The sequence below is a fragment of the Sphingomonas sanguinis genome, from assembly GCF_019297835.1.
GTDB lineage: Bacteria > Pseudomonadota > Alphaproteobacteria > Sphingomonadales > Sphingomonadaceae > Sphingomonas > Sphingomonas sanguinis_D.
The window spans coordinates 3,630,758-3,861,443 of record NZ_CP079203.1 but is presented as its reverse complement, the minus strand read 5'-3'; the positions used below and the strand labels follow the sequence as shown (position 1 = coordinate 3,861,443).

Below are 230,686 nucleotides of genomic sequence, written 5' to 3'. Positions count from 1 at the left end.
ACGTCATTCTGCTCGGCATCCGACCGCGCCTTGGCGACGGCGGTGTCGCGGAAGACGACCACGGCGCGCGACATGCTGCCCAGTTCGTCGCGCCGGTCGGCATCGGGGACGACGATGTCGTTTCGACCGTGCGACAGTGCGTCCATGACCCCCGTCAGCCGGACGATCGGCCGTCCCAACGCGCGCGACAGCAGCACCGCCATCGCGATGGCGGTTCCGACCATGATCAGGCCGCCGACGATCAGGCTCCATTGCGCCGTCTGCAGCACCATCCTGCGGTCGGCCCGCACCGTCGCCATCCTGTCGAGCCTCCGCGCCCGCAGATCGCGCAGCGGCTGCAGGATCGTCGTGACCCGCACACGCCCGCTATTGGCGCGAAGCCAGGCCTGTGCGCCCTCGCGATCGGTACGGCTGCGCGCGATCAGCGGATCACCGATGTCGCGGCGCCATTCGTCCATCCTGGCATGCGATGCAGCCACCTCAGCGCGCGCCTTGGGATCGTCCACCAATTCCTTGTCGAGCAGGGCCGCCGCCTCGGTCTCGGCGGTACGCGCGGTAAAATATTGTTTTAGATAGGCTTCGTCCCCAGTGATGAGGAAGCCGCGCATCTGGCTGTTCTCGCGCTGGACGCCGCCCTCCATCTCCAGCGTGTTGGTATAGACCTCCTGCGCCAGGACGCTCCGCTTCGTCATCCCCTCGATCTTGGCCAGGGACCACCACAGAACCCCCATCATCACCAGCACGGAAAGAACGACGACTGTGAACGAAAGACCGATCTTTTTCGGTATGGGCAAGGATGAAAACATGACGGTCCCCGGCAGATCGCAAGCTCCTATGCCTGCGACTTTGCCCGATGTGTAACCGCCAACTGCAAACGGTTGGTTAAGCGCTTACATTCCAACCTATTGCAATGTGGCCTTTGCTTGGTCGAGCAAGGCCGGACGATAGGGCGTGGGCGCACCCGCCTGAATGGCCGCGATCTCGGCCGCGACCGCATCGGCCCGCGCGGAGGAGGACGGATGCGTGCGGCTGCGGAAGATGCCGCCATCGACCTCGCCGCCATGTTCCCGCCAGAACCGCACCGCGTCCTGCGGATCATAACCCGCATTGCGCATCAGGATGACGCCCAGCAGGTCTGCCTCGGTCTCCGTCTGACGGAACAGTCGCCCGTTGCGCCCGAACTCCGACAGGATGCCGCGCTTCACGCCCGCCGCGTCCAGCCGGTCGCGGTGATGCAGGATATTGTGCGAAAACTCGTGCGCCACGACGACCGCGATCATCCGGTCGTCGAACCGCTCGAAGAAGCGCGAGCCGATCTGGACGATATCGCCGTCCGCCGACGCCGTCAGCCCCGGCCCCATCAGCATCTCGAAGCGCGAGCGGCAACCGGGCTGGGCCGCGACCGTCACCTCGCGCCGCTGGCCATGGCGGAGCAGGGTCAGGCGCAGCGGCCGGTCGGCAGGCTCGGCGGCGATCTGGCGCTGTGCGGCGTCACGGGTCGCGGTGTTCGCCTGCGACGCGCCCGCCGGATTGACGACGAAGGGCTTGCCGTCGACCGCCTCGATCGTGTCGTTCGGCTGCACTCCGGCCTTCGCCGCCGCGCTGCCCGGCACGACCGCCTCGACCGCGACCGGCCCCTCGAAGCCGAAGATCAGGGGCAGGTCCTTGCGCACGCCTGGGTCATACTGGTCGATCGCATGAACCACGATGCCCGGAGTAGGTGCGCGGTCGGGGCAGATCGCGGCGTTGGCCGTCGCCAATTTCCATGCGATCGTCGCCAGCCGCAGATCGGCGTCGCGCATGGCCCCGAACAGCGCTGTGTTGTCGGTCTTCTCGACCGCGACGAGGGGCGCGGCGGGCGCCCGGTCGGGCACCGACAGCAGGAAGGCGGACAGGGCGACGACCGCCGACGACAGGATGGAGGCACGCGACATCGCGCTCCTGCTACCGCCTCTCTGCACAATCCGCAAAGCCGGTCGCCGCAATCCGCCACCGCTCGGCGCAAACTGGTATCGGACGCAACAAAAGACGCGACTTGGGGGCCTCAAACGCCAACTTCATTGCGTATGGCCGCAATTGGGCGCATGGGCGATCGTTCACAGCAAAGAAGACGAAAGAGCAGGACGATCATGGCCGCGAACTGGGCCCCCGAAAGCTGGACGAATGCCGAAGCGCGCCAGCTTCCCCGCTATCCCGACCAGAATGCGCTGGACGCCGCGACCAAGACGCTGGCGACCTATCCGCCGCTGGTCTTTGCGGGCGAGGCGCGCAGCCTGACCGCCGAGCTGGCCGAAGTGGCGGCGGGCCGGGGTTTCCTGCTTCAGGGCGGCGACTGTGCCGAGAGCTTTGCCGAGCATAGCGCGAACAACATTCGCGACACCTTCCGGGTCATCCTGCAGATGGCGGTCGTCCTGACCTTCGCCTCGAAGCTGCCGGTGGTGAAGCTGGGTCGCATGGCGGGCCAGTTCGCCAAGCCGCGCTCGGCCGATACCGAGGTCGTGGGTGGCGTCGAGCTGCCCAGCTATCGCGGCGACAATGTCAACGACATCGCCTTCACCCCCGAGGCGCGCGTGCCCGATCCCCAGCGGATGCTGCGTTCCTATGCGCAGTCGGCGGCGACGCTGAACCTGCTGCGTGCGTTTGCACAAGGGGGGTACGCCAACCTGCACCAGGTCCATCGCTGGACCCATGACTTCATGGGCCGCAGCCCCTGGGCGCAGAAGTATAGCGAGATGGCCGACCGGATCGGCGAGGCGCTGGACTTCATGGCGGCGTGCGGCATCGACCCGGCCTCGGTGCCCCAACTGGCGCAGACCAGCTTCTATACAAGCCACGAAGCGCTGCTGCTCCCCTATGAGCAGGCGCTGACCCGGCAGGATTCGCTGACCGGCGACTGGTACGACACATCAGCCCACTTCCTGTGGATCGGCGACCGCACCCGTTTCGAGGGTTCGTCGCATGTCGAGTTCCTGCGCGGCATCGGCAACCCGATCGGCGTGAAGTGCGGCCCCAGCCTGGAGCCCGAGGCGCTGCTGCGGATGCTCGACACGCTGAACCCCGGCCGCGTGCCCGGCCGCATGACACTCATCACCCGCTATGGCCATGACAAGATCGAGGCGCATCTGCCGAAGCTCGTCCGCGCCGTCACGCGCGAGGGCCATCCGGTGGTCTGGTCCTGCGACCCGATGCACGGCAACACGATCAAGGCGGCGACCGGTTACAAGACGCGCCCCTTCGACCGCATCCTGGCCGAAGTGCGCGGCTTCTTCGCCGTCCACCGTGCAGAGGGCACCCATGCGGGCGGCATCCATGCCGAGATGACCGGCCAGAACGTGACCGAGTGCACCGGCGGTGCGATCGACGTGACCGAACAGTCGCTGGCCGACCGCTATCACACGCATTGCGACCCGCGCCTCAATGCGGGGCAGAGCCTGGAGCTGGCCTTCCTGCTTGCCGAAATGCTGAACGAGGAAATGGCCGAACGCCGCAAGGACGCGGCATAACCGGCACGACAAAGGGCGGGACGACACCATGTCGCCCCGCCCTTTCACTTTTTATCAAGAGTTGGGCAGGGAAGCGCTTGACGCCCCATCCCACCCCCGCTAATAGCGCCCCCTCCACTGCACGGCCCCTTCGTCTAGCGGTTAGGACGTCGCCCTCTCACGGCGAAAACACGAGTTCGATTCTCGTAGGGGTCACCATGCGATTACAAACACTTAGACGCTTGGTCGTTTGGGTATATCGGTTTTTTTGGTGATCGGTCGGTACTATACCTCCTGATACAGCCAGAACCGATCAGGTACAGAGTAATCAACTATCGATTCTCTGGATTATCCTCATTGAGAATCACAACGCGGAATGGCCGTCGCCAGCATTCGAAGCGCCACGACGCCATTGCCGCCAACTGAGTAGCCCCTAGATTTCTGGCCGCCCTGGATCCTAAATTTGAGGACAGGAGGCGTTGATGGGGAAGCCCGATTTCAACGACGAGTTCAAACGCGATGCGGTGGCCCCGATCACTGAACGCGCGTATCCGGTATCGGAGGTTTCGCAACCGCTTGGGTCAGCCCGCCTTTGCTGTATGCGTGGAAGCGGCAACTGGTGAAGGTCGTATCCGGTGATGCCAGCAAGGATGCCGAGATCCGCCAACCGAAGCGCGAGTTGGCTTGGGTGACCGAGGAGCGCGACATCCTAAAAAAAGCCACCGCATATCTCGCTCGAGATGCAAAGTGAGATACGCGTTCATTGCCGAGCATCGCGATCGCTTTGGCATGAGGGCAATGTGCCGCTGCCTCGCTGTGCAGCCCAGCGGTTTCTATGCGTGGCAGAAGAACCCGCCGAGCTAGCGGGCTCGGGAAGATGCTCGGCAAACGGAGCCGCTACGGCGGGCCTGGAACGACAGTGGTAAGGTCTATGGCTAACGCAAGCCGCACGACGACCTGCTGGATCACGGCGAGACGTGCTGCCCCAACCGCATTGCGCGGTCGACAACACGCTGGATCGCCGGTTCGACGCGGCTGCGCCAGACCGAGCCTGGGTGGCAAACATTATCTACATCCGCACCTTGGAAAGCTTTGCCTATCTGGCGGTTGTGATCGATCTCGACTCGCGCCGCATGGTGGGCTGGTCGATGCAGAGCCGACAGACCACCAATGTGGTGCTGCAGACGCTGCACATGGCGGTATGGCGGCGCAAATCGAAGCAACGGGTGCTAATCCACGCAGACCAGGGCTCGCAGTTCACCAGCATGGACTGGGCTGTCTTTGTCCGGGTCAACAACCTTGAGCACTCGATGAGCCGACGCGGCAACTGCCATGACAATGCCGTCGCCGAGGGCTTCTTCTCATCGCTCAAGCGTGAGCGCACCCGGCGGCGCACCTACAAAACTCGCGAGGCGGCCCGGCAGGACGGGTTCGATTAGATCGAGATGTTCTACAACTCGGTACGCAAGCACGTCAGGAACGGTATGCCGTCACCCGTCGAGTTCGAACGGCAGCAGATTTTCAAAGCGAAAGGCGTCTAGAAAACTAGGGGCTACTCAGACTGCACACCGGGACCGGATATTCAGGCATCTACACTGAGGTCGCGATCCGGTCGTGAGCAGCAGGCAAGGATATACCCCTCGTCGATCTCGTCATCGAGGATACCACCGTTGTGCTCCATGCGGACATTGCCGGAATGTTTCATGACCTTGCAGGTGCCGCACAGACCGGACTCGCAGGCGGCCGGGATACGGACGCCGGCCTGGCGCGCGGCTTCGAGTACGGTCTGGCCGGAGTCGCAGGTCGCGGTGACACCCGAAGCGGCGAAGGTGATCGTCACGGCCGCAACCGACACGGGTTCAGCCGGGGGCACCTGCTCGCTCGGCGCGTTCGCGGGGGCATCGCCGAAGCTCTCCTGATGATAGCGGGCCATGTCCAGCCCGGCGTCGCGGACGATGCCGCCGATCAGCGCCATGAAGGCTTCCGGGCCGCAACAGAATATCTCGCGCGTCGTCAGGTCGGGCACGAGCATCGCCAGTCGCGCCGCGTCGAGGCGACCGCGATGTCCGCTCCAGGTCTCGCCGGGCGGATTGTCGCGGACGATCATGGCGAGCGACAGGTTCGGCATCTGTCGGTCGAGCAGTTCCAGTTCGCGGCGGAAGATGATGTCCTGCGGCCGCCGCGCGACCGTGACGAAGGCGACGTCGCTGTCGGGCGCGCAATCGGCCATCCAGCGCAGCATCGACATCATCGGCGTGACGCCCGACCCGGCCGACACGAACAGATAGCGCGGGGCCGAATGCGCGACATGGGTGAACTGCCCGGTCGGGCCATAGGCACGGATGCGCGCGCCGGGGCGGAGATGCTCGAACATCCACCGCGTGCCGATGCTATCGACCTGCGCCTTCACCGTCACCGCGATCGAGAAGGGGCGGGAGGGCGAGGACGACAGCGTGTAGGTCCGCAGCAATGGCCCACCCTCCGCCGGCAATTCCAGCGTCACGAACTGTCCCGGACGATAGCGGAACCAGCGATCGCGTTCGGAACGGAAGGTGAAGGTCTTCACCCCCGGCGCTTCGTCGACGATGCCGATCACTTCCAGATGATGCAGCCGGTCGCTCCACGGCGACATTTCGTCGAGATGGAGATAGCGGCCCGTCATCGCCCCCTCCGCGCGCAAAGGATCACGCGACCCGCCGAATGCGGTCGAGGCCCGCGCCGTCCAGCCGGGATTCGATCGCGCGCGCATACCAGTCGACGAACTGGATCACCCCGCCCTCGTGAAGCTGCGAATAGGGCCCGGGTTCATAGGCGGGGGAGCGGATGCCGAGTGCATTTTCCTCGACGATGCGGCGATCCTGGTCGTTGGTCTGGGTCCAGACATGCGTCAGCGTGTCGAGATCATAGTCGACCCCCTCGACCGCATCCTTGTGGACCAGCCACTTCGTCGTCACCGCCGTTTCGTTCGGGCCGATCGGCATTACGCGGAACGTCACTGCGTGATCGATCAGGACATGGTTCCAGGTCGTCGGATAGTTGAACAGCATCAATGCGCCGATCCGCTCGGCCGTCACCCCGTCCGAAAGGCCACGCGCGACGGCGCGCTTGCCGTTCATCGTATAGCTTTCCGCCTCGCGCAGCAGCGGCGCGCGGATCGCGCGGAACTGGCCGCTGTCGTGGATGCGGAACTGCGCCGGCAGCCCGGCCGCCTCGCACCGCGCCCAATGCGCCGCCATTTCCGGATCTTCCTCGCCCCCGGCGACGCCGGTGACGTTGGGCGACTCGTCATAGGTCTTGCACAATTCGGGATGGCTACCAGCGCAATGATAGCATTCGCGATTATTCTCCCAGACGAGCTTCCAATTGCCCTTCTCGACGATCGTCGACTGAAAGGCGATCTTCGCATCGGACAGGTTATGCGGCGCGAAATAGGGGCGCATCAGGTCGCTGAACGGTGCGAAGGCAGGCGGCTCGTCGGCGAGGCAGACGAAGATATAGCCCGCGACGCTCTCGCACGCGACCGGCTTCAACGAATGCTGGCTGGGATCGAACCCCTCCCCCATCTGCCGTGCGAAGGCGAGCGAACCGTCGAGATTATAGGTCCATTGATGATAGGGGCAGACGAGCTTGGCGGTGACGCCGCGTTCGGCGTTGCACACCCGGCTGCCGCGATGACGGCAACTATTGTGGAAGGCACGGATCGCGCCGTCGCGGTCGCGCAGCACGACGATCGGATATGCGCCGACCTGCAGCGTGAAATAGCTGCCCGGCTTGAGCAGTTCGCAATCATGCCCCGCGAACAGCCAGTCGCGATACCAGATCAGCTCCATGTCGATATCGAAGAAGGACTGATCGACGTAGAAGGGTTGCGGCAGCGAATAGCCGTCCTTGCGGTGGCGGATCAGGTTCAGCATCTCGCTACGGACGTTCATTTCCCTTCCCTTCCCCATGTCAACGCGCCCTTGCCGCGCACCCGCGCGGCGGATTGCATGTCTACTCCCCTGACGCCGCCATTCTGCGTGCATCCACCTTTGCCGATAACGGTGGAAGCTATTCAGAGCAGGTCCCGCGTCAATAGGACGATTGCGTCATCTGCGGTCGTGGATTGCGACACGCCGACCTCTGCCGTCCGGACGCCATCCGCTGGCGGCCACACGATTTCGACCTCGACATGGTCGAGGATGCCGTTGATCGGAACGCTCGGCTTGCGCAGCGTGATGCGGGCGCGCGAGACGGCCGCGAACCGCTCGCACAGCCCCCGCGCGATCTCCAGCGCGAGCGTTTCGATCAGCAGGCGCCGCCGCCCGCGAACCAGTCGCTCCACCTCGCCGAATATCTCGCCGTAATCGACGGTGCCGGTGATCGCGCGACCGTCCCGCCCGACATCGGCATCGACCAGCACCTCCGCATCGATATGGAAGCGCTGGCCGAGCGTCCCCTCCTCATCGAAAACGCCGTGATGCGCGAAGAACGAGCAGTTCTTCAGACGGATGATGTAGCGCACCGCGCGACCGGACCGTCGATCAGCTCTTGGGCTTGCGATTTTCGGGGTCGTACAGCGGACGGTAGCCGACCGATGCGACCTCAACAGGATAACGCTCGCCGAAATACTCGACCTCCAGCTTCCGCCCCTCCTGGCACAAGGCCCAGGGAAGATAGGCCAGCGCGATGTTGCGGCCGATCGAGGGGCCATAGGCGATTGATGTCGTGTAGGATCGCCGCCCGAGTTCATCGACCGGAACCTCCCCGGTTTCGGGGTCGATGACCGGCAGGATGCCGACGGGATAGCGCTTCACGCCCTTGGCATCGACATTGTCGGTCATGACCAGCGTACACAGCTTGGCGGGCTGATGCTCGCGCGCGCGATGCTCCAGATGCTTCGCCTTGCCGCGAAAGTCCGCCGCCTTGGCCTTGGGCCGCGCCAGATCGGCCTCCAGCAGGTTGTAATGGGTCAGCAAGTCGGCGTTCTGGAGGCGCAGGCTCTTCTCCATGCGTCGCGAATTGGCATAGGTCTCGATGCCGACCGCGATCACGCCGGTGGCGCGTAGCGCGTCCCACACCGCCAGCCCGTCCGCATAGGCCATGTGCAGTTCCCAGCCCTGTTCGCCGACATAGGAAATGCGGAACGCCATGACGTCCTTGCCCGCGATACGAACCATGCGGATCGCGGCGAAGGGGAAATTCTCGAGCGACAGCGCCTCGGGGTCCTCGACCACCTTTTGCAGATTGACGCGGGCGTTCGGACCCCAGATGCCGATAGTGACATATTTCTCGGTTACGTCGGTGACGGTCACGTCCAGCCCGCGATCCTGCGCCACCCGCCGCATGTACTGCACGTCGCGCGGGCCCGCATCGGCGCCGTTCACCAGCCGACAGCGATCGGCGAGACGGAAGACGGTGAAGTCGGCGCGGACATTGCCTTCGTCATCGAGGAAATGGGTATAGATGCCCTTGCCGATGCTCTCGTCGCCGCCGACTTTGGCCGCGCACAGCCACTCCATCAGCGCGACATGGTCCGGCCCCTCGATATCGGTGATGTGGAAGTGCGACAGGTTGATGAGACCGCAATCGGCGCTGAGTTCGAGCTGCTCGGCGTTCGACACGCGCCAGAAATGGCGGTTATCCCATTCATTCTCGCGCACCGGCACCTGGTCGGCATATTTTTCCAGCAGATGCTCGTTGGCGGCATAGCCGTGCGCGCGTTCCCACCCGCCGAGTTCCATGAAATAGCCGCCCAGCTCCTTCTCGCGCTCCCAGAAGGGCGAGCGGCGGATGCCGCGCCCGCCCGCAAACGGCTCGCGCGGGTGGACCGGCGGATTGTAGATCTTGGCGGCGGTTTCGAGGCAGCGTTCCTCGATGAATGTCGCTTCCAGCTGGAACGGGTTGAACCGCGCATAGTCGATGCTGGCATGGTCGATCGCGGTGCGCCCGTCGGTCATCCAATCGGCGACCAGCTTGCCCATGCCCGGCCCGTCCTTCACCCAGATGCCAACCGCATACCACAGGCCGCGCACCTTCTGGCTCTCCCCGATCGACGGACCGCCATCGGTGGTCGTCTGAAGCAGGCCGTTGAACGAATGCCCCTCATTATAGCCCAGCTCGCCGAGGATCGGCGTCAGTTCGATCGCACGCTCCAGCGGTTCGAGCACCTGCTCCATCTCCAGGTCGCGCTGCGACGGCGATAGGCGCGCCTGATCCTTTTCCAGCAGCTCGCGCGGATGGACGAGACGCGGCGCATGCTCCTCGTAATAGCCCCATTCGATCTGGCCGCCCTCGGTCGTCTTCGGGTCGCCGGTGTCGCGCATATAGGCCGAATTGCCCTGATCGCGGAGCAGCGGATAGCCGATGTCCTTCCCCGTCCCCTCGAACTCTGTGTACGGACCGAAGAAGGTCAGCGGGTGGTCGACCGGAAACACCGGCAGATCCTCGCCCGCCATCTCGGCGATCAACCGCCCCCACAGGCCCGTACAGACGACGACATAGTCGGCCAAGATGGTGCCGCGCGTCGTGACGACACCTTTGATCCGGCCATCCTCGATGACGAGCGATTCCGCCTGGTTGTTGGCGAAGACGGTCAGCTTGCCCGCGTCGACCGCCTGGTCGATCAGCTTGCCCGCCACTGTCTGCGACCGCGGCACGACCAGACCTGCGTCCGGGTCCCACAGGCCGCCCTGCACCAGGCTTTCCTCGATCAGCGGGAACTTCGCCTTGATCCCAGCGGGGTCGATCAGCTCCGCACGGGTGCCGAATGCCTTGCCCGAGGCAACCTTGCGGCGGATCTCGTCCATCCGCTGATCGTCGCCGACGCGCGCGACCTCCAGCCCGCCGATCCGCGAATAATGACCCATCTTCTCGAAGAAATCCATCGAGTAGAGCGTCGTCCACGTCGTCAGATAATCATGGCTGGTCGCATAGCAGAAGTCGGAGGCGTGCGCGGTCGAGCCGATGTCGGTCGGCACGCCCGACTTGTCGATCCCGACGATATCGGTCCAGCCGCGCTCGACCAGATGATGGACCACCGAGGCGCCGACGATGCCGCCGACGCCGACGATCACGACACGGGCCTTTTCGGGAAGCGCAGCCATCTTCAATCCTTTGCGTCAGAGATAGGGGCCAGGAGCAGCGCGGCGGCGCGCGCGATCACGGGGCGAACACCACGGTGCGGTGGCGGTTGAGCATCACCCGACCTTCGAGATGATATTTGACCGCGCGCGCCAGGACCCGCGATTCGATGTCGCGGCCGGCCGCGACGAAATCCTCGCTGGTCAGGCTGTGGCTGACCCGCTCGGTTTCCTGCTCGATGATCGGCCCCTCGTCGAGGTCGGGCGTGACATAATGGGCGGTCGCCCCGATCAGCTTCACGCCGCGCTCATGCGCCTGGTGATAGGGCTTGGCCCCCTTGAAGCTCGGCAGGAACGAGTGGTGGATGTTGATGACGCGGCCGTACAGCCGCTCGGACAGGTCGTTGGACAGGACTTGCATGTATCGCGCGAGCACCACCAGTTCGGCGCCGGTCGCCTCGACCAGATCGAGCAGCTTGGCCTCCTGCTCCGCCTTGTTCTCCTTCGTCACCGGCCAGTGGTGGAAGGGGATGCCGTCGATCTCGGCAGCGGCGCGCGCCACGTCGTGGTTGGACACGATCGCGACGACATCGGCGTTCAGCCAGCGCACCTTGATCTGATAGAGCAGGTGATGCATCGCATGGTCGAATTTCGACACCATCACGATGATCTTCGGCCGCTGCGCCATGTCGGTGACGGACAGGTCGAGGCCGAATTGCGCCTCGGCGGGCTGGAGCGCGTGTTCGATCGCCTCGCGCGTGATGTCGGGCGCGACCGTCACCGCGATCCGCAGGAAGAAATGATCGGCCTGTCGATCCCAGAACTGGTTGGATTCGAGGATATTAGCCCCCAGCCCCGCCAAGGCGGTGGTGACGGCGGCGACGATGCCGGGCTGGTCCGGGCAGCCGAGCCGGATGACGTAGGACTTCTCGCTCATGGACGGGCCTCGTTCGGGAATGGCGTTCGATCGGCTCAGAGCTGGCGCTCGAGTTCGGGGACGAGGTCGAACAGGTCGCCGACCAGGCCGTAATCGGCGACCTGGAAGATCGGCGCATCCTCGTCCTTGTTGATCGCGACGATGACCTTGGCGTCCTTCATCCCGGCCAGATGCTGGATCGCGCCGGAAATGCCGCAGGCGACATACAGGTCGGGCGCCACGACCTTGCCGGTCTGCCCCACCTGCCAGTCGTTCGGCGCATAGCCCGCATCGACCGCCGCACGCGATGCGCCGACCGCCGCGCCCAGCCGGTCGGCGAGCGGCAGGATCGTCTCGCGGAATTTCTCCGCCGAACCCAGCGCTCGTCCGCCGGACACGACGATGCGTGCGCCGTCCAGGTCCGGCCGGTCCGTGGCGGCGAACTGATTCTCGACGAAGCGCGACAGGCCGGGATCGCCGGGGTCGCCGGCCGCGACGATCTCCGCCGCCGCGTCGCCGGACGCCGTCGGCGCGAAGGACGCGGTGCGGACGGTCACGACCTTCACGGCATCGCCCGAACGCACCGTCTGCACCGCGTTACCGGCATAGATCGGACGCTTGAACGTGTCGGGCGCGATCACCTCGACGACCTCCGACACCTGCATCACGTCGAGCAGGGCGGCGACGCGCGGCAGGACGTTCTTGCCGGTGCTGGTCGCCGGTGCGACGATGGCGCCATAGTTCGCCGCCAGCGCGACGAGCAGCGCGGCGGTCGGTTCGGCCAGCCGCTGTTCCAGCGCCGCCGCTTCCGCCAGCAATACCCGGCGCACGCCGGTAAGCCGCGCCGCGGCCTGGGCGACGTCCGCCGCGCCCTGCCCGGCCACCAGGATGTCGACCGCATCGCCCATCTGCGATGCCGCGGTCAGCGTCCGCGCGGTCGATTCGGAAAGGTTTTCATTGTCGTGCTCGGCGAGCAACAGGATCGTCATGTCTGGTCTCCCGATCGCGATTACAGGACGCAGGCCTCGGCCTTGAGCTTGTGGGCGAGTTCCGCGACGGAGGCGACGCGGACCCCCGGCCCGCGCAGCTTCGGCTCCTCGGTCGCAAGGACGGTCAGGCGCGGGCCGACATCAACCCCGAAATCCTCGACGCTCGCCTCGTCCAGCGGCTTCTTCTTGGCCTTCATGATATTGGGCAGCGTCGCATAGCGCGGCTCGTTGAGCCGCAGATCGACCGACACGACCGCGGGCAGCGCCACGTCGATCACCTGCAACCCGCCATCAACTTCACGCGTCACCGTCGCGCGAGCGCCGTCAATCGCGATCCGCGAGGCGAAGGTCGCCTGCGACCACCCCAGCAACGCCGACAGCATCTGCCCGGTCTGGTTGGCATCGTCGTCGATCGCCTGCTTGCCCAGCAGGACGAGGCCGGGCTGCTCCTTGGCCACCACCGCCGCCAACAATTTTGCGACGGCCAGCGGTTCCGGCATCACCTCCGCGCGGATCAGGATCGCCCGGTCCGCACCGACCGCCAGCGCGGTGCGCAGCACGTCCTGCGCCTGGGCCGGACCGATCGAGACGACGACGATCTCGGTCGCGACGCCAGCCTCTTTCAACCGGACCGCCTCTTCGACCGCGATCTCGTCGAACGGGTTGATCGACATCTTCACATTGGCCAGGTCGACGCCCGACCCGTCGCCCTTGACGCGAATCTTGACGTTATGATCGACCACCCGCTTGATCGGCACCAGAATTTTCATGCTGCTGCTCCCCTTGGCCGCGTGCGATGCCGCGGCCATGCGATTTCCCCTTGAACATCAGTAGGTTTGCGACAGGCCCTGTCGGTGACGAAAGGATAATTGCGTCAGAACACCACAAACTCTACGACATGTGACAGAAATTGGTCGGAATGTGGGAGGCGCGATTGAAAACGTCCGCATTGGCACTCGAAGCATCGCAGCGCCGCCGCGCCGCCGGACTTCGCCTATCGGTCGGTTTCATTCTCGCGCGCCGGTTCACTCTGTGCGCCTTCGCCAATTTCGTCGACGTGCTCCGCCTCGCGGCCGATGAGGGCGACCGCAGCCGGCACATCGCCTGCGACTGGAAGATCATCTCCGACAGTTCCGCCCGCATCCCTTCCAGTTCCGGGATCAGCATCCAGCCCGACGAACAGCTCGGCGACCCCAGCCGGTTCGACTATATCGTCGTGGTCGGCGGACTCATCGACGAGATCGAGGGATTTGGCAGCGAGTATAGCGCCTATCTTCACAAGGCCGCCGGTCTCGGCATTCCGCTGGTCGGCGTCTGCACCGGTGCTTTCCTGCTCCACCGGGCGGGATTGCTCGACGGCTACAAATGCTGCGTCAGCTGGTTTCATCACCGCGACTTTCTCGAGCAATTCGACGGCCTCGATCCCGTTTCCGACCGCATTTTCATCGTCGACCGCGATCGGCTGACCTGTTCGGGCGGGGCCAGTTCGGCGCATCTCGCCGCCTATCTGGTCGATCGGCATGTCGGCCGCGCGCAGGCGAGCAAGAGCCTGCATATCATGATCATCGACGAGGCACTGGGCGGCGAGAAGGCGCAGCCGGGCACGATGCTCAACTACCGCACCGACGACCCGATCGTGCTGCGCGCGCTGATGATCACGCAGCAGAATATCGACATGCCGCTATCGGTCGCCGACATCGCCGAGCGCATGGGGAAGAGCAAACGGCAGCTCGAACGCCGGTTCAAGACGGCGCTGGGCGTCTCCCCACAGGTCGCGTTCATGGAGGTGCGCCTGTCGCTGGCGCATCACATGCTGCAGACCACCGACAAGTCGATCACCACCATCGCCGTCGAATGCGGCTTCTGCGACTCTTCACACATGAGCCGCATGTTCCGCCGCCGCTTCGGCCAATCGCCGCTGGAAGCACGTTCATCGCTAACGGGCGCTTGCCGTCCGACACCGAACGATTCGATAACCGACGCTCAACTCGACGCGGCCTGATCGGCGGCGAGCTCCTCGCGCGTCGGCATTCCCAGCGCCCGTTTCAACGGGTCGAGCCACGGCTCGAACGGCCGCCACTGCGCCATGCCCGTGCGATAGATGGGCTGGCGGACCTGTTCCGAACTCGCGGTGCGAACCGATCGCCGGGTCTTGTGAAAGTCCAGGCATGACGGCTCGAACGCCAGCCCGCAATGGTCGAGGATACGGCGGACCTGCCCCTCCAGATCGTCGATCATATCCTCATATTGAACGCGCAGCACCTTGCCCGGCAGGACCGCGTCCCAATGCGCCATCAACCGCTCATAGCCACGATAATAGCGCCCGACCTCTTCGAGACCGTAGGTGAATTCCTGCCCTTCGGCGAACAACTGCTTGAAGCCCGAGAAACAGCAATCCATCGGATCGCGCCGCGCGTCGATGATCCGCGCGTTGGGCAGGATCAGGTGGATCAGACCGATATGCCGGAAATTGTTCGGCATCTTGTCGGTAAAATGCGGTCGCCCGGTGCGATGGATCTGCGTCTCTTCCAGAAATTCCCGCCCGAAGCGCGCCAGGTCGTCGCGCGGCAATTCGGCCAGGCAAGCGGGGTAGATTTCCCGCTCGTCGGCACGGCGGCGACCGCTGAGCCGGTGCGCCAGCCCCATGATGTTGGGCAGCTCCAGCGTTCCTTCCACCCGGCTGTGTGAGGCGAGGATCTGTTCGACCAGCGTCGATCCCGCGCGCGGCAGGCCGACGATGAAGATCGGCGAGTCGCTGGGGTCGCCCGTTCCCGCCAGCCGCGCGATCAGATCGGGCGTGAAGAAGCGGATCTGCGCCGCCATTTCGCGCTCCATCGCATCGGCATCGTAACGCGACTGTTCGCGGCGCAGTCGGTTGCCCGCATCATAATGGCTGAAGGCGGCGGCATGGTCGCCCCGATCCTCATGCGCCTTGCCCAATGCGAAATGGAGGTGCGCACGATCATCGGTCGCGGTGCCGGGTGCCTCGACCTCGGCGGCCATCGCCCGCATCTCCTCCTCAGTGAAGCGATAGGTCTTGAGATTGGCGAGGCTCCAATAGGCATCGCCGAAATCGGGCTGCGCGGCATAGGCGGCACGATAGGCGGCGACGGCCTCTTCCTGCCGCCCGATCGTCTTCAGCGCATGACCGCGCGCCAGATGCGTCCCCGCCGCCGCCGCACCCGATGCGATCAGCGTGTCGTAGATCGCCAGCGCCTCGTCATAGCGCCCGATCGCCGCGCTCTCATTCGCCAAGGCGTTCTGGAACAGCGGGTTGCCGGGATCTAGCGCGTGGAGCCGCTCGGCCTGGGCATGGGCGGCGGCGAACTTCTGCCGCTTGTGCAGCACGCCGACATAATCGAGCCGGGCCAGCGCGTAATCCGGCTCGAACTCCAGCGCACTTTCGAGCAGGAACTCCGCGTCGTCATAGACATGGAGCCGGGTGCCGATATCGGCGAGCAGCCGCATCGCCTCGACATCGGTCGGATGCGCGCGCAGGTAGCGGCGGCACAATTCCTCGGCCGGTTGCAGTCGGCCTTCGTAGATCATGCTGGCCACCGCCAGCAGCTCTTTCGGCAGGGCGCCCAGATAGGCGACCTCTTCGCACGCGCGCTCGGCTTCGCGGGGATTATTGGCATTCAACGCAACCAGCGCGCGCCAGCTGGCGAGCAGCGTCGGATTGCGCGCGACCGCACGGTCATAGGCGTCGCGCGCCTCGTCCGGGCGACCAGACGCGACGAACAAATGCCCCCGTTCCTGTTCCGCCCGCCCATAATCGGGATGCGCGGACGTCAGCCGGTCCAGCGTCGCCGACGCGACGTCCAGCTTGCCGAGATAGCGCTGGGCAACCGCCATGACATATAACAGGTCGCGATCGTCGGGCGCCACGGCTAGGCCGTTCCGGGCCAGTGTCTCCGCCTCGCCCAGCCGCCCCGCCTGCAGCGCGTCCTTCGCCTGATCCGCCGTCATCGCGTCCGTTCGATCTCCGTGGGGAAAGGGTCGGTCCCCGGCATCATCGCCAATGCCGGGGACCAGTGCCAGCTACATATCGACCGTCACCTTCAACCCGATGGTTCGCGGCCGGTTGGTCGTGATCCGTGGGATCTGGTCCTGGTTGTTGTAGAAGAGCTGCGCCCGCGTATCGGTCAGGTTCTCGCCATAGATTTCGAAGCGATATTTGCCGACGATGAAACCGCCGCTCGCATCGAAGGTGCTGTAGCCGTCCTGCCGCACCCGCAACGCCGAGGCGAGCGAGCTGTAGCTGTGCGCGGCAAGCTGCGAGCCGACCTGCGCGAACCAGCTTCGATCGTTGTCCAATATGCCGTCGTAACGCAGACGCACATTGCCCTGTATCTTGGGCGTCAGCGGCAACTGGCTGCCGACCGGGGCCAGTTCGATCACGGTCGACTGCGTGCCGGTCAGCTTCGCGTCATTGTACGAGACCGCGCTGAACAGCGTCAGCGGCGGTGCGAGCTTGATCGTCAGGTCGCCTTCAAAGCCGTTGATGCGCGCATTCGCGGCATTGTCGATGAAGGTCAGGTTGGACACGTTGACGGTATCCAGGCGCGACACCTGGATATTGCTCCAGTCGACCCGATAAAAGCTGCCGTTGAAGCGGACCTCGCGATCGAACAGATCGGTCTTGAACCCGACTTCATAGTTCTTGACCGTGTCCGAGACATAGTTGACCGGCACGGTCGGATAGGCCGGGTTGAACGATGGCGCCCCGCCGCCGCGGTTGAAGCCGCCCGGGCGGAACCCTTCGGAATAGGTGGCATAGAACAGCAACTGCCCGTTCGGCTTGAAGGTCAGCGTCGCCTTGGGAACAAAGCCCTTCTCCCGCAGCTTGGGGCGGTTGTAGATGCGGCCGCCGGCGCCGGGAACCGTGGAGTCGGTGCCGAGATTGGCGAAGTTCGACGAACCGTAGAACTCCGTCGTCTGCCAGTAATAGCGGCCGCCCCCGCTCAGGATGAGCTTTTTGGGGACGATATCGAAGGCCGCCTCGCCATAGATCGCCTTCTGTTCGCCGATCCGGGTAATGTCGTTGAAGAAGGCGACACCGGCAGGGCGCGTACTGGGGTCGATATTCCGTGCGGCCGTAATCGGCGCATTGCGCGCGAAGCCGAGTTGCGGGGTCGCCTCATAGACATAATTGTCCAGCGCCTCGAGCTTCGTCCGGTCGTAGAACACGCCTGCCGTCAATCGGACCCGCAGGTCCTGCGGCGTGGACAGCCGCGCTTCCTGCGTAAAGCGCCTGATGCGCTGGTTGCCGTTATAGCCCTTCACTGGATTGAGGCAGCGGCGCGGCGTCGTGTAGGTGCAGGTGTAATAGGCCGCGAACGCGCCGGTGTTGGTGTATCCGGTATAGTCGACCGCCTGCGCGATCTTCCGGTCCAGATACGCGCCCGTATAGACCAGATCGAGCCCCTTCAGCCGCCCGTTGACCGTCCAGGCGGTCTGGCTGAACTTGTCGCGCAGAAAATCGGGGAAGAAGCGCGTCACCTTCAGGTCGCCGACCTTGGGATCATAGTCGAACACGCCGTCCGTATCCAGATTCTGCCGCGCATGGGTTACGAGGATATCGAGGTCGGGCGATACCTTATAGGCCGCGCTCAAACGGAAGCCGCGATAGCTGGCGTCGTTGAAGTTCTTTTCGACCAGGTCGCTGTTGTTGGCGGTTTCGTAGGTCGTGCCGGGCGCCGAAGGCAGTGCTCGGTTCACGGTCGGGCTGGGCGTGTAGGTGCCGGGAACATTGTCGATATAGCCGCCGCGCTGGGCGGAATAGAATACGCCGCGCACCGCCAGATTGTCGGCGAGCGGCACGTTGACGAACCCTTCGACCGCATTGCTCATGTCGCCGCTCTTGGTGAACTCGGCCGTGCCCGTCACGCTGGCGCTGAACCCGGTCATGTCGGGCTTGTTCGTGATCAGCCGCACCGTACCCGCCATCGAACTGGCGCCGAACAGCGAACCTTGCGGTCCCGGCAGCACCTCGATCCGCGCCATGTCGGTTACATAGACGTCGAGGTTGCGACCGGGCGATGTCACGGGTTGCTCGTCAAGATACATGGCGACGTTCGGTTCGGACCCCTGGGCGCCCGACAGCAGCACCGTGACCGCGTCGGTGGCCTGGCCGCGGATATATACGTCGTTCTGACCGGGCCCACGGCCGCCCGAGCGGACGCTGGGCAGATACTTCACATAATCGTCGAAGCTGGTGATGTTCAGGTTGTTCAGCGCCTTTGTATCCAGGGCCTGAACCGACACCGGCACGCGCTGGATGCTTTCATTGCGCTTCGTCGCAGTCACGACAATGTCACCGAGCCCCCCCTGCGAAGCGGGTGTCGTGGCCGCGCCCTTCGCGCCGTCCTGGTCCCCCGTGGACGCGGCAGGCGGCGCAACGGCGCTTTCCGCGACGGCCTGTGCCCAGGCGGGCTGCCCCCCCAGAGCAAACACCGTCAGTGCCGATGTCGCATAAAGGCTACGCATACACGATAGTTTACGATCCCTTTTCATTCCCGCCTCCCTCAATGAGTTACGACGGCCAAGTATTAATCGGCCATCTCACCTTTCCTCCGGCGTGACTGTCTTTTTGTTTTTATTTTTCTTTGGCACGAGTATGTCTCGTGTCGTTGCTTTCGCCAGCCAAACGAGCTGGGGAACTCAGAATTCTATTTGCGACGCCGCGATGGCCATTCATTGCGGCCCGGCGTCAGAGGATGTCGGCGCATGGTCCGGTGCACGCGACACCAGCAGCGCTTCCGGGGATTGCGACAGCGCGAGATAACGCTCGAACTGTGCGAGCACATCGGCGATGACCTGCTCCTGGCAAAGCCCGAGAATGTCATATCCCCGGCCGCCGCACGCGAAGAACGTCCGCGCCTCGAACCGGTCCTCCACCGCCATCACGTCCGCCGCCGACAGCGTCGCGCGCGGGCGGGCGGTGATCCGCACCCCATAGAGGAAGCATCGCTGGCCCGCGGTCGTCGACTCCAGCCACACGCCGTCATCGTCCCGCCGAACGCTGGTCGGCCGGCCACGGTCGCTCAGTTCGTCCGCCACCGCCTGCAACGCGGGCGCGGCGGTCGCCGCGAGGAAGGTGCGCACCTCCTCGGCCGTCGGCGTGTGCAGCGCGAAGCCCAGCCGCGCCTGCCAGGACAGGCCCGATGCGGGACGGCCATAATCGGCGACGGCCCGTCCACCCAGCGCATATTGCGCCATGTCGGCGCGCATCCCGCGGAACAGGCCATAGACCAAGGCCATCATCACGATCGCGAAGGGCAGCGCCGCGATGATCGTCGCAGCCTTCAGCGCGGCCAGCCCCCCGGCGATCAGCAGGATGATCGTGACCAGCGCCTCCAGCACGCACCAGAACAGCCGCTGCGCCGAGGTCGTCACCGTCTTGCCGCCCGATGCGATGATGTCCATCACCAGCGAGCCGGAGCTTTGCGACGAGATGAAGAAGATGCCGATCATGAAGACGGCAAGCGCGGTGGTGGCGCTGGCAAAGGGCAGATAATCGAAGAACTTGAACAGCGCGATCGAGACATTGTCCTGCACCGCCGCCGACAATGCGCCCCCCGCGACGCCGTGATCGAGAAACAGCGCGGTATTGCCGAACACCGTCATCCAGATGAAGGTGAAGATCGTCGGCAGCAGCAGCACGGCCAGGATGAACTCGCGTACCGTCCGCCCGCGCGAGATGCGCGCGATGAACATGCCGACGAACGGCGCCCAGGACATCCACCACGCCCAGTAGAACAGCGTCCAGGCATTGATCCATTCGTTGGGCGCATAGGCATAGACGTTGAAGGTGCGCGGCACGAACGTCGACACATAGAGCCCGATATTCTGGACCAGATCGCGCATCAGCACGATGGTCGGCCCAGCCAGCAGCACGAACAGCATCAGTCCGATCGCCAGCAGGATGTTGAGCTCGCTGAGCCGCTTGATCCCCTTGCCCAGGCCCGACAGCACCGACAGCGTCGCGACGGCGGAGATGACGACGATCAGCAGCACCTGCACGCCGACGTTCATCGGCACGCCCAGCAGATAGTTCAGGCCGCCATTCACCTGCTGCACGCCAAGGCCAAGCGAGGTCGCGAGACCGAAGACGGTGCAGCAGATCGCGAAGATATCGACCGCATCGCCGATCCGGCCGTGGATGCGTTCCTTCAGGATCGGATACAGGCCCGACCGGATCGTCAGCGGCAGATTGTAGCGATAGCCGAAATAGCCGAGCGACAGGCCCACCACCGAATAGATCGACCAGGCATGGATGCCCCAGTGGAAGAAGGTGATGCTCATCGCATCCTGTTGCGCCGCGACCGATCGCGCGGCGGCGTCGGGCGGCAGCACGTCGTGCATGATCGGCTCGGCCACACCATAATACATCAGGCCGATGCCCTTGCCCGCAGCGAAGAGCATCGCGACCCAGGAGGTGAAGCGGAAATCGGGAACGCAATCGTCGGGCCCGAGCTTCAGGTCGCCGAACCGACCGAAGGCGAGGATCGTGACCGAGAGCAGGAAGATGCCGACCGCGAGCAGATAGAACCAGCCGATTTCGGCCAGGATATTCTTCTCCACCGCCGACAGGATCGCCTCGGCCTGATCCGGCAGGAACGCGCCGACCCCCAGCAGGATCGCGATGACGCCAACCGAACCGTAGAATACCGGCGGATTGATGACGAACCTGCTCACCCCGATTGATCCCCCTTGTCGTCGATCGCGCCCGCCGTCGGTGCCGTTCACGGCCCCGCCTGCTACGCCTGTTTCCCCCACTGATGATCTGGTCGCCAGGTTCTCGGCGCGCATCGGCGGCCCGGCCTGGATTGAAGAAGAGCATGGTGCCCGCCAGCCGGGCCATCAGGACTGCGACATAAGGCCGTCACGAATGCGTCACCGTCCACTATATTCCGGCCTCGCAACGATCGGCGTGATCCGATTGTCATATTCGTGCCGGATGGTGTTCGAATCATTCGCCTGCCTGCACCCCGGCGTGACGGCTCAGGGTAGCGCGATCACCCTCACCGCATGGCCGCGAGCCTCCAGCCACGGCACCAGCGCGGCGAAGGGCAGCGCCACCGTCGCGGTATTGCGCAGCGGATGCACCGCGATCCGCTCCGCTTGCTCGAACGCGGCATCGAACACCAGTGACACCGCGCCGGGCGCAGCGTTGACGATGGCCAGCGGCGTCACCGCGCCGGGCGAGACGCCCAGCACCTGCTCCATCTCCTCCGCCTTGCCGAACGAGAATTTTCCCGCCCCCAGCAGTTCCGCATAGGCCTTGAGATCGGCACGCCGATCACTCGGCAGGACGACCAGCCACAGATTTTTGTGCTTGTCCTTCAGGAACAGGTTCTTGGTGTGCGCGGCCGGCAGCGCGGCGTGGATGGCGGCGCTTTCGTCGACGGTGAAGACGGGCGGATGTTCCAGTTTCTCCACCGCGATCCCGGCACGGTCGAGTTCGGCATAGAGTTCGTCTTCGGTCATGATCAGCCCTTCAACATTCGGGGAAGCTCACCGCCAGGCCGCCCTGCGAGGTTTCCTTGTACTTGGCGTGCATGTCGGTGCCGGTGCGCATCATCGTCTCGATCACCTGGTCGAGCGAGACGACATGCGTGCCGTCACCGCGCAGCGACAGCGAGGCGGCGTTGACCGCCTTGATCGCGCCGAACGCGTTGCGCTCGATGCACGGCACCTGCACCAGCCCGGCGATCGGGTCGCAGGTCATGCCCAGATGATGCTCCATCGCGATCTCGGCGGCATTCTCGATCTGCCGCTCGTTGGCGCCCATCGCCGCCGCCAGTCCCGCCGCCGCCATCGCGCTGGCGGTGCCGACCTCGCCCTGGCACCCGACCTCCGCGCCCGAGATCGAGGCGTTCAGCTTCGTCAGCACCCCGATCGCACTGGCGGTCAGCAGGAAGTCATGCATCCCGGCGCGGTCCGCGCCCGGCCAGAAGTCGCGATAATAGCGCAGTACCGCCGGCACCACGCCCGCCGCGCCGTTCGTCGGCGCAGTGACGACGCGGCATCCGGCGGCATTCTCCTCGTTCACCGCGATCGCGAACAGGCTGATATGGTCCATGATGCTGTGCGGCGCCTGGCGGTTACGGAAACGATCGCCGTCCAGCTTCTGCCGCAACGCCCGCGCCCGGCGCGGCACCTTGAGCCGCCCGGGCAGGATGCCGTCGGCCTGCATCCCACGGTCGATGCAGGTCATCATCACCTCGATCACGCGGTCGAGATACGCCTCCAGCTCCGCCGTCGACGTCAGCGCCAGTTCGTTGGCGCGCATCACCTCGGCGATGGAAAGCCCGTGCGCGCGGCAGATGGCGAGCAGATCGGTGCCGGTGCGGAACGGAAACGGCGGGGTCGCCTCCTCCTCCCCGGACAGCGATATGCCGACCATGTCCTCCGGCACGATGAACCCGCCGCCGATCGAGCACCAGCGTTGCGTCTCGATCGTCGCGCCATCCGCGTCATAGGCGACGAACTGCAAGGTATTGGGATGGACTGGCGTCGCGCTGTCGCGATCGAAAACGATATCGGCGTCGGGATCGAAGGTGATGACCCGGCCGCCGACCACCAGTTCGCGCTCCTTACGCGCCTGTTCGACGATCATGTCGATCTGCTCGGGCGCGATCGCGTCGGGCAGGAACCCGGCCAGCCCCAGCACCACCGCCTTGTCGGTCGCATGTCCGGCCCCGGTCCATGCCAGCGACCCCATCAGGTCGCAGCGCACCCGCGCCACGCCGCGCCCGGCCAGCGTCGCCGCAAAGCTGTGCGCCGCCTTCATCGGCCCGACGGTATGCGACGACGACGGCCCGATACCGACGCGAAACAGGTCGCGGACGCCCAGCATCGTGTTTACGCCTCGCTCTCCGCGACGCGCAGCAGCCCCTCGACATAGCGCGCGAACGACCGCCACACCTCGACATGGAAGCGATCCGGCGCGCGCCGCCATAGGACGATCTCGGCCTTGTCGTACATCGTCCGGGTGCACATGCCGACCGGGAACGCCGCGAGCGACAGGTCGAGCGCACAACCGCTCGCCAGCAACGTATCGGCGCTGGCTCGGTCATCGACGATCTCCAACGCTATCTGTCGGTGGCTGACATCGACCAGCGAGCACAAGGCGTCGGCCAGCCGCGCCTGCAGCGTGGCCACCCAGTCGTCCGGCGCATCGGCCGCCAGCAGCAGCCATTCGTCCGGCCCCAGCCACAGCGCCGCCAGCGTCTCGTCACAGGCAGAGCGGCATGCCGCGACCGGCAGCACGATCCCCAACCGCGTACCGACGGTGGCGATCATCGCCGCCGGACAGCGCAGCACGGCGCGACCGAAATGCCCCAGCGGGCGGATCGCGGCGCTGCCGGGGCCGAAGGGCGACGCGGGGGACAGGTCAGACATCGATGCGGCTCCCTTCCGGATCGTAGAAGATGGGCGACACGACCTCGACCGCGATCGGCCCGGCGGGCATCGGGATATGCAGCGTCTCGCCGAGCCGCTCACGGCCGCCGCGCACCAGCGCCAGCGCGATCGGCGCGTCGGCGGCGGGACTGTAATAGGCGGACGTGACATGACCGATCGGCGTCGTCGCGGCAGACAGAAGCACGATCTGCGCCCCTTCCTCCAGCACCGTTCGGCCGTCGGCGCTTTTCAGGCCGACGAGCTGCTTGCGGCCCGGCGCGGACAGCGCCGGGCGTGCCAGCGAGCGCTTCCCGACGAAATCGGGCTTGGCCTTGCCGATCGCCCATGACAGGCCGACATCGTCGGGCGTGACCGTGCCGTCGGTTTCCTGCCCGACGATGATATAACCCTTCTCCGCGCGCAGGACGTGCATGGTTTCGGTGCCATAAGGCACCATGCCGAACGTCTTCCCGCGTTCCCAGATCGCTTCCCAGACCTGCCGGCCATAGCCGCTCGGCACGTTCACCTCAAAGCCCAGCTCGCCGGTGAAGCTGACGCGCATCAACCGCATCGGCACGCCGCAGATGCGTGCGTCGGCAATGCTCATATGCGGGAAGGCCGCCGCCGACACGTCGAGCCCCTCGATCAGCGGCGCCAGGACGTCGCGCGCGCGCGGCCCCTGCACCGCGATGACGGACCATTGTTCGGTCGTCGAGGTCAGCCAGACGTTCAGGTCCGGCCATTCGGTCTGGAGATAGTCCTCCATCATGTTGAGGACCCGCGCCGCGCCGCCGGTGGTGGTGGTGACGTGGAAGCGATCCGCCGCCAGTCGCCCGACCACGCCGTCGTCGAGGACGAAGCCGTCCTCGCGCAGCAGCACACCGTAGCGACACTTGCCGACGCCCAGCTTGGTCCAGGCGTTGACGAAGAAGCGGTTCATGAACTCGGCCGCATCCGGCCCCACCACCTCGATCTTGCCGAGCGTCGAGGCGTCGAAGATACCGACGCCGCGGCGCACGGCGGCGCACTCGCGCGCGACCGCCGCATGCATGTCCTCGCCGGCAAGCGGGAAGTAATGCGCCCGCCGCCAGTTGCCGACATCCTCGAACGCCGCGCCCTGTTCCTTTGCCCAGTCGTTGATGGCGGTGATCCGCGCCGGATCGAACAGGTCGCCGCGCGCATGGCCGGCCAGCGTGCCAAACGTCACCGGCGTATAGGGTGAGCGGAAGGTCGTGAGGCCGATCTCGGGGATGGAGCGCCCCGTCGCTTCCGACACGATGCCCAGCGCATTGATGTTGGACAGCTTGCCCTGATCGGTCGCCATCCCCGTCGTCGTGTAGCGCTTGACGTGCTCGATCGACAGAAAGCCCTCGCGCGTGGCGAGCAGGATGTCCTTGGCGGTCACGTCGTTCTGCCAGTCGACGAACGCCTTGGCCTTGGTCAGGTCGCCCGACGTCGGGGCGGCGCCCATATAGCCTCCGACGCCTTGGGCATGGCGCAGCTCGACCGCCGGGACCTTCGCGGCAGACGACGGCGCGAAGCCGGCCGCCACCGCGGCCTCGCGGCCGCTGTCGATGCCGTCCGCCAACGCCTCGGCCAGCGCGAAGCGGCCGCGACACGCGCCCGCCGATCGCTCCGCCTCGGCGGAGACGTCCGGCAGATAGGCCTGCAGCGTCTCGTCCCAGGCAAGCTTGCCGCGCGATTGCGAAAACAGGTGGACGCTGGGCGTGAAGCCGCCCGCCATCAGCACCGCGTCACAGGCGTGACGGCGCGTCGTGCCCTCGGCGGTGATGGTGATCGACGTGACGCGCAGGCCACCGGTCGTCCCGTCGATCTTCGCATCGGTCACCACCGGCAGGCCCGCCTGCACTGCCACGTCCGACGCCGCCGAACGCGGACGGATGTCCGCGATCGCTGCGACCGTCACGCCCGCCGCCGCCATCTCGTGCGCGACGCGATAGGCATTGTCGTGCGCGCCGACGATGACGATCGTCCGCCCCACCGCGACGCCATATTGCTGGAGATAGGTCCGCGCGGCATCCGCCAGCATGATCCCGGGCCGGTCATTGTCGGGGAAGACCAGCGGGCGCTCGATCGCGCCGGTCGCCAGCACCACCTGCTTCGCGCGAACCTGCCACAGCCGCTCGCGCGGGGCGCCCTTGGCCGGCGATGCCAGATGATCGGTCAGCTTCTCGGTCAGCCCGATCCAGTTGTGCGGATAATAGCCGAACGCGATCGTGCGGGGCAGCAGCGTGACGTTGGGCAGCGCGGCGAGCGCCGCCAGTTCCCCGTGCAACCAGTCCGCCGCCGCCCGACCGTCGATCACGGTGTCGACCGCGGCCAGCAGCGACCCGCCGAAGCGCGCGCGATCGTCGCACAGGATGACCCGCGCGCCCGCCTCCGCCGCCTGCCGGGCCGCCGCGATCCCCGCCGGGCCGCCACCGATCACCAGCACGTCGCAATGCGCATAGCGCTGGGTATAATGGTCGGGATCGGGCACGCTCGGGGCGACGCCCAGCCCGGCGGCCTCGCGGATGCGTGGCTCGTACAACCGGTCCCACGCCTTTTTCGGCCACATGAACGTCTTGTAGTAGAAGCCCGCCGGAATGAAGCGGCTCAACAGCTTGTCGTTGACCGCCATGCGGTCGTTCTCGAGGCTGGGATGCCGGTTCTGGCTGACCGCATCCAGCCCGTCATACAGCTCGACCTGCGTCGCAAGAAGATTGGGGGTATAGCGCGCCGCATCGCGACGGATCCCGACCAGCGCATTGGGTTCGTCCGCACCGGCGCCCAGGATGCCGCGCGGCCGGTGATATTTGAACGACCGCCCGACCAGGTGCACGCCATTGGCCAGCAGCGCGGAGGCGAGCGTGTCGCCCTCCTGCCCCGCATAGCGCTTGCCATCGAAGGTGAAGTGGACCGTCGCGTCGCGGATCATGCTGCCGCGGGCGATACGGTGATGCGGGGGCTTCATGCGCGCTCCACCTCCGGGGGTTGTTCGCCAACCTTGTACGTCGCGAGGAACGTGTCGCTGCGCGTGTCGCGAAGGGCGTTGAAGAAACGGGCGCAGCCGTGCAGGTGCCGCCACCGCTCGGCATGGACGCCCTTCGGGTTGGACCGCGTGTAGAGATACGCCGTCCAGTCCTCGTCGCTCAGCTCGGCCGGGCGGACCGGGCGCGCGATATGCGCTTCGCCGCCATAGCTGAACTCCAGCTCGGGCCGCTCGCCGCAATAGGGACAGGTGATAAGCAGCATCGCTATGCCTCTCAGTGCGCGACGGCGGCGGCCGCCGCCTCGTCGATCATGAACCCGTCGCGGAAGCGCTCGATCGTATAGGGCGCGTTGATCGGGTGCGGCTCGTCCTTCGCCATCGTATGCGCCAGCAGATGCGCGGCACCCGGCGTCGCCTTGAACCCGCCCGTCCCCCAGCCGCAATTGACGTACAGACCCTTGACCGGCGTCTTGGCGATGATCGGAGAGCGATCCGGCGTCACGTCGACGATGCCGCCCCAGCTTCGCAGCATCCGCATCCGGCGAAACTGCGGGAAGAGTTCGCAGATCGCCTCCAGCGTATGGGTCGCGATGTGCAGACCGCCACGCTGGGTATAGCTGGTATAGGCATCGGTCCCGGCGCCGATCACCAGTTCGCCCTTGTCCGACTGGCTCATATAGGCATGGATCGTGTTCGACATCACCACGCACGGGAAGATCGGCTTGACCGGCTCCGACACCAAGGCCTGCAACGGATAGCTTTCCAGCGGCAGGCGAACCCCGGCCATGCCGAGCACCATGCTGGTATGCCCTGCCGCCGACACGCCGATCCGGCGCGATCCGATGAAGCCGCGGCTCGTCTCCACCCCCGACACCGCGCCCGATGCGTCGCGACGGATGCCGGTGACCTCGCAATTCTCGATGATGTCGACGCCGAGCGCATCGGCGGCACGCGCATAGCCCCAGGCGACGGCATCGTGCCGTGCGGTGCCGCCGCGCCGCTGCAACGCTGCGCCCAGCACCGGATAGCGCATGTTCGGCTCGATATTGAGCGGCGGGCAGAATTCCTTGGCCTGCTCCGGCGTCAGCCATTCATTGTCGACGCCATTGATCCGGTTGGCATGGACGTGGCGCTTGAAGACCTGCACGTCGTGGATGTTGTGCGCCAGCATCAGCACGCCGCGCTGCGAGAACATGACGTTGTAGTTCAGCTCCTGGCTCAGCCCCTCCCACATCTTCAGCGCATGGTCGTACAGCGCGGCACTTTCGTCGAAGAGATAGTTGGAGCGGATGATCGTCGTGTTGCGACCAGTGTTGCCGCCGCCGATCCATCCCTTTTCGACGACCGCGACGTTGCGGATACCGAACTGGCTGGCGAGATAATAGGCCGCGCCCAGGCCATGCCCGCCACCACCGACGACGATCGCGTCGTACGACGGCTTGGGCGTGGCGCGGCGCCATTGCGGCTGCCAGCCCTTGTGCCCGTTCAAACCCTGCCGGAACAGCGAGAATGCCGAAAAGCGCTGCATCACCATGTCCTTCCGCGCGTCATCAACCCCGCGCCGTGTCGTAGATCGGATAGCGACCGCACAGGGCGACCACGTCGGCGCGCACCTCGTCGATCAGCGCCTCCGGCACCTCGCCCTCCGACGCCGCGTCGAGGATGCGATTGATCAGGCGTCCCACCTCCTGAAAGGCGTGAACATCGAAACCGCGGCTCGTCAGGGCGCCGCTCCCCAGGCGAATGCCAGACGTCACGAAGGGTTTCTCCGGATCGAACGGGATGCCGTTCTTGTTGCAGGTGATGCCAGCCTCATCGAGCACCTGCTCGGCGCGCTTGCCGGTCAGCTTCTTGGGGCGCAGGTCGACGAGCACGACATGCGTGTCCGTGCCGCCGGATACGATCGTGTAGCCGTTCGCCGCCAGCACCGCCGCCAGCGCCTGCGCATTCTCCACGACGCGGCGGGCATAGTCCCGGAATTCGGGGCGCAGCGCCTCGCCGAAGGCGACCGCCTTGGCGGCGATCACATGCTCCAGCGGGCCGCCCTGGATGCCGGGGAAGATCGCGGAATTGAACTTCTTGGCCAGCGCCTCGTCATTGGTCAGGATCATGCCGCCACGCGGGCCGCGCAACGTTTTGTGCGTGGTCGTCGTCACCACATGCGCATGGTCGAGCGGATTGGGATGCGCCCCGCCCGCCACCAGCCCCGCGAAATGCGCCATATCGACCATCAGGAGCGCATCGACAGAGTCGGCAATCTCGCGGAACCGCGCGAAGTCGATCTGGCGCGGATAGGCCGATCCGCCGGCGATGATCAGCTTAGGGTGATATTCCTGTGCCAGCTCCGCGACCACGTCATAATCGATCCGCTGGTCGTCCTCACGCACGCCGTAAGGAATCGCATTCAGCCACTTGCCCGAGAAGGTCGGCGCGGCGCCATGGGTCAGGTGGCCGCCATGCGCGAGGCTCATTCCCATCAGCGTCTCGCCCGGCTTCATCAGCGCGAACTGCACCGCCATGTTCGCCTGCGCGCCCGAGTGCGGCTGGACGTTGGCGAACCTCGCACCGAACAGGCGGCATGCGCGGTCGATCGCCAGTTGTTCGGTGACGTCGACATGCTCGCACCCGCCATAATAGCGGCGACCGGGATAACCCTCGGCATATTTGTTCGTGAGGACAGAGCCTTGTGCCTGCAACACCGCGGTCGAGACGATGTTCTCCGATGCAATGAGTTCAAGCTTGTCGCGCTGTCGCCCCAGCTCGGCATTGATCGCGGCGTCGACCTCGGGATCGGTAAGGGCCAGCGGCCCGCCGAAGAACGCCTGGCCGGCGTCGCCGCCGCGATTGCTCGTATCCGCCATGAATGTCCCCCTTGTCTCTGCCGGGCAGGATGCGGACTCACTCGACTGACCGCTGGGACAAGCGCGCCGCCAATCGTGAAGATTTGCGACAACCTGCCAAAGGGAGGGACATGAGATTTTTGACGTCAATCCCGCCAGCGTGGGAATGCCTTGCTACCGGAATCACGGGGCGATCCCGCACATCATGGAGGCAGTTAGTCCACTGGGGCGCTATGCGATCGTCGAGCGCGATATAAGTGACGGTCCCCCGGGTTCTCATCCGGACATGATGCGAGTTTCCGGCCTGCATCCGCCGGGGTTAGCCAGCCGAAAGCCGTGTGAGGGCGGCTCTCGTTATAGTCGCGCCGCCAGGCCTCGATCTTGGCCCGAGCGTCCGCCAGCGACAGGAACCAATGACTGTTCGGACACTCGTCGCGAAGCCGGCGTTGAAGCTCTCGACGAAGGCGTTGTTGGTCGGTTTGCCCGGCCGCGAGAAATCGAGCGTGACGCCGTTCTCATACGCTCACCGGTCGAGCGCCTTCGAGATGAACTCCGGACCGTTGTCGACCCGAATGCTGTTCGGCGCACCACGTACTGACACGATGCGCGTTGCCTTCAGCGTCGTAACGTCTCTGATCGGTGCCTTGTCTCTGGCACTGAAGAGATACTGATCATCGATCGAGCCGGTTGAGAGCGCTTCATGCTCCGTTCGCAGGCGACGAAGAAGGGCTACCGCCGGTTCAGACAGCGCCACAAGATGCGGTAGCTTCATCTTCATGCGTTGCGCCGGGATCGACCACGCCGCTCCATCGAGATAAAATTCACGCCATGTCGCGCGCCGCGCCTCGTTCGAGCGAAGTGCAGCGAGGATCGTGAGCTTCAGCTCGTCCCGGCCACGCTGTTCGCTTCCGCCACCAACTGCGACCAGAAGGCGGGGACTTCTGCGTAGGCCATCGCTGCTCGGTGGGTGAACTGCTGCCGTTGCTTCGGCAAGCCTCGTGTCACCGACCGCAGCGCCACTTCGGCCGGGATGCACCCCTTGATGTGTGCGAAATCGAGAATGGCCCCGATCCGCTGCAGGATGCGACGGGCTGTGTCTGGGATCGTCAGCCAGATCGGCTCGAGCACCAGCAACACTTCCTTGGTGCCGATCTCAGGAAGCACATGGTTCTCAAGGCTGGATAGCCAGGAGACATGCCGCCGATTCTTCCAGCTGCCGCTCAAAGCTTCATAGCAGCGTTCGCAATTCTGGAGATAGCAGTGGGAAATCTATAAACAATCACAACACAGCACCAATTTAAATCTCAATATTTTTACAACAAACGACACGCTCCGCTAAATCTGTTCTCTATCCGTAGGGGGCACCAGCGACTGCCGGGATGGCAGGTTACGCGGTCTTCGTAGATTTCATCTACGCTTTATTCGCTCCGGCACGCTGCCCCCATGGGTCGGCCGAATTCGTTGAGAAGCTGACGCTCCTCTTCGTCTAGTGGATCTTCCAATCGACGATCGCACGCAGGCCCAGCACCACCACGCCCGGTGCGTCGCGCAGGCCGGCGGGGCGATGCACATATTGCACATCGGGCTGGAGCGTCAGGAAGCGTGCGACCCGGTCGCTATAGGTCAGCTCGAACGTGCTTTCCGATCGGGTCAACGGGGCCTCCTCGGGGGGATTGGCCCGGCGATAGGCACGGCTGAGCCCGGCCGTGGCGAAACCGATCGAGACCAGCGAGTCGGGGCGCGACGGCAGGACCCCGTAACCGGTTACGCCGACCTGCATCCCGTCGCCGAACGGCGTGGTCAGCCCGTCGGACAGCCCCGCGCGCAGGAAGGCGGTCCAATGCCCGGCCTTGCCCGCCTCACCGACCAGATCCTGCTCGACCAAGGCATAGAGGCCATGCGAGACGGCGGTATCGGGGCCGAGCGTGATGCCCGGCGGGACGATGCGTTGCTGGCGGTCGGTATAGGTCCAGCCGCCGACCGTGATCGCCGTCCGTCCCCTGATCCCCGCCTCAGCGATCATCAGCGCCGATCGGGGGCCGCCTTCATCCGCCACCCCGCGCGGGGCGCGTATCACCGCCGCCTGCACATAATGACGCTTGCCCTCCATCCGCACGCGGATCGCCAGATCGGTCTGGGGGAAGATGGACGGTCCGTTGGGTCCCGTCGCCGCCAGCTCCGACCCGATGCCGAAGGCGGGCGCGATCAGGGCGGCAGCGGCCGGATTGGCGTAGAATTCGCTGTTCAGGTCATATTTGCCGACCAGCACCGACCCGCGATTCCCGGCGAAGCGCTGTTGCACCCAGGCCTGATAGAGCAGCAGATCGGGGCTGCCGACCTCGATATTGTTGACCCCCTGCAAGGTGCCCGCAATGTCGTTGGGCCGCGCCCCCGCATTGCTCAGGACACCGACATAGGCGCTGGCGCCATGCCAGCCCGCCGCGCGGTCCAGATCGATCGACGCCATCACGTCGACATTGTCGAGGAAGCGCGCACCCCGCGCTCCACCGCCCGCCGCGACACCGACCAGGTCGGCCTTGTAGAGCAGGTCCAGGCTGAAGGCGTCGGTCTTCTCGTCCTCGCCCTCGTCACTGGTTTCGGTGCGCGGCTCCTCCTCCTGCGCCAGGACGGGCGACGGCAATATGGCCAGCATCGGCGCGGCCAGCAGCATGATCGATTGACGAAGCGTCATCGTCATATTCCTCTTTGCGACTGACGGGCGGGAACGACGGCCCCGCCCCCTCCTTCACGCGGCGACCGCCTCACAGGCGTAGCGGGCATCGTCGGCGAGCGCCGCGATCGCCTCCATGTCGAGCAGCCCGACAAACTGCTCGTCCCGACGAAGCACGCCCGCCAGACGCCAGGGTCCGCGCTGCGGCACGATGGCGGGCACGTCCTGCCTGTCCGCAGGGGCATGACACGCCACGTCGACGACCTGATCGACCAGCAGACCCAGACAGGGACCATTCTGTCCGGTCTCGACGATCAGGATACGCGGGTCGTCCCCGGCCGCCGCCATGCGGGTGGCGGCAAAGGCACGCAGGTCGATCACCGGCACCGATTGTCCCCGCAGGTCGATCAGCCCCACCAGCCAGTCCGGTGCGGAAGGCACGCGAAAGGTCGGACGGCGATCCAGTATCTCGCGCACCACGGTCACGGGCAAAGCGAACAGCGCGCCGTCGATCGCGAAGACGACCGTTTCGGTCTGCCCGTTCATGCCGCGCGTCCGAAGGCGCGGTCATCCTCGTCGGCACCACCCGGCGTCAGGTCGAGCGCGAAACCGCGCGACGACGGCAATGGCCTGGCCGAACCCGAGCCGGAAGCCTGGGGCCTGGACGCCTTGCGGGCGGCCGGGCGACGGGCGGTCTGGCTCCGGCCCGCCTCTTCGATACGGAAATAGGAGATGCTGGACTGCAACTGGCCAGCCCTTTCCGCCAGCTGCTCGGAGGTTGTCGACATCTCTTCGGACGCGCTGGCATTTTGCTGCGTGACCTGATCGAGCTGCTGGATCGCCTGATTGATCTGCACCGCGCCGATATCCTGTTCACGGCACGCGGCGCTGATCTCGGCGACCAGTTCGGCGGTGCGGCGGATGTCGGGGACCAGCTTGGTCAGCATCTCACCCGCCTGGGTGGCAGCGCCAACGGTGTCGGAGGACATGCCGCTGATTTCGGCCGCCGCCGTCTGGCTGCGTTCCGCGAGCTTGCGGACTTCGGCCGCCACGACCGCGAAGCCGCGACCATGTTCGCCCGCACGGGCCGCCTCGACGGCAGCATTGAGGGCGAGCAGATCGGTCTGGCGGGCGATCTCCTGCACGATGCCGATCTTCTCCGCGATGGTGCGCATGGCGACGACCGCCTTCTGCACCGCCTGGCCGCTCTGTTCCGCGTCCAGCGACGACTGGCGTGCGATCTTCTCGGTCTGGGTGGCGTTGTCGGCATTCTGTTTGATGTTGGCGGCCATCTGCTCCATCGACGACGAAGCCTCTTCCGCCGCAGCCGCCTGCTCGGTCGCGCCCTGGCTCACCTGCTCCGAGGAGGACGACAGCTGCTGGCTGCCCGCCGCGACGCTGGAGGCCGCTTCGGTCGCCTCGCCGACAACGATGCGCAGACGCTCGACCATCGCGACCAGCGCATGGCCCAGCTTGTCCTTGCCCGACAGCGGCTGATGCTCGACGGTCAGGTCGCCCTGCGCGATGTGATCCGCCAGCGTCGCCGTCGTCCGCAGATTGTCGGTCATGTGATTGACGACATCGACCAGATCGCGAATTTCATCGTTGCTCGACACCTCGACCTTCTGGTCCAGGTCGCCCATCGCCACCGCGCCCAGGGCGGTGGAAACGCGGCCCAGACCATGGGATACGATCCGGCTGATCCACAAGGCGCCCGCCATGGCGATCAGGAAGGCCGCCGCCGCCACGACCAGCAGCATCACACGCGACTCGGCGTAAAGCTCATCGCCTTCGCGGTCGGCGGTCTGCAATTCGGTACGCTGACGCTCTACGATCTTGTCGACGATATCGCCGATGCGCACCGACGCCTTGTTGGCGACGCCCAGCGAAATCACCGATGCCTCCGCATTACGATTGGCCAAAGCGAGCTGAACCGCCTTGTCCGCGATGGACTTATATTCGGTCCATCCCCGTTGCGCCTCCGCATACATCTCGCGATCGGCGGGGTCCTGGGTCTGCAGCGCCTCGCCGATCAACCGATCCCCGCGATCACGCTGCTTTCGGAGCTTCGCATATTGATCGGCCATGAAGTCGGGATTGTCGCTCAATGCCAGATTCTTCTGGGCCACGATTGAGGACGTCATCGCATCGTTGAACTGCTGAATACGGTCTAGCGATGCAACCGGATCATCCACCATGTTGCTTTGGGCGGTGTTGAGGGTCGAAAGGCGATTGACGCTGAACCCCACGATAATCGCCAGCATCACTAACACGACGGCAAATGTCGTTACCAGCTTCATCTTGATCGTGGCCCGCATGTTTCAGTCCCCTGTTCACATCACCGCGCCAAAGTGCAAAGAACTATGCGCAACCACTATAGTTACGGAATTGAGCAACATTGGCGTCTTACGAATTTTGCAGGGCTATCCCGACCCTGCGGGAGCTGATATATTACGGGAATTTAATATAAGGTTGTCCGTTTATACCGTGTTTTATTAACCACATACTTTCCAGAACATGGTCGCCCCGCCTATCGTCACGATTAAGACAATGACTTTCCAGAAGAAATAGGCATATTCCCACCGCTCTGGAATTTGCTTTGGGGTCATAACAAGGTAGAATATTGATCGAGAGACGGGGATGGGGGCATTACCGTCATCGTCAGAACGGGATCCATTGCCCATCAGAGCAGCGCGTGATTCGTCCGAGCGCCCCTTGAAGCTAGGAAACCAGCGCCTCGCCAATGCAGGCGCCAGAGGAGGCCATCAATAGCCAGCCCAAGCCCTTTGTCGGACGTGGTGAAGCGGTAGCGGGGTCTTTACGGGTGCAGCTTATCCATCGTCAGGCCGACAAGAGGACGGACCGCCACGACCGGCCTGCGTCGTGAGCGCCCGTCCATTTGGCCGCGATCGCCCGCCTGATCCTTAGCTGGAGGAAATGCGCCAGCGATCGATCGTGACCTTTGCCTGGCCGCGCACCGGCTCGACGCCGATGGCCATGCCGTTGAACCACTCGTCGCCTGTGATCACCTTCTTCTCTATCAGGAATTGGAGCAGGCTTTTGATATCCAGCGTGCCGGATACGACATCGGCACCGCCATCGGCGATCACCATGATGAACTTTCCGACCTTATAGACACGCCAGCGGCGGCCCGCCGGGTCCACATGGTCGCCGATGACCTGACCGGTCTTGGCGAAGACGATGGAGGTGGCGGACGGGTGCAGGAAATAGCCGATCTCGACGATCTTGCTGTCGCTGTCCCCCGCCGCCGAGGTGAGATAGAATTCGTTCAGGACATTGTATTCGCCGGTCGAGCTGCCCTGGGTCATGGCGAAATCGACCAGCAGCGACCGAAGCGCGGACACCCTGGCGGGCGGCACCGCGACCTTCGGCACACCGCTGTCATAATTGCCGTAAGCGATATGGACATAGCCATAGACGCCGCAGCCATAGCTGTTGGGATTGTCCATCGGCGCCTTGGTCGAGATCACCGTGTCGTCGGGGAAGGTCGAAGGCAGCAGGCTGATGCTGTTGACCAGATCGACGCCCACCACCAGCTTGCTGGTGTAGAGCGTGCACCAGGGGCTGGCATAGCCGATGAAGCTGCCGCGCGAGTAGAACATCCGGTCGCCGAGCAGAACGCGGTTGGGGTCGCTATCCTTGCTCGAACCCTGGGGCGTCGTGCTCGCATCGGGGGTCGGCGTGGGCGTCGGAGTCGGGGTGGGAGTCGGCGTCGGCGTCGGGCTGGGCACTGGCGATACTGAGCCGCCCGCGACCACGGCGATGGCCTGCCCGGCGGTGCTCGGCGCGCCCGAATCCCCGCCTCCCCCGCAAGATGTCAGGAGCGATGCCAGAAGGGCCATGGAATAACCGCGGCGATATGACGTCATCATGCTTGTCCTTGGGCGCACCTGCGGGAAGGCGCTTCGGAATGAGCCTTAGTTCGACAAGATTACCAAGCGGTTAGCTTCGTTCGCAGTTGCGGCGAATGAAGGGCGCAGGCCCGACCCGGTTCGGGACGATTGGGGGCCGGGTCGGTAAGGTTAACGATTGACGCGACTGGCGCCGTTGCCCACACCCAAGCCATGCAAAGTTCGTCTCCACTGGCGCTTGGCCTTGCCATAGCATGGCTGTTGCTATGCCTCGGCGTGGCTGTCTTCCTGCTGGTCAGACGCTGGCTGCGCAGCCGTCGGCGTCGCCGCATGTGGGACAATTATTTCCGCGAGTGACCGGATGGCCGCGCGGATGTCAGCCCCAGATCAGGCTGGCGACGACCGCCACTCCCACGCCCAGCGCGATCGGACCCGCGAGACGGGAGAGAAGCTGAACCGCGCGTTCGTCGAAGGGCACCGGCGGCTCGGGCTGGTCGACGACCAGGCGCACATCGGCACCCGCCTCGATCGCGTCGAGCGCGGCATCGCGAACGTCCGTCGAGGGTGCGACCTCGGACATCATCTTGTGAGCAGTCACGGCAGCCTCCTGCCATCCGCAGTGCCAGCGAAAGGTTAAGAATCGGTACACGGGAGGTCGGGACTGCTCAATAGCAGTCTCATGACCAGTCCTTCATCGACTCCGTTTCCGGATATCCCGCTCAATACGCCTTGTCATGCACGACGACGGTCAGCGTCCGAAACAGGATGAAGATGTCGCGGAAGATCGACCAGTCCGACACATATTCCAGATCGCTGAGCAGCCGGTTGGTCAGGTCGTCGCGATGATCGGTCGCGCCGCGATAGCCGCGCACCTGCGCCAGGCCGGTGATGCCGGGCTTGATCGAGTGACGCAGCCAGTAACGCTGGTCGACATGCCAGAACAGGTCGGGCCCCGCCTTGGACCCCAGCGCGTGCGGGCGCGGGCCGACCAGCGACATGTCGCCTTCCAGCACGTTGAACAGCTGCGGCAGCTCGTCGACGCTGGTCGCGCGGATGATCCGGCCCACCCGCGTGATGCGCGAGTCGTCGCGCGAGGCCGAGCGGTTGCCCGTCCCGTCCGCGCTCTCGTGGCGCATGCTGCGGAACTTGTAGACGTTGAACAGGCGGTTGGAGCGGCCCATACGCTGCTGGCGGAACAGGAGCGGGCCGGGACTGTCCAGCTTCACCGCGATCGCGATGACCAGCAGCAGCGGACACAGCGCGATGATCGCGGGCACGGTGATCGCCAGGTCCAGCATACGCTTCAGGATACGATCGGGCAGGTCGAGCGGCCCCTGCGAGACGGGCACGGTCGGCAGATGCGTCCGCTCGTGATCGCGCACGGCGGCGATGCCCTGCAATTCGGGCATGAGCAGATGGCCCATGCACCCGACCGACTGGAGATACAGCGCCCAGTCGCCGCGCCGCTCCGCCGGGCAGGACACCACGACCATGTCATAGCCCGCGACCAGCCAGGAGAAATTGCTGAGGCCGATGGGATCATGAATATCGGGCTTCAGCGCCGTGTCGCGCGTGCTGATCCGCTCGAAGGACGAGGGCAGATGCTCGATCGGCAAGGGCGGATCGTCCTCGATCAGCAGATTGTTGTCGAACCGCTGCTCCAGCTTGTCGCGCACGATCCGCACGACCACCGCGCGCGTGACGAGCAGCAGGATCGTGGTCAGGATCGCCGTGGTGATGAAGATTCCGCGCGAGAAAATGCCGCCCGTCTTGCCGAAGAAGATCAGCGTCACCGCGATCGCCAGCGTGATGAACCAGGCGTGCAGCGAGCGGATCGCGCCGACATGGTAGGACTTCATCGCCGGTGCAGTGTAAACCCGCACATAGAAGTTCGCGATCATGAAGATCGGGATCGTGGCGAGGATCAGCAGGACGTCGTCATGGTACAGGCGGTTGGCCTTGAAATCGAGCAGATCCCCGACCAGCGAGGCCCCGCCCAGCGCCAACGGAATGGAAATGATGTCGAGGAGCAGTTGGACCAGATAGACCGACATGCGGACCAGCCTGGAACCATAGCGCCGATGGATGCCCGGCAGGGCTGCCACGCGTTCCTGTTCTTCGGCCTTGTGCAGCCTCATTACCCGTCACGCCCCCTTATGTCACAGCCAACACATCTGGCTGCGCCGTCATTTCCGAAATTCCGCAACGAGCCTGTCGGCCCGTCCCATCACTGCCGATGCACCGCCATCCGCGAACCGTTTCGTCTCCCGCCATCGACGCCCGCTCCGGCGACAGTCCGGGCGCCTAATTTACCTGTGCAAAGCGCATCTAAATCGGTCCCACGACGTTTCCCATATGAGAGACTAGCCATGTTTTGATTTTGTCCTATAACGGCACAGAGCAGAACACTGCGATAGCGTAACGATCAAAGGGCGCGGAATGATGGGGGAGTATGCTTCGGTGGCTGACGTGGGACGCCTTGCGACCGAAACGAAACTGGTTCGGCAGTTTCGGCTGGACGATATCGAACGACGCGCCTCGGCGGCTCTCGGATATGCACTGCTCGCCGCTACCGCGATGACGATTGCCTGGACAATCAGCACCTTGGTTTGATCTTCCTGCGCCAGCACGACGCCCCCTCCCCCCGATAATGGAGGGAGGATGCTCCGTCACGCCCCGATGAAACCGCGCAGCCGCTCGACCAGCTGCACGCGCGCTGGCCCCTGGGTCAGTTGTGCGGCCTCGAGCGTGCCGGTCGTCATATATTGCTCCAGCGCCTCGTCCGAATCGGCGACATAGATGCCGCTGCGGTCGCGCAGGACCTGCACGGTTGCGAGTTGGTGATCGTTGCGATGCTCGCCGAGCGCCGCGCGGCGCGGGAACAGGACGACCGGCTTCTGTACCTTCAGCGCGCTCAGCACCGTACCGATCCCGGCATGGCCGACGATCAGGTCGCAACGCTTGATCGCCTCGTCGAAGACGGTCGGCGCCATCTGCGCATGGGTCTTGAGATACGGATAGTCCACCCCCGGCTCGCAGGTCTGGGCGACGATCTCGATGCCATGGCGCGCGGCGATATCGTCGAGCAGCGTCAGGAAGCGCGGAAACGGAAGCTGGGTTCCGACGGTGGCGAAAATCACAGCACGGACCCCGCATATTCAGCGCCGAATTCGCGCGCGACATCGGGCCATTGCGATAGCCAGAGATCGGCATAACGCTTGGCCTTCAGCCCCGCCATCGACATGGTTTCGGCATTGGCGATGCTGTCGACCCAGATGGTCCGCGCGCCCAGCCGTCGGCCCAGTGCCAGCGCGATCACGCCCGGCAAGGCCCCCGTCGAGATGACCACCGCCGGGCGCACCCGGACCAACAGACGCAGGATCGCGAACAGGCTGGCGACCGCGCGCACGGGCTCGTTGCGATTGCAGTCGGGCACGATCGTCACCCGCGTCAGACCCGCCCGCTCGCCCAGACCGGCCAGCGTCGTCGCGAAATGCACGTCATGCCCGTCGAACGCACCGCGTAGCAGCTGCAACTGCTCCCAATGCCCCCCGCCCGAGGCGATCGCCAGCACGCGCTTGCCCGACGTGGCGCCCCCCCGGACGCTCATCGACCGCTCGCCCCGATGACGCCGCCGCCGATCGGCAGCCTAGTCAACGAAATGAAGTATGTCACGATGTAGGTCTCCACGAGTTCCCCTGCTCCCGATCCATATGCAGTCCGCCCCCGTTCCACCAGCCGCCATATCATGCGGTGCACAACGCGATTGTCCCCTCACCGGACATCAGGCAGGCATCATGTCCAATTTCACGAGGCCGGTTCCTGGCGCATCGCGGCGCGAATGGCGGGCATCATGGCGGCGACGGCCTCGACCGAGCCTTCGCGGGTCAGATGCACATTGTCGAACTGCATCGGAACGCCCTGGCGGGTGACGACCCGGCATCGTCTGTCGGGGCACAGCAGGCGGAGCGGCGAGATATAGGTGCCCCCACCATCCTGCACCGCCGCCCCCATCGCATCGTCGAGCGACCACAATCCCTCCTCCAGACTGGCCCGCGCCCGGTCGCCGGAGGGGTCGAAGAACAACAGTCGCGGCAGCGCGCTGGTGTAGCGCGGCATCGGTCCGATCACGATCACTCGCTGCCCGCGCGCCCGTTCGGCCACCATCGTGCGCCGGATCATGGCGACATCCTTGTCGTGCCAATTGCCCGCGAGCATCACCGCCGCCGGGTGGTGGGCCGGTGCCCAGCGTGTCAGCAAGTCGCCGAAGAAGCGGCTGCACAACAACCATGGCATGTCGGGGAAAAGCTTGGGCGTGCAGCCGATCATCGTGGCCTGCCGGATATCGAATCCCCCGGCGTCAGCCGCGAAACCCGGCCATAGATGCGCAGCGACACTGTCGCCGACCAGCAGAATGGTCGGCCCCGGCGCCCGACGGGCCAGGCACGTCCGGTCGTCGAAGCGACCGCCATCCAGGACGAAGCAGCTGCCCCGCCGATAGGCCGCCTCTTCGTCCCGATCGAGCACTTGGCCCAGTGCCGCACGACGGGGTTCGAAACGGTCCGGAAAGCCCCTTCCCGCAATCAGCACACCGGCGAAGGTCAGCCCGATCGCCATCACTATCCCCGCCCCCATCAGGACGCGCCGCGTGGACAACCCCTCCAGGGGGCGCCGCAACCGCACCTCGAACAGGTGATAGGACAGCACGGCCAGCACCAGCGACACGCCGATCTGACCCGTCTTCGTCACTGCCGTCTGCGGCAGGAAGAGCCAAAGCTTGGCGAAGACGATGACCGGCCAGTGCCACAGGTACAGCGAATAGGAGATCAACCCGATCCAACGCACCGGACGCAGCGCCAGGAGGCGACCGACCAGCGTATCCGGCCCCGTCGCGATGATGGCCACCGTGCCCAACACCGCAGGCAGGGCATTCAGTCCCGGAAAGTCCAGCGGCTCCTTGAAGAAGCGGATGCACCACAGGATCGCGATCAGTCCCGCCAGGCCCAAGGCCTCGCGCCCGATCCGCGCCGCGCGCGGCGGTATCGAGCGCAGGGCCGCAGGCGTCGTGCCGACCGCCAACAGCCCCCCCGCCGCCAATTCCCAGAAACGGAAGGGGATCAGATAGAAGGCGGCGGGCATGTCGGTTGCCACCATCCAGACCGACGCGGCGAAGGACAGCAGGATCAGCGCCGCGATTACCGGGACGAGCCCGGCACGACGTCGCATCAGCCAGGCGATCAGCAGCGGCCAGACGAGGTAGAATTGCTCCTCGACCGCCAGCGACCAGGTATGGAGCAACGGCCGCGAACCGGCGACCGCCGTGAAATAGCCGGTGTCGCCGTAGAACTGGATATTCGACGCGAACAGGATCGTCGCGGCCAGCGACTGCCCATAGGCGGCCAGCTCGGTCGGGGTCAGCGCGATGAACGACAGGACGGATACCACGACCAGCAGCGCGAACAGGGCTGGAAAGATACGCAGAACGCGCCGCCGGTAAAAACCGGCGATACTGTAGCGTCCGGCCGCCATGTCGCGGACGAGAATTCCCGTAATCAGATAGCCGGAGATAACGAAGAAAATGTCGACCCCGATGAACCCGCCCAGGAAACCATGAACCCGAACATGGTTGAACAGGATCGGCACGACCGCCAGCGCGCGCAGCCCCTCGATATCGGCACGAAAGCCACGGGCATGCCGAACCGCAGCCCCATGATCGCCATGGCTCGCCGCCGCCAAAGTCGCTCCGCTGCCCCATTTTCTCAACGACATGCCAGGGCTATAGGCCTACCCGCGCGTCCATCTCAATCGCGCGGATAGGCCCCTCCATCCCAAAACGAACCCGAAAGACGCTACGGCGCCTCTTGCCCGAGAGTCAGGGGCGATCGACATTCAGCCATAGCTATCCTTCCCTCGCCCCTCATAGAGGGGAGAGGGTTGCGCAGGCTTGGTCTTTGCGTGAGCAAAGACTTAGTCGGAGCTGGGTGAGGGGTGATTGCTCGCAAAGCGAGCGCGAGCCTCCGGCTTGCTCAACCCCTCACCCAAGCTGCGCTAGCCAGCAGGCTGGCAAGCTCCGCTAACCTTCTCCCCTGTCCATGGGAGAGGGAGGAAAGGGCCATTATGAATGTCGATCCGGCCTAGTTCCTCATACGGCTCAACGCAGGACCGACAGCGCCGCCTGCACCACGGGCTTGACCGCGATCAGCCCGGCCGTGCTGGGGTGGGTGCCGTCGCCGCCCGCCATGAAGCGGGGATTCCACACGCCGCCGTCGAGCACCGGGCCATGTTCGAACGCGGTCGAGGTTTCCAGATGCCCCGCAATGTCGATCACCCCCGCCGATCCCGGCATCGGCCCGCTACGCAGCGCGGTGTTGAACGCGGTCCGCTGGGTCGAGGACGGCGCAACCGTCTGGTTCGCGGCCGTCCGCCAGGAATCCGAGCTGGAGGTGGTCGGCGGCAGCGTGGTGTCATAGACCGACACACCCGACAGCGCGCTCCGGATCGTGGCGCGATCCGCCGCCAGCTGCGTGGCGGTGCGCCCGGAGGTGATGTCGTTGATCCCCAGTTGCAGCACCGCCGCCGTCGCGCCGCCCAGTGCCAGCATCTGCCGACGCCGGGTCGAGCCCACCGCATACCAGGTTGCCCGATCACCGGGCACGCCGTAATTCAGGTGCGGCCCCCATTCCGCGAGCGCCCGGCCGACCAGCCCGCGCCCGCCGCTGGGGTCGAACAGCGTATCGCCCACCCCCGCCGTGATGCTGTCGCCGACCACGCCCCAGACCGGCCGATCCGAGCGGCCACGCACCAGCACCGGGAACACCGCATTGGCCGGGCCGCTGCCCAGCACGGTGGCGTTCATGGTGAAGTCGTCCGTCGTCCCGACTTGATATTCGTCGCCCATCCCACGGTCGCACACATTGGACCAGCCGCAGGACGGCACCGTTCCACCCGACAGATAGCGATAATCGCCCGCGATCCGGAACCGTGCATAGGGCGGGATCGCGACCGGCAGCGGCACGAGATCGGTCAGTCCCACCGCATTGTCGGCGACCATGCCCATCGCCGCGCCGTTCCAGGTCAGCCGGGTGAAGGTGCCGAGCGGATATTCCACCGACAGCGCGACGGTCAACGGGCCGCCGCAGCCCGTCTCCACCCCGCTCAGCGCCGAGTTGATAAGGCCGTTCCAGATGCCGACCTGAATCGCGGTAAGCGGCACGTAAGACATCTGCCAGCATCGCCAGCCGCTGCGCGTCTGGGCACCCGATTTCTGGTTGGCGAGCGCCACGCGGTTACCGACATGCCGGAGCGCGGCCGGATAGAGCGTCCGGCGCGGGTCGCTGCGCGCGAGCGTCGAGGCGGAAAGGCCACCGCCATTGCCGGAGGTCCGGGGCATCAGGCTTCCCCCACCAGATCGGTGGCGGTGGTGCCGGTCGCGCGGACATATTGCGCGCGGACCGCAATATAGCTGCCATCCGAAAGGTTGCGATAGGTCACGTCGGCCGTGGCCCCCAAACCGCGCAACGTCACGTCGCCGCCGGTCCCGACATAGATGCCCTTGGGGATCACGGCGACCTCGTTGCTGTCATGCGGCACAAGGGCATAGGGCGCGAGCGAAGGCGACAAGGCACTGTCGCCCATCATGGCAAAGGGATCAGGCATGAAGGCTTCTCCTGCCGCCCGCCCGACCATCGGACGAATCGGCGGAGTTCCCTATATGTTCACATTCGACCTGTAGGACAGCTCGGATAATTCAGAGCCGCAAGGGCCACACCCGCCCATTTCCCTCATGCAGGGGAAACGGGCGGGCCTTGTGGTCAGCGACCGACCTTAGCGCTGCGAGAAGGTGCCCGACAGGCGACTGGTCAGCGGGCCGAGCAGGAAGCCCAGCGCGCTGCGTGGCTTGGTCGCGACCACCACCTCGACCGGCGTACCGGCGCGCACGCCGCCTTCCACCTCACCCATCCGGGCGACGCGGTTCAGCTCGGCGGCCGACAGGCGGACGGTCGCGGTATAATAGGGCTGGCCGGTCTTCTCATCTTCCTGGCTGTCGGCCGAGACGCGCGACACGACGCCCTTGACCGGCGGCAGCAGCCGTCCGTGCAGGACCGACAGCTTGACCTCGGCGGCCTGCCCCGGCCGCAGATCATTGGCATCGGCGACCGAGACGCGGGTCTCGACGCTCAGCGCGCCCCGCTCCGGCACGATTTCCAGCAGCGGTGCGCCCGCCTGGAGCACGGCGCCCGGCACCCGCGTCCGCAACGCGGTCACGACGCCGTCGCTCGGTGCGCGGACCACGGTGCGGCGAAGCTGCTCGGCCGTCGCCTGCCATTGCGGCAGCGCGGTGGCGAATTCGGTCTGCGCGGCGCGGAGCCGTTCGGCCGACTGGCGCGACCGTTCGCTCCGGGCCTGCACCAGCTGGAGCCGGGCTTCCCCGGCGGCGCTGTGCAGCCGGGCAATCTCGGTGACGGCCGCCCCCGTATCGCCGTCGATCGCCGCGACCGAGCGTTCCAGCGCCAGCAGGCGCGGCTTGGTCGCCAGTCCCTTCTGGTACAGGGTGCGATAGCTGGCGAGTTCCTCGTTGCTGAGTTCGCTCTGGCGGCGGCTGGACAACAGGCGCTGGCGATAGCCGTCGATCTGGTGGCCGATCTGTGCGCCACGATCCGCCAGCACGCCGCGCTCGGACGCTTCCAGCGCGCGGCCCGCCTCGAACTGGGCCTGCGCCATGCGCATCGCATCGTCGGCGATCCGCCGGTCGTCGCCGGTCAGCGTGGCGAAGCGCGCCGGAGCCGTGATGGTCGGGCGATTGGCAAGCTCCGCCTCCAGCCGGGCGATCTCCGCCTCCAGCCCCAGCGTCCGCGCCGCCATGGCCCGCTCCTGCGCGACCGCATCGACATCGGCAAAGGCAACGAGCATGTCGCCGCGCCGCACATGGTCGCCATTATGGACCGGCACGGTGGAGACCACCCCCGACTGCGGCGCCTGAATGACCTGACGCGCCTCGTCGATACGGACGACGCCCTGCCCGATCACCGCCGCATCGAGCCGCGTCGTCACGGCCCAGCCGCCGAAACCGAGCACCAGCGCCCCGGCAAGCGCGGCCCCGATCATCAGCTCCTTGCGCGGATCATCGTTCGGCAGACGGTCCGGGGCGCTCCACGGGCCGACCGGATTGTGCGTGATGGCGCTCATTGAAAGGCAACCCTTGTCTTGAAGGAAGCGGGCGTGACGGGCGCCTCGGATTCGGCGGGACGAAGTTCGGCCCTGGGGGCGAGGCGCTGAACGCGCCCGGCCGCCATCACCAGCAGCTTGTCCGCCGCCGCCAGCATATCCATGCTGTGGCTGGCGAACAGGATCGTGACGCCGCGCTGGCGCAGATCGCCGAGCAGGCTGGCAAAGCATTGCTGCGCCTCCGCGTCGAGATTGGCGGTCGGCTCGTCGAGCAGCAGGATGGCGGGATTGCCATAGAGCGCACGGGCCAGCGCGATGCGCTGTGCCTGACCGGCGGACAGGCCGACGCCCCCGGCGCCACCGATCTGCGTGTCATAGCCCATGGGCAGCCGCCCGATCATCTCATGCGCGCCGACCGCCTGCGCCGCCGCCAGCACGTCGCGGTCGATCGCCGCCGGATCGCCGCCCAGCACCCCTGCGAAGCGCGAGATATTCTCCTTCACCGAACCGGCGAACAGCACATAATCCTGCGGCATGAAGCCGATATGCGCGGCCAGCGCCTCGCCGTCCCAGTCAGCGCGCGACACGCCGTCGAAGCGGACATGCCCGCGCGCGGCCTCGCACCCGCCCGCCATGGCGCGGATCAGCGTCGACTTGCCCGACCCGCTGGGCCCGATGATGCCGATCACTTCGCCCGGCGTGACCGAGAAGCTGGCATCGGCCAGCGCGACGCGCTCGGTGCCGCTGGCCAGCACGGTCAGGTTCTCGACCTGGATGGTGCCGGTCGGGGCGGGAAGCTGGGTCGGCACATGGGTCACCCGCACGCCGAACGCCGCGTCGAGGCGAGTGAAGGCGATGCGCGACTGGAGGATGGTCTTCCACGCGCCTACGACCTGCTCGATCGGGGCCAGCGCGCGCGCCATCAGCAGCGAGGCGGCGATCATCGAGCCTGCCGAAATGTCATTGGCGATGACCAGCACCGCGCCCAGCCCCAGCACCGCCGATTGCAGCGCCAGGCGCACGAACTTGATCCAGCCGCCATAGGTGTTTGCGGCGAAGCTGGCGCGCATCTGCAGCGTGTTGGCGGTCGAACGCTCGATCATCTGGAGCGAGACCAGCGCCCGCGCCATGCCCAGCGCCCGCACTTCGGAGGCATGGGCGGTGGCATGGGCCTGTCGCTGATGCGCGATGCTGGCCGCATCGCCCGCCAGCTTCATCGGACGGCTGGTCGCGCGCTCATTCGCCAGCGCCAGCACCAGCAGCAGCCCCGCCGCGCCGATCGTCATGACGCCCAGCGACCAGTGGAGCATGAAGGCGACGATGATGTAGATCGGCGTCCAGGGCAGGTCGAGCAGAGCGACGATCGCCGGGCTGGCGATCCCCTGGCGCAGCGTGTCGACGTCGCGGACGACCTCGGCGCGCTGCAGGCGGCTCAGCCCCGAATGGCGCAGCGCCAGATCGAGCGCGGGACCGGTCAGCTGCGCCTCCAGCCGCAGGCTCGCGCGCGCCAGCACCCGCGACCGCAGCCATTCGAAGGTTGCCATCGCGGCGAGCGCGGCCAGCGTCAGAAGCCCGATGGCCACCAGCGTCGCGATGCCGCCGGTCGGCACGACCCGGTCATAGACCTGGAGCATGAACAGCGACGGCGACAGGTACAGCAGATTGCCGATGGCGCTGAACCCGGCCGCCACCATCAGGTGAGGCCGACACGTGGCGATGGCGGCCCGAATCCAGGGCCTCTCGCTGACGGCGTCTTGCATGGTGAAAACCCTTTGACCTCACGGAATTGCGTAGTCGGCATTTGCAACCGCAGCGGTTAAAATCCCGTCAAGCGAGGCGGATTTTCGGGTCTTTCCAGAAACTAGGGTCGATCGACGCTCATGAGCGCATTCCACTCCCTCGCCCCTCGGAGAGGGGAGAGGGTTGCGCAGACTTGGTCTTTGCGTGAGCAAAGGCTTAGTCGGAGCTGGGTGAGGGGTGGGCGCGCAAAGCGCGCGCGAGCCAAAGGCTCGCTCAACCCCTCACCCAAGCTGCGCTAGCCAGCACGCTGGCAAGCTCCGCTAACCCTCTCCCCTATCCAGGGGAGAGGGAGATACGAAGGGAATGTCGATCCATTCTCGAACCCCAAACGGAAACGGGGCGGCATCGCTGCCGCCCCGCCCCGTCGTCATGGGTTCCCGTCCCGATCACGAGATCAGGAAGTTGCTCGCCTTCAGCACCGCATCGGCACCGATATGGGCCAGCAGGATCGGCGCATGGGCGCCGTTGCCGTCATCGTCATAGTAGAGATCGCCCTTGGCCTGATCGTAGACCAGCCGTGTCGAGGCGCTGGTCGCCTTGGTGCCGACCTCGAACGCCGTCACCGAAAGCGCGCCGACCGCGCCCAACTTGTCGAAGGCCGTGTGGTCGAGCACCAGCTTGTCGCTGCCGGTCTGGAAGCCGCGGATCGTGACCACATCGCCTTGCGCAGGCACCGCGTCGAGGTGGAAATAGTCCGCCCCGCTGCCGCCGACCAGCGTGTCGCCGCCCAGTCCGCCATGGAAATGGGTGGTGCCGCTCGACCCGGTCAGCGTCTCCGCCCGGTCCGTACCGCTGAGGTTCGTCGCGGTCAGCTTGCCCGCCGCGTCATAGCTCAGCGTCTTGGTCACGCCGTCCGAGCCCAGCGTGGCGACGTCGCTGCCCAGCAGCTTCCATGCGCCGCTGTAATGCCAGGTCGTGGTGGTCAGCCCGGCCTGCTTGACGACGTCCACCGCCGTCAGCTTGAACGAGGCGTCATAGTGCTGGACCTGCACCGTGCCGTCGGGATTGGTCACCGCCTTGTCCGTGCCGATCAGCTTCCACGCGCTGTCGTAATGCTCGGTGGTGACGCTGCCCGCTGCCGTCGTGACCTTCTCGACACCGGTCAGCTTGAACTTGGCGTCATAGCTTTCGGTCGTGACGCTGCCGTTGCTGGCAGTCGTCGCCTTTTCCGAACCCAGGAACGCGAACTTCGCGTCGTAAAATTCGGTGACGACCACGTTGCCGGTCTTCGTCACCTTCTCTGACCCGCGGAACACCGAGCCAGCGTCATAATGCTCGGTCGTGACGGTGCCGTCGGCGGCATAATTGGCCTTGTCGATGCCCAGCAGGACATTCGCGCCCGAATAGTGGCGCGTGGTCTGCACCGAACCCGAGTTGGTGATGAGATCGAAGCCTAGCGACTTGCCCGCCAGATCGACCTTGGTGACCGTCGCGGTCCCGGCGGCGTCGACGGTCGTCGTGCGCGTGCCCACGGCAAGGCCGCTATCGTCGAGGATCTTCGCGACCGAAGGCTTGATCGTCGGTGCGGGCGGCGCCACCGGAACCGGCGCGGCGACGGACTCCGCCTTGGCTCCGCTGCCGACCCCGGCGCTGGCGGTGGGGACGACGCTGCTGCCCGCACCGGTGACGAGCGTCGTCTTGATCGACCCGTCCGCCGCCTTGCTGGCGACCGTCAGGTCGAGATCGTTGACCGTCAGCCAGCCGGAGCCGGACACGACTTCGGCCCCCAGTTCGACCGAGCGCAGATATTCGGTGCCCGAGGTGATGCCCATCTGGGTCAACTTGGCGAACACCGCCTGAAGGTCGAGCGTGCCCGCCGGAATATCCTTGTCCGCGACCAGCGCGGTATAGGTGCCGGTGCGGAAGATCTGGAAGGTCGTGCCGTTCAGCGTGAAGCTGCCCGCCGGATCGCCATGTGCCCCGAAATCGCCCTTGTGCACCCAGATCATGATCTCGTTGGACACCGCCTCGACGCCCGTGGCGGTCGGCGACTTGCTCAGCCAGATATCATAGGCGACGTTGAAGCCGCTGACCGTACCACCGAAGCTGACGTCGTACTTCGCCGACAGGCCCGACAGGTCGGCCAGCTTGACCGGGAACACCGCGTTCTTCGTTTCCGTCGGGTTGGTGTTCATCGGGCTGTTGCCGAAGATGACTTCCGGGAAGGCCACGATCTTGGGCGCCAGGTTGGATACCACCGGATAGGACCAGTTGAAGGTCAGGCCCGCCGTCACGTCCTTGGCGTTGAACGAGTTGGTGATCGTGTAATCCTTGCCCGCCGTCAGGCCGTTCGATCCCCAGTTGTTGTTGTAGATATACCAGCCGTTGACGTTCCACGCCTGGCCGGTGGTCGCGACCATCTTGTCGGCGACGCCGGTCAGCATCGCCGACGTCTTGGCCGTCAGCGGCAGGTTGAAGTCCGACGCGCCGAGCGACGACAGCTGGATACCCCGCAGGGTCAGCGTCTCGCTCGCCGACAGCTTGATGCTGACGTCGTTGCCCACCTGGGTCGACGCGGCCTTGAGCTGGCTGAAGCTGGAAAAGCCATAGCCGCTCAGCTTGACCACGTCCCAGCCCGGCTGGAACTTCTCGATCGTGTCGGAGCCGTTGCCCGCCTTGATGACGAAGATGTCCGCCCCTGCGCCGCCGACCAGCACGTCGTCGCCCGCACCGCCGTCGAGCGTGGCGCCGACCGAGCCTGCGACGATCAGGTTGTTCAGCGCGTTACCGGTCGCCCAGTTGGCGCCCTTCGACATCAGGAAGACGTTCTCGACATTGTCGGGCAGGACGATGCCGCCCCAATAATAGACGTTGATGGTGTCGATGCCCTCACCGGCCTTCTCCACCACCTTCGCACTGGCGTCGTAGAGCGAGTAGGTATCGTCCCCCCCGCCGCCATACAGCGTTTCGCCGGCGACACCGAAGAACACGTCGTTCTTGGCCGTGCCGAAGCGGCTACCGCCGGCCACGCCCGTGATGGTCCAGTTATTAACAGCGGACGAGAGTTTGAGCTCCGTCCCGGTAGCGTTGATGTACATGCGCGGTCCCCAATTGACGGATAGGGGATACCGCTTGGGAAACTTCGCGAAGTTCACCAATTCCGGTTAAATTTCAGCTTACTATTTTATTCAAAGGCACGCCCGCGCGCCTTTGAACCAGCTCGTATCGGCCCCGAAATGATGATCCGGCGGCCCTTTCGCATCCGCTGGAGGACGCATTTCCGGGCCTACCAAAGGTTAACGCAGCAGCCACCATCCGGCCGCGGCGGCGATAATCGCCAGGGTGGCCTGAACCGCGATCGGCAATCCGGTTCGTAAAGGTTCGGGGGGCCGGGTAAGCGTTACCGGCACCGGCTGTCCCGGTCGCAGCGCGAGCGGCTCCAGCGGCTCGGCGGACAGCGCGGTCATCAGCTCGGATTCGCTCAGCTGTTCCTCGAACTTGCAGCCATAGCGCCCGCTCGCGTCGCGAACGGCGGTCGCGGACCGGATGCCGAGTCCCGGAAAGCCGATGCTGAACCGCGTGCCCGGCTCGATGGTGGACACGCTGGGGATGCAGAAGCCGCTGGCGGACAGATCCTCGATCACGATGTCCACCGCCTCGCGGTCCGGACCGCGCAGGGTCGCGTCGATCTCCACCGCATGACGCTGCGCGCCTCGCGTCTGTCCGTACAAACGTGCGATCATGTTCCGTCCCGATGATGTGCCAACACAGCTTGACGATTTATGGTTACCGCCGGGTAAAGACGGACGCCGCGACTAACCCTGGCCGCCCGGCGATCCCGCGCAACGGAAACGCGTGACGGAGACGCCGGGGAACGCCTCCTGCGCCACCGTCCGCAGGGTCGCCCGCATATTGCGGCGGAGCAGGCCCGTCGGGTCCGTCTCCCATGACCGATACTCGATCAGGGCCACGTCGCAGCGGCGCTCGGGCGGGATCTCGGTGAAATTCTCCCACACGCGCTCGGCCGACAGTCGCGGGGTCCGGTAATCGACCTGGATGTCGTCGCCCGGCAGGCGGCCATGGTAATAGCGCAGCACCTTCACGACCCGGTTGTTGTCGCTCACGATCACCGTGTCGGCGGGCAGGCGCCTCAGCGCTTGGGCAAGCGAGCGCCCATCCTCCTTGGCATAATGGGGATTGGCGTAAAGCTGTCCGTCGGATGCGATGAGGCAGACGGTCAGGACCAGTCCGGCCGCTGCGACCACGATCGCGCCGATCCTCCGCCGACGATCGCTCGGCGCACTCGCCAACGCGCCCAGCGCCTGCCGGATGCCGACGGCGAACAGCAGCATCAGCGCCGGATAGCAGACGATCACGTAACGCACATTATAGCGGATATTGGTGACGCGCGTCGCGATGACCGCCAGCAGGATCGGCGCGATCAGCCAGGTCAGCAGCCACAGCCCGACCGCCCGGCGCTCGGGGTGGCGCCACAGATGCCGCACGCCCGCCAGGCCCAGCACCGCGCAGCTCACCCCCAGCGCGGCGATGGCGGGCGCATGGGACAGCACGACCCGCCCTGCTCCGCGCCCCGCTTCCTGAATGTCACGCGTCGACGGACCGAAACTGAACCCGGCGATATAGGTGAAGAAAGTATAGGGGATCCAAAGGGCAAAGGCGGGCTTCTCGGTCCCGGCGACATTGCCCAGCCGGTCGCGGGTCAGATAGAGCCATCCCGCGAACAGTAGGAACGCGATCACCTGCGTCGCCAGCCACGCCCAGGCGCGCGGCTTCAGGGCCTGGCCGCGCAGGAGCAGGAACAGCCCGAACGCCCCGCACATCAGGATCATGTAATGATGCATCCCGAAACCGATTGCGGTCACGAAGGTAATCGCCGCCAGCTCCCATTTGCGCAGCGGCCGCTCGGTCACGGGCCATGCCAGATAGGCGGCCAGCGCGGTGCACAGCAGGAGCAGCGCGTACATACGTGCCTCCTGCGAATACCAGATGGCATAGGGCGAGATGGCGACCAGCAAGGCGGCGATCGCGCCGGTCCAGCGTGACTGGAGCAACCGGCATCCCAGGAGATACATGACCGGGATCAGCACCACGCCCGCGATGACCGAGGGCATCCGCAGTGCGACCTCCGTATCGCCCGAGATGACGGTCGACAGCCAGAGAGTGATCGAATGGAGCGGCGCGACCTGATCGGCCCGTGCCAGCGCGTCCAGACCGCCCTGCCCGAACGCGCGGGCGTTGCGGAGCGAGGACACCTCGTCCATCCACAGCGACTGGCTGCCCAGCCGGAACAGTCGCAGCACCGCGCCCAGGATCGTCGCGACGATGACCGTCACCCGTGCCCAGCCCGCACCGCTCATGGACCCGTCGGACGTGCGCCACGGCGTGCTGGACATGCGGTTCACCTGTTCTCCCCGGACTTCGCCTGATCCGGCGTCGCATCGATGCCGGACATGATAGCGGCTCTATTCGCTTGGAGATTCCCGCGCAACGCGTGCGACGCCCGCACTGTCCCGGAGCGGAGCGACCGGCCACGCATCGTTATCGCCGGACGCCCGTCCCGTTCACCCGCTCCGATCAGGGCGATGACGATCATCGCGAAGATGTTGAGCAGCGTATCGCGATCGAACAGGGTCGATTCAGTCACATTGTCGCCCAGGATGAAGAGCATCAACGCGCACAGCAGCGCCCGACGCGACGGCGCCAGCGTCCGGCTTTTGAACATCCGCAAGAACGGCACGACGAAGACCGCCAGCAACACCAGCAGCAGGCCAGGGAGACCGACCTGGCTCCAGACATCCAGATAGCCGTTATGCCCGACGAACAGCGCCTGGACCCAGGTGAGATCGGTGTAAATGAAGACCGGGCTGCGCGGACCGATGCCCCAGAAAGAGCCGTATCCCGCCCCCAGCAGCCAGTGGTCGCGGATATAGCCGACCAGCGTCTTCCAGATCATTCCACGACCCGTAAAGGCCTCTGGATCGTAGAGCGCCCGCTCGAACGGAAGCAGCAACCGGTTCCAGGCGAGGAAGACGAAGATCGCCCCACAAACTGCGACCGGGACCAGCAACAGGCGGAAGGCGGGATTGTAGCGCAGGACCAGAAAGCCGATCGGCATGATCGCGACTAGGATTCCCATCGCGGTCTTGGACCGGGTCTCGATCAGAAACACGATTGCGGCGAGAAACGCGCCCCAGCGCAGCAGCGGCTTCAGCTTGCCTGCATCGAACAGGAACAGCAGCGCCATCGCCGCGCAAAAGGCGCCGCAACTGTTCTTGTCGACCATGATGCCACGCCAGCCGCCAACCTCGTCGAAGGTGCCCAGCCGTGACTGGATACCCATTGTCGGCCAGAGCAGGACCAGCAGATAGCTCAAGACCAGCGCCACCAGCATCTGCTGGCGCAGGATCGCAACCGCGCGTTCATAGCCGATCTGTGGCACCACGGCGAAAGCGGTAACGATCACGCAGGAGGTAAGCATAAGCTTGCGAACCGCCGTGTCCGCGTCGATCGCCCAGGACACGCTCACCCAGCACCACAGCAAGGCGATAATGATCGTGACCGGCGGCAACGGTGCGGGGGACAGGCGCCCGGCGGTCGCCACGCCATAAAGCGCCAGCGCCAGCGCGACCACATAGCCCCCCTGATGCCCCACCGCGCCGAGGCCGGGCATGAACATGCCCGCAAGATTGGAGAAGAGGAGAACCCAGTTCAGCCCCATGAACACCAAGATGTGCATGGCCCAATCGCCGAGTCCCAGGCCGCCAAGCCCCAGGCCGCCAAGCCCAGGCGACGGCGCGGCCTCACCCGAGCGGTTGGTCGGCGAGCCGGTCACATCCGTCCCGCTCGACCCCGATATGCCGAAAGACCGCATGGGTTCAGGATCCGGTCGCGCTATCGCCGATATGGCCGTCCATGGGCAGCGACGCGGGTACGATCGTCATCCGGCTCAAGTCGCAGGGGCGCCGAGCGCCGGATAGACCCGCCATTTGTCGACGCGCAGCGATCCGCGCCCGCCAACCGGCTCGACCCCGATGGCCAGGCCGTTGAACCATTCCTGTCCGGTCAAACGCCCCTGATCGATCAGCCATTGAATGACCGCCCCGAAGTACAGCGTCCCTTGCGTGAAGGTCGGACCATCCGGAATCAGCATGCAATATTTGCCGCGAATCGCGACCTTCCACGTCCGACCGCCGGGATCACGCCATTCGCCGAGCTGTTCGCCACCCGCGAAGAAGGAGCGCCCATCGGCGGATACGTTGGGCAGGAAACCGATCTCCAGCCCGCGCGTCGCAAACTGCGCCGGCTTGGCGGTCAGGAAGGTCTCCGACAGCAGGTTGTAGCGCGTCGGATCGCCGTCGATCGTCACCGCGAAGTCGGTCTTGACGTCCGGCATGTTCGCGATCTGGACGGGCGGAACAGGCTGGACCGGCGCACCACCCGCATAATTGCCATAGGCGATGTGGAGATAGCCATAGACGCCCGACGGCGGCTTGCCGCCCGGCCACTGCCACCGCATCGTCGTTCCGGCGGGGAAGGTACGCGGGTTGATGATCATGTTGTCGGCATAGTCGACGCCGCGACGCAGCTTCAACTTGCCCGTCGTCACCGACCAGTCGGCGGCAAAGGCCACATAGGGGCCCTGCTTGTAATTTTCCGAATCCTGCTTGAGCACCCAGCCCCTGGGGGCCGTCACCTTCTGAAGCGGTTCGGACGGCGCGATCGCCTGAAGCACATCGGTACGGTTGGTCACGGCCAACAGCATGACCGCACCGACCAATGACGTGGCAGCCCATTTATACGCGCTGTTCATGCGACCTCCGCAAGATGCGCCGGGACGACGCCCGCTCCCCATAGAAGCTTCTCCTGCGCGCGCCAACGTCAAAGCCGGTCAATGACGACCAGCATGGGACAGTCGGTTAAAAAGTCATGAAAAGGGAAAAATGATTCAGAAAGTGTTCCAATTGCTGTCACTTGCCTCGCGTCGAAGCTTGATATTTACCACTGTGCATCTAGCAATGAGGAACATGGCGTCCTCGATCGGCTCGCCGCAACCAGGCTGATCCGCTCGCAATGATCCACATGACCGCCTGTTTCCTCTCGCCAAACCGCTCGGCACCGGATCGTACCGATCGCCCGGCGCAGGGTTATGGCCACTTTTCCCATATTTTCGACGCCCGGCAGCCATGCTGATGGAGGCCACCTCCACCCTTCCCACGCTGCGCGTCGGCGGGATCATGACGGCCAGCGTCACGCGCCAGCAACTGGCCGAATGCATGGTGCGTGATGTCGCGCGCGCGCGCGCGGGCGTGCAGACGCAACCCAAGGTCGTCGTCGCCAGCAACGGGCTGGTGATCGCGCTCTATCATCGCCATCCCGAATTTCGGGCGCTGATCGACCAGGCGGATATCGTCGACGCGGACGGAATGCCGCTGATCTTCGCCAGCCGGTTGAAGCATCGCGCGCCGCTGCCCGAACGGGTCGCGACCACCGACTTCCTCTGGGATGCGGCCGAACACGCGGCGCGCCATGGCATCCGCTTCTATCTGCTGGGGGCGATGCCTGGTGTCGCGGCGCGCACCGCCGAACTGCTGCTGGAGCGGTTTCCCGACTTGCAGATCGCCGGGATCCGCCACGGCTATTTCGACGCCGCCGAAACGCCGCGCATCTGCGAGGAGATCAAGGCGGCGGGCACCGACATATTGTGGGTCGGGCGCGGCAGTCCGATGCAGGAACGCTTCGCGATCGAACAGCGCGAAAATCTGGAGGGACTGGCCTGGATTCGCACCTGCGGCGGCTTGTTCGACCATGTCGGCGGCGGGATGCGGCGCGCCCCGGCCTATATGCAGAAGGCGGGCCTCGAATGGTTGCATCGCGCGATACTGGAGCCGCGGCGGCTCGGCATGCGCTATCTGCTGACCAATCCCGTGGCGGTCTTCCACCTGCTGACCAAGACCAGCTGACCCGATGATCCTATCGCGAGTCCGGATGGCCGGGGATGTTCGCCCACGTTCGTCATCGGGTTTCCGCCCGCTGTCGCACGGTGCCGTCTGGCCGCTGATGCTTGCACTGCTGCCCTCGGCGGGGATTTTCTGGGGCGGCCTCGATTCCTTTGCGGGGCAGGATGTCGTCGGCCTGGCTTATGGCCTGATGCTGGCGCTCGCGCTCTATGCGCTGGCTCCCTCGCCGCGTTTCTGGCGGGCGACAGGGCCGGTCCTGGCGCTGATGGTCGCCGCGTTGGTCTGGCTCATGGCGGTCAGCCTGGGCTGGCTCGGCAACCGTCCGATCGCGTCCGACATTGCCCCGCCGGGACTGGTCGGTCTTGGCGGGTTGATCGCCGCGCTGCTGTGCGGCGCGCTGCTCGGTTATCGCCGGGTCGATCTGGCGCGCATCGCCGACGGCATGCTGGTTCTGGGCAGCCTGTCGGTGCTTTGGGCGCTGAGCATCGGCGGCGACATCGCCTCCCCCGCAGGGATGGAGATGGGCGAGGGACGCTTTCTGGGCACCCTGGCCAATGCCAATGCATCGGCGACGGTCTTTGTCGGTCTGGCGGGGCTGGCGCTGGCCCGCGCCTTGCGGAGCGGTGCCTCCTCCCGGACGCGCACCTCGGCATGGGAGCAATTGCGCACCGTCGCCTATGGGATCGTAGTGCTGCTGATGCTGGGCGCGACGCTGTTGACTGGATCGCGCAATGGGTCGGTGATCGGCGCGCTGGTCGTCGGGCTCATGGTCTGGCGAGGGCTGGGAGGACGCGCGTCGCTTCGGGTGGTGGGGCCGATGCTGGCGGTCATCCTCCTGCTCGTCATACTGCTGTTTTCCGGCGTGGTGTTCGAGCGTTTTCAGCAGCTTCCCGCTGAGGCGTCGGTTCGCCTGACGATCTGGCGGCATAGCGCCGCGATCGTCGCGAACAGCCCGCTGACGGGCTATGGTATCGGGTCGTTCAGCTTGGCCAGCGCCCACGCCCTCGACGATGTGCGGCAGGCGCAGACCCTGTGGATGGTCAACTCGCCGCACAATATCGTGCTTCGCCTGCTGATCGATGGCGGCTGGCCCTATCTGCTGCTCGTCACCGCCGCGCTGCTCGGGATTGCGGCAACGGTGGTTCGACACGCCCGGCGGTATGGGCTCGACATCGTGGAATGGGGATTTGTCGGGGCTGTCAGCGCCGCCATCGCCTCGTCGCAGGTCGATCTGGCGCTGGAGTTTCCTGCCATCGCCGCCGGGACGATGACATGGATCGGCCTGCTATGGGGCCGTGCGATCGGCGCGCGCACCGCGTAGGTCGGCGTCACCCTGCCGCAGTTCCAACCAGCGTTGCGCAAAGGCGGGATAGGCGGGCGATCCCCGGACCATATCGAAGACGTCCGCACGTAGAGGATCGTTGAGCCGGGCCAGCCACACGCCTTCGTCGACCAGCCGCGACTGGCTCCACGCCGGGAGCTGCGACCAGGAGGACAGTCCCTCACGCACCCGCCACAGGCCCGAATCGCGCAGGAAGGGCGCGGCGCGATAGCTGTCCGTCAGTTGCCGCGCGGCCAGCCGCTTTGCAGCTTCACCGGCAAGAAGCGAGGACACGAAGCTAGCCGAAACCTGCCCCTCCGCCCAATCGGGCCGCCGGGCATTGGCGCTGGCGAGCAGCCGTCCTGCATCTCCAAGCTGCGTCTGCCGTTCCGTTTCGTTCGTCGCAACGGTCGCGGCGCGGGCGAGGATGAGGGCGCCCGCGACCTGTGCGCGGGGATCTTGCAGGGACGGAAGGGCCCGTGCGACCGCGCGCACCTCGGCCTTGTTGCCACGCGCCAGCGCGGTCGCCTGATCGGCGGCAGCCTCGACCATCTGGTCGACCTGTACCTGCCGAAAAGTATCGATTGTCGCCGCGAGGGCCAATGCGATGGCCGCCCCGCCGATGACCATCGAAGGCAGGCGCGCCAGCGGATCAGCCACGCCGGCGCGCCTGTTCAAGGTCAGGCCGCCGGGGTGTAATAGGCCGCATATTTGCCCGAATAGAACATGCCGCCGATCGCGTCGGAGCGCGGGTCGACCATGGTGAAGATCGCGCCGCCCAACTGGGTGCCATCGGCCTGCAACGCGGTGACCGCCTGCTCGGCCGCGCGCTCGGGCGTGGCGCCCCAGCGAACCGCGAGAACCACCATGTCCGCCTGCGCCGCAACGGTCCGCGCATCGGCCAGACCCAGTACCGGCGGAAGGTCGAGCACGATCAGGCCATAGCGGTCGCGCAGCCCCGCAAGCATCCGGGTCAGACGGCCGTCACCGAACAGGTCCTCGGCGCTGAAGAACGGCTCGGCCACCGGCAGCAGGTCGAGGCCCGCCACTTCGTCGGCGACGATCGCCGATGCCGGCGCCAGCTGGCCGCGCATGACCTCGACCATGCCCTGCTGGACATTCAAGCCGACCATGCGGCGCAACTGGGCGCGGCGCACGTCGCACTCGACCAGCAGGGTCGGGGTACCGGCCAGCGCCGAGACGCGCGCCAGCGACAGGGCCGCGGTGCTCTTCCCCTCATCGGGCAGCGCCGAGGTAATGGCGACGACGCGCGGGGCGGGTCGCGACTTCACACCCAGGATCGAGGCGCGGGCGTTGCGGAACGCCTCGGCATACATCGAGGTCGGGTTGGTGATGAGCATGCCCGCCGGGGTCGTGCCACGACGACCGCCGACGCGGGGCAGCGTCGCCAGCATCGGCAGGCCGAGGCGATCCTCGATATCCGCGACGCTGCGCAGGCCGCTGCTCAGCATTTCCTGAACGATCGCGGCGGCAAGACCCAGCGCGAACGCGACGATCAGTGCCATCGCCGCCAGAACCGACTTGCTCGGCGGGGCGGGCGCGGTCGGGGTCTGCGCGCGGTCAACGATCTCGGCCTGCGCGATCGAGTTGCGCTGCGACTGGCTGGCCTCGTCCGCCGCCTGGGCGAGACGGTCATAGGCGGCCTTCTTGCTCAGCACGTCCTGGTCGTAGCTGGCGATCGTCGCCGAGGCGCGCGTATCGCTGGCCTGCTGCGACTTCAGCACGCGCAGGCTGGAGCGCAGGCTGGCGACCTGGGCGTTGGCGGCGTCGGCTTCCGCCTGGAGCGAGGCGACGGCGCGCGAGGCTTCGGCGCGGATCTGCTGGTTGAGCGCGGCGATCTGGTCGCGAACCTTGATCGTCTCGGGATGCTTGGGACCATAGCGGGTTTCGATCTCACCCCGGCTGCGCTCCACTTCGGCGAGCTGGCGGCGCAAGTCCGCGATCACCGGCGAGTTGCGCACCGCCGACACTGAGTCGATGCCGCCGCCCGCGACCTGACGGCGCGCGGCGTTCAGGTTGGAACGCGCTTCGGCCGCATTTGCCTCGGCCGTGGCGAGCTGGGTCGACAGCGGCGCGATCTGCTGGTCGTTGATGGTGCCGCCGACATTGTTCTCGACGATGCCGGTCGAAGCGCGATACTGGGCCACCCGCTCCTGCGCGGCCTGCAGCGCCCTGCCCGCCTCGGCGAGCTGCTGGCGATAGAAGTCCGCCTGCTGGGTCGCTGTGCCGATGCGGCCGTTCACCCGCGTCGCGATATAGGTTTCGGCAAAGGCATTGGCGATGTCCGCCGACTTGGCCGCGTCGCGCGACTTGAAGCTGATGTCGATGACATAGGTCAGCTTGTCGCGGCCGACCTTCAGCCCACGCATCACCTTATCGGTGACGCGGCTCAGCCGCATCTCCGCCGTCTGCGCGACCTTTTCGTTGGAATCCAGGCCCTTGGCGAATTCAGGATCAGCCTGGAGGTTCAGGCGCTTGACCACCTCACGCGCCAGGTCGGGCGAATTCAGGACCGACACTTCGGTCTCGATCGCTTCGGAGCCCAGCGACGCCTGATTATCGGCGGCCTTGCCGACGGGGCTGCGGCTCGGGTCGATGCGAATGCTGGCCGTCGCCTGATATTTCGGGGGCATCAGCATGATCGCCGTGATCGCCAGCCCGGCGACGATTGCCGTCACCAGCGCCAGGGTCAGCCAGCGCCGCCGCAGCATCGCCATCAGCGAATGGACCAGTTCGGAAAGTCGCGCTTCCCGGTCGGTTGTCGTGGTGGCCATGTTCAATTTCCCCGAAATATGTCGTGCGACCGCAGACCGCTCATACTCAGCGCTGCAGGATCAGCGAGACGATGCCCGCCGTTTCGTTAATGGTGAAGCCGTTGGGCACGCCGGACCGGCGGCGGTTGCCGTGGCTGAGTTCGCCCTGCAGGCTAACCAGCCGCGACGCGAGATAGCGGGCGCCGACACGAGCACGCCAGATATCGTCGATCGTCGAGGTGCCGATATAGTCCTGCTTGGCATATTCCCCGCCCGCCGAGACGATCAGATTGCGCCGCAATTCGTGATCGACCTTCAACGACGCCCGGTTGTCGAAATAGGCGCTGAGGATGCCGATGTTCGAATCCTCGATGGTGCGGCGCAGGTTCAGCGTGAAGGTCGTGAAGTCGCTGGGGAAATATTCCGCCTGCGCCTCGGCCGAAAGCCCGCCGACATCCTTGTAGAGCGGCGATATGAAATCGCGCCGCGTATAGCCGATGCCGATGATGCCGCGATAAAAGCCCGACACGTCCAGGCTGAACCCGGCGATGGCGCGATAGCCGTCGGAATCGCGGTTGGGCACGCCCGGCGAAATCTGCGTCGAATAATCGGTGCGAAGGTAGCTGACCTGGGTATAGGCGGCCAGGCTGGGCGAGAAGGCATATTCGAACTGGCCCGCCACTCGGCTGAGGCTTCGGTCGCGATTGGCCTGGCTGAACGTGGTGCCGTTGCCGAGGTTGATCGGCGCGAAATTGAAATCCTGATAGTCGTAGGACAGCACCGTGCGGACATGGCCGTGGCGATATTCGCCGCGCAGGCCCGCCAGATTGCGGCGATAGCGCGACAGCGCAGCGACATTGGCGTCGGTGGCGCCGTTGAACGGGTCCTCCTGCGTCCGCGCGGCCTGTCCCTCCGCCGTCAGCGAAAAGTCGGTACCCAGGTCGAGGCGCCCCAGCCCGCCCACATTCCACTCGTCGACATTGCGCAGGCCATTGTCGAAATAGCGGCGGAAACGCCCGCCCGCCGACAGGCGCACCTCATGGCGGCTCCAATCGGTTTCGGCGCGGACCGACGGCGCGAACGATACGAAGCCGTCGCCCTGCTTGTTGGCGCTCGACAGGAACACGTTGTCCGATGCGCCCAGGCCCAGGTCGATACGCGGATAGATCATCACCGATCCGCGACGAATGCCCAGGGGATCGTAATCCGGGCGCGGGCGCTGAAGCACGCTGACATTGCGGCCGCGATCATAGTCGACCGGAACCGCGGGTTGCAGCAGCGTGCTGTTGTCCTGCGCCGCCGCCGGAACAGCGCCGAGCGCGCCGGTCCACAGCGTTGCCGACGCCACCGCGATACGACGCGTCCACAATCGCTTCGACAATGGACGCCGTCGATCTCCCTGATTCATCGCCTGCCCCCGCTTATCGTGTATAGTTGGAAGAGCCGCCGCCCCCGGCGAGGGACGGGGTCGTAAAGCCGCCGGAAAAGGCCACGCCGTTGTTCACCGCCGCGGTACCCCGGCGGACCCGCTGATTGGCATAGGCGTCCCGCACCCGCTTCAATGCGGCCGGAAAATTCTGTTGCCCCAAATCCGCGCCCGCAAGCCGATCGAGTGCGGCGACGATCAAGGCGGGCTTTGAGGCCGCTTGGCTGACGGCGAAGACCATCGCGGCCTCCAGATCGTCGGTCGAGGCGCCCTTCGGCAGGCGGGTCACTTCAGCGCAGACGGCGGCGGCCAGCGCACCGATGGCCATGGCATCGCCACCGGAAGCGGGCGCCGCCGGACAGCCGCCCTGCCCGCCGCCACCGCCCATCAGGGGCCGCGCCCACACGGCTTGCGCGCCGAGCGGCAGGCAGGCCACCAGGATCGCCGCCGTCACGCAGGACGCGACACCTCGAACCCCGATCGACACCTTTGCCATGGAACCCCCTTTTCTGCCGCGTTGGACGATCAGAAGAAACGCTCGCCGAGGCGGATCGTATCGCCCGGATAGACGCGCAGGTCGGGCGTCAGGTCATAGACCTTCTCGCGGTCCTCGCCCGAGCGCCGGATATAGACCTTCTTCTGCGCGGCGCGCGGGGTGAAGCCACCGGCCGTCGCGATCGCGTTCGTCACGGTCATACCGTTGACATAGGGATATTGCGCGGGCGTCTTGACCTCGCCCAGGATGAAATAGGGGCGATAGGTGAGCACCTCGACGCTGACGCGCGGGTCGCGAAGATAACCGGCGGCCAGGCTGGCGGTGACCGCCTGGGCCAGCTCGGCGGTGGTCTTGCCCATCGCCTGCACGTCCCCGATCAGCGGCAGCGCGATCTTGCCGCTGGCGTTCACCTGGAACTCGCCCGACATCGATTCCTCGTTGTAGACGATGATGCGGATCTTGTCGCCGACGCCCAGCTTGTAATCGTCCTGGAACGAGGACTCCGGCGTCGCCGAGACGCGCCCGGCATCCTGCAAGGCCACCGCCGGGGTGGAGCACGCCGCGAGCATGAGCGCCGCCACGAGAGTCAGGGCCATTGGTTCACGCATTACCGTTTCATCCGCCACATTACATATTCGCTGGGTCAATGCGCTATTGCGTGCACTGCAATATGGCAAGACAGGCCACCGGCCCGCCAAAGGCCGACCGTCTCTAGACGGCACAAAGAGCAGGTTATTTAGCCAATCGCGTCATTCGCGCCGAAGGATCATAAGCGAGCCGTGACGCAAGAAGCCAAAGATTCCGGACTGTTACCGGGCGTACAGTTGCTGCGGGGGCTATCAGCCCTGCTCGTCGTGGCGACCCATGCCAACCTGATCCTGGAGCACTCCAGGTTTCTGGGTCATGTCGCCTATAGGGGCGTGCTGAACGATGCCGGGCTTTTCGGCGTGTCGATCTTCTTCGTGATCTCCGGCTTCATCATCGCGCTGGTGTCGCTGGACGATCGATGGTTACCCCGCCTGACCCGCACCGATTTCGCCCGCCGCCGCTTCGTGCGGATCGTGCCGTTCCTGTGGGTGTGCGTGATCGGCTACAACCTGCTCTCCCTCGTGAGCACCCATGCGGTCGAATGGGGGCCGATGCTGCGCGCCCTGTCGGTCTGGCCGGTCGGCGAACTGAAGCCCAATGTCGTCTGGTCCCTGCGCCACGAATTCCTCTTCTATGGCCTGTTCCTGATCCTGGTGATGGGCCGGCGCCGCCATTTCCTGCCGCTCGTCCTGTGGTTCCTGGCACCGCTGCTGTGCTGGCCGCTGGTGCCGTTGCTGGGCGTGCGGCCGCCGGAGGAATTGGGCGGATGGTCCGAGCTGTTCCGCGTCGTGTTCCTGGGCGCGAATGGCGGCGCGAACCTGCAATTCGGGGCTGGCTTCCTGCTCGGCCTGCTGGCGCTGCGTCGTCATCCTGTCATGGCACAGCGCGGTTTCGGGCTGATCGCACCGCTGCTGGCGACGATCGCGGTGGCGCTGATCGTCGATCGTCTCGCCCTGCCCAATAGCCTGGGCCGCAGCCTGGTGTGGACGGCGCTGGCCGTTCCGCCCGTCTGGCTGGCCATCACCTGCCGCGCCCGCGCGGGTTGGTTCAAACGGGCCGGGCTGGCGCTGGGCGATTCTTCCTTCGCGCTATATCTGGTGCATAACCCGATCCTGCTGATCGTCATGCAGGTCGCGCGGCGCCTGCACCTGATCGGCCATCCGCTGTTCCTGCCCGCCGCCGTAGCGATGGCGGTACTGGGCGGTTGGGTCGCCCATCGGCTGATCGAACGACCGCTGATCAGGGCCTTGGCGCATGGCCGCCCATTGGCGCCTTGGCTGCGTCGTCGCCGATCTGCGCCGCCGTCAGGGGCCGCCGCCCCCGGACCAGCCGATTGAGCGGACTCTCGACGAAGCGATAGGCCAGCCCGCCCGTCACCAGCGACGCGACGACCGCGACCCCCATCAGCGGGACGGTCAGCGACGGGGGCAAGCGGTGCGCCACCGCCGAAACCGCGCCGATCACGAACATGTGAAACAGATAGAGCGAATAGCTGGCATCGCCGATAAAGGTCAGCCAGCGCGGCGCACGCCACCCCGCCCGATCAACCAGCAGCACCAGCAGCGCGATATGCGCCATGCACACCGCGACCATGCCTACCTGGGTCCAGACGATGTCCTTGATCGCGTCGATATGGATGGCGAGGTAGACATAGCCGACCAAACTCGCCGCCAGCACCACCGCCATGACGCCCCATCGCAACTGGAAGCCGCCCTTCAACCCGATGATGCCTAGCGCAACGCCCGCCACGAAGCCCAGCGTGTCGATCCGGGTATAGAAAAGCGGAATCGCGGCGGTGAAGGGATGGGCGGCGCCGAGCAGGATCAATCCGATGAACCCCGCCCCCAGCACCAGCGCCCGCCGCCCCGCCGTCAGCGCGAACAGCGCCGCGAAGCAGACATAGAAGAACATCTCGTAATTGAGCGTCCAGCCCAGCCGGAAGAACGGCCAGATCGCACCGGTGCCCGCCGGTTCATAACTGGGGATGAACAGCAGCGACCGGACGATATGCGCGGCGTTGAACACGGTACGGCGAAACGCCCCCGGCGCCACCAGCGTCAGCACCATCAACACGGCATTGGCAACGAAATAGATGGGCACGATCCGGCGGATGCGGTTCGCCATGAACCGCCGGGGGTCGAACGGCCCCGCGCCAGTCGTATGGACCATGATGAAGCCGCTGATGATGAAGAACAGCGTCACGCCGTAACGGCCCAGCAAATGCCAGGCATGGGGCGCATGGCCGCCATAGGGATAGGCGACGGAATGGGTCAGCACGACCGACAGCGCCGCGATCGCGCGACCGACCTGCAATCCATCGAGCTTGCGCGGCAGGGCATTGGTCGCCGCGTCCCGTCCGATGCCGTCCATATATATATGCCCCCTTCACCACCGCTTACGCCGAAACTCGGGCGCATCCGCCCCCGATCCTCTCGCATGGAAGCGGTGTCGGATCAGCCTTCCGGCGTAAAGCCCGTCGGCATACATTGTGCCGGATTGGCACGCGGCATCACCTGGCAGTTCCAATACACCGTTTCGCGCCCGCGCATCTTGTCGGCGAAATAATAGAAGTCGGGCATCCGGTCGGGCCAGCCCGGCCGCCCGCCGGGGCCACGCACGACGCGCCCCGGCTGCCCTGTGAAGCCGATGACCCAGCAGGGTCGCCCCGCCGAGGGCTGGCACAGCTTCAGCGCATTCAGCGCCAGCGCCCCGGCGAACTCGCCCGGCCGGATGGTCAGGACATGGACCTCCCCCGCCCCCTCCGGCCGCGCGGTAGCGGCGGCAGCCGCGTCCGACACGGTCACGCGGTCGTCCGGCTGGTCGAGCTGCGCCGCCGTCGGGTCCGCCAGCGTCGCCGCCCCGCCCCGATGCGCGGGCGACAGGCGGGCGAGGGCGGCGATCACCGGCTCGGTCCCCGTGTGGCGTCCTCCGAAGGCGCCGCCCCGCCCGATCGCGCCGGGCCAGCGGAAGAACAAATGGGTGTGGAGGCTGGCGATCTTCTCCATCGTGGCGTTCCAAGTCGGGACCACCCAATCGGTATGATAATGGGTCGCCCAGCCGACCGGCGCGAAGACCACGCCCGCCATCGCCGCGCGCGCCACCGCCTGGGCCCGCAGCCATGCCGCCGGGCTGGGCGTGCGCCGCATCGCGCCGTCGCAGGTGAAGGAGAACTGGCAGCCGGTCGTGCGCTCCGATCCCTGGAACACCACGCCGCAAATCGTCTTGGGGAAAGAGGGATGGCGGACGCGGTTCAGCACGACCTGGACGACCGCCTGCTCGCCCGGCGTATCGTCGCCCGCCTCATACCAGGCCGCCGCCGCCAGACAGTCCAGCGCGCGCTCCGCATCGGGTGCCGCCAGCGTCACCGCCCAGGGCCGGGCCGCCGGATTGGGCAGGGTGGAAAAGGGCTTGGCCGCGTTGATCGCGCGCGCATCGTCGGGCGTGACCGACATATATTGCACCGGCTCGACAGCCGGCGGCGGCGGCAGTGCCTGCGACACCCGCGCCTCCCGAAAACCGGGCGAGGATGGCGGGCGCTCCGGCCGCGCGCTTTCGGCCGATCCCGTCACCATCCGCCACGCCGCCACACCGACGCCGCCGATCAGCGCGACGCACAGCAGCAGCAGCAGCGCCAGCACCGTGCCGCGCGGCGTATCGCGGCGCGGCCGCCGCAGCCGATCGCTCAGGATCAGATCGGCGTCGCCGTCGGTCGCCATCGGCGGGTCGAAACTGGAAGGGCCGTCCGTCACCCGGCGCGGGCTAGCACAAGGGGCACAGAACGCAATTCCCCGATACTCAGCCTCCGCCGCTCGGCGTCCGGTGCTCAACCCGGCTTCAGATCGCCCCCATGCGCCGCCAGACCATCGGGTCGGCGGGATCCTGCATCCGCAACCAGGCGTAACGCACCTTGTCCCAGCGCGAGATGCTAGGCACCAGGCTGTCGAGCACGAAATCGCCGTCGCTCAGCCGGACGATTAGCACGGTATGCAGGCCGACATTGCGGACAAAGGCGGTCGCGAGCAGCAGCTGCGACGGCGACAGGCCCGCCGCCAGCAGTTCGTCGCGCTTTTCCAGCGCGATGTCCTCGCAATCGCCCGCCGCGCCCGCGCCGATGCCCGCCGCCTGCCAATGCTCGTCCTCGCCATAGATTTCGCGGTCGGTACGCTGGGCGATATGGCGATTGGCGCGGATGTTGACCGCCTTGACGGTGCGCATCAGGCCGCGATCAGCCGACCCCTCCGCCAGTCGCGACGGCACCGACGCCGCTGCGCCGACCGCACCGGTCGGGCCGAACCGCTCGCCCTCCTGGGGCAGGCAGGCTTGCGGCTCATCCACGGAAAACGGGCCGGGAATGAAAGACCTGACGGGCAGGAAGCCCGCTGCACCGTCCCCGAAGGCAAAGCACGTCGCCACCTCGACCGTGCGCGCGCCAGCGGCACCCGCCGCGCCGAGCGAGCAGGCGGTCGGCGTCCGCGCGCACATCTCGGTAAAGCCGTAGGGCGCGTCGGCGACCGTGCCCAACGGCACGAAAGCCTCCGCCCGTGCAGGCGTCCAGGGCAAGGCCGCGGCGAGCAACGCTGCGATCCAGAGGGATGCCCCGATGCCGGGGCGGCAAGCAAGCGGCAACGTCATGCCGACTGTCTTGCCGAATCGATCTTCAACGAACCTTTGCGGGAGAGGTTAACGCGACGGTAAGATTTGGGCGGAGCGTCCCGAGTCTGGACCGGCCCGGCCCGGCCGGACCTTTTTTGCCGCAGTGCAATGTGCCATGGCGAGCCCGTAGAATGACGCAGGGTGCGTCTTTCCATTCGAGACTGTCCGTCCGGGGGGACATGTGGATCGCCGTTCCATCATCTTCATGGTCTCCCACTCGTCGGCGGGCGGCGCCCAGGAAATCTGGGCCAATCTGGCCGAGGGTTTTCTCGCAAAAGGCGATAACGTCCAGTTAATGGCGCTCTACCCGCTGCGCGCCGACATCCGCACCACCTCGGCCGACCTGCCCTGGCGCTATGTCGTCGAGCGGCAGCCGAAGGGCCCGCTGGCGGCGGCGCGGATGCTGGGGGCGCTGACCGCGTTGATCCGGCGCGAAAAGCCCGATGTGATCTTCACCGCCATGCCCGCCGCCAACGTCGCGGCGGCCCTGTGCGCGCGGCTGGCGGGGACGAAGACAAAGGTCATCACCTCGCACCACTCGCCGGTCGGCACGCATAGCCGCGTGCTGAACGGCGCGGACTCGCTGACCGGCTCGCTGCGCTCGGTCGCCACCGTCATCAGCGTGTCCGAGGAAGTCGGCCGCTCGCTGGAGGCGAAGCCCGCCGTCTATCGCGCCAAGCGCCGGACCGTGACCAACGCGGTGCCGCCGCGCATCGAGGCGCTGCTGGCCAGGCTCGCCGCCGAGCATGCCCCCCGCATCGCCCGGTCGCGCACCGTGGTCGCCACCGGACGGCTGGCCGAGCAGAAGAATTATCCGCTGCTGATCCGCGCCGCCGCGCTGATGCCCGACGTGACCGTCCGCATCGTCGGCGACGGGCCGGACCGCGCCGCGCTGGAGGCGCTCGCCGCCGAGCTGGGCGTGACCGGCCGGGTCGAGTTTCTGGGCCACCGCCCGCGTGAGGAAGCGCTGGCGATCCTGGCCGCGGGCGACGTGTTCGTGCAGATCAGCCTGTTCGAGGGGCACAGCCTGGGCCTGGTCGAGGCGGCCAAGCTGGGCATGCCCATCGTCGTCTCCGACGTTCCCGTCCAGATCGAGGGGATCACCGCGAAGGACGGCACGCGCTGCGGCCTGGCGGTGGCGATCGACGATGCGCAAGGGCTGGCCCGCCACGTCACCATGCTGCTCGACGATGCGCAGGCCTATGCCGAATGGGCCGCGCTGGCCCGCAAGGTCGGGGCCGAATCGAGCTATGAGGCGATGATGGCCGCCTATCAGGCGCTGATCGCGTGACCGCCGCCGCCCCACGCGGCAGCGAAGGAGCCGCCGCCCGCCCGAGTCGGGTGCCGCTGGCGTCCATCCAGGTGATGCGCGGCATCGCGGCACTGGCGGTGGCGATCTATCACACCCACCTCATCCTGTCGCAGCCGCGTTATGGCGGCATCGACCTGTGGGGCGCGGTGGCGGGCAAGGGGTGGACGGGCGTCAACTTCTTCTTCGTGCTCAGCGGCTTCATCATCCCCTATGCGCATCACGCCGATATCGGCCGACCCGAGCGCGCAGGCCATTACCTGATGCGGCGCTTCACGCGCGTCTATCCGATCTACTGGGTCTTCCTGACCGGATTCCTGGCGGCGATCGCGATGGGCTTGGGCACGCTGGAATTCAGCTGGGCCTGGCCCAACATCCTGGGTTCCTATCTGTTGCTCCAGATCGTGCCGGTGCCCACTTTGCCGCTGCATGTGGCATGGACTCTGTTCTACGAAATCTTCTTCTATTTCATGTTCCTGCTGCTGATCCTCGATCGTCGCATCGGCTCGGTGGTGATCGGTCTTTGGGGTGCGGCCGTCATCGGTTGGGGGCTGATCCTGGGGCATGACACCAATTATTGGTATCTGCACAGCTGGAACCTCTATTTCGCCCTCGGTGCGCTGGCCTATGTCGGCTATCGTCGCTGGGAAGGTCGGTCGGGCCTGCCGTTCCTGATCGCGGGATTCCTGATGCTCGGCGGTCTCCTTGCGGCAGGTTTGGTCGGAAACCACCTGGGAACCGTTCAGGAGCATCCGCGCACGCTGCTGCTTCTCGGCCCGCCCTTCGCGCTGATCCTGCTGGGCGCGGTGCTGATCGACCGGCGACGGCGCTGGAAGCCGGCAGCGATGCTCGCGCTGCCCGGTGAGGCCAGCTACGCCATCTACCTAGTCCATTCGCCCGTCATCTCCGCCTTGGCCCAAGCCAATCGCACGCTCACCCGGCATGGCCATATCATCGGGCATCACCTGCTCTATGTCGTCGTGGCGCTGGTTTCGGTGGCATCCGGCCTGATCGCGCATCTGTTGGTCGAAAGACCGTTGCTCCGGGGCATCCGCAGCATCACCGATCGACGTGCCCGCGCCAGAGCCTCGGCGAGGCAGCCGGAATGGAAAGCCAGCCGATCATGACATCCAATTCCGTGCCGCCATCGGATGCGATGCCGCAGCCCATGCCGATCGACGACGGCTTCGAGATGCGGACGCTGCGGCGCCGCTCGGTGAAGCCCGCCTTCCTGTCGCCGACCGGGATCGGGACGATGGTGGCCGCCGCGATGATCATCATGACGGTGCTCGGCCCGCTGATGACCTACAAGCCCGAGCCGTTCACCGGCGAGGGCAGCCCGCTTCGCCAGATCTGCTATTTCGCCATCCTGCCCGTCGCGATCTTCGCGGTACGGCCGCTGCACCGTCCCGAACGGCTGCTGGCCGTCCCATGGACCCTGTTGGTCGCGCTGGGATGGTGCTGGCTCAGCCTGAGCTGGTCGATCGCGCCCGATATCGGGATACGGCGCCTGTTGCTGACCACGATCGTTATCTGGACCCTGTTCCTGACGGTGGAATCGATCGGCTATGAGCGCGTGATGAAGGTCACGCGGATCGTCATGGTCGTGACCCTGGCCGTCAACTTCCTGACGGTCCTTGCCGTGCCCAGCTTCGGCATCCACCAGGCGGCGGCGGCCGCCGATGCGTCCGATCCCGGCCTGGTCGGTGACTGGCGCGGCATGATGTTGCAGAAGAACTTCGCGGGTGCGGCCTGTGCGTTCACGCTCATCATGTTCATGCTGGACGCAGGCCGCATCGCGCGTTGGATTCGCGCCCTGGTGGTCGTCGCGGCGGTGGTCTTCCTCATCAAATCGGGGTCCAAGACCTCGATGGGCATCGCGGTGTTGGGTATCGGGATCGGCTTCCTCTATACCCGTTACAACCCCGCCTATCGCTCGCTCCTGATTCCGGCGCTGTTGATCGTATCGGTGACGATCACCCTGCTGCTCCAGATTTACTGGGACGACCTGATCGCGCCCCTGAGTGATCAGGGAGCGTTTACGGGGCGGACGCAGATCTGGCCGCCGCTGTTCGCCTATTTCCAGGATCACTGGTTCTTCGGCACGGGCTATGGCTCGTTCTGGAATATCGGTTTCGGCAAGAGCCCGATCTTTACCTATTCCAAGGGATGGGTGCTCCACATCACCCAGGGGCATAACGGCTATCTCGACCTGCTGGTCACGATCGGCCTGCCCGGCCTGTTGCTGGTGATCTTTGCGACGATCGTGGTGCCGATCGGTCGCCTGTTGAGCAGCAAGACCGCCCCGCGCGGACCGGGTTCGGTGGTGCTGGCCATGCTGATCTTCGCGATGGGGCATAATTTCACGGAGAGCAGCATCTTCGACCGGGACGCGATCGTGCAGACCTTCCTCATGCTCGCCGTGGCGCTGGGCTATAACATCACCCGCGCCGATACCGGCCGACGCCGCCGATTGACGGTAGATCGTGATGCGACGAACGGGGGCGTAACGGCATGAGCGGCACCGGCCCCCTGGCCAAGATCCTGCGCTACGGCATTGCCGCGATCGGCCCGATCGGGTCGGCGGGCGCGCAGTTCCTGCTGTCGCTGATCCTGTTGCGCTCGCTGGACAAGCATGCGTTCGGCAGCTTCTCGTTCCTGCTCGTCGCCACCCAGTTGAGCTGGGGCCTGTGGAGCGCGATGTTCTGCGCCCCCCTACCCATCCTGTTCCACGCGCATGAGGGGCCCGAGCGCGAGCGGCTGATGCAGAGCCTGTTCTCCAGCAACCTGCTGGTGGCGCTGGCGGCGGCGGTGCTGTTCGGCGTGATGGCCTTTGCGCTGGGCGTGCCGAAGGGTGCAGCGATCATCTTCGGCCTTTATGGCTGCGTGGCGCTGCTCCGCTGGTTCGCGCGCGCCTATGCCTATGCCAGCGGGCGGCCGTTGCGCACGATGATCTCCGACAATGTCTATGCGGTGACGTTGCTGCTGGGGCTGATCCCGATCCTGCTGTTCCCCGACCGGGCGCTGGGCATCGCCTATGCCACGCTGCTGGCGGGTGCGGTGCTGGGCATGATCCCGTTCGGGGCCGGTTATCTGCGCGACCAGTTCACCCGCTTTTCCGCCCGAGCCGCGCGCGGTTACGGCCCGGTCTTTCGCCAGCATTCGGGCTGGTCGCTGGTCGGCGTCGTCACGACCGAGGCGACCGCCAACTCCCACGCCTATATCGTCACCGCGCTGTTCGGGCCGGGCGCCTTCGCCCCGATCGCCGCCAGCGCGCTGCTGATTCGCCCGATCTCGGTCGCGATGAACGCGCTGACCGAGTTCGAGCGTGCCAATATGGCACGGGCGCTCGGCCGGGGCAGCGTCGATGAAGCGCGCGAATCGGTCCGTCATTTCCGCTGGGCGATGATGGCGGCCTGGACGGTCACGGCGCTGGCCGCCGCCATCCTGTTGCAGGTGGCGCCGCACGCAATCTTCCCGCGCAGCTATCCGCTCAGCTTCGTCGCCACCGGCGCCGCGCTGTGGATGCTGGTCGCGGGCGTCCGGTTGATGCGGATGCCGGAGAGCACGCTGCTCCAGGCGGCGGGCCAGTTCCGGCCGCTGGCGATGGCCAGCGTCTATTCGTCGGGCTTCTCGGTCGTCGCGGTGCTTGCGCTGCTGCTGCTGGCCGGAACCCTGTGGTCGATCGTCGGCATCCTGGTCGGCGAAGCGATCTACGCCTTGTGGATCTGGAGACAATGCCGGTTGTGGCTGAAAGCGAATGGAGCGGGCATCGCCCCCGCCCCGCTCGAAGGGGTAGTGACGCAATGAATCTGTCGGCACACATCGCCGAAACCCCGGTGACCGAAAAGCAGGCGTCCGGCCGATCCGCCACCCGCGCGAAGCGGCGGCGGATCATGATGATCGCGCCGCATTTCGAGGAATATGCGCTGCATATGTGCATGGCGCTGGCGGAAGATGCCGATGTCCTGCTCGCGCTGAATCTCGGTCGGCTGCGCAAGGATTATGAGGGACGCCCCTTTCCGGCGACGCCCGGCATCACGTTTCACGACACGCGGTTCGAATCGCCACTGGATGGCTTGCGTCTTTTCAAGAGCGTGCTCGCTTTCCGTCCCGAAACGATACATTTGCAAGAGGCCTCGGGACTGCGCAAAGCGCTGACCTGCGCCGCCTTGGTGGCCCTGGCCCGCCCCTTTTGCCGGATCGCGCTGACCGTGCACGACCCCAGCCCGCATGAGGGGCGCGACGCGGTCATCGCACAGCGGCTGGACCGCTATCGCCGGTTCGTCCGCCGCGCGGCACAGGTGGTGTTCGTGCACGGCGACTATTGCCGCAAACGCTATCTCGACGTGCGCGAGAACCAGTCCCAGTCGGTCGTCGTGATCGACCATGGCGAGATACTGGGTGAGCGTCCGACCGACCTTCCCGATCCCCATGCCCGGCCGCTGGCGATCTTCGGTTTCGGGCGGATGGAGGCCTATAAGGGTCTGCACATCTTTCTCGACGCCCTGAAGCTGCTCCATGCGCGCGGCGTCGTGCCGACCGTGGTTTTGGCGGGTTCCGGCCCTGAAATGGACCGGCTGGAGGGCGAGTTCGCCGCGATGCCTGGCGTCACGGTGGACAATGCGTTCATCACCTCCGAACGGCTGATCGACGAGATGGCCGCGACCGATCTGGTCGTCATGCCTTATCTGACCGCGACGCAAAGCGGCGTGCTGGCCGCCACCCTCGCCAATCGCCGCTTCGTCGTGGCGAGCGGCGTGGGCGGCATCCCGGACATCGTCGCGGATGGGCATAACGGCCTGCTGGTCCCGCCTGGCGATCCGGCGGCGCTGGCCGATGCGCTGGAACGGGTCGCGCGCGATCCCGCGCTGCGCCAGCGCCTGTCGGACGGCGCCGCGCAGACGGCGAGCGAGCGTTTGGCCTGGAGTCAAATTGTTCCCAAAATGCTGGCACAATATTAAAAATTTGAGTTCTTGCGCTGTTTACGCAGCGATGCGACATTCCATAAAGGGTCGATTAAGCAGCTTGGGGTACCAGACAGGCTTAACATCCTCATCTTAGGAAGCAGGGTGGCACTTTTGGGATCAGGGCTGGCATGATCGAAACCCACGATCCGTCCGTCTCTTCGGGTTTGGCCCCTGCTATTCGGGTCACCATTGGGATCAAGGCGCTCAACGAGGAAGCGCATATCGCCGCCGCGCTCGAAAGCGCGCTGGCCGCGGTCGCGCGCGTGGGTGGCGAAGTGATCCTGGCCGATAGCGGATCGTCGGATCGCACGATCGAGATCGCCCAGCGCTACCCGGTGCGGATCGTCCAGCTCGCCAATCACAACGAGCGTTCGTGCGGCGCCGGTGGGCAGCTCGCCTATCAGTTCGCACGGGGCGAGTATTTCTATCTGCTCGACGGCGACATGGTGCTGTCGCCCGATTTCCTGCCAGCCGGTCTCGCCTATCTCGATGCGCATCCCGAGGCTGCCGCCGTCGGCGGCCTGGTGAACGAAGCGAACATGCAGGGCGAGGAGTTCCAGATTCGCGGCGCCAAGGTGGCCAGCGATCGCAACTGGCGACCGGGCGTCGTGGATCGGCTGGACTGCGGTGGCCTGTACCGCATGTCGGCGCTGCGCGAAGTGAATTACTTTACCGACCGCAATCTCCACGCCTTCGAGGAGTTCGAACTGGCCGCCCGGTTGCGCAGCAGGGGGTGGACGCTGGCGCGGATCGACCAATTGGCGGTCGACCATTACGGACATGCGATGGGCGGCTATCGTCTGCTGCTGCGGCGCATGACGTCCGGCTATTCCGGCGCGCCCGGCGAAGTGTTGCGCAGCGCTATCGGTCGCCGCCAGCTCGGCATCGTGATCGGCCGCCTCAGCCATGTGCGCAACGGCCTGGTCATCATCGCCTGGTGGCTGGCGCTTGTCGTGGCGCTGTTTCGCGGCCACTGGGCGTTCGCGGCCGCGATGATCGCGGTGCCGGTCCTGTTCCTGTCGGCACGACGCGGATCGCTGCACCTCGGCCTCTATTCCTTCACCGCCTGGAACGTCAGCGCGCTGGGCCTCATCACCGGCTTCTTCCGCCGCCGCGTCGCCGCCAGCGCGCCGCTGGCCGCGGTCGACCTGACCCGGCCAGAGCCTGTTCAGGCCGTGCCGAACCCTTCGGAACGGCCCGATCACGACCCCGATCAGGATATCCTGCGGCACGCTCAGGGCATGTGATCCGGGCTCGTCAGACCCAATAAGGCGCGCACCGCAGTTACGCTTGCGAAATTATCGTCTGAAATGGCACGATAATATGCGATGTGTCCGGCGATGCGGCGCGATCCGCCGTCGCCTTGGGAAGGGAACCGGATCGATGCCTTCATTCTCCCGCCTGTCGCTCGTCGCTGTCGCGGCCTGTCTTTGCACCGCGCCGCTGTTCGCACAGGACAGCGACGGACAGGATCACCCCGATCTGCCGCGCTATTCCGGCGCGGTCATCGACGGATACCGCGCGCCGTCGCTCGACACCGTCGTCATGCCGACCGGCCCGGTCGCGGACGAAGACGGCACGGCCAACCGCCAGATGCTGGAGGGACGGGTCACGCATATCGACTATCGCATCAAACCCGCCACCGCACCGCTCCAGATCGAGCGCTATTATACCGACCTGCTGGGCAAGGCGGGTTACAAGCTCGCCTATTCCTGTATCGGCCCGGCCTGCGGCAAGGCGATGGGCAGCCTGATCCTGAATTCGGGCAAGATCGCGCCCACCGGGCTGGCCGATGGCCTGTTCAACGACCGCATCCGCGTGGTGATCGCGCGGCGCGACCGGAACTGGGTGCTGCTCCACATCGCCGAGGGGCCGGATCGCTCGCAAATCTTCGAAACGGTCGTCGAAAACGCCACACCGGCCTGACCGGGCGGGCCCGGCGTGAACGAAAGCCGGTGGCGATCATTGTGCGGAGGATCATTTCATCCCGATCCGGAGAAGCATCGATGAAGACCAGCGGCAACACGATCCTGATGACGGGCGGCGGCAGCGGTATCGGCGAGGCGCTCGCTCATCGCTTCCACGATCGCGGCGACACGGTCATCATCGCCGGGCGCCGCCGCGAGGCGCTGGAGAAGGCGGCGGAGGGGCGCGAGCGCATCCATGTCGTCACGCTCGACGTCGAGGATGCGGCGGCGGTCGACGCCTTCGCCAAGCAGATCGTCGCTGACTTCCCCGCGCTGAACGTGCTGTTCAACAATGCGGGCATCATGAAGTTCGAGGATCTGACCCAGCGGCGCGACCTGGCCGATGCCGAGGCGACGCTGACCACCAATATCCTGGGTCCGATCCGGCTGACCAATGCGCTGATCGATCATCTGACCCAGCAGGCGGACGCGGCGATCGTCAACGTGACCTCGGGCCTCGCCTTCGTGCCTTTGGTCGCCGCGCCGACCTATTCGGCGACCAAGGCGGCGATCCATTCCTACACCGTGTCGCTGCGCACCCAGTTGGAGGGCAAGGTCGAGGTGATCGAGCTGGCCCCGCCGGGCGTGCAGACCGACCTGACGCCGGGACAGGCGCACCGTCCGGGCTATGTCCCGCTTGAGGAATTTGCCGATGCGGTCGCCGCGCAGTTCGCGCAGGTGCCGACGCCGTCGGAAGTGCTGGTCGATCAGGTCCGCCCGTTCCGCATGGCCGAGCGCGAGGGCAAGTTCGACGAGACGCTCAAGAACCTGACCAAGCGCGCCGCCGAGCAGCGGGCGGCCGGCGACCGTATCCAGTCCGGCAACTGAGGCTTGGGAACGGGCAGCGGGTCGGCTATGAACGGCCATGGATTTCGACCAGTTGCTCGTCCGCTTTTTCGGCACCGAAGAGATTGCCGACCTTACTCCCGAACAGCTCGGCGCGGGGATCGACCGCTTGCGCGTGCAGTTCGGGCTGGAGCGCGACAGCGGCCGCCGCTTCGCGCTGTGGTGCCTGGCCTATATGATCGGCGTCGCGCCCGACATCGACGAAGCCTTTGACGACGAGGAAGACCGCGAGGCGGCGCGCGACTTCATGGACAGCGTCGATAGCGAGATCGACGCGGAGGAATAATCCCTCTCCCCTGGATAGGGGAGAGGGTTAGCGGAGCTTGCCAGCGTGCTGGCTAGCGCAGCTTGGGTGAGGGGTTGAGCGAGCCTTTGGCTCGCGCGCTCGCCCAGGCGAGCGCCCACCCCTCACCCAGCTCCGACTAAGCCTTTGCTTTCGCAAAGGCTTAGTCTGCGCAACCCTCTCCCCTCCATGAGGGGAGAGGGAAGACTTAGCCCGCCGCGACCATGCGCTGCGTCTGCTCGCCCAGCTTGTCGATGCCCAGCCGCACCGTCTGGCCCGCGCGCAGATAGACCGGCGGCTTCTGGCCCAAACCGACGCCCTCCGGCGTGCCGGTCGAGATGATGTCGCCCGGCTCCAGCGTGCAGAACTGGCTGACATAGGACACCAGCTCGGCGACCGAGAAGATCATGTCGGCGGTGCTGCTGTCCTGATAGCGCTTGCCGTCGACTTCCAGCCACAGGCGAAGCGCCTGCGGATCGCCCACCTCGTCCGCCGTGACCAGCCACGGGCCGGTCGGGCCGAAGGTGTCGCACCCCTTGCCCTTGTCCCAGGTGCCGCCGCGCTCCAGCTGGAACGCACGCTCAGACACGTCATGCACGACGCAATACCCCGCGACATGCGACAGCGCCTCGTCCTGGCTCAGGTAGCGGCCGCGCGTGCCGATCACGACGCCCAGTTCGACTTCCCAGTCGGTCTTTTCCGACCCGCGCGGAATTTCGACATCATCGTTGGGGCCGACGACGGCGCTGCTCCACTTGCCGAACATGACCGGCTCGGCGGGGATGGGCAGATTGCTCTCGGCGGCGTGTGCGCGGTAGTTCAGGCCGATGCAGACGAACTTGCCGGGGCGCGCCACGCACGAGCCGAGGCGGGGATTGCCCTCGACCACCGGCAGCGTCGCGGGGTCGAGCGCGGCGATCTCCGCCAGTCCCTGCGGCGTCAGGCGGTCGCCCACCAGATCGCCCAGCGCCTCGGGCAGCGCGCGGATCTGGCCCTGATCGTCCAGCAGTCCGGCCCGCTCGCGCCCCATTTCGCCATAACGCAACAACTTCATCCGTCCGTCTCCTTATGGGTACGCCGCCACGCAGCGTGACGGCCATGAATATCGCTCGCCCCCGTTCAGGGATGATCGCTCTGTCGAAAGATGCAGGGCAGCTCCGCCCAACCCGAATGTCCGGGCAGTGGCCGTTGCAGCGCGCCCATGCGGCGTTGCCATTCGATCAGCACCGGATCGGCCGCCGTTTCCCGGTCCAGCCCCTCGGGGTCGAAGGTCGCGTCCACCTCCATCAGCATCACCAGCCGGGTACCGAGGCGGTAGATTTCCAGTTCGACGATGCCGTGCCGCCGCTGCAAGGCCAACACCTCGGCGGGCGTATTGCCGGGGCTGTGGGCCGCCTCATAGGCCGCGATCGCCGCCGTATCGTCGGCCAGATCGATCATGCGGACGAAGCGGCGGTTCGCCCCCGCCTTTGCCGGTGACATCGTCATCGGGGGGACTCAGACCATGCCCAGGATGCGCTGGAGTGCCGCCTGAAAGTGATGGGCGAGCGCTGCTTCCGCCGCCGCCGGATCGCGCGCCAGACAGGCGTTCAGCACGTCCAGATGCTCGCGAATGGTGCGGATCATGCGCGGCGCGGTCCAGGTCAGGTCCAGCCGGATGACCGCGACATAATTCTTCAGCCGCCGCGCCGTCGTCTCGATCATCGGATTGCGCAGCGCGGCGATGATACTGCCGTGGAAACGCTGTTCCAGCGCCTCCATATCCTCGGTGACGTCATCGACACTGCTCGCCTCCAGCCGTTCGAGCAGCGCCTGATGATCGGCGATCAGCCGCTCGATCTCCGCTTTTTCCGCAGTCTCGGCATAGGCGCGCGCTGCCGAGCGTTCGATGATCGAGCGGAACTGATAGGTCGAACGCGCCAGCTCCAGATCGGCCTTCAGAAACTCGATGCCCGAGCGGGCATGGATCTTCAGGATGCCCTCGGTCTCCAGGATACGCAGCGCGTCGCGCAGCGGCTGGATCGGCAGGTCGAGCAACTGCATCAGCTCGTTCTGAGAGATGAATGCGCCCGCCGAAATCCGCCGGTCGAACAACCCCTCCAATATCCGGCGATAGGCCAGGTCGCCCAGCCGCCGTCCGGCCTCGCTCGGTTCCTTAGGCTGGGCGGCACGGGTACGGGCGCGGACAGGGCGGGCAGGCTTGGTCATGGTGCCCTTCCCTAACGCCTTGCGGGTTTTAGCGCTACCAGCCTTACCGCCCTGATATTCCACGTCGCGGCTCATTTCGCCTTCTCCGGCCGGACGCCCGATGCGTCGATCACCGCCCGCGCGGCGGCGGGCCAGGCGCTGCCCTCGACCTTCTGATTGTCGATCAACCGGTTGTCCATATAGGCGTCCCAGGAGCCGTTCAGTCGCCCGCCATTATACCAGTTGCCGATCGCGGCGTTGTCCAGCGTGGTGCGGTGCGGGCGATAGCCGTCCATCGTATTGGCGTTCAGCCAGATGCCGACGCCGTCGATCACATTGTTGCGTACCGTGACGTAGCGCGAGCCTTCGTCGAGATACAGGCCGATGCCGCCCGGCACGTTATAGACGTAATTCTCGGCGATCAGCGCACCGGGATCGGCCGACAGATGATAGATGGCGCCGCCATCGGCGAACCACTGCTTGACCTTATGGACCCGGTTGCCCAGCACCACCGTATCGCGCAGGATGGTCGGCGTATCATAGACGATATTGCCCGGCTGGTCGTAATAGCCGCGCGTCCGGGTGCGATAGGCGCCGCTGCCGCCCGGATCGTTGACGCCCCAGCCCCAGCCGATGTCAATCCCGTCATAGGGCGCGTCCGACACGTCGTTATGGGTGACGACCGTACCCGCCGCATAGGTGACGAGGATCGCAGCCTGTTCCTTGTAATCCTGCGACACGGTTTCGATACGGTTGTCGGACAGGACGACGTTGCGCACGCCCATCTCGGCGCGCGGCGGGTGGTGCGCGTCGGGGCTCACGCCGCCGACCATGATCGCCCCGCCCGCCAGATCGGTGAAGCGGCTGCGATGCACCTCCACCCCGGCCGCGCCGTAACCGACGCCGCTGGCATTGGCCTCCGGGTTGTTGCCGATGCCCAGGCCGATCTGGCCGAGCTGGCTGAACTCGGCATGATCGAAAGTGACACGCACGGCGGCGGCGACCTGCACGGCGGCGGGCTGCTGCCGCCAGCGGTTGCGCATCGTCTCGAACGCCCAGCATCCCCAGCTGCAATCGCGGATCGGGTCCTCCGGGAACCCCGGAATCAGCCCGGCCAGATAGGACCCGCTCTGCTGACTGGCATAGCCCTCCGCGCTGGACGGGCCGAGCCAGCTGGTGTGGCGAAAGGCAATGCCGTCGAACGCCAGATCGGTGATGGGCCGATCATAGCTGCCCGCGATCGACACCAGCGATTCCAGCCGGGGCAGCACGGCGGCCAGGCGGCGCATATCCTCGCCCTGGCGCGGCTTGTAATAGAGCTTGCCCGCCGCCGGATCGACGAACCACTGCCCACCCTCGCGCAGGAAGGCGAGCGAGTTGACCAGGAATAGCCGCCCGCGATCCCCCGCCAGCGTCTTGGCCAGCGTGTCATAACCGATCAGGTTGTTGCGCCAGCCCGGCTGCTGCATCCGGATCGTATCGCCCTCGATCCGCTCCACCACCGCGCGGCGATCGGTGAAGAAGCCGGTCTGCTCGACCTCGATCCGCGACTGGTCGGGCAGGCTGGCGAGGAAGCGCCAGGCGGGGTCGGTGATCGTCATGCCGGTAGCAGTGAAGGCCACCGCCGTGCGCGGGATCGCGACCTGGGCGCGCTGCGCCATATGTCCGCCGACCCAGAACTGGCGCGGATCCAGCCCGCGCGGCACCGTCGCCACCCAGATGTCGCGTGTCCGGTCGGCGAGCGTCCATCCGCTGACCGCCATGCCGCCCGACAGGACGGGATGCGCGCCCGCCGCCGCCTGCCAGCGCACGACATGCCCCCCCTGCCCGCCGTCATCTGCGGTGAAGCGCAAGGGGGCTGCGAGCGGATAGGTGCCGTCCGCCAGCATCACGGTCACATCATGCTGACCATTGATCCGCCGCACCGCCTGTTGCGCGCGTTCCAGCGAGCGGAGCGGATGCGCGGTGCTGCCGTCCCCCTCATCCGATCCGCCGGGTGCGACATGCAGGACGACCGGCACGGCGGCGGGCGGGACGGGCAGCGAGATAGCGCTGAACGCCTCGTGCGAATTGGGAACGCCCGAGGCGGGCGGTGCCGGGATGACGGGCGCAGGCGGCAGTTGCTTGGCACGAAGCCCGGTCGAGGCGAGCAGCCCCGCCAGCGCGATCGGGGTCAGGCGAAGGGTCATGGGATTCATTCTCCGATCGATGGGCGGGGCGCGGCGCATATTCAGCGGACGGACTTGATCGGCAGGACCAGGAACGAGCCGACCAGCACGAACACGCCGGAGATGATGAACAGCACCGGATAGCTGTTGTGCGTCATCGACAACAATCCGGCGGCCATCACGGGGCTGAGGATCTGGGGCACGTTGACCGCCGTCGTCAGGATGCCCAGGTCCTTGCCGGTCGCATCCTCCTCGCCCTCGCGCGGCTTGGGCAGGACCTGCGTCATCAGCGCCAGATCGACCGACATGAACGCGCCGTAACCCAGGCCGATCAACACCGCATAGGCGATCATCCCCTGGGTGGTCGGTGCGATCAGCGGCATGGTCACCGCCACCGCCATGACAAGGCTGGACAGGAACACCAGCGGCTTGCGCCGTCCCAGCTTGTCCGAGAGCACGCCCGACCCCAGCCCGGACACGACCAGCGCAACGAAGGTGATGATCGACATGGTCGCGATCATCTCGTTCGCGCCCGCCTGGCTCATCCCGATATGGTCCTGCAGGATATAGAGCAGATAGGTCAGGATCGCCTGATAGCCCATATAGATGGCGAAGCGGCCCAGAAACGCCCAGGCGAAATCGGGATGCTTGCGCGGCGAAATCCAGAAGCCCTTGAGAAAGGCGGACAGGCGGAAGGGCTTGTCCGGGGGCAGATCGACGCGCGGCTCGGGATTGAGGACGACGAAGATCAGGCACACGACGATGATCGCGCTGCCAACGATGCCGTAAGCCAGCGGGATCTGCGCGGCGAGCTTGCCCGCGAAGAAGGTGCCGAACGACACGCCCGCCGTCATCGCACCGCCGACCACGCCCGACGCCAACCCGCGTTCCTCGGGCGAGAAACGATCCGCGACCAGCGTGGTGATCGCCGGTTGCATGGCGTTCAGCGTCACCACCGACACCAGCCAGATGGCGGTGATCCCGACCAGCCCGCCGCCATAAGGGGTCAGGATGATCGCGATGCCGCCGATCGTCGCGCCGACCACGATCCACGGCGTCCGCCGCCCGAACCGGCTGCGCGTCCGGTCCGACAGCGCGCCCGCGATCGGCGTCGTCAGCGTGCTGAAGACCGAGGTGATGGCATAGATGATGCCCAGCGTCTGCGCCTTGCCGACCGGATCGAGGTCCTGGATCTGGTTGGGCAGCAGCACGCCCAAGGCCGAGGCATAGAGGGTCAGCAGCGTGAAGAATACGACGCCCAGCGATACGAGCAGCACCCATTTCTCGCGCCCCGTCACCCAATGCCGTCCGGGCAGCGGCGATGAGGCGGTGGCCGCGACGCGGATCGCCGCCGGCTCCTCGACCGGCGGGGTCAAGCCGACGCTCATGCCGGACGCACCCAGGTCGGCGCTGGCGGGAGCTGTGCCTCCGCCAGCGGTTCGGGCGCGTGATGCTCGGCACGCGCCGCCTCGCTCAACCGCAGGCCATGGCCCGGCCGGTCATGTCCATGGATCAGGCCGTCCCGGATCACATAAGGCTCCTCGACCAGATGTTCGAAATTCTGGAAGCTGTATTCCAACCATCGAACGCCCGGCAGCGCCAGCGCCATATTGACCCCGATCTCCAGGAAGCTGTTGCCGAACGTCACCTCGACATTGTGCTCGCCCGCCAGCCACCCGGCACGCATCACGTCGCCGACCTGGCCATGGACGTTCAGCATGTCGCACGCCTCGGCCTGGAGCAGCTTGCGCTTGCCCGACAGGTCCAGATACTCGCCGCTGTTGACCCGCGTATCGGGACAGGCCAGCCGCAACCGGCGCAGCCCGTCGAAATCGTCGCGCGGGATCGGGTCCTCGACCCAATAGATGCGGTGCCCCGCCCGCTCGAACAGCGCCAGCGCGGCGCGGGTCTCGGCGGCGGTCCATGCCTCGTTTGCGTCGATCATCACCGGCCGCCCGTCATTGCCGGTCGCCTTTTTGAGCAGGTCCAGCCGGTGGAGGTCGCGCTCGATCAGCGAATGACCGACCTTGATCTTGTAGCCGCGATAATCCTCCTGCGCGGCGCGGCCGAACAGCTCGGTAAAGTCATGGTCGGACAGGTGGAAGTCCAGGCCGCTGGCATAGACCGGCACCGTGCGGCGCTGCGCCCCGAGCAGACGCCAGAGCGGCAGGCCGCAGCTTTGTGCGAACAGGTCCCAGACCGCATGCTGGATCGCTTCCTCGAACGGGATCAGCATCCGGCGGACATTGCCCCCGCGCGGCCGCCCGACCCGCAGGGCCAGCGCTCCGGACTCCTGCCCTTCCAGCGCCGGGAAGACCTCCTCTCGGAATGCCCATTCGATATTGCCCTGGGGAAGAAGCGGCTGGAACAGCACCTGCACGAACCCCAGCCCGACGCGCCCCGCCTCGTCGATCAACTCCAGCGCGACGATATTGGCCTGGGTCGCGCCGACCTGCGAGTCGCCGACCCTGCGATCGCGGCGGAACTGGAAACGGGTAACACGGAAATCCGCGATTCTGCTCGCCGACATTGCCCCTCCTGAAATATCAAAACCGCTCTATTTTGATTGAGCTGGCGGATCGAATGCGTAACAGCGCACGATCATGGTGCGGCCCCCGCCTGTCGGTCAATCCCAAAACCAGTTGATCTCGCATGTGAAATATCACTCTCACATTTTGATTGACGTAATTGCGAAATAAACATTACGGTTGAGCCAAGCTGACGATCGAATCGGTCGCGGTTGAAAAGGAGGGGATATGAAAAAGGCATATTGGCTGTGCGCTGTTGCCAGCATCGCTCTGCCCGGCGCTCTCGCCGCGCAAACCACACCGACCGCCGCCACCCAGCAACCCGCCGATGTCCAGTCCGGTGAAGGCGCCACGGCGGGCGATCCCGACAGCGGCGACATCATCGTCACCGGCATCCGCGCCAGCCTGAAATCCTCCGCCGCCATCAAGCGCAACTCGACGATGATCGTCGACGCGGTGTCGGCGGAAGATGTCGGCAAATTCCCCGACGTCAACATCGCCGACTCGCTCCAGCGCGTGACCGGCGTCGCGATCGACCGCAGCGGCGGCGAAGGTCAGTTCATTACCGTTCGCGGCCTGGGCCCGCAGTTCAACACTGTGCTGGTCAACGGCCGCGTCATGGCGACCGACAATCCGGGCCGCGAATTCTCGTTCGACGTGCTGTCGCCGAACATGATCCAGCGTACCGAAATCTACAAGAGCACCGTGCCGCAGCTGCAGGAAGGCGGCATCGGCGCGACCGTCAACATCATCACCGCCAAGCCGCTGGAAGGGAAGACCGGCGCGCACGTCACCCTGTCGGCGGGCGGCATGTATGACACGCTCGCCAAGAAGACGAGCCCCGACTTCTCGGGCACCGCGTCCTTCGCGAACAAGGACAAGACGGTCGGCCTGGTCGTCGCGGCCTCCTATACCAAGCGCTACAGCGCGTTCGACCAGTTCGCCATCCATGGCTGGCTGCCCGGCAGCCAGGGGCTGATCAACGGCACGCCCAACTCGACCGGGCTGACCGCCGCCGCACTGACCAACAGCGCCGCCAATATCTACACGCCGCGCGATTCCGCCTTTTATCATTATGACGAAAGCCGCGAGCGCCTGAACGTCGCATCGACCTTCCAGGCCAAGCTGAGCGACCGCCTGCTGCTGACCGTCGACGGGCTCTATTCAAAGTTCAACGTGATGAGCAACGGCCATTATTTCGGGCCGTTCTTCACGCCGCGCTTCATCGGCCTGACCGCGAACGCCAACGGCACGGTCAACGGCTTCAACCGGCCGGGCACACAGTTCCTGAACAACAACCCCGCGCTGACCGATCCGGCCCTGGGCGACCAGCGCGTGACCGTGTCGCAGAACGACAATGCCTCGACCTATGGCAATCGCTTCAGCAACAGCTACCAGATCGGCAGCAACCTGAAGTGGAGCGTGGCCGACAATCTGGACCTGAAGTTCGACGCCTCGACCACCCAGGCCAAGAACCGCACGCCGGGGGCCTTCATCGTCGTCGGCGCGCTGGCACAGAGCGCACCGCGCTATGACCTGCTGCCCGGCGTGACCATGCCGATCATCAGCAATCTGGGCAATGTCACCGACCCGTCGCTGATGCGCGCGCATTACAGCTCGGTCGGCGAAGGCCGCGTCCGCGACCAGGGCACAGAGTTCCACTTCGACGGCGATTATCGCAACGAGGATGACGGCCCGGTCAAGTCGATCCTGTTCGGTGCGGCTTTCAACCGGCGGCACAAGACGCAGACCAACGCCAATAACGAGGACACGGTCTGCACCTATTGCGGCTATGACATTCCCGTGCCGGCCAACCTGCTGTCGCCCTATACGCTGCAAAATTACCTCCCCAAGATTTCGGGCAGCGACAAGGCGCCGGTCAACTTCCTGACCTTCGACCCGGCGGCGGTGCTCGCCTATCTGTCACAGCCCTCGGTGCTGGCGCAGGCGAGGCAGGGGCGCACGGCGGCACAGCAGGCGGCGGTCGCGGCGCAGCAGCTGGCGCTGCCCGGCGGGCCCTTCGGCCTGCGCGATCGCCCCGGCCAGCTGCTCGACGTCGTGGAAAAGGTCTGGGCCGGATATCTGAACGTCGGGCTGGGCGGCCCGCGCTGGTCGGGCAATGTCGGCTTCCGCGTCACCGACACGTCGGTGGTGTCGAGCGGCTTCACCCAGCCGATCCTGGGCATCTTCGTCAATCCGGGCGACGACAATCTGAACATCCCGCTCGGCAATCCTACCGCGGTCAACGTCCGCAACCATTATCGCAACTTCCTGCCCTCGGCGAACGTCAAATATAATCTGACCGACCGGATGCTGTTGCGGGGCGCCTTCTCGCAGACCATCACCCGGCCGACGCTGACCGATCTGGGCGTCAACAATTTCTACAATGGCCGCGTGACCGCCGCGGTCTCGGGTGGCGGCAATCCGACGCTGCGCCCGTTCAAGTCGACCAACTACGACCTGTCCTATGAATTCTACATCTCGGACATCAGCTATGTCAGCGTCGCGGGCTTCTACAAGGAATTCTCGGACTTCCTGGAACAGCAGACGCTGCCGATCCAGATCGGCCAATACACCTTCCAGGATACCCGCACCCGCAACGGCGCGACCGGATCGGTCGCGGGCGTCGAACTGGGGGCACAGCTGACCGCCGACCGCATCGTCTCAGGCTTCCTGGGTGGTTTCGGCGTCGCGGGCAACTATACCTATGTCAGCGACACCGCGAAGCGCGCGGCCAATACCAACAGCGCCTGCGGCTATAACGGCCTGTCGCCGCACTCCGCGAACGGCAGCCTGTTCTACCAGAAATACGGCATCCAGGCCCGCGCCTCGTACAATTGGCGCTCGTCCTTCCTGCGCAGCTGCCTGAGCGATTATGGCCAGCCGGAAAACCGCCGCGCCTATGGCCAGCTGGACTTCAGCGCCTCCTACGACATCACGCCCGCGTTCCAGGTCTATGTCCAGGGCGTCAACCTGACCAACACCTACACCTTCGACTATTCGGTCCTCGAAGAGCGGGTGAAGAACATCCAGAACTTCGGCACGCGCTTCAACTTCGGTGTCCGCGCCTCGTTCTGATCCTTTCCACCGTTTCCCCAACTGGCCCGGTGTTCACGCACCGGGCCTTTTTTTGTTTGGGCGAAGAGGAAAGGGGCCGAAATTCCTCCCCTGCAAGGGGAGGTGGCAGCGCATCAGCCCTGACGGAGGGGTGCCGCCCTATCGAGAGGGGACACCCCTCCACCAGCTTCGCTGGTCCCCCTCCCCTTGCAGGAGAGGAATTAGGGGAATGTGGATTACCGGCGGAAACGCCGGTCAGGCGAGCAGGCTGCGATCCTCGGCCAGCTTCAGGCACAGATCGGCACGGTCGGGCATCTCGGCCCAGATGTGACGGGTCAGCCGCTCGTAATGGCTGACGAAACGGGCGAGTTGCGCATCGTCCATCACCCCCGCTCCGGCGCCACGCACCCGGCGCAGCGCCTCTTCCTGCTGGGTGCGCCAGCGCAGGACGGTGGACCATTCCGGCGGCATCATCAGCACCAGCGCATCCAGGGCTGCGAACAGGCGCGGATAGTCGGTCGCCAGCGCGGCGTTCACATGCCGGCGCCAGATCCCGTCCGCATCCTCCAACGCCTCCAGCGCGTTGAGCGGCGCGGCCAGTTCGGCGTCATCCTGCGCTCGCGCACCGACGCACCAGCCCTCGAAGATCAGCAACTCGCACCCCTTGGGCGCGCAGGGCCAGGTTGATCGCGGCGCACGGTCGTCGATCGCCTTGTCGAAGCGTGGCAGGGGCACCGCCTCGCCGCGTATGACGGCGGCGATCGTCTCGACGCCCAGCGCCACGTCATGCGTGCCCGGCACGCCGCGCGTCGCGAACAGCGGATGCACCTCGCGCGCCATCGTCTGCCGCTCGGCGCGGGTGAGATAAAGGTCGTCGAGCGACAGGATCGCGCTTCGCTCCACCTGCGCCGCCAACCGCGCGGCGACGGTCGACTTGCCGCTCCCTTGCGCACCGCACAGCCCCAGTATCAGCGGCGGATCACCCGGCCGCCGCCGGGCAAGCCGCTCTACGGCCAGCGCCGCGATCGCCGTTTCAGGCGACACGGTCGGCCGGTTCCTCGCCCCGATCGAAGGCCGCGAGATTGCTCGCCGCGCGCATCCCCATCGCCGTCCGCGCTTCGATCGTGGCACTGCCCAGATGCGGCAGCAGGACGGCGCGCGGATGCGCCAGCAGGCCGGGATGCACCTTCGGCTCGCGCTCATACACGTCCAGCCCGACGCCGCCGATCCGCCCCAGATGCAGCGCCTCGACCAGCGCGTCCTCGTCGATGACCGGGCCGCGCGCGGTGTTCACGATGATCGCATGCGGCTGCATCTTCGCCAGCAACGCCGCGTCGACCAGATGCCGCGTCTCCTCGCCGCCGGGGACGTGCAGTGACAGGACATCGCACTCCGCCGCCAGTGCTTCGGGCGAGGCGGCGCGGGTCGCGTCGAGTGCGCGTTCCACCTCGGGCGCGGCGGCGGAGCGGCTGGCATAGCGAATCCGCATCCCCAGCCCGCGCGCCTTGACCGCCGTCGCCTGCGCGATCCGGCCAAAGCCGATCAGCCCCAGCGTCTTGCCCGAAAGCCCCTGCCCGATCAGGTGCGAGGGCCGCCAGCCGGTCCATTCACCGCTGCGCAACTCACGCTCGCCCTCGCCCGCCCGGCGCGCGGCCATCAGCATCAGCAGGACCGCGATCTCCGCCGTCGCCTCGGTCAGCACATCGGGGGTGTTGGTCACGACCAGCCCGGCGGCGCGCGCGGCGGCCAGATCGATATGGTCGACCCCCGCCCCGTAATTGGCGAGAATGCGAACCCGGCGCCCCGGCGTCGCGATCAATTCCGCATCGACCCGGTCGGTGATCGTCGGCATCCAGGCGTCATATTCGGTCATCGCCCGAACCAGTGCGTCGCGGCTCAGCGGCGTATCATCGGCATTCAACGTCGTATCCCAGGTGGCGGACAGATGCTGCTCGACGAATTCCGGCAGGCGGCGGGTAACGAGCAATTTGAGCCTGTCAGTCATGATGATCGGTCATCCTCCGCCCTGTTCGTCTCTGCCGCGTCAGCTTGCCGAAATCACGTCGATCTGCAAGAAAGCGACTCTGATATTTCAGTTAGGCCGTATCTTATGGCGATCATTTCGTCACCTCTTGATTTCCGCAACGCCGCCAGAGCGCGGCTGCCGCGTTTCCTGTTCGACTATGCCGATGGCGGCGCGGGCAGCGAGATGACGCTGCGCGCCAATGTCGACGATCTGGCGCGGCTGGGCCTGAAGCAGCGGGTGCTGCGCGATGTGTCGGAGATCGACCTGACCGCCGAGTTGTTTGGCCGCACCCGCACCCTGCCCCTCGCACTGGGGCCGATCGGGATCGGCGGCATGTTCCGGCGGCGCGGCGAGGTGCAGGCAGCCCGCGCGGCGAGCCGGGCGGGCATCCCCTTCACCATGTCGACGGTCGGCCTGTGCTCGCTGAGCGAGGTGCGCCGGGCGACGCCAGGGCCGCTCTGGTTCCAGCTCTACGTCATCCGCGACCGGGCATTCATGGCGGACCTGATCGCCACCGCGAAGGAGCAGGGCGCGGAAACCCTGGTCTTCACCGTCGACATGCCGGTGCCGGGCAGCCGCTACCGCGACGCCCATGCCGGGATGGCCGGGCCGAATGCGCCACTGCGCCGGATGATCCAGGCGATGGGCAAGCCCGGCTGGGCCTGGGATGTCGGGATGCAGGGTCGCCCGCACGCGCTGGGCAATCTGACGCAGGTGCTGGGCAAGGCGTCGGGCATGAACGACTATATGGGCTGGCTGGGCGCGAATTTCGATCCGTCGATCGCGTGGAAGGACATCGCCTGGATTCGCGCCGCCTGGGACGGGCCGCTCATCATCAAGGGTATTCTCGACCCCGACGATGCCCGTGCGGCGGTGGATGCCGGGGCGGACGGCATCGTCGTGTCCAATCATGGCGGGCGTCAGCTCGACGGAGCCTCGTCCACCGCCCGCGCGCTGCCCGCCATTGCCGAGGCAGTGAAGGGGCGGCTGACCTTGCTGGCCGATTCCGGCATCCGCTCGGGGCTGGACGTGGTGCGGATGCTGGCGCTGGGGGCGGAGGGCGTGCTGCTCGGCCGCGCCTGGCTCTATGCGTTGGCGGCCGAGGGAGAAGCGGGCGTCACCAAGCTGCTTGACCTGATCGAGCGCGAGATGCGCGTCGCCATGGCGCTGACCGGCGTGCGCAGCCTGGCCGAGATCGACGCCTCGATCCTGACCGACCGCCCCTGACCCTTCAGGCGCTGGCGAGCAGCGCCTCCATCTGCGCGGCATGGGGGCGCCAGTCGATGCCGCGCGCGTCCAGCCACGCATCGTCATAATAGGTACAGCCATAGCGTTCGCCACCATCGCATAGCAGCGTGACGATCGAGCCGCGCTCGCCCGCCGCCGCCATTTCCTCAATCAGTTGCGCGCAGGCGATCAGGTTGGTGCCGGTGGAACCGCCGACCCGCCGCCCCAGCCGTGCCGACAGCGCGCGCATCGCGCCGATGCTGGCAGCGTCCTCGACCGCGATCATCCGGTCGATCACCGAGGGGATGAAGCTGGGCTCGACGCGCGGCCGCCCGATCCCCTCGATACAGCTCGCGCACCCCTCGGGCAGCGAGGATGCGCTGCGGTCGGCAAAGTGGCGGTGGAAGACCGAATGGACCGGGTCCGCCACGCACAGCTGCGTGGCATGGCGCTGATAGGCGATGAACCGCCCGATCGTCGCCGAGGTGCCGCCGGTCCCCGCCCCGCAGACGATCCAGCGCGGAATGGGATATTCCTCCGCCGACATCTGGGCGAAGATGCTCTCGGCGATGTTGTTGTTGCCGCGCCAGTCGGTCGCGCGCTCGGCATAGGTGAACTGGTCGAGATAATGGCCGCCCGTCTCCGCCGCGAGGGCGTTGGACACGTCATAAACGGTGCGCGGATCGTCGACCGCATGAATCTCGCCGCCATGAAAGCGGATCGCATCCAGCTTGGGCGCGGCGGTCGAGGCGGGGACCACCGCGATGAACCGCAGGCCCAGCATCCTGGCGAAATACGCCTCGCTGACCGCCGTCGAGCCGGACGAGGATTCGATCACGCAGGTATCCGGCCCGATCCAGCCATTGCACAGCGCGTACAGGAACAGCGAGCGCGCCAGCCGATGCTTCAGGCTCCCGGTCGGATGGCTGCTTTCGTCCTTCAAATACAGCGTGATGCCCGGATAGCGCGGCAGCTCGACGCGGATCAGGTGCGTGTCGGCCGAGCGGTTGAAGTCCGCCTCGATCCGGTGGATCGCGTCCGCCCGCCAAGCGCACAGCTCCGCCTTGCTGCGCTGATTGGTCATGCTCGCCCCCTTCGTCCCCATGCCGCGCCTCATAGGCGCGAATGACGGGTTTGGGAAAGATGCCATCCGGTCCATGAACTTGCGGGCGTGGGCGGCTTCGCCCATGCTGGCGTCATGATCGCTTCCCGCCGCTCCGTCCTCGCCGCCGGTCTCGCGCTGGCCGCCGCCCCCGCCCTCGCGGCCGAGACGACGCCGCGCCTCCGCCGCCTGTCGCCCAGGCTCGACCGGATGATCGCGCCGGGCACCGAGCCTGAGGTGATCGCAACCGGCATACGCTGGGCCGAGGGGCCGGTCTGGGTGCCGGGCGGCGGATACCTGCTGTTCGCCGATCCGCCCGCCAATATCGTCCGCCGCTGGCAGCGCGGGGGGGGCGTGTCGGTGGTGCTGAACCCCTCGGGCGCGGCGGGCACCGATCCGGCGCTGGTCCGCGAGCCGGGCGCCAACGGACTGGCGCTTGACGCCAGCGGCGCGCTGCTGATCGCCAATAGCGGCGGACGAAGCATCGACCGGGTGGACCTGAAGACCGGCCGCCGCACCGTGCTGGCCGATCGTTATGCGGGCAAGCGGTTCAGCAGCCCCAACGACCTGCATGTCGCGAAGGACGGCGCGATCTGGTTCACCGATCCGCCTTACGGCTTCAAGGACGGGGACACGTCGCCGCTGAAGGAACAGCCGGTCAACGGCGTCTATCGGCGGCGGCCCGATGGCAAGGTCGATCTGATCGACGGCACCCTCACCCGCCCCAACGGCATCGCGATGTCGCCCGACGAGCGGCGGCTCTATGTGTCGGTGTCGGACGAGGCCGCGCCCCGGATCATGGTCTATGACATCGATGCGCGCGGGCAGGTCGGCGATCGCCGGATACTGCTCGATGCGCGGGCGATGCGGGCGGCGGGAGGACCCGGCCTGCCCGACGGGATGAAGGTCGCGCGCGACGGCACCCTGGTCTGTTCGGTGCCGGGCGGCATGATGCTGATGACGCCCGAGGCCGAGCCGCTGGGCCTGATCGAACAGGGCGCACCGATCGCCAACTGCGCCTTTGGCGAAGCGGGCCGCGCGCTGTTCCTGGCGGCGAACGACCGCATCCTGCGCGTCGCGCTGCGCCCCGGCTGGCAGGGCTGAAACCTAGCCTGCGCCACCCTGGTCTGTGCCGCTCTGCTCTGCGCTGATCGTCGTCGATACGGGGATGGCGATGGTGCAATGCACCCCGTCCGCGCCCAGGCAATAGGTCGTCCTGGCGCCGAGCTGGTAAGGGAGCGCGCGTTCGATCAGTTCGCGGCCCTGCCCCGTGCCCTTGGGCCACGCCCCTTCGGGCGGCATCCTGACACCGCTTTCGCGCCAGTCGATATGCAGCCAGGGCTTGCCGTCCGCTCCCTCGGCCTCCAGCGTCCAGTTGATCGCCAGCCGCCCGCCATCCTGCCCCAGCGCGCCATATTTCATCGCGTTGGTCGCCAGCTCGTGGATCGCCATGGCCAGCGTATGGACGGTCGAGGAGCGCAGGCGGACCCCGGACGGACCGTCCAGCGTCACCGCCTCGGTGCGCCCATCCATCGCCGCCAGCTCGGCACGGAGCAGGTCATCGAATGTCACCCGGTCCTGCTCGCTCAACCGCGACAACAGCGCCTGCACCCGCGACAGCGCGTCCAGCCGGTCGTCGAAATGCGTGCGAAACTCGGCAAGGCTGTTCGCGCCCCGCACCGTATTTTCGGCGATCGACCGCACGACGCCCAGCAAGTTGCTGGTCCGATGCTGCAATTCGGCGATCAGCACGCGCTGTAGAACCTCGCTCCGGCGCAGCGCCTCGTCCGCCTTGCGGCGCTCGGACAGGTCGGCGGTGACGACCAGCAGCCGGTCGGGCTGGCCATCGCTCCTGGGCAGGACCGACAAGGTGCTGCTCGCCCAGACCAGCGAGCCATCGGGGCGGGCATAGCGTTTGTCGAGAGTCCTGGGCCGTCCGGTGGACAAAGCCTCCTCGATCGCCACCAGGCTGGGCTGCAGGTCGTCGGGATGGGTCACGTCCGGCACGGACAACGCCAGCACCTCTTCGCGCGGGCGGCCGAGGATGCGGCACAATTCCTCATTCACCCGCAGGAAGCTGCCATCCAGCGAAAGCACCGACATGCCGACCGGCGCGGTGGCGAAGATCGCCGCCAGCTGCCCCTCGGTTTCGGCCAGCTTGACCTTCACCACCTCCTCGCGCAGCCGCACGATCTCCGCCTGCGATTCCTTCCATTCGGTGATGTCGCGCGTGGTGGTGGCGACGCCGTCGCCCAGCTTCACGACTATCTGGAAGAACCAGCCATCGAACTGCTCATGGACGTAATGATGCTCGGCCTGTTCGGGCAGTCCGGTTTCGGTGACGCGGCAAAAGGCATCGAAAATGCCCTCTTCGATGACGCCGGGATTGCGCTGCAACAGGCTTTCGCCGCGCACCTCGCCATATTTGCGTTCCGAAGTGTGGTTGTTCAGCACCCAGCGGAAATCGACGATCCGGCCCGTTGCGTCCCGGATCGCCTCGAACACCTGGATCATGTCGGTCGACGCGTCCATCGTCGCTTGAAGCAGTTCGTGGCTGGCCTGAAACTCGACCTGTCGTCCGTGCATCGCTCGCTCATCCTGCCCGGCCCGGTATGGCAGCCGCTCTGCCGCCCCGGTCCGGGGCCGCCGGGCCATAGCATAGTGCGGGACAAGTTTCAGGCGGGGATCATTCACCACACACCCGGCCCCGGTCCCATGGCACATATACCCATCGCAAGAACCACATAGCCTGTTGCAATTGACTCGCATATTCACTTTCGTTAGTTCGCGCTCGCAACGAATGGGGGGAATGGAAAATGTGGGTTCGAGCGTCGCTGGTCATGATGCTGTCTTCGGTCGCGGCACCCTGTCTGGCGCAAAGCAGCGCATCGCAGGCGAGTGACGCCGCATCGACGGAGACGGGCAACGATATCGTGGTCATGGGCGAAAAGGCCGACCGGACGCTGCGCGATACGCCCGCCAGCGTCGCGGTGACGACCGCGCAGACCATCGCCGACCAGAATCTGCTCGACATGTATGACGCGTTGCAACGCACGCCCAACGTCGCGATCAACGCCGACCGGACCAGCTTCACCATTCGCGGCATCGACGCCTTCAACGTGTCCGGCGCGGGCGACGGCGCGCTGGCCAGCGTCTATCTCGACGGCGCGGTGCTGCCGCGCGCGGCGCTGAACAGCGGTCCGCTGGACCTGTACGACATTTCGCAGGTCGAGGTGTTTCGCGGGCCGCAGTCGACGGTGCAGGGCCGCAATGCGCTGGCCGGGGCGGTGGTCATCCGCACCGCCGACCCGACCTATGCGTGGAGCGGCAAGGCCCGCCTGATGCTGACCGGCCCCGATGGACAGCGCCGCGCCGCCGCCGCGCTGGGCGGCCCGATCCTGGGCGACCAGATCGCGTTCCGCGTGGCGGGCGAGATCGCGCGTTCGGACGGTCTGCTCTATAACACGACGCTCCACCGCGACGCCGATCCCCGCCAATCGGAGACGCTGCGCGGCAAGCTGCTCTTCACGCCCGATGCCGTGCCGGGGTTGCGCGTCATCGCCACCTATATGCACGACCGCCATGTCCGTGGCGCCTATTCGTTCGAGTTCGACCCGCCCTATGACCGACGCGACCGCATCGTCACCGAGGATGTGGCGACCAACACCCGGACGGTGAGCGATATCGCCACGCTGGAGGCGCATTATGCGCTGGGCGGCGGTTTCGACCTGAGTTCGATCACCAACTATTCCAACGTCCGTGCGCTCTATATCGCCGATCCCGACCGCAACCCTACCCCCGGCCAGCTGAGCCGGACCAGCGACCCGGCGAAAACGGTGCAGCAGGAAGTGCGGCTGGGCATCGACCTGCCCTGGGTACAGGGCCTGATCGGCGCCTATTATCTGCGCGAGGACAATCGCGACTATCGGTTCGAGGCGACGCAGAACATGAACCTGACGCGGCTGGGCGTCGATCGCCAGTTGCTGGCGCTGGGCCTGTCGCAGCCCATGGTGAATACGGTGCTGGGCTTTTACGGCGGCGTGGTTCCAATCAGGAACCTGCTGACCCAGCCGCGGCTGACGCGCAACCTGGCGGCGTTCACCGATCTGACCTTTCCGCTCACCAGCCGCCTGAAGTTGCGCGCCGGGCTACGCTACGACAATGAGCGGCAGCTGCGCGGCGCGAGCCAGTCGGTGGTGCTCAACGGCACGCTGCCCGATCCCGCACGGCTGTCCGTGCCTGCGCTGGCCCCGGTCGTTACCCGGCTCAACGCGATCCTGCTCGCCACGGCGGCGGGTGCGACCAGCGTCGATCCGACACGCGCCATCACCTATGACGCCTGGCTGCCCAAGCTGGGCCTGACCTGGGACGTGACGCCCAACGCGTCGCTGAGCGCCACGGCGCAGCGCGGCTATCGCGCCGGGGGTGCCGGGATCAACCAGCAGCGCGGCCAGAGCTTTACCTATGCGCCCGAATATACCTGGAATTACGAGGTCGCGCTGCGATCCGACTGGTTCGACCGCCGCCTGAGCTTCAACGCCAACGCCTATTATATCGACTGGCGCGACCAGCAGGTGTCGGTGCAGCTGACCCCCGGCGCGGTGTTCGACAGCCAGGTCGTCAATGCGGGCAAGTCGCGGCTCTATGGCTTCGAGGCGGAGTTGCGCGCGCGGCCGACGCGCAGGGTGGAGCTGTATGCGGGCGTCGGGCACAGCCGGACCGAGTTTCTCGACTTCACCGTGCCGATCGGCATCGCCAAATGGTCCGCCACCGGCAACGAGTTCGCCAATGCGCCGCGCTGGACCGCGTCATGGGGCGGCACCTGGCGCAGCACCGGCGGGCTGTTCGCCAATATCAACGCCACCTATCGCGACGCCATCTTCCAGAGCACCATCGACCAGACGGTGCGCGACATCCGGCCGATCACGCTGGTCAATGCCAAGCTGGGTTGGCAGGGGCGGCATTTCGGCGCCTATCTGCTCGCCAGCAACATCTTCGACCGGCAGCAGCCGACCTCCTTCTTCACCGATTTCGACGGTCGGGTGCGTGGCACCATGTCCAATCCGCGTATCCTGGGCCTGAGTTTCGAGGGGCGTTTCTGACGCTTAGCGAATGTCGGACATATAAAGCGGCATCCCGCCTTGCTATCGCCATCTTAGATCGTACACTTGTTCGACTAAAGAAACGGGAGTGGATGATGAGCAAGGACGGGGGCGGGATCAGCCGTCGGCAGGCACTGGCTGGCGGAGCGGCGATCACCGGCGGGCTGGCGCTGGGCGGAGCACAAGGTGCAGCGGCGGCAGGGCGGTCGACCATGCTCGCGCCCCGCCCGCCCATGGGCTGGAACAGCTGGAACAGCTTCGCCACCACGATCACCGAGGCGCAGGCGCGCGAGACCGCCACGATCATGCGCGCCAAGCTGCTGCCCTTCGGCTATGACATCTTCACCGTCGACATCCAGTGGTACGAGCCGGATGCGTCGAGCTACGAATATAACGCCGCGCCGGTGCCCGCGATGGACGGCTATGGCCGGTTGATCCCGGCACCCAACCGCTTTCCGTCCAGCGCCGACGGATCGGGCTTCACGAAGCTGGCGGCGGACGTCCACGCCATGGGCATGAAGTTCGGCATCCACCTGATGCGCGGCATCCCCCGGCTGGCGGTAAGCAAGAACCTGCCGATCCTGGGCACCCGCTACCGCGCCGCCGACATTGCCGACACCAGCAGCATCTGCACCTGGAACCCGGACATGTACGGCGTCGACATGACCAAGCCCGGCGCGCAGGCCTATTATGACAGCGTGTTCGCGCTCTACGCGTTCTGGGGCGTCGATTTCGTCAAGATGGACGATATGAGCCGCCCCTATGACGCGCACGCGCCTGAGATCGAGGCGGCGCACAAGGCGATCCAGAATAGCGGCCGTCCGATCGTCCTCAGCCTGTCGCCCGGCGAAACCCCGGTGATCCGTGGCCCGCATGTCCGCCGCTTTGCGCAGATGTGGCGCATCTCGGACGATTTCTGGGACGAATGGTCGATGCTGGAGGCGCAGTTCACCCGGCTGGAGAATTGGACGCCCTATCGCGGGCCGGGTTCGTGGCCCGATGCCGACATGCTGCCGCTCGGCCGCCTGGCGCTGGGCAAGCGCGACACCAAGTTCACGCCCGACGAACAGCGCACGCTGATGACCCTGTGGTCGATCGCGCGCTCGCCGCTTATCATGGGCGGCGACCTGCGCTATCTGAATGCGCCCACGCTGGCGCTGCTGACCAACCGCGCGGTGATCGCGGTCAACCAGGCCTCGACCGACAATCAGCCGCATTTCATCGAGGACGGCACGCGTATCTGGTCCGCCAAGCCCGAGGGCGCCCCCGGCGACCGTTATCTGGCGCTGTTCAACACCGGCGGCGGCCCGAAGGAGGTCGGCCTGGCGCTCCATTATCTGGGCCTATCGGGCGAGGTCGACGTGACCGACCTGTGGAGCGGCGCATCGCTGGGCAAGGCGAAGGGTCGCTTCGCGCAGACGCTGCCGCCGCATGGCGCAGGGCTGTACCGCCTGCGGGCCTGAATGAACGAACCGTCCTGAAACGGCCATGCCGTATCGGGGGTGGCGGTGGCATGACGCCTGGGTCCGATAAGAGGATCAGGGTCATGCCGCTTTCCCCTCGCCTGCTGCCCGTGCTGCTGTTGCTCGCCGCGCCCGCCATGGCGCAGGATCGCCGATCCGTAGCCGAACCACATCTGCCCGCCGAGGCGTGCGTCAGCCTGTCGGCAGACGGGGCGGACTGGCGGACGGAGACGCGGCGGCTTCAGGCGGCGATCGACCATTGCCCGTCGGGCGCCGCCGTTCGACTGGTCACGGGGACTTTCGTCAGCGGCCCGCTGCGCATGAAGTCGGGCGTGACGCTGTGGCTCGATCGCGGCGTCACGCTGGTCGCGGTGCCCGACCCGCGCGCCTATGACCGGGGCCAGGGATTGTGCGGCACGATCGCGGCCAAGGGCAATGGCTGCCTGCCCTTCATCGGCTTCGAGGGCACGCGCGGCGGCGGCATCGTCGGGGACGGCGTGATCGACGGATCGGGCGGCGCGGTGATGACCGGGCAGAGCGAAAGCTGGTGGCAACTCGCGCGGCGCGCGCAACGCGAAGGCGGCAAGCAGAACAACCCCCGGCTGGTCGAGGCGGATCATGCCCGCGACCTGACCTTCTACCGCACGACATTCCGCAACGCCCCCAATTTCCATATCGTCCTCAACGACGTGCAGGGAGCGACCCTTTGGGGCGTACGGATCGACACCCCCACCGATGCACGCAACACCGACGGCATCGACCCCGGCGCGTCGCAGGACGTGACCATCGCCCACAGCTTCATCCGCACCGGCGACGACAATATCGCGATCAAGGCCGGGCATGGCCCCACTCGCCATATCTCGATCCTCGACGACCATTTCTACGCCGGTCACGGCCTGTCGATCGGCAGCGAGACCAATGCCGGGGTCAGCGACATACTGGTCCGCAACGTGACGCTCGACGGCACGACCTCGGGCCTGCGGATCAAAAGCGATGCCAGCCGGGGCGGGCTGGTGGAGCGGGTCCGCTATGAAGGCATATGTCTGCGCGGCAACCGGCGACCGATCGATTTCGACACCCGCTATGACGCCACCGCGCGGGGCAGCGCCATTCCGGTCTATCGCGACATCGTCCTGAACGGCGTAACCGGCGGCGACGGGACTCTGGTCCTGCGCGGCTATGATGCCAGCCATCCGCTGGACGTGACGCTGGACAGCGTGCGCTTCGATCCGTCGGCGGTCTGGCAGGTCGAGAATGCGCATATCGCCATCGGCCCCGGCGGCGCCTCCCCCACGCCGCCGGGCCTGTCCCCTTCGCCTGCCCTTGCCGGAACTACCCCGGATTGCAGCGCTTCCTGGATGCCCTTCCCCACCAACAATTAGGGTCGTGACGGGTAGACAAATCCCTCTCTGGCAATAGCTTGCAGCCGTACGACCACCGGACACCGCCATCAGCGGGACGGATGGTCGCGACGATGCGGGAGAGGACGACCATGAAGAGACTGAGCGCATTCGCCGCCGCCGGGCTGGCGCTGACCGTCGCGGCGGCGGGGATCGCCCGCAATCCGCAGTTCGAGGGGGCCGATCCCCATGCGATGATGATCGGCGACGAACTGTGGATCTTCCCGACCGGCGGGCCGGGCGGAAGCTGGGCGGCCGATCGCTTCGGCGCCTTTTCCAGTCGCGACCTGAAGACATGGCGCCCGCGCGGCGAGCTGATCCGCCGCGACCAGATAGGCTGGATCAAGGATGACGGCGCGCCCGAGCATTTCCTCTGGGCGCCCGGCGTAGCGACCCGGAACGGCCGCTATTACCTCTATTATTCGGTCGGGCCGCAGAGCCCGACGCCCAGCCGGATCGGCGTCGCGGTCGCCGACCGGCCCGAGGGGCCGTATCGCGACAGCGGCCATCCGCTGGTGACCGGCGACAAGGCGTTCGAGGCGATCGACCCGATGGTCTTCACCGATCGTCGGTCGGGCAAAATCTATCTCTATGCGGGCGGCAGCGCGGGCGCCCGCTTGCGCGTCTGGGAACTCCGGCCCGACATGGTCAGCATCGCGGGCGAGGTGAAGGTCGCCACCCCGCCGAACTTCACCGAAGGGGCCTTCATGCATGAGCGCGGCGGCACCTATTACCTGTCCTACAGCCATGGACGGTTCAACGGCCCCGATTATTCGGTCCATTACGCCACCGCCCCCTCGCCCACCGGACCATGGCGCTATCGCGGCGCGATCCTGACCAGCGACGCGCGGCATCAGGGTCCAGGCCATCACAGCTTCGTCACGCTGCCGGATGGCCGCTCGCTGATCGTCTATCACCGCTGGGACCGCGCGCCCGGACCCGGCCCGTTTCAGGGCGAGCGGGTCGTGGCGATCGACCGCCTCTCCTATGCGCCCGACGGCCGCATCCACCCTGTCCGCATGACCGATGCCGATGCCCCGACCGTCGCCGGGCGGCGCTAAATCTTGCGCGAAGTTAATTCGCGTTAACCATCTGAATTAATTCCGAAAACGGTGCCCAAGCATCACGGGCCGATCTTTGCGGTTAGGATTTGCGCAAGGGGAGGCAGCGTGTCGGCGCAAGCAAAGCCATGACCGCGCCCTCCCTACCCGGCCTTCGTGCCGGGGCATGTCGACATGCAATGGGAGGAACAGGCCATGCAGACCGAGATCATCGCAAAAGCGACCGGCACCACCACCACGACCAGCGCCAACGTCATCGAGCTGAACGCCCCCAGCGTGGTGCGTCTTAACCTCGACCGGTCGCAGGTCGCCGCGATGACGCGCGAGGGCAATGACCTCGTCATCCGCCTGACCGATGGCCAGACCATTCGCATCGACCATTTCTACGACCAGCAACAGGGCAAGGCGAGCGACCTGGTGCTGCGCGAAGACCAGGGCAGCCAATGGCTCGCCAACCCCTCGGCCAGCGGTTCGGGCCGGTTCAAGGCGATCACCGATCTCGACGATCTGCTCGGCGCGGCCGGCGCGCAGGAGGGCGGTGGCTCGTCCTTCATCCTGCCCGCCATATTGGGCGTGGCTGGCGTCGGCGGCCTGGTCGCGGCGGTATCGGGCGGCGGCGGTAATGGCGGCAACCAGAACGGCCCCACCGCCGACACCCAGCCGCCCGCGACGCCCACCGCCAGCTTCACCGCCAATGGCGCCAGCGTCCGTGGCACCGGCGAGGCGGGCGCGACCATCCGCGTGACCGATGGCGCGGGCAATGTGATCGGCACCGGCACGGTCGCCGCCGACGGCACCTTCACCATCCCGGTCAACCCGCCCCAGACCAACGGCCAGCCCGTTACCGTCGTCCAGAGCGACGCGGCAGGCAATGTCTCGCCCCCCGCGACGACGGCCGCCCCCGACATCACGCCGCCCGCCACCCCGACCGCGACGATCACCGGCGACGGCCGTACGATCAGCGGCACCGGTGAGCCGGGCGCGACCGTCACCGTGCGCGACGCCGCCGGACAGGTGCTCGGCACCGCCGTCGTCGGCGCGCAGGGCGGCTATACGCTGACCCTGACCACGCCGCAGGCCAATGGCGGCACCCTGACCGTGACCCAGGCCGATCCGGCAGGCAACGTCTCGCCCGCCGCGACCTTGGCCGCGCCCGACATCACGCCGCCCGCCGCGCCGACCGCGACAATCAACGGCGACGGCACCAGCATCACCGGCACCGGCGAGGCGGGCGCGACCGTCACCGTGCGCAACGCCGCCGGACAGGTGCTCGGCACCGCCGTCGTCGGAGCACAGGGCGGCTATACGCTGACCCTGACCACGCCGCAGGCCAATGGCGGCACCCTTTCCGTTACGCAGAGCGACCCGGCAGGCAATGCCTCGCCCGCCGTCACGCTGGCCGCGCCCGACATCACCCCGCCCGCCGCGCCCAGCGCCAGCCTATCGTCCGACGGCACGACCGTCACCGGATCGGGTGAGCCGGGCGCGACCGTCCGCGTCGTCGGCCCGGACGGCCAGACGATCGGCACCGCCCTCGTCGCCGCCGATGGCAGCTATACGGTGACGCTGACCACCGCGCAGACGGGCGGCGGCGTGCTGGTCGTGACCCAGACCGACGCGGCGGGCAATGTCTCGCCCACGACCCAGGTCGACGCCGTCGATACCGGCGCCATGCCGCTGCCCACCGCGACGATCGACGCACAGGGCACCACCGTCAGCGGCACGGGCGAGCCGGGCGCGACCGTCGTCGTGCGCGACGCGAACGGCCAGACGATCGGCCAGACGACCGTCGATGCGGACGGCAATTACAGCCTGACGCTGACCACACCGCAGGGGAATGGCGAAACGCTGACCGTCGTGCAGAGCGACAATTTGGGCAATGTGTCACCCACCATCACCCTCACCGCGCCAGACTTCACCGCCCCCGCCGCGCCCACCGCCTCGATCGCCGAGGACGGTAGCACGATCACCGGCACCGGCGAGCCGGGTGCGACCGTCACCGTGCGCGACCCTGCCGGGCAACCTCTCGGCACGACGACGGTCGATCCGCAGGGCAACTATACCCTGCCGCTGGCGACGCCGCAGGCCAATGGCGGAACCCTGACCGTCACCCAGAGTGATCCGGCGGGCAACACCTCCCCGGCTACTTCAGTCAGCGCGCCGGATACCACCGCCCCCGCCGCACCCACGGCCACCATTGCTGGTGACGGGACCAGCATCACCGGCACCGGCGAGCCGGGCGCGACCGTCACGGTCAGCGACCCCGCCGGGCAGCCGCTCGGCACCGCGACCGTCGATGCACAGGGCAACTACACCCTGCCGCTGACCACGCCGCAGGCCAATGGCGGCACCCTGTCCGTCACCCAGAGCGATCCGGCGGGCAATATTTCGCCCCCCACCACGATCAGCGCACCGGACATCACCGCCCCGACCGCGCCCACCGCGACCATCACCGGCGACGGCACCAGCATCACCGGCACCGGCGAGCCGGGCGCGACCGTCACCGTCAGCGATGCCGCAGGCCAGCCGCTCGGCACCGCCATCGTCGATCCGCAGGGCAATTACACCCTGTCGCTGACCACGCCGCAGGCCAATGGCGGCGCCCTGACCGTCATCCAGAGCGATCCGGCGGGGAACAGTTCGCCCGCCACGACGGTCAGTGCGCCTGACATCACCGCTCCCACCGCCCCCCTCGTCACCGTGAGCGCGGACGGCACGACGCTGACCGGCACGGGTGAGCCGGGCGCGGCGGTGCAGGTTGTCGATGCGGGCGGCCAGCCGGTCGGCACCGCGACGGTCGCTGGCGATGGCAGCTTCAGCGTGACGCTGCCCACCGGCATCGCCAACGGCCAGACGCTGTCGGTCGTGCAGACCGATGCGGCGGGCAATGCCTCGCCTGCGAGCGCTGCGGTCACCCCCGATCTCGTCGCCCCGGCGGCCCCCGTCGCGACCGTCGGGCCGGACGGCACGAGCATCAGCGGCACCGGCGAAGCGGGCGCGACCCTGATCGTGCGTGCGCCTGACAACAGCGTGCTCGCCACCGTCACCGTCGCCGCTGATGGCAGCTTCAGCGCGCCGCTGAGCACCCCCCAGGCTAATGGCGAAGCCCTGACCGTGACGCAGACCGATGCGGCGGGCAATGTCTCGCCCGTCGCCTCCGTCACGGCACCCGACATCACGCCCCCCGCCCCGCCGCTCGCCACGCTCTCGGCGGACGGCACGGCGGTCTATGGCAATGGCGAGCCGGGCGCGACGGTGCGTGTTCTCGACGGCACCGGCGCCTTGCTGGGCAGCGCGGTCGTGGCGGCGGACAGCAGCTATACCCTGACCCTCACCCCGCCCCAGACCAGCGGCCAGACGCTGTCGGCGGTACAGACCGATCCGGCGGGCAATCCGTCGCAACCCGCCACCGTCGCCGCGCCCGATCTGACCGCGCCCCCCGCTCCGTCAGCGACCATCGCGGCCGATGGCGCCAGCCTGACCGGCAGCGGCGAGCCTTTCGCCACCGTCCGGGTGCGCGCCGCCGATGGCACCGTGATCGCGACCGTGACGGTCGGCGCTGACGGCAGCTTCGCCGCTCCGCTGTCGCCGCCCCAGGCCAATGGCGAGACGCTGTCGCTCGACCAGACCGATCGCGGCGGCAATCTCTCGCCCTCGACGGCGCTCACCGCGCCCGACATCACCGCGCCGACCGGGCTGACCGCCACGATCAGCGGCGACGGCGCGATCGTCACCGGATCGGGCGAGGCGGGTGCGACCGTCACCATCCGCGATGCGAACGGCGCGGTAATCGGCACCGCCACGGTCGCCGCCAACGGCACCTATAATGCGACGCTGACCACGCCGCAGACCAATGGCGAAACGCTGCAGGTGACCCAAGCCGATCCCGCGGGCAATGCCTCCGCCCCCGCCAGCGTGACCGCGCCCGACACCACGGCCCCGCTCGCGCCGACCGGATCGGTCGTCGATGCGGGCGCGACCTTGCTCGGCACCGGCGAACCCGGCGCGACCGTCACCATCCGCGCCGCCGACGGCACGCTGCTGGGCAGCGGTCAGGTGGCACCGGACGGCAGCTTCGCCGTGACGCTGAACCCCGCCCAGGCCAATGGCCAGAGTCTCCAGCTCGTCCAGACCGACGCGGCGGGCAATGCCTCGCCCGTCGTCACCGTGCCCGCGCCCGACATCACCGCGCCCACCGGACTGACCGCCACGATCAACGGCGACGGTGCGGTCGTGACCGGCGTGGGTGAGGTCGGCGCGACCGTCACCGTGCGTGATCCGGGCGGCACGATCATCGGGACCGCCGTGGTCGGCGCGAATGGCAGCTATGCCGCGCCGCTGACTCCAGCGCAGATCGATGGTCAGACGCTTGGCGTGACGCAGGCGGATGCGGCGGGCAATGTCTCCGCTCCCCTCGCCCCCGTCGCGCCGGACCTGACCGCACCGCTCGCGCCCCTGGGGACCGTGTCGGCGGACGGGACGCTGGTGAACGGCACAGGCGAGCCGGGCGCGACCGTCACCGTGCGTGACGCCGCCGGACAGGTGCTGGGCACCGGGCAGGTCGCCGCCGATGGCAGCTTTGCGGTGCCGCTGTCGAGCGCGCAGCTCAACGGCCAGGCCCTGTCGGTGGTACAGGCCGATGCGGCGGGCAATATCTCGCCGCCGCTGTCGCTGACCGCGCTAGACACGACCGCGCCGATCGGGCTGACCGCCAGCGTCGACGGCACCGGCACCATCGTCAGCGGGCAGGCGGAGGCAGGTGCCGCCATCACCGTGCGTGACCCCGGCGGCGCGATCATCGGCACCGGCACGGCCGGGACCACCGGCGCCTATGCGCTGACCCTGACCACGCCGCAGCTGAACGGTCAGGTGGTTCAGGTGACGCAGGCCGATGCGGCGGGCAACACCTCGCCGCCCAGCCCCGCCACCGCGCCCGACATCACCGCGCCGCTCGCCCCGACCGGCACCGTGTCGACCGACGGAACGCTGGTGAACGGCACCGGCGAGCCCGGCGCGACCGTCACCGTGCGTGACGCCGCCGGACAGGTGCTGGGCACCGCGCAGGTCGCCGCAGATGGCAGCTTTACGGTGCCGCTGGCGAGCGCACAGCTCAACGGCCAGACCCTGTCGGTGGTACAGGCCGATGCGGCGGGCAATGTCTCGCCGCCGCTGTCGCTGACCGCACTCGACACCACCGCGCCGACCGGGCTGACCGCCAGCGTCGACGGCACCGGCACGATCGTCAGCGGTCAGGCCGAGGCGGGCGCCACTATCACCGTGCGCGATCCCGGCGGTGCGATCATCGGCACCGGCACGGCCGGGGCCAGCGGCGCCTATGCGCTGACCCTGACCACCGCGCAGATCAACGGACAGGTTCTGCAGGTCACGCAAGCCGATGCGGCGGGCAACACCTCTCCGCCCAGTCCCGCCACCGCCCCCGACATCACCGCGCCGCTCGCCCCCGTCTTCACGATCGACGGCACCGGCGCGAATGCGAATGGCAGCGGTGAGGTCGGCGCGACCGTGACCCTGCGCAACGCCAGCGGCACGGTGATCGGCACCGGCCAGGTCGGCGCGGACGGCAGCTTCAGCGTGCCGCTGACCCCGGCCCAGGCCAATGGCGGTACGGTGAGCGCGACGCTGACCGATGCGGCGGGCAATGTCTCCGCCCCGACCAGCGCCCCCGCCCCCGACATCACCGCCCCCGCCGCCCCGCTGGCGACGCTGGATGCGACGGGCACGATCGTCACCGGTACTGGCGAGGTCGCCGCGACCGTCACGGTGCGCGACGCGAATAACGGCGTGCTGGGCACCGCCATCGTCGGGCCGCAGGGCGCTTACAGCGTCGTCCTGTCGGCACCCCAGCTCGACAGCCAGGTGCTGAGCGTCATCCAGACGGACGGCGCGGGCAACGGATCGATCGCGACCACCGTGACCGCGCTCGACCGCACGCCCCCGGCCGCCCCGGTGGCGACCGTCTCGGCGGACGGCACGGTGGTGAGCGGCTCCGGCGAGGTCGGCGCGACGGTGCGGATCGTCGATCCGGTCGGGCTGGTCCTCGCCACCGTGCCGGTGAACCCGGACGGCAGCTTCAACGTGACCCTAACGACCGCGCTGACCAACGGGCAGGTGCTGACCCTGACGCAGACGGATGCGGCGGGCAATGTCTCCGCCCCCGGCAGCGCAACCGCGCCCGATCTGATCCCCAACGACACGCCCGGCGCCCCCAGCGCGACCATCGCCGCTGACGGCGCGAGCGTGTCGGGCACCGGACAGGTGGGTGCGGCGATCGTCGTGCGCGACGCCAATGGCGCGGTGATCGGCAATGCGCAGGTCGCCGGGGACGGCAGCTATACCGCCACCCTGACCACGCCGCAGCGCAATGGCGAGACGGTGCGCGTGACCCAGACGGATGCGGACGGCGATGTCTCGCCCCCCGCCACCGTCATCGCACCCGACCTGACCGCGCCCAATGCTCCCGTCGCCGCGATCGATCCGACCGGCACGCTGGTCAGCGGCACCGGCGAAGTCGGCGCGACGGTGCGGGTGCTCGACGCCAATGGCGCGACGCTGGGTACTGCTACGGTGGGCGCAAACGGCGCCTATGCGGTCACGCTCGCCACGCCGCAGGTCGACGGCCAGCCGCTGACCGTCGTGCAGAGCGACGCGGCGGGCAATCCTTCGCCCGCCTCCTCCGTCATCGCTCCCGACCTGACCGCGCCGCTGGCCCCCATCGGCACCGTGTCGAGCGACGGCACCACCCTGACCGGCACGGGTGAGGTCGGCGCGACGGTCACCATCCGGGGCGTAGGCGGCGCTGTGCTCGGCACCGCTATCGTCGATGCTAACGGCAATTTCACCGCTCCGCTCACGCCCGCTCAGGCGAACGGGCAGGTGGTGACGCTGACCCAGGCGGATGCGGCGGGCAATGTCTCGCCCATCGCACAAGCCGCCGCGCCCGACATCACCGCGCCCACGGGCCTGACCGCCACGATCAATGGCGCGGGCAATCTCGTTACCGGCACGGGCGAGGTCGGCGCGACCGTCACCGTCCGCGATGCAGGCGGCACCGTGCTGGGCACGGCGGTCGTCGCGGCCAACGGCACCTATGCCGCGATCCTCACCCCGGCGCAGCTCGATGCGCAGGTCTTGCAGGTGACGGAGGCCGATGCGGCGGGCAATGTCTCGACACCCGCCACCGTCGTCGCACCGGATCTGAATGCACCGCTGGCACCGATCGGCACCGTGTCGGGCGACGGCACCACCCTGACGGGCACCGGCGAGGTCGGCGCCACCGTCACCATTCGGGGCGCGGGCGGCACAGTGCTGGGCACGGCAGTCGTCGATGCGAACGGCAACTTCACCGCACCGCTGACGCCTGCTCAGGCGAATGGTCAGCTCGTGACGCTGACCCAGGCGGATGCGGCGGGCAATGTCTCGCCCATCGGACAGGCGACCGCACCCGACATCACCGCCCCTGTCGGCCTGACCGCCGCGATCAACGGCGCGGGCAATCTCGTCACCGGCACCGGCGAAGCGGGGGCGACCGTCACCGTCCGCGATCCGGGCGGCGCAGTGCTGGGCACGGTCGTCGTCGCTGCGAACGGCACCTATGCCGCGATCCTGACTCCGCCCCAACTCAACGCACAAGCCTTGCAGGTCACGCAGGCGGACGCGGCGAACAACGTCTCGGCACCCGCGACCGTCATCGCCCCCGATCTGACCGCCCCGCTCGCCCCCATCGGCACGGTGGCGGGCAACGGCACCAGCCTGACCGGCACTGGTGAGGCTGGGGCGACCGTCACCATCCGGGGTCCGGGCGGCGCGGTGATCGGCACCGCGCTAGTCGATGCGAACGGCAACTTCACCGCAACCCTCAACCCCGCTCAGGCAAACGGCCAGCTGCTGACGCTGACCCAGGCGGATGCGGCGGGCAATGTCTCGCCGATCGGACAGGCGACCGCGCCGGACATCACCGCGCCGGTCGGCCTGACCGCCGCGATCAACGGGACGGGCAGCGTCGTGACCGGCACGGGTGAGGCAGGCGCGACCGTCACCATCCGCGATCCGGGCGGCGCGGTGATCGGCACCGCTATCGTGGCGGCCAATGGCAGCTATTCGGCGATCCTCAATCCGGCCCAGCTCAATGCGCAAGTCCTGCAAGTGAGCCAGGCGGATGCGGCGAACAATGTCTCGGCACCCGCCACCGTCATCGCGCCCGATCTGACCGCCCCGCTCGCGCCGATCGGCACGGTGGCGGGCAACGGCACCAGCCTGACCGGCACCGGCGAGGCGGGGGCGACCGTCACCATCCGGGGTCCGGGCGGCGCGGTGATCGGCACCGCGCTGGTCGATGCGAACGGCAATTTCACCGCAACCCTCAACCCCGCTCAGGCGAACGGCCAGCTCCTGACGCTGACCCAGGCGGATGCGGCGGGCAATGTCTCGCCGATCGGACAGGCCGCCGCGCCCGACATTACCGCCCCGACCGGGCTGACCGCCGCGATCAACGGCGTCGGTACGCTGGTCACGGGTCTGGGCGAAGCGGGGGCGACCGTGACCGTGCGCGACGCGGGCGGCAACCCGATCGGCACCGCCATCGTCGCGGCGAACGGCAGCTATACGGTGACGCTCACCACGCCGCAGGCCAATGGTCAGGCGCTGACCGTGACGCAGGCCGATGCGGCGGGCAACGCCTCCCCGCCCAGCCCGCTGACCGCGCCCGACATCACGCCCCCGGCCTTGCCCGTCGCGACGATCAACGGGAACGGCACGATCGTCACCGGCTCGGGCGAGCCGGGTGCGACCGTGCGCATCCTGGGCCCGCAGGGACAGCTGGTGGGCAGCGCGATCGTCGATGCGAATGGCAGCTATGCCGCGACGCTGACCATCCCCCAGGCCAATGGTCAGGCGCTGACCGTGACCCAGGTGGACGGCGCGGGCAATGTCTCGCCCCAGGCACCTCTGGTCGCACCGGACATCACGCCGCCGGCCCTGCCGACCGCCGCGATCAACGGCACCGGTACGATCGTCACCGGCACCGGCGAGCCGGGTACGACGGTCGAGGTACGCAACACCGCCGGGACCGTTCTCGGCACCGGCACGGTGGCGGCCGGCGGTACCTATGCCGTCACGCTCGCCACGCCGCAGGTCGCGGGCGAGACGCTGAATGTCGGGCTTCGCGACGGGGCGGGCAATGTCTCGGGCACGGTCGCGGTCCTCGCGCCGTTCGACATCAGCGCGTTCGACAATGTCGCCTCCGCCCAGGTCGATCTAGTGCCGGTGCGTACCAACGAGAATCTGGGCGGTGCCAACTACACCGCGCTCGTCTCGCTCGGGCTGGTCAATCTGAACGCACAGGTGCTGGCGATTCCCAATGTCCAGTTCACCGTCGAACAGGGCCATAGGCTCGACGCGACCTTCACCTATGACGCCACCCTGTCGCTGGGCGTCGCCAGCGGTTATTCGGTGGTGGTGCAGCGGTTCAACGGGACCAGCTGGGTCGCGGTGAATGGCGGCGGCAGTTCCTCGCTGCTCGATGTCAGCCTGCTGGGCGGCGATCTCGTCGCCTCGGCGGATCTGGGGCCGGGCCAGTACCGCGCCTTCGTCACCTTCGACAACACGGCGGGGGTCGGCCTGCTGGGCGGGTTGCGCGTCACGGGCGTCGACTCCGACTTCACCGATGTCGGGCAGGTGGTTCCGGCGACGACGAACGGCAACGTCATCACCGATCCCGGCCCCACGGGCCAGGTCGATGTGGTCAGCCCGCAGACCCGCGTCGAAAGCGTCACGCTGAATGGCGTCACGACGGCGGTCGGCACCAACAGCCAGATCATCGGGCAATGGGGCACGCTGACCATCAGCAGCGACGGCCGGTACAGCTACACCCCCAATGCCGATGCCGCCGTGCTCGGCAAAACCGACCGCTTCAACTACACGCTGCTCGACGCCAGCGACGGCGAGCGGGAGAGCGCGGCGCTGACCATCACCATCGGCAGCCCGGACATCACCGGTACGCCGATCGCGGTCAACGACGTGGCGACGGCGGGTGCGACCTTCATCAATGTGGTGGAAACCCGCACCGCCACGGTGGATTCGTCGTTCAACACCCCGACTGCCGCCCTGCTGACCGGCTCGCGAACCGGCCAGATCACCGACAGCTTCACGGTCGATGCGAACAGCCGCGGGAATATCACCCTGTCCGCCGTGATCGCGCCAGGGCTGGCCGTCGTGCCCAGCTTTACCATCACCGTTACCAATGCGGCGGGGACGGTCGTCGGCTCCCAGAGCGGCACCGCGCTGGCCGGGGTCGGCGGACTGGTGGGATCGGGCATCAGCGTGACGATGAACAACCTGCCCTCGGGCACCTACAACTACACCGTCACCAGCACCAACACCGTGGGGCTGGGCTATACCACCGACGTCTATGTCGGTGGGACGATCACCCATCTCGACCAGTTTGCCCTGTCCGGCACCACCCCGGTCAGCGGCGACCTGCTCGCAAACGATACGCTGGGCAGCGACTTCCTGGGCATCAAGATGCTGATCGGCGGCGAGTTCGTGGATATCGGCGATGCGGGCCGGACGCTGACCGGCGCCTATGGCACGCTGACCATCAACGAGGTCGGGCAGTATAGCTATCAGCCCTTCACCAACCTAGCCTATGCCGCGACCGACCCGATCGACCGCTTCACCTATCAGCTGGTGCAGCCCGACGGGCAGGTTTCGACCGCGCGACTGGACGTGGCGGTCGACATCAATAACGGGGTCGCGCCGGTCTTCCCGCCGACGCTGACCGCCTTTGCGCTGGCGGACCCCGAACAGGTGCATGGCGACGTCGTGCCCATGACCCTGGCGGTCGGGCATGACGCGGTGCCGCTGACCTTCGATCATGCCGACGGACAGGTGGCGATGTCGCTGATGGAGGACCAGGGCAGCGTCGAGGATGTGCTGTCCCGCTATCTCGACGCGCAAAGCCTCGCGAGCGAGCCGCTGCCCAGCGAATCCCTGACGGCAACGGGTGATTCGTCGGCGATGCCAAGCGTTACCGATATCGCCGCCGAGGCTCCGGTGCCCCATGATCCGCTGGGATATTTGACCGTTTCGGTCGATCCTGAACAGGAAAGGCTGGCCACGCTCCACCTGGTCTGACCATCTTGCGCAATCATCCGAAAACGGAGTTGATTTCGGACGCCGAAGGGGTTCCTCTTCGGCGTCTAATCCCTTTTTGTTTAAATAGTTTAGCCAGCCTCTTTGTCAGGGAGAGGTCACAATGCGATCGATGAAGCGAGAGTGGCGGGAACGCTACCGGATGCGATCGGTACGGTTCGGGAGGGTGATGATCGCGATGAGCGCCATCACGATAACGGCAGCGGCAGAACCCGCGGCCGTGACGATGGAAAGTGCGATGCACGAGGTGCTCGCCTGGCATCCCTCGGTCGTGCAGGCGACCGCGACCGTCGAGGCGCGGGCCGAGGATATCGCGGTCGCGCGCGCGGGCTATCTGCCCCGGATCAGTGCAGGCGTCGGCAGCGGCTATGACAATCGCATCGGCAGCGCGTGGCGGCCACGCCCGCAGGTCTCCGCCTCGCAGATGCTCTATGATTTCGGCAAGGTCGCGGGCGCGGTCGAGTCCGCGCGCGCGGGCACGCGGATCGGCCGCGCGGACCTGTTGCTGGCGGTCGACGGGCTGATCCGCGACACCGGCTTCGCGCTGGTCGAGGTACAGCGCAACGCCGCGCTGCGCGGGATCGCGATGGAGCAACTCGGCCGTATCCGTGAGATCAGCGCGCTGGTCGAGAAAAGGTTCGGCAAGGGCGCGACCACCCGCTCCGATGCGCTCCAGGCCCAGTCGCGCGTCGCCGCCGCCGAGGCCACGCTGACCCGGATCGAGGCGGAGCAACGGCGCTGGACCACCAGCCTGGCCTTTCTGCTCGGCCGCGAAACGTCGCCTGCGGTCGATCCGGCGGTGCCCGACTGGCTGATGGCCAGCTGCACCCGCGCAACCACCGTCGAATGGGCCGATATCCCCGCGATCATGCGCGCCCGGGCGCAATATGAGCAGGCCAGCGCCGAGAGCCGCCGAGTCCATGCCGCCCGCCTGCCCACCGTCGCGCTGGCGGGCGATGCGGCGACCGATGTCACCTCGCCCTTTTCCGACCGCAGCCTTTACAATTTCGGACTGAACGTCAGCAGCGACGTATTCGGCGGCAATGCCGTACGCGCCCGCGCACGCAGCGCCGATTACGGCGTCCGCGCCGCCCAGGCCGCCGAACAGGCAGCGCGCAACGAGGTCGGCCAGGCGCTGGCCGCCACGCAGCAGCAGATCGCCGGGCTGTCGCAGTTGCTCGGCACGCTGGCTGAGCGACAGGACAATATGGTCGAGACCGGCAAGCTCTATCGCCTGCAATATCTCGACATGGGCACCCGCACGCTGGTCGACCTGCTCAACGCCGAACAGGAGTTGCAGCAGGCCCGCTTCGATGCGGTCAACACCACCCACGACCTGCGGCGGCTGGCGATCGAATGCCTTTATTACTCGGGTCGGGCGCGTGACGATTTCGGACTGACCGGCACCTCGATCCGGGGGGTGACGCTGTGAGCGACCCGACCCAGACCGATCCGCTCGCCTGGATCGACATGATGGGCCAGGTCGCGCGTCATTACCGCATGCCCTTTGCCGAGCAGCGCGCGCGGCTGACGACCCTTTGGCAGGGCGGCGGCGATGAAGAGGCGCGCGTCCGGGCGCTGGCGCGGGCAAGCGGCCTGTCGGTGCGCTTCGTGATGCCCGGCGCGATGCGGCTGACCAGTTGGCGGCTGCCGGTGATCGCGTGGCTGAACGATGGCGAACTGGCGCTGATCACCGGCATCGACGCCGATGGCCAGGCGGTCTTCTCGGTTGCGGGCGAGGAGGGGCAGAGCGCGCAGCGCCCGCTGTCCACGCTGGTCGAACAGACGCGGATGTTCGTCGTCCCCCGCCCTGCCCGCTCGGCGAAGGATGTTCGGGTGGACAGCTATATCCGCCCCTTCGAGGAGCATTGGCTCCGTCGCCTGCTGCTTCAGGACATGAAGGGCTATGGCCATGTCGCCATCGCCTCGGTCGTGACCAACTGCCTGGGCCTGGCGGGGGTGCTGTTCTCGATGCAGGTCTATGACCGTGTCGTTCCCGCCCAGTCGATGCCGACGCTCTATATCCTGTTCATCGGTGTCATTCTGGCGACGGGGTTCGACTTTGTGTTGCGGCGGCTGCGCGTCGGGATCACCGACATATTGGGCAAGCGCGCCGACCTGCGTCTGTCGGACGTGGTGTTCGGCCATGCGCTGCGCGTGCGCAACCGGGCGCGGCCGACCTCGACCGGCACCTTCATCGCGCAGCTTCGCGATCTGGATCAGGTGCGCGACATGCTCACCTCCACCACCGTCGCTGCGGTGGCGGACCTGCCCTTCTTCTTCCTGTTCCTGGTCATCCTGGCCTTTATCGGCGGCTCGCTGGCGCTGGTGCCGGTGGTGGCGCTGATCGCGCTCCTGCTGCCCAGCCTGCTCGCCCAGCGCCGCCTGCGCGCCTATGCGACCGAGTCGATGCGCGAAACCTCGCTGCGCAACGCCCTGCTGATCGAATCGGTGCAGGGGATCGAGGACATCAAGACCCTGCAGGCCGAAGAGCGCTTCCAGCGCCAGTGGAACCACTGCAACGCGGTGGCGGGCGAGGCGCAGCTGCGGCTTCGCGGCCTGACCGCCAGCCTGTCGACCTGGGCGCAGAGCGTGCAGAATGCGGTCTACGCCACCGTCATCTTCGTCGGCGCGCCGATGGTGATCGCAGGCGACATCACGACCGGCGCGCTGGTCGCCACCTCGATGCTGGCCAGCCGGATGATGGCGCCGATGGGGCAGGTCTCGCACCTGCTCGGCCGCTATCAACATGCCAAGGTCGCGGCGAACAGCCTGGACCAGATCATGGGCCTGCCGGTCGACAATCCGGATGCCGAGCATCGCATCCCCCTGCCCTCGGTCGACGGACGCTTTTCCTTACGCGGCGCGGTGTTCACCTATGCCGATCCCAACGCCCCGCCTGCGCTGACCGTGCCGAAGCTGGAGATCGCGGCGGGCGAGAAGATCGCGCTACTCGGCCGCAACGGCGCGGGCAAGTCGACGCTGTTGCAGGGGCTGTCGGGCATGTTGCAGCCGGTGTCGGGCGAGATATTGCTCGACGACTTGGCGCTGCACCAGATTGACCCCGCCGATGTCCGTCGCGACGTTGCGCTGCTGACCCAGAATAGCCGCTTGTTCCACGGCACACTGCGCGAGAACCTGACCATGGGCGCGGTGACGGCGAGCAACGAGACGATCCTCGCCGCGCTCGACATGGTGGGGGCGATCGACTTCATCCGGCGCCTGCGCGACGGGCTGGAGCATGTCGTGCTCGAAGGCGGGCTGGGCCTATCGGGCGGCCAGCAACAGGCGTTGCTGCTCGCGCGGCTGCTGATCCGCCAGCCCCAGGTCATGCTGCTCGACGAGCCCACCGCCGCGATGGACGAGGCCGCGGAACGCCTGTTCATCGATCGCTTCCGCAGCTGGGGTCAGGGCCGCACCGTTGTCGTCGCGACGCACCGGATGCGCGTGCTCAAACTGGTCGACCGGATCGTCGTCATCGATCAGGGGCAAATCCTGCTCGACCAGCCCAAGGCCGCTGCGCTTGCCACCATGCAGGGTGCGGCCCGGAGTCAGGCGGCATGACCGCGCTCACCCATCCCGCCGACCTGCCCTTCGCCGACGAGGGCGCAGCCCCGCTGCTGGCGGCCAAGCGGATGAACTGGGCGCTCGCCGCATTGTTCGTGGTGCTGCTCGTCTGGGCCTGGTTCGCCAAGCTGGACGAGGTGGCGACCGGCACCGGCCGCGTCGTGCCGACCAGCCGCGAACAGGTGCTGCAATCGCTGGAGGGCGGCATCCTCGCCAAAATGCTCGTTCGCCAGGACGATATCGTGAGGCCGGGCCAGATCCTAGCCCAGCTCGACCCGACCCAGGCCGGATCGACCGTCGAGGAGAGCGCCGCCAAATATCGCGCCGCGCTGGCCGCCCAGGCGCGGTTGCAGGCCGAGGTGAACGGCACCCCCCTGACCTTCTCGCCCGAGCTGGACGCCTTTCCCGCGCTCAAGGCCGAGCAACAGCGCCTTTACGACGCGCGCCGCCGCAGCCTTGCCAGTTCGATCGGACTGATCGACGAGTCGCTCGCGCTGATCGGGCGCGAGGTCGGCATCGGGGAATCGCTGATCGAGGTCGGTGCTGCCAGCAATGTCGAGGTGCTGCGCCTGAAGCGCCAGCGCGCCGACTTGGACCTCAAGAAATCCGACCTGCGCTCGCAATATATCGTCGAGGCGCGGCAGGACCTGGCCAAGGTCAGCGAGGAGGTGGAGGCGCTCGCCCCGGTCGTGCGCGGCCGCTCCGACACGCTGCAACGCCTGACCCTGCGCTCGCCGGTGCGCGGCGTGGTCAAGAATATCGAGGTGTCGACCATCGGCGGCGTCGTGCCCCCGAACGGCAAGATCATGGAGATCGTGCCGCTCGACGAACGGCTGCTGGTCGAGGCGCGCATCCAGCCGCGCGACATCGCCTTCATCCGTCCCGGCCAGCGGGCCAGTGTCAAGATCACCGCCTATGACTATGCGATCTATGGCGGGCTGGAGGGCAAGGTCAGCAGCATCTCGCCCGACACGATCCGCGACGAGGTGAACCCGGACGTCTATTATTACCGCGTCTTCGTGCGCACGACCGCGGACTCGCTGGTCAACAAGGCGGGCAAGCGCTTTCCGATCGTGCCCGGCATGATCGCCACCGCCGACATCCACACCGGCAGCAAGACCGTGCTGCAATATCTGCTCAAGCCGCTCAACCGCGCGCGCGAAGGACTGCGCGAACGATGACCGGCCAGCCCAGCTCCTCCCATCCGCCGCCCTGCCATGGACAATGCCGTCCATGGCCCCAGCCAAGGATAGCCTGATGCCAAAGGATCTTGCCGCTCGTTATCATCCTCCCACCCATCGCGGCCTATGGCCGCCCGTAGCCCGCGAAACCGGGCCCAGCCTGCTCGACCTGGCGCGCCAGACACAGGCGATGCGTGCCAACACCGCCAAATTCTTTCCCCGCGACGTGTTCCGCGACTCCGCCTGGGACATGATGCTGGAGCTGTTCATCGCCGATCAGCAAAACCGGCCGATCTGCGTCAAGGAACTGATCCTCGTCTCGGGCGAAAGCGCCACCAGCGCGCTGCGCCGGATCGACCGGCTGGAGGGGGCGGAGCTGCTGCGGCGGCGTACCGATCCCGCCGATCACCGGCGACTGGCCGTCACCCTCACCCAGCGCGGCACCGATGCGATGAGCGCGATGCTGCGCCATCTCTACATGACGATGGGAGAAGGGCCGCATCGGGGCACCGAAACCCGCCCCGACTGACCGGCCTTATCCGCGCGATGCGGGCGTTACCCCGCCCGCATCGTCGCCGCGATAGCCGAGCGCCTGCGAGATACGCGCGGTCGTCTCGCCCAGAATCTGCGTGGCTTGGGGAATCGAGACCTTTTGCGATCCGTCGATCGTCTCCAGGAACGGCACGGTCAGCGCCGCCATGCAGTCGCCGCCGAAGCCGAACACGGGATAGCTGATGTCGGTCACGCCGCGCGTGATCGGACTCTTGCGCAGGCCATGGCCCTGCGCGCGAACCCGCGCCAGCTCCTCGGCCAGCTGGTCGCGGTCGATGGCATGGCCCTGCGCCGCCTCCGCCCGGTCGAGGATGCGCGCCAGTTGCGCAGGCGCCGCAAAGGCGAGCAGCACCTTGCCCGAACAGCTGGCCACGATATCGATCGACGCGCCCATGCGCAGCGCGAAGCCGCGCGTGCCCGGATTTTCCTCGCGCGCGATGACCAGGCCCGCCCCGCCTTCGATCACCACCAGATGACAGGACTGGCCGACATTGAGCGCCAGCGACTGCATCTCGGGCAGCGCGGCGGCGGTCAGTTGCCGCGCGGGCGTCGCGCGATAGGCGATGTCGAGAAACTTGTAGGTGACGCGGTAACGATCGTCGACCGGCGACTTTTCGAGGTAGCGCGCCTCTTCCATCACCACGACGATGCGGAACAATTCGCCCAGCGAACGGCCCAATGCCGTCGCCATCTCGCTGACCAACATGCCTTGCGGATGGTTGGCCAGCAGTTCGATGATAAGGAACGCCTTGTCCAGCGCGGGTGCGGCATAGCTGCCCTTGCGCGTCCGCCCTTCGCTGATCTTGCCGCCGTCACCCGTCATATCTTTCCTCACCTGACCGACGATTAGGGCGAGGACGCGCCCTGAGCAAGCGATGTCGCCCAGGACGGCCCGCTCAGAGTCCCTTTGAAAACTCGCTGGAGGCGAGTTTTGGGCCGGTGCTGCAAAACGTGCCTCGGCACGTTTTCAAACAGCACTCAAGCGATGGTGATAATCGCCTTCAGCACCGAGTCCGCCTCGCCGATCAACTCGGGCAGGCGCTGGGGCGCTTCGTCCAGCGTCAGCGTGTGGGTGCGGATCGCGTCGGTCGGCACCGCGCCGCTGCGGATGCTGGCGATGACATGGTCGAAATCGACCGACAGCGCGTTGCGGCTGGCGATCAGCGTCGTCTCGCGCTTGTGGAATTCGGGATCGGGGAAGACCAGATCGTCCTTGCACACCCCGACCAGCGTATAACTGCCGCCATGCGCGACCCAGTTCAGCCCGGCCCGCATCGCATGGATGTTGCCGGTCGCGTCGAACACATGGTCGAACATCTCGCCGCCAGTCATCTCGGCCAGCGTCGCGCCCAGCGCCTCGTCTGCGACCACGCCGTCCTCGAACCCCAGATGGTCGCGCGCATAGGCCAGACGCGGCGCGCGCGTGTCGGCCAGCACGATCCGCGCCGCCCCCGCGATCCGCGCGAACAGGGCCGCCGCCACGCCGATCGGCCCGGCGCCGATCACCGCGACGCTCTCCCCCTCGGCGACGCCCGCCCGGCGCACCGCATGGGCGCCGATCGCCAGAAACTCGACCATCGCCGCCTGATCGAGCGACAGGCCGACCGCGTCGATCACCGCACTTTCGGGCACCGACAACAACTCGCACATGCCGCCATCGCCGTGCACGCCCAGCACGCTGATCCGCGCGCAGCAATTGGGCTTGCCCCGGCGACAGGCGCGGCAGGTGCCGCACGCGATATAGGGGTTCACCGTCACCACCTGGCCGACCGTGAAGGACGAACCCTCTGGAACCTCGGCAATTTCACCGGCCAGTTCATGGCCGATCAGCCGGGGATATTCGAGGAACGGGTGCTTGCCGCCATAGATATGATAGTCGGTGCCGCAAATTCCGGCGCGACGCATCCGGATCAGAACTTCGCCTTCTGCGCGCACCGGCGCGGGTCGGTCCTCGACCCGGATTTCATGCGGCTGGACACAGACCAGTGCCTTCATTGCGACCCTCTCCCAAATTCCCATATGCGATTTCGCTCTCACATATGCCATTGAAGCGCTTGGTTGGGAACGCTAAAAGATCATTCGACAGACTGGATGCCGATAATTGGTCCAGCCGCCTTGGAGAGAGGAGCCCCCGAATTGGCCCGACGCCTGTGTTTCGCCCTGGATCTGGTGGCCGATGCCGACCTGATCGCCGACTATGAAAAGGCTCATGCCCCCGGCGCGGCCTGGCCCGAAGTGACCCAGGCGATCCGGGCCAAAGGATTCCTGTCGATGGAAATCTGGCGCACCGGCGACCGGCTGTTCATGATCGCCGAGGTCGCCGACGACTTCCCCCGCGCGATCCCTGCCGAACTGGCAGCGATCGACGCTAAGTGGGAGGCCACGATGGACCGTTTCCAAAAGGCCCTGCCCCATGCCGCGCCGGGTGAGAAATGGGTGGGCATGGACCGCATCTTCTCGCTGGACGCGCAGTGAGCGAGGCGGCCGTCATCCTGCAATTCGGCACCAGCCGTTTCCTGCAAGCCCATGTCGACCTGTTCGCCGAGGAAGCCCGCGCGGCCTGGCAGGCGGTGCCGCCGATCGTCATCGTCCAGACGACCCGCGATCCCGAGCGCGCGCGGCGGCTCGCCGGTTTTGCCGATCCGGCGGGCTTTCCCGTCATCCTTCGCGGCCTGCGCGACGGCACCCGCTTCGAGCGAACCGTTCAGGTGCGCAGCGTCCGCGAAGGACTGAGCGCGGCGGGGGACTGGGACCGGCTGGTCGATCTGGCGGTCGGGGCGACGACGCATATCGTCTCCAACACCGGGGACAGCGGCTATGCCATCCCCGACGCGGATCGAGCCGTACCCACCGGAAATCAGGTGCCGGTGAGCTTTTGCGGGATGCTGACCGAGCTGCTGCACCGCCGCTGGCAGGCGGGGGGCGCGGGCGTCACGCTACTCCCTTGCGAACTGGTGGTGCGCAACGGCGACGTGCTGCGCGCCGCGATCGAGGGTCTGGCGCGCAATCAGGGGCGCGACGGCGCGTTCCTCGACTGGCTGGGGCGCGAATGCATCTGGGCCAATACGCTGGTGGACCGCATCGTCAGCGAGCCGCTTCACCCGGCAGGCGCGGTCGCCGAGCCTTATGCGCTCTGGGCGATCGAGCAGCAGCCGGGGCTGACCCTGCCCTTCACCCATTCCGACATCGTGCTGTCCGACGATCTGGACCGTTACGAGCGGCTCAAGCTGCACATCCTCAATCTGGGGCATAGCTGGCTGGCGGCGCGCTGGCATGACGGCGGTGGCGCAGCGGACCAGACGGTACGCGCGGCGCTGGCCGATGACGACACGCGCGCGGCGCTGGAGCGGGTGATGGCGGAGGAAGTGCTGCCGGGCTTTGCCGCGCACGGCATGGCGGAGGAGGCCCGCATCTATATCGCGACCACGCTGGAACGCTTCGCCAACCCGTTCCTCGACCACCGACTGTCGGACATCTTCGGGGGCCATACCGCCAAGATCGACAAGCGGATCAGCGGCTTCCTCCGCTGGGTCGACGCCTCCGGCGAGACGATCGCCATGCCGGAATTGCGCGCGCTGTCGGCGAAATAGGGGAACCTGTCCCCCACCCCCGTTCAGCCTGAGCGAAGTCGAAGGCCACGGAATTCCCTGGCGGCAAGGCCTGGGGCGTGCACTTCGACTTCGCTCAGTGCGAACGGAGGTCAGGAACTTATAGCGTTAGCCCATTCCATTGGCCCCTCCCCTCCAGGGGAGGGGAGATTCAATCCCCCTCACGCCGCGTGCGGCAGACAGCCCGGTCCCTTCGCACCCGCCGCCTTGTAGGTCAGCACGAACTCCTGATGCCCCAGCGCTTCCGACTTGGTCTGCGCGCCGCCCGACACTGCGACGATCAGGTCGACGATCTCCGCGCCCACCTCGTCCAGCGTCGCGGCGCCGTACAGGATGCGACCGGCGTTCACGTCCATATCGCCTTCCATCCGGGCATACATTTCCGGGTTGGCGGCGATCTTGACGACCGGCGAGATCGCCGAGCCGACCACCGATCCGCGCCCGGTGACGAACAGGTTGATATGCGCGCCGCACGCGATCAGCTCGCCGATCTCGGCATTGTCGACGATGTTGGGGAAGCCGAACTTCGGATCGCCCGCCGGCACTACGTCGAGAAGGTACAACCCCGGCCCCGGCGCCTGTTCGGCGGGCAGGATGACGCCGGTGATCGGACGGCTGCCCGACTTGGCATAGGCGCCCGCCGACTTTTCCTCCTGGCTCGAAAGGCCGCCCTCGGCATTGCCCGGCGCGAAGCTGCCATAGCCCATGGCGCGGTAATAACGCTCGGCCTGCGCGACCGAGGCGATCAGGTCCTGCGCCACTTCCGGCGTCGCGGCGCGCTCGGCCATATGGCCCTCGCACCCGATCATCTCGCCGGTTTCCTCGAAGATGCAGATCGCCCCCGCATCATAGAGCGTGTCGAAGGCCCGGCCGACCGCCGGGTTGCCGGTGATGCCGCTGGTCCCGTCCGACCCGCCGCAGATGGTGCCGATCACCAGTTCGGACATGGTCATCGGCACGCGCACCGCTTGCGCATCCGCCGTCGCCCGAACGCGCTCGACGGCGGCGATCCCCGCCTCCATCGCGCCACGCGTGCCGCCGGATTGCTGGATGACGATCGTCTCGACCGGGCGGCCCTGCTCGCGCGCATTGGCGGCCAGCGCCTCGCGGTTGAAGCTCTCGCAACCCAGTGACAGCAGTACGACGCCGCCGACATTGGGGTGCGTGGTCAGCGCCTTCATCATCGCCAGCGCATAGTCATTGGGGTAGCAGCCGGGAAAGCCGATCAGTTGCACACGCGGATCGTCCATCTTCTCGACGATGCGGCGCGCGACATGGTGCGCGCATTCGACCAGATAGACGACGACGATCGCGTCGCGAATGCCCTTGCGCCCGTCGGGGCGTGCCCAGGCCTGCCAGGTCCGCTCGGTCATGGCGCCAGTCATGCATGATCTCCGTGCGCGTCGCGCAGATGCGCGGGTATATAATCGCTTTGCATATTGTGCATGTGAACCCAGCCACCAGCGGGGGCGTCATGGGTCATCGACCCGATCGGCATCCCGTATTTGATGACCTTGTCGCCGGTCGCCAGCGCCACGACCGCCAGCTTGTGGCCCAGCGCGACGCGTTCGGTGACGGTCAGCTCATGACCGTCGACCATGATATGCTCGCCCGGCTCGACCGTGCGGCAGCAGACGGCGACATTGTCGGTCGGGGTCAGCCGGATGGCGGCGACGCTCATGCGCCCTCTCCCGGCAGGGGCGCGTCGGGGCGGACCAGCCCTTCGGCACGCAGCTCCGCCCAGAAGGCGGACGGAATAGGCTCGGCGTAAAGTCGCATCGTGTCGGATACCTGTTGCGGATCGGCGATTCCGGGAATGACGCTGGCGACCAGCGGATGGGCCAGCACGAAGGCGAGCGCGGCGGCGGGCAGCGAGACCTGATGGCGCCCAGCCACCGCCTCCAGCGCGCGGACCTTGCCGAGCACGGTTTCGGGCGCGGGGGCGTAGTTATAGCGCCCGGCGGCCGCGCTGCCCGTCGCCAGGATGCCGCTATTATAGGGGCCGCCGACCACGATCGAGGTGCCCGCCGCTTCGCAGGCGGGGAACAACGCATCGAGCGCGCCCTGTTCCAGCAGCGTATAGCGCCCGGCAAGCAGGATCACGTCGAACCGCGCCGCCTCCATCAGGTCGAGGCAGACCTCGACCTCGTTCACGCCCAGCCCGAAGCCGGAGATCGCGCCCTGATCGCGCAAGCTCTCCAGCGCACGGAAACCGCCGCCCGCGATCAGCTGTTCGCGATAGCGCGCATCGGCCTCGCCATGCGTGACCCGGCCGATGTCGTGCACGAACAGGATGTCGGTGCGCGCCAGACCCAGCCTCTGCAAGCTGTGCTCATGGCTGCGCATGATGCCGTCATAGCTATAGTCGTAGCGCGGGCGGAACGGCATGGCGGTGTGAAAGCCGTCGCGCTCGCGATCGTCGGTGATGCTCGCGTCGGGGTCCATCAGCCGCCCGACCTTGGTCGAAACGATCACGTCACCCCGCCCGCGCAAGCTATCGCCCAACCGCCGCTCGCTCAGGCCCCGGCCATAATGCGGCGCGGTGTCGAAATAGCGGAAACCCGCCGACAGCGCGGCGTCCAGCGTCGCCGCCGCACTGGCATCGTCGATCGCGGCATAGAGATTGCCCATCGCCGCCGCGCCGAAGCCCAGCTCGGGCAATGCGCAATCGGTCCGGCCTACCTTACGGCAGGGAATATCGGTCATAGGTTCAGGCCCAGTCGATAGATTCGGTTGGCATTGCGCCCCCACAGATCGCGCCGCTCATCGTCCGAAAAGCCGGTCAGCAACGCCTCATAGGCGCTCAGCGTGCGCTCCAGATCGGCGGCGAGCCGGTCGGTCGGAAAATTGGTCGCCACCATCACGCGGTCGGTGCCGAAGCGGTCGATCACCTCCGAAACGATGTCCGTGAAATGGGCCGGGTCGAAGCGCCCCCCGACAAAGCCCGCCCCCGACAGCTTGATCGCGGCATGGGGCATCGCGGCAAAGGCGATCAGCCCGGCACGCCATTCCTCCAGCCCGTCCGCCGGAATTGGCAGCGCCAGATGGTTGAGGATGATCGGCACCTCGGGATGTTGCGCAGCGACCTCGGCCAGCCCCGACAGCTGCGTGGGAAAGCCGTGAAAGTCATAGCTCAGCTCATGACGACCGAGCAGCGCAAAGCCCGCCCGCCAGCGCGGATCGCGGGTCAGGTCTCGGTCATAGGCGCGGCGCGAGGGATCGGTCGGATGCCAGTTAATGAGATGGCGGATGCCCTTGACGCGCGGCTGCGCGACCTGCCACGCCAGTTGCGCCTCGACCGCCGGATGGTCGAGTTCGACCCGCGCGACGATAGCGCTGGGCAGGCCGTCCTCATCGGCGACGCGGGTGAGCCAGACCGTCTCGTCCGCACCCTGATCGGGATGCGCGCCCGCATCGACATGCACCGCGCCCGCCAGATTCCACGCGACCAGTTCCGCCCGGTAATCGGCGATGCGATAGCTCGCGGCGATCGGCGCCGTCTCGGGCGCGTCCAGCCACGGGTAGCGCAGCACCTCGTGATCCCACAGGTGGAAATGCGCGTCGACGAAGGGCGGGCGCGCGTTCGTCACGCCATCGTCCATCCGCCGTCGATGGCATGCAACTGGCCGGTCGTGTAGGCGCTTTCGTCCGAAGCGAGATAGAGCGCGAGCGAGGCGACTTCCTCGGCCCGGCCCAGCCGCCCCATGGGCTGGCGCGCGACGAAGGCCGCGCGGGCCGCCTGGGCATCGCCGGTCGCGGCCAGCCGCTCATCGAGGCTGGGCGACTGGACGGTGCCGGGGCAGATCGCGTTGCAGCGAATGCCCTTGCCGACATAGTCGAGCGCCACCGAACGCGTGATCCCCGCCACCGCCGCCTTGGACGCGCAATAGGCATAGCGATTGCCGACGCCGATCATCGCTCCCGCGACCGAGGCCATGTTGACGATCGAGCCGCCCCCGCGCGCGATCATCGCGGGCACGAACGCCTGGAGCATATGGGTGATCGCATGGACGTTCAGGTCGAAGGACAGCCGGTAGCCTGCGTCCTGCGTCGCGAGCAGATCGCCCGCATCGACATAGCCCGCGCAATTGAACAGCACATCGACCGCGCCGGTACGCTCCCCGAACGCCGCGATCGCAGCGGGATCGGTGAGGTCTAGCACCTCGGTCGTGCAGCCCTGAAGGCTGGCCAGCGCCTCGGCGTTGCGGTCGACCGCGATCACCTGCGCGCCCTCGGCGGCGAACAGCTCGGCGGCGGCGCGGCCGATCCCCTGTCCGGCGCCCGTCACGATCGCCCGCTTACCCTGCAGACGGTTCATCGATTCATCTCCTTTTGGCGGCCCAGCAACAGGGCAAAGATCGTCACGACCAGGAAGCTCGCGGTCGGGACCAGCATCGCGCTGGTAATGCCTGCATGGTCGGACACCAAGCCCATCAGCGCGGTCAGCCCCGCGCCGCCGATGATCGCCATCACGATCAGCGACGCGCCCGCCCGGCGCAGCGGCCCCAGCCCCTCGATCCCCAGCGCAAAGATCGTCGGGAACTGGATCGACATGAAGAAGCTGGCCGCGACCAGCGCGATCAGGCCCGGCCAGCCGCCCAGCACGCCCGCCACCCCCGTCAACACCACCGAGATGCCCGCGAACAACGCCAGCAGCTTGACCGGCGCGGCGCGACCCATCAGCGCGCTGCCCAGGAAACGCCCGGCGGCGAACAGCGCGAGCGACAGGAGCAGCGCGTCCGCCCCGTCCCGCTCGCCCAGGCCGACATTGGCCTGGCCGTAACGGATGGTGTAGCTCCACACGCCGACCTGCGCGCCGACATAGAAGAACTGCGCGACCACCGCGCCCAGCAGGCGCGGCTGGCGGAACACCTCGACGAAGCGCCCGCTGCGCCCCTCATCCTCCGCCCGGCCCGGCGCGCCGGTGGGGAAGCGGACCAGCGCGGCGGCGACGGCGAACAGCAGCACGACGATCGCGATCGCGACATAGGGCGGGGCGATCGCCTGCACCTCCGCCTTGTAGAAGGCGGTGCGTGCGGCGGCGTCCATCGTGGCCAGCGCGCGCTCGTCATGCTCGATGCCCGACAGGATGAAGAAGCGGCCGATCAGGATGCCGGTGATCGCGCCCAGCGGATTGGCCGCCTGCGCCCAGTTGAGCCGCCGGGTCGCCCCCGCCGGATCGCCCAGCTCGCCCATCAGCGGATTGGCCGAGGTTTCGAGGAAAGCGAGGCCCGCCGCGATCACGAACAGGCCAAGCAGGAACAGCTGATACACGCTCGCCGCCGCCGCCGGATAGAAGAGCAAGGCGCCGGTGCCATAGAGCGTCAGCCCCAGCACGATCGCCGCCTTATAGCCATAACGACGCATCACCATCGAGGCGGGCACCGCGAGCAGGAAATAGCCGAGATAGAAGACCTGCTGGACGAAGCTGGTCCCGAAATCGCTGAGCGTGAACGCCTTGCGGAATTGCGCGATCAGGATGTCGTTGAGGTTGTTCGCCATCCCCCAGAGGAAGAAGAGGCTGACCGTGATGACGAGCGCCGGCAGATAACCCCGCGCGACGGTGCCGCCATGGCCCGCACCGTCAGCACCCTGCCCGACCGCCGCGGCGGGAGGGAGATCGACATGCAGGGCCATCAGCCTTGCCCTCGCCCATGCTGTCCCGCGCCCAGTGTCGCCATCACGGCTCCTTCTCCATGAAAGTCATATTTTATGAGCGCGACTTTATGGCGACTATAGGGTCGAACGCAAGCGCTATCGGACGGCGCGAACCGTCCGTGCGACAATCGATGGAAAGGCAGGAAAATGCCGGTCAGGCGTGACCGCGCACCGACTCGCCCAGCATGGTGAAGAAGCCGCGCGCGACGCCGCAGGTCGCGATGTCCCATTCGGGATGCCACTGCACCGCCAGCACATCCGCGCCGCAGCCAGGTGCGCGGAACGCCTCGATCAGTCCGTCCTCGGCATCACGCGCCTCGACCACCAGGCCATAGCCCAGCCGGTCGACGCCCTGCTGGTGCACCGAATTGACCTCGACCCGGCGATGCCCGCTGCGCCCGGCCAGCGCGCCGCCGGGCATCAGGTCGACCGGGTGGTGATGGCCGAACAGCGTGTCATAATCGCCTTCCCACGATCCGCGATGATGGCGCGGCAGGCCCCCCAGGCAGGTCAGCGACCCGCCGAACAGCACGTTGATCTCCTGCATTCCCCGGCAGATGCCGAACACCGTCTTGCCGCGCTCAATCATCCGCCCGGCCAGCGCCAGCGCGACCGAGTCCCGCTGCGGGTCGCAAGCTTGCGGCGCCAGTTCGGCGCAGTCGCCATATTGGGCGGGCGCGACATGCGAGCGGCCGCCGGTCAGCAGCAACCCGTCGAGCATGTCCGCCATCAATGCGGTGTCGACCGCTTCGGGAACGGCGGGGACGATCAGGACGCTCGCACCGCACAGCTGGACCAGCGGTTCGATGAAGCGCGTCGCGACCGCCTGGATCGGGCGGTTCGCAACCTCGTTGCCGCACATCAGGCCGATGACCGGTTTGCGTCCCTGCTTCATGCCGTCCCCTCCAATTCCTGCCGCAGCGCCCGCGCGTCCGCGCGCGGCAGGGCCAGCGCCTCGGGCTGGACGAGCACGCTGTCCGGCTCGACATCGGTCAACAGCCAGACATTGCCCCCGATCACCGACCGCGCCCCAATCGTCACCCGCCCCAGGATCGTCGCGCCCGCATAGATGATGACATCGTCCTCGACGATGGGATGGCGCGCAAAACGGTCGCGCGGCGAACGCGGCGCGGTGCCCAGCGCCGAGCGCGCGCCCAGCGTCACATGCTGATATACCCGCACCCGCTCGCCGATGATCGCGGTCTCGCCGACGACGACGCCGGTGCCATGGTCGATGAAGAAATGCCGCCCGATGGTCGCGCCAGGATGGATATCGATCCCGGTTCGCTCATTGGCGAGTTCGGAGATCATCCGTGCCACGATCGGCGCGCCAAGCTCGTTCAGCTCATGCGCGATACGGTGGTGCAGGCTGGCGATGGCGCCAGGATAGCAGAGCAGGATCTCGTCGACGCTGCGCGCGGCGGGATCGGCCAGGAACGCGGCCTCGACATCGCTGTCGATCAGTTCGCGCACCTGTGGCAGGGTAGCGCCGAACAGCCGCGCGACCAGCGCCGCCTGTTCGGGCGGAAAGGCCGCATCGACATCCTTCTGCCAATAGGCCAGCTCCGCGCCGATCTCGCGCTCCAAGGCGGTCAGCGCGGCGAGCAGCTTGGCCGCGACGAAGCGATCCTCCTCCTGCACGCCCCCACGGAAATGCCCCAGGCGGCGCGGATAGAGCGCGGCGGCGACCAGCGCGACGACATCCTCGACCCCGCTGCGCGACGGAAAACGCTCGACATCGCGACCCGCATCCTGCCGCACGCGCCAGCCATGCCGGGCGGTGCGCAAGCCCGATACGATCCCGTCAATGCCCGTCGAGGCATGACCCTGCACGGGGGTATCCGTCATCAGCCGTCCGGTCGTCATATGCGATCCTCCGACCTCCACAATATCCCATTTCCGAAGTGGGATATAACAGATTTGCTACGGTCCCATAAAGCACCAGCTTTGCTTAACGTCAGGTTGCGCATGCGAAGACGCCGGTCCATGGTCCGCCCGCCACCATGGCTTGGCCCGGCGGGAGGGAGCCCGCGGGGCCGATCATTTCCCGGCCCTTCCCGGAGCACGTGCGACGATGACGACACCGCGCCAGACGACGCTGACCCGTTTCCTGATCGAGGAGCAGCGCCGCTCCGAAGAGACCTGCCCCGCCGAGCTGCGCCTGCTGATCGAAACCGTCGCCCGCGCGTGCAAGGCGGTGAATCAGGCGATTTCCAAGGGCGCGCTCGGCGATGTGCTCGGATCGCTGGGCAGCGAAAACGTGCAGGGCGAGGTCCAGAAGAAGCTGGACGTGATCGCCAACGACCTGCTGCTCGATGCGAATGAATGGGGCGGGCATCTGGCCGCGATGGCGTCGGAGGAGATGGAGACGATCCACCGTATCCCCAACCGCTTCCCGCGCGGCGAATATCTGCTGCTGTTCGATCCCATCGACGGGTCGAGCAATGTCGATGTCGACCTGTCGGTCGGCACCATCTTCTCGGTCCTGCGCGCACCCGAGGATTGCGCGGGCCGCGAAGTGACCGAGGCGGACTTCCTCCAGCCCGGCCGTGCGCAGGTGGCGGCGGGCTATGCCATATACGGCCCTCAGACGCTGCTGGTCCTGACGGTCGGCACCGGCGTCTATGAGTTCACGCTGGACCGCGAAATCGGGTCGTGGCGGCTGACCGACGGGCCGATGCGCATCCCGACCGGCACCAAAGAATTCGCGATCAACATGGCACGCCGCCGCCAATGGTCGCCCGGCATCGCCCGCTATATTGAGGAGCGCATCCTGGGCACCGAGGGGCCGCTGGGCGAGGATTACAACATGCGCTGGACCGCCTCGATGGTGGCGGACGTGCACCGCATCCTGAAGCGGGGCGGCGTGTTCCTCTATCCGGGCGACCACCGCAAGGACGGCAAGGCCAAGCTGCGCCTGCTCTATGAGGCGAACCCGATGAGCTTTCTGATCGAACAGGCGGGCGGCGCGTCGATCGACGGCGCCATTCCGATCATGGAGGTCGAGGCGGTCGGCCTTCACCAGCGGGTCGGCGTGGTGCTGGGCGATCCGGAAGAAGTGGCGACGATCGCGGGCTATGGGAGAACGGGGTAACCCGCTCACCCTTTATTCTTCTACTTAGTTCCCCGGCGAAGGCCGGGGCCCAGTCACGGTGAATCATCGGCGGCGGGATGGCTTGGCCTCCCCCGTCCCGTCGTCCACTCTACACGCTTGGTAGAGACTGGGCCTCGGCCTCCGCCGGGGAACGGGGTTGGTAAAACGGAGGCCATCCCCCCTCCCCCGTTCAGCCTGAGCGAAGTCGAAGGCCAAGGGACTCCCTCACCGCGAGGTCCGGGGCATGCACTTCGACTTCGCTCAGTGCGAACGGCGGGACGGGCTATGAGGTGGTAAGCCCCACCGACTCCCGCACCACCAGTTCGAAATCCACCACCCGGTCCTCCGCAACCCGCGAGCGCAGCGCCGCCAGCACCTGCTCGACCGCGCGGAAGGCCATGTCGCCGACCGGCTGGCGGATCACGGTCAGCGGCGGCCAGAGCCGCGCCGCGATCGCGGTGTCGTCGAACCCGGTGACCGCCAGATCGCCCGGAAGGCGCAGCCCCCGGCGCGACGCCTCGCCGATCAGGCCCGCCGCCATGTCGTCGCTGCTGCACAGGATCGCGCTCGGTCGGTTGGGCCGGTCGAGCAGCTCCCGGCCCGCCGCCGCGCCCGCCGCCGGATCGAACCCGGCGCGCACGACCAGCGACGGGTCGTAATCCAGTCCGCTCGCGGCCAGCCCGTCGCGAAACCCCGCCAGCCGCTCATCGGCGACGGAGAAATGCTGCGGCCCCGCCAGAAAGCCGATGCGGCGATGCCCCTGCCCCGCGACATGCACGGTCATCGCCGCCATCGCCGCGCGATTGTCGATCCGGACGGTCGCCATGTCGGGCATGGTCTGCCCCGTCGCGATCGCCGCCGCCGCGACGCCCAGTTCCTCGAACAGTCCCGACCCGCTGAGCAATTCGGCAAAGGGCGGCAACAACAGCACCGCCGCCGCGCCGCTCTGCACCAGCGAGCGCAGCGCCGCTTCGGCTGCTTCGCGGGTCAGGCCTTCCTCGGCTTGTGCGATGAATTGCAGGCCGCGCGCATTGCTCGCCCGAAGTGCGCCGAGCAGGACAGAGTCGATGAACGGCGTCCCCTTGTCGCTGTAGAGCAGGCCCAAAGTCGTCGCCCGCGCCTTGGCCAGCCGCCGCGCCGCGACATTGGGGACATAGCCCAGCGCCTCGATCGCCGCGAGCACCGCCGCGCGCGTCGTCGGGCTGACCCGGCCAGCGCCGTTGATGACGTTGGACACGGTCATCGCCGACACCCCCGCCCGCTCGCCAACCGCGCGGATGGTGACGCCTTCGGGGCGTTTGCCGACGTTAGTAGCCACTCCCTATTCCTCCCCTGCAAGGGGAGGTGGCAGGGCGAAGCCCTGACGGAGGGATGTCCCGCTCTCGATAGAGGCGACACCCCTCCACCAGCTTCGCTGGTCCCCCTTCCCTTGCAGGGGAGGAATGAGAATCACGCCATAGATCAAACCGCCCCCGCCTTCAGCCCCTTGACCGCATGGTCCGCCGCGCGGGCGGTCAGCGCCATGAAGGTCAGCGAGGGGTTCACGCACGACACCGACGTCATCTGCGCGCCGTCCGTCACATAGAGGTTCGACGCGTCATGCGCCTGGCTCCATTTGTTGAGTACCGACTGGCGCGGGTCCGCGCCCATGCGCGCGCCGCCCATTTCATGGATCGCGTCGCCCGGGACATGCTCGGATTCGCCGCTGGTGACGTTCTTCAGGCCCGCCGCGCGCAGCATCGCCTCGCCCTCGCGCCGGGCGTCGGCCATCATCTTCAACTCATTGTCGCGGAAGGTCACGTCGAACTTCATCAGCGGCACGCCGAAGCGATCGACCTTGCTGGAATGCAGCGACACGCGATTATCCTCATAGGGCAGGCATTCACCGAACGCGCCCATGCTGAACTGCCACGGGCCATAGCGGCGCATGCCATGCTTCATCTCCGCCCCGAAGCCAACCGGCTTGGCCGCGTTGCGATAGGCCGAACCCTGATAGCCATAGCCACGCCGAAAGCCGAGCCCCTCATCACCCTTCAAGTTGCGGAAGCGCGGCACGTACACGCCGCCCGGACGACGGCCATATTCGATCAGGTCGTCCATGCCGGGAATTTCGCCCGACACGCCGACACGGAAGATATGGTCCATCACATAGCGGCCCAGCGTCCCGCTGCTGTCGAAATGGCTCCGCTCCGAACCCGGCGCGCGCGAGTTCATCAGGATCTGCACCGACCCCATCGCCGAGGCGCAGACGAAGACCAGGTTCGCGGCAACCGTCTGCGCTTGCCCGGTCTTGGCATCGACATAGCGGACGCCGGTGACCTTCTTCTTCGCCGGATCATAATCGATCCCCGTCACCACCGCGTCCGACTGAAGCGTCAACCGCCCGGTCGCGCGCGCGGCGGGCAGCGTCACCGCCTGGGTCGAGAAATAGGCGCCGAACGAGCAGCCATTGCCGCACTGGTTGCGGAACTGGCATTTGGTGCGGTTCTGGTCGGGCTTGTCCTCGGTCATGTTGGACAGGCGGGTGTGGATCAGCTTGCGCCCCGGAAACTGGCTTTCCAGCCGTTCCTTCAGCCACTTTTCCGCGACGTTCATCGGCATCGGCGGCTGGAATTCGCTATCCGGCAGGTAAGGCAAATTCTCGCGCGAACCCGACACGCCGATGTACTTCTCGACATAGGAATACCAGGGCGCGACATCGTCGTACCGGATCGGCCAGTCGGCGGCGATGCCCTCGCGCTTGTTGGCCTCGAAATCGTCGGCGCTCCAGCGGAAGGACCAGCGGCCCCAGATCAGCGACTTGCCGCCGACCGCGCCCGGCCGGATCCAGTAGAATTTGCTCCCCTCGTCATAGGCATAGGGGTTCAGCCGGTCGTCATTGTAGAATTTCTGATTGCTGGGGGCGACATAGCCCTGCTTGGCGATGAAATAATCGCTGTCCAGCAACGGCTTGGGCATGATGTTGCGCGCCGGCACCTCGAAGGCGGGCTTGCCGTCATACGGATAACCCTCGCCATGCTCGACCATGACGCCCCGATCGAGCATCAGGACGCGCAGGCCCTTTTCGGTCAGTTCCTTGGCGGCGAACCCGCCGCTGATGCCCGACCCGATCACGATCGCGTCGAAACGGTTCGTCGCCGCCATGGCTGTCCTCCCTATATCTGTCTTATCGTTTTAGAATCGAAGCGCTCGCAGCGTCCGGTAGCTGGTCGTGATATCGGGCAGATAAGGCGCGGGCGCCTGATCATTCTCGACATAGAAATGCTTCACGCCCGCCAGCCGGTTGAGCTTGAAGAGCGCGGCGAAGTCGATTTGCCCCGCGCCGACCGCCGTCATGCTGCCATCGGCACGCGCATCCTTGACGTGATAGGCATAGATGCGCCCCGCCAGCCGCCGGATCAGCGCCGCCGCATCCTCGCCCGCATGGATCGCCCAATAGAGGTCGATCTCCAGCTTCACGAGCGCCGGATCGGTGCCCTTGAGCAGCCGGTCGTACAGGCTGATGCCGCCGGGCTTGTTGGTGAACTCAAAGTCGTGATTGTGATAGGCAAAGCCCAGACCCGCCTTCTTCAACTGCGCGGCAAAGCGGTTGATGTTGGGCAAAGCCGCGTTCCAGCCCGCCTCGGTCCGATGCTCGTCGGTCATATAGGGCAGCACGATGGTATCCGCGCCCAAGGTCTTCGCCATGGTCACGCATGCGTCAAACTTGCCGAGCAGCGAGTCGTAAGGGACATGGATCGACGGCGCTTTCAGGCCCAGCCGGTCCTGCGTGCGGCGGAGCATGGCATGATCCATCGCGTCATAGCCGCCGCCGCCATATTCGACCTCGCGATAGCCGATCCTGGCCACCGCCTCCAAAGTCTTGACCGGATCGGCCGCGAACAACTCGCGGATCGTATAGAGCTGGAGCCCGATGGCCCCGAGCTGCGCGGCCTGCGCCATGCCCGGCAGCAGCGCGGCCGCGCCCAGCCCCAGCCCCGTGCCCATCAGCGAACGACGATCGATCATGCCGAATACACCTTGTTGACCTTGGAATAGGGATAGGCGCCGTCATATTCGCCGGGCACCGGCAGATATTCTCGTTCCTGCGTGATGCCGATCTCCGACGTGTAATAGCCGGTGATGACGAGTTGCCGGAACGGCTCGAAGAACGCCCGCCCCTCCGGCAGCACGCCCTCCATCGCCTCGGTCAGCAACGTGTCCTGTTGCGCGGGGCTCGCCTTGGCGGCGGCCAGCTTGTTGACGCTCTGGCTGCGCGCCTCGATCGCGTTCAACCCGGCTATGATCGGCACCCGGTCGGCGGGCAGCGACCAGTCGGCCAGCATCTTTTCGATGAACGCCGGCACCCCAGCCGCGATCGCGCCGGGCGTGTCAGTGGTGGGCAGGACGCGCTCCGCCAGCGCGGTCATCGTCGCGCGCTGGACGGGGGTGAAGACCGCGACGCTGGGCGGCCCGTCGGAAATGACGGGGATGGTGCCGCGCGCCTGCTCCACCGCGCCCGCCGCCCGCGCGATAGGGGCGAAGAGCGCGGAGCCGAACATGGCGGTGATCCCCGCCAGGGCATGTCTGCGGTCGATATGGGGGGTCATCGGGCATCCTCCGGCAGGTCCTGCGCGATCGCCTCGGGCGGCAGCGGGCGGACCCAGATATTGCGGAACGAGACGGGCGAGTCGTGATCCTGAAGCTGGATCGGCGCGGCATCGCCATGCGCCTGATATTTCTCGACCTGCCGCCAGATGGTGGTGCCCAGCATCGCCTGATGATTCTGCACGACCACGCCGTTCAGCAGCGCGGTGACATAGGCGGGGCGCAGCAGCTTGCCGTCCGCCGCAAAGCGCGGCCGCTCGAAGACGATGTCATAGCTCTGCCATTCGCCGGGCTTGCGCGCCGCATTCACCAACGGCGGCTTCCAGGCATAGACCGCACCGACCTGGCCATCGGCATAGGTCGGGTTGTCATACCCGTCGAGGATCTGCACCTCATAGCGCTGCATGAACCAGATGCCGCTATTGCCCCGGTCCTGCGACGCTTTCTGCGGCGGGTTGGGCGAGCGGAATTCGAGGTGAAGCTGCACGTCGCCGAAGCTCTGCTTGCTGACCAGCACGCTCTCGGCCTTGCCGTCGCGCGGGGGCACGGTCATCACGCCGTTCTGGAGCAGCCACGGCTTGCCGCTGGGCGTCCAGGCCTCCATTGAGCGTCCGTCGAACAGCACCACCGCATCGGATGGTGCACCGCCGGGTTGCGCGGCGGGGGTGACGACCTTGGGCGCGGGCCGGTCAGGATCATGGACATGCCATTTCCCACCCGGCAGCATCGGCGTATCGCGAAAACCCAGGCCCGGCTTGTCTTGCGCCATGGCACCGCTCGCCACGGCCAATGCGATCAACGGTATCATCCGCATCGCTCCCCTCCTCATGTTCTCGGATCGATCGCGCGATAGGCGGCGATCAGCCTGTCTTCGCCGGCGCGGCCCTTGACCGAATTGCCATGCTCCATGCCGATCACCCCGGCATAGCCCTGTGCCTTGAGGAAGCGGCAGACATTGGCATAGTTGATCTCGCCGCTGCCGGGCTCGTTGCGGCCGGGATTGTCGCCGAACTGGATATAGCCGATCTCGTCCCAGCACAGCTTCATCGTCGGGATCAGATTCCCCGACTGGATCTGCTCATGATAGAGGTCGGCAAGCACCTTCACGCCGGGACTATTCGCCCCGCGCGCGACCGCATAGCCTTCCGCGATCGACTGCATGAAGACGCCCGGATGGTTGGTCCGTGTGTTGAGCGGTTCCATCACCAGCGCCATCCCGTGCGGCGCGACGATATCGCCCGCCCGGCGCATCACGTCGATGATCCGGCCCATCTGGATCGCCGGGTGCAGACGCTTGTCCATGAAGCCGGTGACGACGGTCATCCGCGTCGCGCCGACCCGCTTGGCGACATCGACCGCGCTGGTCACATCGGCCAGGAAAGCCTGTCGCTCGGCCTCGTCGTCACCACCCAGCAAGGGGCGCGATTCGGACCATTTGGGCATGGACGCAACGAACACGCCCATCGTCATCCTACGGTCGCGCAGCGCCTTGGCGATCGCCTCCTGTTCGGCGACGGGACGGAGGCGATATTCATTATCCTCCCATGCCCAGAAACCCTGGTCGGCGGCATAGGCGATCTGCTCGACCGAGCTGTCGCCCCGGCTGGCGAAGCTGCCCAGATGCGGTGCGAAGCCCAGGGCGAAGCGCGCGGCGTTGGACGACCGGGCCGCCTTCTGCCCCGCCAGCGCGGCGGCGGGCACGGTGGCGGCTAGGCCGCCCATGACGGTGCGACGCGACCAGCTCATGCGACACTCTCCGCAACGGGGCGACGGGGACGGCGGCGCTCGGCCAGCCAGATGCCGCCGAAGACGAACAACAGGATCACCGGCACGATGGCGAGCCGCGCAAAGGACTGCGACGCCGCCGCATCCTCGACCTGGCGCAGCGCTTCGCCGGTCAGTCGCTTGAACGCTTCCGGGCCACCGGCCAGCTCGACCTTGGCGGCGTCGAACATCGCGCCCAAGCGTGGCAGGACGAAGAAGCTGGACAGCGCTCCCGCCGATCCGACCAGCCCCAGCGCCCAGGCCCCGCCGCGTGGATAGCGTTCGGCGACCGAAGCCAGCATGGTCGGCCACATCGCGCAGACGCCCAGCCCCCACACGGTCGAGGCCAGGATCGCCGCCACCGGCGACTCGGCGCGCGACAGCAGGAACAGGCCGATGCCCGCCATCAGGCTCGACACCCAGAGCAGCCCCGGATTGGACAGCCGCCCCGCGATCCGCCCAGCAAAGTGGCGGAACACGAACATCAGCGCGCTGACATAGACGAGCAGCAGGATGCCGCGCATGCCGACCCGGCTGCTGAGCGCCACGTCGAGCCACTGGCCCGGCGCCAGTTCGGACGCAGCGGTCAGGAACATGGCGGCGAACCAGACGAAGAAGCTCGGCCGCTTGAATACCTCCCCGATCATACCACCGAAGCCGACGTCGCGCACTTCGCGTGGGACCGGCGGGAAATGCGTGGTCGCCGCCATCACCAGCACGCCGAGCGCGGGGATCAGCACCAGCGCCATGATCGCCTGCCACGACAGGATTTCCGCCAGCAACACGCCCGCCAAGCCGCCGACGATCAGCCCGCCGGGATACCAGGCGTGCAGCACGTTCAGCCGGTGCGTGGTGTCTTCCGGGTAGAGCCGCGCGGTCAGCGGGTTGATCGACGCCTCGGCCAGCCCCCAGCCGATGCCGCTGAGCAGCATCCCGCCCCAGACGATGTGATAGACGCCCATGCCGGTCGCGACATGACCCGCGCCGATGATTGCGGTGGTGCCGACCAGGAAACACAATCCGCAGCCGATCAGCATCTGTCGCGCACCGATCCGGTCGAGCAGCGCGCTTGCCACGAACAGGGTCCCGGCAAAGCCGAGGAATGCCGATCCCAGGGCAGAGCCGATCAGTTCGCCCGCCTGCACCGGCGCGATGGGATCGATCCACTGCGCCTTCAGGCTGCTCGCCACCGCCGCCCGCAACGCCGCGCTCGCCGCCGCCGTGAACAGCGCCAGCACGCTCAGCCAGAACAGACGCGACCGATTGTCCGGTATCGCTTCCATGCCCCTCTCCCGCTTATGTTTTTTGTCAGACTTTACCTTCCGGGGCGGATGGTCAAGTCCTTGCAATCGTTAAAGTCCCAGCCAGCGCCGATTGGCCGCCGGATCGCCGCCACCGGCGAAATCGTCGAAAGCCCGTTCCGCCCGGCGGATCATGTGCGCGGCGATAAAGGGCGCCCCCTCGCGCGCGCCGTCCTCCGGATGCTTCAGGCAGCATTCCCATTCCAGCACCGCCCAACCGGCATAGCCGTACTGGGTCAGCTTCGAGAAAATGCCGCCGAAATCGACCTGCCCGTCGCCCAGCGAACGGAAACGCCCCGGCCGGTCCACCCAGTCGCTATAGCTGCCATAGACGCCCGCCCGACCGGTCGGATTGAACTCGGCATCCTTGACGTGGAACATGCGGATGCGGTCGTGGTAGAAGTCGATGAACTGGAGATAATCCATCGCTTGCAGCACGAAATGGCTGGGGTCGTAGAGGATGTTGGCGCGCTTATGGTCGCCGACCGAATCCAGGAATCGCTCGAAGGTCGTGCCGTCGTGCAGGTCCTCGCCGGGATGCAACTCGTAGCAGAGGTCGACGCCCTCTTCCTCGAACGCATCGAGGATCGGCCGCCACCGCTTACCCAACTCGGCAAAGCCTTCCGCCACTAACCCACCGGGACGCTGCGGCCAAGGATAGACGAAGGGCCAGAGCAGCGCGCCCGAGAAGGTCGCGTGCGCACTCAAGCCCAGCCGACGACTGGCCTTGGCGGCGTAACGGAGTTGCTGGACCGCCCATAGCTGCCGCTCGGCCGGCTTGCCCCGGACGGCCTCCGGCGCGAAGCCATCAAAGGCGGCGTCATAGGCCGGGTGGACCGCGACCAGTTGCCCCTGCAAATGGGTCGACAATTCGGTGATCGCCACACCCGCCTCGGCACAGCGCCCGGCCAGGTCGTCGCAATAATCCTGGCTTTCGGCGGCCAGCTTCAGGTCGATGCAGCGCGCGTCCCAAGTCGGAATCTGCACGCCCTCATAGCCCGCCTCGGCCATCCAGCGCGCCGCCGAGTCCAGCGTGTCGAACGGCGCGGCGTCGCCCATGAACTGCGCCAGGAAGATGCCCGGCCCGCGCATGGCGGGAGCAGCAGTCACTTCGCCGTCTCGGCCTTGAGATAGGCGATCAGCGCGGCGCGCTTGGCGGGGTCGGCGACGCCGATCGGCATCCGCGTGCCCGGCACCTTCTTCATCGGCGCGGCGATGAATTGATCCAGCGTCTTGTCGTCCCATTTCAGGCCCGACGCCTTCATGGCGGGCGAATAGTTGAAGCCCGCGACCGAACCAGCCTGTCGCCCGAATACGCCGTTCAGATTGGGGCCGACACCGTTGCGCCCGCCCTTGTTGATCGTGTGACAGGCGCGGCATGCGGCAAAGGCCTGCGCGCCTGCGGCGGGGGCCGTCTGTGCGGTTGATGGTGCCTGCACGACCAGGATACCGGCGACGATAGCCGGCACGGCGGCGGCCAGCCCGATCAGCTGCCTCATCCATTCTCTCCCGAAATTTTCTTGCCCAGACTCGCTGGTTGTTGCCCGAGTTTACCGTTAAACCGATGCCATGCAAGCATCGAATATCGCGTTATAAGCGATTGGGATGACAGGAGAGAGGATGATGGCGGGACGGAAACTGCGGCTGGCCATGGCGGGCGGCGGCGAAGGTGCGTTCATCGGTGGCGTGCACCGGATGGCGGCGGCGCTGGACGGTGACTGGGAGCTGGTCGCGGGCAATTTCAGCAGCGATCCCGAGCGCAACCGGCGCAGCGGCGAGCAGCTGGGCCTTTCCCCCGACCGGGTGCACGACTCGATCGACGCGCTGCTGGCCGACGAACGCGCGCGGCCGGAGGGCGAGCGGATCGATGCGGTCGCGATCGTCACCCCCAACCACCTCCATGCGCCAATGGCGATCGCGGCCCTGAACGCGGGCTTTCCGGTGTTCAGCGAAAAACCGATGGCGATGAACCTAACCGAGGCGCGCGCCATCGCCGACGCCGCGCGCACTTCGGGCCAGCTCTATGCGCTGGCCTTTACCTATAGCGGCTATCCCATGGTCGAGGAGGCGCGGGCCCGCGTCGCGCGTGGCGATTTCGGCCGCATCCGGCTGGTTCATGTGGAGTATGTGCAAGGCTGGCTCAGCAGCCCGCTCGACCGCGAGGGCAACAAACAGGCCGAGTGGCGCACCGACCCGGCCCGCGCAGGGCTTGGCGGCGCGCTGGGCGATATCGGCACCCATGCCTTCCAACTGGCGGAGCATGTCGCCGGGCTTAGGGTCGAGGCGCTGTCGGCCGACGTGACGACGCATGTCGCGGGGCGGATGCTGGACGACGACGTCAACGTACTGCTCCGCTTCGCCGAGGGCGCACGCGGCACGCTGCGCGCGACGCAGGTGGCGGCGGGCGAGGAGAACGGCCTGCGCCTGCGCATCCATGGCGAGACGGGCGGGCTGGAATGGTTGCAGATGGAGCCCAACACGCTGACCCTGCGCTGGCTCGACCGCCCCGCCGAAACCGTCCGCGCCGGAGGGCCGGGCCTCAGCCCCACCACCCTGCCCCGCCTGCGCACCCCCTCAGGCCACCCGGAGGGCTATATCGAGGCGTTCGGCAATCTCTATCGCGCGGTGGCGGGCGCCTTGCGCGACGGTAGCGCCGCCGGGGGCGCGGCGCCGGGCGAGCCGGACTGGTATCCGGGGCTTGAGGCAGGCCTGCGCACGATGGCGTTCGTCGAGGCGGTGCTGGAAAGCGCGACGTCGCAGGAGAAGTGGACGGCGTTTCCCGCGACGGGGCTTGCAGTCCACTCGTCCTGACAGGCATCGAGGGGGCGATGACGTCAGCATGAGGAACGCATGATCCTTTTCGCCGTGCTCCTACAGACAGGAGCCGCCCTGTCCTTTGGCGATGCGCGGCGACTTCCCCCGACCGTCGCTGGCGAGCGTCTTCTGAAAGGCGTGCAGCACGGGCCTATCGAGGCGTTCGTCGCACCCGTCGGCGGAATGAACGCCCCTGGCGTCATCGATGCCAATCTTGTGGAGCGTCCGATTGCGACAACCCAAGGCTGCACGAGAATTCGATGGACCGTGCGTTTCCGAGCCGACCCGGATGACGCGCTGGATCATGCGATACCCGATGATCGCTATCCCATGACGGAGATCGCGCCATCAAAGGCATCGGGATGCCCGACCGCCGATTATGTTCACCTGAATCCGGGCGTCACCCTATCGCAGGGTTTCGACAGTCTCGAACAACTGGATCGTCTTCGTTCGGGCGAAGCGAAGTTCGCGATCCAATGCGCGGACCAGACCCATTCGGGATTGTGCGATAGCGAAGCGACAATCCCGGCCAAATTGTCACGCCTCAAGCCATGGAACATATCGGCCGATCCGAATGGCTTCCTGATATGGCTTGGTACGCCGGGTCAAACCGTCAACGAGGTTCGTTTCGACTCCCGCCAGCCGGATCATGCTTGGGTCGGCCGGTATTACCCCGCTCCTTTCTGATCGGCATCAACGCCCCCGCACGATCCCCACCGCGCCCGCCAGCACGGCCGCGTCCTCGGCAAAGCCCGTCTTCGTCTGGCCATAGCGGCCCAGCGCCGCCATGCGACCGCGCCAGCCGGGATAGGAGGCGATCACCGCCGTCACCCCGCCGATCGCCGCGCCCAGCCAGCGGTGCTTGGGGCTGGCCAGCGCCGCGCCCGCGATCGCCGAGGTCGTGAAGCGCGCCGCCAGGCCGATGGGGACGATGCGGTTCGGCGCGGTCTTCTGCTTGTCGCCCGCCATCTCCCCGATCGCCAGCGCCAGCGTCCCTGCGGCCACGACCGGATTGGCCAGCCAGCGCAGCACGCCCTTGCCCACCGGCAATTGCCCGCGCGCCGCGGCGATCGACACGGCGGCCAGTGGAGTCATCGCGCGCTGTCCGCCGACCAGACCCATTTTGAACGGCGCGAGCAGATGGGCAGGCAGGGGAGCGGGCATGATATTGACCTCATGAGCGAAAACCAGGCCGCGACAACGCACGCCCCCCGCCGCCGGGTTCCCCCTTTCCCACCGGCCCCAGCTTTTGGCATGATGGCGGCCATGATCCGTATCCTGATGACCGCCGCGCTGCTGACGCTGGCCGCCTGTTCCTCGCACGACCAACCCAAGGGCTTGAGCGACGAGGAAAACCGCCAGCTGAACGAAGCCGCCGCCATGCTCGATGCCAATGCGGTCGATCTGAACGCGATGGCGCCTTCGGACGTTGGGGAGGACGATTCCACCGATAACGAAAGCTGATACGCCATGACCGACATGCCGCTTCGCCGCCTGGGTTCGACCGACCTGATGATCGCGCCGCTGGTGCTGGGCGGCAATGTCTTCGGCTGGACCGCGGACCGCGCGGCGAGCTTTGCGGTGCTCGACGCCTTTGTCGACCAGGGCGGCACGATGATCGACACGGCGGACGTCTATTCCGCCTGGGCCGATGGGCATCAGGGCGGCGAGTCCGAGGCGATGATCGGCGAGTGGCTGAAGGCGAGCGGCAAGCGCGACCAGGTGCTGATCGCCACCAAGGTCGGAATGCTGCCCGGCGAAGGCGGTGAGAAACTCGCCCCCGCCCGGATCGCGGCGGCGGCGGAGGCGTCGCTCAAGCGGCTCGGCACCGACCGGATCGACCTGTATTTCGCGCATCAGGATGACGGGGATCAGCCGCAGGACGCGGTGATGGAGGCCTTCGCCAAGCTGGTCAAGGCGGGCAAGGTGCGGGTGATCGGCGCCTCCAATTTCCACGCCGCGCGCCTAAAATCGGCGAACGAGGCGGCACTGGCCGCCGGGCTGCCGCGCTATCACGTCCTGCAGCCTGAATATAATCTGGTGAGCCGCCACAAGTTCGAGGGCGAGTTGCAGGATTACTGCGTCACGGAGAATATCGGCGTCGTCCCCTATTACGGCCTCGCCGCCGGGTTCCTGACCGGCAAATATCGCAGCGACGCCGACCTGTCGCAGAGCGTGCGCGGCGCGACGATGGGCGAGCTGCTCCATGGCAAGGGTGCGGCAGTGCTCGAGGCGCTGGACGCGGTGGCGGCGGAGACGGGGGCCACCCCGGCGCAGGTCGCGCTCGCCTGGCTGATCGCACAGCCCGGCGTCACCGCACCGATCGCCAGTGCGACCAGCGTCCAGCAGCTGTCCGAGCTGACGCCCGCCATGCACCTGTCCCTTTCCAACGATCAGCTGGCCCGACTGACCGACAGCGGCGTGTGACGGTCACATGAACGCGGAATTACACCGGTTTCGGAACGGACGGCCCGGCACGGATTTAATGCCGGTTATATGAAGCGTCCGACCGTCTTAATCGTAGAAGACCAACAGCTTCTGCTGATGCATGTGCAGTTCGCGTTCGAGGATGCGGGCTATGTCGTGGTCCAGGCGGACAGCGCCGACGAGGCGCTGCTTGCGCTGGAGCGGCATCCCGAAATCCGCGCGATCTTCACCGATGTCGCCATGCCGGGTTCGATCGACGGGGCGACGCTGGCGGCGAAGGTCCGCCAGTCGCATCCGCATGTGTCAATCATCGTGACCTCGGGCGAGCAATTGCACGTCGCCGCAGAATTGCCCCAGGGCGTGCGGTTCGTGCCAAAGCCCTACACCGGGCACGACATCATCCGAATGATCGGGGAGAGTGTCGCCTGAACGTTTCGCGGCTTTCCGAAGATTCAGTCTCCCATGAAATTCAATGCGACAACGCCGCGTTCCCGCTCATTGACCAGCATCGCGCGGCCGATCGGCGGATGCGAGCGCTGGGGACATTCAACGCGTAGGCAGCGGCGACAACCAGGGCCGATCGCCGTTGCCGACCCACTGATCGGATCATGCCCCCGGATCGCCGCGATCGGCCCAGCGAGGCTGGCAGTCATACCCAGCATGACTGCGAACCGGCCCGAACCTCCGGAAAGCGTGCGCCCGGCGCGTGACGCCGCCTGCGTCAGGGTCACGAAGCGTTGGCCATCCGGCATTTCGACCGTCTGGACCAGCGTATCGCCGCTCCGGTCGAAGGCGCGGAAGACGGCCATTAGCGGGCACAGCCCCTCCGCCTCGACAAGACCGGGATCGGCCGCCCCCGTCAGCCGCTTCGACACCTGCCCCGCCCGGTCGATCCGCATCAGGAAGAAGGGCAACCCGCGCGCGCCGACGCGGTTCAGTGTCGTCAGCCGGTGAGCCAGCTGCTCGAACGACACGCCGAACCGCCGCTGGAGGACGGTTAGGTCATAGCCGCTCGCCTCGCACGCGCGCAGGAAACGGGCATAGGGCATGACGATGGCGGCGGCGAAATATTGCGCCAGATAGCGCCGGAACAGCCGCTCCGCGATCCGGTCGCCAAAGGCCGCGCCGCGCGCCAGCGCCTCGATCTCGCTGCGCGCCTCGGACTGGGCCAGTTGCACCGCGAGCGCGAAGACGCGTGCGGGCGCCTCCAACATCTCGGACAGTTGCAATTGGCGGGCGTGAAGGTCCAGCCGGACGAGCCGGTCGGGCAGGATGTCGATCGGCAGCACGCGGATGGACAGCGCATGGCGCACCCGCAACCGCTCCGCCAGCGCGCCGTACAGATCGCCCGCCGCCAACCGCAACTCGTCCGCCAGCGTCTCGGCGGCGGCGTCCAGATCGGGGAAATGGTTGCGCCACCGCTCGATCTCGCGCCGCACTGCCAAGGTCGGATCGGGTGCGGCGGGTCTGTCCGCCGCCCCGCTCCCCGCGTCCGCCAGCCGGTCGAAGGCCCGCGCGAACGCCTCCGCGCCGCCCGGTGCCGCCGCCAGCCATTCCTCCAGCTCGGCGCGGTCGATCTCCAGATCGGCGAATAGCGGATCGGCCAGCCGCCGCCGCATCGCCGCCGCCCCGCCGCCGGGCGCGCCGCTGGTCAGGGCGCGCGGGTCGAAGTCGAACGTCTCGACCAGCCGGACCAGCAGGGCCGCCGACACCGGCCGCTGGTTGCGCTCGATCAGGTTCAGATAGCTGGGCGAGATGTCGAGCATCTCCGCCATCGCCGCTTGGGACAGGCCGTTCTGCCGCCGCAGCCGCCGCACGGCATGGCCCGCGATCACCTTGGCTCCGCTCATCGCCACTCTCCTCCAGGGAAAGGCTGCGCCGCATCATCTGGCCTGTCAATTCTTTACAAGGATACAGGCCATGGCCGGCTGATTGCCCACGGCGCGACCCGGCTCGGACCATGTGATCGCTTCTGCGACACGCCTTTTCCCGACATTCTCTCGGTCACGAATAGTCAAATTGTAAAGGACGATGCGATGCCGAGCTTCCAGGATCTGATCCCCGCCCCTGCCGGGCGGTTCGACGGTATCGCCCGTCCCTACACGCCCGCCGATGTCGCGCGGCTGCGCGGATCGATCACGGTCGAGCATACGCTGGCCCGGCGCGGCGCGCTGAAGCTGTGGGAATTGCTCCAGACCGAGGATTACGTCCCCGCGCTGGGCGCGCTATCGGGCAACCAGGCGATGCAGATGGTCCGCGCCGGATTGAAGGCGATCTATCTGTCGGGCTGGCAGGTCGCGGCGGACGCCAACACGGCGGGACAAATGTATCCCGACCAGTCGCTCTACCCCGCCAATGCCGGGCCGGAGCTGGCGCGCAAGATCAATGCGACGCTGGCCCGCGCCGACCAGATCGAACATTCGGAAGGCGGCGCGACGCGCGACTGGTTCGCGCCGATCGTCGCCGATGCCGAAGCCGGGTTCGGCGGTCCGCTCAACTGCCATGAGATCATGAAGGCCTATATCGCGGCGGGCGCGGCGGGCGTGCATTTCGAGGACCAACTCGCCTCGGAGAAGAAATGCGGCCATCTGGGCGGCAAGGTGCTGATCCCCACCCAGGCGCATATCCGAAACCTGGATGCCGCGCGGCTGGCGGCGGACGTGGCGGGCGTGCCGACCGTCATCTGCGCGCGCACCGATGCCGAGAGCGCCCGGCTCATCACGTCGGATGTGGACGAACGCGACCATGAATTCCTGACCGGCGAGCGGACGGCGGAAGGGTTCTTCCGCCTGAAGCCGGGCACTGGCGTCGACCATTGCATCCGGCGCGGCCTGGCCTTCGCCCCCCATGCCGACCTGTTGTGGTGGGAGACGTCCAAGCCCAATCTGGACGATGCCCGCCGCTTTGCCGAGGCGATCCGGCGCGAGCATCCGAACAAGATGCTGGCCTATAACTGCTCGCCCAGCTTCAACTGGGAGGCCAATCTGGACCGCGACGACATTGCCCGTTTCCAGCGCGAGATCGGGGCGATGGGGTATAAGTTCCAGTTCGTCACGCTCGCCGGATTCCACCAGCTCAACTACGGCATGTTCGAGCTGGCGCGGGGATATCGGGATCGCGGCATGGCGGCCTATTCCGAGCTGCAACAGGCCGAGTTCGCCGCCGAGCCCCATGGCTACACCGCGACCCGCCACCAGCGCGAGGTGGGCACGGGCTATTTCGACCTGATCGCGCAAATGGTCGCGGGTGGCGACAGCTCAACCACCGCGCTCGCCGAATCCACCGAGGCCGCCCAGTTCGTCCGGGCCGCCTGACTCACAGCAACGAAGGAGAGAATGCCATGCCGACCGAACCGCAACGCAGCCGCGCCGTCTTCTCCACCGAAGACTTCGCGCTGATGAAGGAAGCCATCGCCGAACACGTCAAGCGTGTCGCCGACGACCCGCGATCGATCAAGTTCGCCCATCTGTACCACCGGCTGGGGCGGATCGCGTCGTGACGTGATCCCTTGGCCTTCGACTTCGCTCAGGCTGAACGGAAGGTGGTACCAAGCTCCCCCGCCCCCGTTCGCACTGAGCGAAGTCGAAGTGCACGCCCCGAACTCCCGCCGGAAATCCCGCGGCCTTCGACTTCGCTCAGGCTGAACGGAGGACTGGACAAGCCCCACCGGCGCCGCGCTTTGTTGGCCCAACGGAACAACCGCCCCCATCGCACGCTGTACCGGCCATGCCCGACACCGGCCTGACCGCGCGCATTCGCGAGAACATCGTCCTGTACGGCGCGCTGGCGGCCAATCTGGCGATCGGCGTCGCCAAGTTCGTGGCGGCCGGGATCACCGGCTCCTCCTCGATGCTGACCGAGGGCGTGCATTCGGTGGTCGACAGCGGCAACCAGATCCTGCTGCTCTACGGCCAGAAGCGCGCCAAGCGCGGCCCGGATGCGATCCACCCCTTCGGCTATGGGCGAGAGCTGTATTTCTGGGCCTTCGTCGTCGCGATCCTGATCTTCGCGCTCGGCTCCGGCATCTCGATCTATGAGGGCTGGCTGCATATCAAGTCGCCAGAGCCACTGCGCGATCCGACGGTCAACTATATCGTGCTCGCCATCGCCTTCGCGCTGGAGGGCGCAAGCTGGGCGATCGCCGTGCGCGAATTCTCGCGGACCAAGGGCGATAGCGGCTGGTGGCGGGCCATCCATGATTCCAAGGACCCGCCGGGCTTCATCGTGCTGTTCGAGGATTCGGCGGCGCTGGCTGGCCTCGTCATCGCGGCGCTCGGCGTCTGGCTGTCGCACGAGACGGGCGATGCGCGGATCGACGGGATCGCCTCGATCCTGATCGGGCTGGTTCTGGGCATGGTCGCAATCCTGCTGGCGCGCGAGTCCAAGGGGCTGCTGATCGGCGAACGCGCCGACCCGGAAGTGGTCGAGACGATCCGCGAGATCGTCGCCACGCGCTCGTGGATCACTCATGTCAATCATGTCCGCACGATCCATACCGCGCCCGACAGCATCTTCGCGGCGATCAGCGCCGATTTCGTCGACAGCCTGCCGATGGGCGCGGCCGAGACGATGATCGAAATGCTGGAAGACGACCTTCGGCACGCCGTACCCAGCCTGTCATCTATCTATATTCGCCCGGAAAAACGCGAGAATGCGTCTGCGCCCGCCGCGCAACATAGGTTATGAGGTCCGTCATGACGAAGCTCCTGCGACTCGCGACCGCCCTGATCCTGGCGCTGACCTGCGCGCTGCCCGCCCAGGCGGCGGTGACGATCACCTTCTGGAGCCATGAGCTGGGCAACAGCTTTCCCCATGCTTTTTTCAGTCTGCGCGGCACGGTGGATGCGACGGGCCAGCCGGTCGACGCCAATTACGGCTTCACCGCCCGTTCCGTCTCGCCCGCCATCCTGATGAGCACGGTCAAGGGGCGGCTGGACATCTCCAAGCCCTTCTACATCTCGACCAGCGACGCACAGTTTTCCTATGTCATGACCGACAGCCAATATGCCGACATATTGGCGCTGGTCGCGGCCTGGGACGAGAAGACCGGCGACTCGCATTACAATCTCAACGACCGCAATTGCGTCCATTTCGTGCAGGAAGCGGCGCGGCGGTTGGGGCTGGTCGGCCTCGACCAGCCCCAGTTGATGAAGAAGCCGCGTTCCTATCTGAAGGCGGTGGGGCAGGCCAATGCCGACCGGGTCACGGTCCTGGGTATGCATGGCAAGGCCTATCTCGCCTCGCTTCCACCGCTGCCCGCCGCGCCAGTCACGCCAACTCCCGCCCCGGTTCAGGGCGCGACCGGCTCCAGCTCGAGTATGTCGACCACCGACTCATAAGCCGGAAAGGGAAAGGCGATCCGCCAACGCGCCGGGTCGACCCGTTCCACCACGCCCGCCATGTCGCGCGCCCGGTCGCGGCCATAGGCGTAGGAGCGTTCCTCATCCCCCAGGATCATCGTGCCGAGGAAGATGCTGCGCGCATCGGTATCGGGATAGATGCGCCCGGTCAGCCGCTGGGACCCGTCGATCTTGCTGAGCTGCTGGCCATGACCCGACACCCGGCAGCGGAAATAGGGATAGACGACATAGGTCAGCGTCGCACGCCCCTGTGAGCCCAGCTTGATCGTGCGACAGCGATAATCGCCGTCGGGCAGTTGCGGGTCCGCGATCGAATGGTCGGGATCGGCCAGTTGCCCCAGCGCCGCGATGTCGCCCGCCGCCCCGCCGGTCCGCGCCTGCGTCAGCCCCTTGATCCAGGCGGTACGCCAGCCGCGCAGGCGGACGCGATCATCCTCGGTCGCGGCCAGACGCCAGTCATTTGCCTCCTCGATCCGCTGCGCCTGGACGGCAACCACGCCGCCCGCCGCCAGCATCGTGCCGAACAGGACCAGCGGCCACCTCACTGCGCGGTCCAGCCGCCATCGACCGACAGGTTCGCGCCGGTGATCGACCTGGCCTCGTCGCGGCAGAGGAACAGCGCCAGCGCCGCGACCTGTTCGATGGTGACGAATTCCTTGGTCGGCTGCGCCTTCAGCAGCACGTCGTCGATCACCTGCTCGCGGCTGAGGCCCCGCGCCTTCATCGTGTCGGGAATCTGGTTCTCCACCAAAGGCGTCCAGACATAGCCGGGCGAGATGCAATTGGCGGTGATGCCGTCGGTCGCGACCTCCAGCGCCACGGTCTTGGTGATGCCGACCACGCCATGCTTGGCCGCGACATAGGCGGACTTGTTGGGGCTGGCGACCAGGCTGTGCGCGGAGGCGGTGGTGATGATCCGTCCCCAGCCCTTTTGCCGCATATGCGGGATCGCCGCGCGCATCATGTGCCAGGCCGAGGACAGGTTGATCGCGATGATCGCGTCCCATTTCTCGACCGGAAACTCGGCGATTGGGGCGACATGCTGGATACCGGCATTGTTGATGACGATATCGACCGAGCCGGTTTCCTTCGCGGCCCGCTCGATCATCGCCGCGATCTGGTCGGGGCGGGTCATGTCGGCGGGGTCATAGAGCGCCGCCGCACCGCTGGCCTGTTCCAGCGCGGCACGGTTCGCTTCTATCGCGTCCGCCTCGCCAAAGCCGTTCAGCACGACCGCCGCGCCCTCCGCCGCCAGCGCCTTGGCATAGGCCAAGCCGATGCCCGAGGTGGAACCCGAGATCACCGCCGTCTTGCCCTTCAGGAACATGCCATTCTCCCGTGCTATGCACCGCACCATGCGATCCAATTCCGACCCGTGCAACCGCCGGAAGGCTTTGCGGGTTCAACCATCGCGGCGAAGACCCGCATAGGCGGGCACTATGACAAAGGGGTGAGACGATGCGGCTCGACGATTATGACAACGACATCGACGTCGGCGAGGCGCAGAGCGGTGGCGGCGGCTTTGGCGGCGGGGGCGGAGGGTTGCTGTTCGGGCTGTTGCCGCTGATCGGCAGCCGTTTCGGATGCGGCGGCATCGTCGTCGTGCTCATCATCCTGGCGGTCGTCGGCATGAACCCGCTCGGCCTGCTGACCGGCGGTGGCGGCGGCAATGCCCCCGTCACCCGGTCGGCGGACTCGTCTTCGGGTCAGAGCGTCCGCCAGATCTGCGAAGCCTCGCCCGAACGCCGCGACACCTGCCGCGCGTTCAGCAATGCCGACAACACCTGGGAGAAGATCTTTGCAGAGTCAGGGCAGCGTTTCGAGGCACCTGGCCTGCGCTTCTTCAAGCCGGGCGATAACAGCGTAAAGTCGGGTTGCGGCGAAGCACAGTCGGCGGTCGGCCCCTTCTATTGCCCGACCGATCGCAAGATTTATCTCGACACCAATTTCTTCGACGAACTGGCCAACCGCTTCGGCGCGAAGGGCGATTTCGCCCGCTATTATGTCGTCGCGCATGAGTTCGGCCATCACATCCAGACCCTGCTCGGCACGTCGGACAAGGTACGGCAGGCGCAGCAGGCGGCAGGCCAGGCGGAGGGCAATGCCCTGTCGGTGCGGCTGGAGTTGCAGGCGGATTGCTATGCGGGCGTCTGGGCCGCGAAGAACCGCGGCCGGCTGGAACCCGGCGACGTCGAGGAAGGCATGACCGCCGCCCGCGCCATCGGCGACGATACGCTCCAGCGCGAAGCGACAGGCCGCGTCGTACCAGACAGCTTTACCCATGGCACCTCGGAACAGCGGATGCGCTGGCTGCGCCGGGGTATGGAAACGGGCGATCCGGCGCAGTGCGATACGTTCTCGGGCGCGATCTGAGGGGTTTAGCGACGAACCCCGCCACGTACGCTCCCCCTCCCGCAAGCGGGAGGGGGCCGGGGGGGGGAGGGCCAGGAGTCTCACCGAGACCATCGCCTGTGGCCCTACCCTCCCCCAACCCCTCCCGCAGGCGGGAGGGGAGTAAGAAAAAGGGGCAATCACTCCGGGTCATCCGTCCCAAGCCGACCGGAATGATTCCGAAAGCGCCACGCACGCTTCCCCTCCCGCAAGCGGGAGGGGGTCGGGGGGAGGGCAACGAGTCTCACCGAGACCTGCGCTTGTGGCACTCCCCTTACAGCTTGACCAGCATCTTGCCCTTATTGCCGCCGGTGAACAGCGCCAGGAATGCCTCGGGCGTCTTGTCCAGCCCCTCGAACACTGTCTCCTCATGCTGCAAACCGCCGTCCTTCAGGATCGCCGCCATGTCGCGATAAAAGGCCGCGTGGTCCTTGAAGTCGCCGAAGATAAAGCCCTGCATCCGCACACGGTTGCCGATCATCCGCGCAAGATATTTCAGGCTCGTCGGCTTGGCGTCATTATAGACGTCGATCATGCCGCAGATCGCAAAGCGCGCATTCTGCCTGGCATGGGCCAGCGCAGCGTCCAGGTGATCACCACCCACATTGTCGAAATAGACGTCGATGCCATCGGGCGCCGCTTCGCCAAGCGCCTCGACCACCGACTGGCCTGCCTTGTAATCGATCACGACGTCCGCACCCAGCGAGCGGACCCAATCGCACTTCTCCGCGCCACCGGCCGACCCGATGACCGTCATGCCCTTGGCCTTGGCGATCTGAACCACCGTCGAGCCGACCGCACCCGCCGCCGCCGAGACGAACACCGTCTCACCCGGTTTGGCCTCGGCAATCTGGAGCAGGCCGTAATAGGCGGTCATGCCCGGCATGCCGAACTGCCCCAGAAAGGCCTGCGGGTCGACGCCCAGATCGGGGAGCGGCTGAACATGCGCGGCAGGCAGCACCGCCTCGTCGCGCCAGCCCGCCATGTGGCTGACCAAGGTGCCGACCGCGATACCATCCGCGCGGCTCTCGACCACCTCGCCGACCGCGCCGCCCTGCATCGGCTCGCCGAGCTGGAAGGGTGGGACATAGCTCTTCGTGTCGTTCATCCGCCCGCGCATATAGGGGTCGACCGACAGCCAGCGATTGGCGACGCGTACCTCGCCCTCGTTCAGGGCGGGCAGCTCGCGCTCGACCAGCGCGAAATCACTATCGACGGGCGTGCCCTTGGGGCGCGCCGCCAGGGTCCAAGCCTTCATCATCATATCCTTTTCGTAACCTGGATCGGACATGGGAAAGGGCCCGGGTGAAGTCCACCCGAGCCCTCCGAGAAAAGTCACCATTTAGTGACGTTTTTCTTTATCAATAACCCCGGTTGGTGTCCGAGGTGCTGCCCGACGTGGCGCTGGTGGTCGTGCCGGTGCCGGTCGTGGTGCCGGTGGTCGACGTCGTACCCGTCGTGCTGCTGTTATTCTGTGCCGAGCTGGTCGTACCGGTCGCACTCTGGCCGTAACCGCTCGATTGACCGCCCGTGCCGGTCTGACCATAGCTATTGGCCTGACCGTAGCGGTCGTTCTCGTTGGTGCGATCGCCGAACATGGCGCGCGCATTTTCCTCGTCCCGCCACTGGGCCTTGGCCTCCTCGGCGGTCTTGGTCAGCGTGACCTTGTCCTCGACGGACTTCAGCCAGCGCGACGGGATCGAGTGGTGCTGGCCGCCCGCATCCTTGTCGTTCTTGGTCAGCAGGATGCGGTCGCCGCGCACCTTGTCGACGGTGCCGACATGGCTGCCGTCCGAGCCGACGACTTCCTGATGTTCCTTCACCTTGGGCAGAAGGCCGCGCTGGCCTTCGCGCTCGGTGCGCCAGCTCGAAAACTCGTTCTGGAACTTGGTGCGGTTCTCGCTGCGATATTCGTCATAGTCGCGGTCGAGCGCGGCGATCTGGCCCGAGCGCCAGTGGTTATAGTCATGGTCCTGCTGGGCGTAATAACGCTCGTCGAAGCGCGCATCGGCTTCACGGCGACGCTCGGCATCCTCGTCACCGAACCACGAGCGGACCTCGTCCCCGGCGCGCGCGAAGAAGCCGCGGTCCTCGTAATCATAGCCCTGCGGCTGGCGACCATAGTCGCGGCCCGACTGCTGCTGGCGGCCATAATCCGAACGATTATAATCCGAACGACCATAGTCGCTGCGGCCCTGACGGTCGTCGCGGCCGTAACGGTCGCCGGTATAGCCATAGCCACGCGACGAATCGCCATAGCTCGACGTGCCGCGATAGCCTTCACGACCCGAGTCGCGGTCGTAGCGGTTCTCGCCGCCGCGATAGGCACCGTAATTGCCCGAGCGCCCTTCGCCGTAACGGCCTTCATTATGGCGGCCGCCAAAGTCCTGGCGCCCGAAATCCTGGCGAGACACGCCATAGCTGTCGCGGTCATAGCCCTGGCGGCCATAGCCCTGGTTGCCGTAATCGCGCGCGCCGTATCCACGGCGGCTGTCATTCCGGCTGTCATTCCGGCTGTCGTTGCGATCGTCGTCGAACGCACCGGCGGCTTCATAGTCACGGGCGCTGGAATAGGTGTAGTCGCGCCCCGAGCCGTAGTCCCGGCCATAGTCGAAGTCGCGGTCGCCACGATTGGCGTCGCGGGAATAGCGGTCGTAAGCCATCCTAAACCCTCCTGAAATTCGATCCTGCGGGGGCCGACGCCGCTCGTCTGGCGGGCCGTGCCTTCCGCGTGTTTCAATGAGGCAGATCAACACAGGTTCCGTTGGCGATGTGGCAGCCGCGACGGACGGAGTGATGCGAAAGGCCGAAAGCAGGCCAAAATTTTTAGGTCTGGCCGTCAAAGCGGTGTTGCGTCGCCCCGAATCACGGGTTAATGGCGTCGCTCCCGACCAAGGTCGGGTTACGGGGCGGGGCTGTAGCTCAGATGGGAGAGCGCTGCAATCGCACTGCAGAGGTCAGGGGTTCGATTCCCCTCAGCTCCACCACCCCGCCTTCCCTTCCATCGCTGATACCCGCCAACGCTTCTGGTGCGTTGACCTTGCGATGACGCCCGATCCCATTCCCGCCGCCACCCTGATCCTGATGCGCGAGGGGCCGGACGCCGATGCGCTTCCCGAAATCCTGATGGTCGAGCGGGGCGCGGCACTGGCCTTTCTGGGCGGTGCGATGGTGTTTCCGGGCGGGCGGGTCGATCCGGGCGATCATGCGCTGGTCCCCGCCGACGCCCCCGACCGGGAGGAAACCGCCGCCCGCATCGCCGCGATCCGGGAGACGATCGAGGAAGTGGGCTTGGGCATCGGCCTGTCGCCCTCCCCCGACACGGAGACGCCGACCCGCTTGCGCGCAACCATGGCGGCGGGGCGATCCTTTGCCGACGCACTTGCCGATCATGGCCTGACGATCGACACACAAAAGCTGACGCCCTTTGCGCGCTGGTGCCCCGAACATGTGCCCGTCCGCCGCTTCGATGCCCGCTTCTATCTGGCGGCGATCGCGCGGGAGGCGTCGACCCCTATGATCGACGGTTCGGAAACGGTCGGGGCCGTGTGGATGACCGCCCGCGACGCGCTGGCGGCAGCGGACGGCGGTGCGATCCGCATCATCCTTCCCACCCGCCGGACGCTGGAACGATTGGCGCTCTACCGCGATTTCGCTTCGGCCGCTGCCGACGCGCGGGCCTGGCCGATCCGACGGATCATCCCTTTTCAGGCGGAGCGTGACGGCGTGGCTTGTATCTGCATCCCCGACGATCTGGGTTATCCGATCACGGCGGAACCCGTCGCCAGCGCGAGACGCGGCTGATGCGAGCGCTCCGGCGATGGACGACCGCGCTGGTCGTGATCGCCGGACTGGCGATGCTTGCGCTGCTGCTCTGGGGCTGGGCGCGGCGGCATCCGCAGGATGTGCCCTGGGCACCGCTCGATCTGGGCCAGCCGGTCGGGATGTTCACCGGGCGCAAGCTGACCGCACTGACCCAGGACAGAACACAATGCCTTGGCCTGCTCGACCGCGCAGGCATCCGCTACACCGCGCTACCCGCCCGGTCGGACGGCGCGCAATGCGGGTATGACGATGCGGTGCGCTTCACGGCGGGCGGGGCAAGGGCCATCGGCTATCGCCCTGCGGCACTGGGGGTGTCGTGCCCGGTCGCGGCCTCGCTCGCGCTGTGGGAATGGGACGCGGTCCAGCCCGCCGCGCGCGATCTGCTCGGCAGCGAGGTCGTCGCGATCGATCATCTGGGCAGCTATAATTGCCGCCGGATCGGCGGCCGCAGCACCAGCGACTGGAGCGAGCATGCCCGCGCCAATGCGGTCGACATAGCGGGCTTTCGCCTAAAGGACGGACGGCGGATCAGCGTGCTGCGCGACTGGAAGGATCAGGGGGCGAAGGGCCAGTTCCTGCGCCGTGTCCGCGACCATGCCTGCGACCTGTTCGCGACCACGCTATCGCCCGATTACAATGCGGCGCATGCCGACCATTTCCATCTGGACCAAGCCTATCGCGGACCGATGGGCTGGCGGGCGTGCCGGTGAGGGTAAATTCCTCCCAGCAAGGGGAGGAACAGGAACGATGGCGGAGCCCCCCGGCCCGCCATCGCGCACCATCAGTTGGCCAGCGACGTCCCGTTGGTGTCGACCTTCTCGACCCAGTGCGGGAAGAAGGCGGGCTGACGGCTCGACCAGCCCGCCGCCGTCGCCGCCGCTTCGCTGATCGACTGGAGAAGCTGTCGCCGCAGTTCGGGGTGCAGATGCGGCAACGCCGCCGCCGCACAGAAGATCGAGGGTAGCCATGGGCGTACCTCGGCACCGATAAGCCGCTCATACAGGAACCGGAAGGCCGAAAAGCTGGTCAGCCGCCCCTGCCCCAGGTCGAACGCCGCGATCGTGACGAACGGCGCCATGAACGGCTCCAGCGACTCCAGGCCGCTATCGACCGGGATCAGGTGTCGAATCTCCGGCAGGTTGCGATACAGCCGGGCCTGGGCGCGGATGCTTGCCGCCTCGACGACGTCGCGCGACCAGCGGGTCATCGCGTCTTCACGGTCTAGCCCGATATCGAGCGACCGGCGGATATAACGCTGCGTCGCCGCCGCGAAGCCTGCAAATTCCTTCATTTCCGCCAAGGTCATCGCGCCTTCGGCCGGTCTGCTCCTCGATCCCATATCATCACCCCGCCCAATCGAAACTGACCCGATCATCATGCGCCCATTTGGTTAACGCAACGCTGAACGAGCTGGGACAGACGAACATGAAAAACGCCGCGCCGCAACATAGATTGCGACGAATGGCCATCAATGCATTCCATTTGCTACTTTTACCGGCCTTTTCGACACAAGCAGAAAGTTTGTTGCGATGACGCAAGGCCACTCATAAGGCGGGGGCGGAAGCCGGAAGCTCCCGCCCCTGTGTCGCATCGGACGGATCAGCGATCCTCTTCGCTATAGCCCGACGACTCGGCCGGGCCGTCGCGGCCGGGCTGGGTGATCGAGGGCGGATCGCTGGCGTCCATCGATTCATCCAGGCTCTCGTCGAGCTGGGCGTCGACATCCTGCGGATTCTTCTGCAGATCCTGGGTGATGGCGGGATCCTGCCCGGCATCCTGTTCGGGGGGACGCGGGCGATTGCCCTGTTCGGCCTGCTCGCCGCCCGGCGCGACCGAGACGCTGTCCAGCGCGCGATCGTCGATGCTGTCGTTCATGTCACTTCCCCATCATAGTGGACAGGATCAACGAGCCAGATCGGACAAGCGTTCCTATGCCGATCCGTCCAACCGCCGCACCGTAACCCGTTGATCGCAAAGCTGCGCCTCGCCGAACACGGTCATGAAGGCGATATCGGTCGCGTCGCGCCCGACGCACACCCGCGCGATTTCATCCGCCTGCGCCATGCCGGTCGCGTCGACCAGATGCCAGCCGCCCTCCAGCCACAGCTCGGCCACCGCGTGGAAATCCGGCGGGTCGACGCCGGGCGCATAGGCCGCGACGCAGCGCGCCGGAATCTCCGCCGCCCGCGCCAGCGCCACCAGCAAATGGGTATAGTCGCGACACACGCCACTGCGCGATCCGAAGGTATCCAGCGCGGTCGTGACGCCGCTCGATCCGCCCGATTGATAGGTCATGCGGGTCGCCACCCAATCGGCCAGCGCCGCCGCCATCGCACCGCCCGACAGCCCCGCGAAACGCTGGCGAACGAAGCCCTCCAGCCGGTCCGACTCGCAGTAACGGCTGGGCAGCATATAGGGGATCAAATCGCCGGGCAGCCCGCGCGCCGGGGTCGCCGCCAGCCCCTCAAGCCGGACGACTGGCCGTTCGACGACGACCACCGCCTCATAGCGCGCGAGCAGGCCATGATCGGCACGTATCCAGCAGCGTTGCCCGATCCCATCCTCGCCACGCACCGCCGCGACCGGATGATCCGACCAGATGGTCAGCGACTGATGCTCCAGCCGCTGGTCGGGGGTCGCCGCCGCCTCGATCTGGAGCAGGATATCGGCCGGTTGCTTCAGGACATAGTCGAGCGTCACGTCGATCGACAGGCGCATGGCCGCATCCCCTTCTCATGAAAAAAAGGCCCGGCGGACACACCGCCGGGCCTTCCGGTTCTGTTCTGTCGACCCGATCAGTCGCGGCTGGAGCCGGTCAGACGCAGGATGAACATGAACATGTTGATGAAGTCGAGATACAGGCTCAGTGCCGACATGATGACCACACGGTCCTGCATGCTGGTGCCGCGCACCTCGTAATACATCGACTTGGTACGCTGCGTATCATAGGCGGTCAGGCCAGCGAACAGCAGCACGCCGACGAAGCTGATGACCAGGCCCATCGTCCCCGACTGGAGGAAGATGTTGATGACGCTGGCAACGATCAGGCCGACCAGACCGATGATCAGGAAGGTGCCGAACGCCGACAGGTCGCGCTTGGTGGTGTAACCATAGAGGCTCAGCGCCGCGAAGCCCGCCGCCGTCGCGAAGAAGGCACCCGCGATCGAACCGCCGCTATAGACCAGGAAGATGGTCGACAGCGACAGGCCCATGACGACCGCGAACGCCCAGAAGAGCAGCTGCATCGTCGAGGTCTTCATGCGGCTGACGCCCATGCTGAGCGCGAACACGAAGCCCAAGGGCGCGAACATGATGACGTATTTCAGGGCGCCGCCATGCAGGAAGACCTGCGCGGCCATGCTGTCGCGGCCACCCCATGCGAAGAGCAGCGCGACGATACCCGTCAGCAGCACGCCCGACGTCATATAGTTATAGACGGACAGCATGTACGAACGCAGACCCGCATCATAGGCGGTCGAGCCCGTGGTGGCTGTGGTACCGAACGGCGCGGCGCTCGGCCGTGGATCAGACCAGTTTGCCATGGTGAACTATTGCTCCTTTGCCCGGCCATATGCCGGTTAAGCGAAATATCGCTCTGTTGGGGACGCTTTTCAAGCGGGGGAGGTTCCCGTGGGCGCGACGGAATGCGATAGACATATTTTGTCATGGTCCGCCTGTTCGTCGCCCTCCGCCCGCCCCCCTCGATCCGGGACCTGCTGTCCGATGCGATGGACGGCGTTCCCCAGGCCCGCTGGCAGGATGACGACCAGTTGCACCTGACCCTGCGCTTCATCGGCGAGGTGGACCGCCCCGTGGCCGAGGACATCGCCGCCGCACTGGGACAGGTTCACGCCCCCGCCCCCATTGTTCGGATTTCGGGCGTCGGAACCTTCGATCGCAAGGGGCGGGTCGACACGCTCTGGGCGGGCGTCACGCCGCACGATGCGCTGGCCCATCTTCATCGCAAGGTCGACCAGGCCTGTGTCCGCGCGGGTCTGTCGCCCGAACCGCGGGCCTATCTGCCGCACATCACGCTCGCACGCCTGCCCGGCTCGGCGGGACGCGCGCTCGAGATCGAGGGGTGGCGCGCGGTCCATGCGGGCCTGTCCAGCGAGCCTTTTACCATGGGGCATCTGGTCCTCTACCAGAGCCATCTGGGGCATGGCGGCGCATCCTATGAACCCGTGATGCGTTGGCCGCTTGAAACCGGCGGGTAACACGCCGCACCTACGCGTATCGAAAAGGGAGCTTGCGTCATGAAATATCTCACGCTGTTGACCATCGGCACCGTCGCGCTGGGCCTGGGGGCCTGCGACCAGACGAAGATGGAGACGGGCTCCCCCACTCCGAACGGCGCCAGCGCGACCGCGAGCCTGCGGACCGGCACCGGCGCGGATGCGGGCCGCGCGATCGCGACCGAGGTCGCCGGGGGGCTGCGCATCACCCTCGACGCGATGAACGTGCCGGCTGGCATGCACGGCGTCCATGTCCACACGGTCGGCCGCTGCGACGCGCCGGACTTCACCACGGCGGGCGGCCACTGGAACCCCACCCAGCGCCAGCATGGCAGCATGAACCCGCAGGGGCCGCATGAGGGCGACATGCCCAACATGACCGTCGGCAATGACGGGCGGGGCACGCTGGGCGTCGTGCTGCCGGGCGCGACCATGGCGGGGCTGCTGGATGCGGACGGCTCGGCGATCGTGATCCATGCGGGCGCCGACGACCTGAAGACCGATCCCAGCGGCAATAGCGGCGGCCGCATCGCGTGCGGTGTGTTCCAGGCCAACTGATCCTCAGCCGATGACCACCCCCCTGCCGATGCGCCGTTTCGGCGGTTTCCTGTTCGACATGGACGGGACGATCCTGAGTTCGATCGCGTCCGCCGAACGCGCCTGGACCGTCTGGGCGACACAGCAGGGGCTGGACGTTGCGGCGTTCCTGCCGACCATCCACGGCGTCCAGTCGGTCGAGACGATCCGGCGGCTGAACCTGCCCGGCATCGATCCGGTGGCGGAGGCGCATGCACTGACCGAGGCGGAGATGCTGGACGTTGACGATGTGGCGCCGATCGGTGGTGCGGCCGCGTTCCTGGCCGCGCTGCCCTCGGATCGCTGGGCCATCGTCACCTCTGCGCCCAAGCGGCTGGCGGAGGTGCGGCTGAAGGCGGCGGGGCTGCCTCTACCCGGCGTGTTCGTGACGGCGGAGGATGCGGAGCGTAGCAAGCCCGCGCCCGATGGCTTCCTGCTCGGGGCCAAGCGGCTGGGCGTCGCGCCCGAGGATTGCCTGGCCTTTGAGGACGCGCCCGCCGGGATCGCTGCGGCCGAGGCGGCGGGGATGACGGTGGTGGTGATTACCGAGACGCATCGTCATGCGATGGATACGAGCCATGCGATGGTGACGGACTATCGCGATCTGGCGGTGGAATGGGATGGCGCCAGTCTGAAGCTGGATCATCGGGTTTAGGCCAAGCCTGTTCCCCGGCGAAGGCCGGGGTCCAGTTACAGCGCCATATCGAAGGCGCTGCGCATCGGCCTCCCACGCGACAACAACCCGCTATCTCAATCGGGCAGAAACTGGGCCCCGGCCTTCGCCGGGGAACGGATTAGGGAAAGGCTGCCCTTTTCTACGCCCGTTCAGCCTGAGCGAAGTCGAAGGCCAAGGGACTTGGGATGGTGCAGGGCGTGCACTTCGACTTCGCTCAGTGCGAACGGGGTTAGGGACAGGCGTCCAGGGGACGCCGCCCTTCCCTCAAACCGTAAAGCTCTCCCCACACCCGCAAGCGCCCTTGGCGTTCGGATTCTGGAACACGAACCCTGCGGTGAAGTCGTCCTCGACCCAATCCATGGTCGATCCGATCAGGTACAGGATCGACCCGCCATCCACGAACAGCGTGCCGCCCGGCGTGTCGATCTTCTCGTCGAACGCCTTGGCCTCGGTGACATAATCGACCGAATAGGCCAGTCCCGAACACCCCCGGCGCGGCGTCGACAGCTTCACCCCGATGGCGCCTTCCGGCGCGCGCGCCATCAATTCGGCGACACGCGCCTCGGCGGAGGGCGTCAGGTTCAACGCGGCGGGACGGGCACGCAAGGTGGTTGCCATGGTCAGAGCATCCCCAGTTCGAGCTTGGCGTCGTCCGACATCTTCTGCGGGTCCCATGGCGGGTCCCAGACCAGGTTGACGTCCGCCGTCGCGATCCCCGGCACCGCCGAGACGCGCAGTTCGACCTCGCCCGGCATCGACTCGGCGACCGGGCAGTGCGGCGTGGTCAGCGTCATGGTGACGACGGCATGGCCGCCCTCGGTCACTTCGACGCCGTAGATCAGTCCCAGGTCATAGATATTGACCGGAATCTCGGGGTCGAAAATATCCTTCAGCGCGTCGATGATGCCGTCATACAGCGCCCCGCCCGGCTGGGTCGGATCGTCGGCGGTCGGCTTTTGCGAGAGGAAGCCCGACAGATAGTCGCGCTGACGCTCTGCGGGCGCTTCCACCACGTCCTGCACGCGCGCCTTGGGCGGCTGCGCCACGCTCTCGACCTCTTCGATCTTGTAATCGCTCATCCGAAAATCCTCGTGACCCGCCGGACGCCATCCACCAGCGCCGCGACGTCGTCGGGTCCGTTATACACGCCGAAACTCGCCCGCGCGGTAGCGGTCAGGCCGAGCGCCTCCATCAGCGGTTGGGCGCAGTGATGGCCTGCGCGGATCGCCACCCGGCTCTCGTCCAATATGGTGCCGATATCATGGGGATGAACCCCCTCGACCGCGAAACTCACGATTCCCGCCGAGTCCTCAGGCCCCAGCAACCGTACCGAGTTAATGGCCGACAGCCCCTCGCGCGCCTGCGCGACCAGCGCCGCCTCGTGCGCGTGGATCGCGTCCAGCCCGATCGCTGATACATAGTCGATCGCGGCATGAAGCCCGAGCGCGCCGACGATATGCGGCGTCCCCGCCTCGAACCGGCCGGGCGGCGGGGCATAGGTCGTCTTCTCGAAGCTCACCCGGTCGATCATCGACCCGCCACCCTGATAGGGGGGCATCGCCTCCAACAACTCAGGCCGCGCCCAAAACACGCCGATGCCGGTCGGGCCGTAGAGCTTGTGGCCGGAAAAGACGTAGAAGTCGCAATCGAGTGCCTTCACGTCCACCGCGATGCGCGGCACCGCCTGGCACCCGTCGAGCAGGATCTTCGCGCCCACGCCATGCGCCAGATCGGCCGCGCGGCGTCCGTCGAGCACTGAACCCAGCACGTTCGACACATGGCCCAGCGATACCAGCTTGTGCGCGGGCGTCAGCAACCGTTCCATCGCGCTCAGGTCGATGCGGTGGTCCGCCGTCAACGGCAGCACGTCGATCGCGACGCCCAGCCGCTCGGCGACCATCTGCCACGGCACGATGTTGGAGTGATGCTCCAGCATCGACAACAGGATGCGGTCGCCCGCCTTGAGGTTGGTCGCGGCCCAGCACTGCGCGACCAGGTTGATCCCCTCGGTCGCGCCGCGCGTGAAGACGATCTCGTTCGCCGAGCCGGCCCCGATGAACCGCGCCGTCGCCTCGCGCACCTTCTCATACGCGACCGTCATGTCCGCCGAGCGCTGATAGACGCCGCGATGCACGGTGGCATAGCTGGTGTCATAGGCGCGGGTGATCGCGTCGATCACGGCTTGCGGCTTCTGCGCGGTCGCGGCGGTGTCGAGATAGGCCCAGCCGTCCGGGATCGCCGGAAAATCCGCCACCCGGTCGAGAGGCGCGGCGCTCGTCAAAGCGCCGCCTCTAGCCACGCATCCGCATCCGCCGCAAAGGCTTCGCGCACCACCTCGTTGCCGATCCGGTCGATCGCGTCCGCCACGAAGGCGCGGGTCAGCAGCGCCTGTGCACGCGGCTTCGGAATGCCCCGGCTCTGCATATAGAACAGCGCCTTGGCATCGAGTTCGCCCACGGTCGCACCATGTGCGCACTTCACGTCGTCGGCAAAGATTTCCAGCTCGGGCTTCAAATTCACCGTCGCCGTCCGCTGGAGCAGCAGGCCGCGCAAGCTCTGCTCGCCATCGGTCTTCTGCGCATCGCGCGCCACTTCGACCCGTGCGGCGAGGCTCGCCTGGCTGCGATCGGCGGCGACCGCGCGCCATAGCTGATGGCTCTGGCCGTTCAGCGCGGCATGGCGCAGGGCCACGGCGCACTCCTGCTTCAACTCACCCTTGGTCAGCAGCGCGCCGCCGAACTCGGCATAGGCGCCATCGCCAGTCTGGGTGATGCCACCATCGATCCGCACGCCCATCGTCCCTGCCGCCAGGAAGGTCGCCGTCAGGCTCGCGCCCTCGCCCAGTTCCGCTTCCTCACGCAACGACACGAAGCCGTCGTCCTGCAACAAGCGAACGCCACGCATCAGCCGCGCCGACGCCGCCAGCTTCACCCGCGTCAGCCGGTTGGTCCAGCCACGCCCGACATAGGTCTCATAGACCTGCGCCGCCGCATCCTCGGCCAGCACGATCTCGGCGGGCAGGTGATTGGCCGCGCCGCTGGCAACATGGACTATCTGCACGGGCTCGGCGACCGCATCGCGATCCAGCCGCAACGACCAGCCGCGCCCCAGCGCCTGACGCCCGAGCGGATGGTCGCTCGCGTCGATCTGGGTCAGTTGCACCGGGCCGAGATCGCTGGCGCTCTCATCCAGCACGCCGTCGACGAACAGCAACCGCGCGCCGCCCAAGTCGAGGAAGCGATCCGCCCCCGCGACCGGCGCTGCCCGCTCGCTCTCCGCAGCTCGACGCAGCGCGTCGATATCGGCCCAGCGCCACGCCTCTTCTCGGGTCGAGGGGAGTTCGATTACGCTCACTGGGTAACTCCCGAAACGGCACTCTGCGCCTTGCGGCGGATGGCCAATTCCCTCACCAATTCGGCACGACGCGGTGTGACGCAAGCTATCATGGCCTGTTCGGCTACCGTCATCAGCCGCTTACGCTCATCCCGTGCCAATCCCTTGGCGCGAGTCGCCTCAAAGGCAGGCTGCGCCTTTGGAAAGCAGTCGGTCATCGCCGTACATCCGATCGCATCGATCTCCGCATCACCCGTCGATCGCTTCGTGACACACGTCAAACGTCCCTTCTCAGACGTCAGCTTGGACCGCCACTCTTCTAACCTACGGCCGATCACGAGGACTTCGCTCTCCGGCTCCGGCTGAAGCGCAGGCACGGGTGCCACCTGGATCGCGAACATCAACAAGATCACGCCTCGACGCCCGCATAGCCCTCGCGCTCCAGTTCGAGCGCGAGTTCGGGGCCGCCCGAACGCACGATGCGGCCATCGGCCAGCACATGCACCCGGTCGGGCTGCACATAGTCGAGCAGCCGCTGATAATGGGTGATCAGCAGCACCGCCTTGTCGGGCGCCCGCATGATCCGGTTGATCCCGTCGCCGACGATGCGCAGTGCGTCGATGTCGAGGCCGGAGTCGGTCTCGTCCAGAATCGCGAATTTGGGGTTCAGGATGCCCATCTGGACCATCTCATTGCGCTTCTTCTCGCCGCCCGAGAAGCCTACATTGACCGGGCGCTTGAGCATATCCTGGTTCAGCCCCAGCCCATCCGCCTGCGCGCGCGCCAGCTTCAGGAATTCGCCGCCCGACAGCGGCTTTTCGTCACGCTGCCCGCGCTGGGCGTTCAGGCTCTCGCGCAGGAACTGGACGTTGGACACGCCGGGGATCTCGACCGGATACTGGAAGCCCAGGAACAAGCCGGCGGCGGCGCGCTCGTTCGGCTCCAGCTCGAGCAGGTCGACGCCGTCGAACGTCACCGACCCCTCGGTGACTTCGTACCCCGGACGCCCGCCCAGCACATAGCCCAGCGTCGACTTGCCCGCGCCGTTCGGCCCCATGATCGCATGGACTTCGCCCGCATTCACTTCGAGGGTCAGGCCCTTGAGGATCGGCTTGCCGTCAATCTCGGCGTGGAGGTTTTCAATTTTCAGCATGACATCCAACATCTAAATTTGATCATGACCGCGCAAATCGCGAAGCACATCGAGAGATTTCAACCCGACAAGAGCCCCAACGAGCCCGAACAGCAAAAACAACGGCACATAGAGCACCGCCATCAACCCCAGCACACCCGCACCAATATAAAAATATAAAAGCGATCCTATCGGCGCAAGCAGTACTGCGATTAGCAAGCTTGCTATACGGGGCAATTTTGTCGCGAGGTCTATTAACGTGACGGCGACCATGGAAATGAGCACTGCGGGCAAAAAGAGAAGCAGCGCCACAACATATGTCACCCGACCGACCCCTCCAGCGAAATCCCCAACAGCTTCTGCGCTTCGACCGCGAACTCCATCGGGAGTTGCTGCAACACCTCGCGCGCAAAGCCGTTGACGATCAGCGCGACCGCCGCTTCCTGGTCCAGACCACGGCTCATCGCATAGAAGAGCTGGTCCTCGCTGATCTTGCTGGTCGTCGCCTCATGCTCGATCTGCGCGCTGGGGTTCTTCACCTCGATATAGGGCACGGTGTGCGCGCCGCACTGGTCGCCCAGCAACAGGCTATCGCACTGGGTGAAGTTGCGGACATTCTCGGCGGTCGCCGCCACGCGGACGAGCCCGCGATAAGTATTGTCCGAGCGCCCCGCCGAAATCCCCTTCGACACGATGGTGGACCGCGTGTTCTTGCCCAGATGGATCATCTTGGTGCCGGTATCCGCCTGCTGGCGATTGTTGGTGACCGCGACCGAGTAGAACTCGCCCACCGAGCCGTCGCCCGCCAGCACGCAAGACGGATATTTCCACGTCACCGCAGAGCCGGTCTCGACCTGGGTCCACGACACCTTGCTGTTCTTGCCCTGGCACAGCGCGCGCTTGGTGACGAAGTTGTAGATGCCGCCGACGCCATTCTCGTCGCCCGGATACCAGTTCTGGACAGTCGAATATTTGATCTCGGCATCGTCCAGCGCGACCAGTTCGACGACGGCCGCGTGCAGCTGGTTCTCGTCGCGCATCGGCGCGGTGCAGCCTTCGAGATAGGAGACATAGGCCCCCTTGTCCGCGACGATCAGCGTGCGCTCGAACTGGCCGGTATTCTCCGCATTGATGCGGAAATAGGTCGACAGCTCCATCGGGCAGCGCACGCCTTCGGGAATGTAGACGAAGGTGCCGTCCGAGAAGACCGCCGAGTTGAGCGTCGCGAAGTAATTGTCACGCTGCGGCACGACCTTGCCCAGCCATTTGCGGACCAGATCGGGATATTCCTTGATCGCCTCGGAGATCGAGCGGAAGATGACGCCCGCCGCTTCCAGCTCCTTGCGGAAGGTCGTCGCGACCGACACGCTGTCGAACACCGCGTCGACCGCGACCTTGCGCGCGCCCTCGACGCCCGCCAGCACTTCCTGCTCGGCGATCGGGATGCCCAGCTTTTCGTAGGTGCGGCGAATCTCGGGGTCGAGCTCGTCCAGCGACGCGATCGTCTTCTTCTGCTTCGGCTCCGCGTAATAATACGCGTCCTGATAGTCGATCGGCGGGATGTTCAGCTTGGCCCAGTCGGGCGTCTCCAGCGTCTGCCACAGACGAAACGCCTTCAGCCGCCAGTCGAGCATCCATTCCGGCTCGCCCTTCTTGGCCGAGATATAGCGGACCGTATCCTCGCTCAGCCCCTTGGGCGCGAAGTCCTGCTCGATCTCGGTGGCGAAGCCCCACTCATATTTCTTGTTGGCGGCGGCGAGCGCCTCTGCATTCTTCGTGGCCATCAGGCGAATACCCCCGGACGCGGGGACGCGTCCATCACTTGCGATTCAACAGGATCGGCGGCGAGCGTCGCGAGCGTCACCCCGGAAAAGGCGGCGCGTACCGCCTGATTGACGACATGCCAATGCGGCCGGACACGACATTGCATTTCCAGGCCGCAATCGTGCGCAGCGCCATCGACGCAGGCGGTCAGCGCGATCGGGCCGTCCACCGCCTCGACGATGTCGGCCAGGCTGATCGTGTCCGCGTCGCGCGCCAGACGAATGCCGCCGCCGGTGCCGCGCGTACTCTCGATCAGGCCCGCGCCCGCCAGACGGCTGACCAGCTTCTGCGCGGTGGGAAGCGGCACGCCTGTCTGCCCGGCCAACAGGGTCGCGTTGCTCCGCCCACCGGCGCCTTCGCGCGCGGCGGCGGTCATCATCACGACCGCATAATCGGCTAGGCTGGAAAGGCGCATGATCTCCCAATCGGATGGATTTGATCCGATTGGCAAATGGGCGCGGGGGGACGGTTCGTCAACCGGGTTTCGGTGGGGGAATTTCGATGGTGTGAGTGGCGGTGCCACTTCTTTCTTAAGCCCCTCCCGCAAGCGGGAGGGGTTTGGGGAGGGCAAGGCCGCAGGCGATGGTCTCGGTGAGACTCCATGCCCTCCCCCATCCCCTCCCGCCTGCGGGAGGGGCGTGAGACTCATTACCGCCCGATCAGGCCTTGCGCGATTTCGTCCGCGACGTCCGAGGCCGGATGGCCGGTCTCGGCCGAGCGCTGCCACACCTGCTCCAGACGCTCGGGAATCTTGGCGATGCGCGCCATGACCTCGGCCTCGTCGCCCTGCCCCAGATATTCCAGCCCGACATTGATGATGCCGCCCGCATTGATGACGTAATCGGGCGCATAGAGGATTTCCGCCTCCGCCACGCGCGCGCCGTCTTCGCGGGTCGCCAGCTGGTTGTTGGCGCCGCCCGCGACGACCTTGGCCTTCAGCCGCTGGATCGAATCGGCGTTCAGCACCGCGCCCAGCGCATTGGGGCTGACCAGATCGACATCGGCGAACAGGATCTCGTCGGCCGAGGCGACGTTGGCGCCCAGTTCCGCCGCCATCTGTTCGGCGCGCGCCTGGTTGACGTCGGCGATGGTCAGCACCGCACCGTCCTTCGCCAGCAGCTTAGCGAGACCGCCGCCGACCGAGCCGACGCCCTGGATCGCAACCCGCACGCCCTTCATGTCGGTCGCGCCCAGCCCGCGCTTGGCGGCGGCCTTCACACCCAGATAGACGCCGTGCGCGGTGTAGGGGCCGGGATCTCCGCCCGCCGCACCGCTCGCCACCGGCAGGCCGGAAACATAGCGCGTCTGGGTCGCGATGACCTTCATGCGTTCCTCGGACATGCCAACGTCTTCGGCCGTCACGTACCGACCGCCGAGCGACTCGACCGCGCGGCCGAATGCTTCGAGCTGCGCCGTCGTGATGACGTCGCCGGGCTTCGCCGCCAGGACCACGCCCTTGCCGCCGCCCAGCGCCAAGCCCGCCATCGCGTTCTTGTAGCTCATGCCGCGCGACAGGCGCAGCGCGTCGGTGATCGCCAGCGCGGGCGTGCCGTAATTCCAGAAACGCGCACCGCCCGCCGCCGGGCCGAGATGCGTCGAGTGCACGGCGATGACCGCCTGCAGACCCGAAGCGGGATCGGTGAACAGGTGCACGCCTTCATGCGCGTCGAAATCGGGAAAGCCCCAGTTCGTCATGCTCGTCCTTCGGTCCGACAAAAGCGGAACCGGACCGAATCTGACGACCCGGCCACCCAATCGGTGAGGATTTAGGGGGGACACGGGCGGAGAAGGGCCGGTGCCGTGGCCAGGATATGGCCGGAGAAGAATGGGGCGACCGACGGGACTTGAACCCGCAACTTCCGGCATCACAAGCCGGCGCTCTAACCAATTGAACTACGGTCGCCGCGAAGGCTTGCGCCCCTAAACGGGATCACCCGCTTTCGTCAAGCGGTCAAAATCGCGCGCCTCAGAATCTTCCCTGTGCCGAAAGTCGGTATCCGCCCCCCGTCCCCGCGACGAAGCCAAGCTGCTCCAGCCGTGCCGCCGCCGCCGGATCGCCCGGCGTCAGGACCAGGTCGGCGGTGTAGCGGCCATCGGGCCGGATGCGCAGGTTCACGCCCTCGGTGCCCCCCTGCCCCGTCATCGGCAAGAGCAGCGCGCCCGCCTCGCACCGCGCGGTGCCCATCATCATTGGAGGCAGCGGCAGGCCGCCCGCCTCGCCCACCACGGTCGCACGAACGCGACCCGCCGCTTCCTCGCACACGCCATCGCGGAAGCGGACGGTCACATCCTCCAGCGCCAGCGTCGTCACCGGCAAGGGCGCGAACAGAGTCGCGGCGGGCAGGCTGGCGGTGACGCCGTCGATGCCCATCGCATGGCGGCTGATCGTCGCGGACCCGGCGATCGGGCGGCCATCGGCCCCGGCCCCCTCGAACGCCAGCTTCGCCCGGCCGACCAGCAACGCCAGCGGCGACAGCGACACGCGCAGATCGCCCAGCGCCACCGCGCCGAACCGCGCCTCGATCAGGCTACCGCCCCAGATGGTGCCGCCGACCCGGCGCGCGCTCAGCCCTTCGTCCGCTAGCCCGGTCATGCCCAGGGCGAGGCGCATCGGCAAAAAGACGATCAGCGCCACGACCAGCATCGCCGCAAACAGCACCGAAGGCCGCGTGGTCATCCGCAACCGCATCAGGACACCCGTGTCCGGAAGAGAAGCGCGACGCCCACCGTCCGGTCGCCATTGTCAGTCAGCGTCGCCTGCTCGACCAGCACCCCGCCGCGCTCCAGCCGCGCCAGCCACGGCGTCAGCGCGGTCGGGCGGGCCGAAGCGATCTGCGCGCGCACCCGGCCGGGACCGTCCTCGGTCAGCGCGGACAGGGTGAAGCCCGCCTGCTCGGCCGACAGCCGCACCGTATCGGCGAGCGTCCCCGACAGGGCCGGCGGACGGCGACGGCGCTGGTTCAGCTCGGCGGCGATCGTCTGCGCCTCGCCCAGCCGGATCACCGCATCGGCATGGCGTTCGCGGGCGCTCGACAGGCCGTCGTCCAGCGGCCGCAGGATGCCGCCCCAGATGATCGTCACGACCAGCAGCGCGCCCATGACCAGCAGCAGCCGCTTCTCGCGAAGGCTGCGGCCATCGAACCAGAGTTTCAGCGCCTTCATCGTGCGCGCACCGTGAATTCTCCCGTGATCCGACCACCCGCCGCAACGAAGGTGCTGGGCTGGACGGTAAAGCCCTCCGCCTCGATCGCGCGTTTCAGATCGGTAGCCAGCGCCTCGCGGTCGACCGCGACGCCCAGCCTTATGTCGCCGCTCGGCTGGAAATCGAGCGCGGTCAGCTCGGTGCCGGGCACGCTGCGCACCGCCGCGAATACCGCCGCCGCCGTCCGGCTGAACCCCTGGCCCGGCCCGCGCACGGCCGACAGCCGCTCGGTCAGCTGGCGGTCGGCATCGACCAGCGTCTCGCCACGCGGCAGGGCGGTGCGGGCGACCTGCTCGATCTTCGCCTCGGTCGCATCGGCGGCGAAGCTGTATTTGGTCCAGCGCACGAAATCGATCGCCAGCGTGGCGACGATGATGGCGAGGCCCAGCCAAGCGAGCCGTCGCACCAGCCGCCAGTCGATGACGAAGCCGCGCCGCCGCGCGAACACGCCCTGCCGCAGGTCGAGCGCGGGGCTCACCGCCGCCGCGCCCAAAGCCGCCTCGATCCCATCGGCGTCGAGATCGGCGAGCGGTTCCTCGCCCGCAACGATCTCGGTAAAGCCCGGCTCATCGGCAAAGCCCGAGGCGCGGCCGCGCACCACCCCCTGCCCGGCCAGGTCGCCGCGCACATAGCCTTCGTCGGGGCGCGGCAGCAGCAGAGGGGCGGGCACGACGGCAACGGGGTCGACCCCCGCCGCGCCCAGCCGCGCCAGCCAGCCCGCCATCGCGCCGCGATTGACGATGCCGATGGCGCGCGCGCCACCCTCGTCCTCACCGACCGCGACATGGAGTTCGTCCATCGGCGCGGCACTCACCTCGGCCGCCAGCAGACGCGCGGCGGCGGCGGCCTGCGCCGTCGAGCGGGCGGGGATATCGGCCCAGTGGAGCGAGACCGCATCGGCGGGCGCGACCGCGATCACCTCGCCATCGCCCTGCGGCAGGCCCTCTCCGGCGGCGGCGACGCGCGCATCCTCGATCCGCATCCAGCGATAATCGCCACCCTCGCCCGGCGGCAGGAACAGGAGGTTGGTCGCACTCATCACTCTTCCCCCCAAATCCGCGCGACGAGGCGCGGCGGCTGGCGCGTGGCATCGACCAGCGCGCGCTCCTGCACCCCGACACTGCCCAGGCTGACATCAATGCGCAGGTTGAACCAGCGTGTCGTCACCGCCACGCCACCGCCCCCGCTCGCCCCCGGTATCTGCGCCCAGAAGGCGCCCGCATCGGCATAGCCTTGCGGCGGGCGGCGCAAAAGGGCCTGCGCAATCGCGCCGGGCGAAATCGTATCGACCTGCGCCATCGCGACCAAAGGCGCCTGCTCGGGCGCCAGCGTGTTGATGTTGACGGTCGTCGGCTTGGCCTCGGGCAGGGTGCAGAGCCAGGGGCGAAGCTGGGCATAGAGTTCGGGCGTGACGCCGTTCACCATGCGCAACTCGCTGACATCCGCCATCATCGCGCCGCCGGTCCGATAGGGCGGATCGCGCGCCAGATAGACCGGGTCCTCCGCACCGCCGCCCTGCGGATTTGGGTCGCTGTCGATCCAGTCGGAGGTCGCGGTCGCGACCTGCTCGGCGACCTGGCCGGGAACGCCCAGCAGCCGCATCAGCTTGGCGAAATGCGCGACCTCGACCGCATTGCCGATCAGCACGCCCGGCTGGCCCGGCAGGCTTTGCGCCAGGCCGTTAAGATTGAAGCAGTTGCCGCCGTCCGTCACCCGCGCCACCGCGCGGCCCCCGCCCGCGACATCGCCCAGCGGCAGCGCGAAGGGTCGGTCGCTCCACCCACCGAGCAGCGAGACCTTGCCTTGGGCGCGCTCCAGCAGATCGCCGATGCGGATGATCGCCAGCGCCTCGGCGGCATAGGCGTAGCCGCGCGCCTGCTCGATCGCCAACGCATTGCCGCCCAGCCGCGTCGACAGGCGCAGCTTTTCCAGCGCGGTCGCGGCGAGCACCGCGATGACGGCGACCAGAATCAGGACGGTCAGCAGCGCGGCCCCGCGCTCGCCCGCGGGCGGCATGGGTCTAGCCATTGGGCGTCGGCGTCGGGCTCGGCGATGGGCCGGGCTGGGGCATCACGGCCGCGCCGACATAGCCGGTGCCGACCAGGAACAGCTGGCGAAAGATCATGCCGTCATCGCGCACGATCGTCACTTCGGCCGCCTGCGGCAGCGCGACGCCCGGCTGCCCCTGCCACTGGTCGAGCCATGCGCCGTTGAAGCGGTAGCGCAGGTGCAGTTCGCGCACATGATCCATCAGTGCGGCGGGGTCCATCGGTGCCGCCCCGTCGAGCAGCGGCCAGGCCACCCGCTCCAGCACGTCACCGTTCAGGCGATAGGCGACCTTCTGCACCGAAGGCCGCGCGGCATTGTCCAGATTGCTCCAGCCGCCGCGCACCAGCCGCATGGCATCCGGCCCGGCGACCATGGCGGGCGTCAGCACGCCGCCCTCGTCGCGGGTCGGCCGGTCGACCGCCTGCGCCAGATCGGCCGATAGGATCGCCGTCGTCCGGCTGACCGCCGAGATCGCGTCGAGCTTCTGCCCCGTCGCCGCCTGCGCCCGGACGCTGAGCGACAGGATCGCGACGGCAGCGGCGGCGAGCATCGAAAAGATGAGCAGGGCGACCATGACTTCGACCAGGGTGAAGCCGTTCCGCCCCGTTCCCCGGCGAAGGCCGGGGCCCAGTTGCTGTGCCGTAGAAGGCGCGCTGCGACGTTCGCCATTTTTATCGGGCATTACGGAGACTGGCCCCCGGCCTTCGCCGGGGAACAGAAAGGTAAGTGCGTGCAATCTCACGACGCCGACACCCCGACCGGCGGGGCCGCCATGGGTGGGCGCACCATCGTCATCCGCCCGGCGACACTACCTCCTGCGTTCGTCACCGCCACATCGATCCGCACCACCCGCGCATCGCCCGTCCCGCTGACGATCCGGGTCCATTTCCAGCTGCGCCCCCCATTCACCTCCGCACCCGTCGTCCGGCCGAGCGCAGGCGCCTGCGGATCGGTGACGGCAGCGATCGCGACATTGCGCGCGACCATTTGCGCGACGACGGTTTCGTCCAGGATCGAGGCGCCCCGGATCGTTGCGCTCTCCAGCCGGACGAGCGCCATCGCCGCCAGGCTGAACACCGCCAGCGCGACCATGATCTCGATGAGCGTGAAGCCGCTTTCGTTTCCTCCCCTGCAAGGGGAGGTGGCAGGCCGAAGGCCTGACGGAGGGGTGTAGCAGCCATCGAGGGAGTGCAGCACGAGCGGCGACACCCCTCCGTCACGGCTTCGCCGCGACACCTCCCCTTGCAGGGGAGGAATGGGGAATAGCTCATCCATCGACGCGCACCGTGCCGTCCGCACCGATCCGCACGATGCTGCTCGCCCGGTCCCGCGTCAGCCGCAGCTCGACCGGACGGTCCGCCAAGCCCGTCACGTCGAAGGTGATCCGCACCCGCCCGCTCGCCTCGGGGATCACGGCCTGGGTGCCATCCTCCCACTGGGCGACGCGCAACGGCTTGGCGGTCATCGGACTCCACGCGCCGTCCGCCCGCCGGTCGAAGCCATAGCCGCCGCGCGTGACCCAGATGCTGACCGGCGACGCCTCGACCACCGCCACGTCATGCGCGGCGCGGACGCGGGCGGCAAAGCGCAACGCCTCGTCGGTCACGCGACCTCGGCGATCGGGCAACGACCAGACCGCGATGGCGGAGGCCAGGCCGATCACGGTGATGACAACCATCAGTTCGACCAGGGTGAAGCCGGTGGCGAGTGCACTTCGACTTCGCTCAGTGCGAACGCAGGTTGGGACACGTTCCCCCGCCCCGTTCAGCCTGAGCGAAGTCGAAGGCCACGCCCTGTGCCCGCCACGGCTGGCATCCAGACGCGCCCAAAACTTCACTTATCCCAGTTGCCGATATCGGCGTTGATCCCCTCGCCGCCTTCCTTGCCGTCGGCGCCGTAGGTCCACACGTCCGCCTCGCCATGCTGGCCGGGCGCGGCATAGAGATAGGGGCGGCCCCAGGGATCGTCGGGCAGCTTCTTGAGATAGCCGCCCTTCTGGTAACGCGACGGATCGGCGAGGCCAGCCGGCATCGTCACCAGCGCCTGCAACCCCTGCGACGTCGTCGGGAAGGTCAGGTTCTGGAGCTTGTACATCTCCAGCCCGCCCTCGATCTGCGCGATGTCGGCCTTGGCCTTCTGCACCCGTGCGGTGTCGCCCGAGGGGAGGACGTTCAGCGCCACGATCGTCGCCAGCAGGCCGATGATGACGATCACGACCATCAGTTCGACGAGGGTGAAGCCGTTCGCGGGGCGCTTGCGGCGGATCCGTCGGGGGGTGGGGGTACGCATCAACATGTCCTCTCGTCTCATTGACCCGCCAGCGTGTTGAGCTGGAGGATGGGCAGCAGGATGGATAGCACGATCGTCGCGACCACGCCGCCCATCACGACGATGATCGCAGGCTCCAGCAACGACAAAGCGGTGGCGGTGAAGCGGTCGAACTCACGCTCCAGATAATCGGCGGCGCGCTCCAGCATCTCGTCCAGCCGCCCCGCCGCCTCGCCGCTGGCCGCGAGGTAAGTGAGGAGCGGCGGGAAGACGCCCGCGCGCCGCATCGCCGCCGACAGGCTGCCGCCGCCCCGGATCGCGTCGACGATCGCGTCGGACGCCACGCGCAACCGCCGGTTGTGGATCGTGCCCGCCGTCAGCGTCAGCCCTTCGAGCAGCGGCAAACGGCTGGCCACCATCGTCCCCAGCGTGCGCGCCATCCGGGCCGCGTGCAGGTCGCGCAGCAACCGGCCGAGCAGCGGCAGCTTGAGCAGCCAGGTGTCAAAGGACAGCCGGATCGACGGCACCTTCAGCGCGCGCCAGAAACCGACGCCCGCCACGACGGCGATCCCCGCCATCAGCCACCACCAGCCGACCAGCAGGTCCGACACCGTGATGACCATGCGGGTGAGGAACGGCAGCTCCTGCCCGACCGTATCGAACTGCTCGACCACCTGCGGCACGACGAACATCATCAGCGCGGTGACGACGCCGAGTGCTACGACTGCGAGGATCGTCGGATAGGCGAGCGCGGTGATGAGCTTGCCGCGAATCTCCGCCTGCCGCTCTAGCAGCGCGGCGAGCCGTTCGAGGATGGTCGGCAATGTGCCCGAACTTTCCCCCGCCGCGACCATCGCGCGGTAGAGCGGCGGAAAGCTCTTCGGCTCGCGCGCCATCGCGTCGGCGAGACGACGGCCCTCGGTGACGCCCTGATGCACGGTCGCGACGATGGCGCGCACCCGCTCCTGCTCGGTCTGGCGGGTGATGGTGCGAAGCGATTCCTCCAGCGGCGAGACGCGGTTGAGCGTAGCGAGCTGGCGGGTGAACAGGGTGAGCTGCTTGACCGACATGCGCGCGCGGCCGAGCTTCAGCCCGAAGAGCGGGCGGCGCTCGGCGGTGTCGCCGCTGCCCGGCTTGACCGAGACGACGTAGAGCCGCTGCTTCTCCAGCGCGGTGCGGGCGGCGTCGGCAGTTTCGGCCGGGATGAACCCGCGCTTCTCTGCGCCCTTGGTGTCGATGGCGACATAGTCGAACCCGGCCATGTCAGTGCGCTTCCCCATAGGGCCCTTCCCCCGCGAAGGCGGGGGTCCAGTTACTGCGAGGCGTGTCGGATCGACATATTATCTCACGCGAAGCCGCGAAGCCGCGAAGAAGAAAGTCATGTTCGCGCAGAGGCGCGGAGGGCGCAAAGATGTCTCGTGCGCGGCAGCGCACAGCCTTTTCAATTGGCCGAACAAGGAAGGCCGCTGACGTGGCAAGGACACCGTCTCTGCGTCCTCTGCGCCTCTGCGCGAACCCAACTTCTCTTTGCGGCTTCGTGGCTTCGCGTGAAACCCTGACATGTTCACCCGCAACGTTCGCCCCGATACGGCCAAGGCACTGGGCCCCCGCCTTCGCGGGGGAACGGGAGTTGGGAAGAATGCACACCCCCCTCACCCTGCGTCGGTGTCGCGGCGGGACACGCGGATGGCTTCCTCCGCCGTGGTCACGCCGTCCAGCACCAACGTCCGGGCCACCGCCGCCAGTGGCTGTTGCCGGGCAAAGGCGTGGGCGGCGATCGCCTGTTCGTCGCCGCCTTCGTTGATGAGCCGCCGGATCGTATCGTCGACCCGCACCGCCTCATAGACGCCGGTCCGACCCTTATAGCCGGTGCCGTTGCACTGCGGACAGCCGACCGCCTCGTACACCGTCGCCTTGTTCTCGATACCGAGCAGCGGCGCCACCGTATGCTTGGCCTTGACCGGGCGCTTGCACGCCGGACACAGCCGCCGCACCAGCCGCTGGGCGATCACGGCGCGCAAAGTGGAGGCGAGCAGGAACGGCTCGACCTTCATGTCGCGCATCCGGGTGATCGCACCGACCGCGTCGTTGGTGTGGACCGTCGACAGCACGAGGTGCCCGGTCAGCGAGGCCTGCACCGCGATCTCGGCGGTTTCGCGGTCGCGGATTTCTCCGACCATCACCACGTCCGGGTCCTGACGCAGGATCGCGCGCAGCCCCGCCGCGAAGGTCAGCCCGACCTTGGCGTTGACCTGGGTCTGCCCCACGCCCTCGACCGCATATTCGACCGGGTCCTCGACGGTCAGGATGTTGCGGCTGCCATCGTTCAGCAGGCGCAGCGCCGCATAGAGGCTGGTCGTCTTGCCCGAGCCGGTCGGCCCGGTGACGAGGATGATGCCGTTGGGTTCGCTCAGCGCCTCGCGCAGCAGCGCGTACATCGCGGGGTTCATGCCCAGCGCGTCGAGGTCGATCCCCGCATTCTCCTTGTCGAGAATACGCAGCACCACGCGCTCCCCCGCCCGGCTGGGCAGCGTCGAGACACGCACGTCGAGCAGCTTGCCGCCCAGGGTCAGCGCCATGCGCCCGTCCTGCGGCACGCGGCGCTCAGCGATGTCGAGCCGGGCCATGACCTTGATACGGCTGACCACCACCGGCGCGACATGCGGCGGCATGCGCAGCGTCTCGCGCAGCACGCCGTCGATCCGCATCCGGACGACGAGGCCGGTTTCGTACGGCTCGATATGGATGTCCGACACGCCGTTGCGCGCGGCGTCCGCAATGATGCCGTTGATGAGACGGATGGCGGGCGCATCGTCGGCGGTGTCGAGCAAATCCTCGGCGGTCGGGATGCCGTCGGCCAGCATGTCCAGCTCGTCGCCCATGCCGACCGCCGCGATCGCGGTCGCCTGTCCGTCCATCGCATAGGCGTCGGACAGCAGCCGGTCGAAGGCGGGGGCCTCGACGCGCGCGATAGCGAAGGGGCGGCCGATATGACGGCGCAGCTCGATCAGCGCGCGCGGATCGGCGCCTTCGCGAAGCGCGATGGTCAGCGGGTCGGCGGTCTGGACCACCGTGCCGAACTTGCGCGCGAAGGCGTAGGGGATGGTCAGCGGGGCGACCAGTTCCAGCGCGTCGTCGGGTGCAGGGAGCGGGAGGGCGGGTGGCCCTCCCCCATCCGCTCCCGCCTGCGGGAGGGACGTGCCCAGCGGCAGGGGGACGGTGTCGCCCGTGGGGAGGGGCTGGTCGTCGTCAGTCACGGCGCTTGATCGGTTCGACCGACTTGGCGACGGGGACGGCGATGCGTGGGTCCTCGATATTGCCGGGCATCGGCGCATGCGGGATCGGCGGCGCGGCGTTCATATAATCGCGGACCAGCTCATCGATCGAGGGTTCGACGCCGGGCTGGGCATAGCCCTGAAGCTGGCGGAGATAGCCGTAACGTTGCTCGGTGACGCGGCGGCTGTCCTCGGGGGTGCGCAGGATCGTCGGTCGGATGAAGACCATCAGGTTCGTCTTCGACCGGCTGCGCGCCTTGGACCGGAACAGCGCGCCCAGCCCCGGAATATCGCCGAGCAGCGGGATCTTCTCGATCGTCCGCCGCTCATTGTCGTCCAGCAGCCCGCCAATGACGGTGATCTGGCCGTCATCGGGCGTGAAGACATTCTCGAACGCGCGCTTGTTGAGGATCAACTCGCTATTGTTGCTCGACACGGGCCCCGCGATCGAGCTGACCTCCAGCCGCACGTAAAGTTTCAGCGAACCGCCCGCATTGACCTGCGGCTTCACGTCCAGCTGGATGCCGACATTCTGGCGCTGCACCGTGCGGAAGGCATTGTCGAAATTGTTCGACAGCGCCTGGCCGGTCGTCACGGGGATTTCCTGGCCGACCAGGCTGTGCGCCTGTTGATTGTCCAGCGTGATGATGTGCGGGACCTGGAGCAGGTTCGAGGTCGTGTCGCTCTTCACCGCGTTGATGATCGCGCCGAACACCGTGTCGCCGATCTGCCCGCCCCAGCCCGCAAAGCCGCCGGTGGTGCCTAGGATTGACTGCACCGCCGACTGGGTCAGCTGGCTATAGGCCTGGTTGGGGACGTTGGTCGTGGTGCGTGTGCCATCGGGGGCGACGACGGTCGTCGTCGTGCCGCCGATCGTGTTCGCCCCCACCGCACCCGCGATCTGGAGGATGTTGGGCGCGGTATTGCCATAGGTCGAGGCGGCGAACGCCCCGCCCGACAGACTCCCCAGCAGGAACTGCGCGCCCAGCCGCCGTGCGGTCTGGTCGGAGACTTCGGCGACGATCGCCTCGATCAGCACCTGCTCGCGACGCACGTCGAGCTGACGGATGACCTCGCCGATCTGGCGCTGGATGTCGGCGGGCCCGGCGATGACGATGGCGTTCGCACCGACGAAGCGGGTGACGACCGCCGCGGTGCGCCCCCCTTGCGTGCTGATCGCGGGCGGCTGGCCGTTCTGGCCGCCTGCGCCTGGGGCGCTTGCCGCCTGGGGCTGGGCGACGGGCTGGATACGCTGCGCGATCGAAGTGCCCGCCGCCGAGCCTGCCTGGCTGTTGGTCTGGGTGAAGCTGCCGCGCGACAGGGTGGTTTCCTGCACCGGATCGGGCTGTTGCCCGACCAGCTGCTGGAGCACGGGCAGAAGCTGCTCAGCGTCCGCGTTTTCGAGGAAGACGACGCGGATTTCGGTGCCACTCTTGGCCTTGTTGTCCAGATCGGTCGCGATCTGGGCAAAGCGCGCCACGCTCGATGGATCGCCGCGCAGCGCGATCGAATTGGAGCTGTCGATGGCGACGACCGAGACGCCGGTCGAGCCTTGCGCGGGCGCACTGCCCTGTCCACCGCCACCACCGCCCGCCAGCGTCTGGAGCGCCGTCGCGATCTCGCGCGCGCCCGCATTGCGCAGCGCGATCACACGGGTCGAGGCGTTGTCGGCGTCGATCCGGCGAACGACCTCGCGGATACGGCGGATATTGTCGGCGAAGTCGACCACGACCAGGCTGTTGCCCGCGCGGTTCGCCGTCACCGACCCTTGCGCGCTGACCAGCGGGCGCACCGTTTCCAGCGCGCTGTTGGCGTCGATCGCGCGCAGGCGGATGATCTCGGTAACGTAGGAATTGCGGTTCGCGCCCGCCGACCCGATCCGGCTCGGCTGCGACGCGGCGTTATCCACCGGCTGCACCCGGAACGCGCCGCCCGAGGTCGGCACCGCGACCAGCCCGTTGGAGCGCAGGGTCGACAGGAATATCTCGAAATATTCGGACCGGGACAGCGGCCGGTCGGTCACGACCGTCACCTTGCCGTTGACGCGGCTGTCGATGATGAAGGTCCGCCCCGTCACCTTGGCGGCATCAGCGATAAAGGCGCGGATATCGGCGTCGCGGACGTTGAGCGTGGTCTGGGCGTGAACGCCCGCCGCCAAGGCCAGCGCCAGAACCGAACCGAGGACAAGCTTCTTCATGGCCGTGGTGCCGCAATCTGAAGGGAGAGCGGCAGCGTCTGATCGCCCCGCTCGACCGTGATGGAAAGAGAACCGCCCTGTGCGAAATCCGCCGCCAGACGGTCGAGGTCGCTTGGCCCCGTCACCGGACGCCCGCCGATCGCGGTAACGATATCGCCCTCGCGCAGGCCCGCCGCGCGGAACGCCGCGCCCGAACCCATCGGCCGGACGACCAGGCCCGAGACGCGCCCGCCGTCGAGCCGGGGGATGAAGCCGATATCGCTGCGCAACTGCGCGATGGCGACGCCACCCGCCGGGGGCACCGATCCGGGCAACTGTACGGACGGCGCGCCGGGAGCAGGTCCCCCGGCGGTCGCGGTCGGCGCATCGGACTGGTCGAGATACAGGTCCTCGGTCGCGCCGCCGCGATCGATGGTGATATGGTCGAAGGCGACGGCCTTCAGCGTGACGCCCGGCTGGATTTCCTCGCCCACCGACACCGAGCGCTGCACCCCATCCGGCCCGGCCAGGATCGCCGACCCGCGCCCCGATGCCTCGTCGAGCCGCGTGCCGTAAAGTGTCAGTTGCAGCGTCGTGACCGCGGCGGGCGCCGCCTGTTGCCCCTGCAAGCGGAAGAACGGGTCGAAGCCCTCCAATATGGCCGATGTCGAACCCGCAATGGCGGGGGCCAACGGCCGCCACTCGCCCAGCGGCGAGACGGGGGTGACTATCACCCATAGCAGCCGCGCGCCCTGAACGGCGAGGACCGCCATCAGCGCCAGCTCGGCCACCGAATAGACATTCACGACCGGCAGCCGTCGCAACCAGCGACGTCCGCGCGCGTCGAGCCTCAACCGCATGAAACCCACCCCGTACGCATTTTCGGGCTCTAGGCATGGCATGTTACAGCACGACGTCAAAGCCCTGAAACATTTTGGTCATATGTGTTTCACATGAGGGACAGGATGGGAGAGCCGGATGCAAGCCTTGACCGATGACGTACACAGGCTGGGCAATGGCCTGGATCCGACCCCGATCATCGCGCGGCTGGCCGCGACGCCGGGCGTCCAGCGGCTGCCCAGTCCCAAGCTGACCCTGTTCGTGAAGCGCGACGTGCTGCCGCCCGAACTGTGCGCGGCGCTGATCGCGCGAATCGATGCGGTACGCCGCCCCTCGACCATCGCCGACGCCAATGGCGACCATGCCTATCGCACCAGCGAGACGGGCGATCTGCCCGCCGACGATCCGGCGGTGATCGACACCGAACGCCGCATCGCGATGCTGACCGGCCTGTCGGGCGAATATGGCGAGCCGATCCAGGGACAACGCTATGCCGTCGGCCAGGAATTCAAGCAGCATACCGATTATTTCGAGCCCAAAGGCCTGGACTATCACCGCTATTGCGCGCTGTCGGGCAACCGGACTTGGACGGTGATGCTGTATCTCAACACGCCCGAAGCGGGCGGTGCGACCCGGTTCAAGGTGGTCGACAAGATGATCCAGCCCGAACCCGGCAAGATGGTCGCCTGGAGCAACCGGCGCGCGGACGGCTCGACCAATGCCGCGACGCTGCACCAGGCGATGAAGGTGCGGGCGGGGGTGAAATACGTCATCACCAAATGGTATCGGGAATTGCCTTGGCAAGGATGACTACCCCCTCCCGACCCGCCCTAATCCCCAACCTCCGTTCACACTGAGCGAAGTCGAAGTGCACGCCCCGCGCTCGCGATAAGGTCATCCCTTGGCCTTCGACTTCGCTCAGGCTGAACGGGGGGTGGGGGATTATTTCCTTCAGCCGTTCAGGCTGAGCGAAGTCGAAGCCCACGCCCCTCCCTCTGCCCAAAACGCGAAAAAGGCCGCCACCCGGATCGCTCCGGACGACGGCCTCTCACGCCATCGCGCAAAAAGGATCAGAAGGTCGTGCTGATCCCCAGCGAGAACACACGCCCCAGATTATACCGGTTCAGATAGACGAACCGGCCATTCCCGAAATCCTGCCGCTCGTTATAGCGCGTGCGGGTCAGGTTGCGGGCTTCTGCCTTCAGCTCGAACTTACCGCCCATCAGCTCGAAGCCCTGACGCGCGACGAGGTCGAGGCGGATGCCCGGCACTTCGACGATGTCGGGCTGGAACCCCGTGCCCGACAGGTTGGAAGGCCCGCGATTGGTCACGCGGTTGCTGGCATAGTTGAACAGCAAGGTGACCTGCGACAGCGCGGCGGTATCCTCCATGCCCAGCTGCAGGTTGACCAGATGGTCCGACTGGCCGGTCAGCGATGCGCCGTCGCGGAACAGCAGCCGCGCCGGACCGAAGCCCGAGGCGCACCCCGCCAGCCCCGGCGAGCCTTGCGCCGCCGCCGGGTTGGGCACGCAGCTGGCGTCCGCGTTGATCTGCGACTTGGTGTAGGTGTAGTTCGCGATTGCGACGAGGCGGCGGGTGGCGAAGAAATCACCGCCCAGACCCGCCAGCGGCACATATTTCTGCAACTCGACTTCCGCGCCATAGAGCTTGGCCGAGGGCAGATAGGTGAAGCCCGTCTGCAAACGGTCGTCGGCGCCGGTGTAGAAGCCGACCTGCTCGATCGGATTCTTGATCCGCTTGTAGAAGCCCGCCAGCGTGAAGCGCTGGTCGCGCGCATAGAACCATTCGTAGCGCGCTTCCAGGTTCCACAGCTCGCTGTCGCGCAGGTTGGGATTGCCGAAGAACAGGCGGTCCGAGTCCGGGTCGCGGAACTGCTGCGGCGCCAGCTCGCGGAATTGCGGACGCGAGATCGTCTTCGCGCCGCTCGCGCGCAGCTGCATGTCGGCGGCGAAATTCCAGGTCAGCGTGCCTGCGGGCAGGAAATAGTCGTTCTTCAGCCGCGTCGTCGCGCTCTGCACCGGCGTCACCGTCTCGACCGCCGTTTCGTAGCGCAGACCCGCCACCGCGCGCAGACCGTCGGTCACTTCCGATTCCGCCTGCACATAGCCGGCATGGACGTTCAGCTTGGCGTCGTACGCATAGGCACCGGCCTGGGTCGAGAATTGCAGCTGGAGCGTACACGCCCCCTGCCCGCGCAAGGGACAGGCATTGTTGATGACGTCGGGGCTCAGCAGATAGTCGGGACGGTAGAGATTGTATGGGAAGCCCGGCGCGGTGCCCGCCCCGTCGCTGGTCTGGTAGTTGAACTGGATACGGCTCGAATAACGGTCGGTGCCCTGATAGAAATAGCCGGTGCTCAGCGTGAGCGGCCTATCGCTGTCGATCTTGTAGGAAAGATCGGCCTGGCCGGTATACAGATTCTCGTTCAATTCCGAGAAGATGATCGAGGCGAAGGGCGTGAAGCGCTGCGTCACCTGATAGGCGCCGTTGCACTGGAACCCACCCGCCCCATTCGCGCCGTCATAGCTGATCGGCAGGCCGGTGGTCGTGCGGCCCGAGCAGAGATAGTCAAACTGGCGCTCGTACGGCGCGTTGCGCTTCGAATTGGCGAAGGCGCCGCGCGCGTCGAACTTCAAGGCGTCAGTCAGCTTGAACTCGCCGACCAACTGGCTTTCGATCAGCTGGCGCTCGAACCAGTTGGTGTTCTGCTGGAAGCGCAGGCCGCTGGCGTTGTTGTAGACCTCGGCCGCCGAGCCGCGCGCCTGCTTCAGCGTGTCGTGGATATAGACATTGGTCCAGCGCACCGTGTTGTCGCCGAATTCGTAACCCAGGCCGACCAGCGCATTGGCGACGATCCGGTTGTCGGTCAGCAGCGTGCGATAATCGTTGCGGATCGTGCCGTCCTGCGACACCGAGTCCTGCTGGATCGCCGAGCGGGTGCGGAAGGTGTTGGAGAGCGACAGCGACGAGATCACGCCAAGCCGGTCGCTGCCGATATCGAACACCGAACCGGCCGAGATTTCGCCCGACAGATTGGCGGGCAGCTGGTTGTTGCGCTGGAGCAAGGTGGTCGAGGCGTTGGACAGGGCGGCCACCTGCGCGGCGGGGACGAGGCCCGAGCCCTTGCCCGCCTGCACGTCGCGCACGAACTGCGGCACGCCGCGCGTGCCGTCGTCGAAGCCCAACCAGTCGGCATCGCCGCCCGCATAGGTATAGCCCAGCTCGCTGGTCGTCGCATCGTCGGCCGCGACCGTAAAGCCGCCCGAGATGAAGTTCTTGTTGGGGATCGCCTTGGTCGTCAGGTTGATGACGCCGCCGCCGAACTCGCCGGGATAATTGACCGAATAGGTCTTCTGGACCAGCGCCGAGCCGACGATGGTGGTCGGGAAGATGTCGAGCGGGACCGAACGGCGCAGCGGCTCGGGGCTGGGCAGCGGCGAGCCGTTGAGCAGCGACGAGGAGTAACGGTCGCCAAGACCGCGCACATAGACGAAGCCGCCGCCCACGACCGACAGGCCGGTGACGCGGGTCAGCGCGCCCGCGATATCGCCCTCGCCCGTGCGCGCGATATCGGCGGCGGACAGGACCGAGACGATCTGCGGCGTGGCGCGGATGGTGTTGGGGATGTTGCGGCCGACCACGACGATCTCGTTGCCCGCCGTGGCGTCGACGCCGGGCGCGGAGATTTCGACCGGCTCGTCCGCCGACTGGCCGTCCTGGCCCGTGGGCGTCTGGCTCTGCGGCGTCGCCTGCCCGTCCGGGCTGGTCGCGGTGGTGCTGGTCTGCGGCGGCGCGCCTGCCGTTTGCGCGAGCAAGGCGGGCGCGACGAGCTGCGAGGTCAGCAGAAGGAGGGAGGCATAAGCGAGGCGTCGCTGCATGGCCGGGTCATCCCGTATCAGATTTTTATGGAGGAAAGCCGGGGCGGCGCTGTTCGCCACCCCGGCCTGCCGTAAGCGCCTGGTCGAGGCCGGGCGCATGGTCGAGCCGGGCCTTAGCGGCCGTCGCAGCTGAAATAGACCGAGGTGAAGACCGGCGGGCCGACATCCTGCAGGTCGGTATTGGCACCACGGATCGTGGTGCGATCGGCACCCGAACCGGCACCCGCGATCAGGTTGACGCAGGCCACGTTCGACGGCGTCTTCACGATGCCGTTGATGAAGGTCATGTCGGCACCGCCGCGCAGACGGATCGCGGCAGGCGCCAGCGCGGTCTGGATGAAGGTGAAGTTGGCGTAGCGGCCGAAGGTGCGCGGCAGCAGGTCCTCGGCATTGTTCGAGTCGATCTCGGTCGAGAAGCTGTCCGCCGTCGCGCCCAGCGTGCGCTGCGCCGCGATCAGGAACTGCATGAAGCCGCGATAGCCATTGTCGATGTCGAAGCCGTCATCGTCCGCGCCGGTGATCGCGATATACTTCAGGTTCGACGTGCCGCCGAAAATCTCGATGCCGTCATCGGCCGAGTTGTGGCTCTGGATATGATCCAGGACCGTGCCCGAACCGGTGCCGCCCAGGGTCAGGCCCTGAAGCTCGTTCCCGTCCGAGATGGCGATGCCCGAATAGCGGATCTGGACATAGGACATCTGGCCCGACGAGTCGGACGTGTTCGCACCGCCATAGAAGCGCCCCGTGACGCCCTCGATCGCCAGCTGGCAGCTGGTCGACGAACCGGCGGCGTTGTTCGGGCCGGTGCCGGTGGCGCAGACGGCGGTCGGCGCGCGGCCGAGCAGGATGATGCCGCCCCACTGGCCCTGGGTCGCGTCGGACACGCCGTTGCTCGCCAGATTCTGTTGCGAGGTGAAGATGATCGGCGCGTCGCGGGTGCCGACCGCCGAAATCTTCGAGCCGCGATTGACGAGCAGCAGGTCGTTGGTCGCCTCGGTCGAGTCCGCCGCGATCACCACGCCCGGCGCGATGGTCAGGGTGACGCCGGTGCCGCCGGTCGAACCCAGGTCGGTGCCGACTTCGGTCTGGCCGCGCAGGCGATAGACGACGCCCGCGATCTTGGGCAGCGTCACGCTCTGAGTGGTCGTGATCGTGTTATCGATGCGGCAGAAGCGATAGGCGGGCGAGGACGAGCTGTTCGTGCCGTCATCGATCGTGCCGGTCGGGCAGACCGAGGTCGCCGCCGAATAGGTACCGATCGCGGGGACCGCGGTGCAGCGCGCGCCCGAGCCGCCGAATTCGGCCGAGGTCGAGTTGCAGGTCCAGCCCTGGAAGGCCGTGTCCGACGGGCCATTCAGCGCACCGACATAGTTGGTCGAGGTGAAGAAGCCGTTGATGATCGACGGGTCGGTCGCGGTGGTCAGCGAGGTGCTGCTGGTCGGATAGATGCCGTTCAGCCCCGCGCTGGTGCCGTTGACGTTGTTGTTCGAGCCTGCGTTCACGATCGCCAGCTGTTCGTCGGCGGTGATCGACACGTTGTTGACGGGGGTCACGGCGGCGAACTTCGCAGCGGTGATGTTTGCGGTCGGCGTCGGGGTGGGCGACGGCGTCGGTGTCGGCTGGGGCTGCACGATCACGACGCTGCCCGCCCCCGGCGAGGCGACGCTGTCGGCACCGCCGCAAGCAGAAAGGGCCGCACAGGCCGAGCTGGTCATGAGAATGAGGCCGAAGCGCTTGAAGCTGCCCATCGCCGAAAAACTCCCGATCTTATCGTTGCTAAGCCGGGCGAAAGCCGCCCGATGACCGACTCAAGACAAGTCCCCCTGTCGATCCCGGCTCGGGCGTTAGGCGCGTCTCATGACGCCAAGATGCATTTTGCAAGAAACTTCCGTGACAGTGATGCGTCGTTTTCGTGACAAACCCGTCCCCGAAAGCGGGCAGCGCGGCGCGCCCGGACGGTTTTATTTTGCCCGTGGGTCAGGAATACGCAGCTTTTGTAATCAAAGCACGTTACGGGGCCTGAGAGGTCGAGCTTCCGCACGTCCTCGGCGCCCCGTTCAGGCACTGTGTCACTACGGATTGAACGGGGCGTCCCTTGCCCCTCCCCCCAAAAATTCAGGTCAGCGAGGATTTGCGCTTGGGCGCGTCCTGCCCCTCCGTACTCGGCTGGTCCCGATCCAGCGTGTCGCTGGGGCGGCGCGCGTCGCCGTCACGCTGATGTTCGGTCGACAAATTGGGTTCGCGGGTCTCGGTCGTCGGCTTGATCGGGTCGGCCATGGTCGCTCTCCTTCATCGGGGACATTGCGCGTCACACTTCCAGCCCGACGAAAATCGCTTGCGTGCGCTCGCGATCCTGCGCGGTCTCGAACGCCTCGTTGATCCGGTCGAGCGGGAAGCGGTGGGTGATGAGGTCCTGGGTCTTCAGGACGCCTCGAGTCAGCAGGTCGAGCACTTCCAGCTGCTCGGCATGGATGTCGTGAAAGGCGAAGCTGGCGCTGGGGATCAGACTGATTTCGGACATCTGGATGCGCTGCCATTCCAGCGGGATGGCGATCGGGCCGTCGTCGAAGCCGCCGACGATGACGACCTTGCCGCCCCGCCGCACCAGCCGCGTGGCGAGCGGCAGCGTGTCGGGCATCGACGTGCCGCCTGCGCATTCGAACACGATATCGGCGCCGCGACCATCGCTCATCGCCCGGATCGCGGCTTCGGGGTCTTGAGCGTCCGACCGGACGATGCCGTCCGCGCCCAGCCGCTCGGCCAGCGCCAGCGCATGGGGCAAGGTGTCGACGATCATCACCTTCGCCCCGCTCGCCTTGGCCAGCATCAACTGGCCCAGCCCGATCGGCCCCGCGCCGATGATCGCCACGCGATCGCCGATCGTCAGGCCGGAGAGATGCTGGGCATGGAGCGCTACCGCATAGGTGTCGAGCAGCGAGGCATCGTCATAGCCGACGTCGTCGGGCAACGGGTGGAACTTGTGCTGCGGCCCGACGACATATTCGGCATAGGCGCGCGAGACGCTGGCGCGGCGGGTGGGATAAAGGTCGGGGCAGCGATTATATTGCTGGACCCGGCACCATTCGCAGTGGCCGCAGCCCAGCACCGACTCGATCAGCACCCGGTCGCCCACCTTCACCCGATCGACCGCCGGGCCGACCTCGACCACGTCACCGGCCAGTTCATGGCCCATGATGCAGCAGTGCAGTTCCTCCTCGGGCTTTTCCCAGTGGCGTAGGTCGGTTCCGCATATACCCGCCATCCGCACCCGCGCCTTGACCCAGTCGTCGGCGGGCAGCCGGGGGTCTTCCACCTCGGCGATCTCGAAGCGTCCATCGGCGGTCTTGCGTGCGGCTTTCACGAGGCGTCTCCCTGCGGAATGGCAACGAGGTTGAGGCCCGCCCGGCCCAGCGGGACCCCGCCGCCGCGAAGCGCGGCCAGCAGCGCGGCCCCGTCCCGCTCCCCGGCGTCCCAACGCTGCCGGACCGAGGCGGCGGAAAAGTCCATCGCCTTGCCCGCCACTTCGCAGTGCTGCCCGGCATAGGTCAGCTGGACCAGGGCCACGGCGCGGTCGTGGAAGCCGGGATCGGTCGTATAGCGATCCTGCCAGCGCGCCAGCGTCCGGTGCGACTGGGCAGCGAAGGTCAGGTCCTGGGTCCGCGCGATCAGGCTGCCGAGCGTCGGGTCGTGTCCCCCCGCCAGCGGCAACAGGTCGACCGCGATGCACAGCAGCGGCCGTTCGTCGGCCTCGCCCAGCACCGGGTCGAGCGGCAGGTTCGCCGCCAGACCGCCGTCGACATAGCAAACGCCGTCGATCGCGATCGGCGGAAAGGCGGGCGGCATCGCCCCGCTCGCGCGGATATGATCCTCGCCGATCCGCTCGGCCTGCGTATCGAACAGCCGCTCATGCCCGGTATCGAGCGAAACCGCCTGCGCGGTGTAGCGGACCGGCCCCTCATTCAGCCGGTCGAAATCGATCAGCCGGGCCAGCGTCCGCGCCAAGGGCGTCGTATCGTACAGGCCGGGCGCGCTGCCCGTCGCCAGACCGGTGCCGACCGGCGCGAACATGCCCGCGCGCCCGGCCAGCAGGGTTGACAGTGCCTCGCCGCTGCGTCGCCATGTCTCAACGCTTTCGCTATAATAAAGCGAGCCAGCCCCGCCATCGGGTCGCCAGAAGGCGCGTAGCGCCTCCAGCCGGTCCTCGGGCGCATTGCCCGCGATGATCGCGCCGTTGGCCGCGCCGATCGAGGTGCCGACGATCCAGTCGAGTGACAGGCCGCCTGCGTGCAGCGCCTGATACACCCCGGCCTGATAGGCGCCCAGCGCATTGCCCCCGGCGAGGACGAGCGCGATCCGGCAATCCGCGACACCGGTCATGCGCGCTGGCCTTCGGTCGAAGAGAAGCGAACGTCATCCATCGCCGGACCAACCCGCGAACGCCGCGAAGGTGTCGCGCCCTCGCCAAACATTTCCAACATTCTCAATGATATGGATCAGGAGCATGTAGCCAAAAGCGCAACCGCGCCGATCCATGGGACGTTGCCCCGGCCCATGACCCTGCTGCCCCAGACCGAGCTGACCGCCGCCGATCGGGAGCGTGGCCTGCACCTGCTCATCATCGAGGCGCTGTTTTCCGGCGGGGCCGCGGCGCTGACCAGCGGGGTCATCCTGACCGCCTTCGCGCTGCATCTCGGCGCGTCGAACGTGATGGTCGGCATTCTCGCCGCCATGCCGTTTCTGGCGCAGCTGTTGCAGCTGCCCGCCATCCAGCTGGTCGAGCGCTGGCGGCGGCGCAAGCAGATCGCGGTGTTCGCCAGCCTGATCGGACGGACGATGCTGGCGGTGATGGCCGCGCTCGCCTTTTTCAGCGGCACGACCGCGCTCCTGATCTTCCTCGCCGCGCAGCTGCTGTTGTGTGGACTGGGGGCGGTCGGCGGTTGCGCCTGGAACGCCTGGATGCGCGACCTCGCGCCCGAGGAACGGCTGGGCGAGGTGTTTTCCCGGCGAACCATCTGGCTGACCGCGATCAGCCTGATGCTGGGGCTGGCCGCCGCGCTGGCGCTCGACTGGACGCGCGCAGGCTCGGCGGCGCGCAACGGGGTGTTCGCGGCGATGTTCGCCGCCGGTTGCGTGACCGGCCTCATCAGCGCGCGGATCGTCGCGATGATGCCCGAGCCGGTGATGCCGCCCGCCGCCGGGCATGTCGAGCTTCGCGCGCTACTCGGCCAGCCGCTGGGCGATGCCAATTTCCGGCGGCTGCTGGTCTTCGTCGCCAGCTGGCAGTTCGCGATCAATCTGGCGACGCCCTTCTTCACCGTCTTCATCGTCCGCCAGCTGCATTTCGCGGTCAGCTTCGTCCTACTGCTCAGCGTGGCGAGCCAGATCGCCAACATCCTCGCGCTCCGCCTCTGGGGACGGCTGAGCGATCGGTTCGCCAACAAGTCGGTGCTCGCGGTCTGCGCGCCTGCCTATATCCTGGCGATCGTCGCGATGATCGGCGCGTCGCAACTGGGCGACCGAACCCTGGTGAAGCTGTGGCTGGTCGGTCTGCACCTCGTCATGGGCGCGACCATCGCCGGGGTGACGCTGGCCAGCACCAATATCGCGCTGAAGCTGTCGCCCAAGGGGTCGGCCACCGCCTATGTCGCGACCAATGCGATCACCACCGCGCTCGCCGCCGGTGTTGCGCCGATCCTGGGCGGGCTGCTCGCGCAATTCTTCGCCGCGCGTCAGTTCGAGCTGGTGGCGCGCTGGAGCAGCCCGAACGGCGTCTTCACCCTGCCGGTCGTATTGACCGCCTGGGACTTCTATTTCCTGATCGCCGGGCTGATCGGCACCTATGCCATCCACCGCCTGTCGCTGGTCCGCGAGACCGGCGAGATCGAGCGGCGGGCGATGGTCGGCCAGGTGCTGAACGAGACGCGCCGGTCGATCCGCAACATCTCGTCGGTGGCGGGCTTGCGCGCGGCGACCGACCTGCCCGCAGCGCTTCTGCGCGATGCGCAGACCCGAATCCGGCTGAAACGCGCGCAGCAGGCACGGACCAGACCAATGCGCTGACGCAGGTTATCAAGTCGCTGGTTTTCCAATCGATTCCTGGAACCAGCGCCTGCCCGGCCGATTGTCCGAACACCCTGTCACCCTATCGGAGTGGAAACATGCCCCGAACGGCGACTGCCGAGGCCGCGCCGCCTATCAGCCCCCATCTCCTGGAATTGCGCGATCTGCTGCGCGCCGATCCCAAGCCGCTGGCGCAGTTCGAGATCGGCGAACTGACCGTCGCGCTGCACCGGACCGGGGATTCGGTCTTCGCGATCATCCGGCGCGGGCGCAGCGGCGGGCTGGCGGTTCGCGCGGCCTTCGTGCCCACCGCGTTCGATTGCCAGGCCGAACGCCCCGAACAGGGCGAGGCCGCCCGCCTGCGCCTGACCAGCGCGATGGGCGAGCATGTCATCACCTGCCTCGCCGACCGCCATGCCGTGGAGCGGGTGCGGATCGTCACCCGCTTCACCCCCGACCGCCCGACCAACCTGCCCTTCGCACCCCGCGACCTCTATCCGCTTGGGCTCGGGGACGACCCGCTGCGCGCGGACGGCAAGGTCGAGGCGTCGCAGCGCGGGCTGAACACCGGTCTGCTCTATTTCCGCATCGACGAACCGAACTTCGGCAATGTCCTCTATATTCAGAACCTGACCGCCTCGAACGACTATTACCGCGCGACGCACACGGTCCCGCGCGAGGCGGTGGCGGGGGCATGGCCCGAGATCGGTTATGCCCTGCCCGTGCCGGATGCGAAGGCCGATCCGGCCGAGGTCGCGCTGGAGGCCGGGCGGGCGGTGACGCTGTCCGACGCGATCCTCGTCTTCCGCCATCAGGCCCCGCCGCACGAACGCGAATCGGCGCGGCAGTTCGTGCAGATGCTGGGCAATGCCTATGACCTGCTAGAGCCACCGCCGGTCGAATATCGCGACTGGATCGACCGTGCCGAGCGGACGCTGCGCGATCTGGAGCAGGCCCCGGACGCCACGATACGCCATTACGGCCATCCCTATATCCACCCTTATACCGGCGCCGAATATCCCGACATCATGGTGCAGATGACGGTCGTCGCCGCGCTCCACCAATGGGGTCGCTGGCTGGGCGAGCCGGTGCCGCTGGAGGCGGAACTCAAGGCCGGCCTGTCGAAATTCTACGACGAGACACTGTGTACCTTCCGCCGTTACCTGCCCAATGTCGGCAAGGACAAACAGGCCGATGCGGTCGACAGCTGGTATCTCTATCACCCGCTGCTCAACCTGGGCACGCTGGCGCTCGATGGCGACGAAGAAGCGCGCGCGCTGTTCCTGAAGGCGATCGACTACGGCGTGAAGGCGGCGCGGCATTTCGACTATCGCTGGCCGATCCAATATGACGTGACGGACTTCTCGATCATCGAGAAGGAAGCCCCGGTCGACGGACGCGGCCAGACCGATGTCGGCGGCGTCTATGCCTGGGTCATGCTCCTCGCGTTCGAGCTGACCGATGATTCGACCTATCTCGACGAAGCCCGCGCGGCGATCGATGCCGCCATCGGCCTGCGCTTCGACATCAATTACCAAGCCAATCTGACCGCCTGGGGTGCCGCCGCCTGTATGCGGCTGTGGCGGATCACCAATCGCGACGTCTATCGCGAGCAGAGCTATGTCTATCTCGCCAGCTTCCTGCACAATGCGGTGCTGTGGGACAGCCGGATCGGCCACGCCGAAGCCTATGAGACGTTCATGGCCGTCACCTGCCTTCAGGACGCGCCCTATATGGCGATGTACGAGTGTTTCGACAGCTTCGTCGCGTTCGAGCAATATCTGAACGACGGCGGCCCCGATCTGGAGCCGGAGGCGCGGATGCTGATCGGCGAATATTGCCGCTACGCCCTGTCGCGCGCCTGGTATTATTATCCCGACGCGCTGCCGCCCGAGGCGATCGCCACGCAGCAGCGCGAGCCCAACGGCCATGTCGACCGTGCCCTCTCCTTCCCGCTGGAGGATCTCTATCCGGACGGCCAGCCCGCCGGGCAGGTCGGGCAGGAAGTATACGGCGCGGGCGCGGCCTTCATCTTCGCCAGCCGCGCCTTCCACCCGGTCGAGGGGGCACCCTTCCGCCTCTATTGCGACATGCTGGTCCGCGCGGTCGAGCGGATCGGCGACAAGGCGCTGGCGATCCGGCTCGACGGTGGCGAGACGCGGACCGCCAATCTGCGCCTGATCCGGCAGAAGCGCCGCAAGCTGACCGACAGCATCGTCACCACCGCCGACGGCACGGCGGTCGCGCCCGACGCGACCACCGCCGACCGCATCGATTACCGCGTGCCCGCCCAAGGCCGCCTTATCCTCACCTGGGAATAGCCATGACCGACAGCCGCACCCTTTCCTTGTCCGGCAAGCGCATCCTGCTGACCGGCGGCACCACCGGCATCGGCCGCGCCACATTGAGGGCGCTGGCGGCCGAGGGTGCACGCCTGCTGACCTTCGGGCGACATCAGGAGACGCTGGACGAGGCGCTGGCGGGGATCGAGGGCGAGGTCACGGGCATCGCCGCCGACGCCGCCAGTCCGGACGGTATCGAACAGGTCTTCGCACAGGTCGACGCGCGGCTGGGCGGGATCGACATCCTCGTCGCCTGCGCCGCGCTGGGCGCCCAGCCCATCCATGAGATGGAGGATGCCGACTGGCGCTATGTCATCGACGCCAATCTGACCGGCTATCTCGCCTGCGCACGCGCCGCGATCCTGCGCATGGAGGAACAGGGCGACGGCGGCCACCTGCTGTTCGTCGGATCGATCAGCGCCGAGATCAAGGCGGCGGGCGAAAGCGTCTATGCCGCGACCAAGGCGGGCATCCAGGCCTTTGCCGAAACGCTGCGCAAGGAAGTGGCCGACAAACGCATCCGCGTCAGCGTGATCCAGCCCGGATCGGTCGACACCGAGATGCAGGAATGCAGCGACGACGAAAAACAGGACGCCATCGCTGACGGCCGGATGCTGCCCGCCGAGCATGTCGCGGACGCGATCCTGTTCGTGCTGACCCGTTCCGCGAATTGCGACATCGTCAACCTGCGCATCGAACCGCTGCGCCAGAAGACGGCGTAGGCACAAATGGCCCGCAGCATGACGCTGAAGGACATTCAGCAATATTCGCCGGACCAGATCAACGACAAGGTCCCGGCCAACCTCGACGCCGAGTTCGCCAAGTAACGCCATCCCCCTCAGGGGGCGAGCGCCTCCGTCGCTCTCGTTTATTGCGTCTTCCGTCGACCTGCCGCTCCGTCACGCGGGTCGAGAGGGGATCTGCTGCGCCTGATGAAGGGACTGAGAACGCCCGCCTCCAGCGCCGTCCGGTTGCCGCTGCCCGACCGGATCGGACCAGCCGAGATTTGCCCTTGGCGCCAAAGGACCGTCCTGCCGACGGACCAGATCATAGGGATCGACGGTCAGAGAAGGCCTGGACTGACCGTCGTTGGGAACTCAACGGTCCGGCACGGTTCAAAGGCGGTCGTTCGCCGCGGCAAGCGCCGGAAGACATGGCCGTGGCCCAGCGCTATGAGCGCGGGATGGCCCGGCTGCTCCTGTTCAACAAACCCTTTGGGGTCCTGTCGCAATTCACGGACCGCGGATCGCCGACGGTTCGGTCGACCTTGTCGGACTTCATCACGGTGAAGGGCGTCTATCCCGCCGGAAGGCTGGATCGCGACAGCGAGGGCCTGCTGTTGCTATGCGACGACGGACGGCTGCAGGCGCGCATTGCCGATCCGCGTTTCAAGATGCCCAAGACCTATCTCGTACAGGTCGAGGGCGATCCGCAGGAACAGGAACTGGAGCCCCTGCGCCGGGGCGTCCGGCTCAACGATGGCATGACGCTACCGGCCGATGTGGCGCGTATCGATGCGCCCGAGCTGTGGCCGCGCAATCCGCCGATCCGTCAGCGCAAGCTCATCCCCGACAGCTGGCTGAAGATCACCATCCGCGAAGGACGCAACCGTCAGGTGCGCCGCATGACGGCGGCGGTCGGCTTGCCGACGCTGCGCCTGGTCCGCTGGTCGATCGGCGACTGGTCTGTCGCTGGGATCGAACAGGGCCAGTTCGAGGAGGTTGCCGTACCGGGCAAGGCCACCGGCGGCCCGTCTGGCCGATAACGAAGTCTGACGGGCAAATGGGCTAGCGGGATTGCGGATCATGGCTGTCGCCGCGATCGGTTGCCGCCGCGCGCGAAAGCTGATTTGAGGTTTCGCTGCGGACAGCGCGTCTCCATCGACATGCTCGTACAATGGCCAATCGGCAGGGTTTTGGATTTCCATGAATTATCGCCACTCCTTCCATGCGGGCAACAGCGCCGACGTCGTGAAGCACAGCCTGCTGATCGCCCTTGTCCGGGCCTTGCAGCAGAAAGAAGGGGCGTTGACCCTGATCGACACCCATGCCGGTTGCGGGCTCTATGACCTGGGCGGCGATCAGGCCCAACGCACCGGCGAAGCCGCACAGGGCGTGGTGCGCGCCTTTGCCGACGCGAATCCCTTGCTGGACGAGTATCGCGCCGCCGTCCGGGCGGTGAATGACGGGCCGGAGCCGCATCTTTATCCCGGCTCGCCGCAGTTCCTGGCGCAGCTCCTGCGCGCCCAGGACATGCTGATCCTCAACGAAAAGCACCCGGAGGACGCGCGTACCTTACGCGGCGTGATGCGCGGCACGTCTGCGGCCGTGCACGAACGCGATGCCTATGAGCTTTGGCTGGCGATGCTGCCGACCCGTACGCCGCGCGGCGTGGTGGTGGTCGATCCGCCATACGAGCAGACCGACGAACGCGCCCGCATCACCGCCACCCTCGCCTCCGCGCACCGCAAATGGGCGCATGGCGTGACGGTCATCTGGTATCCGCTGAAGGACCGCGCGACGCACCAGCGGTGGAAATACGACTTGCGCAAGCTCGGCATCCCGAAATTCCTGGTCGTCGAGCATTGGCTGTACGATGCCGATCAGCCCGGCATCTATAACGGCGCGGGCCTTTTCATCGTCAATCCGCCCTATGCCTTCATGCAGGGACTCCCGCCCCTGCTCGAAGCCCTCCGCGCCGCACTGGCGCCGGAAGGGCATAGCGGTGAGATCACGGCGGATTGGCTGGACGCCTAAGCACTCCCTCACCCGCGCGTTGTCGGCCCAGTCGTGGGCCAGCCAACAGGGCGCGAGGAAAACGGCCCAATATCAATACGTTAGCGAGGTAAATGGCGGAGAGGGAGGGATCTCGACTCTCCAGTTAAAGGCTTGAGGTCAAATGATATTCTTGGCAGCGCAGCTACTCTCCCCACATTTCTCCCCACAATTAATGTGAAAAATATTTAGCAGCTGGAGATGGCTCATCCGTTTTGTACCCTCCATATAGCAGTTCGGTTGCGAGAGCTTTCAACGATATGGCCCACAATCGGTCATTGGGTGCGCCTCACCAGCTTCCTGTATTCTTCCATTCGTTCATATTGGAAGCAGCGCATCCTACGCCGCCGCGCTGGTCGAAAAACGTCCGGCGTGGGTGGAAAGCGGACTACAGGGTCCCATCGCGTCGGACCGATTGGGGGACAAGAATGACGGATCCGGTAAAATCTTGGGATGCGGCATTGGTCCGCAAATGTCTGGAACGCCGTTACGAGGCATCGCGACTGGATCAAGCCGCGGCCGATAGGCGCGGCTACGAAGCTCAGGATGATTTCGACAAGGCCGCGGCCGAGGCATGGGCGTGCCGCACGCTCAAAAGCGATGACTGTACGAACGACCAGACCGCGCTCACCGCCTGCCTCAAGGCGTTGATCGGTCAGGACGAATATCCCGCGACGGGTGTGAATGACGATATTCGGTTTGATCGGCATGTTCGTACCTATCTGCGAAAGCTCGTCAAAATGACGAAGGCGAACGAAGGTTTTGAAAAGACCCTGCGCCATCAATGATGGTCGTGTCGTGCTGACCCGTTGCGGGAACATGTCTCCCACCTAGATCGCTGATAAGGACAAGCGGACGTCACCAGCGATAGGTGGCGAGGTTACGTGCGCTGGTGAAACGGCGCCATCTGGGAGAATTGGTTTGCCTTCTTTCGCGACAGACGATGCCTCCACCGGCACGAGAGGCTTGGACGACGTACTCAAGGGCGGGCTGGAACGGGCGCGGACGTTTCTTCTCGAAGGCAACCCAGGTACTGGCAAGACGACGATCGCGCTTCAGTTCCTGATGACCGGAGCGGCGGCGGGTGAACGCTGCCTGTATGTAACGCTGTCGGAAACCGAGGACGAACTGCGCGCCTCCGCGCGGTCGCATGGCTGGGACCTTGCCGGGGTCGAACTATATGAACTGATCCCCCCGGAAAACCTGCTCGACGAAGACCAGCAGCAGAGCCTACTATATTCCTCCGATCTAGAGTTGGGCGAGACCACGAAGCGCATCTTCGAGGCGTTCGAGCGGGTAAAGCCCGACCGCGTCGTCGTCGACAGCCTATCCGAAATCCGCCTGCTCGCGCAGAGTTCGCTGCGCTACCGGCGACAGATCCTGGCGCTCAAGCATTATTTTGCGAAAAGCCAGGCGACGGTGCTGATGCTCGACGACCTGACCACTGATACCAACGACAAGACCGTTCACTCGGTGGCGCACGGCGTGATCCGACTGGAGGAACTCGCCCCCGAATATGGCGCGGAGCGCCGGCGGATTCGCGTCGTCAAATATCGCGGCCGTCGGTTCCGTGGCGGCCATCACGACGCGACGATCGAGACGGGTGGCGTCCACGTCTTTCCGCGCCTGGTGTCGTCCGAGCACCGAGTTAGCTTCCCCCGCGACATGCTGACCACCCATTCGACTGAACTGAACCAGTTGCTTGGCGGTGGGGTCGAGCGCGGCTCAAGCGTATTGGTGCTGGGTCCCGCCGGAACAGGCAAGAGCTCTATAGCATTGACCTTCATCGAGACGGCGGTGGCACGCGGCGAGAGCGCCGCGATGTTCGTGTTCGACGAGGAAGTCGGGCTACTGATCCAGCGCGCGCTGGGTCTGGGCATCGATCTCCAGGCGATGATCGACGACGGCAAGCTGCTGCTGCAACAGGTGGACGCCGCCGAACTCTCGCCCGGCGAATTCTCAGCCCGTGTCCGAAACTGCGTCGAGCAATATGGCGCCAAGACGGTCGTAGTGGATAGTCTCAATGGCTATCAGGCGGCGATGCCGGGCGAGCAGGCGCTGATCCTGCACCTCCACGAACTGCTGCAATATCTCAATCGACAGGGCGCGACGACCTTCCTGACGGTCGCACAGCACGGGCTGGTCGGTGACATGAAGACGCCGGTCGACGTGACTTATCTGGCCGATACGGTCATCCTGCTGCGCTATTTCGAGGCGCTGGGTCGGGTTCGTCGCGCCATTTCGATCGTGAAGAAGCGCACCGGCCCCCATGAGAACACGATCCGCGAATATCGGATCGGCGGCACCGGGATCACGCTCGGGGAACCGTTGACCAAGTTCCAGGGCGTGTTGCGGGGCGTGCCGACGCTGCACGGCGTGAACGATCTTCTGGACGGCGACGACGCGTGAAGCGATCGACCGTTTCGGAACGTGCGCTCGTCCTGGCTCCGCGCGGTCGCGACGCCGCACTGGCGAGCGCGATGCTGGCCGAGGCGCATCTCGAGACCACGGTCTGCCCTTCCCTATCTCACTTGGTCGCCGAGCTCGACCGGGGCGCGGCCCTTGTCATCGTGACCGAGGAAGCGATCGCCACCAGCAACCTGTCCGTGCTGTCGGAATGGCTTGGCGGTCAGGAAGAATGGTCCGACCTGCCGTTCATCCTGCTGACAAGCCGTGGTGGTGGTCTGGAGCGCAACCCCGCCGCCGCACGACATCTGGAAGTGCTGGGCAACGTGACCTTCCTGGAGCGCCCCTTTCATCCGACAACACTGATCAGCATCGTGCGCTCCGCGGTGCGGGCGCGACGCCGTCAATATGACGCACGCGCGCGGCTGGTCGCCTTGCAGGACAGCGAAGCGCGCTACCGGACTCTGTTCGAGAATATCGAGGTCGGTTTCTGCATCATCGACATGATCTTCGACGATGCGGGCCGACCGGTCGACTATCGCTTCATTGAAGCCAACCCCGCCTTCGAGCAGCAGGCCGGTTTCCAGCCGGCCGGTCGTCGCGTTCGCGAGGTCGTGCCCGACCATGAACAGCATTGGTTCGATTTCTACGGGAAGATCGCGACGACGGGTGTTCCCGGCCGGCTCGAGGAAGGCTCCGCCACGCTGAATCGGTGGTGGGACGTCCATGCCTTTCGTATCGGCGATCCCGCCAGCCGCCGCGTTGCGGTGCTGTTCAACGACATCACGGCACGCCGGAATGCCGAACTGCGCCTGCAAGATATGAACGAAACGCTGGAAGAGCAGGTTGCCGCACGCTCGGCAGAGCGCGACCGGCTGTGGAACCTGTCACAAGATATGCTCGCGCGCGCCGATTATAGCGGGATGATGTCCGCAGTCAGTCCCGCATGGAACTGGGTACTGGGTTGGAGCACTGAGGAACTGCTGTCGCGGGGCTATGCCACCTTCATGCACCCCGACGACGAAAAGCCGACGCTCACCGCGATCGAGACAATGTCGCATACGGGGCAGCCGACGCGGTTCGAAAACAGGATCGCCACACGCGACGGCGACTGGAAGTGGATCGAATGGACGGTCGCCCCTGAACCCGATGGCGCCAATTTCATCGCGGTTGGACGTGATCTGAGCCTTGCCAAGGCGCGCGAAGCGGAACTGGAGACGGCACAAGAAGCCTTGCGACAGAGCCAGAAGATGGAGGCAATGGGCAGCTTGACGGGCGGGGTCGCGCACGACTTCAACAATTTACTTACCCCGATCGTCGGATCGCTTGATCTTTTGAACCGCAAGGGGCTCGGCTCCGAACGTGAGCGACGGCTGATCGATGGCGCGCTGCAGTCGGCCGAGCGTGCTCGAACATTGGTCCAGCGCCTCCTGGCGTTCGCGCGTCGCCAACCGCTTCAGACGATAGCCGTGGACGTACCGCAGCTTGTTGACGGGATGCTCGACCTGATCGGGTCGACGCTGGGGCCGACGATCGCGCTGCAATTGCAGGTCGCACCCGATCTGCCGCTCGCGAAGGCGGATGCCAACCAGCTGGAAATGGCGCTCCTTAACTTGGCAGTGAACGCGCGCGATGCCATGCCTGACGGTGGAACGCTGACGATCAAAGTGACGCGCGAGTCGGTACGCGAACCACGGCGCGGACTGTCACGCGGCCATTATGTGCGGATCAGCGTCAGCGACACTGGGGTGGGTATGGATGAACAGACGCGGGCGCGCGCAGTCGAACCATTCTTCTCGACCAAGGGGATCGGTAAAGGAACCGGGCTGGGCCTGTCGATGGTGCACGGGTTGGCGGCACAGTTGGGCGGCGCGTTGACGATCGATAGCGAGGTCGGCAAGGGGACTGCGGTCGCGCTCTGGCTGCGCGTCGGTCACGACCTTCCAGAAGCCGAGCAGCGATCGGCCCAGCCCGTCGAGCGCAGCGACGCGCGGGGAGTGGTACTGTTGGTCGACGACGAAGACCTGGTGCGGATGAGCACGGCGCACATGCTCTCCGACTTCGGCTATGACGTGGTCGAGGCGGCCTCGGGAGAAACTGCCCTCCAGATGGTGCGGGACGGGTTGGTCCCGGACCTCCTCGTTACCGATCATCTCATGGCGGGGATGACCGGAGCTCAATTGGTCACGACACTCAACGGTCTTCAGCCTGGGCTGCCAGCACTGATCGTGTCGGGCTATGCCGAAGCGGAAGGTATCGATCCTGCCGTGCCCCGCATAACTAAGCCGTTTCGGAGCAGCGAGCTCGCCGAGGCGCTATTAGACGTTCTGAAGTGATGCCGAACAGCGAAGATGCTGAAAAGTCGACCGGGAAAACCAGCTTATTTGCAGCGTGCGCCGGCAGACTTAGTGCCGTGCGCCAAAGCCAGCTAGACCCAGTTGCGGCCATTGGGTGTGTCTCGCAAGCTTTCCGAATTCTGCCATTCGTTCATATTGGAAACAGGGTATCCTAAGCCGTCGTGCTGGTCGGAAAAACGCCCGTCTTGGATGGTTAGCTGTCGTCGAGTCAGCCCGGCAATCTGGGCGGCGCGGGGGTAGGAACGCACTGCCACCCGCATTCTCCTGCCGAGTAGGTAATGCTTAGAAGGATTGTGGCTCGCTTGTTGCGAATTGCCGAGGTTGATCTGAGATGTAAACGCCGCGTCAGTGCTAAGGCATGCTCAGCTGCCTCACCGGTCGCTGTCGAATCTGGCTCAATACGGCAAGCGGCGAGCCGTCCCCGCGTCTCGTTGCAAGTGAGAACGGCGGTCCAGCCCTCGGGCCCGAATGCCTTTGTATCCGCAGGCAAACTCGATCTGACCGTATCGAATTGTACTGTGCCGGCAAACCGCCGCGGCGTGTCTGCGCAGCCCGTGCCGTCGCAGTACCAAGCATATACTTGGAGATTTCGTGTTGCCAGATCCTCCAGGGGTTGGCCCCAGGTCTCAATGGCAAAGAGTGCAGCGAGGGAAAATAGCAGGCTCATCGCAACGCTCCGTTCTCATCCAAGATCGCAACCCTGCACTAGAGGGGCAACGTCCGCTACTGAACGTAAGCAGACCGATCGGTTGTGGGTGGAAAGCGGGCATTCGGCCCGGATCAGTTTGTCGGCCGATCACTTGGCGGCAGGCCCAAGCTTTCTCGAAAAGCAGCGGTCGCGTCGAGGGGCTGCGCCATCGCGTAGGCATACAGGTCTACAAGCTGGGAACGGAGATGAGGGCGCTCGACCCAAAGCTCATCCTTGGCTGTCATCAGGGCAGACAGAAGGTCACCGGGATAGCAGTCGGCGTCAAGCAGCGGGTCGCCGATCAAACGCTGGAAAGCTACGTCGAGAATGAAAGGTATTCCTACACACTGGCTGACGGCCAACCGCAACTCGTCATCAGTTAGACTTCCAATAGGCTTTTTTCGGATTGCGTGAACCCGTTGCACCATGAGGGTGTCCTCCTGATCCGGGTCATCCCAAATCACACCCTCCAACTGTTCAAGCGTGAGGCAGACGTTCGTTTCGCGCACCAAAGGCATAGAGTAGCGTAACAGGCTGTGGAATGTCCGCAACTGGGCGAGAGCTGCCGCCCTCCCCTTCGCCGCGATGACCCACAACCCGTCATTCAACGTCTCCCTCCCCGCCCCCAACTTCCGCCATTCGTTCATCACAAAAGCGGCAGGCGTGCAGCGGTTGCTCAAAAGTGGACGAAGAGAATGGAATGGGTGGTTGCACGAACCCGCTGCGCGGGAGGGGCGTGCGGGGCATGGTTGAGGTGATACAACGGGCGTTGCGCGCCGGTTGAGCCCTGCGGGCGAGAGGCAGAGCATCGGGGTTCCACGAAAGGAGCCCTGCCATGACCATTATTGCCCCGGTTGTTGCCGTCAGCCCGCTACGCCAGCGTCTCATCGACGAGATGGATATGCGCCGTTTCGGTCACGAGACGCAGCGTAACTACATCCGCGATGTCGGCCGGTTCGCCACGTTCCTCGGGCGCCCGCCGGACACGGCAACGGCGGAGGATGTCCGGCGCTTCCAGATCGAGCAATGTGACCTGGGCGTGCCGGCACCGACCATGAACGCCATCGTGTCGGCGCTGCGGTTCTTCTTCACGCAGACGCTCGACCGGCCGGACCTGGCGCGCAAGCTGGTCCGCATGCGGCACGTGCGCAAGCTGCCGGTGGTGCTGAGCCAGGACGAGGTGGCGCGGCTGCTCGCGGCGACCACGTGCCTGAAGCATCAGGCGGCGTTGTCCGTCGCCTATGGCGCGGGGTTGCGCGCGTCCGAGATCGCCGCGCTCAAGGTCCGCGACATCGACAGCGAGCGCATGCTGCTCCGGGTCGAGCGCGGCAAGGGCGGACGGTACCGGAACGCCATGCTCCCGGCCGGGCTGCTGGCGTTGCTGCGGGAATGGTGGCGGGTCGGTCGGCGGGAGGGTGTGTTGCACGTCGATGGCTGGCTGTTCCCCGGCCAGCACTATCTCAAGCCAGTCAGCACCCGGCAGTTGCACCGTATCGTCGTCGAGGCGAGCGTGGCGGCGGGCATCGGCAAGCGGGTTGGGCCGCACACGCTGCGGCACTGCTTCGCCACGCATCTTCTCGAGGATGGTATCGACGTCCGCATCATCCAGACGCTGCTGGGGCACGCGAAGCTGGAGACCACCGCCTATTACACGCAGGTCGCCACCCGGGTGTTGCGCAACGTCACCAGCCCATTCGACCGGCTGGCGGCAACCGCCAGAGAAGCAAGGGCGTCGAGCGGCTGAGCGGGCATGCGCGCCTCCATCGAGGTCGCCGACATCTTCCGTGCCGCAGGTCCTGCGTACCGGGCTGCCCGCGCCGGGCATCTGAGCCTCGACCAGCTCAAGGTCATGTCGGCCATCGAACATTGCCGCACCGCCGTCATGGGCGGGCACGTCGAAGCCTGTACCGACTGCGGGCACTGGCGGGTTGCCTATAACTCCTGCCGCAACCGGCACTGCCCGCGATGCCAGGGCGCGGCCGCGCGGACGTGGCTTGCCGAGCGCGAAGCCGACCTGCTGCCGGTCGGCTATTTCCATGTCGTCTTCACGCTGCCGGCCGAGGTCGCCGACATTGCGCTCCAGAACAAGGCGGCGGTCTATGGGCTGCTGTTCCAGGCGGCGTCCGGGACGATGACGACCATCGCTGCGGACCCGAAGCATCTGGGTGCCCGTATCGGCATCACCGCGGTGCTCCATACGTGGGGCTCGGCGATGACCCATCATCCGCACATCCACATGATTGTGCCGGGTGGCGGGCTGTCGCCGGACGGCAGCCGCTGGGTGTCGTCACGCCCGGCGTTTCTGCTGCCGGTGCGCGTGCTGGGAAAGCTCTTCCGCCGCCTGTTCCTGACCCGGCTGATGGCCCTGCACGACGCCGGGCGGCTCGCCTTCCATGGCAGCCTCGCGCACCTCGCCGACCGGCGGGCGTTCCTGCGCCACATGGCACCGATCCGGAAGAAGCGCTGGGTGGTCTACGCCAAGCCGCCGTTTGCCGGACCGGAGACGGTGCTCGCCTATCTGTCGCGCTACACCCACCGCGTTGCGATCTCGAACAGTCGGCTGCTGCGCTTAGACGAGACCGGCGTCACCTTCCGCTACAAGGATTACCGCCGGGGTGGTGCTGAACGACAGCAGGTCATGACGCTGGCCGCCGAGGAGTTCATCCGTCGGTTCCTGCTCCACGTCCTGCCCAAGGGCTTCCACCGCATCCGCCACTACGGCCTGCTCGCCGGCGCCACCCGCAAGGCGCATCTCGAACGTGCCCGCGAACTGCTTGGGGTTGTGCAGCCTGTCGCGCCCGATGCTCCGGTCGAACCGGACGACATCCGACCGCCATGCCCGTGTTGCGGCGGGCGTATGGTCGTCGTCGAAACCTTCGAGCGCCAATGCCAGCCCCGCGCTCCGCCGGCCCATGCTCTTCTATCCGGGATGCAGGCGTCGTGACCCGGCACGGCCCGAGAGCAACATACCCCGCAGCGCCGGTGCTCGCGGAGACGGTGCCATCCGCGCCGACCGCCGCCAGAGCGCTGGCCACGTCGACTGTTACCGGGCTGTCCCCGCCGGTGAACCCATCCTGCTCACCCGATTCCGGACGGTCCACCTTCAGGGGCGCGTCCACATATGCCGTGTTGCTGCGCACCCCAGCAGGCCGGAAACCGAAAACCCCATAGCGCACCGCTTGCGGCCCGCGGGTTCGGGCTTCCAAGACTTTCGTACGCCTGCCGGCATCCGAAACTCTTCAGGGAAGCGGGCATTCCGCTTAGAGATATAGCGATTCCCTTAGCTGACGCTGTGCCATCCCTCCTTTCCCAAAACCGACGGTATTTCAAGAATCGGCCGCGTCGCGCCAATATTGCTGAGTGATCTGGTTCAACCTAGCCTCGCGCGATGTACGTCATCACCGCTCCATCGAACCTCGGGCTTCGGCCATTGCACCTCAACCACGAGCCCGGCACATGGCGCGCACCTGCGGCTCTCCTTGAGGCGGGGCTGCTGGACGCGATCGGCGCGCCGCCCGTTACGAGTTTGCCGCGTCCGACCTACTCGACGGAGCCACAAGAACGGACGCGCATACACAATGGTCGCACCATGCGGGACTTCAATTTATCGCTGGCTGATGCCGTCCGCGATGTACGGCGTAGAGGCGAGTTCGCCCTCGTCATCGGCGGCGACTGTTCGATCCTTATGGGCGCGCTAGCCGGGGCGCGCGAAGAGGGCAAAATCGCTTTGGTCCACATCGACGGCCACAGCGATTTCCGGCATCCGGGTAACTACGACTTCGATCAAAATCTGGGTGCTGCGGCGGGTATGGACCTTGCTTTGGTAACGGGGCGTGGTGAGCCGCTGGGAACAGAATGGCCGGGTATCGAAGGTGCGCTCGTAACAGATGGCGACGTGATCCAGCTTGGTGAGCGCGAGAGCCAAGATGCGGACTTCGCGTGGCCCGACGTGCGCCATACCGCCATTGATACGATCGACGTATTTGAGGCAGCCGCCATTGGAGTGGAAGGCGTTGCTGCGCGCATCGCCACCATGCTGGCGGCTAAGCCGGATCAAGGATTCTGGATACACCTCGACGTGAATGTGCTGGACGAAGCTATCATGCCTGCGGTCGATTGCCCTGGGAGCCCCGGCATATCGCCGGATAACTTGGTTGCGATCCTGCATCCGCTTATCGCTGATGCTCGATGCCGAGGCATGACCGTAACGGTGTTTGACCCAGACCTTGATCCCGATGGCAAGTATGCCGCTGCAATCGTCTCGCTGATGGCGAGACTACCTTTCCCTGCGCGTGCATCAGCTCAGCCGGCCGCGTAAGCGTTAGCGAGGACTTCCCGATCGGGATGGTAAAATGGGACAGTATTAATCCGTTGTAGCCGTCTGGGTCTACCTGTATGTCTGTCGCTCTGGCTGCTCGTACCGCCCGGCCTTTCGGAAGGGTGATATGCCCAAGAACCACTCATCGGTGTACCGTGGAAACGAGACACGCGAGCGCGCGAGCGCCGCTGCTTCGACACTGGAGCATGTCGCCGCCATGCATCTCAGGGCTGCCGTGAAATGGGGTGAACTTGCGGCGCGCCAGGAGAAAATCGAGCGAAGCTCATAAGCGGTCGGGCACAGAGGACGTAAGCTGACAGCCGGGCAATTTGCAGATCATGAGGATTGATCTTTCCTGATCGTCATGCGTTATGTGCCGACTTCGTCGGCGAGCCGCAATGCCTTCGGGGCACGATCTGTGCTATGCGGCCAGGGGTAGCCGATGCCGCATTCACCCGTACCGATGCCCGAGCACCCGTTGGATACGGAGACGCTGCTGATCGATGCGAGCAGCAAGCTCGCTCATGCCAAATCGTTGGATGCAGTGGTCGAGGTTCTACGTCAGACCGCCCGGGCAGCCTTGGGGGCAGAGGGCATTGCGGTGGTGATCCGTGAGGACGATCATTGCTTCTATGCCGCCGAGGATGCTGTTGGAAAGCTGTGGTCCGGCAACCGCTTCCCGGTCGGTGAATGCGTCTCGGGATGGGCGATGCAGCACCGACAAACGGTGGTCGTTCCCGACACGAGGTGCGACCCACGCATACCGCAGGATGCGTATGCACCAACATTCGTCCGCAGCATGATGCTGGCCCCGATCGGAGCGCCGGTCCCTGTTGCCGCTCTCGGTGCCTATTGGTCGGACGTCCGTGACCATGATCCTGTCACGATCCGGCGCCTTGAGGGACTGGCGACACTCGCCGGCATCGCAATCGAGAACGCCCGGCTGCTGCGCGTCGCGGGTGATGCCGATCGTCAGCGTGCGCTGATGTTGTCGGCCGGAAAGATGGGGATCTGGTCCTTTGACGTCGCGACGGGGGAGTTGCGAACCTCCGAGCTGTGCCGGGTAAACTTCGGCCGCGACCCAGACCTGCCGTTCACCTATGCCGATCTCCATGCAGCGATTCACGAAGAGGACAGCGCCCGTGTCCTCGCTGCGATCGAAGCCAGTCTGACGCAGGGTGTCGAATACCACATCGAGTATAGATTGCGGACGCCGGCGGGCGAGGTTCGCTGGATCGAAATCAGGGGCCAGCCCGGCTTCGGCCCTGACGGAACGTCACAGACCCTAGACGGCCTCTCGATCGACATCACTGAGCGCAAGCGGATGGAAGATGCCTTGCGCAGTTCCGCTGCAACGCTCGAGCATCTCGTCGAGCAACGGACCCGCGAGCTGGTGGCAGCTCAGGAAGCTCTCCGCCAATCGCAAAAGCTCGAATCGATGGGCCAGCTGACCGGCGGGGTCGCGCATGACTTCAACAACCTGTTGACGCCGATCCTCGGCAGCCTTGATCTTCTTCAACGCCGCAACGTCGGAGGGGAGCGCGAGCAGCGGCTGATCGAAGGTGCCCTGCAATCCGCCGAACGCGCAAGGACGCTGGTGCAGCGCCTCCTGGCCTTCGCACGCCGCCAGCCCCTGAAGGCCGAACCTGTCGATACCGGAGCACTGGTGCGCGGGATCAGCGATCTTGTTGCGACGACGATCGGCCCGTTGATCCCGTTGCATGTGGAGGTGGGAGAAGACCTGCCGCTCGCGCACGCAGACGCCCATCAGGTTGAGATGGCGATCATCAACCTATCTGTGAACGCACGCGACGCCATGCCGCGCGGCGGGAGGCTTAGCCTGTCGGCGCATCGGCGTAGCCCCGGTCGTCAGCATCCCGATGTACCGCCAGGGAGCTATGTCGTGATCGCGCTCTCCGACAACGGGGAAGGCATGGACGAGGCGACACGCCTCCGTGCGATTGAACCGTTCTTCTCGACCAAGGGCATCGGCAAGGGTACAGGCCTCGGCCTGTCGATGGCGCATGGTCTGACGCTTCAGCTCGGTGGCGCGATGACGATCGAAAGCGAGCTGGGCAAAGGAACGACGATCAGCCTGTGGCTGCCAATCAGCCGGATGGCTTACGCCCCGGTTGCATCGTCGCAGGCGTATGATCCGCTGGTGACGGGGATCGCCGTGCTCGTCGATGACGAGGATGTGGTAAGGGCCAGTACGGCCGACATGCTGGCGGAAATTGGATTTGAGGTCATCGAGGCGCGCTCAGGGGCAGAAGCGTTGCAGGCGTTTGGTGAACATCCGCATATCGACGTGCTCGTGACCGATCATCTGATGCCGGGCATGACCGGGGTCGAACTGGCACATTCGATCTTGCAAGATCGCCCCGACCTGCCCGTGTTGATCGTATCAGGCTATTCCGACAGTCTGGGCATCGACGCTGGCTTTCCCCGACTTGAGAAGCCGTTTCGGCATCATGATCTTGCAAGTAAGCTTGCCACGCTTCTCACCAAGGATGGCACCAGATCGCCACTGCAGTCGCCGACCTACTGATAAGCATTTGGTTAAGGGCAAGATCACCGAAAATGCGCGTATCAGACTGCGCCCTTCCCATAAACGAACCAGACTGTGCGGAAACTCGCTGTTGGCTGATGCCACGCTTGGGATCCGCTGAATGAACGTCAGGATGTTGGCTGATTTTTATGGGTGGCACAGTGTCGCCGGAAGGGCGGCCATCGGCTGCGGGCGACGGCCGGGGAGCGTTTGAACGTCGGATCAGGTTTGCAAGGCCCGGATCAATCCCTGTACGCCGACTAGGTTTATCGCCCGTCTCAGGTTATAGGCAAACGCCGTCAGACTGAATTCGGCCCGCACCTTGTCGAGACCGCGCATCAGGAAAGTGCCCTGGTTCATCCATTGCTTGATCGAACCGAAAGGGTGCTCGACCGTCTCGCGCCGGATGTCGAGAATGTCGGGCCGGGCGGCGAGGCGTATCGCCATGCGATCGAGCACCGCCTCGCCTTCCCACCGCGTGATGCGACGGAAGTTTCCACGGGCGCACTGCGCCTTGAGTTCGCATCCGTCACAAGCGCGCGGGTTTGAATACTGCACGATGATGTGACCGCCCTGAAGCCATCGGTACCGTGTATCAAGGCGCTGGTCGCCGGGGCAGTGGTAGCAATCCGCGGCTTCATCATAGCGGAACCGCTCCTTGGGAAAGCGCCCGTCGCCAACGGCCGTGCCGCGCTGGGGGCGGGCGACATAGGGCGTGATGCCGGCTCGCTCGCACGCGGCGATGTCCTCGCCCATGTAATACCCCATGTCGGCGACCACATCGATCCGGTCGACGTCGAGAAGGTCCTTCGCCGCGCCGGCTGTCTCAGCCAGGAAACCCAGATCGCTGCCCGCGTTGGTGACATGCTGTTCGACGATCAGCTTGTGCTTTGCATCGACCGCGACCTGCGCGTTGTAGCCGACGCCGACCTTGGGATGCGCCGCCATCGCGCGAGCGTCCGGGTCGGTGAGCGAAATCTGGCTCTCGCCGCTGGCCTTCAGCTGTTCCAGCAGCGCCTGGTTGACCTGACGCTGTTCGCGCACCTTCACGATCTTCGCCGCCAGTGCATCGCTCCGTCTGGTTGTGCCTGCCTCCTCGCCGCGGTCGGCATCATCGAGCTGTGCGAGATACTTCTCGAGCCGCTCGTCAGCGGACCTGATATACTTGTCTAGCTTGGCCTTCGTGAAGTTGCGCGTCCGGCTGTTCACCGCCTTCAGCCGCGTGCCATCCACCGCCAGCAGCTCGCGCCCGAACAGGTCGAGCTTGCGACATAGCACCACGAACGCGCGGAACACCGCCTTGAACGCGGAGCGGTTGTCACGGCGGAAGTCGGCGATGGTCTTGAAGTCGGGCCGCAGCCCGCGCAGCAGCCAGATCAGCTCGAGATTGCGTGTCGCCTCGGCTTCCAGGCGCCGGCTCGACCGCGTTCGGTTGAGATAGCCGTACAGGTACAGCTTCAGCATGTCGCCCGGGTGATAGCCCGGCCGTCCGGTGGCCTTCGGCTGCGAACGATGGAAACCGGCCTCGCCGAGATCAAGATCGTCGACGAAGGCATCGATGAAGCGCACTGGGTTGTCTGCCGATACGTAATCCTCAACCGATGCCGGCAGCAGCAGCGCCTGGTCGCGCGCGTGACCCTCGATATACGCCATGCCCAAAGCATACGCCGACCCGCGGCCCGGCGGAATCGCAGACGCAACTTTTCACACGCTCTGGAACCTGTGCCGGGAGTCCCGCTGCGCCGATCGGGCTGACAGCCCCTGCGGGATTCGCTTTCCCGAAATCTGTTCCCGACTGCATGTTCTCGAACCTATCGGGTGAAGACGGAGTAACGGGAAAGCGGCGGCCCTTCCAAGCGGTGCGTTTTGGGAACTCGATCGACGCAGTGAGCGGCCAAGATCGTCCATGTCGCGGTCAGTCGCTCAACTGCTGCGAAGACCCATGTGTGGACGGCCCTCCGTTGGCAAGCTTGAACAGTCGCGCTGCAATGCTGGTTGGTGCGGCGCATGGTGCCGCTGGCCGTAATGCCATTCGCGCGTCTCGGGTCCCGATCACATTCACGCGCTTGATCCGCTTGGGTCATTGTGGGTTTTCCCGATCCGGCGGTTCAACCGGCTTGTTGCATTAGCTTCTGATCGCCCTTTCCAACCTCGTCAGGTGCGGTCGCCCGCGCCGTGTCCCTTATGCTGCCAGCGGCTCACGATACCGCTCACCGCTGGCCATCATCGCCCAAATCATGCGCGCGTTTTTGTTGGCGAGCGCAACCGCGGCGACCTTGGCCTTGCGGCGGGCCAGCAGCTGAACAAGCCACGGCCGCTTGGCACCGTTACGTTCAGCAAAGCGCACGACCGCCATGGCGCCGACGATCAGCATCTGGCGCAGGTACTGATGCCCGGCCTTGGTGATGCCGCCGAGCCGTTCCTTGCCGCCGCTGGAGTTCTGCCGCGGCACCAGGCCGATCCACGCGGCGAGGTTGCGGCCTGAGCGGAAGATCGCAGGATCGGGAACGGTGGCAACGATGGCGCTGGCGAGCAGCGGTCCCACGCCGGGTACCTCCATCAGCCGACGGCCGAGCTCGGTCTCGCGTGCGCTCGCCAGGATGCGGCGGTCGTTCTCCAGGATCTGCTCCTTTACGATGCGCAGCTGAGCCGCCAGCATCTCCAGGCAAAACCGCGCATCGGCCGGCACCCGCTCGTCAGTCGGGTCGGCGATGACGTCGAGGAGCTGCTCGATGCCGTTCCTGCCGATCGGTGCCGCGATTCCGAACTCGGCCAGGTGCGCCCGCATCGCGTTTGACAGCTGCGTCCGTTGGCGATTCAGGATCAGGCGAACACGATGCAGCATCATCGCGCTCTGCTGCTCGGGCGACTTGATGCCGACGAAGCGCATCGTCGGCCGGGTCACCGCCTCGCAGATCGCCTCCGCATCGGCCGCGTCGTTCTTGCCCCGCTTGACGTACGGCTTCACGTACTGCGCCGGCATCAGCTTCACGTCATGCCCGAGCACTACCAGCTCGCGTGCCCAATAATGCGAGGTCGCACACGCCTCAATCCCGACCAGACACGGCGGTAGCTTGGCGAAGAACTTCAGCATGCGCCCACGGGTCAGCCGCTGGCGGATTACCGCCACGCCCTCCGCATCGACGCCATGTACCTGGAACACGTTCTTCGCGAGATCTAGACCTATCGTAGTGACGCTGCCCATCGTGGTTCTCCTTCCGGCTCTCCGCAGGTTATCCTGCTGGAGGGTTGGAGAGCCGTCCACGTCATCACTTTCAGCCAGTAAGCGTCTTTGAGACGATTCCCAGAACCCGCTGTTCGTTCAGGCTAGCAGGCCCACAATCTCGGCCACTTCATGCAGGCCTATGGAAGGGGACGAAGGGACTCGCTTGTAAGCCAGCTATCAGCAACCCCGTAGCGGATATACTGCCGACATGCGGCGGAACGGTTCAGTGTCAGTGCGGTAAAAGCGATGCGCCAACGGCAATCGCTATATGTTCTTACTACCCGGCGCGCATGGCCAGGGCCAGCGTCCATCGAACGGCGAGGATTCAGGATCATTCCGCCTTGATACACGACTTGATCGAGCGGCGGACTGATATGATCCTGACGTGACACGAGGCTTGTTGGCCAAGCTTGGCATGATCACCGACATGGCCGCCGCCCGTGTTCTGTCATGCCAGGGGCAAACCGGCCTATCCGCGATAAAGTCATTCTCTCTGCCGGGCTTCAGAGTGAAAACTAGGGGGGGCGTCAGAGACCAGATAATTTGCCATCGGAAATGTGAATGCGAAGCCGTGCTGCCATGTGGACCACGTCGGCTGATGTTCGCGCCAGGTTACCGGCAAGTTCCCCCAGCGTGGCACCCAATAGCGCTCGACCACGTAGGTCTGTGATGTCGCTCTGCGTCCAGCGTCGCTGATCGTTCATCTCGGACTTCCAATCGAAAGCGGGCGCCCCGCCACGACCTTTCCTGCACGGCCCCGATCAAGATTTTCGCCCCGATCGTCGAGGCCGCGAGCGTCACGCTCCATCGCGGCGTGCAGATCGGCGGGCCGTAGGACACGGGTACTACAGCTCCCAGGGGACTCAACCATCAGGTCAATGCTGGTCGCGACGTACACGGGATCGAACGATCCCTGATGCACCTCCTCACGCGTGTGGATGGCATAGCGTCCAGCCGGAAGAACTCGGGGATCGCTTCCGATCCTTGCGTTACCGCGAAAGTGCACGATCGAGGACCGTGTACGGGTCAGGCCAGAATGGGTCAGCATCTAGAGCGCCCAAGTTCGCAGTGGTGTACGCCGCACGGTACCCGCCAGCAGCTTTCGGCCGAAAGCGGCCCGCATTGTCTCGGCAGCGATGATGTTCATCAGGACGACGCGTGTCCCGCCGGATGCCAGCGTCTCGATAGCGCTGACCGCAGCACCGTGTCGGGCGCAAAACTTTATCACTTCCGCTTGGGTGGCGTTGACATTGATGGCGCGAGACATGGCGACTCCTCATTCAAGCGGGAGCGCAAGCAAGTCTCTCAGCCAGGTCGTTGCTCAGAAGGGCAACCCGGTACGCAAAATATGGTGCTGAACCGCCGGTACGACAAGTGGCACAGAAGGCTTATGTGTCGCTATCTTGTGCAGCAGGCGAGGAAACACCACTTATGCTGCAATGCACAATAGGGCGCGTGCGGCAGCATAGCCTATCCATTGCTTTCCTCTGCCAAAAATGAGGCGCCGCCATGCGCTCGATTTCCGATACGATCTCCCATCTCCGCACCATGGCGGCCGCCGAGCCCCACCCAGACCAGCGGACGGGGCCCTTGGTCGCCATGGATGATTTCGGGCGCAATCCCGGCGGCCTGCGGGGGTATCTGCATGTTCCGCACGATCTGCCCGCCCATGCTCCGCTCGTCGTCGTGCTGCACGGCTGCACGCAGACCGCCGCCACCTACGTTCATGGATCGGGATGGTCGACGCTGGCGGACCGGTTTGGCTTCGCGCTCTTGTTTCCCGAGCAGCAGCGCGCCAACAACCCCAATCTCTGCTTCAACTGGTTCTCGGTCGAAGACACGCGCCGCGGTAGCGGCGAGGTCGAGTCGATCCGCGAGATGGTCGCAACCGCGGTCGAGCGCCACGGCCTCGATCCGGCACGGGTCTTCGTCACCGGCCTGTCGGCGGGCGGCGCGATGACCTCCGCATTGCTAGCCTGCCATCCCGAACTTTTTGCGGGAGGCGCGATCATTGCCGGTCTACCGTTCGACACCGCCCATAGCGTGCCCGAGGCGATGGAGCGGATGCGTGGCCGCGGCCATGACCGCACTAGCTTGAGCGACCGGGTACGAGCGGCGTCTGCGCACAGCGGTCCCTGGCCGATGGTGTCGGTCTGGCACGGTACGGCGGACATGACGGTCGCCCCCGTCAACGCCGCGCTGATCATCGACCAGTGGCGCGAGGTGCACCGCGTCGGCGAGCCGGACATCGTCGAGCGGGTCGGTGGTCATACCCGCCGCGCTTGGCACGACGCGACCGGACGCGCGGTTATCGAGGAGTATAGGGTCACAGCCATGGGGCATGGCACGCCGCTGGCGACAAATGGCGATGAAGCCTGCGGTGTGCCGGGTCCGCATATGCTCACCGCAAATATTTCCTCCACTTATCGGATCGCGGCCGCCTGGGGCATCGTGCCCGCTGCGGCGCCATCCCGGCCGGTAGCTACCGCGGCAATCGCACCGCAGCGGCCGGCAACGGCGCGGCCAACACGGTTCGACCCAACGGCGACGATCAACGATGCACTTCGGGCGGCGGGGCTGATCAAGCCATGAGGCTGCGCATCCGGCATCGCACCGTCTATCGCTATACCCGACCGGTCCGCTTTTCGGATCACCGCCTGCTGGTCACGCCACGCGCGACCCGCGACGTGGCGATAATCTGGTCGAGCGTGCAGATCGATCCCGCCGCCGCGCTGGTCTGGAGCGAAGACGCTGCGGGCAATACTGTGGCGCTGGCCCTGATCGCCGAGGCCGCCGCGACCCTGACCATCGAAGCCGAGCATGAGGTGCTGCACAGCGCGGAGCCCTACCCGGTGTTCCGGCTGGACCCGGCTGCCCACCGGTACCCCTTTGCCTATGCGTCCGATGACCGGGCACTGTTCGGGCCGGGGCTGCTCGGCGGGGACGCGGATCAAGACGAAGATCAAGCGCGGTGGCTGGCCGAGTTTCGGGCGGCCGCGCCGGACGATACGTTGAGGTTGCTCAACGCCCTTAACGAAGCCGTCGGGGCCGCCATCGCCTATCGCACGCGCGACGAAGAAGGCACGCAATCGCCCTCGCGCACCCTGGCGCTGCGCAGCGGATCGTGCCGTGACTTGGCGGCGCTGTTTCTCTGGGCGGTGCGGCGGCTGGGCTTTCCAGCGCGAGCGGTGTCGGGCTATCTGTTCGATCCAGGGATGGCGGCAGGCGATGTCGGCGCGACCCATGCTTGGTGTGAGGTCTTCCTGCCGGGTGCAGGGTGGATCGCGTTCGACCCGACCCAGCGACGGATCGGCGGAGCCGGGCTCGTAGCTACGGCGGTCGGCGTGACCAGCGCGGCAGTGCTGCCCGTGATCGGCGGGTTCGTCGGCGATGCGGCCGCTTTTGCTAGTATGGATGCAAGTGTCGTCGTCGAAGCGCTCGACGCCAACGCTTCCGTGTAACGGTCTTTGTAGGTCGTTTCTGAAGTGCTAGTCATTCAACGAATTTCGTCGCCCAACTCTAGATAAAATAGATCACGCGACCATAATTGCACACAGCGCTTGGTATTCAGCGCTTTAAATTCTGGTGCGTCGCGGTTTTATCAAAAGCTTACGATATCAATTTACGCCTGCTATCGTGTGGCACGAATTTTGACTGATCAGGCGGCCTCACGTTCATTGAGAGGCCGCTCGGCTAGCAACCGTTCAACACGCTTCAGGCCCGCATCGCTTGCGATTCCTACGTCAATTGGTCGAGCGGATAGGTCAGCGTGGTGGCTGTTGAAAAAGGCCTTTACGCATTCAGGCGTGCGCAATGCGGCCCAGGCAGCCGAAGTGAGACGGAGTTGCCGCGCGGCGGCTTCACGCGGCATGGCGGTGCGTCCCGGACAAAATTGTCGCCGCTTTTTTTGTTGATTGACTGTGCCGTCACTGGCAGCCTCTGGGGTGACAGTCTCGGTCAACTTACGCGCGAGCCCATGAGAGCAACGCCACCCGTGCCGGCACGCAACATACCAATACAGCGTGCATAGGCCGCGGCAAGTCCACGATGGGCAAGGCGCGCTTCCGCAGACCCGGCAGTCGACGCCGCAACCAGTGAAACCTGATGACGGTGAAAGAGGTAGTTGAGATCCATATGCTAATCCCGTTTGTAAGCGGGAGCGCGCAAGTCTCTCAGCCAATGGCGCCTACAATCGGATGCCAGTGATAACTTACATATAGGCTCAATGCGCCAAATTGTAAGCCAGCATGACCTGCGACCTACACGATCGATGGCGTCCAAGATAGCAACTGTGGCTTGGACCCATCTTCAGCTATTCAGCGCTGCTGAGATAATTCCCGAAACCCGCCATTCGTTCAGCCGAACATTATATCCCACAGAGGCCAGCTCGTGCGGGCGCGTGAGACGGCCGGGATCGGGGACTTTACCGCCGGGCGGCTACAAGCAGCCCCAGAGGGTTGTCCTCTATAGGGAGCGCGCCGCCCTATCGGCGTGGAAACGATGGGGCACTTCCATGTCAACCAACGGGATGAGAGGACGGCCTATGTCGCGCGCGCCACGGCATTCGGCCGCGTATCTGGCACGCAGCGGTTGCCTCAACACAACAGCTTTTCCGACGGGCGCCGGCGCTGTGACGGCCTGGCCAATTTGCCCGGTACTCACCAATCATCTGAACCTCGCGTTTGTGAGCTTCTGATGAAGCCATCCTGGTGGCTTTCGCATCACCAATGCTGATGCTCACATATGGAACCCACTAAAACCATTAGATAATGTATCAACCCCTAATGATTGTGAAGAATTATTCATACTCTGACATTTTCGCGCCTCTTATGGATCACCTTTACCCTACTTATTTCGTGAGCACTCGTTGCTGACACGTTATGATTAAATTTACCAAAGTTTTACATATATCTTACTATAATATGTCATAGTTATCTGCTGAAACGATAATCTAATCGGGCACTTGGCCGTCATGACTGCGGGAAAGATTTTTGCCAGATAGTGTTTCAGATAAGTACGGGCGTCTGAAGCCGGTCGGCGATGTGCAACCCTTCTCCATTTGGCGTGGGACGATTTCGCACGCGCTGCCTGCCAGAGTTAGGCGTATCGCTGAGCCTCGGGCACTGATAATTCTACTCGTTCTCGCCGTTGCCATGTGTCTTGGCACGCTAATCTATGTTCAGCACACGACAAACGTGATTGTGACCCGCGACATGCAGACTGCAATCGCGTTAAGCGAGATTGCGAGCAGTTTTGATCATGAGGACGGCAATCTTTACCGCTTGATGGTCGACGAGGCAGCTAATGGGCACAAACGTGATAGCGTGGCCCGCCTCGCCCATATTCAAAGTCGCATCGCAGCTATCAGTATAGCGTTGTCAAGGCAGCAGACAAGACTGCCACCTGCGGAGCGCGCACGCGCGCGGCGTATCGTCTTGGAGCTGCATAAGTACGGTGAAGCCGTCAATGTGGTGTCGTCCATGCTGGAGATCGACTTTGCGACCAGCGTGGGGATGCTCCGGCCGTTCCGCGCCAATGCTGACCATGTCCTGAATGAAATGAAGGGTATCGCCACATCCGGGATAGCTGACGCGAACCGCCATGCCGAGGCAGCTACGTTGCGGACACGCCTTCTGGCGGCGTTGGTCACGGTCGCGGTGCTGATCGTCGCGGCTTTATCCTATCTATGGCTGGCGCTGGCCGCCAAGCGCGGACAGCAACTGCATGCGGAAATCATGCGACGCGGTGAGGCTGAGCGGGAGGCGCTGCAACTTGCCCAAACCGACGCACTTACCGGCATCATGAATCGCCGCGTATTCAATGACGAGCTTCGGAGTGCGATGGATGCGGCGCGCGCCGTTGGAAGCGCATTGACGATCGTCCTCGTCGACCTCGACGGGTTCAAGGAGATCAACGATACTTACGGCCACGCAGCTGGAGATACGGTATTAAGGACAGTCGCGCAGCGGCTGCGGATCGTGTTCGGCCCCGCCAGCATTGTTGCCAGGCTCGGGGGTGACGAATTCGCTGTCTTGCTGCTCGATGCGCAGGACGGCTGCGATCCACTCGAACTGCCGCAACGGGCGAGCCAGGTGCTGCGCCAGACGCTCACCTGGCGCGACAACGCTATCACAATCGGCGCGAGTATTGGTGTGTCTGTATTTCCGCAGAACGGGACACACCCCGACGAACTGCTGCATGCCGCGGACATTGCAATGTATGAAGCCAAGCGTAACCGGACGGGCGGTGCGTGCCTGTTCTTGCCGCGCATGGAAGAGGAGCGCGTGGCCCAACGCCTTTTGGAGGAGGAGTTGCGGATCGGCATTCAGCGGGGAGAAATCAAGCCTTTTTACCAGCCGATCATCGACTTCTCCGACGGCGCGCTATGCGGTTTCGAGGTACTTGCTCGCTGGCAACATCCGAAGCGCGGTCTCCTCACCCCCGGCGCGTTCATCAGGGTCGCGGAGACGACAGGTCAGATCACGGAGCTGACCAAAGCGATTCTCAGACAGGCCTGCCGCGATGCGCTGTTGATGCCAGACCATCTGCGGCTGGCTGTCAACATCTCGCCGACACAACTCGAGGAGCCTAGGCTGGCCGAAACGCTGATTGACATCATCCATCAGGAAGGCGTGTCGCCCACGCGGATCGAGATAGAGATCACCGAGGATGCGGTGATGGATGACGTCGTGACGGCCGAGCGGGTGATGCAGACCTTCCGTTCGGCTGGCCTTTCGATCGCGCTTGACGACTTCGGCACGGGCTACTCCAGCCTGTCTAATTTACGCCGACTGAGGTTTGACAAGATCAAGATCGATCAGAGCTTCGTCCAATCGCTTCCCACCAGCATCGAAAGCGAAAAGCTGGTAGACGCGATTATTGGCCTGGCCTTCAGCTTTGGCATGAAGATCACAGCAGAGGGGGTGGAAGATCCCGTGGCGGCGGAAATCCTGGCCCGTAAGGGATGCACCCAAGGCCAAGGCTGGCTTTATGGCATGCCGACCCCCTTGGAGCAAACGCTGACCATACTTCCAAGATGGCATGCCCAAAACGCATGTCGGTAGGAATTAACTAATACAACCTGATCAAAAAAAGCTTCGGCAATATGTGCTTCGCGCTCAGAAATGACGAATCTTTCAACATTATTATCTAGGGTCGTGGCTCATCGCTTGACGGTGACGCAGGATGAGCAATTGAAATGAGTCTGAGACGCAAATTATTCATTGCATGGGCGTCCTCGGTAAGTGTGGCGTTACCGGTTTCCTCGGCACCGTCTGCGGTTCTGAATGTGCCCGTTGCTGCACGCATCATATCATTCGTGCAACCAGCGCCGGTTGGCAACATTCCCGTCGCGATCATCTATCAGCCCGGCAACGCTGGATCGGAAGCTGAAGCATCCGACATGGAACGCGCCCTTCTACACGGCGGGACCTTTGGTCGGGTGACATTTCGCTCACGCCGAGTGCCGGTCGCGGATCTCGGGCAAATGAGCGGCGCTCGCGCGGCGTTCGTCACGTCTGGACTTCGCAGCTACCAAGCCGATGTCGCAGCGGCGGCCAGCGCTCAGGCCATCCTCACGATCACCTCTGACACATCCTGCGTATCCGCTGGCCGCTGCGTCGTCGGTATCACCGAAGGCAACAAAACTCAGATTGTCGTTAGCCGAGAGGCCGCGCGTCGCAACCATATCCGGTTCGGCTCTGCCTTCCTCATGCTCGTAAAGGAAATTTGAGCATGCAACGTGCCAGCCTTCTGATTGCGGCTGCCCTTGGCACCGTTCTCCCCGCGACGGGCACTCACGCCCAAATCGTCGATTACGCGACGCTCGGCGAAGTGTTCGGCGAACCGGTCACGACCAGTGTCACCGGCAAACCGCAACGAGTGTCAGAGGCGCCTGCCTCCATCACGATCATTACGGCCGAACAGATTGCCCGTTCACCCGCACGCAATGTCCCCGATTTGTTGAGGGCGTATGCTGGCGTCGACGTAAATCGATGGACTGCGGGGCAGAGCGACGTAGCCGTTCGAGGCGGTGTTCAAACGTACAATCCGCGATTGCTGGTCCTGGTAGACGGGCGGCAGGTCTATCTTGATCACTATGGCATGACGAATTGGAACCTTCTGGGCGTCCAGATGGAAGAAATCCAGCAAATCGAACTGGTCCGTGGCCCGGCCAGCGCGCTCTTCGGGTTCAATGCTGCCAGCGGTGTCGTCAACATCGTGACGAAGGGTGCAGGGCCAAGTCCGACACTACAGGCTACGGCTGAAGCGGGCACGCATGGTTATTCACGCATCGGTGCGTTGTTGACCATGCCTGTAGCCTCCGGGATCGGCCTGAAGATATCGGGCGGCAGCCAGCGAGAAGACGAGCGCTCGATACCCCCTGCCCTTTATCAGCCGCCAGTCACGGACGATGTTTGGGCTGCGCAACTGGATGCCAGGCTGTCGATCAAGGCAGGAGACGCGACGACGGTCGAATTGAATGGCGGGGTGAACGACAATCGCCAACTGGAATTCCTGCCCAGCCAGCTGCTGGCAGAGCAGCGCTTCCGCAACCAGACCATTGGCATCGTGGCGAACCATGACACCAACTGGGGCAGTGTGACGGGGCGGGCCTATTCAAACTGGTTACAGGCGGATTACGGCATCACGACGGCCGCCGAAGATCCGTATAGCTCAATTGCGGGTATTCGCGTCCGGAACCGCATCTTCGTAGGGATGGCGTCGACTCTCGTTCGACTGGGCAGCAGGGATACACTGCGGTTCGGTGCAGAGTATCGCAACAACCAGATGACCGGCGAGCGCCTTTATTCACGACGGATTGGATACGAGGTATTTTCCGCAAGCGGAATGCTGGATATTGCGCCTACTGATCATATTACGGTCATTGGTGCGGCCCGCGTCGATCACCTCATACTCGGGCAAGACGGACAATCTGCGGCTCCGCAGATCGATCCGGTTTCGTCCTATCACCGCACCATCACGCCGGTCAGCTTCAATGCGGCGGTGACGGTACAGGTAAGCGAAGCAGGCAGCATTCGCGTCAATGGCGGGCGCGGGTTGCAATTGCCATCGCTGGTCAACTTTGGCCTGCACGTCGAAGTGCCGGCTCCCACCGTGCCGATCCCGGTTTATTTCATTGGCGATCCTAGACTGGATCCCGTTACCGTCTGGAGTGGTGAGGCAAGCTACTCGCACAGGTTTCATTCGAGCCTGCGGCTGAATGCGACCCTGTTTTATACGCGAACCGAAAATGTCATCGCCTCGCCGGGTAGTTCGGTGGATGTGACAGTGGCGCTCACGCCCAATCCTGTTGCCGTCACCCGCTTCGCAAATGTAGGACGTTTTGACAGTTACGGCATCGAATTGGGGGCAAGCGCCTCGATAACGTCCCGTCTAAATTGGTCTGCGACGTACAGCCTGATGCGCGTCGATGAGAATTTTCCGGCAAATCGCGACGCGAATTATTATGCGGTCTTTCCACGTACGACCACCCCCCGCCATCGCGCGAACCTGAACCTCGACTATGTCTTAGGCGGCTGGGCGGCAAGCGCGACGGCCCATCTGGCCACCGTTACGCACCAGGCCAGCTTCCTGCCCACCACCGACTTGACCTTGATCCGCGTGCCTACGAGCGTCGGCATTGACGCCCGAATCAGCCGCGCGGTGACACCGCGCCTTTCGCTCTATGGTGCATGCGAAAATTTGGGTAATGGGACGGGGGTCTATAGTTCCCCGATTCCGGCGGATCGACGCATTCGTCTTGGCGTCTCGGTAAAACTATAATCTCGGCCGGCTAGAATCAGACGGTAGCCCTACGAAACAGATCATCGCCATTCTGCAAAGCGACGCTTCAGCGTGTCATAAAAGCGGAAATACCCGTCTTGCCCTACCGTGACGACGACCCATTTTGACCAATAGGGGGCGATGGTCGCATGCCCAACTCCGGACGTTCGTCCAAGTGTATTGTGGGCGTTAAGGGATGTGAGAAACCCGGACTACTCGATAGGGCTATTCACACCGATGCCGCATTGCATCGTTGCTGCGCCACACTGCGGCAGCAGAGTGAATTGCCCCATTGGGAACAGGGTCGTATGGATATAGCATTTCGGCAAAAGCCGGCTTCGCCAACGGACCGTTAAAGATCGCCCTCGCCACGCTACAAAGTGATAGTGCGTATGAAATGATCGTGCGACCAAGCCTCGGTCATCTGATCTTGCAACAGGAATTGCTTATGTTCGGTCCTGAGGGGACTTGCCGTTTTGTCAGGGTAGCAAATCCTGTGGGAGCAGTGACTGGTATCATCGTCTTTGCGGGCATTGCGACCGCGGCCGGTGATTATCCTTTCAGTGGGCGTTGGCGAATGGACACCACGTCAATCACAGGCGCAAAGCCTACAGTCTTTCAGGTACGCGACGGCCTCTTCCAGCGTAACGGCGCCAAAGCCATCAAAGCTGACGGCCTCCCACATCCCGTCACCGACTCGGGCTATGTCGACGAACAGATCATTACTATTGAAAGCGATCACCTCGTTAGGGAAACAGACAAAATCCGTGGCCGATTGGCCTATGTCGTGGATTACGAAATCTCACGAGATGGCAACAGTCTTACGTCCAAGGTCGCGAATTACACAAACCCCGATGGCAAACCCGTTTTTACGGAAACGGCAGAACGCCGCATTGGCGCCGCAGTTAAAGGCGCGCACCTTTTGTCTGGAAGGTGGAAGCGCATCAATATCACCGTTGACCCTAAAAGCGATTGGATCCTGAGACTGGACGGTAATCGGTTTAGTTGGCGAAAAGAGGGCGGCGCCGGATATGATGCAATTATTGGCGGGCTTCCTGTTCCGCTCGATGGAGACAATTCTGGTGTTCGGGCGCAGGTAACGCGACCGCAGCCCGACCTCATCGTCGAAACCGATTTCGCCACTAACGGAACAATCGACGACACTCTTTCGATGCGACTTATGCCTGATGGAAAGACCATCACAGCGAGCGGCATCTATGCCTCCGGCAAGGGAAAAACGACCTTTATCCTGCGTCGTGTAGCCGATTGATCGGTCTTCGACCGCCCCTATTCCCCGTGTCGTGACGGCAAACAACCGGTAATCTAAAGTGAAAACAGCAACAAAATCTTAGTTTATAGGTGTGAAAGCGATCAGTGTCTTCGTTGCAAGGACCCAATGGCAGTCGTTTAGCACCGCTTAGCCGCTGCCCGAGACTGGTCGGTTGTTCATGTAGTTGAGCCTGCCGCTTCGTCAGGCTAGTCTTGGCGCTTTGAAAGGCCAGGATCGGGACTTTCTCGTCGTTTCCTGGTAGCGTTTCAAGCGGCAGGCATCGTTGGGATCGCAGAAACCGAGAGTGCTGCCGTTCGTTCATGCTTGATTATAGTGCCCGTCCGTGGGCGGGCTGCTCTGCCCGATGGCGCCTGCTGCCGAAACGGTGAAATATTTTTCATGGAACGGCGCTCCTCTCCAAAGTTTGAGCAAGCCTAAGCTTTTGAAGGAACGTCCTATGCGCATCGCACTCGCCATCATCGCTGCTGCCACGCTGAGTGCCAGCCCTGTCTACGCCAAGGGTTGTGTCCGTGGTGCAGCAGCCGGCGGGATAGCTGGACATATGGTCGGCAAGGGACACGGTGTTGCTGGCGCAGCGGCCGGCTGCGCGATATCCCACCATCACTATGCCAAGAAGGCGGCGAAGACGAAGAAATAAGGTCCGTTCAATTCGGTTGCCGGCGTCTCACGTCATCTGTGCTCCCGCCTTTTATCAGGAGTAAGAGCTTTTGGGCCGAGCGTCGGCAACGAACAATGCCGCGCTCGGCCTCGCTGCCTTAGGCGTGGTCTATGGTGATATCGGCACAAGCCCCCTCTACGCCTTCAAGGTTGCGGTACAGGCGGCCGGCGGCGGTGCCCAGGCCGCGATCGGTGTAGCGTCGCTCATCCTCTGGTCACTGCTGCTCGTCGTCTCGCTGAAATATGCCGTGTTGATCATGCGTGCCGACAATCGCGGTGAAGGCGGTGTGGTGGCCATGCTTGCCTTGCTCGGCGTCCATGATGCCAAGCCAGGCACCCGCCAAGCTGCATTGCTGATCTTGGGTCTGTTGGGGGCTGCATTGCTGTACGGCGATGGCGCGATTACGCCCGCCATATCGGTCCTGAGCGCTGTCGAGGGGCTCGAGCTCGACGCGCCACACCTTGCCCCCCTGGTGCTGCCGATCACCGTCGTCATCCTGATCACCTTATTCGTCGTGCAGGCGAAAGGGACCGGCTTCATCGGACGCATCTTCGGTCCGATCATGCTGGTCTGGTTCGGTGCGATCGCTCTCCTGGGATTGATGGGCATCATGCGCGATCCAGCCGTGCTGGCCGCGCTCAGTCCCGGTCAAGCGATCGGTTTCCTCATCCACGCCCCATTAGGGGTGGGCTTTGCGGTGCTGGGCGCAGTCTTCCTCGCGGTGACCGGCGGTGAGGCCATGTATGCCGACATGGGGCATTTTGGCCGCTTCCCGATTCGGCTGGCATGGTTCGCGGTCGCGCTGCCGGCTCTGGTGCTCAATTATTTGGGACAGGCCGCGCTGATCGCGACACATCCCGCCGCCCTCGCCAATCCCTTCTACGGTCTGGCGCCAGCATGGGCCCATTACCCCTTGGTCGTCTTTGCGACCGCCGCGACGGTGATCGCCAGCCAGGCGATAATCTCAGGCGTCTTTTCGCTGACACAGCAATCCATACAGCTCGGCTTCCTTCCACGACTGTTCATCCGGCACACTGCCGCGGACCAGGAGGGGCAGGTCTATCTGCCGCTGGCCAACTGGACGCTCGCAATAGCGACGCTGACCGCGGCGCTGGTCTTCCGGTCGTCGGATGCACTTGCAGGCGCGTACGGCATCGCCGTGTCGGGATTGATGGCGATCTCGACCTTCCTGGCAGCGCTGATCGCGCGACGTTGGGGCTATAATCTGGGTTTGATCACACTGGTCAACGGCGCATTCTCCATCCTCGACCTCGTGTTCTTTTCGGCAAACGCCATCAAGCTGACGGAAGGCGGATGGTTTCCGTTGCTGATAGCTGGCGTGCTCGCCTTCCTGATGCTGACATGGCGTACAGGTGTGGCGCTGGTGGAAAACGCCCGCGCCCACCTGCGTGCCGACGAGGCGGTTTTCTTGAGCGAACTGGCGACCGCCGCGCCGTGCCGCACGGACGGTATCGGGGCATTTCTGAGTGCCAGCCGGACAGGCATCCCGCTCTCGCTCACGCATTACATTCGGCACAGCCGCTCGCTGCAACAGCGGGTCATCCTCGTTTCTGTCGGCACTGTCGAGAAGCCCCATGTGCTGGATGAAGAACGGGCGGAGTTCGTCGAACTGTCGAAAGACGTCCAGCGGGTTATCCTGCATTTTGGCTTTATGGAACATTTCGACATTCCGGCAGGACTGGCGACTACCGGCCTGTTCGACGACGGGGAACTAAAGCAGATAAGCTATTATATCGGCCGCGAAACGGTGATCGCCGACGCGAGAATCAAGGGCATGGCGCATTGGCGCGAGCGGCTTTTCGTGTCGATGCAGCGCAATACCGCGCCGAACGGAAGTTCCTTCTGCATCCCTTCGATGCAGCTGGTCGAAATTGGTACCGAGGTGCGGATCTGATCAGTCGGCAGGATGAGAAGAGCTAGCGCGCGTTCGTTGTCCGTCACCCCTCCTTCATTTGAGGCGAACGTCTCGTCCACCAGCAGATGACCACCGAGGCCAAAATTCAAAAAGGGAGAATGACTATGAACGCCGCCTGGGCCTATCCCTTCATCTTTGCAGCCGGCATGTTGCAGGCGGTTGGTGCCGCCATGGGTGGACAGCTTAACAAGTCCCTCCAGAACCCCTGGCTGGCGACATCCATTTCGTTCATGCTGGTCCTGTTTACGACACTGGCGCTGTTCGCATGTATGCCAAAGCCGCTGCCCTCGGTCGGCGACTTTGCCCAGATGCCATGGTGGGCTCCCCTTGGCGGTATCGTAGGCGCGGTCGCTGTCTTTGCCGGCTTCATCCTGATCCAGAAGCTCGGCGCTGGCCCGGTCAACGGCATCACCATCACTGCGAACATCATCGCCAGCCTCGCCATCGATCATTATGGCCTGCTTCGCATGGAGCAGCATGCCATGAATCCTTATCGTCTGGGCGGGGCTCTATTGATGATTGCAGGCGTTACGCTGGTTGCCAAATTCTGATGCAGGGAGCGCGAAACCGCCAAATACGGGGCATTCTCATCGCGGCGCTCGTCCTGGCGATCGGCTTTACGGGCTTCCATGCCTATCGCTTGGTCCGCGATGCGATCTATTGGAACGTCCACGAGGACGAACCGATCGAAGGCTGGATGACGCTGGGCTATGTCGCGCATTCCTATCATGTCCCGCCGCACATTCTGTTCCAGGCGCTTGGTATGCAGCCGGGTCCCCCCGAACGGCGTAACATCGCGGCGATCGCGGCCGACAAGGGGCAGAGCGTCGCGCAGGTGTCGGCGATCCTGAACCACGCGATCGTCCACGCCCGGCCACCATACCCGCCTCCTGGGCCGCCGCCCCGTGCAATGAGCCACAAGGCGGCCCGATGAGCAGCGAACTGCTTGCGCTGCTGACGAGTTACGGGCTGCCTGCCCTGTTCGTCATCCTCCTGATAACGTCAGCCGGTGCGCCGTTCCCGGACTCCCTGTTGCTCGTCGCGGTCGGATCTTTCGTCGCGCAGGGCGACCTCGACTTCCTGCCGGTCGTCGTGATCGGCACGCTGGGCGCGGTGGCGGGCGACCAGATCGGCTATGCGATCGGCTATTGGGGTGGCCGACCGCTCGCCGCGAAGATCGCAGGTGCAGACCGCATCGAAAAGGCCGAAGCCTTCTCCCGCAAATGGGGAGGCCCCGGCATCTTCTTCAGCCGCTGGCTGGTCGGCCCGCTCGGTCCCTGGATCAACATCACCAGCGGCATGACGGCCTATCCCTGGTTCAAATTCGTCGCTCTCGATATCGCTGGCGAATTGATCTGGGTAGTTCTGTATGTCTCCTTGGGCCGTATCTTCAGCGATAAGGTTCAGGTGATCGCCGATCTGCTGGGCAATCTCACTTGGGTGGTATTGGGCCTGCTTGTGATCGGCTTGATTGGATATAAATTGTGGAAATCGCGCGCGGCGTCCGACACGCCAGTTGAACCCATCGAGGAGACACGCGCGTCGTCATCTTGAAGATGTGGGGAGGCATGCCAATGTCATGGCCGCGCCTGCGGCCAGGCGCTCTACGGAGAAAATCATGCCGCACTTTGAAACGATCGCCCTGTCGGGCACCATTCAGCACGTCTTCGCCCATCGCTTCACACTCGACGCCGACGGTCAGGTCCATCTGGCCGATCTGACGCCGAAAGGCGTTGTCGAATTCCCGATCCACCCCGGATTATCGGTGACGCTGGAAGGCGAAACCCGTCCATCCGAAATTAAAATCACCCGGATCGCTACCGAAGGCCGCGACGCTGTTCAAATCGAACACAAGAAGCCCAACCACGCCCCGGGCCACAAGCATGCGAACGGTCCGGCCGATCTCGATCGGGTGCTTGCCGCCGTTCGGGATGCAGGCTGGGAGCCCGAAGGCGAAGCCCGGCGCAAGCCCAAGCATTTCGAAATTCTTGCGCGGCGCGACGGTGCAGGCCCGACCGAGCTTCACGTCGACTTTGCCGGCACGATCTACAAGCAGAAGATCGCCGATCTGGCGAAGTGGGCAAGCGAGACCTGACCATATCGCGAGGCTGCAGATGTGCAGCCTCGCCTGTCGCCTGTTTCACTCGTCATGCAGCTGGGGTATTCACACCATAGCATTGACGGCCCGCATCCGGACATTCAGTTGTCATCCTCGCAGCTTCAACTTCAGACATTCATTGATGTCCGGAGCAGGAGCCGTGCCATAGGCGCGCTCCTCGCCGAACCGGACGGCAGCACCCTCGATGAGGATTTTCGAGAAGCAACGCCGACGGTTGTCACACTAGCGATCTCGCTCACCGACGCTCAGATTGCCTGTCGCGATCAACGCGATATGGCCTTAATGCCACGGCTGGCTCTGATGTCGGGGCTGGCTCAGCCGCGATCCGGGTTTCCGCGCATCGTCGGCCAGTCGGAATAGCCCACTGACCCACCGCCATACCAGTATTCCTTCGGTGCCTCCGCAAGCGGCGCACCCGTGCGCAGGCGATCGACGAGATCTGGGTTGGCAATGAACGGCCGCCCCAAGCTGAATAGGTCGGCATCGCCGCGTTGCAGAACCTCCTCAGCCAGCTCGAGCGTGTATTGGTTGTTCGCGATGTAAGCCCCTTTGAAACCCTTGCGCAGCGCGGCGAAGTCGACGCCGTCTGCGTCTCGAGTTTGCTGCGTCACGCCCTCGATATCGTGGACATACAGCAGGCCGCGTTCTGACAGCGCATCGACATAGGCGCCGAAGGTTTCCATCACCGTGCTGTCGAGCGGCGTCTCGCCAGGCATCGTCGTCGCCGGCGACAACCGGATACCGACACGCCCTGCGCCCCAAACGCCGACGACCGCGTCGACGACCTCGAGGGGGAATCGCAGACGGTTTTCGATCGACCCGCCATAGCGGTCGGTTCGCCGGTTGGTGCTGTCGCGGACGAACTGCTCAAGCAGATAATTATTCGCCGAATGAACTTCGACCCCATCGAATCCCGCTACCTTGGCGTTTATGGCGGCGCGACGATAATCCTCGACGATACCAGGGATCTCGTCCGTTTCCAGCGCGCGCGGCGTGACGTGGTCCTTCATCCCATCCTTGGTGAACGCCTGTCCGACCGGCTTGATGGCCGACGGCGCGACCGGCGGCTTTCCGTCCTGTAGGTCCGGATGCGAGATGCGCCCAGTATGCCACAATTGAAGAAACATGACGCCGCCACGATCATGGACAGCCTGCACGATCGGGCGCCATGCCTCGATTTGCTGGTCGTTCCAGATGCCCGGTGTCAGCGCGTAGCCGACTGCCTGTGGCGAGATGTTAGTCGCCTCGCTTATTATGATCCCAGCGCCAGCGCGCTGTGCGTAATAGTCTGCGGCGAAAGCGGGCGGAATCCCGTCGTCGTTCGAACGGCTGCGCGTCAACGGCGCCATGACGATGCGGTTGCGCAGCGACAGGTCACCGATCTGGACGGGCTGCAATATGGGCGATGCGGAATGGTCAGGCATGGTCGGCGATATCCATCAAGCAGTGCAAGATCAGGAACGCTGAACGGACAAGCTGCCGTTACGGTCCGGCGTTCGGCCGCATTCATGGTCGGTTGAACCGATCTGGAAGAGATGCTGGTGGCGCGTTGACGGTCGCAATGCCCGCTATGCGACCAGACCCACATCCGGTCATTCGCGCCATCTTCGTGATTTCCCGACTTCAGACATTCATTCATGTTCTGAGCGGGGGCCGTGCAGCCAGCATCATCGCGAGACGAGCGGCCGTTAGCAGTCCCGAAAATGATCGAGATACGGGAAACATCACGGGACAGGCTATTCCCGTTACCGAGCGGAAGGGCCATCACCGAACACCCATTCGGCAAACAGCGGGCGCAAGTCCCGGCCGCTCGACGCCTCCATCGCTCGCTCCAGATCAATACTCGTAACCGTCCCGCCCGCACGGTCACGGGTGTAGCGACGCAGGCCAGACCAGAACGCGGCATCGCCGAGCGTAACTCGCAGCTGCGCCATGAACAGCGCGCCCTTGCTGTACTGGATCGCGCGCCGGACGCCCAATGTCGGGTAGCTGCCATCCCAGGCCAGCGGCTTGTCGAAGCCCATCGCCTGCGCCTTTTCAAGCCGGCTCCTGGCGACATCGAGTTCGGCATTGTAGGCGACGCGGCCGTAGCGGTGCTCCTTCCACACAGCCGTCATGAAGGTCGTGATACCTTCGTTCAGCCAGAAATCCTTGAGCGTCTCGCACGTTACGAGATTGCCCCACCATTGATGGGTGAGTTCGTGCACGATGGCCCAATCCTCCGACGGATCATCTGGCTTCGCCGGCAACGCATCGGTGCCGAGGACGGAGTATGTCGCCGCCTCCTGCGCCTCATCGCCTTCGACCAGAAGCTGGCTGTAGTCGGCGACAGGAAGCGGCATGCCGGCCTTGGTGGACAGAAAGGCGACCATCTCCCTTGTCCCTGCCAAGCGTCGTTTCAGCTCGCCCCCGTCGGCAGTGTCGCTCAAATAGGTGAGCCTTTTCGATCCGGCCCGTTCGCTGACCCGCGTGAACCGACCCACCGCGAAGCCGTAAAGATAGGCCGAGTAGGGCCGGGGAGCTTTCCAGCAATGGATCTCACTGCCGTCCGGTCCCGGTCGCCGCGCCATCATGCGGCCAACAGACAGGCTGGTCATCCCGCGCGGGACACGCAGATCAAGCGAGAAGGCCGCCTTCTCGCCGAACTTGTTCTGGGAACAGACCATCCAGTCGCATGCGAAATAGCTGGTGTAGAGCGTTGTCGCCGAGCCCGCGAACCCACGTGCGGGGCGGCCATGATAGGACAATTCGAGCTTCACGGTGAGTCCGCGCCGAAGCGGCCGGGGCAGGTCGAAGCCCAGCACATCGCCTTCCACGGTGTGGGCGAGCGCCACGCCATCGAGGGTTGCGCTGTCGATGGCAAGAGCATTGGCGGTGAAGTTCAGGCGCCGGACGCCATCCACCGTTGCGCGCAGCGTGATCGCCTCACGCCCTGCGACGGTCCTGTTCTGGATGTCAGGGGTAAGCGCGAGCCTGTAGCTCGCCACTTCAAATCCATCGCCAGGCCTGTTGGCGGCGAGCGCAGGGCTGCACAGTAACCCCAGAGTGGTTCCGGCCAACAATGGTGCCAAAATTCTGCGGATCACTGACGCCCCTTCCTATGGTTTAGCCATCGAGCCAACCTATGGCTTCTATCGATGAGGGCCAACACTGAGGACCGGTCGCGCCGTTTGTCCTGCGAGGGATCGGAAAGCGGGAAAGTATGAGCTTTCCCAAAAGCCGTTCCAAGCGAGGTTACGGGACATGAAGCGCATCTAGAACATCAGTGCCTGGCGATTGCCGCGAGCGAGCGGTCATCCTAAGTGGAAGCGGTGATCGCTCAACGCCGTCCCGCCTCGCAAATTGTTCGCGGCCTCGTGCTTGCCGTCTTGGCGGTAATGCTGCTGGTTCGGCTTGGGCCGCTTTGCGAAACGTCGGCAATGGCCGCTGCGCCGGTCGCATCGCAGATGACGGATTGTGCGAGTAAGCCGACCCGAGCGCCTGCCAAGCAGGTGCCTCCTGCGGCATGTGCCACGCCTTGCGTAGCCATGCCGGGCGTGGCAGCGGTTGGTGGCGAACCGCTACCCTTTGCGGCTCTGCTGCCTAGCCCTGCCAAACCCGCCGGGCTGATTGGTATGGCGCGTGCGCCAGCGACGCCCCCTCCGCGATCGGTGTGAAGCCTCTCGATTCACACCTTTCAGGATCACGGAGATACACATGACCAAGTTCAAGCTCATCAGCGCCGCCTTCGCTCTCACCCTGTCGAGCGGCGCATTTGCCGCCGTAGCGAACTACTGTGCCGATATGGCCTGCTGCAAGGATGGCGCTGATTGCTGCGATAAAGCGGCCAAGGCCAAGGCCGATTGCTGCGACAAGGGCGACAAGGCCAAGAACGCAGATCATGCCGGTCATGCCATGCCGAACATGAAGTAAGACGACGGACGGGGGCGAGAAATTGCCCCCGTCTTCATTCGTCCCCGGCTTGCGGAGGCACCGGCCTCTTTAGCTGCGGACCTCGCTTCACCGTCTCGCGCCAAGGACGCGTCGGGGACGGCAAGGTAAGCTGCAACGTAGCGCACCGGCCCCTCACACCATCCATCGTCCGTCCCATCTGCTTTGCAATCGTCGCCAAGTCCTGTCTGGCGGCGATGCATCGGCGAAGCTCCGTGCGGCTTCCTCTGTCCAGCGCGAACGCTTCATGACGTGACCACCGTCACGGATGAAGATGATCGGCGTCCTCGCACGCCCCGGCTGCACCTTCGGTCTGGATCGTGCAATGCTCGATCCCAAAACGGTTATCGAGCGTAGCCGCGACGCTTCTCCTGACGGTATCGGGATCGGCGCCTTCAGCGAGGGTGACGTGCGCGGTGCAATTTACGTCCTCCGTAGTCATCGACCAGACGTGAAGGTCGTGAACCCCGGCGACACCGGGAAGGCCGGCGATGCTGGCGCGCAGCTCCGGCAGCTTGATCCCGCCGGGCACGCCTTCCAGCAGCACATTGGTGGTATCGCGCAGCAGCACCCAGGTCCGGGGTAGCACCCATAACCCAATCCCGATTGCAACGATCGGGTCAACCCACGTCCATCCGGTAAACCGGATCGCCAGCGCTCCCGCGATCACGCCCACCGAACCGATCATGTCCGCCCAGACCTCGAGGTAGGCGCCCTTGACGTTCATGCTGGCGTCCTTGCCCGACGTGAGCAGCTTCATGGATACCAGATTCACGACGAGGCCGATCGCAGCGACGATCAGCATGCCAGTGGATTGCACGCCCTCCGGCTCACGAAAGCGCTGCACCGCCTCGACCAAGACGTAGATCGCAACGCCGAAGAGAAGCAGCGCGTTGAACGCTGCGGCCAGAATCTCGAACCGTTTGTAGCCGAACGTCCGCCTGTCGTCCGCGGGCTTCTGGCCGAGCCGGATCGCCATCAAGGCGATCACCAACGCCGCCACGTCAGTGAGCATATGCGCCGCATCCGACAGGAGGGCGAGGCTGTTGAACACGAACGCACCGACGACCTCGGCGATCAGATACGCCGTGGTCAGCACCAAGGCCCACCCGAGCATCTTGGCATTCGCTCCCGCCGTATGGTCGTGAGCGTGGCCGCCCGAACCGTGATCCTGTCCGCTCATGCTGGCTCTCCCTGGAGCAGATGGTTGTTTTCGGCCGGCAGCTCCGCGGCAGCCGGTGTCCACCCGCCGAAGCGGGCGTAGAGGGTGGGCAGGACGAACAGCGTCAGCAGCGTCGCGGAAATCAGTCCTCCGATGACGACGGTCGCCAACGGCTTCTGCACCTCGGCCCCGGCACCGTGTCCAAGCGCCATCGGCACGAAGCCGAGCGATGC

The 230,686-nt window shown here is 66.0% G+C and carries 191 protein-coding genes, 3 tRNA genes and 2 pseudogenes (2 of these 196 cut by a window edge); 74 read left to right on the top strand and 122 right to left on the bottom strand.

The window, feature by feature from the left end; all coding sequences use genetic code 11:
- Positions 1-692, bottom strand: the start of a protein-coding gene (locus tag KV697_RS17920) for a methyl-accepting chemotaxis protein (RefSeq protein ID WP_219019338.1). 1,033 nt of this gene lie to the left of the window's left edge; only the first 692 of its 1,725 coding nucleotides appear in the window; it begins with the start codon at positions 690-692; its stop codon lies beyond the left edge, outside the window.
- Positions 693-902: 210 nt separating this feature from the next.
- Positions 903-1,934 carry a M48 family metallopeptidase gene (locus tag KV697_RS17915; RefSeq protein ID WP_219019337.1) on the bottom strand — a complete coding sequence of 344 codons (1,032 nt, stop codon included), beginning with the start codon at positions 1,932-1,934 and terminating at the stop codon, positions 903-905.
- A gap of 195 nt (positions 1,935-2,129) precedes the next feature.
- On the opposite strand from KV697_RS17915, the gene KV697_RS17910 reads away from it, so the two are divergent.
- The 3 genes and pseudogenes from KV697_RS17910 to KV697_RS17900 all read left to right on the top strand — a co-directional run bounded on the left by KV697_RS17910 (position 2,130) and on the right by KV697_RS17900 (position 5,023).
- Positions 2,130-3,503, top strand: coding sequence for a class II 3-deoxy-7-phosphoheptulonate synthase (locus tag KV697_RS17910; RefSeq protein WP_219019336.1), 1,374 nt, complete (start codon positions 2,130-2,132; stop codon positions 3,501-3,503).
- A 123-nt stretch (positions 3,504-3,626) separates the two neighbouring features.
- Positions 3,627-3,701: transfer RNA gene (locus tag KV697_RS17905), tRNA-Glu, on the top strand.
- Between the two features lie 263 nt (positions 3,702-3,964).
- A pseudogene (locus KV697_RS17900) lies at positions 3,965-5,023 on the top strand (IS3 family transposase).
- A 41-nt stretch (positions 5,024-5,064) separates the two neighbouring features.
- Here KV697_RS17900 and KV697_RS17895 read toward each other — a convergent pair.
- The 7 genes from KV697_RS17895 to KV697_RS17865 form a co-directional block, all read right to left on the bottom strand.
- On the bottom strand, positions 5,065-6,144 hold the full coding sequence (locus KV697_RS17895) for a hybrid-cluster NAD(P)-dependent oxidoreductase (RefSeq protein WP_219019335.1): 1,080 nt from the start codon (positions 6,142-6,144) through the stop codon (positions 5,065-5,067).
- Between the two features lie 22 nt (positions 6,145-6,166).
- Positions 6,167-7,414 carry an aromatic ring-hydroxylating oxygenase subunit alpha gene (locus tag KV697_RS17890; protein ID WP_219019334.1) on the bottom strand — a complete coding sequence of 416 codons (1,248 nt, stop codon included), beginning with the start codon at positions 7,412-7,414 and terminating at the stop codon, positions 6,167-6,169.
- A gap of 122 nt (positions 7,415-7,536) precedes the next feature.
- Positions 7,537-7,986 (bottom strand): dihydroneopterin aldolase, encoded by a 450-nt coding sequence (folB, locus tag KV697_RS17885; protein ID WP_257575426.1) that lies wholly within the window; start codon positions 7,984-7,986, stop codon positions 7,537-7,539.
- Positions 7,987-8,005: 19 nt separating this feature from the next.
- On the bottom strand, positions 8,006-10,567 hold the full coding sequence (locus KV697_RS17880; protein WP_219019333.1) for a GcvT family protein: 2,562 nt from the start codon (positions 10,565-10,567) through the stop codon (positions 8,006-8,008).
- Between the two features lie 55 nt (positions 10,568-10,622).
- Positions 10,623-11,480, bottom strand: coding sequence for a formyltetrahydrofolate deformylase (purU, locus tag KV697_RS17875; RefSeq protein WP_219019332.1), 858 nt, complete (start codon positions 11,478-11,480; stop codon positions 10,623-10,625).
- 35 nt (positions 11,481-11,515) lie between these two features.
- On the bottom strand, positions 11,516-12,448 hold the full coding sequence (locus KV697_RS17870; protein WP_219019331.1) for an electron transfer flavoprotein subunit alpha/FixB family protein: 933 nt from the start codon (positions 12,446-12,448) through the stop codon (positions 11,516-11,518).
- Positions 12,449-12,468: 20 nt separating this feature from the next.
- A complete protein-coding gene (locus KV697_RS17865) occupies positions 12,469-13,218 on the bottom strand; it encodes an electron transfer flavoprotein subunit beta/FixA family protein (protein WP_219021486.1) in 750 nt (249 codons plus the stop codon).
- Between the two features lie 179 nt (positions 13,219-13,397).
- Between KV697_RS17865 and KV697_RS17860 the strand changes: the two genes are divergently transcribed.
- Positions 13,398-14,450, top strand: a complete 1,053-nt coding sequence (locus KV697_RS17860) for a GlxA family transcriptional regulator (protein ID WP_257575425.1) — start codon at positions 13,398-13,400, stop codon at positions 14,448-14,450.
- Here KV697_RS17860 and KV697_RS17855 read toward each other — a convergent pair.
- The 16 genes and pseudogenes from KV697_RS17855 to KV697_RS17780 form a co-directional block, all read right to left on the bottom strand.
- Complete coding sequence (locus KV697_RS17855) at positions 14,432-16,417, bottom strand: tetratricopeptide repeat-containing sulfotransferase family protein (protein ID WP_219019330.1); 1,986 nt, start codon at positions 16,415-16,417, stop codon at positions 14,432-14,434. The two genes, KV697_RS17860 and KV697_RS17855, sit on opposite strands and share 19 nt — an antisense overlap.
- Before the next feature lie 72 nt (positions 16,418-16,489).
- Positions 16,490-18,937 (bottom strand): TonB-dependent receptor, encoded by a 2,448-nt coding sequence (locus tag KV697_RS17850; protein WP_219019329.1) that lies wholly within the window; start codon positions 18,935-18,937, stop codon positions 16,490-16,492.
- Positions 18,938-19,144: 207 nt separating this feature from the next.
- Positions 19,145-21,148: a BCCT family transporter gene (locus KV697_RS17845; protein ID WP_257575424.1), complete on the bottom strand. Its 2,004-nt coding sequence runs from the start codon at positions 21,146-21,148 to the stop codon at positions 19,145-19,147.
- A 306-nt stretch (positions 21,149-21,454) separates the two neighbouring features.
- Positions 21,455-21,940 (bottom strand): prolyl-tRNA synthetase associated domain-containing protein, encoded by a 486-nt coding sequence (locus tag KV697_RS17840; RefSeq protein WP_219019327.1) that lies wholly within the window; start codon positions 21,938-21,940, stop codon positions 21,455-21,457.
- 10 nt (positions 21,941-21,950) lie between these two features.
- A complete protein-coding gene (locus KV697_RS17835; protein WP_219019326.1) occupies positions 21,951-23,312 on the bottom strand; it encodes an L-serine ammonia-lyase in 1,362 nt (453 codons plus the stop codon).
- A 5-nt stretch (positions 23,313-23,317) separates the two neighbouring features.
- Complete coding sequence (locus tag KV697_RS17830; RefSeq protein ID WP_257575423.1) at positions 23,318-23,857, bottom strand: sarcosine oxidase subunit gamma; 540 nt, start codon at positions 23,855-23,857, stop codon at positions 23,318-23,320.
- The gene (locus tag KV697_RS17825; RefSeq protein ID WP_219019325.1) at positions 23,850-26,831 is read right to left on the bottom strand and encodes a sarcosine oxidase subunit alpha family protein; all 2,982 of its coding nucleotides are present in this window, start codon (positions 26,829-26,831) and stop codon (positions 23,850-23,852) included. Before KV697_RS17825 ends, KV697_RS17830 begins: the two co-directional genes overlap by 8 nt.
- Positions 26,828-27,112, bottom strand: coding sequence for a sarcosine oxidase subunit delta (locus KV697_RS17820; protein WP_219019324.1), 285 nt, complete (start codon positions 27,110-27,112; stop codon positions 26,828-26,830). Before KV697_RS17820 ends, KV697_RS17825 begins: the two co-directional genes overlap by 4 nt.
- An 11-nt stretch (positions 27,113-27,123) precedes the next feature.
- Complete coding sequence (locus KV697_RS17815; protein WP_219019323.1) at positions 27,124-28,377, bottom strand: sarcosine oxidase subunit beta family protein; 1,254 nt, start codon at positions 28,375-28,377, stop codon at positions 27,124-27,126.
- Between the two features lie 22 nt (positions 28,378-28,399).
- The gene (gene glyA / locus KV697_RS17810; RefSeq protein WP_219019322.1) at positions 28,400-29,710 is read right to left on the bottom strand and encodes a serine hydroxymethyltransferase; all 1,311 of its coding nucleotides are present in this window, start codon (positions 29,708-29,710) and stop codon (positions 28,400-28,402) included.
- Between the two features lie 194 nt (positions 29,711-29,904).
- A pseudogene (locus KV697_RS17805) lies at positions 29,905-30,293 on the bottom strand (integrase core domain-containing protein); the annotation flags it as partial.
- 275 nt (positions 30,294-30,568) lie between these two features.
- Positions 30,569-30,913: a phage integrase central domain-containing protein gene (locus KV697_RS20190; RefSeq protein ID WP_257575903.1), complete on the bottom strand. Its 345-nt coding sequence runs from the start codon at positions 30,911-30,913 to the stop codon at positions 30,569-30,571.
- Positions 30,914-31,175: 262 nt separating this feature from the next.
- Positions 31,176-32,381 carry a carbohydrate porin gene (locus tag KV697_RS17795; RefSeq protein ID WP_219019321.1) on the bottom strand — a complete coding sequence of 402 codons (1,206 nt, stop codon included), beginning with the start codon at positions 32,379-32,381 and terminating at the stop codon, positions 31,176-31,178.
- Positions 32,382-32,435: 54 nt separating this feature from the next.
- Positions 32,436-32,906 carry a chemotaxis protein CheW gene (locus KV697_RS17790; protein WP_219019320.1) on the bottom strand — a complete coding sequence of 157 codons (471 nt, stop codon included), beginning with the start codon at positions 32,904-32,906 and terminating at the stop codon, positions 32,436-32,438.
- Positions 32,903-34,678 carry a methyl-accepting chemotaxis protein gene (locus KV697_RS17785; protein WP_219019319.1) on the bottom strand — a complete coding sequence of 592 codons (1,776 nt, stop codon included), beginning with the start codon at positions 34,676-34,678 and terminating at the stop codon, positions 32,903-32,905. The genes KV697_RS17790 and KV697_RS17785 overlap by 4 nt, the downstream gene beginning before the upstream one ends.
- A 606-nt stretch (positions 34,679-35,284) precedes the next feature.
- Positions 35,285-36,250, bottom strand: coding sequence for a hypothetical protein (locus KV697_RS17780; RefSeq protein WP_219019318.1), 966 nt, complete (start codon positions 36,248-36,250; stop codon positions 35,285-35,287).
- Positions 36,251-36,445: 195 nt separating this feature from the next.
- Here KV697_RS17780 and KV697_RS17775 point away from each other — a divergent pair, with 195 nt between their 5' ends.
- Positions 36,446-36,589 (top strand): hypothetical protein, encoded by a 144-nt coding sequence (locus KV697_RS17775; protein WP_219019317.1) that lies wholly within the window; start codon positions 36,446-36,448, stop codon positions 36,587-36,589.
- 19 nt (positions 36,590-36,608) lie between these two features.
- Here the strand turns inward: KV697_RS17775 and KV697_RS17770 are convergent, their stop codons facing one another.
- The 14 genes from KV697_RS17770 to KV697_RS17705 form a co-directional block, all read right to left on the bottom strand.
- Complete coding sequence (locus KV697_RS17770) at positions 36,609-36,830, bottom strand: hypothetical protein (protein WP_219019316.1); 222 nt, start codon at positions 36,828-36,830, stop codon at positions 36,609-36,611.
- 121 nt (positions 36,831-36,951) lie between these two features.
- On the bottom strand, positions 36,952-38,370 hold the full coding sequence (locus KV697_RS17765; protein ID WP_257575422.1) for a sugar transferase: 1,419 nt from the start codon (positions 38,368-38,370) through the stop codon (positions 36,952-36,954).
- A gap of 531 nt (positions 38,371-38,901) precedes the next feature.
- The gene (locus KV697_RS17760) at positions 38,902-39,372 is read right to left on the bottom strand and encodes a glycosyltransferase (protein WP_219019315.1); all 471 of its coding nucleotides are present in this window, start codon (positions 39,370-39,372) and stop codon (positions 38,902-38,904) included.
- Entirely contained in the window at positions 39,369-39,842 is a 474-nt protein-coding gene (locus tag KV697_RS17755) for a glycosyltransferase (RefSeq protein WP_219019314.1), read from the bottom strand. The genes KV697_RS17760 and KV697_RS17755 overlap by 4 nt, the downstream gene beginning before the upstream one ends.
- Before the next feature lie 197 nt (positions 39,843-40,039).
- Positions 40,040-42,001, bottom strand: a complete 1,962-nt coding sequence (locus KV697_RS17750) for an acyltransferase family protein (protein ID WP_219019313.1) — start codon at positions 41,999-42,001, stop codon at positions 40,040-40,042.
- A 382-nt stretch (positions 42,002-42,383) separates the two neighbouring features.
- Positions 42,384-43,622 (bottom strand): SGNH/GDSL hydrolase family protein, encoded by a 1,239-nt coding sequence (locus tag KV697_RS17745; protein WP_219019312.1) that lies wholly within the window; start codon positions 43,620-43,622, stop codon positions 42,384-42,386.
- On the bottom strand, positions 43,622-43,888 hold the full coding sequence (locus KV697_RS17740; protein WP_219019311.1) for a spike base protein, RCAP_Rcc01079 family: 267 nt from the start codon (positions 43,886-43,888) through the stop codon (positions 43,622-43,624). Before KV697_RS17740 ends, KV697_RS17745 begins: the two co-directional genes overlap by 1 nt.
- 168 nt (positions 43,889-44,056) lie before the next feature.
- Positions 44,057-45,418, bottom strand: coding sequence for an HlyD family type I secretion periplasmic adaptor subunit (locus KV697_RS17735; RefSeq protein WP_219019310.1), 1,362 nt, complete (start codon positions 45,416-45,418; stop codon positions 44,057-44,059).
- Positions 45,415-47,091 (bottom strand): type I secretion system permease/ATPase, encoded by a 1,677-nt coding sequence (locus KV697_RS17730; RefSeq protein ID WP_219019309.1) that lies wholly within the window; start codon positions 47,089-47,091, stop codon positions 45,415-45,417. The genes KV697_RS17735 and KV697_RS17730 overlap by 4 nt, the downstream gene beginning before the upstream one ends.
- 492 nt (positions 47,092-47,583) lie before the next feature.
- Complete coding sequence (locus KV697_RS17725) at positions 47,584-50,235, bottom strand: GH12 family glycosyl hydrolase domain-containing protein (RefSeq protein ID WP_219019308.1); 2,652 nt, start codon at positions 50,233-50,235, stop codon at positions 47,584-47,586.
- A 198-nt stretch (positions 50,236-50,433) separates the two neighbouring features.
- A complete protein-coding gene (locus KV697_RS17720) occupies positions 50,434-50,880 on the bottom strand; it encodes a PilZ domain-containing protein (protein WP_219019307.1) in 447 nt (148 codons plus the stop codon).
- Positions 50,881-50,952: 72 nt separating this feature from the next.
- A complete protein-coding gene (locus tag KV697_RS17715) occupies positions 50,953-52,551 on the bottom strand; it encodes a glycosyltransferase family 39 protein (RefSeq protein ID WP_219019306.1) in 1,599 nt (532 codons plus the stop codon).
- A gap of 5 nt (positions 52,552-52,556) precedes the next feature.
- Complete coding sequence (locus KV697_RS17710) at positions 52,557-54,029, bottom strand: O-antigen ligase family protein (protein WP_219019305.1); 1,473 nt, start codon at positions 54,027-54,029, stop codon at positions 52,557-52,559.
- 75 nt (positions 54,030-54,104) lie between these two features.
- Complete coding sequence (locus KV697_RS17705; protein WP_219019304.1) at positions 54,105-54,968, bottom strand: hypothetical protein; 864 nt, start codon at positions 54,966-54,968, stop codon at positions 54,105-54,107.
- A 379-nt stretch (positions 54,969-55,347) separates the two neighbouring features.
- Between KV697_RS17705 and KV697_RS17700 the strand changes: the two genes are divergently transcribed.
- Both KV697_RS17700 and KV697_RS17695 read left to right on the top strand, forming a co-directional pair.
- Complete coding sequence (locus KV697_RS17700; RefSeq protein ID WP_219019303.1) at positions 55,348-56,118, top strand: WecB/TagA/CpsF family glycosyltransferase; 771 nt, start codon at positions 55,348-55,350, stop codon at positions 56,116-56,118.
- 97 nt (positions 56,119-56,215) lie between these two features.
- On the top strand, positions 56,216-57,436 hold the full coding sequence (locus KV697_RS17695) for an O-antigen ligase family protein (protein WP_219019302.1): 1,221 nt from the start codon (positions 56,216-56,218) through the stop codon (positions 57,434-57,436).
- On the opposite strand, the gene KV697_RS17690 is transcribed toward KV697_RS17695, so the two are convergent.
- Genes KV697_RS17690 through KV697_RS17670 form a run of 5 tightly spaced genes read right to left on the bottom strand, consistent with a single transcriptional unit; the run spans position 57,401 to position 62,728 of the window.
- The gene (locus KV697_RS17690) at positions 57,401-58,096 is read right to left on the bottom strand and encodes a hypothetical protein (protein WP_219019301.1); all 696 of its coding nucleotides are present in this window, start codon (positions 58,094-58,096) and stop codon (positions 57,401-57,403) included. The genes KV697_RS17695 and KV697_RS17690 overlap by 36 nt on opposite strands.
- A gap of 20 nt (positions 58,097-58,116) precedes the next feature.
- Positions 58,117-60,231 (bottom strand): GumC family protein, encoded by a 2,115-nt coding sequence (locus tag KV697_RS17685; RefSeq protein ID WP_219019300.1) that lies wholly within the window; start codon positions 60,229-60,231, stop codon positions 58,117-58,119.
- A gap of 46 nt (positions 60,232-60,277) precedes the next feature.
- Entirely contained in the window at positions 60,278-61,579 is a 1,302-nt protein-coding gene (locus KV697_RS17680; RefSeq protein ID WP_219019299.1) for an outer membrane beta-barrel protein, read from the bottom strand.
- A 52-nt stretch (positions 61,580-61,631) separates the two neighbouring features.
- Positions 61,632-62,132 carry a hypothetical protein gene (locus KV697_RS17675; protein WP_219019298.1) on the bottom strand — a complete coding sequence of 167 codons (501 nt, stop codon included), beginning with the start codon at positions 62,130-62,132 and terminating at the stop codon, positions 61,632-61,634.
- 29 nt (positions 62,133-62,161) lie between these two features.
- A complete protein-coding gene (locus tag KV697_RS17670; protein WP_257575421.1) occupies positions 62,162-62,728 on the bottom strand; it encodes a polysaccharide biosynthesis/export family protein in 567 nt (188 codons plus the stop codon).
- 183 nt (positions 62,729-62,911) lie between these two features.
- On the opposite strand from KV697_RS17670, the gene KV697_RS17665 reads away from it, so the two are divergent.
- Positions 62,912-64,057: an acyltransferase family protein gene (locus KV697_RS17665; protein ID WP_219019296.1), complete on the top strand. Its 1,146-nt coding sequence runs from the start codon at positions 62,912-62,914 to the stop codon at positions 64,055-64,057.
- On the opposite strand, the gene KV697_RS17660 is transcribed toward KV697_RS17665, so the two are convergent.
- From KV697_RS17660 to KV697_RS17650, 3 genes are all read right to left on the bottom strand, one after another.
- Positions 63,960-65,090: an acyltransferase family protein gene (locus KV697_RS17660; RefSeq protein ID WP_219019295.1), complete on the bottom strand. Its 1,131-nt coding sequence runs from the start codon at positions 65,088-65,090 to the stop codon at positions 63,960-63,962. The genes KV697_RS17665 and KV697_RS17660 overlap by 98 nt on opposite strands.
- Positions 65,091-65,173: 83 nt before the next feature.
- A complete protein-coding gene (locus KV697_RS17655) occupies positions 65,174-66,469 on the bottom strand; it encodes a cell wall hydrolase (protein WP_257575419.1) in 1,296 nt (431 codons plus the stop codon).
- Between the two features lie 85 nt (positions 66,470-66,554).
- Positions 66,555-67,352 carry a transglutaminase-like cysteine peptidase gene (locus KV697_RS17650; protein WP_219019294.1) on the bottom strand — a complete coding sequence of 266 codons (798 nt, stop codon included), beginning with the start codon at positions 67,350-67,352 and terminating at the stop codon, positions 66,555-66,557.
- 202 nt (positions 67,353-67,554) lie between these two features.
- Between KV697_RS17650 and KV697_RS17645 the strand changes: the two genes are divergently transcribed.
- The 9 genes from KV697_RS17645 to KV697_RS17605 all read left to right on the top strand — a co-directional run bounded on the left by KV697_RS17645 (position 67,555) and on the right by KV697_RS17605 (position 76,751).
- Positions 67,555-68,664, top strand: a complete 1,110-nt coding sequence (locus tag KV697_RS17645) for a glycosyltransferase family 4 protein (RefSeq protein ID WP_219019293.1) — start codon at positions 67,555-67,557, stop codon at positions 68,662-68,664.
- Entirely contained in the window at positions 68,661-69,809 is a 1,149-nt protein-coding gene (locus tag KV697_RS17640) for an acyltransferase family protein (protein ID WP_219019292.1), read from the top strand. The genes KV697_RS17645 and KV697_RS17640 overlap by 4 nt, the downstream gene beginning before the upstream one ends.
- Positions 69,806-71,200, top strand: coding sequence for an O-antigen ligase family protein (locus KV697_RS17635; RefSeq protein WP_219019291.1), 1,395 nt, complete (start codon positions 69,806-69,808; stop codon positions 71,198-71,200). Before KV697_RS17640 ends, KV697_RS17635 begins: the two co-directional genes overlap by 4 nt.
- Positions 71,197-72,492: a hypothetical protein gene (locus KV697_RS17630; protein ID WP_219019290.1), complete on the top strand. Its 1,296-nt coding sequence runs from the start codon at positions 71,197-71,199 to the stop codon at positions 72,490-72,492. The genes KV697_RS17635 and KV697_RS17630 overlap by 4 nt, the downstream gene beginning before the upstream one ends.
- Positions 72,489-73,646 (top strand): glycosyltransferase family 4 protein, encoded by a 1,158-nt coding sequence (locus KV697_RS17625; RefSeq protein WP_219019289.1) that lies wholly within the window; start codon positions 72,489-72,491, stop codon positions 73,644-73,646. The genes KV697_RS17630 and KV697_RS17625 overlap by 4 nt, the downstream gene beginning before the upstream one ends.
- Positions 73,647-73,816: 170 nt before the next feature.
- Positions 73,817-74,899, top strand: coding sequence for a glycosyltransferase (locus KV697_RS17620; RefSeq protein ID WP_257575418.1), 1,083 nt, complete (start codon positions 73,817-73,819; stop codon positions 74,897-74,899).
- Positions 74,900-75,035: 136 nt separating this feature from the next.
- The gene (locus KV697_RS17615) at positions 75,036-75,578 is read left to right on the top strand and encodes a hypothetical protein (RefSeq protein ID WP_219019287.1); all 543 of its coding nucleotides are present in this window, start codon (positions 75,036-75,038) and stop codon (positions 75,576-75,578) included.
- An 80-nt stretch (positions 75,579-75,658) separates the two neighbouring features.
- Positions 75,659-76,447: an SDR family oxidoreductase gene (locus tag KV697_RS17610; protein WP_219019286.1), complete on the top strand. Its 789-nt coding sequence runs from the start codon at positions 75,659-75,661 to the stop codon at positions 76,445-76,447.
- Between the two features lie 37 nt (positions 76,448-76,484).
- Positions 76,485-76,751: a hypothetical protein gene (locus KV697_RS17605; protein WP_219019285.1), complete on the top strand. Its 267-nt coding sequence runs from the start codon at positions 76,485-76,487 to the stop codon at positions 76,749-76,751.
- Positions 76,752-76,956: 205 nt separating this feature from the next.
- On the opposite strand, the gene KV697_RS17600 is transcribed toward KV697_RS17605, so the two are convergent.
- The 6 genes from KV697_RS17600 to KV697_RS17575 all read right to left on the bottom strand — a co-directional run bounded on the left by KV697_RS17600 (position 76,957) and on the right by KV697_RS17575 (position 83,633).
- Positions 76,957-77,802, bottom strand: coding sequence for a fumarylacetoacetate hydrolase family protein (locus KV697_RS17600; RefSeq protein ID WP_219019284.1), 846 nt, complete (start codon positions 77,800-77,802; stop codon positions 76,957-76,959).
- Positions 77,803-77,867: 65 nt separating this feature from the next.
- Positions 77,868-78,236 (bottom strand): L-rhamnose mutarotase, encoded by a 369-nt coding sequence (locus KV697_RS17595; RefSeq protein WP_219019283.1) that lies wholly within the window; start codon positions 78,234-78,236, stop codon positions 77,868-77,870.
- Positions 78,237-78,245: 9 nt separating this feature from the next.
- Positions 78,246-78,956, bottom strand: coding sequence for a GntR family transcriptional regulator (locus tag KV697_RS17590; RefSeq protein WP_257575417.1), 711 nt, complete (start codon positions 78,954-78,956; stop codon positions 78,246-78,248).
- Positions 78,957-79,027: 71 nt separating this feature from the next.
- The gene (locus KV697_RS17585) at positions 79,028-81,124 is read right to left on the bottom strand and encodes a right-handed parallel beta-helix repeat-containing protein (RefSeq protein ID WP_257575416.1); all 2,097 of its coding nucleotides are present in this window, start codon (positions 81,122-81,124) and stop codon (positions 79,028-79,030) included.
- A gap of 41 nt (positions 81,125-81,165) precedes the next feature.
- A complete protein-coding gene (locus KV697_RS17580) occupies positions 81,166-82,491 on the bottom strand; it encodes an MFS transporter (protein WP_219019280.1) in 1,326 nt (441 codons plus the stop codon).
- A complete protein-coding gene (locus KV697_RS17575) occupies positions 82,488-83,633 on the bottom strand; it encodes a mandelate racemase/muconate lactonizing enzyme family protein (protein ID WP_219019279.1) in 1,146 nt (381 codons plus the stop codon). Before KV697_RS17575 ends, KV697_RS17580 begins: the two co-directional genes overlap by 4 nt.
- Positions 83,634-83,859: 226 nt before the next feature.
- Between KV697_RS17575 and KV697_RS17570 the strand changes: the two genes are divergently transcribed.
- The gene (locus KV697_RS17570) at positions 83,860-86,709 is read left to right on the top strand and encodes a TonB-dependent receptor (protein WP_219019278.1); all 2,850 of its coding nucleotides are present in this window, start codon (positions 83,860-83,862) and stop codon (positions 86,707-86,709) included.
- A 234-nt stretch (positions 86,710-86,943) separates the two neighbouring features.
- On the opposite strand, the gene KV697_RS17565 is transcribed toward KV697_RS17570, so the two are convergent.
- Both KV697_RS17565 and KV697_RS17560 read right to left on the bottom strand, forming a co-directional pair.
- Positions 86,944-87,732 carry a kinase gene (locus KV697_RS17565; protein ID WP_219019277.1) on the bottom strand — a complete coding sequence of 263 codons (789 nt, stop codon included), beginning with the start codon at positions 87,730-87,732 and terminating at the stop codon, positions 86,944-86,946.
- Positions 87,722-88,693, bottom strand: a complete 972-nt coding sequence (locus KV697_RS17560; RefSeq protein WP_219019276.1) for a 2-hydroxyacid dehydrogenase — start codon at positions 88,691-88,693, stop codon at positions 87,722-87,724. The genes KV697_RS17565 and KV697_RS17560 overlap by 11 nt, the downstream gene beginning before the upstream one ends.
- A 105-nt stretch (positions 88,694-88,798) precedes the next feature.
- Here KV697_RS17560 and lldD point away from each other — a divergent pair, with 105 nt between their 5' ends.
- Positions 88,799-89,941, top strand: coding sequence for an FMN-dependent L-lactate dehydrogenase LldD (lldD, locus tag KV697_RS17555; protein WP_219019275.1), 1,143 nt, complete (start codon positions 88,799-88,801; stop codon positions 89,939-89,941).
- Positions 89,942-89,945: 4 nt separating this feature from the next.
- On the opposite strand, the gene KV697_RS17550 is transcribed toward lldD, so the two are convergent.
- Entirely contained in the window at positions 89,946-91,025 is a 1,080-nt protein-coding gene (locus tag KV697_RS17550) for a PLP-dependent cysteine synthase family protein (protein WP_219019274.1), read from the bottom strand.
- Between the two features lie 114 nt (positions 91,026-91,139).
- On the opposite strand from KV697_RS17550, the gene KV697_RS17545 reads away from it, so the two are divergent.
- Positions 91,140-92,147, top strand: a complete 1,008-nt coding sequence (locus KV697_RS17545) for an SMP-30/gluconolactonase/LRE family protein (protein ID WP_219019273.1) — start codon at positions 91,140-91,142, stop codon at positions 92,145-92,147.
- Positions 92,148-92,150: 3 nt separating this feature from the next.
- Here the strand turns inward: KV697_RS17545 and KV697_RS17540 are convergent, their stop codons facing one another.
- Complete coding sequence (locus tag KV697_RS17540; RefSeq protein ID WP_219019272.1) at positions 92,151-93,698, bottom strand: sensor histidine kinase; 1,548 nt, start codon at positions 93,696-93,698, stop codon at positions 92,151-92,153.
- A gap of 185 nt (positions 93,699-93,883) precedes the next feature.
- On the opposite strand from KV697_RS17540, the gene KV697_RS17535 reads away from it, so the two are divergent.
- From KV697_RS17535 to KV697_RS17495, 9 genes are all read left to right on the top strand, one after another.
- Positions 93,884-96,145 carry a TonB-dependent receptor gene (locus KV697_RS17535; protein WP_257575413.1) on the top strand — a complete coding sequence of 754 codons (2,262 nt, stop codon included), beginning with the start codon at positions 93,884-93,886 and terminating at the stop codon, positions 96,143-96,145.
- A 95-nt stretch (positions 96,146-96,240) separates the two neighbouring features.
- Positions 96,241-97,608: a glycoside hydrolase family 27 protein gene (locus KV697_RS17530; RefSeq protein ID WP_219019271.1), complete on the top strand. Its 1,368-nt coding sequence runs from the start codon at positions 96,241-96,243 to the stop codon at positions 97,606-97,608.
- An 83-nt stretch (positions 97,609-97,691) separates the two neighbouring features.
- The gene (locus KV697_RS17525; RefSeq protein WP_219019270.1) at positions 97,692-98,990 is read left to right on the top strand and encodes a glycoside hydrolase family 28 protein; all 1,299 of its coding nucleotides are present in this window, start codon (positions 97,692-97,694) and stop codon (positions 98,988-98,990) included.
- A gap of 110 nt (positions 98,991-99,100) precedes the next feature.
- Positions 99,101-100,069: a family 43 glycosylhydrolase gene (locus KV697_RS17520; RefSeq protein WP_219019269.1), complete on the top strand. Its 969-nt coding sequence runs from the start codon at positions 99,101-99,103 to the stop codon at positions 100,067-100,069.
- 195 nt (positions 100,070-100,264) lie between these two features.
- Positions 100,265-111,220: a BapA/Bap/LapF family large adhesin gene (locus tag KV697_RS17515; RefSeq protein ID WP_219019268.1), complete on the top strand. Its 10,956-nt coding sequence runs from the start codon at positions 100,265-100,267 to the stop codon at positions 111,218-111,220.
- 121 nt (positions 111,221-111,341) lie between these two features.
- Positions 111,342-112,670 (top strand): TolC family protein, encoded by a 1,329-nt coding sequence (locus tag KV697_RS17510; RefSeq protein ID WP_257575412.1) that lies wholly within the window; start codon positions 111,342-111,344, stop codon positions 112,668-112,670.
- Positions 112,667-114,802 (top strand): type I secretion system permease/ATPase, encoded by a 2,136-nt coding sequence (locus KV697_RS17505; RefSeq protein WP_257575411.1) that lies wholly within the window; start codon positions 112,667-112,669, stop codon positions 114,800-114,802. Before KV697_RS17510 ends, KV697_RS17505 begins: the two co-directional genes overlap by 4 nt.
- A complete protein-coding gene (locus KV697_RS17500; protein WP_219019267.1) occupies positions 114,799-115,986 on the top strand; it encodes an HlyD family efflux transporter periplasmic adaptor subunit in 1,188 nt (395 codons plus the stop codon). The genes KV697_RS17505 and KV697_RS17500 overlap by 4 nt, the downstream gene beginning before the upstream one ends.
- Before the next feature lie 76 nt (positions 115,987-116,062).
- Positions 116,063-116,515: a MarR family transcriptional regulator gene (locus tag KV697_RS17495; RefSeq protein ID WP_219019266.1), complete on the top strand. Its 453-nt coding sequence runs from the start codon at positions 116,063-116,065 to the stop codon at positions 116,513-116,515.
- 6 nt (positions 116,516-116,521) lie between these two features.
- On the opposite strand, the gene KV697_RS17490 is transcribed toward KV697_RS17495, so the two are convergent.
- Entirely contained in the window at positions 116,522-117,373 is an 852-nt protein-coding gene (locus KV697_RS17490; RefSeq protein ID WP_306822660.1) for an IclR family transcriptional regulator, read from the bottom strand.
- A 143-nt stretch (positions 117,374-117,516) separates the two neighbouring features.
- Positions 117,517-118,533 carry a zinc-binding alcohol dehydrogenase family protein gene (locus tag KV697_RS17485; RefSeq protein WP_219019265.1) on the bottom strand — a complete coding sequence of 339 codons (1,017 nt, stop codon included), beginning with the start codon at positions 118,531-118,533 and terminating at the stop codon, positions 117,517-117,519.
- Between the two features lie 141 nt (positions 118,534-118,674).
- On the opposite strand from KV697_RS17485, the gene KV697_RS17480 reads away from it, so the two are divergent.
- Complete coding sequence (locus KV697_RS17480) at positions 118,675-119,013, top strand: L-rhamnose mutarotase (RefSeq protein ID WP_257575409.1); 339 nt, start codon at positions 118,675-118,677, stop codon at positions 119,011-119,013.
- On the top strand, positions 119,010-120,128 hold the full coding sequence (locus KV697_RS17475; protein WP_257575408.1) for a mannitol dehydrogenase family protein: 1,119 nt from the start codon (positions 119,010-119,012) through the stop codon (positions 120,126-120,128). Before KV697_RS17480 ends, KV697_RS17475 begins: the two co-directional genes overlap by 4 nt.
- A 179-nt stretch (positions 120,129-120,307) precedes the next feature.
- Here the strand turns inward: KV697_RS17475 and KV697_RS17470 are convergent, their stop codons facing one another.
- The 8 genes from KV697_RS17470 to epsC all read right to left on the bottom strand — a co-directional run bounded on the left by KV697_RS17470 (position 120,308) and on the right by epsC (position 127,652).
- A complete protein-coding gene (locus tag KV697_RS17470) occupies positions 120,308-121,531 on the bottom strand; it encodes a UxaA family hydrolase (RefSeq protein WP_219019262.1) in 1,224 nt (407 codons plus the stop codon).
- Positions 121,528-121,827, bottom strand: coding sequence for a UxaA family hydrolase (locus KV697_RS17465; protein ID WP_219019261.1), 300 nt, complete (start codon positions 121,825-121,827; stop codon positions 121,528-121,530). Before KV697_RS17465 ends, KV697_RS17470 begins: the two co-directional genes overlap by 4 nt.
- Positions 121,824-122,852 (bottom strand): aldo/keto reductase, encoded by a 1,029-nt coding sequence (locus KV697_RS17460; RefSeq protein ID WP_219019260.1) that lies wholly within the window; start codon positions 122,850-122,852, stop codon positions 121,824-121,826. Before KV697_RS17460 ends, KV697_RS17465 begins: the two co-directional genes overlap by 4 nt.
- Positions 122,849-123,736, bottom strand: a complete 888-nt coding sequence (locus KV697_RS17455) for an amidohydrolase family protein (protein WP_257575407.1) — start codon at positions 123,734-123,736, stop codon at positions 122,849-122,851. Before KV697_RS17455 ends, KV697_RS17460 begins: the two co-directional genes overlap by 4 nt.
- Positions 123,733-124,464, bottom strand: a complete 732-nt coding sequence (locus KV697_RS17450; RefSeq protein WP_219019258.1) for an SDR family oxidoreductase — start codon at positions 124,462-124,464, stop codon at positions 123,733-123,735. The genes KV697_RS17455 and KV697_RS17450 overlap by 4 nt, the downstream gene beginning before the upstream one ends.
- A complete protein-coding gene (gene fucP / locus KV697_RS17445) occupies positions 124,461-125,783 on the bottom strand; it encodes an L-fucose:H+ symporter permease (RefSeq protein WP_219019257.1) in 1,323 nt (440 codons plus the stop codon). The genes KV697_RS17450 and fucP overlap by 4 nt, the downstream gene beginning before the upstream one ends.
- Before the next feature lie 175 nt (positions 125,784-125,958).
- A complete protein-coding gene (locus KV697_RS17440; RefSeq protein ID WP_172839626.1) occupies positions 125,959-126,699 on the bottom strand; it encodes a gamma-glutamyl-gamma-aminobutyrate hydrolase family protein in 741 nt (246 codons plus the stop codon).
- Positions 126,696-127,652: a serine O-acetyltransferase EpsC gene (gene epsC / locus KV697_RS17435; RefSeq protein ID WP_219021477.1), complete on the bottom strand. Its 957-nt coding sequence runs from the start codon at positions 127,650-127,652 to the stop codon at positions 126,696-126,698. The genes KV697_RS17440 and epsC overlap by 4 nt, the downstream gene beginning before the upstream one ends.
- 226 nt (positions 127,653-127,878) lie before the next feature.
- On the opposite strand from epsC, the gene KV697_RS17430 reads away from it, so the two are divergent.
- Complete coding sequence (locus KV697_RS17430) at positions 127,879-128,898, top strand: class 1 fructose-bisphosphatase (RefSeq protein ID WP_219019256.1); 1,020 nt, start codon at positions 127,879-127,881, stop codon at positions 128,896-128,898.
- Between the two features lie 283 nt (positions 128,899-129,181).
- Here the strand turns inward: KV697_RS17430 and KV697_RS17425 are convergent, their stop codons facing one another.
- The 9 genes from KV697_RS17425 to KV697_RS17385 form a co-directional block, all read right to left on the bottom strand.
- A complete protein-coding gene (locus tag KV697_RS17425) occupies positions 129,182-130,216 on the bottom strand; it encodes a LacI family DNA-binding transcriptional regulator (RefSeq protein WP_257575406.1) in 1,035 nt (344 codons plus the stop codon).
- Positions 130,217-130,359: 143 nt separating this feature from the next.
- Entirely contained in the window at positions 130,360-132,042 is a 1,683-nt protein-coding gene (locus KV697_RS17420) for a GMC family oxidoreductase (RefSeq protein ID WP_219019255.1), read from the bottom strand.
- Positions 132,043-132,072: 30 nt separating this feature from the next.
- Entirely contained in the window at positions 132,073-132,906 is an 834-nt protein-coding gene (locus KV697_RS17415) for a sugar phosphate isomerase/epimerase family protein (protein ID WP_219019254.1), read from the bottom strand.
- The gene (locus tag KV697_RS17410) at positions 132,903-133,487 is read right to left on the bottom strand and encodes a gluconate 2-dehydrogenase subunit 3 family protein (RefSeq protein WP_219019253.1); all 585 of its coding nucleotides are present in this window, start codon (positions 133,485-133,487) and stop codon (positions 132,903-132,905) included. The genes KV697_RS17415 and KV697_RS17410 overlap by 4 nt, the downstream gene beginning before the upstream one ends.
- Positions 133,484-134,299 (bottom strand): 3-keto-disaccharide hydrolase, encoded by an 816-nt coding sequence (locus KV697_RS17405; protein ID WP_257575405.1) that lies wholly within the window; start codon positions 134,297-134,299, stop codon positions 133,484-133,486. The genes KV697_RS17410 and KV697_RS17405 overlap by 4 nt, the downstream gene beginning before the upstream one ends.
- Before the next feature lie 11 nt (positions 134,300-134,310).
- Complete coding sequence (locus KV697_RS17400; RefSeq protein ID WP_219019252.1) at positions 134,311-135,231, bottom strand: hydroxypyruvate isomerase family protein; 921 nt, start codon at positions 135,229-135,231, stop codon at positions 134,311-134,313.
- Positions 135,228-136,532 carry an MFS transporter gene (locus tag KV697_RS17395; protein WP_219019251.1) on the bottom strand — a complete coding sequence of 435 codons (1,305 nt, stop codon included), beginning with the start codon at positions 136,530-136,532 and terminating at the stop codon, positions 135,228-135,230. Before KV697_RS17395 ends, KV697_RS17400 begins: the two co-directional genes overlap by 4 nt.
- Before the next feature lie 69 nt (positions 136,533-136,601).
- Entirely contained in the window at positions 136,602-137,642 is a 1,041-nt protein-coding gene (locus KV697_RS17390; RefSeq protein ID WP_219021474.1) for a sugar phosphate isomerase/epimerase family protein, read from the bottom strand.
- A gap of 14 nt (positions 137,643-137,656) precedes the next feature.
- Entirely contained in the window at positions 137,657-138,049 is a 393-nt protein-coding gene (locus KV697_RS17385; RefSeq protein WP_219019250.1) for a c-type cytochrome, read from the bottom strand.
- Positions 138,050-138,173: 124 nt separating this feature from the next.
- Here KV697_RS17385 and KV697_RS17380 point away from each other — a divergent pair, with 124 nt between their 5' ends.
- Positions 138,174-139,361: a Gfo/Idh/MocA family protein gene (locus tag KV697_RS17380; RefSeq protein WP_374011374.1), complete on the top strand. Its 1,188-nt coding sequence runs from the start codon at positions 138,174-138,176 to the stop codon at positions 139,359-139,361.
- A 39-nt stretch (positions 139,362-139,400) separates the two neighbouring features.
- Positions 139,401-140,051, top strand: a complete 651-nt coding sequence (locus KV697_RS17375) for a hypothetical protein (RefSeq protein ID WP_219019248.1) — start codon at positions 139,401-139,403, stop codon at positions 140,049-140,051.
- A gap of 6 nt (positions 140,052-140,057) precedes the next feature.
- On the opposite strand, the gene KV697_RS17370 is transcribed toward KV697_RS17375, so the two are convergent.
- Positions 140,058-140,528, bottom strand: coding sequence for a DUF4126 family protein (locus KV697_RS17370; RefSeq protein ID WP_219019247.1), 471 nt, complete (start codon positions 140,526-140,528; stop codon positions 140,058-140,060).
- A 102-nt stretch (positions 140,529-140,630) separates the two neighbouring features.
- Here KV697_RS17370 and KV697_RS17365 point away from each other — a divergent pair, with 102 nt between their 5' ends.
- The 3 genes from KV697_RS17365 (at position 140,631) to KV697_RS17355 (ending at position 142,220) form a co-directional block, all read left to right on the top strand.
- Positions 140,631-140,828, top strand: coding sequence for a hypothetical protein (locus tag KV697_RS17365; RefSeq protein WP_257575404.1), 198 nt, complete (start codon positions 140,631-140,633; stop codon positions 140,826-140,828).
- A gap of 6 nt (positions 140,829-140,834) precedes the next feature.
- Entirely contained in the window at positions 140,835-141,791 is a 957-nt protein-coding gene (locus tag KV697_RS17360) for an aldo/keto reductase (protein WP_219019245.1), read from the top strand.
- 69 nt (positions 141,792-141,860) lie between these two features.
- Complete coding sequence (locus tag KV697_RS17355) at positions 141,861-142,220, top strand: response regulator (protein WP_219019244.1); 360 nt, start codon at positions 141,861-141,863, stop codon at positions 142,218-142,220.
- Between the two features lie 23 nt (positions 142,221-142,243).
- On the opposite strand, the gene KV697_RS17350 is transcribed toward KV697_RS17355, so the two are convergent.
- Complete coding sequence (locus KV697_RS17350) at positions 142,244-143,641, bottom strand: helix-turn-helix domain-containing protein (protein ID WP_219019243.1); 1,398 nt, start codon at positions 143,639-143,641, stop codon at positions 142,244-142,246.
- Between the two features lie 186 nt (positions 143,642-143,827).
- On the opposite strand from KV697_RS17350, the gene aceA reads away from it, so the two are divergent.
- The 4 genes from aceA (at position 143,828) to KV697_RS17330 (ending at position 147,130) form a co-directional block, all read left to right on the top strand.
- Complete coding sequence (aceA, locus tag KV697_RS17345) at positions 143,828-145,105, top strand: isocitrate lyase (protein ID WP_219019242.1); 1,278 nt, start codon at positions 143,828-143,830, stop codon at positions 145,103-145,105.
- Between the two features lie 26 nt (positions 145,106-145,131).
- Entirely contained in the window at positions 145,132-145,290 is a 159-nt protein-coding gene (locus KV697_RS17340) for a hypothetical protein (RefSeq protein ID WP_167345467.1), read from the top strand.
- Positions 145,291-145,517: 227 nt separating this feature from the next.
- Positions 145,518-146,477 (top strand): cation diffusion facilitator family transporter, encoded by a 960-nt coding sequence (locus KV697_RS17335; RefSeq protein WP_219019241.1) that lies wholly within the window; start codon positions 145,518-145,520, stop codon positions 146,475-146,477.
- An 8-nt stretch (positions 146,478-146,485) separates the two neighbouring features.
- Complete coding sequence (locus KV697_RS17330; protein ID WP_219019240.1) at positions 146,486-147,130, top strand: hypothetical protein; 645 nt, start codon at positions 146,486-146,488, stop codon at positions 147,128-147,130.
- Here the strand turns inward: KV697_RS17330 and KV697_RS17325 are convergent.
- Together KV697_RS17325 and KV697_RS17320 are read right to left on the bottom strand one after the other, a co-directional pair.
- Positions 147,082-147,696, bottom strand: a complete 615-nt coding sequence (locus KV697_RS17325; RefSeq protein ID WP_219019239.1) for a DUF4893 domain-containing protein — start codon at positions 147,694-147,696, stop codon at positions 147,082-147,084. The genes KV697_RS17330 and KV697_RS17325 overlap by 49 nt on opposite strands.
- The gene (locus tag KV697_RS17320; protein ID WP_219019238.1) at positions 147,693-148,478 is read right to left on the bottom strand and encodes a 3-hydroxybutyrate dehydrogenase; all 786 of its coding nucleotides are present in this window, start codon (positions 148,476-148,478) and stop codon (positions 147,693-147,695) included. The genes KV697_RS17325 and KV697_RS17320 overlap by 4 nt, the downstream gene beginning before the upstream one ends.
- Before the next feature lie 131 nt (positions 148,479-148,609).
- Between KV697_RS17320 and ypfJ the strand changes: the two genes are divergently transcribed.
- A complete protein-coding gene (gene ypfJ, locus KV697_RS17315) occupies positions 148,610-149,524 on the top strand; it encodes a KPN_02809 family neutral zinc metallopeptidase (RefSeq protein ID WP_219019237.1) in 915 nt (304 codons plus the stop codon).
- Between the two features lie 292 nt (positions 149,525-149,816).
- Here the strand turns inward: ypfJ and KV697_RS17310 are convergent, their stop codons facing one another.
- Together KV697_RS17310 and KV697_RS17305 are read right to left on the bottom strand one after the other, a co-directional pair.
- Positions 149,817-150,803: an NADP-dependent oxidoreductase gene (locus tag KV697_RS17310; protein WP_219019236.1), complete on the bottom strand. Its 987-nt coding sequence runs from the start codon at positions 150,801-150,803 to the stop codon at positions 149,817-149,819.
- A gap of 100 nt (positions 150,804-150,903) precedes the next feature.
- Positions 150,904-152,205: a DUF2171 domain-containing protein gene (locus tag KV697_RS17305; RefSeq protein WP_219019235.1), complete on the bottom strand. Its 1,302-nt coding sequence runs from the start codon at positions 152,203-152,205 to the stop codon at positions 150,904-150,906.
- A 248-nt stretch (positions 152,206-152,453) separates the two neighbouring features.
- Between KV697_RS17305 and KV697_RS17300 the strand changes: the two genes are divergently transcribed.
- The 3 genes from KV697_RS17300 to KV697_RS17290 all read left to right on the top strand — a co-directional run bounded on the left by KV697_RS17300 (position 152,454) and on the right by KV697_RS17290 (position 154,077).
- Positions 152,454-152,529 (top strand) — tRNA-Ala (locus KV697_RS17300).
- 58 nt (positions 152,530-152,587) lie between these two features.
- Complete coding sequence (locus tag KV697_RS17295) at positions 152,588-153,346, top strand: NUDIX hydrolase (protein WP_219019234.1); 759 nt, start codon at positions 152,588-152,590, stop codon at positions 153,344-153,346.
- A complete protein-coding gene (locus KV697_RS17290; protein ID WP_219019233.1) occupies positions 153,346-154,077 on the top strand; it encodes an extensin-like domain-containing protein in 732 nt (243 codons plus the stop codon). The genes KV697_RS17295 and KV697_RS17290 overlap by 1 nt, the downstream gene beginning before the upstream one ends.
- 71 nt (positions 154,078-154,148) lie before the next feature.
- Here the strand turns inward: KV697_RS17290 and KV697_RS17285 are convergent, their stop codons facing one another.
- The 4 genes from KV697_RS17285 to KV697_RS17270 form a co-directional block, all read right to left on the bottom strand.
- Positions 154,149-154,706 (bottom strand): hypothetical protein, encoded by a 558-nt coding sequence (locus KV697_RS17285; RefSeq protein WP_058745010.1) that lies wholly within the window; start codon positions 154,704-154,706, stop codon positions 154,149-154,151.
- A 260-nt stretch (positions 154,707-154,966) separates the two neighbouring features.
- The gene (locus KV697_RS17280; protein ID WP_058745009.1) at positions 154,967-155,242 is read right to left on the bottom strand and encodes a hypothetical protein; all 276 of its coding nucleotides are present in this window, start codon (positions 155,240-155,242) and stop codon (positions 154,967-154,969) included.
- A 54-nt stretch (positions 155,243-155,296) separates the two neighbouring features.
- On the bottom strand, positions 155,297-156,085 hold the full coding sequence (locus KV697_RS17275) for a transglutaminase-like domain-containing protein (RefSeq protein ID WP_219019232.1): 789 nt from the start codon (positions 156,083-156,085) through the stop codon (positions 155,297-155,299).
- A 77-nt stretch (positions 156,086-156,162) separates the two neighbouring features.
- A complete protein-coding gene (locus KV697_RS17270; RefSeq protein WP_219019231.1) occupies positions 156,163-156,909 on the bottom strand; it encodes a Bax inhibitor-1/YccA family protein in 747 nt (248 codons plus the stop codon).
- A 123-nt stretch (positions 156,910-157,032) separates the two neighbouring features.
- Here KV697_RS17270 and thpR point away from each other — a divergent pair, with 123 nt between their 5' ends.
- Genes thpR through KV697_RS17255 form a run of 3 tightly spaced genes read left to right on the top strand, consistent with a single transcriptional unit; the run spans position 157,033 to position 158,833 of the window.
- Positions 157,033-157,584, top strand: a complete 552-nt coding sequence (gene thpR / locus KV697_RS17265; RefSeq protein WP_219019230.1) for an RNA 2',3'-cyclic phosphodiesterase — start codon at positions 157,033-157,035, stop codon at positions 157,582-157,584.
- Between the two features lie 39 nt (positions 157,585-157,623).
- The gene (locus tag KV697_RS17260) at positions 157,624-158,160 is read left to right on the top strand and encodes a superoxide dismutase family protein (protein WP_219019229.1); all 537 of its coding nucleotides are present in this window, start codon (positions 157,624-157,626) and stop codon (positions 158,158-158,160) included.
- Between the two features lie 10 nt (positions 158,161-158,170).
- On the top strand, positions 158,171-158,833 hold the full coding sequence (locus KV697_RS17255; protein WP_219019228.1) for an HAD-IA family hydrolase: 663 nt from the start codon (positions 158,171-158,173) through the stop codon (positions 158,831-158,833).
- 285 nt (positions 158,834-159,118) lie between these two features.
- Here the strand turns inward: KV697_RS17255 and KV697_RS17250 are convergent, their stop codons facing one another.
- The 23 genes from KV697_RS17250 to KV697_RS17140 all read right to left on the bottom strand — a co-directional run bounded on the left by KV697_RS17250 (position 159,119) and on the right by KV697_RS17140 (position 178,973).
- On the bottom strand, positions 159,119-159,472 hold the full coding sequence (locus KV697_RS17250; protein WP_219019227.1) for a HesB/IscA family protein: 354 nt from the start codon (positions 159,470-159,472) through the stop codon (positions 159,119-159,121).
- A 2-nt stretch (positions 159,473-159,474) separates the two neighbouring features.
- Positions 159,475-159,933, bottom strand: coding sequence for an SUF system Fe-S cluster assembly protein (locus tag KV697_RS17245; RefSeq protein ID WP_183951141.1), 459 nt, complete (start codon positions 159,931-159,933; stop codon positions 159,475-159,477).
- Positions 159,930-161,135 carry a cysteine desulfurase gene (locus KV697_RS17240; protein ID WP_219019226.1) on the bottom strand — a complete coding sequence of 402 codons (1,206 nt, stop codon included), beginning with the start codon at positions 161,133-161,135 and terminating at the stop codon, positions 159,930-159,932. The genes KV697_RS17245 and KV697_RS17240 overlap by 4 nt, the downstream gene beginning before the upstream one ends.
- Positions 161,132-162,208, bottom strand: a complete 1,077-nt coding sequence (locus KV697_RS17235; protein ID WP_219019225.1) for a SufB/SufD family protein — start codon at positions 162,206-162,208, stop codon at positions 161,132-161,134. Before KV697_RS17235 ends, KV697_RS17240 begins: the two co-directional genes overlap by 4 nt.
- The gene (locus KV697_RS17230) at positions 162,205-162,600 is read right to left on the bottom strand and encodes a hypothetical protein (protein ID WP_219019224.1); all 396 of its coding nucleotides are present in this window, start codon (positions 162,598-162,600) and stop codon (positions 162,205-162,207) included. Before KV697_RS17230 ends, KV697_RS17235 begins: the two co-directional genes overlap by 4 nt.
- Entirely contained in the window at positions 162,597-163,340 is a 744-nt protein-coding gene (sufC, locus tag KV697_RS17225; protein WP_219019223.1) for a Fe-S cluster assembly ATPase SufC, read from the bottom strand. The genes KV697_RS17230 and sufC overlap by 4 nt, the downstream gene beginning before the upstream one ends.
- A gap of 12 nt (positions 163,341-163,352) precedes the next feature.
- The gene (locus KV697_RS17220; protein ID WP_219019222.1) at positions 163,353-163,631 is read right to left on the bottom strand and encodes a hypothetical protein; all 279 of its coding nucleotides are present in this window, start codon (positions 163,629-163,631) and stop codon (positions 163,353-163,355) included.
- Positions 163,632-163,639: 8 nt separating this feature from the next.
- Positions 163,640-165,103, bottom strand: coding sequence for a Fe-S cluster assembly protein SufB (gene sufB / locus KV697_RS17215; protein WP_007404490.1), 1,464 nt, complete (start codon positions 165,101-165,103; stop codon positions 163,640-163,642).
- Entirely contained in the window at positions 165,103-165,558 is a 456-nt protein-coding gene (locus tag KV697_RS17210) for an SUF system Fe-S cluster assembly regulator (RefSeq protein ID WP_056430140.1), read from the bottom strand. The genes sufB and KV697_RS17210 overlap by 1 nt, the downstream gene beginning before the upstream one ends.
- 233 nt (positions 165,559-165,791) lie before the next feature.
- The gene (locus KV697_RS17205) at positions 165,792-166,838 is read right to left on the bottom strand and encodes a Glu/Leu/Phe/Val dehydrogenase family protein (protein ID WP_219019221.1); all 1,047 of its coding nucleotides are present in this window, start codon (positions 166,836-166,838) and stop codon (positions 165,792-165,794) included.
- Positions 166,839-166,969: 131 nt separating this feature from the next.
- Positions 166,970-167,046, bottom strand: a tRNA-His gene (locus KV697_RS17200).
- Positions 167,047-167,109: 63 nt separating this feature from the next.
- Entirely contained in the window at positions 167,110-167,820 is a 711-nt protein-coding gene (locus tag KV697_RS17195; RefSeq protein WP_257575400.1) for a type II secretion system protein N, read from the bottom strand.
- 11 nt (positions 167,821-167,831) lie between these two features.
- Positions 167,832-168,305 carry a type II secretion system protein GspM gene (gene gspM, locus KV697_RS17190; protein ID WP_219019219.1) on the bottom strand — a complete coding sequence of 158 codons (474 nt, stop codon included), beginning with the start codon at positions 168,303-168,305 and terminating at the stop codon, positions 167,832-167,834.
- Positions 168,302-169,384, bottom strand: coding sequence for a type II secretion system protein GspL (gene gspL, locus KV697_RS17185; RefSeq protein WP_219019218.1), 1,083 nt, complete (start codon positions 169,382-169,384; stop codon positions 168,302-168,304). The genes gspM and gspL overlap by 4 nt, the downstream gene beginning before the upstream one ends.
- Positions 169,384-170,361 carry a type II secretion system minor pseudopilin GspK gene (gene gspK / locus KV697_RS17180; RefSeq protein WP_219019217.1) on the bottom strand — a complete coding sequence of 326 codons (978 nt, stop codon included), beginning with the start codon at positions 170,359-170,361 and terminating at the stop codon, positions 169,384-169,386. Before gspK ends, gspL begins: the two co-directional genes overlap by 1 nt.
- Before the next feature lie 4 nt (positions 170,362-170,365).
- Positions 170,366-171,076 carry a type II secretion system minor pseudopilin GspJ gene (gene gspJ, locus KV697_RS17175; RefSeq protein WP_219019216.1) on the bottom strand — a complete coding sequence of 237 codons (711 nt, stop codon included), beginning with the start codon at positions 171,074-171,076 and terminating at the stop codon, positions 170,366-170,368.
- Positions 171,077-171,132: 56 nt separating this feature from the next.
- Positions 171,133-171,486, bottom strand: a complete 354-nt coding sequence (gspI, locus tag KV697_RS17170) for a type II secretion system minor pseudopilin GspI (protein ID WP_257575399.1) — start codon at positions 171,484-171,486, stop codon at positions 171,133-171,135.
- 175 nt (positions 171,487-171,661) lie between these two features.
- On the bottom strand, positions 171,662-172,072 hold the full coding sequence (locus tag KV697_RS17165) for a GspH/FimT family pseudopilin (protein WP_219019214.1): 411 nt from the start codon (positions 172,070-172,072) through the stop codon (positions 171,662-171,664).
- A gap of 155 nt (positions 172,073-172,227) precedes the next feature.
- A complete protein-coding gene (gene gspG, locus KV697_RS17160) occupies positions 172,228-172,683 on the bottom strand; it encodes a type II secretion system major pseudopilin GspG (protein WP_219019213.1) in 456 nt (151 codons plus the stop codon).
- 17 nt (positions 172,684-172,700) lie between these two features.
- A complete protein-coding gene (gene gspF, locus KV697_RS17155) occupies positions 172,701-173,924 on the bottom strand; it encodes a type II secretion system inner membrane protein GspF (RefSeq protein ID WP_219021473.1) in 1,224 nt (407 codons plus the stop codon).
- 390 nt (positions 173,925-174,314) lie between these two features.
- Positions 174,315-175,790, bottom strand: coding sequence for a type II secretion system ATPase GspE (gene gspE / locus KV697_RS17150; RefSeq protein WP_374011415.1), 1,476 nt, complete (start codon positions 175,788-175,790; stop codon positions 174,315-174,317).
- A 121-nt stretch (positions 175,791-175,911) separates the two neighbouring features.
- Entirely contained in the window at positions 175,912-178,134 is a 2,223-nt protein-coding gene (gspD, locus tag KV697_RS17145) for a type II secretion system secretin GspD (RefSeq protein ID WP_219019212.1), read from the bottom strand.
- A complete protein-coding gene (locus KV697_RS17140) occupies positions 178,131-178,973 on the bottom strand; it encodes a type II secretion system protein N (RefSeq protein WP_219019211.1) in 843 nt (280 codons plus the stop codon). The genes gspD and KV697_RS17140 overlap by 4 nt, the downstream gene beginning before the upstream one ends.
- Before the next feature lie 118 nt (positions 178,974-179,091).
- Between KV697_RS17140 and KV697_RS17135 the strand changes: the two genes are divergently transcribed.
- A complete protein-coding gene (locus tag KV697_RS17135) occupies positions 179,092-179,763 on the top strand; it encodes a prolyl hydroxylase family protein (RefSeq protein ID WP_219019210.1) in 672 nt (223 codons plus the stop codon).
- A gap of 260 nt (positions 179,764-180,023) precedes the next feature.
- On the opposite strand, the gene KV697_RS17130 is transcribed toward KV697_RS17135, so the two are convergent.
- The 5 genes from KV697_RS17130 to KV697_RS17110 form a co-directional block, all read right to left on the bottom strand.
- Positions 180,024-182,852, bottom strand: a complete 2,829-nt coding sequence (locus tag KV697_RS17130; RefSeq protein ID WP_219019209.1) for a TonB-dependent receptor domain-containing protein — start codon at positions 182,850-182,852, stop codon at positions 180,024-180,026.
- Positions 182,853-182,965: 113 nt separating this feature from the next.
- Complete coding sequence (locus tag KV697_RS17125; RefSeq protein ID WP_219019208.1) at positions 182,966-184,600, bottom strand: hypothetical protein; 1,635 nt, start codon at positions 184,598-184,600, stop codon at positions 182,966-182,968.
- Between the two features lie 367 nt (positions 184,601-184,967).
- The gene (locus KV697_RS17120; protein ID WP_219019207.1) at positions 184,968-185,129 is read right to left on the bottom strand and encodes a hypothetical protein; all 162 of its coding nucleotides are present in this window, start codon (positions 185,127-185,129) and stop codon (positions 184,968-184,970) included.
- 31 nt (positions 185,130-185,160) lie between these two features.
- Entirely contained in the window at positions 185,161-186,213 is a 1,053-nt protein-coding gene (locus KV697_RS17115; RefSeq protein WP_219019206.1) for a zinc-dependent alcohol dehydrogenase, read from the bottom strand.
- The gene (locus tag KV697_RS17110; RefSeq protein ID WP_219019205.1) at positions 186,210-187,229 is read right to left on the bottom strand and encodes a patatin-like phospholipase family protein; all 1,020 of its coding nucleotides are present in this window, start codon (positions 187,227-187,229) and stop codon (positions 186,210-186,212) included. The genes KV697_RS17115 and KV697_RS17110 overlap by 4 nt, the downstream gene beginning before the upstream one ends.
- 174 nt (positions 187,230-187,403) lie before the next feature.
- Between KV697_RS17110 and KV697_RS17105 the strand changes: the two genes are divergently transcribed.
- The 8 genes from KV697_RS17105 to KV697_RS17070 all read left to right on the top strand — a co-directional run bounded on the left by KV697_RS17105 (position 187,404) and on the right by KV697_RS17070 (position 198,770).
- The gene (locus KV697_RS17105; RefSeq protein WP_219019204.1) at positions 187,404-188,912 is read left to right on the top strand and encodes an MFS transporter; all 1,509 of its coding nucleotides are present in this window, start codon (positions 187,404-187,406) and stop codon (positions 188,910-188,912) included.
- Positions 188,913-189,010: 98 nt separating this feature from the next.
- Positions 189,011-191,233 (top strand): hypothetical protein, encoded by a 2,223-nt coding sequence (locus tag KV697_RS17100; protein ID WP_219019203.1) that lies wholly within the window; start codon positions 189,011-189,013, stop codon positions 191,231-191,233.
- 2 nt (positions 191,234-191,235) lie between these two features.
- Positions 191,236-191,976, top strand: coding sequence for an SDR family oxidoreductase (locus KV697_RS17095; protein ID WP_219019202.1), 741 nt, complete (start codon positions 191,236-191,238; stop codon positions 191,974-191,976).
- Between the two features lie 461 nt (positions 191,977-192,437).
- Positions 192,438-193,019, top strand: a complete 582-nt coding sequence (locus KV697_RS17090) for a pseudouridine synthase (RefSeq protein WP_219021471.1) — start codon at positions 192,438-192,440, stop codon at positions 193,017-193,019.
- 160 nt (positions 193,020-193,179) lie between these two features.
- Entirely contained in the window at positions 193,180-194,010 is an 831-nt protein-coding gene (locus KV697_RS17085) for a 23S rRNA (adenine(2030)-N(6))-methyltransferase RlmJ (RefSeq protein ID WP_219019201.1), read from the top strand.
- Between the two features lie 446 nt (positions 194,011-194,456).
- On the top strand, positions 194,457-194,816 hold the full coding sequence (locus KV697_RS17080) for a hypothetical protein (protein WP_219019200.1): 360 nt from the start codon (positions 194,457-194,459) through the stop codon (positions 194,814-194,816).
- A 178-nt stretch (positions 194,817-194,994) separates the two neighbouring features.
- Positions 194,995-196,437, top strand: coding sequence for an ATPase domain-containing protein (locus KV697_RS17075; RefSeq protein ID WP_374011373.1), 1,443 nt, complete (start codon positions 194,995-194,997; stop codon positions 196,435-196,437).
- 71 nt (positions 196,438-196,508) lie between these two features.
- Entirely contained in the window at positions 196,509-198,770 is a 2,262-nt protein-coding gene (locus tag KV697_RS17070) for a hybrid sensor histidine kinase/response regulator (protein WP_219019198.1), read from the top strand.
- Positions 198,771-199,571: 801 nt separating this feature from the next.
- Here KV697_RS17070 and KV697_RS17065 read toward each other — a convergent pair.
- On the bottom strand, positions 199,572-200,126 hold the full coding sequence (locus KV697_RS17065) for a contact-dependent growth inhibition system immunity protein (protein WP_219019197.1): 555 nt from the start codon (positions 200,124-200,126) through the stop codon (positions 199,572-199,574).
- A 188-nt stretch (positions 200,127-200,314) separates the two neighbouring features.
- On the opposite strand from KV697_RS17065, the gene KV697_RS17060 reads away from it, so the two are divergent.
- The 4 genes from KV697_RS17060 (at position 200,315) to KV697_RS17045 (ending at position 206,345) form a co-directional block, all read left to right on the top strand.
- Positions 200,315-201,223 carry a tyrosine-type recombinase/integrase gene (locus KV697_RS17060; protein ID WP_219019162.1) on the top strand — a complete coding sequence of 303 codons (909 nt, stop codon included), beginning with the start codon at positions 200,315-200,317 and terminating at the stop codon, positions 201,221-201,223.
- A gap of 6 nt (positions 201,224-201,229) precedes the next feature.
- A complete protein-coding gene (locus KV697_RS17055) occupies positions 201,230-202,423 on the top strand; it encodes an IS91 family transposase (protein WP_058734536.1) in 1,194 nt (397 codons plus the stop codon).
- A gap of 444 nt (positions 202,424-202,867) precedes the next feature.
- Entirely contained in the window at positions 202,868-203,797 is a 930-nt protein-coding gene (locus KV697_RS17050) for an arginase family protein (protein ID WP_219019196.1), read from the top strand.
- 442 nt (positions 203,798-204,239) lie between these two features.
- Positions 204,240-206,345, top strand: coding sequence for an ATP-binding protein (locus KV697_RS17045; RefSeq protein ID WP_219019195.1), 2,106 nt, complete (start codon positions 204,240-204,242; stop codon positions 206,343-206,345).
- A gap of 222 nt (positions 206,346-206,567) precedes the next feature.
- On the opposite strand, the gene KV697_RS17040 is transcribed toward KV697_RS17045, so the two are convergent.
- The 3 genes from KV697_RS17040 to KV697_RS17030 all read right to left on the bottom strand — a co-directional run bounded on the left by KV697_RS17040 (position 206,568) and on the right by KV697_RS17030 (position 210,838).
- A complete protein-coding gene (locus tag KV697_RS17040; protein WP_219018345.1) occupies positions 206,568-207,998 on the bottom strand; it encodes an IS1182 family transposase in 1,431 nt (476 codons plus the stop codon).
- A gap of 529 nt (positions 207,999-208,527) precedes the next feature.
- The gene (locus KV697_RS17035) at positions 208,528-209,550 is read right to left on the bottom strand and encodes an IS110 family transposase (RefSeq protein ID WP_219019194.1); all 1,023 of its coding nucleotides are present in this window, start codon (positions 209,548-209,550) and stop codon (positions 208,528-208,530) included.
- A 1,069-nt stretch (positions 209,551-210,619) separates the two neighbouring features.
- Positions 210,620-210,838: a hypothetical protein gene (locus tag KV697_RS17030; protein WP_219019193.1), complete on the bottom strand. Its 219-nt coding sequence runs from the start codon at positions 210,836-210,838 to the stop codon at positions 210,620-210,622.
- A gap of 242 nt (positions 210,839-211,080) precedes the next feature.
- Between KV697_RS17030 and KV697_RS17025 the strand changes: the two genes are divergently transcribed.
- The 12 genes from KV697_RS17025 to KV697_RS16970 all read left to right on the top strand — a co-directional run bounded on the left by KV697_RS17025 (position 211,081) and on the right by KV697_RS16970 (position 225,337).
- Positions 211,081-212,163, top strand: a complete 1,083-nt coding sequence (locus tag KV697_RS17025; protein WP_219019192.1) for an extracellular catalytic domain type 1 short-chain-length polyhydroxyalkanoate depolymerase — start codon at positions 211,081-211,083, stop codon at positions 212,161-212,163.
- Positions 212,160-213,032, top strand: a complete 873-nt coding sequence (locus KV697_RS17020) for a transglutaminase family protein (protein WP_219019191.1) — start codon at positions 212,160-212,162, stop codon at positions 213,030-213,032. The genes KV697_RS17025 and KV697_RS17020 overlap by 4 nt, the downstream gene beginning before the upstream one ends.
- Positions 213,033-214,784: 1,752 nt before the next feature.
- The gene (locus tag KV697_RS17015) at positions 214,785-216,635 is read left to right on the top strand and encodes a putative bifunctional diguanylate cyclase/phosphodiesterase (RefSeq protein ID WP_219019190.1); all 1,851 of its coding nucleotides are present in this window, start codon (positions 214,785-214,787) and stop codon (positions 216,633-216,635) included.
- A gap of 134 nt (positions 216,636-216,769) precedes the next feature.
- Complete coding sequence (locus KV697_RS17010; RefSeq protein ID WP_219019189.1) at positions 216,770-217,303, top strand: YfiR/HmsC family protein; 534 nt, start codon at positions 216,770-216,772, stop codon at positions 217,301-217,303.
- Between the two features lie 2 nt (positions 217,304-217,305).
- Positions 217,306-219,357, top strand: a complete 2,052-nt coding sequence (locus KV697_RS17005) for a TonB-dependent receptor plug domain-containing protein (protein ID WP_219019188.1) — start codon at positions 217,306-217,308, stop codon at positions 219,355-219,357.
- Between the two features lie 505 nt (positions 219,358-219,862).
- Positions 219,863-220,627 carry a hypothetical protein gene (locus KV697_RS17000; RefSeq protein WP_219019187.1) on the top strand — a complete coding sequence of 255 codons (765 nt, stop codon included), beginning with the start codon at positions 219,863-219,865 and terminating at the stop codon, positions 220,625-220,627.
- A 364-nt stretch (positions 220,628-220,991) separates the two neighbouring features.
- Positions 220,992-221,285: a hypothetical protein gene (locus KV697_RS16995; protein WP_257575396.1), complete on the top strand. Its 294-nt coding sequence runs from the start codon at positions 220,992-220,994 to the stop codon at positions 221,283-221,285.
- Positions 221,286-221,355: 70 nt separating this feature from the next.
- Complete coding sequence (locus KV697_RS16990; RefSeq protein ID WP_219019186.1) at positions 221,356-223,221, top strand: potassium transporter Kup; 1,866 nt, start codon at positions 221,356-221,358, stop codon at positions 223,219-223,221.
- Between the two features lie 86 nt (positions 223,222-223,307).
- Positions 223,308-223,793, top strand: a complete 486-nt coding sequence (locus KV697_RS16985) for a DMT family transporter (protein ID WP_257575395.1) — start codon at positions 223,308-223,310, stop codon at positions 223,791-223,793.
- On the top strand, positions 223,793-224,176 hold the full coding sequence (locus KV697_RS16980; protein ID WP_219019185.1) for a hypothetical protein: 384 nt from the start codon (positions 223,793-223,795) through the stop codon (positions 224,174-224,176). Before KV697_RS16985 ends, KV697_RS16980 begins: the two co-directional genes overlap by 1 nt.
- The gene (locus KV697_RS16975) at positions 224,173-224,796 is read left to right on the top strand and encodes a DedA family protein (protein WP_219019184.1); all 624 of its coding nucleotides are present in this window, start codon (positions 224,173-224,175) and stop codon (positions 224,794-224,796) included. The genes KV697_RS16980 and KV697_RS16975 overlap by 4 nt, the downstream gene beginning before the upstream one ends.
- Positions 224,797-224,821: 25 nt before the next feature.
- Positions 224,822-225,337 carry a hypothetical protein gene (locus tag KV697_RS16970; protein ID WP_219019183.1) on the top strand — a complete coding sequence of 172 codons (516 nt, stop codon included), beginning with the start codon at positions 224,822-224,824 and terminating at the stop codon, positions 225,335-225,337.
- Between the two features lie 338 nt (positions 225,338-225,675).
- Here the strand turns inward: KV697_RS16970 and KV697_RS16965 are convergent, their stop codons facing one another.
- Positions 225,676-226,785, bottom strand: a complete 1,110-nt coding sequence (locus KV697_RS16965; RefSeq protein ID WP_219019182.1) for an alkene reductase — start codon at positions 226,783-226,785, stop codon at positions 225,676-225,678.
- Positions 226,786-227,106: 321 nt separating this feature from the next.
- The gene (locus KV697_RS16960; RefSeq protein WP_257575392.1) at positions 227,107-228,447 is read right to left on the bottom strand and encodes a M1 family aminopeptidase; all 1,341 of its coding nucleotides are present in this window, start codon (positions 228,445-228,447) and stop codon (positions 227,107-227,109) included.
- A 610-nt stretch (positions 228,448-229,057) separates the two neighbouring features.
- On the opposite strand from KV697_RS16960, the gene KV697_RS16955 reads away from it, so the two are divergent.
- On the top strand, positions 229,058-229,273 hold the full coding sequence (locus KV697_RS16955) for a hypothetical protein (protein ID WP_219019181.1): 216 nt from the start codon (positions 229,058-229,060) through the stop codon (positions 229,271-229,273).
- Positions 229,274-229,553: 280 nt separating this feature from the next.
- Here the strand turns inward: KV697_RS16955 and KV697_RS16950 are convergent, their stop codons facing one another.
- Positions 229,554-230,474, bottom strand: a complete 921-nt coding sequence (locus KV697_RS16950; RefSeq protein ID WP_219019180.1) for a cation diffusion facilitator family transporter — start codon at positions 230,472-230,474, stop codon at positions 229,554-229,556.
- Positions 230,471-230,686, bottom strand: the 3' portion of a protein-coding gene (locus KV697_RS16945) for an efflux RND transporter permease subunit (protein ID WP_219019179.1). 3,012 nt of this gene lie beyond the right edge of the window; only the last 216 of its 3,228 coding nucleotides appear in the window; its start codon lies off the right edge, out of view; its stop codon occupies positions 230,471-230,473. Before KV697_RS16945 ends, KV697_RS16950 begins: the two co-directional genes overlap by 4 nt.

Coding starts and splice junctions, on each gene's coding strand:
- KV697_RS17915 (WP_219019337.1), bottom strand. CDS start 1,934: ATGTCGCGTGCCTCCATCCTGTCGTCGGCGGTCGTCGCCCTGTCCGCC.
- KV697_RS17910 (WP_219019336.1), top strand. CDS start 2,130: ATGGCCGCGAACTGGGCCCCCGAAAGCTGGACGAATGCCGAAGCGCGC.
- KV697_RS17895 (WP_219019335.1), bottom strand. CDS start 6,144: ATGACGGGCCGCTATCTCCATCTCGACGAAATGTCGCCGTGGAGCGAC.
- KV697_RS17890 (WP_219019334.1), bottom strand. CDS start 7,414: ATGAACGTCCGTAGCGAGATGCTGAACCTGATCCGCCACCGCAAGGAC.
- KV697_RS17880 (WP_219019333.1), bottom strand. CDS start 10,567: ATGGCTGCGCTTCCCGAAAAGGCCCGTGTCGTGATCGTCGGCGTCGGC.
- purU (WP_219019332.1), bottom strand. CDS start 11,480: ATGAGCGAGAAGTCCTACGTCATCCGGCTCGGCTGCCCGGACCAGCCC.
- KV697_RS17870 (WP_219019331.1), bottom strand. CDS start 12,448: ATGACGATCCTGTTGCTCGCCGAGCACGACAATGAAAACCTTTCCGAA.
- KV697_RS17865 (WP_219021486.1), bottom strand. CDS start 13,218: ATGAAAATTCTGGTGCCGATCAAGCGGGTGGTCGATCATAACGTCAAG.
- KV697_RS17855 (WP_219019330.1), bottom strand. CDS start 16,417: ATGACGGCGGATCAGGCGAAGGACGCGCTGCAGGCGGGGCGGCTGGGC.
- KV697_RS17850 (WP_219019329.1), bottom strand. CDS start 18,937: ATGCGTAGCCTTTATGCGACATCGGCACTGACGGTGTTTGCTCTGGGG.
- KV697_RS17840 (WP_219019327.1), bottom strand. CDS start 21,940: ATGACCGAAGACGAACTCTATGCCGAACTCGACCGTGCCGGGATCGCG.
- KV697_RS17835 (WP_219019326.1), bottom strand. CDS start 23,312: ATGCTGGGCGTCCGCGACCTGTTTCGCGTCGGTATCGGGCCGTCGTCG.
- KV697_RS17830 (WP_257575423.1), bottom strand. CDS start 23,857: ATGTCTGACCTGTCCCCCGCGTCGCCCTTCGGCCCCGGCAGCGCCGCG.
- KV697_RS17825 (WP_219019325.1), bottom strand. CDS start 26,831: ATGAAGCCCCCGCATCACCGTATCGCCCGCGGCAGCATGATCCGCGAC.
- KV697_RS17820 (WP_219019324.1), bottom strand. CDS start 27,112: ATGCTGCTTATCACCTGTCCCTATTGCGGCGAGCGGCCCGAGCTGGAG.
- KV697_RS17815 (WP_219019323.1), bottom strand. CDS start 28,377: ATGCAGCGCTTTTCGGCATTCTCGCTGTTCCGGCAGGGTTTGAACGGG.
- glyA (WP_219019322.1), bottom strand. CDS start 29,710: ATGGCGGATACGAGCAATCGCGGCGGCGACGCCGGCCAGGCGTTCTTC.
- KV697_RS17795 (WP_219019321.1), bottom strand. CDS start 32,381: ATGACGCTTCGTCAATCGATCATGCTGCTGGCCGCGCCGATGCTGGCC.
- KV697_RS17790 (WP_219019320.1), bottom strand. CDS start 32,906: ATGAACGGGCAGACCGAAACGGTCGTCTTCGCGATCGACGGCGCGCTG.
- KV697_RS17785 (WP_219019319.1), bottom strand. CDS start 34,678: ATGCGGGCCACGATCAAGATGAAGCTGGTAACGACATTTGCCGTCGTG.
- KV697_RS17780 (WP_219019318.1), bottom strand. CDS start 36,250: ATGACGTCATATCGCCGCGGTTATTCCATGGCCCTTCTGGCATCGCTC.
- KV697_RS17775 (WP_219019317.1), top strand. CDS start 36,446: ATGCAAAGTTCGTCTCCACTGGCGCTTGGCCTTGCCATAGCATGGCTG.
- KV697_RS17765 (WP_257575422.1), bottom strand. CDS start 38,370: ATGAGGCTGCACAAGGCCGAAGAACAGGAACGCGTGGCAGCCCTGCCG.
- KV697_RS17755 (WP_219019314.1), bottom strand. CDS start 39,842: ATGAGCGTCCGGGGGGGCGCCACGTCGGGCAAGCGCGTGCTGGCGATC.
- KV697_RS17750 (WP_219019313.1), bottom strand. CDS start 42,001: ATGTCGTTGAGAAAATGGGGCAGCGGAGCGACTTTGGCGGCGGCGAGC.
- KV697_RS17745 (WP_219019312.1), bottom strand. CDS start 43,622: ATGCCCCGGACCTCCGGCAATGGCGGTGGCCTTTCCGCCTCGACGCTC.
- KV697_RS17740 (WP_219019311.1), bottom strand. CDS start 43,888: ATGCCTGATCCCTTTGCCATGATGGGCGACAGTGCCTTGTCGCCTTCG.
- KV697_RS17735 (WP_219019310.1), bottom strand. CDS start 45,418: ATGAGCGCCATCACGCACAATCCGGTCGGCCCGTGGAGCGCCCCGGAC.
- KV697_RS17730 (WP_219019309.1), bottom strand. CDS start 47,091: ATGGTGGCGGCCGGGTTCAGCGCCATCGGCAATCTGCTGTACCTGTCG.
- KV697_RS17725 (WP_219019308.1), bottom strand. CDS start 50,235: ATGTACATCAACGCTACCGGGACGGAGCTCAAACTCTCGTCCGCTGTT.
- KV697_RS17720 (WP_219019307.1), bottom strand. CDS start 50,880: ATGATCGCACGTTTGTACGGACAGACGCGAGGCGCGCAGCGTCATGCG.
- KV697_RS17715 (WP_219019306.1), bottom strand. CDS start 52,551: ATGTCCAGCACGCCGTGGCGCACGTCCGACGGGTCCATGAGCGGTGCG.
- KV697_RS17710 (WP_219019305.1), bottom strand. CDS start 54,029: ATGCGGTCTTTCGGCATATCGGGGTCGAGCGGGACGGATGTGACCGGC.
- KV697_RS17705 (WP_219019304.1), bottom strand. CDS start 54,968: ATGAACAGCGCGTATAAATGGGCTGCCACGTCATTGGTCGGTGCGGTC.
- KV697_RS17700 (WP_219019303.1), top strand. CDS start 55,348: ATGGAGGCCACCTCCACCCTTCCCACGCTGCGCGTCGGCGGGATCATG.
- KV697_RS17695 (WP_219019302.1), top strand. CDS start 56,216: ATGCTTGCACTGCTGCCCTCGGCGGGGATTTTCTGGGGCGGCCTCGAT.
- KV697_RS17685 (WP_219019300.1), bottom strand. CDS start 60,231: ATGGCCACCACGACAACCGACCGGGAAGCGCGACTTTCCGAACTGGTC.
- KV697_RS17675 (WP_219019298.1), bottom strand. CDS start 62,132: ATGGCAAAGGTGTCGATCGGGGTTCGAGGTGTCGCGTCCTGCGTGACG.
- KV697_RS17670 (WP_257575421.1), bottom strand. CDS start 62,728: ATGGCCCTGACTCTCGTGGCGGCGCTCATGCTCGCGGCGTGCTCCACC.
- KV697_RS17660 (WP_219019295.1), bottom strand. CDS start 65,090: ATGGACGGCATCGGACGGGACGCGGCGACCAATGCCCTGCCGCGCAAG.
- KV697_RS17650 (WP_219019294.1), bottom strand. CDS start 67,352: ATGACGTTGCCGCTTGCTTGCCGCCCCGGCATCGGGGCATCCCTCTGG.
- KV697_RS17635 (WP_219019291.1), top strand. CDS start 69,806: ATGACATCCAATTCCGTGCCGCCATCGGATGCGATGCCGCAGCCCATG.
- KV697_RS17630 (WP_219019290.1), top strand. CDS start 71,197: ATGAGCGGCACCGGCCCCCTGGCCAAGATCCTGCGCTACGGCATTGCC.
- KV697_RS17625 (WP_219019289.1), top strand. CDS start 72,489: ATGAATCTGTCGGCACACATCGCCGAAACCCCGGTGACCGAAAAGCAG.
- KV697_RS17615 (WP_219019287.1), top strand. CDS start 75,036: ATGCCTTCATTCTCCCGCCTGTCGCTCGTCGCTGTCGCGGCCTGTCTT.
- KV697_RS17610 (WP_219019286.1), top strand. CDS start 75,659: ATGAAGACCAGCGGCAACACGATCCTGATGACGGGCGGCGGCAGCGGT.
- KV697_RS17605 (WP_219019285.1), top strand. CDS start 76,485: ATGGATTTCGACCAGTTGCTCGTCCGCTTTTTCGGCACCGAAGAGATT.
- KV697_RS17600 (WP_219019284.1), bottom strand. CDS start 77,802: ATGAAGTTGTTGCGTTATGGCGAAATGGGGCGCGAGCGGGCCGGACTG.
- KV697_RS17595 (WP_219019283.1), bottom strand. CDS start 78,236: ATGACGATGTCACCGGCAAAGGCGGGGGCGAACCGCCGCTTCGTCCGC.
- KV697_RS17590 (WP_257575417.1), bottom strand. CDS start 78,956: ATGACCAAGCCTGCCCGCCCTGTCCGCGCCCGTACCCGTGCCGCCCAG.
- KV697_RS17585 (WP_257575416.1), bottom strand. CDS start 81,124: ATGACCCTTCGCCTGACCCCGATCGCGCTGGCGGGGCTGCTCGCCTCG.
- KV697_RS17580 (WP_219019280.1), bottom strand. CDS start 82,491: ATGAGCGTCGGCTTGACCCCGCCGGTCGAGGAGCCGGCGGCGATCCGC.
- KV697_RS17575 (WP_219019279.1), bottom strand. CDS start 83,633: ATGTCGGCGAGCAGAATCGCGGATTTCCGTGTTACCCGTTTCCAGTTC.
- KV697_RS17570 (WP_219019278.1), top strand. CDS start 83,860: ATGAAAAAGGCATATTGGCTGTGCGCTGTTGCCAGCATCGCTCTGCCC.
- KV697_RS17560 (WP_219019276.1), bottom strand. CDS start 88,693: ATGACTGACAGGCTCAAATTGCTCGTTACCCGCCGCCTGCCGGAATTC.
- lldD (WP_219019275.1), top strand. CDS start 88,799: ATGGCGATCATTTCGTCACCTCTTGATTTCCGCAACGCCGCCAGAGCG.
- KV697_RS17550 (WP_219019274.1), bottom strand. CDS start 91,025: ATGACCAATCAGCGCAGCAAGGCGGAGCTGTGCGCTTGGCGGGCGGAC.
- KV697_RS17545 (WP_219019273.1), top strand. CDS start 91,140: ATGATCGCTTCCCGCCGCTCCGTCCTCGCCGCCGGTCTCGCGCTGGCC.
- KV697_RS17540 (WP_219019272.1), bottom strand. CDS start 93,698: ATGGCCCGGCGGCCCCGGACCGGGGCGGCAGAGCGGCTGCCATACCGG.
- KV697_RS17535 (WP_257575413.1), top strand. CDS start 93,884: ATGATGCTGTCTTCGGTCGCGGCACCCTGTCTGGCGCAAAGCAGCGCA.
- KV697_RS17530 (WP_219019271.1), top strand. CDS start 96,241: ATGAGCAAGGACGGGGGCGGGATCAGCCGTCGGCAGGCACTGGCTGGC.
- KV697_RS17525 (WP_219019270.1), top strand. CDS start 97,692: ATGCCGCTTTCCCCTCGCCTGCTGCCCGTGCTGCTGTTGCTCGCCGCG.
- KV697_RS17520 (WP_219019269.1), top strand. CDS start 99,101: ATGAAGAGACTGAGCGCATTCGCCGCCGCCGGGCTGGCGCTGACCGTC.
- KV697_RS17515 (WP_219019268.1), top strand. CDS start 100,265: ATGCAGACCGAGATCATCGCAAAAGCGACCGGCACCACCACCACGACC.
- KV697_RS17510 (WP_257575412.1), top strand. CDS start 111,342: ATGCGATCGATGAAGCGAGAGTGGCGGGAACGCTACCGGATGCGATCG.
- KV697_RS17500 (WP_219019267.1), top strand. CDS start 114,799: ATGACCGCGCTCACCCATCCCGCCGACCTGCCCTTCGCCGACGAGGGC.
- KV697_RS17495 (WP_219019266.1), top strand. CDS start 116,063: ATGCCAAAGGATCTTGCCGCTCGTTATCATCCTCCCACCCATCGCGGC.
- KV697_RS17485 (WP_219019265.1), bottom strand. CDS start 118,533: ATGAAGGCACTGGTCTGTGTCCAGCCGCATGAAATCCGGGTCGAGGAC.
- KV697_RS17470 (WP_219019262.1), bottom strand. CDS start 121,531: ATGACTGGCGCCATGACCGAGCGGACCTGGCAGGCCTGGGCACGCCCC.
- KV697_RS17465 (WP_219019261.1), bottom strand. CDS start 121,827: ATGAGCGTCGCCGCCATCCGGCTGACCCCGACCGACAATGTCGCCGTC.
- KV697_RS17460 (WP_219019260.1), bottom strand. CDS start 122,852: ATGACCGATATTCCCTGCCGTAAGGTAGGCCGGACCGATTGCGCATTG.
- KV697_RS17450 (WP_219019258.1), bottom strand. CDS start 124,464: ATGAACCGTCTGCAGGGTAAGCGGGCGATCGTGACGGGCGCCGGACAG.
- fucP (WP_219019257.1), bottom strand. CDS start 125,783: ATGGCCCTGCATGTCGATCTCCCTCCCGCCGCGGCGGTCGGGCAGGGT.
- KV697_RS17440 (WP_172839626.1), bottom strand. CDS start 126,699: ATGAAGCAGGGACGCAAACCGGTCATCGGCCTGATGTGCGGCAACGAG.
- epsC (WP_219021477.1), bottom strand. CDS start 127,652: ATGACGGATACCCCCGTGCAGGGTCATGCCTCGACGGGCATTGACGGG.
- KV697_RS17430 (WP_219019256.1), top strand. CDS start 127,879: ATGACGACACCGCGCCAGACGACGCTGACCCGTTTCCTGATCGAGGAG.
- KV697_RS17420 (WP_219019255.1), bottom strand. CDS start 132,042: ATGGCGGCGACGAACCGTTTCGACGCGATCGTGATCGGGTCGGGCATC.
- KV697_RS17415 (WP_219019254.1), bottom strand. CDS start 132,906: ATGATCGATCGTCGTTCGCTGATGGGCACGGGGCTGGGGCTGGGCGCG.
- KV697_RS17410 (WP_219019253.1), bottom strand. CDS start 133,487: ATGACCCCCCATATCGACCGCAGACATGCCCTGGCGGGGATCACCGCC.
- KV697_RS17405 (WP_257575405.1), bottom strand. CDS start 134,299: ATGCGGATGATACCGTTGATCGCATTGGCCGTGGCGAGCGGTGCCATG.
- KV697_RS17400 (WP_219019252.1), bottom strand. CDS start 135,231: ATGAGCTGGTCGCGTCGCACCGTCATGGGCGGCCTAGCCGCCACCGTG.
- KV697_RS17395 (WP_219019251.1), bottom strand. CDS start 136,532: ATGGAAGCGATACCGGACAATCGGTCGCGTCTGTTCTGGCTGAGCGTG.
- KV697_RS17390 (WP_219021474.1), bottom strand. CDS start 137,642: ATGCGCGGGCCGGGCATCTTCCTGGCGCAGTTCATGGGCGACGCCGCG.
- KV697_RS17385 (WP_219019250.1), bottom strand. CDS start 138,049: ATGAGGCAGCTGATCGGGCTGGCCGCCGCCGTGCCGGCTATCGTCGCC.
- KV697_RS17380 (WP_374011374.1), top strand. CDS start 138,174: ATGGCGGGACGGAAACTGCGGCTGGCCATGGCGGGCGGCGGCGAAGGT.
- KV697_RS17375 (WP_219019248.1), top strand. CDS start 139,401: ATGATCCTTTTCGCCGTGCTCCTACAGACAGGAGCCGCCCTGTCCTTT.
- KV697_RS17370 (WP_219019247.1), bottom strand. CDS start 140,528: ATGCCCGCTCCCCTGCCTGCCCATCTGCTCGCGCCGTTCAAAATGGGT.
- KV697_RS17365 (WP_257575404.1), top strand. CDS start 140,631: ATGATCCGTATCCTGATGACCGCCGCGCTGCTGACGCTGGCCGCCTGT.
- KV697_RS17360 (WP_219019245.1), top strand. CDS start 140,835: ATGACCGACATGCCGCTTCGCCGCCTGGGTTCGACCGACCTGATGATC.
- KV697_RS17355 (WP_219019244.1), top strand. CDS start 141,861: ATGAAGCGTCCGACCGTCTTAATCGTAGAAGACCAACAGCTTCTGCTG.
- KV697_RS17350 (WP_219019243.1), bottom strand. CDS start 143,641: ATGAGCGGAGCCAAGGTGATCGCGGGCCATGCCGTGCGGCGGCTGCGG.
- aceA (WP_219019242.1), top strand. CDS start 143,828: ATGCCGAGCTTCCAGGATCTGATCCCCGCCCCTGCCGGGCGGTTCGAC.
- KV697_RS17340 (WP_167345467.1), top strand. CDS start 145,132: ATGCCGACCGAACCGCAACGCAGCCGCGCCGTCTTCTCCACCGAAGAC.
- KV697_RS17335 (WP_219019241.1), top strand. CDS start 145,518: ATGCCCGACACCGGCCTGACCGCGCGCATTCGCGAGAACATCGTCCTG.
- KV697_RS17330 (WP_219019240.1), top strand. CDS start 146,486: ATGACGAAGCTCCTGCGACTCGCGACCGCCCTGATCCTGGCGCTGACC.
- KV697_RS17320 (WP_219019238.1), bottom strand. CDS start 148,478: ATGTTCCTGAAGGGCAAGACGGCGGTGATCTCGGGTTCCACCTCGGGC.
- ypfJ (WP_219019237.1), top strand. CDS start 148,610: ATGCGGCTCGACGATTATGACAACGACATCGACGTCGGCGAGGCGCAG.
- KV697_RS17310 (WP_219019236.1), bottom strand. CDS start 150,803: ATGATGAAGGCTTGGACCCTGGCGGCGCGCCCCAAGGGCACGCCCGTC.
- KV697_RS17305 (WP_219019235.1), bottom strand. CDS start 152,205: ATGGCTTACGACCGCTATTCCCGCGACGCCAATCGTGGCGACCGCGAC.
- KV697_RS17295 (WP_219019234.1), top strand. CDS start 152,588: ATGACGCCCGATCCCATTCCCGCCGCCACCCTGATCCTGATGCGCGAG.
- KV697_RS17290 (WP_219019233.1), top strand. CDS start 153,346: ATGCGAGCGCTCCGGCGATGGACGACCGCGCTGGTCGTGATCGCCGGA.
- KV697_RS17285 (WP_058745010.1), bottom strand. CDS start 154,706: ATGGGATCGAGGAGCAGACCGGCCGAAGGCGCGATGACCTTGGCGGAA.
- KV697_RS17280 (WP_058745009.1), bottom strand. CDS start 155,242: ATGAACGACAGCATCGACGATCGCGCGCTGGACAGCGTCTCGGTCGCG.
- KV697_RS17275 (WP_219019232.1), bottom strand. CDS start 156,085: ATGCGCCTGTCGATCGACGTGACGCTCGACTATGTCCTGAAGCAACCG.
- KV697_RS17270 (WP_219019231.1), bottom strand. CDS start 156,909: ATGGCAAACTGGTCTGATCCACGGCCGAGCGCCGCGCCGTTCGGTACC.
- thpR (WP_219019230.1), top strand. CDS start 157,033: ATGGTCCGCCTGTTCGTCGCCCTCCGCCCGCCCCCCTCGATCCGGGAC.
- KV697_RS17260 (WP_219019229.1), top strand. CDS start 157,624: ATGAAATATCTCACGCTGTTGACCATCGGCACCGTCGCGCTGGGCCTG.
- KV697_RS17255 (WP_219019228.1), top strand. CDS start 158,171: ATGACCACCCCCCTGCCGATGCGCCGTTTCGGCGGTTTCCTGTTCGAC.
- KV697_RS17250 (WP_219019227.1), bottom strand. CDS start 159,472: ATGGCAACCACCTTGCGTGCCCGTCCCGCCGCGTTGAACCTGACGCCC.
- KV697_RS17245 (WP_183951141.1), bottom strand. CDS start 159,933: ATGAGCGATTACAAGATCGAAGAGGTCGAGAGCGTGGCGCAGCCGCCC.
- sufC (WP_219019223.1), bottom strand. CDS start 163,340: ATGCTGAAAATTGAAAACCTCCACGCCGAGATTGACGGCAAGCCGATC.
- sufB (WP_007404490.1), bottom strand. CDS start 165,103: ATGGCCACGAAGAATGCAGAGGCGCTCGCCGCCGCCAACAAGAAATAT.
- KV697_RS17210 (WP_056430140.1), bottom strand. CDS start 165,558: ATGCGCCTTTCCAGCCTAGCCGATTATGCGGTCGTGATGATGACCGCC.
- KV697_RS17205 (WP_219019221.1), bottom strand. CDS start 166,838: ATGACGAACTGGGGCTTTCCCGATTTCGACGCGCATGAAGGCGTGCAC.
- KV697_RS17195 (WP_257575400.1), bottom strand. CDS start 167,820: ATGACCACGCGGCCTTCGGTGCTGTTTGCGGCGATGCTGGTCGTGGCG.
- gspM (WP_219019219.1), bottom strand. CDS start 168,305: ATGAAGGCGCTGAAACTCTGGTTCGATGGCCGCAGCCTTCGCGAGAAG.
- gspL (WP_219019218.1), bottom strand. CDS start 169,384: ATGAGTGCGACCAACCTCCTGTTCCTGCCGCCGGGCGAGGGTGGCGAT.
- gspK (WP_219019217.1), bottom strand. CDS start 170,361: ATGCCGCCCGCGGGCGAGCGCGGGGCCGCGCTGCTGACCGTCCTGATT.
- gspJ (WP_219019216.1), bottom strand. CDS start 171,076: ATGCCCGATAAAAATGGCGAACGTCGCAGCGCGCCTTCTACGGCACAG.
- gspI (WP_257575399.1), bottom strand. CDS start 171,486: ATGGTCGCGCTGGCGGTGTTCAGCCTGGCGGCGATGGCGCTCGTCCGG.
- KV697_RS17165 (WP_219019214.1), bottom strand. CDS start 172,072: ATGGTTGTCATCACCGTGATCGGCCTGGCCTCCGCCATCGCGGTCTGG.
- gspG (WP_219019213.1), bottom strand. CDS start 172,683: ATGCGTACCCCCACCCCCCGACGGATCCGCCGCAAGCGCCCCGCGAAC.
- gspF (WP_219021473.1), bottom strand. CDS start 173,924: ATGGCCGGGTTCGACTATGTCGCCATCGACACCAAGGGCGCAGAGAAG.
- gspD (WP_219019212.1), bottom strand. CDS start 178,134: ATGAAGAAGCTTGTCCTCGGTTCGGTTCTGGCGCTGGCCTTGGCGGCG.
- KV697_RS17140 (WP_219019211.1), bottom strand. CDS start 178,973: ATGCGGTTGAGGCTCGACGCGCGCGGACGTCGCTGGTTGCGACGGCTG.
- KV697_RS17135 (WP_219019210.1), top strand. CDS start 179,092: ATGCAAGCCTTGACCGATGACGTACACAGGCTGGGCAATGGCCTGGAT.
- KV697_RS17130 (WP_219019209.1), bottom strand. CDS start 182,852: ATGCAGCGACGCCTCGCTTATGCCTCCCTCCTTCTGCTGACCTCGCAG.
- KV697_RS17125 (WP_219019208.1), bottom strand. CDS start 184,600: ATGGGCAGCTTCAAGCGCTTCGGCCTCATTCTCATGACCAGCTCGGCC.
- KV697_RS17120 (WP_219019207.1), bottom strand. CDS start 185,129: ATGGCCGACCCGATCAAGCCGACGACCGAGACCCGCGAACCCAATTTG.
- KV697_RS17110 (WP_219019205.1), bottom strand. CDS start 187,229: ATGACCGGTGTCGCGGATTGCCGGATCGCGCTCGTCCTCGCCGGGGGC.
- KV697_RS17105 (WP_219019204.1), top strand. CDS start 187,404: ATGACCCTGCTGCCCCAGACCGAGCTGACCGCCGCCGATCGGGAGCGT.
- KV697_RS17100 (WP_219019203.1), top strand. CDS start 189,011: ATGCCCCGAACGGCGACTGCCGAGGCCGCGCCGCCTATCAGCCCCCAT.
- KV697_RS17095 (WP_219019202.1), top strand. CDS start 191,236: ATGACCGACAGCCGCACCCTTTCCTTGTCCGGCAAGCGCATCCTGCTG.
- KV697_RS17090 (WP_219021471.1), top strand. CDS start 192,438: ATGGCCCGGCTGCTCCTGTTCAACAAACCCTTTGGGGTCCTGTCGCAA.
- KV697_RS17085 (WP_219019201.1), top strand. CDS start 193,180: ATGAATTATCGCCACTCCTTCCATGCGGGCAACAGCGCCGACGTCGTG.
- KV697_RS17080 (WP_219019200.1), top strand. CDS start 194,457: ATGACGGATCCGGTAAAATCTTGGGATGCGGCATTGGTCCGCAAATGT.
- KV697_RS17070 (WP_219019198.1), top strand. CDS start 196,509: ATGCTGGCCGAGGCGCATCTCGAGACCACGGTCTGCCCTTCCCTATCT.
- KV697_RS17065 (WP_219019197.1), bottom strand. CDS start 200,126: ATGAACGAATGGCGGAAGTTGGGGGCGGGGAGGGAGACGTTGAATGAC.
- KV697_RS17060 (WP_219019162.1), top strand. CDS start 200,315: ATGACCATTATTGCCCCGGTTGTTGCCGTCAGCCCGCTACGCCAGCGT.
- KV697_RS17055 (WP_058734536.1), top strand. CDS start 201,230: ATGCGCGCCTCCATCGAGGTCGCCGACATCTTCCGTGCCGCAGGTCCT.
- KV697_RS17050 (WP_219019196.1), top strand. CDS start 202,868: ATGTACGTCATCACCGCTCCATCGAACCTCGGGCTTCGGCCATTGCAC.
- KV697_RS17045 (WP_219019195.1), top strand. CDS start 204,240: ATGCCGCATTCACCCGTACCGATGCCCGAGCACCCGTTGGATACGGAG.
- KV697_RS17040 (WP_219018345.1), bottom strand. CDS start 207,998: ATGGCGTATATCGAGGGTCACGCGCGCGACCAGGCGCTGCTGCTGCCG.
- KV697_RS17035 (WP_219019194.1), bottom strand. CDS start 209,550: ATGGGCAGCGTCACTACGATAGGTCTAGATCTCGCGAAGAACGTGTTC.
- KV697_RS17030 (WP_219019193.1), bottom strand. CDS start 210,838: ATGTCTCGCGCCATCAATGTCAACGCCACCCAAGCGGAAGTGATAAAG.
- KV697_RS17025 (WP_219019192.1), top strand. CDS start 211,081: ATGCGCTCGATTTCCGATACGATCTCCCATCTCCGCACCATGGCGGCC.
- KV697_RS17020 (WP_219019191.1), top strand. CDS start 212,160: ATGAGGCTGCGCATCCGGCATCGCACCGTCTATCGCTATACCCGACCG.
- KV697_RS17015 (WP_219019190.1), top strand. CDS start 214,785: ATGCAGACTGCAATCGCGTTAAGCGAGATTGCGAGCAGTTTTGATCAT.
- KV697_RS17010 (WP_219019189.1), top strand. CDS start 216,770: ATGAGTCTGAGACGCAAATTATTCATTGCATGGGCGTCCTCGGTAAGT.
- KV697_RS17005 (WP_219019188.1), top strand. CDS start 217,306: ATGCAACGTGCCAGCCTTCTGATTGCGGCTGCCCTTGGCACCGTTCTC.
- KV697_RS16995 (WP_257575396.1), top strand. CDS start 220,992: ATGGCGCCTGCTGCCGAAACGGTGAAATATTTTTCATGGAACGGCGCT.
- KV697_RS16985 (WP_257575395.1), top strand. CDS start 223,308: ATGACCACCGAGGCCAAAATTCAAAAAGGGAGAATGACTATGAACGCC.
- KV697_RS16980 (WP_219019185.1), top strand. CDS start 223,793: ATGCAGGGAGCGCGAAACCGCCAAATACGGGGCATTCTCATCGCGGCG.
- KV697_RS16975 (WP_219019184.1), top strand. CDS start 224,173: ATGAGCAGCGAACTGCTTGCGCTGCTGACGAGTTACGGGCTGCCTGCC.
- KV697_RS16970 (WP_219019183.1), top strand. CDS start 224,822: ATGGCCGCGCCTGCGGCCAGGCGCTCTACGGAGAAAATCATGCCGCAC.
- KV697_RS16965 (WP_219019182.1), bottom strand. CDS start 226,785: ATGCCTGACCATTCCGCATCGCCCATATTGCAGCCCGTCCAGATCGGT.
- KV697_RS16955 (WP_219019181.1), top strand. CDS start 229,058: ATGACCAAGTTCAAGCTCATCAGCGCCGCCTTCGCTCTCACCCTGTCG.
- KV697_RS16950 (WP_219019180.1), bottom strand. CDS start 230,474: ATGAGCGGACAGGATCACGGTTCGGGCGGCCACGCTCACGACCATACG.